This window comes from Tenacibaculum sp. FZY0031 (genome assembly GCF_036350695.1).
GTDB lineage: Bacteria > Bacteroidota > Bacteroidia > Flavobacteriales > Flavobacteriaceae > Polaribacter.
On record NZ_JAZDVY010000007.1, the window covers coordinates 115343 to 295247 of the forward strand.

The 179905-nt window shown below is 32.0% G+C and carries 183 protein-coding genes and 10 tRNA genes (1 of these 193 only partly in view); 103 read left to right on the forward strand and 90 right to left on the reverse strand.

The features are described from left to right. The 24 genes from rpoC to V1T75_RS11315 all read right to left on the reverse strand — a co-directional run. Nucleotides 1-1095, reverse strand: the start of a protein-coding gene (gene rpoC, locus V1T75_RS11200) for a DNA-directed RNA polymerase subunit beta' (RefSeq protein ID WP_330488626.1). Its footprint begins 3180 nt before the window's first position; 1095 of the gene's 4275 nt are visible here — the first part of the coding sequence; its start codon is at nucleotides 1093-1095; its stop codon lies beyond the left edge, outside the window. 98 nt (nucleotides 1096-1193) lie between these two features. Continuing rightward, nucleotides 1194-5003 carry a DNA-directed RNA polymerase subunit beta gene (gene rpoB / locus V1T75_RS11205; RefSeq protein WP_330488627.1) on the reverse strand — a complete coding sequence of 1270 codons (3810 nt, stop codon included), beginning with the start codon at nucleotides 5001-5003 and terminating at the stop codon, nucleotides 1194-1196. Nucleotides 5004-5244: 241 nt separating this feature from the next. After that, nucleotides 5245-5619 carry a 50S ribosomal protein L7/L12 gene (rplL, locus tag V1T75_RS11210; protein ID WP_047790108.1) on the reverse strand — a complete coding sequence of 125 codons (375 nt, stop codon included), beginning with the start codon at nucleotides 5617-5619 and terminating at the stop codon, nucleotides 5245-5247. 50 nt (nucleotides 5620-5669) lie between these two features. Further along, nucleotides 5670-6188: a 50S ribosomal protein L10 gene (gene rplJ / locus V1T75_RS11215; RefSeq protein WP_330488628.1), complete on the reverse strand. Its 519-nt coding sequence runs from the start codon at nucleotides 6186-6188 to the stop codon at nucleotides 5670-5672. Nucleotides 6189-6209: 21 nt separating this feature from the next. Next, nucleotides 6210-6899: a 50S ribosomal protein L1 gene (gene rplA, locus V1T75_RS11220; protein WP_330488629.1), complete on the reverse strand. Its 690-nt coding sequence runs from the start codon at nucleotides 6897-6899 to the stop codon at nucleotides 6210-6212. Nucleotides 6900-6919: 20 nt separating this feature from the next. Further along, nucleotides 6920-7357: a 50S ribosomal protein L11 gene (rplK, locus tag V1T75_RS11225; RefSeq protein WP_047790105.1), complete on the reverse strand. Its 438-nt coding sequence runs from the start codon at nucleotides 7355-7357 to the stop codon at nucleotides 6920-6922. Between the two features lie 64 nt (nucleotides 7358-7421). Continuing rightward, nucleotides 7422-7970 (reverse strand): transcription termination/antitermination protein NusG, encoded by a 549-nt coding sequence (gene nusG, locus V1T75_RS11230; RefSeq protein ID WP_099214163.1) that lies wholly within the window; start codon nucleotides 7968-7970, stop codon nucleotides 7422-7424. 2 nt (nucleotides 7971-7972) lie between these two features. Continuing rightward, the gene (secE, locus tag V1T75_RS11235; protein WP_073184511.1) at nucleotides 7973-8164 is read right to left on the reverse strand and encodes a preprotein translocase subunit SecE; all 192 of its coding nucleotides are present in this window, start codon (nucleotides 8162-8164) and stop codon (nucleotides 7973-7975) included. A gap of 53 nt (nucleotides 8165-8217) precedes the next feature. Beyond that, a tRNA-Trp gene (locus tag V1T75_RS11240) sits at nucleotides 8218-8290 on the reverse strand. 58 nt (nucleotides 8291-8348) lie between these two features. Then, nucleotides 8349-9536 (reverse strand): elongation factor Tu, encoded by a 1188-nt coding sequence (gene tuf / locus V1T75_RS11245; RefSeq protein ID WP_330488630.1) that lies wholly within the window; start codon nucleotides 9534-9536, stop codon nucleotides 8349-8351. Between the two features lie 75 nt (nucleotides 9537-9611). Next, nucleotides 9612-9684 (reverse strand) — tRNA-Thr (locus V1T75_RS11250). 11 nt (nucleotides 9685-9695) lie between these two features. After that, nucleotides 9696-9768, reverse strand: a tRNA-Gly gene (locus tag V1T75_RS11255). 89 nt (nucleotides 9769-9857) lie between these two features. Further along, a tRNA-Tyr gene (locus V1T75_RS11260) sits at nucleotides 9858-9940 on the reverse strand. 43 nt (nucleotides 9941-9983) lie between these two features. Beyond that, nucleotides 9984-10057, reverse strand: a tRNA-Thr gene (locus tag V1T75_RS11265). Between the two features lie 97 nt (nucleotides 10058-10154). Next, nucleotides 10155-10463, reverse strand: coding sequence for a ribosome hibernation-promoting factor, HPF/YfiA family (gene hpf, locus V1T75_RS11270; protein ID WP_330488631.1), 309 nt, complete (start codon nucleotides 10461-10463; stop codon nucleotides 10155-10157). A gap of 14 nt (nucleotides 10464-10477) precedes the next feature. Next, the gene (locus V1T75_RS11275) at nucleotides 10478-11365 is read right to left on the reverse strand and encodes a tyrosine-type recombinase/integrase (protein WP_330488632.1); all 888 of its coding nucleotides are present in this window, start codon (nucleotides 11363-11365) and stop codon (nucleotides 10478-10480) included. 84 nt (nucleotides 11366-11449) lie between these two features. Next, nucleotides 11450-11647 carry a 30S ribosomal protein S21 gene (gene rpsU / locus V1T75_RS11280; protein ID WP_028892869.1) on the reverse strand — a complete coding sequence of 66 codons (198 nt, stop codon included), beginning with the start codon at nucleotides 11645-11647 and terminating at the stop codon, nucleotides 11450-11452. A gap of 583 nt (nucleotides 11648-12230) precedes the next feature. Beyond that, a complete protein-coding gene (locus V1T75_RS11285; RefSeq protein ID WP_330488633.1) occupies nucleotides 12231-13397 on the reverse strand; it encodes an acyl-CoA dehydrogenase family protein in 1167 nt (388 codons plus the stop codon). Nucleotides 13398-13428: 31 nt separating this feature from the next. Beyond that, complete coding sequence (locus tag V1T75_RS11290; RefSeq protein WP_330488634.1) at nucleotides 13429-14328, reverse strand: helix-hairpin-helix domain-containing protein; 900 nt, start codon at nucleotides 14326-14328, stop codon at nucleotides 13429-13431. 11 nt (nucleotides 14329-14339) lie between these two features. Continuing rightward, the gene (locus V1T75_RS11295; RefSeq protein WP_330488635.1) at nucleotides 14340-16031 is read right to left on the reverse strand and encodes an alanine/glycine:cation symporter family protein; all 1692 of its coding nucleotides are present in this window, start codon (nucleotides 16029-16031) and stop codon (nucleotides 14340-14342) included. 85 nt (nucleotides 16032-16116) lie between these two features. Beyond that, on the reverse strand, nucleotides 16117-17016 hold the full coding sequence (locus tag V1T75_RS11300) for an SDR family oxidoreductase (RefSeq protein ID WP_330488636.1): 900 nt from the start codon (nucleotides 17014-17016) through the stop codon (nucleotides 16117-16119). Then, nucleotides 17016-18020, reverse strand: a complete 1005-nt coding sequence (locus V1T75_RS11305) for a potassium channel family protein (protein ID WP_330488637.1) — start codon at nucleotides 18018-18020, stop codon at nucleotides 17016-17018. The genes V1T75_RS11300 and V1T75_RS11305 overlap by 1 nt, the downstream gene beginning before the upstream one ends. Next, nucleotides 18017-18244 carry a PspC family transcriptional regulator gene (locus V1T75_RS11310; RefSeq protein ID WP_099214064.1) on the reverse strand — a complete coding sequence of 76 codons (228 nt, stop codon included), beginning with the start codon at nucleotides 18242-18244 and terminating at the stop codon, nucleotides 18017-18019. Before V1T75_RS11310 ends, V1T75_RS11305 begins: the two co-directional genes overlap by 4 nt. Next, a complete protein-coding gene (locus V1T75_RS11315) occupies nucleotides 18244-19068 on the reverse strand; it encodes a class I SAM-dependent methyltransferase (protein WP_443082049.1) in 825 nt (274 codons plus the stop codon). Before V1T75_RS11315 ends, V1T75_RS11310 begins: the two co-directional genes overlap by 1 nt. Nucleotides 19069-19167: 99 nt before the next feature. On the opposite strand from V1T75_RS11315, the gene uvrA reads away from it, so the two are divergent. The 21 genes from uvrA to V1T75_RS11420 all read left to right on the forward strand — a co-directional run bounded on the left by uvrA (nucleotide 19168) and on the right by V1T75_RS11420 (nucleotide 38024). Then, nucleotides 19168-21993: an excinuclease ABC subunit UvrA gene (gene uvrA, locus V1T75_RS11320; protein WP_330488639.1), complete on the forward strand. Its 2826-nt coding sequence runs from the start codon at nucleotides 19168-19170 to the stop codon at nucleotides 21991-21993. A gap of 140 nt (nucleotides 21994-22133) precedes the next feature. Continuing rightward, nucleotides 22134-22817, forward strand: coding sequence for a DNA-binding response regulator (locus V1T75_RS11325; protein WP_330488640.1), 684 nt, complete (start codon nucleotides 22134-22136; stop codon nucleotides 22815-22817). Between the two features lie 117 nt (nucleotides 22818-22934). Further along, on the forward strand, nucleotides 22935-24533 hold the full coding sequence (locus tag V1T75_RS11330; RefSeq protein ID WP_330488641.1) for a vitamin K epoxide reductase family protein: 1599 nt from the start codon (nucleotides 22935-22937) through the stop codon (nucleotides 24531-24533). 117 nt (nucleotides 24534-24650) lie between these two features. After that, the gene (locus tag V1T75_RS11335; RefSeq protein WP_330488642.1) at nucleotides 24651-24809 is read left to right on the forward strand and encodes a hypothetical protein; all 159 of its coding nucleotides are present in this window, start codon (nucleotides 24651-24653) and stop codon (nucleotides 24807-24809) included. Then, nucleotides 24809-24967: a hypothetical protein gene (locus tag V1T75_RS11340; RefSeq protein ID WP_330488643.1), complete on the forward strand. Its 159-nt coding sequence runs from the start codon at nucleotides 24809-24811 to the stop codon at nucleotides 24965-24967. The genes V1T75_RS11335 and V1T75_RS11340 overlap by 1 nt, the downstream gene beginning before the upstream one ends. 15 nt (nucleotides 24968-24982) lie before the next feature. Then, entirely contained in the window at nucleotides 24983-25186 is a 204-nt protein-coding gene (locus tag V1T75_RS11345) for a hypothetical protein (RefSeq protein ID WP_330488644.1), read from the forward strand. 118 nt (nucleotides 25187-25304) lie between these two features. Further along, nucleotides 25305-25463 (forward strand): hypothetical protein, encoded by a 159-nt coding sequence (locus V1T75_RS11350; RefSeq protein ID WP_330488645.1) that lies wholly within the window; start codon nucleotides 25305-25307, stop codon nucleotides 25461-25463. A gap of 2 nt (nucleotides 25464-25465) precedes the next feature. Beyond that, nucleotides 25466-25645: a hypothetical protein gene (locus tag V1T75_RS11355; RefSeq protein WP_330488646.1), complete on the forward strand. Its 180-nt coding sequence runs from the start codon at nucleotides 25466-25468 to the stop codon at nucleotides 25643-25645. A 25-nt stretch (nucleotides 25646-25670) separates the two neighbouring features. Further along, nucleotides 25671-25862 carry a hypothetical protein gene (locus tag V1T75_RS11360; RefSeq protein ID WP_330488647.1) on the forward strand — a complete coding sequence of 64 codons (192 nt, stop codon included), beginning with the start codon at nucleotides 25671-25673 and terminating at the stop codon, nucleotides 25860-25862. An 11-nt stretch (nucleotides 25863-25873) separates the two neighbouring features. Further along, nucleotides 25874-26080, forward strand: a complete 207-nt coding sequence (locus tag V1T75_RS11365) for a hypothetical protein (RefSeq protein ID WP_330488648.1) — start codon at nucleotides 25874-25876, stop codon at nucleotides 26078-26080. A gap of 11 nt (nucleotides 26081-26091) precedes the next feature. Further along, nucleotides 26092-26328: a hypothetical protein gene (locus V1T75_RS11370; protein ID WP_330488649.1), complete on the forward strand. Its 237-nt coding sequence runs from the start codon at nucleotides 26092-26094 to the stop codon at nucleotides 26326-26328. A gap of 30 nt (nucleotides 26329-26358) precedes the next feature. Then, complete coding sequence (locus V1T75_RS11375; protein ID WP_330488650.1) at nucleotides 26359-26577, forward strand: hypothetical protein; 219 nt, start codon at nucleotides 26359-26361, stop codon at nucleotides 26575-26577. 291 nt (nucleotides 26578-26868) lie between these two features. Further along, a complete protein-coding gene (locus tag V1T75_RS11380; protein WP_330488651.1) occupies nucleotides 26869-29055 on the forward strand; it encodes a peptidase domain-containing ABC transporter in 2187 nt (728 codons plus the stop codon). An 83-nt stretch (nucleotides 29056-29138) separates the two neighbouring features. Continuing rightward, nucleotides 29139-29345, forward strand: a complete 207-nt coding sequence (locus tag V1T75_RS11385; protein WP_330488652.1) for a hypothetical protein — start codon at nucleotides 29139-29141, stop codon at nucleotides 29343-29345. A gap of 18 nt (nucleotides 29346-29363) precedes the next feature. Continuing rightward, the gene (locus V1T75_RS11390) at nucleotides 29364-29531 is read left to right on the forward strand and encodes a hypothetical protein (protein WP_330488653.1); all 168 of its coding nucleotides are present in this window, start codon (nucleotides 29364-29366) and stop codon (nucleotides 29529-29531) included. 64 nt (nucleotides 29532-29595) lie between these two features. After that, nucleotides 29596-30885 (forward strand): HlyD family secretion protein, encoded by a 1290-nt coding sequence (locus tag V1T75_RS11395; RefSeq protein ID WP_330488654.1) that lies wholly within the window; start codon nucleotides 29596-29598, stop codon nucleotides 30883-30885. Between the two features lie 82 nt (nucleotides 30886-30967). After that, nucleotides 30968-31144: a hypothetical protein gene (locus V1T75_RS11400; RefSeq protein ID WP_330488655.1), complete on the forward strand. Its 177-nt coding sequence runs from the start codon at nucleotides 30968-30970 to the stop codon at nucleotides 31142-31144. Nucleotides 31145-31171: 27 nt separating this feature from the next. Further along, nucleotides 31172-31387 (forward strand): hypothetical protein, encoded by a 216-nt coding sequence (locus V1T75_RS11405; protein WP_330488656.1) that lies wholly within the window; start codon nucleotides 31172-31174, stop codon nucleotides 31385-31387. A 428-nt stretch (nucleotides 31388-31815) separates the two neighbouring features. Beyond that, nucleotides 31816-32526: a TIGR00730 family Rossman fold protein gene (locus V1T75_RS11410; RefSeq protein ID WP_330488657.1), complete on the forward strand. Its 711-nt coding sequence runs from the start codon at nucleotides 31816-31818 to the stop codon at nucleotides 32524-32526. 104 nt (nucleotides 32527-32630) lie between these two features. Further along, complete coding sequence (locus tag V1T75_RS11415) at nucleotides 32631-35453, forward strand: aminopeptidase (protein ID WP_330488658.1); 2823 nt, start codon at nucleotides 32631-32633, stop codon at nucleotides 35451-35453. Nucleotides 35454-35570: 117 nt separating this feature from the next. After that, nucleotides 35571-38024, forward strand: coding sequence for an alpha-ketoacid dehydrogenase subunit alpha/beta (locus V1T75_RS11420; RefSeq protein WP_330488659.1), 2454 nt, complete (start codon nucleotides 35571-35573; stop codon nucleotides 38022-38024). A gap of 84 nt (nucleotides 38025-38108) precedes the next feature. Here the strand turns inward: V1T75_RS11420 and V1T75_RS11425 are convergent, their stop codons facing one another. From V1T75_RS11425 to V1T75_RS11435, 3 genes are read right to left on the reverse strand one after another with little or no spacing between them, the layout of a single operon-like run. Continuing rightward, nucleotides 38109-38873 carry an SH3 domain-containing protein gene (locus V1T75_RS11425; protein ID WP_330488660.1) on the reverse strand — a complete coding sequence of 255 codons (765 nt, stop codon included), beginning with the start codon at nucleotides 38871-38873 and terminating at the stop codon, nucleotides 38109-38111. Between the two features lie 55 nt (nucleotides 38874-38928). Continuing rightward, complete coding sequence (locus V1T75_RS11430) at nucleotides 38929-39321, reverse strand: DUF3592 domain-containing protein (RefSeq protein WP_330488661.1); 393 nt, start codon at nucleotides 39319-39321, stop codon at nucleotides 38929-38931. 5 nt (nucleotides 39322-39326) lie between these two features. After that, nucleotides 39327-40598 (reverse strand): DUF2851 family protein, encoded by a 1272-nt coding sequence (locus V1T75_RS11435; RefSeq protein ID WP_330488662.1) that lies wholly within the window; start codon nucleotides 40596-40598, stop codon nucleotides 39327-39329. Between the two features lie 210 nt (nucleotides 40599-40808). Here V1T75_RS11435 and V1T75_RS11440 point away from each other — a divergent pair, with 210 nt between their 5' ends. From V1T75_RS11440 to V1T75_RS11465, 6 genes are all read left to right on the forward strand, one after another. Next, on the forward strand, nucleotides 40809-41438 hold the full coding sequence (locus V1T75_RS11440) for an NAD(P)H-dependent oxidoreductase (protein WP_330488663.1): 630 nt from the start codon (nucleotides 40809-40811) through the stop codon (nucleotides 41436-41438). Nucleotides 41439-41526: 88 nt separating this feature from the next. Then, nucleotides 41527-42972, forward strand: a complete 1446-nt coding sequence (locus tag V1T75_RS11445) for a sodium:solute symporter (RefSeq protein ID WP_330488664.1) — start codon at nucleotides 41527-41529, stop codon at nucleotides 42970-42972. A gap of 20 nt (nucleotides 42973-42992) precedes the next feature. Further along, entirely contained in the window at nucleotides 42993-43448 is a 456-nt protein-coding gene (locus V1T75_RS11450) for a YciI family protein (RefSeq protein ID WP_330488665.1), read from the forward strand. 1 nt (nucleotide 43449) lies between these two features. Beyond that, the gene (locus V1T75_RS11455) at nucleotides 43450-43623 is read left to right on the forward strand and encodes a hypothetical protein (protein ID WP_330488666.1); all 174 of its coding nucleotides are present in this window, start codon (nucleotides 43450-43452) and stop codon (nucleotides 43621-43623) included. Then, nucleotides 43601-44101: a cupin domain-containing protein gene (locus tag V1T75_RS11460; RefSeq protein WP_330488667.1), complete on the forward strand. Its 501-nt coding sequence runs from the start codon at nucleotides 43601-43603 to the stop codon at nucleotides 44099-44101. Before V1T75_RS11455 ends, V1T75_RS11460 begins: the two co-directional genes overlap by 23 nt. Nucleotides 44102-44335: 234 nt before the next feature. Next, the gene (locus V1T75_RS11465; protein WP_330488668.1) at nucleotides 44336-45688 is read left to right on the forward strand and encodes a TrkH family potassium uptake protein; all 1353 of its coding nucleotides are present in this window, start codon (nucleotides 44336-44338) and stop codon (nucleotides 45686-45688) included. A gap of 51 nt (nucleotides 45689-45739) precedes the next feature. Here V1T75_RS11465 and V1T75_RS11470 read toward each other — a convergent pair whose 3' ends face one another. Then, nucleotides 45740-46363, reverse strand: a complete 624-nt coding sequence (locus tag V1T75_RS11470) for a LysE family translocator (protein WP_330488669.1) — start codon at nucleotides 46361-46363, stop codon at nucleotides 45740-45742. Between the two features lie 109 nt (nucleotides 46364-46472). On the opposite strand from V1T75_RS11470, the gene V1T75_RS11475 reads away from it, so the two are divergent. Next, the gene (locus V1T75_RS11475) at nucleotides 46473-47366 is read left to right on the forward strand and encodes a LysR family transcriptional regulator (protein ID WP_330488670.1); all 894 of its coding nucleotides are present in this window, start codon (nucleotides 46473-46475) and stop codon (nucleotides 47364-47366) included. Nucleotides 47367-47384: 18 nt separating this feature from the next. Here V1T75_RS11475 and V1T75_RS11480 read toward each other — a convergent pair whose 3' ends face one another. The 5 genes from V1T75_RS11480 to V1T75_RS11500 are packed head-to-tail and all read right to left on the reverse strand — an operon-like array spanning nucleotide 47385 to nucleotide 54010. Next, nucleotides 47385-48611, reverse strand: a complete 1227-nt coding sequence (locus V1T75_RS11480; protein WP_330488671.1) for a YaiO family outer membrane beta-barrel protein — start codon at nucleotides 48609-48611, stop codon at nucleotides 47385-47387. Nucleotides 48612-48649: 38 nt separating this feature from the next. Beyond that, nucleotides 48650-51064, reverse strand: coding sequence for a sulfatase-like hydrolase/transferase (locus V1T75_RS11485; protein WP_330488672.1), 2415 nt, complete (start codon nucleotides 51062-51064; stop codon nucleotides 48650-48652). Beyond that, nucleotides 51061-52497 (reverse strand): glycosyltransferase family 2 protein, encoded by a 1437-nt coding sequence (locus V1T75_RS11490; RefSeq protein WP_330488673.1) that lies wholly within the window; start codon nucleotides 52495-52497, stop codon nucleotides 51061-51063. The genes V1T75_RS11485 and V1T75_RS11490 overlap by 4 nt, the downstream gene beginning before the upstream one ends. A 14-nt stretch (nucleotides 52498-52511) precedes the next feature. Then, entirely contained in the window at nucleotides 52512-53618 is a 1107-nt protein-coding gene (locus tag V1T75_RS11495) for a hypothetical protein (protein WP_330488674.1), read from the reverse strand. 23 nt (nucleotides 53619-53641) lie between these two features. Continuing rightward, nucleotides 53642-54010: a response regulator gene (locus V1T75_RS11500; protein ID WP_330488675.1), complete on the reverse strand. Its 369-nt coding sequence runs from the start codon at nucleotides 54008-54010 to the stop codon at nucleotides 53642-53644. 133 nt (nucleotides 54011-54143) lie between these two features. Between V1T75_RS11500 and V1T75_RS11505 the strand changes: the two genes are divergently transcribed. From V1T75_RS11505 to V1T75_RS11515, 3 genes are all read left to right on the forward strand, one after another. After that, nucleotides 54144-54524, forward strand: a complete 381-nt coding sequence (locus V1T75_RS11505; RefSeq protein ID WP_330488676.1) for an Hpt domain-containing protein — start codon at nucleotides 54144-54146, stop codon at nucleotides 54522-54524. A 372-nt stretch (nucleotides 54525-54896) separates the two neighbouring features. Then, the gene (locus V1T75_RS11510) at nucleotides 54897-56495 is read left to right on the forward strand and encodes a sensor histidine kinase (RefSeq protein WP_330488677.1); all 1599 of its coding nucleotides are present in this window, start codon (nucleotides 54897-54899) and stop codon (nucleotides 56493-56495) included. Nucleotides 56496-56497: 2 nt separating this feature from the next. Next, the gene (locus V1T75_RS11515; protein WP_330488678.1) at nucleotides 56498-56920 is read left to right on the forward strand and encodes a response regulator; all 423 of its coding nucleotides are present in this window, start codon (nucleotides 56498-56500) and stop codon (nucleotides 56918-56920) included. Nucleotides 56921-56994: 74 nt separating this feature from the next. Here V1T75_RS11515 and V1T75_RS11520 read toward each other — a convergent pair whose 3' ends face one another. The 3 genes from V1T75_RS11520 to V1T75_RS11530 all read right to left on the reverse strand — a co-directional run bounded on the left by V1T75_RS11520 (nucleotide 56995) and on the right by V1T75_RS11530 (nucleotide 58295). Next, the gene (locus tag V1T75_RS11520) at nucleotides 56995-57252 is read right to left on the reverse strand and encodes a DUF6952 family protein (RefSeq protein ID WP_028892839.1); all 258 of its coding nucleotides are present in this window, start codon (nucleotides 57250-57252) and stop codon (nucleotides 56995-56997) included. Nucleotides 57253-57254: 2 nt separating this feature from the next. Then, the gene (locus V1T75_RS11525) at nucleotides 57255-57563 is read right to left on the reverse strand and encodes a thioredoxin family protein (protein ID WP_330488679.1); all 309 of its coding nucleotides are present in this window, start codon (nucleotides 57561-57563) and stop codon (nucleotides 57255-57257) included. Nucleotides 57564-57653: 90 nt separating this feature from the next. Continuing rightward, nucleotides 57654-58295, reverse strand: coding sequence for a peroxiredoxin (locus tag V1T75_RS11530; RefSeq protein WP_330488680.1), 642 nt, complete (start codon nucleotides 58293-58295; stop codon nucleotides 57654-57656). A 287-nt stretch (nucleotides 58296-58582) separates the two neighbouring features. Here V1T75_RS11530 and katG point away from each other — a divergent pair, with 287 nt between their 5' ends. The 4 genes from katG (at nucleotide 58583) to V1T75_RS11550 (ending at nucleotide 61909) form a co-directional block, all read left to right on the forward strand. Next, nucleotides 58583-60781: a catalase/peroxidase HPI gene (katG, locus tag V1T75_RS11535; RefSeq protein ID WP_330488681.1), complete on the forward strand. Its 2199-nt coding sequence runs from the start codon at nucleotides 58583-58585 to the stop codon at nucleotides 60779-60781. A gap of 219 nt (nucleotides 60782-61000) precedes the next feature. After that, entirely contained in the window at nucleotides 61001-61360 is a 360-nt protein-coding gene (locus tag V1T75_RS11540) for a YtxH domain-containing protein (protein WP_330488682.1), read from the forward strand. Continuing rightward, nucleotides 61360-61722: a hypothetical protein gene (locus V1T75_RS11545; protein WP_330488683.1), complete on the forward strand. Its 363-nt coding sequence runs from the start codon at nucleotides 61360-61362 to the stop codon at nucleotides 61720-61722. Before V1T75_RS11540 ends, V1T75_RS11545 begins: the two co-directional genes overlap by 1 nt. After that, a complete protein-coding gene (locus tag V1T75_RS11550; RefSeq protein WP_330488684.1) occupies nucleotides 61703-61909 on the forward strand; it encodes a hypothetical protein in 207 nt (68 codons plus the stop codon). Before V1T75_RS11545 ends, V1T75_RS11550 begins: the two co-directional genes overlap by 20 nt. Before the next feature lie 50 nt (nucleotides 61910-61959). On the opposite strand, the gene V1T75_RS11555 is transcribed toward V1T75_RS11550, so the two are convergent. From V1T75_RS11555 to V1T75_RS11570, 4 genes are all read right to left on the reverse strand, one after another. After that, nucleotides 61960-63123, reverse strand: a complete 1164-nt coding sequence (locus V1T75_RS11555; RefSeq protein WP_330488685.1) for a sigma-54-dependent transcriptional regulator — start codon at nucleotides 63121-63123, stop codon at nucleotides 61960-61962. 193 nt (nucleotides 63124-63316) lie between these two features. Beyond that, nucleotides 63317-64258, reverse strand: a complete 942-nt coding sequence (locus V1T75_RS11560) for a mechanosensitive ion channel family protein (RefSeq protein WP_330488686.1) — start codon at nucleotides 64256-64258, stop codon at nucleotides 63317-63319. A 98-nt stretch (nucleotides 64259-64356) separates the two neighbouring features. Next, on the reverse strand, nucleotides 64357-65679 hold the full coding sequence (locus tag V1T75_RS11565; RefSeq protein WP_330488687.1) for an ABC transporter permease: 1323 nt from the start codon (nucleotides 65677-65679) through the stop codon (nucleotides 64357-64359). A gap of 3 nt (nucleotides 65680-65682) precedes the next feature. Next, nucleotides 65683-66612 (reverse strand): ABC transporter ATP-binding protein, encoded by a 930-nt coding sequence (locus V1T75_RS11570; RefSeq protein ID WP_330488688.1) that lies wholly within the window; start codon nucleotides 66610-66612, stop codon nucleotides 65683-65685. A 190-nt stretch (nucleotides 66613-66802) separates the two neighbouring features. Between V1T75_RS11570 and V1T75_RS11575 the strand changes: the two genes are divergently transcribed. The 22 genes from V1T75_RS11575 to V1T75_RS11680 all read left to right on the forward strand — a co-directional run bounded on the left by V1T75_RS11575 (nucleotide 66803) and on the right by V1T75_RS11680 (nucleotide 83348). Beyond that, the gene (locus tag V1T75_RS11575) at nucleotides 66803-67264 is read left to right on the forward strand and encodes a MarR family winged helix-turn-helix transcriptional regulator (RefSeq protein WP_330488689.1); all 462 of its coding nucleotides are present in this window, start codon (nucleotides 66803-66805) and stop codon (nucleotides 67262-67264) included. Between the two features lie 17 nt (nucleotides 67265-67281). After that, the gene (locus V1T75_RS11580; RefSeq protein WP_330488690.1) at nucleotides 67282-69687 is read left to right on the forward strand and encodes a 3-hydroxyacyl-CoA dehydrogenase/enoyl-CoA hydratase family protein; all 2406 of its coding nucleotides are present in this window, start codon (nucleotides 67282-67284) and stop codon (nucleotides 69685-69687) included. Between the two features lie 75 nt (nucleotides 69688-69762). Further along, nucleotides 69763-70953, forward strand: coding sequence for an acetyl-CoA C-acyltransferase (locus tag V1T75_RS11585; protein ID WP_330488691.1), 1191 nt, complete (start codon nucleotides 69763-69765; stop codon nucleotides 70951-70953). A gap of 39 nt (nucleotides 70954-70992) precedes the next feature. Beyond that, on the forward strand, nucleotides 70993-71355 hold the full coding sequence (locus V1T75_RS11590; protein WP_330488692.1) for a four helix bundle protein: 363 nt from the start codon (nucleotides 70993-70995) through the stop codon (nucleotides 71353-71355). Between the two features lie 44 nt (nucleotides 71356-71399). Beyond that, nucleotides 71400-73208, forward strand: coding sequence for an acyl-CoA dehydrogenase family protein (locus V1T75_RS11595; protein WP_330488693.1), 1809 nt, complete (start codon nucleotides 71400-71402; stop codon nucleotides 73206-73208). 237 nt (nucleotides 73209-73445) lie between these two features. After that, nucleotides 73446-74447: a PliI family lysozyme inhibitor of I-type lysozyme gene (locus tag V1T75_RS11600; RefSeq protein WP_330488694.1), complete on the forward strand. Its 1002-nt coding sequence runs from the start codon at nucleotides 73446-73448 to the stop codon at nucleotides 74445-74447. Nucleotides 74448-74458: 11 nt separating this feature from the next. Continuing rightward, a complete protein-coding gene (locus V1T75_RS11605; protein ID WP_330488695.1) occupies nucleotides 74459-74887 on the forward strand; it encodes an META domain-containing protein in 429 nt (142 codons plus the stop codon). Nucleotides 74888-75309: 422 nt separating this feature from the next. Continuing rightward, nucleotides 75310-75492 carry a hypothetical protein gene (locus V1T75_RS11610; protein ID WP_330488696.1) on the forward strand — a complete coding sequence of 61 codons (183 nt, stop codon included), beginning with the start codon at nucleotides 75310-75312 and terminating at the stop codon, nucleotides 75490-75492. A 33-nt stretch (nucleotides 75493-75525) separates the two neighbouring features. Further along, on the forward strand, nucleotides 75526-76302 hold the full coding sequence (locus V1T75_RS11615) for an aKG-HExxH-type peptide beta-hydroxylase (RefSeq protein ID WP_330488697.1): 777 nt from the start codon (nucleotides 75526-75528) through the stop codon (nucleotides 76300-76302). A 130-nt stretch (nucleotides 76303-76432) separates the two neighbouring features. Further along, a complete protein-coding gene (locus V1T75_RS11620; protein WP_330488698.1) occupies nucleotides 76433-76672 on the forward strand; it encodes a hypothetical protein in 240 nt (79 codons plus the stop codon). Further along, a complete protein-coding gene (locus tag V1T75_RS11625; protein WP_330488699.1) occupies nucleotides 76654-77157 on the forward strand; it encodes a hypothetical protein in 504 nt (167 codons plus the stop codon). Before V1T75_RS11620 ends, V1T75_RS11625 begins: the two co-directional genes overlap by 19 nt. Nucleotides 77158-77369: 212 nt before the next feature. Then, complete coding sequence (locus V1T75_RS11630; protein ID WP_330488700.1) at nucleotides 77370-77696, forward strand: hypothetical protein; 327 nt, start codon at nucleotides 77370-77372, stop codon at nucleotides 77694-77696. A 7-nt stretch (nucleotides 77697-77703) separates the two neighbouring features. Beyond that, the gene (locus tag V1T75_RS11635; protein ID WP_099214009.1) at nucleotides 77704-78225 is read left to right on the forward strand and encodes a hypothetical protein; all 522 of its coding nucleotides are present in this window, start codon (nucleotides 77704-77706) and stop codon (nucleotides 78223-78225) included. 131 nt (nucleotides 78226-78356) lie between these two features. Next, entirely contained in the window at nucleotides 78357-79013 is a 657-nt protein-coding gene (locus V1T75_RS11640) for an intradiol ring-cleavage dioxygenase (RefSeq protein WP_330488701.1), read from the forward strand. A gap of 82 nt (nucleotides 79014-79095) precedes the next feature. After that, the gene (locus V1T75_RS11645) at nucleotides 79096-79488 is read left to right on the forward strand and encodes a M61 family metallopeptidase (RefSeq protein ID WP_330488702.1); all 393 of its coding nucleotides are present in this window, start codon (nucleotides 79096-79098) and stop codon (nucleotides 79486-79488) included. A 23-nt stretch (nucleotides 79489-79511) separates the two neighbouring features. Next, a complete protein-coding gene (locus V1T75_RS11650; RefSeq protein WP_330488703.1) occupies nucleotides 79512-79817 on the forward strand; it encodes a hypothetical protein in 306 nt (101 codons plus the stop codon). A 2-nt stretch (nucleotides 79818-79819) separates the two neighbouring features. Then, nucleotides 79820-80215, forward strand: coding sequence for a hypothetical protein (locus V1T75_RS11655; RefSeq protein WP_330488704.1), 396 nt, complete (start codon nucleotides 79820-79822; stop codon nucleotides 80213-80215). Nucleotides 80216-80403: 188 nt separating this feature from the next. After that, nucleotides 80404-80760, forward strand: a complete 357-nt coding sequence (locus V1T75_RS11660; protein ID WP_330488705.1) for a hypothetical protein — start codon at nucleotides 80404-80406, stop codon at nucleotides 80758-80760. Further along, complete coding sequence (locus V1T75_RS11665) at nucleotides 80751-80879, forward strand: hypothetical protein (RefSeq protein WP_330488706.1); 129 nt, start codon at nucleotides 80751-80753, stop codon at nucleotides 80877-80879. The genes V1T75_RS11660 and V1T75_RS11665 overlap by 10 nt, the downstream gene beginning before the upstream one ends. A 304-nt stretch (nucleotides 80880-81183) precedes the next feature. Then, nucleotides 81184-81840: a dioxygenase family protein gene (locus V1T75_RS11670; RefSeq protein WP_330488707.1), complete on the forward strand. Its 657-nt coding sequence runs from the start codon at nucleotides 81184-81186 to the stop codon at nucleotides 81838-81840. 99 nt (nucleotides 81841-81939) lie between these two features. Beyond that, nucleotides 81940-82485, forward strand: coding sequence for a TPM domain-containing protein (locus V1T75_RS11675; RefSeq protein ID WP_330488708.1), 546 nt, complete (start codon nucleotides 81940-81942; stop codon nucleotides 82483-82485). Nucleotides 82486-82553: 68 nt separating this feature from the next. Next, the gene (locus V1T75_RS11680; protein WP_330488709.1) at nucleotides 82554-83348 is read left to right on the forward strand and encodes a cation transporter; all 795 of its coding nucleotides are present in this window, start codon (nucleotides 82554-82556) and stop codon (nucleotides 83346-83348) included. On the opposite strand, the gene V1T75_RS11685 is transcribed toward V1T75_RS11680, so the two are convergent. Together V1T75_RS11685 and V1T75_RS11690 are read right to left on the reverse strand one after the other, a co-directional pair. After that, the gene (locus V1T75_RS11685) at nucleotides 83337-83918 is read right to left on the reverse strand and encodes a TetR/AcrR family transcriptional regulator (protein ID WP_330488710.1); all 582 of its coding nucleotides are present in this window, start codon (nucleotides 83916-83918) and stop codon (nucleotides 83337-83339) included. The two genes, V1T75_RS11680 and V1T75_RS11685, sit on opposite strands and share 12 nt — an antisense overlap. Nucleotides 83919-83995: 77 nt before the next feature. Then, nucleotides 83996-84751: an SDR family oxidoreductase gene (locus V1T75_RS11690; protein WP_330488711.1), complete on the reverse strand. Its 756-nt coding sequence runs from the start codon at nucleotides 84749-84751 to the stop codon at nucleotides 83996-83998. Between the two features lie 180 nt (nucleotides 84752-84931). Here V1T75_RS11690 and V1T75_RS11695 point away from each other — a divergent pair, with 180 nt between their 5' ends. The 5 genes from V1T75_RS11695 to V1T75_RS11715 all read left to right on the forward strand — a co-directional run bounded on the left by V1T75_RS11695 (nucleotide 84932) and on the right by V1T75_RS11715 (nucleotide 88192). Further along, nucleotides 84932-85456, forward strand: coding sequence for a TetR/AcrR family transcriptional regulator (locus tag V1T75_RS11695; protein WP_330488712.1), 525 nt, complete (start codon nucleotides 84932-84934; stop codon nucleotides 85454-85456). Between the two features lie 5 nt (nucleotides 85457-85461). Next, a complete protein-coding gene (locus V1T75_RS11700; RefSeq protein ID WP_330488713.1) occupies nucleotides 85462-85872 on the forward strand; it encodes a nuclear transport factor 2 family protein in 411 nt (136 codons plus the stop codon). 173 nt (nucleotides 85873-86045) lie between these two features. Beyond that, nucleotides 86046-86489, forward strand: coding sequence for a GNAT family N-acetyltransferase (locus tag V1T75_RS11705; protein WP_330488714.1), 444 nt, complete (start codon nucleotides 86046-86048; stop codon nucleotides 86487-86489). 54 nt (nucleotides 86490-86543) lie between these two features. Beyond that, on the forward strand, nucleotides 86544-87464 hold the full coding sequence (locus tag V1T75_RS11710; protein ID WP_330488715.1) for a hypothetical protein: 921 nt from the start codon (nucleotides 86544-86546) through the stop codon (nucleotides 87462-87464). Between the two features lie 116 nt (nucleotides 87465-87580). Continuing rightward, on the forward strand, nucleotides 87581-88192 hold the full coding sequence (locus V1T75_RS11715; protein WP_330488716.1) for an aspartyl/asparaginyl beta-hydroxylase domain-containing protein: 612 nt from the start codon (nucleotides 87581-87583) through the stop codon (nucleotides 88190-88192). Between the two features lie 51 nt (nucleotides 88193-88243). Here V1T75_RS11715 and trxB read toward each other — a convergent pair whose 3' ends face one another. Continuing rightward, on the reverse strand, nucleotides 88244-89182 hold the full coding sequence (gene trxB, locus V1T75_RS11720; protein WP_330488717.1) for a thioredoxin-disulfide reductase: 939 nt from the start codon (nucleotides 89180-89182) through the stop codon (nucleotides 88244-88246). A 222-nt stretch (nucleotides 89183-89404) separates the two neighbouring features. On the opposite strand from trxB, the gene V1T75_RS11725 reads away from it, so the two are divergent. The 4 genes from V1T75_RS11725 to V1T75_RS11740 all read left to right on the forward strand — a co-directional run bounded on the left by V1T75_RS11725 (nucleotide 89405) and on the right by V1T75_RS11740 (nucleotide 91888). Then, nucleotides 89405-89479 (forward strand) — tRNA-Pro (locus tag V1T75_RS11725). 115 nt (nucleotides 89480-89594) lie between these two features. Then, on the forward strand, nucleotides 89595-90458 hold the full coding sequence (locus V1T75_RS11730; protein ID WP_330488718.1) for a helix-turn-helix transcriptional regulator: 864 nt from the start codon (nucleotides 89595-89597) through the stop codon (nucleotides 90456-90458). An 83-nt stretch (nucleotides 90459-90541) separates the two neighbouring features. Then, complete coding sequence (locus tag V1T75_RS11735; protein ID WP_330488719.1) at nucleotides 90542-91174, forward strand: class I SAM-dependent methyltransferase; 633 nt, start codon at nucleotides 90542-90544, stop codon at nucleotides 91172-91174. Between the two features lie 3 nt (nucleotides 91175-91177). Then, entirely contained in the window at nucleotides 91178-91888 is a 711-nt protein-coding gene (locus V1T75_RS11740; protein WP_330488720.1) for a DUF2490 domain-containing protein, read from the forward strand. Nucleotides 91889-91976: 88 nt separating this feature from the next. On the opposite strand, the gene V1T75_RS11745 is transcribed toward V1T75_RS11740, so the two are convergent. The 6 genes from V1T75_RS11745 to V1T75_RS11770 form a co-directional block, all read right to left on the reverse strand. Beyond that, nucleotides 91977-92363 carry a hypothetical protein gene (locus V1T75_RS11745; RefSeq protein WP_330488721.1) on the reverse strand — a complete coding sequence of 129 codons (387 nt, stop codon included), beginning with the start codon at nucleotides 92361-92363 and terminating at the stop codon, nucleotides 91977-91979. A gap of 10 nt (nucleotides 92364-92373) precedes the next feature. Further along, nucleotides 92374-92793, reverse strand: coding sequence for a GreA/GreB family elongation factor (locus V1T75_RS11750; RefSeq protein WP_330488722.1), 420 nt, complete (start codon nucleotides 92791-92793; stop codon nucleotides 92374-92376). Nucleotides 92794-92805: 12 nt separating this feature from the next. Beyond that, complete coding sequence (locus tag V1T75_RS11755; protein ID WP_330488723.1) at nucleotides 92806-94107, reverse strand: Glu/Leu/Phe/Val family dehydrogenase; 1302 nt, start codon at nucleotides 94105-94107, stop codon at nucleotides 92806-92808. Nucleotides 94108-94170: 63 nt separating this feature from the next. Continuing rightward, a complete protein-coding gene (locus V1T75_RS11760) occupies nucleotides 94171-94338 on the reverse strand; it encodes a hypothetical protein (RefSeq protein ID WP_330488724.1) in 168 nt (55 codons plus the stop codon). A gap of 183 nt (nucleotides 94339-94521) precedes the next feature. Beyond that, nucleotides 94522-95847 carry a sigma-54-dependent transcriptional regulator gene (locus V1T75_RS11765; RefSeq protein ID WP_330488725.1) on the reverse strand — a complete coding sequence of 442 codons (1326 nt, stop codon included), beginning with the start codon at nucleotides 95845-95847 and terminating at the stop codon, nucleotides 94522-94524. A gap of 5 nt (nucleotides 95848-95852) precedes the next feature. Then, nucleotides 95853-96950 (reverse strand): sensor histidine kinase, encoded by a 1098-nt coding sequence (locus V1T75_RS11770; protein ID WP_330488726.1) that lies wholly within the window; start codon nucleotides 96948-96950, stop codon nucleotides 95853-95855. Nucleotides 96951-97085: 135 nt separating this feature from the next. On the opposite strand from V1T75_RS11770, the gene V1T75_RS11775 reads away from it, so the two are divergent. From V1T75_RS11775 to V1T75_RS11785, 3 genes are all read left to right on the forward strand, one after another. After that, a complete protein-coding gene (locus tag V1T75_RS11775; RefSeq protein ID WP_330488727.1) occupies nucleotides 97086-97697 on the forward strand; it encodes a DUF4230 domain-containing protein in 612 nt (203 codons plus the stop codon). Between the two features lie 247 nt (nucleotides 97698-97944). Then, a complete protein-coding gene (locus tag V1T75_RS11780; protein ID WP_330488728.1) occupies nucleotides 97945-98310 on the forward strand; it encodes an MmcQ/YjbR family DNA-binding protein in 366 nt (121 codons plus the stop codon). A 4-nt stretch (nucleotides 98311-98314) separates the two neighbouring features. Next, nucleotides 98315-98863 (forward strand): 5-formyltetrahydrofolate cyclo-ligase, encoded by a 549-nt coding sequence (locus V1T75_RS11785; RefSeq protein ID WP_330488729.1) that lies wholly within the window; start codon nucleotides 98315-98317, stop codon nucleotides 98861-98863. A 47-nt stretch (nucleotides 98864-98910) separates the two neighbouring features. On the opposite strand, the gene rho is transcribed toward V1T75_RS11785, so the two are convergent. Beyond that, nucleotides 98911-100515: a transcription termination factor Rho gene (rho, locus tag V1T75_RS11790; RefSeq protein ID WP_330488730.1), complete on the reverse strand. Its 1605-nt coding sequence runs from the start codon at nucleotides 100513-100515 to the stop codon at nucleotides 98911-98913. Nucleotides 100516-100714: 199 nt separating this feature from the next. On the opposite strand from rho, the gene V1T75_RS11795 reads away from it, so the two are divergent. From V1T75_RS11795 to V1T75_RS11810, 4 genes are all read left to right on the forward strand, one after another. After that, complete coding sequence (locus V1T75_RS11795; protein ID WP_330488731.1) at nucleotides 100715-101149, forward strand: DUF4293 domain-containing protein; 435 nt, start codon at nucleotides 100715-100717, stop codon at nucleotides 101147-101149. 218 nt (nucleotides 101150-101367) lie between these two features. Next, nucleotides 101368-102024, forward strand: a complete 657-nt coding sequence (locus V1T75_RS11800) for a response regulator (protein ID WP_125066889.1) — start codon at nucleotides 101368-101370, stop codon at nucleotides 102022-102024. Nucleotides 102025-102295: 271 nt separating this feature from the next. Continuing rightward, nucleotides 102296-102958: a hypothetical protein gene (locus V1T75_RS11805; protein ID WP_330488732.1), complete on the forward strand. Its 663-nt coding sequence runs from the start codon at nucleotides 102296-102298 to the stop codon at nucleotides 102956-102958. Between the two features lie 14 nt (nucleotides 102959-102972). Beyond that, complete coding sequence (locus V1T75_RS11810) at nucleotides 102973-104799, forward strand: tetratricopeptide repeat-containing sensor histidine kinase (RefSeq protein WP_330488733.1); 1827 nt, start codon at nucleotides 102973-102975, stop codon at nucleotides 104797-104799. Here the strand turns inward: V1T75_RS11810 and V1T75_RS11815 are convergent. Continuing rightward, nucleotides 104782-105279, reverse strand: coding sequence for a metallophosphoesterase family protein (locus V1T75_RS11815; RefSeq protein WP_330488734.1), 498 nt, complete (start codon nucleotides 105277-105279; stop codon nucleotides 104782-104784). The genes V1T75_RS11810 and V1T75_RS11815 overlap by 18 nt on opposite strands. A 249-nt stretch (nucleotides 105280-105528) precedes the next feature. On the opposite strand from V1T75_RS11815, the gene truA reads away from it, so the two are divergent. From truA to V1T75_RS11830, 3 genes are all read left to right on the forward strand, one after another. After that, nucleotides 105529-106263: a tRNA pseudouridine(38-40) synthase TruA gene (gene truA, locus V1T75_RS11820; protein ID WP_330488735.1), complete on the forward strand. Its 735-nt coding sequence runs from the start codon at nucleotides 105529-105531 to the stop codon at nucleotides 106261-106263. Beyond that, on the forward strand, nucleotides 106263-108029 hold the full coding sequence (locus V1T75_RS11825; RefSeq protein ID WP_330488736.1) for an ABC transporter ATP-binding protein: 1767 nt from the start codon (nucleotides 106263-106265) through the stop codon (nucleotides 108027-108029). Before truA ends, V1T75_RS11825 begins: the two co-directional genes overlap by 1 nt. A gap of 70 nt (nucleotides 108030-108099) precedes the next feature. Next, nucleotides 108100-108555 carry a hypothetical protein gene (locus tag V1T75_RS11830; RefSeq protein ID WP_330488737.1) on the forward strand — a complete coding sequence of 152 codons (456 nt, stop codon included), beginning with the start codon at nucleotides 108100-108102 and terminating at the stop codon, nucleotides 108553-108555. Between the two features lie 47 nt (nucleotides 108556-108602). On the opposite strand, the gene cdaA is transcribed toward V1T75_RS11830, so the two are convergent. Both cdaA and folP read right to left on the reverse strand, forming a co-directional pair. Continuing rightward, nucleotides 108603-109385 carry a diadenylate cyclase CdaA gene (gene cdaA / locus V1T75_RS11835; protein WP_330488738.1) on the reverse strand — a complete coding sequence of 261 codons (783 nt, stop codon included), beginning with the start codon at nucleotides 109383-109385 and terminating at the stop codon, nucleotides 108603-108605. An 80-nt stretch (nucleotides 109386-109465) separates the two neighbouring features. Then, nucleotides 109466-110284: a dihydropteroate synthase gene (gene folP, locus V1T75_RS11840; RefSeq protein ID WP_330488739.1), complete on the reverse strand. Its 819-nt coding sequence runs from the start codon at nucleotides 110282-110284 to the stop codon at nucleotides 109466-109468. An 80-nt stretch (nucleotides 110285-110364) separates the two neighbouring features. Here folP and V1T75_RS11845 point away from each other — a divergent pair, with 80 nt between their 5' ends. The 4 genes from V1T75_RS11845 to V1T75_RS11860 all read left to right on the forward strand — a co-directional run bounded on the left by V1T75_RS11845 (nucleotide 110365) and on the right by V1T75_RS11860 (nucleotide 113192). Then, nucleotides 110365-110910 carry a DUF1599 domain-containing protein gene (locus V1T75_RS11845; protein ID WP_330488740.1) on the forward strand — a complete coding sequence of 182 codons (546 nt, stop codon included), beginning with the start codon at nucleotides 110365-110367 and terminating at the stop codon, nucleotides 110908-110910. 16 nt (nucleotides 110911-110926) lie between these two features. After that, on the forward strand, nucleotides 110927-111898 hold the full coding sequence (locus V1T75_RS11850) for a DoxX family protein (RefSeq protein ID WP_330488741.1): 972 nt from the start codon (nucleotides 110927-110929) through the stop codon (nucleotides 111896-111898). 149 nt (nucleotides 111899-112047) lie between these two features. Next, complete coding sequence (gene crcB, locus V1T75_RS11855; RefSeq protein ID WP_330488742.1) at nucleotides 112048-112440, forward strand: fluoride efflux transporter CrcB; 393 nt, start codon at nucleotides 112048-112050, stop codon at nucleotides 112438-112440. A 47-nt stretch (nucleotides 112441-112487) separates the two neighbouring features. After that, the gene (locus V1T75_RS11860; protein WP_330488743.1) at nucleotides 112488-113192 is read left to right on the forward strand and encodes a crotonase/enoyl-CoA hydratase family protein; all 705 of its coding nucleotides are present in this window, start codon (nucleotides 112488-112490) and stop codon (nucleotides 113190-113192) included. A 31-nt stretch (nucleotides 113193-113223) separates the two neighbouring features. On the opposite strand, the gene V1T75_RS11865 is transcribed toward V1T75_RS11860, so the two are convergent. Beyond that, the gene (locus tag V1T75_RS11865; protein WP_330488744.1) at nucleotides 113224-113835 is read right to left on the reverse strand and encodes a DUF1684 domain-containing protein; all 612 of its coding nucleotides are present in this window, start codon (nucleotides 113833-113835) and stop codon (nucleotides 113224-113226) included. Between the two features lie 359 nt (nucleotides 113836-114194). Between V1T75_RS11865 and V1T75_RS11870 the strand changes: the two genes are divergently transcribed. The 13 genes from V1T75_RS11870 to V1T75_RS11930 all read left to right on the forward strand — a co-directional run bounded on the left by V1T75_RS11870 (nucleotide 114195) and on the right by V1T75_RS11930 (nucleotide 129171). Continuing rightward, nucleotides 114195-114425 (forward strand): hypothetical protein, encoded by a 231-nt coding sequence (locus V1T75_RS11870; RefSeq protein ID WP_115901993.1) that lies wholly within the window; start codon nucleotides 114195-114197, stop codon nucleotides 114423-114425. A 146-nt stretch (nucleotides 114426-114571) separates the two neighbouring features. Next, nucleotides 114572-114646: transfer RNA gene (locus V1T75_RS11875), tRNA-Pro, on the forward strand. Nucleotides 114647-114810: 164 nt separating this feature from the next. Further along, nucleotides 114811-114884: transfer RNA gene (locus V1T75_RS11880), tRNA-Thr, on the forward strand. 98 nt (nucleotides 114885-114982) lie between these two features. Beyond that, the gene (udk, locus tag V1T75_RS11885; RefSeq protein ID WP_330488798.1) at nucleotides 114983-115588 is read left to right on the forward strand and encodes a uridine kinase; all 606 of its coding nucleotides are present in this window, start codon (nucleotides 114983-114985) and stop codon (nucleotides 115586-115588) included. Between the two features lies 1 nt (nucleotide 115589). Beyond that, nucleotides 115590-115907, forward strand: coding sequence for an FtsB family cell division protein (locus V1T75_RS11890; RefSeq protein WP_121148165.1), 318 nt, complete (start codon nucleotides 115590-115592; stop codon nucleotides 115905-115907). After that, nucleotides 115907-117253 (forward strand): methylmalonyl-CoA mutase subunit beta, encoded by a 1347-nt coding sequence (locus V1T75_RS11895; RefSeq protein ID WP_330488745.1) that lies wholly within the window; start codon nucleotides 115907-115909, stop codon nucleotides 117251-117253. The genes V1T75_RS11890 and V1T75_RS11895 overlap by 1 nt, the downstream gene beginning before the upstream one ends. Then, the gene (gene scpA, locus V1T75_RS11900) at nucleotides 117246-119309 is read left to right on the forward strand and encodes a methylmalonyl-CoA mutase (protein ID WP_330488746.1); all 2064 of its coding nucleotides are present in this window, start codon (nucleotides 117246-117248) and stop codon (nucleotides 119307-119309) included. The genes V1T75_RS11895 and scpA overlap by 8 nt, the downstream gene beginning before the upstream one ends. A 9-nt stretch (nucleotides 119310-119318) precedes the next feature. Then, nucleotides 119319-120197 carry an archaetidylserine decarboxylase gene (gene asd, locus V1T75_RS11905; protein ID WP_330488747.1) on the forward strand — a complete coding sequence of 293 codons (879 nt, stop codon included), beginning with the start codon at nucleotides 119319-119321 and terminating at the stop codon, nucleotides 120195-120197. A 105-nt stretch (nucleotides 120198-120302) separates the two neighbouring features. Then, nucleotides 120303-123449, forward strand: a complete 3147-nt coding sequence (gene ccsA / locus V1T75_RS11910; RefSeq protein WP_330488748.1) for a cytochrome c biogenesis protein CcsA — start codon at nucleotides 120303-120305, stop codon at nucleotides 123447-123449. A 61-nt stretch (nucleotides 123450-123510) separates the two neighbouring features. Further along, complete coding sequence (locus V1T75_RS11915; RefSeq protein WP_330488749.1) at nucleotides 123511-124026, forward strand: DUF2892 domain-containing protein; 516 nt, start codon at nucleotides 123511-123513, stop codon at nucleotides 124024-124026. A gap of 58 nt (nucleotides 124027-124084) precedes the next feature. After that, the gene (locus V1T75_RS11920; protein ID WP_330488750.1) at nucleotides 124085-125992 is read left to right on the forward strand and encodes a polysaccharide biosynthesis protein; all 1908 of its coding nucleotides are present in this window, start codon (nucleotides 124085-124087) and stop codon (nucleotides 125990-125992) included. 28 nt (nucleotides 125993-126020) lie between these two features. Then, nucleotides 126021-126788: a polysaccharide biosynthesis/export family protein gene (locus tag V1T75_RS11925; protein WP_330488751.1), complete on the forward strand. Its 768-nt coding sequence runs from the start codon at nucleotides 126021-126023 to the stop codon at nucleotides 126786-126788. 7 nt (nucleotides 126789-126795) lie between these two features. Next, the gene (locus V1T75_RS11930) at nucleotides 126796-129171 is read left to right on the forward strand and encodes a GumC family protein (protein WP_330488752.1); all 2376 of its coding nucleotides are present in this window, start codon (nucleotides 126796-126798) and stop codon (nucleotides 129169-129171) included. Nucleotides 129172-129228: 57 nt separating this feature from the next. On the opposite strand, the gene V1T75_RS11935 is transcribed toward V1T75_RS11930, so the two are convergent. Next, nucleotides 129229-129966, reverse strand: a complete 738-nt coding sequence (locus V1T75_RS11935; RefSeq protein ID WP_330488753.1) for a tyrosine-protein phosphatase — start codon at nucleotides 129964-129966, stop codon at nucleotides 129229-129231. Between the two features lie 143 nt (nucleotides 129967-130109). On the opposite strand from V1T75_RS11935, the gene V1T75_RS11940 reads away from it, so the two are divergent. Continuing rightward, nucleotides 130110-130967 (forward strand): N-acetylglucosamine kinase, encoded by an 858-nt coding sequence (locus V1T75_RS11940; RefSeq protein ID WP_330488754.1) that lies wholly within the window; start codon nucleotides 130110-130112, stop codon nucleotides 130965-130967. Here the strand turns inward: V1T75_RS11940 and V1T75_RS11945 are convergent. Together V1T75_RS11945 and gldJ are read right to left on the reverse strand one after the other, a co-directional pair. Then, nucleotides 130959-132212, reverse strand: a complete 1254-nt coding sequence (locus tag V1T75_RS11945; protein ID WP_330488755.1) for a UDP-N-acetylmuramoyl-tripeptide--D-alanyl-D-alanine ligase — start codon at nucleotides 132210-132212, stop codon at nucleotides 130959-130961. The two genes, V1T75_RS11940 and V1T75_RS11945, sit on opposite strands and share 9 nt — an antisense overlap. 64 nt (nucleotides 132213-132276) lie before the next feature. Further along, nucleotides 132277-133977 carry a gliding motility lipoprotein GldJ gene (gene gldJ / locus V1T75_RS11950; protein ID WP_330488756.1) on the reverse strand — a complete coding sequence of 567 codons (1701 nt, stop codon included), beginning with the start codon at nucleotides 133975-133977 and terminating at the stop codon, nucleotides 132277-132279. 369 nt (nucleotides 133978-134346) lie between these two features. On the opposite strand from gldJ, the gene porV reads away from it, so the two are divergent. The 5 genes from porV to V1T75_RS11975 all read left to right on the forward strand — a co-directional run bounded on the left by porV (nucleotide 134347) and on the right by V1T75_RS11975 (nucleotide 140717). After that, entirely contained in the window at nucleotides 134347-135441 is a 1095-nt protein-coding gene (gene porV, locus V1T75_RS11955) for a type IX secretion system outer membrane channel protein PorV (protein WP_330488757.1), read from the forward strand. Between the two features lie 82 nt (nucleotides 135442-135523). Next, complete coding sequence (gene cdd, locus V1T75_RS11960; protein ID WP_330488758.1) at nucleotides 135524-136006, forward strand: cytidine deaminase; 483 nt, start codon at nucleotides 135524-135526, stop codon at nucleotides 136004-136006. Nucleotides 136007-136177: 171 nt separating this feature from the next. Further along, on the forward strand, nucleotides 136178-137242 hold the full coding sequence (locus tag V1T75_RS11965) for a 3-oxoacyl-ACP synthase III family protein (protein ID WP_330488759.1): 1065 nt from the start codon (nucleotides 136178-136180) through the stop codon (nucleotides 137240-137242). A 69-nt stretch (nucleotides 137243-137311) separates the two neighbouring features. Next, on the forward strand, nucleotides 137312-138847 hold the full coding sequence (gene guaA / locus V1T75_RS11970; protein WP_330488760.1) for a glutamine-hydrolyzing GMP synthase: 1536 nt from the start codon (nucleotides 137312-137314) through the stop codon (nucleotides 138845-138847). Between the two features lie 31 nt (nucleotides 138848-138878). After that, on the forward strand, nucleotides 138879-140717 hold the full coding sequence (locus V1T75_RS11975) for a PBP1 and LysM peptidoglycan-binding domain-containing protein (RefSeq protein WP_330488761.1): 1839 nt from the start codon (nucleotides 138879-138881) through the stop codon (nucleotides 140715-140717). 351 nt (nucleotides 140718-141068) lie between these two features. Here V1T75_RS11975 and rfbB read toward each other — a convergent pair whose 3' ends face one another. From rfbB to V1T75_RS12125, 30 genes are all read right to left on the reverse strand, one after another. Next, nucleotides 141069-142115, reverse strand: a complete 1047-nt coding sequence (rfbB, locus tag V1T75_RS11980) for a dTDP-glucose 4,6-dehydratase (protein ID WP_330488762.1) — start codon at nucleotides 142113-142115, stop codon at nucleotides 141069-141071. 28 nt (nucleotides 142116-142143) lie between these two features. Continuing rightward, nucleotides 142144-142698 carry a dTDP-4-dehydrorhamnose 3,5-epimerase gene (rfbC, locus tag V1T75_RS11985; RefSeq protein ID WP_330488763.1) on the reverse strand — a complete coding sequence of 185 codons (555 nt, stop codon included), beginning with the start codon at nucleotides 142696-142698 and terminating at the stop codon, nucleotides 142144-142146. Beyond that, complete coding sequence (rfbA, locus tag V1T75_RS11990) at nucleotides 142695-143576, reverse strand: glucose-1-phosphate thymidylyltransferase RfbA (RefSeq protein WP_330488764.1); 882 nt, start codon at nucleotides 143574-143576, stop codon at nucleotides 142695-142697. Before rfbA ends, rfbC begins: the two co-directional genes overlap by 4 nt. 1376 nt (nucleotides 143577-144952) lie before the next feature. Continuing rightward, nucleotides 144953-145960 carry a UDP-glucose 4-epimerase GalE gene (gene galE / locus V1T75_RS11995; RefSeq protein WP_330488765.1) on the reverse strand — a complete coding sequence of 336 codons (1008 nt, stop codon included), beginning with the start codon at nucleotides 145958-145960 and terminating at the stop codon, nucleotides 144953-144955. After that, nucleotides 145960-147093, reverse strand: coding sequence for a DegT/DnrJ/EryC1/StrS family aminotransferase (locus V1T75_RS12000; RefSeq protein WP_330488766.1), 1134 nt, complete (start codon nucleotides 147091-147093; stop codon nucleotides 145960-145962). Before V1T75_RS12000 ends, galE begins: the two co-directional genes overlap by 1 nt. Nucleotides 147094-147096: 3 nt before the next feature. After that, complete coding sequence (locus tag V1T75_RS12005) at nucleotides 147097-148122, reverse strand: GNAT family N-acetyltransferase (RefSeq protein WP_330488767.1); 1026 nt, start codon at nucleotides 148120-148122, stop codon at nucleotides 147097-147099. Then, nucleotides 148101-149150, reverse strand: a complete 1050-nt coding sequence (locus V1T75_RS12010) for a hypothetical protein (RefSeq protein WP_330488768.1) — start codon at nucleotides 149148-149150, stop codon at nucleotides 148101-148103. Before V1T75_RS12010 ends, V1T75_RS12005 begins: the two co-directional genes overlap by 22 nt. Next, nucleotides 149150-149710 carry a GNAT family N-acetyltransferase gene (locus V1T75_RS12015; protein ID WP_330488769.1) on the reverse strand — a complete coding sequence of 187 codons (561 nt, stop codon included), beginning with the start codon at nucleotides 149708-149710 and terminating at the stop codon, nucleotides 149150-149152. The genes V1T75_RS12010 and V1T75_RS12015 overlap by 1 nt, the downstream gene beginning before the upstream one ends. 4 nt (nucleotides 149711-149714) lie before the next feature. Continuing rightward, entirely contained in the window at nucleotides 149715-150356 is a 642-nt protein-coding gene (locus V1T75_RS12020; protein ID WP_330488799.1) for a sugar transferase, read from the reverse strand. Then, nucleotides 150356-151180 (reverse strand): polysaccharide deacetylase family protein, encoded by an 825-nt coding sequence (locus V1T75_RS12025; RefSeq protein ID WP_330488770.1) that lies wholly within the window; start codon nucleotides 151178-151180, stop codon nucleotides 150356-150358. The genes V1T75_RS12020 and V1T75_RS12025 overlap by 1 nt, the downstream gene beginning before the upstream one ends. Nucleotides 151181-151197: 17 nt before the next feature. Next, on the reverse strand, nucleotides 151198-151764 hold the full coding sequence (locus tag V1T75_RS12030; RefSeq protein ID WP_330488771.1) for an acyltransferase: 567 nt from the start codon (nucleotides 151762-151764) through the stop codon (nucleotides 151198-151200). After that, complete coding sequence (locus V1T75_RS12035) at nucleotides 151745-152983, reverse strand: glycosyltransferase family 4 protein (RefSeq protein ID WP_330488772.1); 1239 nt, start codon at nucleotides 152981-152983, stop codon at nucleotides 151745-151747. The genes V1T75_RS12030 and V1T75_RS12035 overlap by 20 nt, the downstream gene beginning before the upstream one ends. A gap of 27 nt (nucleotides 152984-153010) precedes the next feature. Next, on the reverse strand, nucleotides 153011-154138 hold the full coding sequence (locus tag V1T75_RS12040; RefSeq protein WP_330488773.1) for a glycosyltransferase family 4 protein: 1128 nt from the start codon (nucleotides 154136-154138) through the stop codon (nucleotides 153011-153013). Nucleotides 154139-154148: 10 nt separating this feature from the next. Further along, nucleotides 154149-155363: an O-antigen ligase family protein gene (locus V1T75_RS12045; RefSeq protein WP_330488774.1), complete on the reverse strand. Its 1215-nt coding sequence runs from the start codon at nucleotides 155361-155363 to the stop codon at nucleotides 154149-154151. A gap of 24 nt (nucleotides 155364-155387) precedes the next feature. Continuing rightward, entirely contained in the window at nucleotides 155388-156491 is a 1104-nt protein-coding gene (locus V1T75_RS12050; protein WP_330488775.1) for a glycosyltransferase family 2 protein, read from the reverse strand. A 1-nt stretch (nucleotide 156492) separates the two neighbouring features. Beyond that, nucleotides 156493-157971: an oligosaccharide flippase family protein gene (locus V1T75_RS12055; protein ID WP_330488776.1), complete on the reverse strand. Its 1479-nt coding sequence runs from the start codon at nucleotides 157969-157971 to the stop codon at nucleotides 156493-156495. Next, entirely contained in the window at nucleotides 157964-158833 is an 870-nt protein-coding gene (locus V1T75_RS12060; RefSeq protein ID WP_330488777.1) for a dTDP-4-dehydrorhamnose reductase family protein, read from the reverse strand. Before V1T75_RS12060 ends, V1T75_RS12055 begins: the two co-directional genes overlap by 8 nt. 45 nt (nucleotides 158834-158878) lie before the next feature. Further along, on the reverse strand, nucleotides 158879-159910 hold the full coding sequence (gene pseB, locus V1T75_RS12065) for a UDP-N-acetylglucosamine 4,6-dehydratase (inverting) (protein WP_330488778.1): 1032 nt from the start codon (nucleotides 159908-159910) through the stop codon (nucleotides 158879-158881). Nucleotides 159911-160033: 123 nt separating this feature from the next. After that, nucleotides 160034-160966: a Gfo/Idh/MocA family oxidoreductase gene (locus V1T75_RS12070; protein WP_330488779.1), complete on the reverse strand. Its 933-nt coding sequence runs from the start codon at nucleotides 160964-160966 to the stop codon at nucleotides 160034-160036. Next, nucleotides 160966-162249 carry a nucleotide sugar dehydrogenase gene (locus V1T75_RS12075; RefSeq protein WP_330488780.1) on the reverse strand — a complete coding sequence of 428 codons (1284 nt, stop codon included), beginning with the start codon at nucleotides 162247-162249 and terminating at the stop codon, nucleotides 160966-160968. The genes V1T75_RS12070 and V1T75_RS12075 overlap by 1 nt, the downstream gene beginning before the upstream one ends. A gap of 101 nt (nucleotides 162250-162350) precedes the next feature. Then, nucleotides 162351-162425: transfer RNA gene (locus V1T75_RS12080), tRNA-Val, on the reverse strand. A 28-nt stretch (nucleotides 162426-162453) separates the two neighbouring features. Further along, nucleotides 162454-162528: transfer RNA gene (locus V1T75_RS12085), tRNA-Val, on the reverse strand. A gap of 70 nt (nucleotides 162529-162598) precedes the next feature. Then, entirely contained in the window at nucleotides 162599-163807 is a 1209-nt protein-coding gene (locus V1T75_RS12090) for a bifunctional folylpolyglutamate synthase/dihydrofolate synthase (RefSeq protein ID WP_330488781.1), read from the reverse strand. 34 nt (nucleotides 163808-163841) lie between these two features. After that, nucleotides 163842-164852, reverse strand: a complete 1011-nt coding sequence (locus V1T75_RS12095) for an NAD-dependent epimerase (RefSeq protein WP_330488782.1) — start codon at nucleotides 164850-164852, stop codon at nucleotides 163842-163844. Next, nucleotides 164852-166177: a UDP-glucose dehydrogenase family protein gene (locus V1T75_RS12100; protein WP_330488783.1), complete on the reverse strand. Its 1326-nt coding sequence runs from the start codon at nucleotides 166175-166177 to the stop codon at nucleotides 164852-164854. The genes V1T75_RS12095 and V1T75_RS12100 overlap by 1 nt, the downstream gene beginning before the upstream one ends. A gap of 92 nt (nucleotides 166178-166269) precedes the next feature. Further along, nucleotides 166270-167088 (reverse strand): energy transducer TonB, encoded by an 819-nt coding sequence (locus tag V1T75_RS12105; protein WP_330488784.1) that lies wholly within the window; start codon nucleotides 167086-167088, stop codon nucleotides 166270-166272. Then, on the reverse strand, nucleotides 167089-167481 hold the full coding sequence (locus V1T75_RS12110) for an ExbD/TolR family protein (RefSeq protein ID WP_330488785.1): 393 nt from the start codon (nucleotides 167479-167481) through the stop codon (nucleotides 167089-167091). Beyond that, nucleotides 167481-168164, reverse strand: a complete 684-nt coding sequence (locus V1T75_RS12115) for a MotA/TolQ/ExbB proton channel family protein (RefSeq protein ID WP_330488786.1) — start codon at nucleotides 168162-168164, stop codon at nucleotides 167481-167483. Before V1T75_RS12115 ends, V1T75_RS12110 begins: the two co-directional genes overlap by 1 nt. 175 nt (nucleotides 168165-168339) lie before the next feature. Further along, entirely contained in the window at nucleotides 168340-169566 is a 1227-nt protein-coding gene (locus V1T75_RS12120; protein ID WP_330488787.1) for a Glu/Leu/Phe/Val dehydrogenase dimerization domain-containing protein, read from the reverse strand. Between the two features lie 162 nt (nucleotides 169567-169728). Beyond that, a complete protein-coding gene (locus V1T75_RS12125; RefSeq protein WP_330488788.1) occupies nucleotides 169729-170811 on the reverse strand; it encodes an anhydro-N-acetylmuramic acid kinase in 1083 nt (360 codons plus the stop codon). 92 nt (nucleotides 170812-170903) lie between these two features. Between V1T75_RS12125 and V1T75_RS12130 the strand changes: the two genes are divergently transcribed. The 4 genes from V1T75_RS12130 (at nucleotide 170904) to V1T75_RS12145 (ending at nucleotide 175618) form a co-directional block, all read left to right on the forward strand. Further along, the gene (locus tag V1T75_RS12130; protein WP_330488789.1) at nucleotides 170904-172046 is read left to right on the forward strand and encodes an acyl-CoA dehydrogenase; all 1143 of its coding nucleotides are present in this window, start codon (nucleotides 170904-170906) and stop codon (nucleotides 172044-172046) included. Between the two features lie 103 nt (nucleotides 172047-172149). Then, a complete protein-coding gene (locus tag V1T75_RS12135; protein WP_330488790.1) occupies nucleotides 172150-173100 on the forward strand; it encodes a glycosyltransferase family 2 protein in 951 nt (316 codons plus the stop codon). After that, entirely contained in the window at nucleotides 173093-173959 is an 867-nt protein-coding gene (locus V1T75_RS12140) for a lysylphosphatidylglycerol synthase transmembrane domain-containing protein (protein ID WP_330488791.1), read from the forward strand. The genes V1T75_RS12135 and V1T75_RS12140 overlap by 8 nt, the downstream gene beginning before the upstream one ends. A 3-nt stretch (nucleotides 173960-173962) precedes the next feature. Then, the gene (locus V1T75_RS12145) at nucleotides 173963-175618 is read left to right on the forward strand and encodes an ArnT family glycosyltransferase (RefSeq protein ID WP_330488792.1); all 1656 of its coding nucleotides are present in this window, start codon (nucleotides 173963-173965) and stop codon (nucleotides 175616-175618) included. Between the two features lie 10 nt (nucleotides 175619-175628). Here V1T75_RS12145 and V1T75_RS12150 read toward each other — a convergent pair whose 3' ends face one another. Genes V1T75_RS12150 through pta form a run of 3 tightly spaced genes read right to left on the reverse strand, consistent with a single transcriptional unit; the run spans nucleotide 175629 to nucleotide 179719 of the window. Further along, a complete protein-coding gene (locus V1T75_RS12150) occupies nucleotides 175629-176420 on the reverse strand; it encodes a tRNA pseudouridine synthase A (RefSeq protein WP_330488793.1) in 792 nt (263 codons plus the stop codon). Between the two features lies 1 nt (nucleotide 176421). Then, on the reverse strand, nucleotides 176422-177603 hold the full coding sequence (locus V1T75_RS12155; RefSeq protein WP_330488794.1) for an acetate/propionate family kinase: 1182 nt from the start codon (nucleotides 177601-177603) through the stop codon (nucleotides 176422-176424). A gap of 22 nt (nucleotides 177604-177625) precedes the next feature. Beyond that, on the reverse strand, nucleotides 177626-179719 hold the full coding sequence (gene pta, locus V1T75_RS12160) for a phosphate acetyltransferase (protein ID WP_330488795.1): 2094 nt from the start codon (nucleotides 179717-179719) through the stop codon (nucleotides 177626-177628). Nucleotides 179720-179905 lie beyond the last annotated feature (186 nt).

A 179905-nucleotide genomic window follows, 5' to 3' on the forward strand; every position in this document is an offset into this window, starting at 1 on the left:
ATCAACACGCTTACCTAATAAGTTTTGACGGAAACGTCCTTGTTTACCTTTTAAACTATCAGATAATGATTTTAATGGTCTGTTAGACTCCGTTTTTACAGCTGATGATTTACGTGTGTTGTCAAATAATGAATCTACTGATTCTTGTAACATACGTTTTTCATTACGTAAAATTACTTCTGGTGCTTTAATTTCCATTAATCGTTTTAAACGATTGTTACGGATAATTACACGACGGTATAAATCATTTAAGTCAGAAGTAGCAAAACGACCTCCATCTAATGGTACTAATGGACGTAATTCTGGTGGAATAACCGGAATTACCTTCATAATCATCCATTCAGGATTGTTTTCTCTGTTTTTTTGAGAATCTCTAAATGCTTCAACAACATTTAAACGTTTTAATGCTTCGTTTTTACGTTGCTTAGAAGTTTCAGTATTTGCTTTATGACGTAATTGATATGACAACTCGTCTAAATCGATTCTTTCTAATAAATCAATTAAACACTCTGCCCCCATTTTAGCGATAAACTTATTAGGGTCAGTATCTTCTAAGTACATATTTTCTTGTGGAAGCTCATCTACGATATCTAAATATTCTTCCTCAGTTAAGAAGTCCATTTTTTGCAATGGTTCTCCTTCGGCATTCTTAGCAATACCTGGTTGAATTACTACGTAACGTTCGTAGTAAATAATCATATCTAACTTCTTAGATGGTAACCCTAAAAGGTATCCCATTTTGTTAGGTAATGATCTAAAGTACCAAATATGTGCAACTGGTACTACTAAGTTAATATGACCTACTCTATCTCTACGTACTTTTTTCTCAGTAACTTCAACACCACATCGGTCACAAACGATACCTTTATATCGAATTCTTTTATATTTACCACACGCACACTCATAGTCTTTTACAGGACCAAAGATACGCTCACAAAACAATCCATCTCTTTCTGGTTTGTGTGTACGGTAGTTTATAGTTTCTGGTTTTAACACCTCTCCTTTAGAAGCCTCTAAAATAGACTCAGGTGATGCTAAACCTATTGAAATTTTGTTAAACTTCTTAACAGTGTATTTTTCGTTTTTTCTTGCCATGATAATGGATTCGAATTAAAAATAAATGTCTTATAATAAGACTGATATTGAAAAAATGATTTGCCTCAGAGCTTACACTCTGAGACATTTCACTGTGATTATTCTTCTAATTTAACGTCTAATCCTAAACCTTTAAGTTCGTGCATTAATACATTAAATGATTCTGGTAAACCTGGTTCTGGCATTGCTTCTCCTTTAACGATAGACTCGTAAGTTTTCGCTCTACCTAGTACATCATCAGACTTAACAGTTAAGATTTCTCGTAAGATACTTGAGGCACCGTATGCTTCAAGTGCCCATACCTCCATCTCACCAAAACGCTGACCTCCAAATTGAGCTTTACCTCCTAATGGTTGCTGAGTAATTAATGAGTAAGGTCCGATAGAACGTGCGTGCATCTTATCTTCAATCATGTGACCTAACTTAATCATATAAATTACTCCTACCGTTGCAGGCTGATCGAAACGTTTACCAGTACCTCCATCATATAAATATGTATGTCCGTAACGTGGAATTCCTGCTTCATCAGTTAAAGCATTGATTTGATCTATTTTTGCTCCGTCAAAAATAGGTGTCGCATATTTTTGCCCTAATTTTTGACCTGCCCATCCAAGAACCGTTTCATAAATCTGACCAATGTTCATACGCGATGGTACCCCTAACGGGTTTAATACGATATCTACTGGTGTTCCGTCTTCTAAGAAAGGCATATCTTCTTGACGCACAATACGGGCAACAATACCCTTGTTTCCGTGACGTCCTGCCATCTTATCCCCTACTTTTAATTTACGTTTCTTAGCAACATAAATTTTAGCAAGCTTTAAGATCCCTGCTGGTAATTCATCTCCTACAGAAATTGTGAATTTCTCACGACGTAAAACTCCTTGTAAATCGTTTACTTTAATCTTGTAGTTGTGAACTAATTCTACAACTAATTGATTTAAGTCTTTATCAGTAGTCCAAGTTCCACTTAAATGTGTAAAATCTTCTACAGAGTTTAACATTTTTTGTGTGAACTTTTTACCTTTTGGCAATACTTCTTCTCCTAAGTCGTTATACACTCCTTGAGAAGTTTTTCCTGATACTAAGTTGAATAATTTTTCAACTAAAACATCTTTTAACTCCTCGAACTTAGACACATAAGATGCCTCTAAAGAGGCAATTGCTTCTTTATCACGGGCACGCTTATTCTTATCTTTTACTGCGCGTTTGAATAATTTTTTATTAATTACAACTCCTCTTAATGATGGAGACGCTTTTAAGGATGCATCTTTTACATCTCCTGCTTTATCACCAAAGATAGCGCGTAATAACTTTTCTTCTGGAGTTGGATCAGATTCTCCTTTTGGTGTAATTTTACCAATTAAAATATCACCAGGATTTACTTCTGCTCCAATGCGAATCATTCCATTTTCATCTAAGTCTTTTGTAGCCTCTTCAGAAACGTTAGGAATATCGTTAGTTAATTCTTCAGCTCCTAATTTTGTATCACGAACATCTAATGAATATTCATCAATATGAATAGAAGTAAAGATATCTTCACGAACTACTTTTTCAGAAATCACAATCGCATCCTCAAAGTTATACCCTTTCCAAGGCATAAAGGCTACTTTCATGTTTCTACCTAAAGCTAATTCTCCTTTTTGTGTTGCATATCCTTCACAAAGTACTTGTCCTTCTTCAACTCTATCACCTACTTTTACAATTGGTTTTAGGTTAATGTTTGTACCTTGGTTGGTTTTTCTAAACTTAATTAAGTCGTAAGATTTCTCATCAGAATCGAAGCTTACCATACGCTCTTCTTCTGTTCTATCATACTTAATTGTAATTTTGTTGGCATCTACATACTCAACAACACCAGCTCCTTCTGCGTTGATTAAGATACGAGAATCTTTTGCTACTCTACGTTCTAAACCTGTACCTACAATTGGAGATTCAGGACGTAATAATGGAACTGCTTGACGCATCATGTTTGATCCCATCAATGCACGGTTTGCATCATCGTGTTCTAAGAAAGGAATTAACGATGCTGAAATCGAAGCAATTTGATTTGGAGCAACGTCCATGTAGTTAATTGCTTCAGGGCTTTCAACAGGGAAATCACCTTCTTCACGTGCAATTACTCTATCGCTTTCTATCTTACCGTCTGCTGCTATTGGTAAATTAGATTGAGCAATCTTCATTCCTTCCTCTTCTTCTGCACTTAAATATATAGGTTCTTCTCCTAATACGTTCCCTTCTGCTACTTTCTTATATGGTGTTTCAATGAACCCCATATTGTTTACCTTAGCATAAACGGCTAAAGAAGAAATAAGTCCAATGTTTGGTCCTTCAGGTGTTTCGATTGGACATAGACGACCATAGTGAGTATAGTGAACGTCACGTACCTCGAAACCTGCTCTTTCACGTGATAAACCTCCAGGTCCTAAAGCCGATAAACGACGCTTATGAGTAATCTCTGCTAATGGATTGGTTTGATCCATAAATTGAGATAGCTGGTTGGTACCAAAGAAAGAGTTAATTACTGATGATAAAGTTTTTGCGTTAATTAAGTCGATTGGAGTAAATACTTCGTTGTCACGAACATTCATTCTTTCGCGAATTGTACGTGCCATACGAGCCAAACCTACACCGAACTGACCTGCTAATTGTTCTCCAACAGTTCTAACACGACGGTTAGATAAGTGATCGATATCATCTACTTCAGCTTTAGAATTGATTAACTCAATTAAATACTTGATAATGGTAATGATATCGTTCTTAGTTAATACCTTTTGATCTAAATCTTCATCTAAACCAAGTTTTGTATTCATTCTAAAACGTCCTACTTCCCCTAGACTATAACGCTGCTCTGAGAAAAATAATTTTTCAATAATTCCTCTTGCAGTTTCCTCATCTGGTGGTTCCGCATTACGCAATTGTCTATATACGTGCTCTACAGCCTCTTTTTCAGAGTTAGTAGGGTCTTTTTGTAATGTATTGTGAATGATGGCATAATCTGCTTGCTGATTGTCTTCTTTGTGTAGTAAGACAGTTTTTGCACCTGCTTCAATTATTTCATCAATGTGTTCTTTTTCTATAATAGTATCACGGTCGAAAATAATTTCGTTACGTTCAATAGATACAACTTCTCCTGTATCTTCATCTACGAAATCTTCATGCCAAGTTTTTAATACTCTTGCTGCTAATTTACGCCCTAATACCTTCTTTAATCCTGCTTTAGAAACTTTTACTTCTTCAGCTAAATCAAAGATTTCTAAAATATCTTTATCTCTTTCAAAACCTATGGCTCTGAATAACGTTGTTACTGGTAATTTTTTCTTTCTATCAATATAAGCATACATTACTTGATTGATATCGGTAGCAAATTCAATCCAAGAACCTTTAAATGGAATTACTCTTGCAGAGTATAATTTGGTTCCGTTAGCGTGGAAAGATTGCCCAAAGAATACACCTGGTGAACGGTGTAATTGTGACACTACAACTCTTTCTGCACCATTAATAATAAAGGTACCTGAGTTTGTCATATAAGGAATTGTACCCAAATACACGTCTTGAACAATTGTTTCAAAATCTTCGTGTTCTGGATCGGTACAATATAATTTTAAACGTGCTTTTAGAGGTACACTGTGGGTTAATCCACGCTCTATACATTCTTGGATGCTGTATCTTGGTGGATCTACAAAGTAGTCTAAAAATTCTAATACAAATTGATTACGTGTATCTGTAATCGGGAAGTTATCCATGAAAGTTTTATACAAACCTTCTTCTCCTCGCTCTTCAGCTTTAGTTTGCAATTGGAAGAAATCTTGGAAAGATTTTACCTGAATATCTAAAAAATCTGGATAATCAGCTCCTAACTGCGATGACGCGAAGTTAATTCTTTCAGTAGTATTTATCGTTGCCAAAAGAGATGCTATTTTTAATTAAAAATATTATTTTTGAAACTTAACTGTTTCAATACTGCAATTTTAATTGCTGTTACTGATTAAAAATCAGCACTTTATAATCGTAAAATCACAATTGAAAAAATTGTGAAAAATAAAGAACGAATATATACACAAAATGGTTTAGGTCTAAAAACATAAGTTTTTAGTACCTAAACCTTTATTGTTTTTTCCCGTTTTTTTTATAATTCGGGAGTATAGCTTACTTAAGCTCTACCTCAGCTCCTGCTTCTTCTAAAGACTTTTTAAGACCTTCTGCCTCATCTTTAGATACACCTTCTTTAATTGGTGCTGGTGCGCTATCTACAATACCTTTAGCTTCTTTTAATCCTAATCCAGTTAATTCTTTAACTAATTTTACAACTGCTAATTTAGAACCTCCTGCTGCTTTTAAGATTACATCAAACTCAGTTTTTTCTTCTGCTGCATCTCCACCACCTGCTGCTGGTCCTGCTACTGCTACTGCTGCTGCTGCTGGCTCAATACCATACTCTTCTTTTAAAATATCAGCTAATTCATTAACTTCTTTTACTGTTAAGTTAACTAATTGTTCTGCGAAATCTTTTAAATCTGCCATTTTAATTGTTTTTTAAAAATTTTATTTATTTAGTTTATTAGTGCGCGAAATTATTTTTCTGATAATGTCTTTAAGATACCTGATAACTTACCACCACCTGATTGTAATGCTGAAACAACATTCTTAGCAGGAGATTGTAATAAGGTAATAATATCTCCAATAAGTTCTTCTCTAGATTTAATGTTTACAAGAGCATCTAATTGGTCATCTCCAATATAAACTGCCTCTTCTACATACGCTCCTTTTAATAAAGGACGATCTTTTGATTTTTTTCTGAACTCTTTGATAACTTTTGCTGGTGCATTAGATGCCTCAGCAATTAACATTGAAGTGTTTCCTTTTAATACCTCTGGTAACTCTCCGAAATCTTTATCAGAAGCTTCCATTGCTTTTGAAAGCAATGTGTTTTTAACAACAGCCAATTGTACGTTCGCTTTAAAACATGCTCTACGTAAGTTAGATGTAGTAGCTGCATCTAAACCAGAAATATCTGCTAAATAGATCGTGCTAGTATCTGCTAATTGTGCTGTTAAATCTTGTATTACTTGTGATTTTTCCTCTCTAGTCATAATTAAAAAGTTTTAACTGCCTTACGATACTGTTTTAACATCTACAGCTACACTAGGGCTCATAGTAGAAGATATGAAAATACTCTTAATATAAGTTCCTTTAGCCGCTGTTGGCTTTAATTTAATTAATGTTTGAATTAACTCGTTTGCATTTTCCTCAATCTTTGCAGCATCAAAAGATGCTTTTCCGATTGCAGCGTGTACAATACCAGTTTTATCTACTTTAAAGTCGATTTTACCAGCTTTTACTTCTTGTACTGCTTTTGCAACATCCATAGTTACTGTACCAGTTTTAGGGTTAGGCATTAAACCACGAGGTCCTAATACACGTCCTAATGGACCTAATTTACCCATTACACTTGGCATAGTAATTATAACATCTACATCAGTCCATCCTCCTTTAATTTTCTGAAGGTATTCATCTAATCCAACATAATCAGCTCCTGCTTCTTTAGCTTCTGCTTCTTTATCTGGAGTAACTAATGCTAAAACTTTCACGTCTTTACCAGTTCCGTGAGGTAAAGTTACAACACCACGAACCATTTGATTAGCTTTACGAGGGTCTACACCTAAACGTACTGCTAAATCAACAGACGCATCAAATTTTACGTATGTAATTTCTTTTACTAATGCTGATGCATCTTGTAAGCTGTAAACTTTAGAGCTATCTACTTTAGCACGAGCTTCTTTTTGCTTTCTAGTAATTGCCATTTCTAAATATCTTTTAAAGTTTAAGCAGGTGCATCACCTGTTACTGTTAATCCCATAGAACGAGCTGTTCCAGCGATCATTCTCATTGCAGACTCTACTTCAAAGGCATTCATATCTACCATTTTGTCTTCTGCAATTCCACGAATTTGATCCCAAGAAACGCTTGCTACTTTTTTCCTATTAGGTTCTCCTGAACCTTTCTTAATTTTGGCCGCTTCTAATAATTGTACCGCAGCTGGTGGAGTTTTTACAACAAATTCAAATGATTTGTCTGTATAAACTGTAATCACAACAGGTAATACTTTACCTTGTTTGTCCTGTGTACGAGCATTAAACTGCTTACAGAACTCCATGATGTTAACACCGGCAGCACCTAAAGCGGGTCCAACTGGTGGCGACGGATTCGCTGCACCTCCCCTAACTTGTAGTTTAACTAATTTACTTACTTCTTTTGCCATTGTTTAAGATTTAACGATGTGTTTAAATTGGAAGCTTAAACTCATCAAAATATAGGTGTAACAATTATATTTTCTCTACTTGCATATAATTTAGCTCTAATGGAGTTTTTCTTCCGAAAATCTTAACCATTACTTCTAACTTACGCTTTTCTTCATTTACCTTTTCAACCGTTCCATCGAATCCATTGAAAGGTCCGTCAATAACTTTTACCGTTTCTCCAACAGTATAAGGTATTGCGATATTTTCATCTTTAACAGAAAGTTCATCAACTTTCCCTAACATTCTGTTTACTTCTGATTTACGCATAGGTACCGGATCACCTCCTTTTGTTTCCCCTAAGAAACCAATAACACCTGTTACTGATTTAATTACGTGAGGAACCTCACCCGCTAAATTAGCTTCAACCATTACATAACCAGGAAAGTATACTCTTTCTCTGTTAATTTTCTTTCCGTTTCTTACTTGAATAACTTTTTCTGTAGGAACAATTACTTGGTTCACAAAATCAGACAACCCATGACGAGCAATCTCAGTCTCGATATAAGTTTTGACCTTATTTTCTTGACCTCCAATAGCTCTCACCACATACCACTTCATCACCGAATCAGCCATCATTAAAACATTTTAAAGAAGTTATCTAACCCTGTTTGAAAAACCTTATCTATCCCTGCTACAGCTAAAGCAAACACAATTGTAAATGCTGCAACCACTACAGTAGACTTTTGAGCTTCTTCACGAGAAATCCAAGTCATATTGGTATTTAATTCTTCAAAAGAATCTTTAATGTATTGTATAAAGTTACTCATATTTTATCCTTTTAACGAGTTGCAGTTTTCACCACAACTCGTTTTAGTTTTTGCACGGGTTGAGAGACTCGAACTCCCGACACCTGGTTTTGGAGACCAGTGCTCTACCAACTGAGCTAAACCCGTATTTTAAAGGAGTCTCTCTTAAAAAAGAGACTCCTTATACTTTATTATTAAACTATAATTAGTCTAAGATTTCAGTTACCTGACCAGCTCCTACTGTTCTACCTCCTTCACGGATAGCGAACTGTAAACCTGTGTTTAATGCGATAGGTTGGATTAAGTCAACAGTAATAGTTAAGTTATCACCTGGCATTACCATTTCAACTCCTTCTGGTAAGTTAATGTTACCTGTTACGTCAGTTGTACGTACGTAGAACTGTGGACGGTAGTTGTTGTGGAATGGAGTGTGACGTCCACCTTCTTCTTTCTTTAAGATATACACCTCAGCTTTAAACTTAGCGTGTGGAGTGATAGAACCTGGCTTACAGATTACCATTCCTCTCTTAATTTGAGTTTTTTCAATACCTCTTAATAAGATACCTGCATTATCTCCAGCCTCACCTCTATCTAAGATTTGACGGAACATTTCGATACCAGTTACAGTAGATGTTAATTTCTCATCTCCCATACCAATAATCTCAACAGGATCTCCAGTGTTAATGATACCAGTTTCGATACGTCCAGTTGCTACTGTACCACGACCAGTAATAGAGAATACATCTTCGATTGGCATTAAGAAATCTTTTTCAGTATCTCTTGGTGGCTCTTCGATCCAAGTATCAACAGCTTCCATTAATTCTAAAACTGTATCAACCCACTTTTGCTCTCCGTTTAATGCACCTAAAGCAGAACCAGATACAACAGGACCATTATCTCCATCATACTCATAGAAAGATAATAAATCTCTCACTTCCATTTCTACTAATTCTAATAACTCCTCGTCATCAACCATATCAACTTTGTTTAAGAAAACAACGATACGTGGAATACCTACCTGACGACCTAATAAGATGTGCTCACGAGTTTGTGGCATTGGACCATCAGTAGCAGCTACTACTAAGATAGCACCATCCATCTGTGCAGCACCAGTTACCATGTTCTTTACGTAATCGGCGTGACCTGGACAGTCAACGTGTGCGTAGTGACGGTTAGCTGTTGCATACTCTACGTGAGAAGAGTTAATTGTAATACCTCTTTCTTTTTCTTCTGGAGCGTTATCGATTTGATCAAAAGCTCTCTGCTCAGAATATCCAGCATCTGCTAATACTTTAGTAATTGCAGCAGTTAAAGTAGTTTTACCGTGATCTACGTGACCAATAGTACCTACGTTTAAGTGCGGTTTCGAACGATCATAAGTTCCTTTTGCCATGATTATTAATTTTAATTCTTAGTTAAATATATTTAGTGTTATTTTTAAACTCTTGTCAAATAAACTCTAAAATAGAGCCAACAACGGGATTTGAACCCGTGACCTCATCCCTACCAAGGATGCGCTCTACCAACTGAGCTATGTCGGCAACGAATTTAGAGCGGGAGACCGGGTTCGAACCGGCGACATTCAGCTTGGAAGGCTGACGCTCTACCAACTGAGCTACTCCCGCGATTTGATTAACGATTTATAGAAACTGACTTCTGACTCACATCATTGCCTACCCTAAAATCTTTAATCTACAATCTTAAATTTAAAATGTGGGGAGAGCAGGATTCGAACCTGCGAAGTCGTAAGACAACGGAGTTACAGTCCGTCCCATTTGGCCGCTCTGGAATCTCCCCAAAAATCTTAAATCAAAATTTTAATGAACTTTTGTTCTTTTAGAGCCGATGGAGGGACTCGAACCCACGACCTGCTGATTACAAATCAGCTGCTCTAGCCAGCTGAGCTACATCGGCGTTTGCTATAAAAAAACAATCCGCTATTTCTAACGGACTGCAAATGTAAAAAGTAATTTTTAATTTTTAAAACTTTTTTGATTATTTTTTATCGTTTTTATGACACTAACGCATCCTTTGATTTTTCTTTTGATTTTTGTAACTGTCTTTTTAATGATTCAACGCAGACACTCACCCCCTCTTCAAAGGTTTTGTTCTGTTTTTTCACAATTAATTCATTCCCCGGTATATTAATTTTTACTTCCGTTATTTTATTTTCCTTTTCACTCGTTTTTTGCACTTTCAAAAACACTTCTGCATCAACGATCTTATCATGAAACTTTTCTAATCCTCCTACTTTTTTCTCAATGAAGTCTATTAGTTTTTGGTCTGCTGAGAAATTTACTGATTGCGTGAATACCTTCATAATTCTTCGATCTTTTAAGTTGACTCTCTAGGATGAGCCTTATTATACACTTTTTTTATTTGCTCCAAGCTACTGTGCGTGTACACTTGGGTAGAGGCTAAACTTGAATGCCCTAGTAATTCTTTAACCGAATTTAACGACGCACCGTTATTAAGTAAATGTGTTGCAAAAGCATGCCTTAATATATGAGGGCTCTTTTTTGCTTTTGTAGACACTCTACTAAAGTACAAATTTATTATTCGGTAAACAAGGGTTTCATAAATTTTAACGCCCTTTTTAGTTACTAAAAGCACCTCTAAATCCACCTCTTCAATCTCTCTTTTTTGCCTTAAATATTCTTGTAAAGTTTTATATACTGACGGTAAGATTGTTACATACCTTTCCTTATTTCTTTTTCCTAATACTTTTATTGTTTTACTTGAATGGTTTATATCTTCTTCTTTAACATTTATTAACTCATTCCTCCTCATTCCTGTTGAGTACAACATTTCTACAACCAATCGGTCTCTTACCGATTCAAAATCCGAACCTTCTTTTATTAGTTGTAAAACTTCTTCTACTTCCGTTTGATCAAAAGGTGTTTGTATTTTTTTTTGAACTTTTAACGCCTTGTGGTTTGAAAGTGGACTTACTGTTACTTCTCCAATTTTTTGCAAAAACTTATAAAAGGTTTTCAAAGAGCTTACTTTTCTATTTACACTTCTATTCGACACATTAGCATTCACTAAACTCACAAGCCATGTTCTAATTTGATTGTAATGAATATGTTCCAAATCTTCTTGATCAAACGCTACCTCACAAAAATCTTTAAACGCTACCAAATCTGTTTTATAAGCTTGAATTGTATTTTTTGAATACTTTTTTTCAAACTCTAAATATTCTAAAAAAGCTTCTATTAACATGGGGCTTATTATTTATAAAATGAAGGTACAAAAAAAACCTGTATTGATTTCAATACAGGTTTTTATACTTTAGTAGATAAACTACTATCCTACTTCTTCTTGAGTTCTTAATCTCTGAACGTAAGATGCTTTAATCATTTGAGCACGTTTTGCTACAGATGGCTTTGTAAACTGCTTTCTGTTACGTAATTGCTTCATCGTCTTTGTACGATCAAATTTACGTTTGTAACGTTTTAACGCTCTATCGATATTCTCTCCTTCTTTAACTGGAATGATTAACATATTTTTGCACCTCCTTTCATCGTAGTTTCTATATCTTTAAAATTGACAACAATCAGTATATCAATTAATTATACTATAATATTTCTTTTTTGGACGGCAAATATACAAAGTATTATTTAAAAACACCCTATTTTATTTCTTTTTAGTATAAAATGAGATAAATAAAAATCCTGCAAAAGCAGGATTTTTATTTATCTATTTTCATCGAGAACCTGTAAACAGATTACAAGTATTCCTTATTAATAATTATTTTCAAAAAAACATTAGGTAGCTGGCCTGTATTCTTTTTTATCGATTATCATTTTTGTGATACGAAAACACGTTTTCGCAAAAATGAAAAAAACTAGGTAGCTGGCCTATACTCTTTTTTATCGATTATCATTTTTGCGATACGAAAACACGTTTTCGCAAAAATAAAAAAAACTAGGTAGCTGGCCTGTACTCTTTTTTGTCGATTATCATTTTTGCGATACGAAAACACATTTTCGCAAAAATGAAAAAAACTAGGTAGCTGGCCTGTACTCTTTTTTGTCGATTATCATTTTTGCGATACGAAAACACGTTTTCGCAAAAATGAAAAAAACTAGGTAGCTGGCCTGTACTCTTTTTTGTCGATTATCATTTTTGCGATAATCTCTTTTAAGATTTCAGAAGTACCCCCGCCAATCGGACCTAATCGGCTATCTCGTAATAAACGTGCCATTGGGTATTCTTCCATATAACCATACCCTCCTAACAATTGTAGAGCGTCGTATATAACCTCATCTGCCATTTTAGTAGACAACAGCTTACTCATGCTTGCCTCTTTTACCACATAAATACCATCATTTAACCGTTTTGCTATAGAATAATTGTATTCTCTACACATATCTACTCTACTTGCCATTTCTGCTACTTTATGACGTAAAGCTTGAAATTTATCTAATGTTTTACCAAAAGCTTCACGCTCGCTCATGTAGTGTACTACATAGTCAACAGCGTATGCCGCACGTGCATGAGCATTGATTCCCATTACTAATCTTTCCAAAGCAAAGTGCTGCATGATATAGGGAAATCCTTTTCCTTCTTCCCCCATTAAGTTTTCAGCAGGTATTACCACATTATCAAATGCTATCTCAGCAGTATCTGAAGCTCTCCAACCCAATTTATCTAACTTAGTTGACGATATTCCTGGAGTATCTCTATCAATAATAAAAATACTCATTCCTTTATGTTTATCTTCTGGGTTTGTTTTGGCTGCCACTACTAGATAATCAGAATACACTCCGTTTGTAATAAAGGTTTTTGATCCGTTAACTACATAAGTGTCTCCTTTTTTTATTGCGGTAGTACGCATTCCCGCCACATCGCTTCCTCCAAAAGGTTCTGTGATACATAAACACCCTATCTTATCTCCTTCAATACTTGGTGTTAAGTATTCTCTTTTAATTCGATCGTCTCCTTCTTTATTAACATGGGTCATCGCTAAATATGCATGTGCCCACATGTTCGCTGCAAAACCTCCTGAATTTATTTTTTGCAATTCTTCTAAAAAAATTACAGTATAAAAAAGATCTAACCCTAATCCTCCATATTCTTCTGGCTGGTTTAAACCAAAGTATCCCATTTCACCAAATTTCTTCCAGATAAAACGCTCTACCGTACCTTCTTTCTCCCATTTATCTATATGAGGCACTACCTCTTTTTGTAAAAAATCTTTAAAACTCTGGCGAAAGGCTTCATGCTCTTCGGTAAAGTACATACTATTCATAGTGGTTTGTTTATTAAATTTTGTTGCTTGTTTATTTTGCTTCCAAATATAAGATTATTCTACTGTATTTATTTAACGGAAAATCTTTAATATTTCTTAATTCTGATATATCTTGTAATTCTGCGACTTCATCTCGGTATTCAAAAATCTTTTTACACAACTCATAATTTATATATGGATTCTCCAATACTTCTTTGAACCTAGCTGTATTAATGTTTACTTTTTTTATAATGGGTTTTTCTATTACAGCAAAAGTTTGCTCAATTCTATTTATTGTTGCTTCATCTAATCCCCACACTTCATACAATTGCTCTGTTAGTGAATATCCTTGCAACTTATCTCTATACTTAATAATTCTAGAGGATAGCACTTCCCCAATTCCATTAATAGTTTCAAAATCACGTTGGGTCGCTTTATTAATGTCATTGGTAAAAATTTTATACTCTTTATTATATGTATGTTTTTCTATTAAGCCAGACTCTATTTTACTTTTCTTCTTTTGGCTTTCTTTTTTCACAACCCAATCTGGAAATTTAACATAAGGAACTATTCTGTTCAATAGACTATCAGATATTTTTGTTACTTGTTTGAATTCTTTAGCTGAATTAATCCATTTATTTTGCTTTCTATAATTATGTAACCTGTCTATTTCCTCTACTGACATACCTAATTGATATCCTTTAAAATCTGTAATATAATTTGGATTGAACGGATACAACCTTGACTTTCTTTTATCCACTTCAATTCTTTTCAAACTATCAATAGTATTTTGAAAAGCTGCCAACTCTTCTTTATTTATATCTTCTACTTTTTTTGAAGAAAAATCTAGGCATACATATATAAATTGTAAAGCAACTATGACAAGCAACAAAAAGAAAACCCCATTTCTTTGGCGTTTATTATACCAGAAATGGGGCTTAAATATGTTCATTTGTTTGTTTCTTATTCTTCTACTGCTTCTTTTTTAAGGTTAATAGCATCTAAATATCTTTTTAGTTGCTTTTTAACCACTGGCATCAATAAGTATAAACCTACCATGTTAGGGAATACCATTGCAAAAATCATCGCATCTGAGAAATCCCAAATAGATTTCATACTTGCTGCTGCTCCAATTACCACGAAGGTTAAGAATAAAATTTTATATGTTAAATCTGCTTTTTTTCCTCTACCAAATAAAAATTTCCAAGATTGTAATCCGTAGTACGACCAAGAAATCATTGTAGAAACCGCAAATAATACTACTGCCACTGTTAAAAATACATTTGAAAAAGGAATGTATGCAGCGAATGCCCTTGAAGTAATCCCTGCTCCTTCATAAGCCACTCCATCAATAAATACCGATCCTGTACCATCTCCTCCATATTCAAAAGCTCCTCCGAAGTTAAAAATAATAATAACTAAAGCTGTCATTGTACATATTAATACTGTATCGATAAACGGCTCTAATAATGCCACCAAACCTTCAGATGCTGAATATTTCGTTTTTACTGCCGAGTGTGCAATCGATGCTGAACCTGCTCCTGCTTCGTTCGAAAAAGCGGCTCTTTTAAACCCTACTAATAAAACACCTATAACACCACCAACACCAATTGCTGTTGGATTGAAAGCTTCTGTTATAATTAAAGAGATCGCATCGTCTATTAAAGAGAAATTCACACCTAATATATACATACATGCTAACAAGTATAATAATGCCATAAAAGGAACTACTTTTTCTGTTACTGAAGCAATTCTTTTAATTCCTCCAATAATTATAATTCCAACTAAAACTGCTAATACCACACCTATGATAGCTCCGGCTGCTGTACTTTCTAACCCTAACAATTCTTTAATTACAATTGTTGCTTGGTTAGATTGTGCTGCATTACCACCACCAAAAGATCCTCCGATACAGAATACTGCGAATGCTCCTGCGGCAATTTTACCTAAAGTAGCAAAACCTTTTTCTTTTAATCCTTTAGATAAATAATACATAGGTCCACCATATACTGTTCCATCTTCTCCTACATCACGGTAATGAACACCTAACGTACATTCAACAAATTTTGTAGACATTCCTAGCAAACCACAAATGATCATCCAGAAAGTTGCCCCTGGACCTCCTAAAGCAATTGCCAATGCAACTCCTGCAATATTACCATTTCCAACTGTACCAGAAACTGCTGTTGCTAGTGCTTGGAAGTGAGACACTTCTCCTTCATGACTTTCATCGCGAATGGTATCTTTAATATCTCCATCAATTTCTAAATCACTGTGCAAACTTTCTACATTTTCTATATGCTCTTCAATATCATCAACCTCATTCATATCTACTCCTTGAGCTATACCATCTTCTCCATATAATAATTGTGCTCCGTGCTTTTCGATATCTTCATACTTTCCTCTAACAACATTTATCGCAGTAAAAAAGTGACGGATATTAGGAAATCCAAAATAGAACGTAAAAAAAGCGGCACTAGCCACTAACAAAATCAATACAAAAGGGGTTCCAAATACTTGAAAGAAAATCACACTACTAAAAAAATCAGAAAAGGGTTTAAACGCTTCATCAATCATTTGATCAATCCCTTTTTCCTGTGCAAATGTTAACATCGGTGTCATTAATAACAGCAATGCAAGTAGTTTTTTGTTCATAATATGTATTAGATTTTTGAATTAGTAGCCCGCAATATCATAAAAAAATGTACTTACAACAAGTTTTCGTTGTTAAATATAGTTTTTACGTTAGTTTTTCTTTAAATTTCTGTAAATCTTCTTGAAATGATTTTGGGTTTATCCTCAGATACTTCCTTGTTTTAGACAAATCAAAACCTGTTATAGCCGGTCGTTTGGCTGCTTGATTAAGTGTAACTGTAGAAATTGGTTTTATTAAGCTTTTGTCTAACTTAAAAGCCTCTGCTATTTGCTGGGCTATATCGTAAATACTCAATAATGTATTTGATGATATATTAAAAACCCCTAATGCTTTTTTGTCTATTGATATTTTACAGGCTAGTGCCAAATCTTCTGCATAGGTTGGCATGCGAAACTGATCGTTTACTATAGTAATTTCTTTTCCTTCTTCCAACATTTGCTTTACCCACAACACTATATTACTACGAGACATATCATATACTTTTCCGTAGACTAATATGGTACGTAAGATAGTATAAGATACTGTAGACTTTACTAAAATTTCTTCTGATTTCAATTTTGAAACCCCATAATAACTTAACGGGTTAGGTGTGTCAGTCTCTTTATACGGACCAGCTTTACCATCAAATATAAAATCGGTTGAAATATGGATTAAATGAGTTTTATGTTCTTCAGAATAGTTTTTCAAACACCTTACTGCTTCTACATTTAACTTATCACAAGCTCCCTTATTGGTTTCACAAGCATCAACATTTGTCATTGCTGCTGTATTAACAATAACATCTGGCTTGTACGCTGAAAGTGTATCATAAAACAAAGCTTCATTAGTTATATCGATTGAAACATAATCAAAATCACTTCTTCCACTTCTATTTTCACCTCTTGAAAAACCTATTACCTGATATCTCTCTTTTTCTTCTAGCAAAAGGTTTACTAAAGTTTGACCTAACAAGCCATTACTCCCAGTAATAATAACTCTCTTCATTAAAAAACTCTTCTAAGCGTTTCTATTTGTTCTGGTCGACCTAAAACGATTAAATTCCCTCCTGCTTCTAATTTTACAGATGCTTCTGGATTAATGATATAGTCTTTATCTGGAGTACGATATCCAATCACTGTACATCCTGTTATTTTTCGTAAATCTAAATCTAAAATTGTCTTGTCAATATATTTTTCAGGCAAATCATTAATTGCCACCTCTTCTAAATTTGCAGTGGTTTCTCCCTCAATAGTTAACCTATCAACAAACTCAATAACATCAGGAGTTACCACTAACGACGCCATATGAGAACCTCCTAACTTATCAGGCATAATTACATTATCGGCTCCTGCTATTTTTAGTTTATTATACGAGGTTTCTTTTGATGCCCTGCTAATTACTTTACAGTCTTTATTTAATTGTTTTGCCGTTAATACCACAAACAAATTATCTGCATCAGAAGGCAAAGCAGTTATTAAGTTTTTAGCATTCATAATACCTGCTCTTAACAAGGTTTCGTCGAGCGTTGCATCTCCTTGAATAGTTAATACGCCTTTTTCGTCTAGTTGTCTGGCTATTCCATCAAATTTTTCAACCACTACAACTTGCTTTTTATAATTTTTTAATTTTGAAATAGCTTGTTTACCATTTCTTCCATAACCACACACAATGGTGTGTCCTTGTAATTTTTCTATTTTTTTTTGCACTTTTTTTACTTTTAGTTGATGGAAAAACTGTCCACTGATTAAATATTCTGAAAATGAAGAAACTGCATAACCAAAAATAAACAAACTAGATATTATCAATCCGATTGTAAATAATTTTTCTCCTGTACCAAACGGGTGCACTTCTCCAAAACCAATCGTGCTAATGGTTATGATTGTCATATATAAAGCATCGATAAAAGAATATCCAAATAACATTACATACCCCAACACACCTGCTGAAACAATTAGCACAGAGTAAGTAATCGCTTTATATAATTTTGATTGAAACACGGTATTTATCATAAATCAAAAACAGAAGTTCTTTTGGTATAAATCATATCTTTTAAACGCAGTAAAAATGCCATGGTTAAATACAAACCAAAAGACAAACCCACAGTAACAAATGATATGTATATAAAAAACAAACGTACATTGGTTGCTCGCATCCCTAAACGGTCTGCAAATCTAGAAGACACATTAAAACCATGTCGTTCAAAAAAATGTCGTACGGAATGGATAAATTTCATTATACTATTTTTTTCAAGATATAAAAATTCTCATTTAAAATTACATCTTTTTCTAACTTCACTTCATTATTATATTTTTGGGAAAGACTAAAATAATCTTGATGATTTATCAATTCATAACTTTTACTTTCACTGTAAAAAGCTGCTTCAATTGTCTGCCAATCTGATGCTTCAGTTTTCACCATTTCTTCATTACAAAAGTCGAGTAATTTTTTAAATCCTTCTGACTTTTTTAACTCTTTTTGAAATGAAGCACTTCCTATATAATCTCCTTTTCCCTGCAAAACTGAAAAGAAATCAAAAAGCTTATCAGTGTCTTTTCTTGACAAAAAAAACAATACTCCTTCTATTAAAACAAATGAGGTTTTATTTTTTTTAATCGTTTTAATTCTTTTAAGTAAATCCTCTACATAATCCTCGCTAAAATCAACTCCTATAAAATGGATTGTTCTTTTTGGTAATTTTTCTTGACGTTCAAACTCATTAATTTTTCCTTTTTTATAATCAACAATTTCTTTCTTATCTATTTCAATATTGATTATACTTTCATCTAATAAAAAAGGATACATACTAAAGCCCGATCCAAAATTGATAAGCACCTCTGGTTTGCATCTTTCAATCTCTTCAAGAAAGAATCGATTTCTCAAACAATGGGCAGACACTTCTTCTAAACATACTTGATCAAGATACTTTTTTACTAAAATATCGGTTCGAGAATTATTCCAAAGCTTCGCGTACACATCCTTACTCAAGTCTTCATTTAAAGATCTAAAGGTGGATGTAACAAATGCTGTTTCGTGTATTTCTATATCCAAACCACTCATTGATACGCAAGATACTATTTTCAGTTTATTTGTTGACAATCACTACTCCAAAATAAATTTGGTTTTGGTAACTTTGCTGTTTTTGGTAAAATCCTCACTTTGAAAGAACAAGAATACATAGAAGTTTACGGAGCACGCGCTCATAATTTAAAAAACATTGACGTTAAAATTCCTCGTGAAAAGCTAGTTGTAATTACTGGGTTAAGTGGAAGTGGAAAGTCTTCTTTAGCATTCGACACCATTTATGCTGAAGGACAACGTCGCTATATTGAAACCTTTTCTGCTTATGCACGTCAGTTTTTAGGTGGTTTAGAAAGACCTGATGTAGATAAAATCGACGGGCTTTCTCCGGTAATTTCTATTGAACAAAAAACAACCAATAAAAGTCCTCGTTCTACTGTAGGAACGATTACTGAAATTTACGATTTCCTTCGTTTACTGTTTGCCCGCGCAGCAGATGCTTATTCCTATAATACAGGTGAAAAAATGGTAAGCTATTCTGACGAGCAAATCAGGAAATTAATTTTAAAAGATTTTGACGGCAAACGTATTGCCATTCTTGCACCATTAATTAAATCGAGAAAAGGGCATTATCGTGAATTATTCGAACAAATTTCTAAACAAGGTTTTGTTCGTGTTCGTGTGGATGGGGAGATTCGAGAGATTGAAAAAGGGATGAAACTCGATCGCTACAAAACGCACGACATCGAAGTGGTTATCGATCGATTGGCTGTAAATGATGCTGCTGAAAAACGCCTTGAAGAAACTATTAAAACTGCGTTATACACGGGCGACAACATTTTAATGGTAATTGATGTTGACAATGAAAAGCCTCGTTATTTTAGTCGTGAACTGATGTGTCCTACTACCGGTATTGCTTATCCTAACCCTGAACCCAATACTTTTTCGTTCAACTCACCAAAAGGAGCTTGTTCACATTGTAACGGACTAGGAATTACCAACGAGATAAACCATCAAAAAGTAATTCCAGACAATTACATTTCTATAAAAAACGGAGGAATTGCTCCTTTAGGCGAACAAAAAAATAGCTGGATTTTCAAACAGCTTCAAACCATTGCTGAACGTTATCGTTTCAAGTTAACCGACCCCATAAAAAACATTCCTAAAGAAGCCATGGAAATTATTCTTCACGGCGGAAAGGAAAAATTTGAAATCCAATCAAAAACTGCTGGAGTTACTAGAAATTATGAAATTGATTTTGAAGGTATCATTGCCTTTATTGAGAATCAATATAAAAACTCAGAAAGCACTTCCATCAAGCGTTGGGCAAAAGGTTTTATGGATGAAGTTACTTGTTCGGTTTGTGATGGAAAGCGCTTAAAAAAAGAAGCACTTCATTTTAAAATTACCGACAAAAACATTAGTGACTTAGCACAAATGGATGTGCTAGAATTAGCCAGTTGGTTTCAAAAAGTTGACAACAAATTATCGGAAAAACAACTAACTATTGCTGCTGAAATTTTAAAAGAAATACGTACTCGAATTCAATTTTTGTTAGATGTAGGACTAGATTATTTAACATTAGACCGTACATCTAAATCACTTTCTGGTGGAGAAGCACAACGTATTCGATTGGCTACACAAATTGGTTCTCAACTAGTTGGTGTTTTATATATTTTAGACGAGCCTAGTATTGGTTTACATCAACGTGATAATCAAAAATTAATTGACTCTTTAATTAAACTTCGTGATGTTGGAAACTCTGTTTTAGTGGTTGAACATGATGAAGACATGATTAAGAATGCTGATTTTGTTTTAGACATTGGTCCTGGTGCAGGTCGACATGGAGGAGAAATTGTTAGCGAGGGCAACTTTGACGATTTAAAAAGTCACGATACCCTTACTGCTGACTATTTATCGAGAAGAAAAGAAATTGAGGTCCCTAAAAAACGTCGTGAAGGAAACGGAAAAGCAATCTCATTAAAAGGAGCCTCTGGAAACAACTTAAAAAATGTTTCCGTTGAATTCCCTTTAGGAAAAATGATTTGTGTCACAGGTGTCTCGGGTAGTGGAAAATCTACTTTAATCAATGAAACCCTCTACCCTATTTTAAACGCACACATTTATCGAGCAGTTAAACAACCAATGCCTTATAAAAAAATTGAAGGCTTAGAACATATTGATAAGGTAATTGATATTGACCAATCTCCTATTGGTAGAACTCCACGTTCAAATCCTGCCACCTATACTGGAGTATTTAGTGAAATACGTAGTTTATTTGCAAAGACACCAGAAGCTTCTATTAGAGGATATAAACCAGGTCGTTTTAGTTTTAATGTAAAAGGAGGGCGCTGTGAAACCTGTCAAGGTGGAGGTGTTCGCGTAATAGAAATGAATTTCTTACCAGATGTTCATGTAGAATGTGAAACCTGTCAAGGAAAACGTTTTAACCGAGAAACTTTAGAAATTCGCTACAAAGGAAAGTCGATTTCAGACATTTTAGAAATGACAATTAATGAAGCCACAGTCTTTTTTGAACACATTCCTAAAATATATAGAAAATTAAAAACGATTAAAGATGTTGGTTTAGGATACATTACACTCGGACAACAATCTACTACTCTTTCTGGAGGAGAAGCACAACGCATTAAATTAGCTTCAGAATTGTCTAAAAGAGATACTGGAAACACCTTTTATATATTAGACGAACCAACAACCGGACTTCATTTTGAAGACATTCGTGTGTTAATGGATGTTTTAAATAAGTTGGCAGATAAAGGAAACACTGTTTTAATTATTGAACACAACTTAGATGTAATTAAACTCGCCGATTATATTATTGATATAGGTATGGAAGGTGGTAAAAAAGGTGGTAAAGTACTTACTTTTGGAACTCCTGAAGAAGTTTCAGAACACAAGAAAAGTTACACTGCTAAATTCTTAAAAAAAGAGTTAAAAAAATAAAACAACAATATTTCTTATTAGTAAATAATTTATTTTATGCATATTTTTTTTTGATTTTAAATTAGTTTATATAAATTTATGAACTGATTTTTTTATAAAAAGAATCAATTAAATAGTGTTCCCCCCGAAATTATTTATACATGAGAAAAGAAAAACAATCTGCCTTATTAGCGGATAATTGCCCGCTTATTTGCGAAACGTACAAGAACATAATATCTAAAATAGCTAGATTAAACCCAAATTTTAATTTTAACACAGACATTACTTACAATTGTAATGGAGCTTACGATATTATAAAAAAGACGATTGAGAAGGAAACCTCTTTAAACTTTGTTGTCTTAGACTTAAAACTTTCACCTGCTAAGAATAGAAAAATCTTATCTGGAGAAGATTTAGGACTCTTAATTAGAAAGCTACTACCCAGCACAAAAATTATTGTTTCTACTGATTGTAATGATAACTACAGAATTCACAATATTTTTAAAAGCTTAAACCCTGAAGGTTTTCTTGTTAAAAACGACTTAACCTCAAAAGAGGTGAAAAATGCCATAAAGAACGTAACAAACAACATTCCTTATTACAGCAAAACGGTGTTAAGCCTTTTAAGAAAAGAAGTTTCCAACAACCTTTCTATTGATTCAATAGACCGACAAATTTTATACGAACTTTCATTAGGATCTAAAATGAAAGACATGCCAAATTACATACCTCTTTCTGCGGCTAGTATTGAAAAACGAAAACGACATTTAAAAAAAATATTCAATGTCAAAGCTAAAGGAGACAGAGAGTTAATACTAATAGCCAAAGAAAAAGGCTTTATTTAAAAAATTAAAAAATACGGTTTTCCCATACTTTTTTTATGGTTTTTTTTATAAAAAAACAATTATCAACATATAGCTTTGGGAAGATTAAGAATAGCTAGCCCTAAAAACTTTTTACTTTTGAAAGACACTTTAATCAATTTAGTACAAACATTACTCAAGAAAAATAGTATTTCTTTTGACAAAGAAGAATTAGCTTTTCAAATTCAAAGCCATCCTTCTTACCCTAGCTTACATGCAATTACAGGAGTATTAGACCATTTTAATATTGAAAATGTTGCGGCAGATGTTCCTGTCAACTCAGAAACACTTTCTCAGCTCCCTAACTGCTTCATTGCTCAAATAAACAGTGACCATGGTCAGGATTTAATTGTATCGGAAAGAAAAAACTTGGAGTATATTATCTATGATTCTGAAAACAAAAAAACAAAACTAACTGAAAGTGAGTTTTTAAATAAATTTACAGGAATTATTGTTGCTGTGGAAGAAACTGAAAACTATCTAACAACTAAAAACAATTCTAAGTTAGTTAAAACGATCGCTTTTGCTTTATTCGGAGCTTTTGCTTTATTTTTTGTTCTTAGCAATTCAACTTCGTGGTATAACACTTTTTATTTCTTATTATCTATTACAGGAGTCGTAATTAGTAGCGCAATTATAAAACAAGAACTTGGATTAAAAACCTCTATAGGCGATGCCTTTTGTTCGGGAACTGATGATAAAAAAGACTGTGATGCCGTGCTAAGTTCTAAAGGTGCTGAAATTTTCAAGGGGTATAAATTGAGTGATTTTAGCATGCTCTACTTTGCTGGCTTGTCTCTTTTAACATTTATGCAAATTTCTAACCCTGTTATTTCATATACTATTAGTTTGCTTGCCATACCTATTACACTATACTCTTTATACTACCAATATGCAGTAGTAAAAAAATGGTGTCTTTTATGCTTAAGCATTGTTGGTGTACTTTGGTTACAAGCATTAGCACCAATACTAACAAAAAACTACATTAGCACTTTTGTACTTAGTGATTTTATTACTTTAGGTCTCGTTGCTTCATTTACTTGGTTGGCTTGGAGCTATACAAAACCTCTATTTACCGAAGTTCAAGAACTTAAAAAAGAAAAAATAGCAAGTGTAAAATTCAAAAGAAATTATACACTATTTGATAGTTTATTACAAAAATCACCTCTGCTTGACACTCAATTAACTGATAGTAGGGAAATTATTTTTGGAAATCTTAACTCCAACCTTGAAATAACAATTGTTACCAATCCTTTTTGTGGTCATTGTAAACCGGTTCATACACATGTTGATGATATTCTTAAAAGATATCATAACCATGTAAAAATTAAAATACGATTTAATGTAAACGTAGAAGATAAAGACAGTGATGTGATTAAAATTACCAGCAGACTCATAGAAATTTATAATACTAAAGGAGGTAAGGAATGCCTCTTAGCCATGGATGCTATTTATGAAGGACAAAAACCAACTGCTTGGTTAAAAGAATGGGGAGAGTGTGTTGACAAAGAAACTTACACTTTAGAGTTAGAAAAAGAGAAGAATTGGTGTACGCAAAATGGCATTAACTTTACTCCTGAAATATTAGTAAACGGACAATCTTTCCCAAAGGAGTACAGCAGAACTGATTTGATATTATTTATTGAAGACTTGGAAGAAAACTCACATACTTCTAATGTATCATTAAAGACAGCATAAAAAAAACAAAGCCCAGAAAAGGGCTTTGCGTTTTGAACAAAATTCTCTCGCGAAGAATAGACACATAGGTGAGTGTCTTTAAATGTTCGCCGCAAAAGTAACCTTAATATTTTAATTATGAAAAAACAAATTCTAAATTTAGGTAAAGCTTTAAAGAAAGCGGAACAAGCTCAAATTAACGGAGGTAGAATGCAATGTGATGCTAACAGAGATCGCATATGTGAAGACTTTGGATGGAAATGTGCAGAAAGCTACTGCCAATTAATGCCTTTTTAATGATGAAAAAATCAATTTTGACCTTAGGCAAGATTTTAGACAAAGCGGAACAAGTTCATATCAACGGAGGAAGAAAACAATGTGATAAAAACAGAGACGGTATTTGTGAAGACCATGGAGTACATTGTGCTGAGTTTTATTGTGGTTTTATTCTGTAACAAAAGAGCTTACTCATGAAAAAATCAATTTTAAATTTAGGAAAGCTTTTAGACAAAACAGCACAAAAGCAAGTTAAAGGAGGCGCTCCAAGATTTTGTCAATGTGACTCAGAATGTGGCAGTGGACACCATTGTTGTAGTCATCGATGTTATGCTATTAACGCTCCGAACTACCCAACAGGAAACTGTCCTCCTCTTGTGTGCCCTATTCTAGAATAACTTAACTAGTGTAATCTGAAAAGAATAGGCTGAATAATGGGCACTGCTTTCGAGTATAACTACGCAATAAAGTTAGTGCCTTACTCAATACTTTTTACAAAACAATAATAACTTACTCATGAAAAAATCAATTTTAACCTTAGGAAAAACCTTAAATAAAGCAGCACAAATCCAAATTAACGGAGGTAGAAAAATGTGCGATACAAACAAAGACCGTGTATGTGAGGATTACGGACCGCATTGTGCTGAAATTTACTGTAGTTTCATTTTAGACTAAAAATGAAAAAACCAATATTAACTCTAGGAAAACCTTTAAGTAAAGTAGAGCAAAAACTAATTAGTGGAGGTAAATACAATTGTTTTACCAATGATGATTGTAACATTGGATGTTGTAACACTGCTAACTTTTGTCAATCCATTGGAAGCCCTAACTCAGGAGACCTACTTTGTAAATCTTAATCAACTTCTTTTAAACCTTAGAATTATGAAAAAATCAATTTTAACCCTAGGAAAGGCTTTAAATAAAACAGAGCAAACTCTAATTAACGGAGGTAAAAAACAATGCGACAACCATTACCAATGCGGAAGTGGATATTGTTGTAATACTGCTGGTTGGTGTCAATTATTTGGCGACCAAGGAAATACAGGTTACTTATGTGACGGAAGTATAATTTAATAAAATTAAAGATGAAAAAATCAATTTTAACCTTAGGAAAATCTCTCAATACAGCAGCGCAAAAGCGAATTAACGGTGGAGGTTTAAAACCTAGAAGATGCTGTGACCCAGCATTGCAATGCTGTACAACAAGTCATGCCGCATTAAACAACCCTAGCTGTGGGGGAACTTATATTTCGGGTTGTCAATATCACCCAGCCACTAATTGTTGTATTTAATTCATAAGATCATGAAAAAAACAATTTTAAATTTAGGAAAGCCTCTTAACAAAACAGCCCAAAAACTAATTAATGGCGGAGGAGCTGTAGGTTTTTGTGGCGGTGAAGGCAGCTGTCCTGCTGGGCAATACTGTCAAGGAATATACTGTTATACAGAAGACGGAAACGGCAGCGACCCTGGTAATAACAACTGTACAGGTCCGTGGCAATTTTGCCCTAATGGCGGTATAAGCTGTACAGGCTGCTAACGAACCAATATAAAAATCAATATATTTTTTATGAAAAAACAAATTTTAACCCTAGGCAAGGTTTTAGGTAAAACACAGCAAAAACAAATTAATGGGGGGCAACCAATGCCTGATCCAAGATGCAAATGCTTCTGTTATTTAAATTCAACAAAATACACAACAGATTGTCAATCTTTATGTCCAAATGGAGACATCCCTGGAGTGTATGAGGGAACACCTACTTCTTGTTTTGGTGATTATCCTATGTAATTAATGATTGTTTTATTTAAAACACACCCATTTAGATTCTTTATAATGAGCGAGATTCAGTACCACAACTAACTTGGAAAAATTGGACATGTAGCAACTACTCCAAGTCAAAAAAGGTTTTTTTTCTAGTCGTAAATTCAATACAATGCTATAAAAAACATTTATTGTTCAGATAACACCTCTATAAACATACCTTAAAAAGTTATTGATTATTTAGCTCTTAGTAATTTTTAAAACTAGGTTAGAAATTGTATATTCCTGACCTAGTTATATATTATACCAAAATTGAACTTGAAAAAATTCCCAAACTATAAACAGACTGAAGCAAAGGATTGCGGTCCTACCTGCATAAAAATCATAGCCAAACACTATGGTAAAACTATTAATACACAACAACTAAGGAGCTTAAGTGAAACCACTCGTGAGGGTAGTAGTTTGCTCGGTTTAAGTGAAGCTGTAGAGTCTATAGGCTTCAAGTCTTTAGGTATTAAATTGGCTTTCAGTAAACTTAAAGAAGCCCCATTCCCATGTATTATTCATTGGAATAAAAATCATTATGTAGTTCTCTACAAAATAAAAAAGGAGCTCGTTTATATTTCTGATCCAGCTCACGGATTAATTACTTTTACTAAAGAGGAATTTATCCAACATTGGATTGGTAATAATGCTGATGAGAATACTGAAGAGGGAATTGCCTTACTAGTAGAACCAACTCCCAAATTTTATCAAGAAGAATTTGAAGAAGATGAAAAATTTGGTTTTTCATTCATCTTTAAATACCTCTATAAATACAAAAAATTTATAGCGCAATTAATAATAGGACTTCTTGCAGGTAGCTTACTTCAACTAATCTTACCTTTTTTAACCCAAAGTATAGTTGATGTAGGTATTAAAAACCAAGACTTGAACTTTGTTTACTTAATTTTATTTGCTCAATTATTTCTATTTATCGGAAAAGCTTCTTTAGAAATTATTAGAAGTTGGATTTTATTACACTTGAGTACTCGTATTAATATTTCTTTGATTTCTGACTTCTTTATAAAACTAATGAAATTGCCTATTTCCTATTTTGATGTGAGGATGACAGGTGATTTACTGCAAAGAATTAACGACCATAAACGTATTGAACGAATTTTAACCACATCATCTTTAACAGTTTTATTCTCTTTTTTCAACCTTATAATTTTTAGTTTGGTTTTAGGATATTACAGCCTACAAATCTTTGGTGTTTTTGTATTGGGAAGTGTATTATATTTTGGATGGGTATTGTTCTTCTTTAAAAAGAGAAAAGAACTTGACTACAAACGTTTTTCTCAAGTAAGTCAAGAGCAAAGTAAAGTTATTGAGCTTATTAATGGGATGCAAGAAATAAAACTCCACAATGCAGAAAGACGCATGCGTTGGAATTGGGAATATGTACAAGCACGATTATTCAAAGTAGCTACCAAGAGTCTTGCTTTAGAACAAACTCAAAGTGTGGGATCTAACTTCATTAATGAGCTTAAAAATATGTTCATCACCATCCTTTCTGCTAAATTAGTTATAGACGGTCAAATAACCCTTGGTATGATGATGGCTATTAGTTATATCGTAGGTCAGTTAAATGGTCCTATTACACAACTAATTAATTTCATGAGAGACATACAAGACGCTCAAATCTCTTTAGATAGATTAGGTGAAATACACAATATGGAAGATGAAGAAAAACCTAGTGATGAAAAAGTAACTACCATTCCTGAAAATGCTTCTATAAAACTAAACAACATTTCATTCAGATATACAGGGGGCTTAGAACCTGTTTTAAAAAATTTATCACTTGAGATTCCTGCAAATAAAACAACAGCAATAGTAGGAGTTAGCGGAAGTGGTAAAACTACTTTAATGAAATTATTACTTGGTTTTTATCAAGTTGATCAAGGTGATATAATGATCAACAACTTTAATCTGAAAAACATCTCTCAAAAAGAATGGAGGAGGAATTGTGGTGTTGTAATGCAAGAAGGATACATCTTTAATGATTCTATAGCTAAAAATATAGCTGTAGGGGAAGATTATATTGATAAAGAAAAATTAGCTCATGCAATAGATGTGGCAAACATTGGTGATTATATTGAAGGACTACCATTAGGATATAATACCAAAATTGGTAGCGAAGGTAATGGATTGAGTACAGGTCAAAAACAACGATTATTAATTGCCCGATCAGTATACAAAAACCCTAAGTTTTTATTCTTTGATGAAGCTACTAGCGCACTCGATGCCAATAACGAAAAAGTTATCATGGGAAAACTTAATGAGTTTTTTGCTGATAAAACAGCTGTAGTCATAGCACACCGATTAAGTACTGTAAAAAATGCGCATCAAATAGTGGTTCTTGAAAAAGGAAAAATTATTGAAAGAGGAAGTCATGAAGAGCTAATCAAACTAAAAGGAAGTTATTACCACCTAGTTAAAAACCAGCTAGACTTAGGTAAATAAGAATATTCACTCGCGAAGAATAGACACAAACCTTGAGTGTCTTTAAAGGTTCAGGGATTTAATCAAATTTAAATTATTTAAAAATGAAAAAATCAATCTTAAACTTAGGTAATGCTCTGAGTAAAATAGAACAAGAGCGAATTAAAGGAGGCAAAACAATTGGTTTTCCTTGTTCTAACTACTTTTTTTGTGCTTTAGATTGCCAAGAAGGAGATGTGTGTGCTGTGCCAAATGGTACGGGAGGAGCCAATAGAGGCATTATAAAAAATGGACAATGTTGTCCTGCTTAATTTTTTAAATAAATTACGATGAAAAAATCATTTTTTAAGCTTGGAAAAGTTTTAAACAAAGGAGAACAAAAATTTATTAATGGCGGTTATTCTTGTAAGACAGAAAAAGATTGTTACGATCAACAAGGTCCTGGAGACCCTTTAACTCCATGGATTTGTTATAACGGAACTTGCATAATATCCTAAATTAATTTATTTCATTGGTGCTCTTATCTTATCTGAATGTAAGAGCACTTTTATACATTCTAAGATGCCAAACAATACTCAAGACATAGAAATTAGAAGTGAAGAAGTTCAAGAAATTTTAACCCATGTACCAAATTGGATGATTCGCTGGGGGAATACATTATTACTTGGGCTTATAGTAATGCTATTATTCATTTCTTGGTTCGTAAAATACCCGGATGTTATATCTGCTGAGGTGATGGTTACTACCTCAACACCCCCTGAGAAAATTTATGCAAAATCAACAGGACAATTTGAAACCTTTTTAACTAATGAAGGTAAAAATGTTTCCGAAGGAGATATTTTAGCTGTTATTGAAAACAGTGCTTCATACAAAGATGTTTTACTATTAAAGAGTATTGTGGATACAATTAAAATAAATCAACAAAATTTCTTCTTCCCTATCGATAAAGTTCCTCCTTTAATTTTAGGAGACATAACTTCTAGTTACTCACAGTTTGAAAATGACTACTCCGAATATGTTTTAAACGAAAAATTAACTCCGTTTAAATCTGAGAATTTTGCAAATCAAATGTCTGTTATTGAAGCTAGGGGGCGATTACAAATTCTATTATCTCAAAAAGAGTTAAACTTAAAAGAATTAGATTTTAAAGAAAAAGACTTAGAACGCAGCAGAAAAATGTTTAGTCAAGGTGTTATTTCTGCTAAGGAAAAAGATCAAAAAGAAATTGAGTATTTACAAGCTAAACGCTCATACAAAACTCTTGAATCTTCAATTTCACAAATACGAGAATTGATTAACAATTCTGCGAAAAACTTAGAGGGGACTTCTATAAAAAAAACACAACAAGATACTCGTGTTAAAAAGAAAGCTATTCAATCTTTGCTATACTTAAAAAAGGCGATTAAAGATTGGGAAAAACAATATGCCCTTACTTCTTCAATAAACGGAAAAGTTTCCTTTTTGTCTTTTTGGAATAAAAACCAAACAGTTAATACGGGAGACTTAATATTTACTATTATTCCAAACAAGGGAAACTCATTTATTGGTAAAATTGAAGCACCAGCTGCTAATTCTGGTAAAATAAAGAAAGACCAAAAAGTTCAAATCAAATTATTAAATTATCCTTCTGATGAATTCGGAGAATTAAATGGAAAAGTTAAATCTATTTCACTTATTCCTAATGAAAAAGGTAATTATATAGTGGATGTAGAACTTCCTCAGAATTTAGAAACTACTTATAATAAAACTATTCCTTTCAGACAAGAAATGAAAGGTGCAGCAGATATTGTAACTGAAGACTTACGTTTGATAGAACGTTTTTTCTATCAACTTAAAAATATTATCAAATAAAAAATTCTTTCGCGAAGAATAGACACAAACCTTGAGTGTCTTTAAACTGTTCAAGGATTAATTAATACCAAATTTTTTAATCATGAAAAAATCAATTTTAACCTTAGGTAAGGCTTTAGAAAAAGCTGATCAAAAACAAATTAATGGTGGGTCTAATGGCTTTTGTTATCAAGAAGGTCGTAAATGCTGCCAAAATACATCTTGGGGCGTTTTTTGCGATGCTGGTAGATGCGACAGATATGGTTGCTTCTGGTACTAAATTCATAACCCTCTAAAAATTTCAATTATGAAAAAATCAATCTTAAACCTAGGTAATGCTTTAAGTAAAGTGGCTCAAAAACAAGTCAAAGGCGGAACCAAATTAACAACACCAGGAGAGTGTGATGCCATAGAAGGCAATGTTCCTTACGGTTGTCCTTGTAAAAGTAACTGGTGTGCTGCTGGCTTGCGCTGTGACACAGCACAACAAAGTCATTTAGATGGTATTTGCGTTTATAGCTAACATCTTTTTTAAACATGCATAAAGTTTCGAAACTTATTCGAAGCTTTATGTTTCTTTAACATAAAAAATCAATCTTAAACTCATAACTCACTTGAAGCAAAGCTGAGCAAAAAATTGTAAGATCGTGGTAACTTACTCCATACGCTCCTTATGGTAATTTACTAAAAAGACACAGTAAGGTTGCCAAGCCATAATTTTTAAACACTAACTACAATAAATTGTTACTTCTTTCTTCTGAAGGGAAGGGTTGTCTTCTAGCCTAAATATAATATTCGCCTTTACTCGATTACTCAATCAAAAAACAATCTTTTTAAAGGAGTTTTTCTTTTATCTTTTTTTCTAACACCAAAAACCACTAAATTAGCAGGCTTGCTAAAAATCAAATTTTAGCGATTTAATTTGTTATTTAATATAAAAGTAGAAGAATTATGAGTCCGAACGATGACAGAAAAATTAGAGAAAAACTACAGCAAAAAACCTGGAACGAAATAAAAACAAATGATTCTTGGGCAATATTTAAAATTATGTCTGAGTTTGTTGATGGGTATGAAAAACTAAGCAAAATTGGACCTTGTGTGTCTATTTTTGGATCTGCTCGCACAAAAACTGATGACCCTTATTATAAATTAGCTGAAGAAATAGCCTATAAACTAACACAAAATGGTTTTGGAGTAATTACTGGTGGAGGTCCTGGTATTATGGAAGCGGGTAATAAAGGAGCTCATCGAGGCAAAGGAACTTCGGTAGGCTTAAATATTGATCTTCCTTTTGAACAACATGACAATCCATGGATTGATAGTGATAAAAACTTAAATTTCGATTATTTCTTTGTTCGAAAAGTAATGTTTGTAAAATATTCTCAAGGTTTTGTTGTAATGCCTGGTGGTTTTGGTACAATGGATGAGCTTTTTGAGGCAATTACTTTAATTCAAACTAATAAAATTGGTCGTTTCCCTATTGTTTTAATTGGTAAAAAGTTTTGGTCTGGTTTGTTAGATTGGATTAAAAATACTTTAATTGAAGAAGGTAATATTAGCGAAAAAGATTTGAATTTATTTAGAGTTGTAGATACTGCTGATGAAGCTGTTGAACACTTTAATAAATTCTATGCGAAATATCAGCTGAAACCAAATTTCTAAAAATATTTATCTTTAAAGCTCGTTGTAATTCCAACGAGCTTTTTTATTTTCACAGGGTTTATGAAACACATTTTGTATACCCTTTCTTTAAACAAAACCTTATATTGAAACAGAAAGTACTCCTCTTATTATACGCTACCTTCTTGTATTGCTTTAAAATAGTAGCGCAAGAAAACTCTGTTGAAATAAAAGCTAAACTAGATACTAGCAATGATTTAATTCACATTTTACAAAAAACAACTTTTTATAACCACTCTTCAGCAAACTTAAATCGTGTTTTTTTACATAACTGGGCCAATGGTTTTAAAAATGATAATACTCCTTTAGCTAAGCGTTTTATTGAAGACTACAAAAAAGCTTTTTACTTTTCGAAAGAAAAAGATAGAGGTTATAGTAAAATAAGAAACTTAACTGTAAACTTTAAACAAGTTTCGTTTAAGGAAAGAAAAAATCAGCAAGATATTATTGAGGTATTTCTTAACAAACCTTTAAAACCTAAAGATAGTTTAATAATTCGTACCTCCTATTCTGTAAAGGTTCCAAATGCAAAATACACAGGATATGGGAAAACAAAAACTGGATACCATTTACGATTTTGGTATGTAACTCCTGCTGTATATGATAAAAAATGGCAACTGATGAGTAACTTAAATTTAGACGATTTATACGAAGAGCTCTCTAACTACTCCATTTCTATAAATATTCCTAAAAATTACCACATAGAAAGTAATTTATACCAATATAAAACTGAACACAATAATTATACGAACTATTATTTAGTTGGCGCTAAAAAGAAAGACATCATACTTCATATTGATACGGTTAAAACTTTTAAGTCTTTTAAGCTAAAGGATAAAGAAATAAAGACCGATGCCTATCTTAAAAAAATTCCAAATGAAGAAACTACCCAAATTATAAATAGACAAATACAATTTATAGAAGACTTTATAGGCAAACACCCACACCCTGAAATTTTTGTAGATTCTCGAACTATTAATAAAAATTCATTGCATGAAATTTATGGGCTTCCTAGTTGGTTAAAACCCTTTCCTAAAAATTTTAGATGGGAAACTGGATTCTTTAAAGCACTTACCCAAAAATATTTTGATGATATCATTATTCAAAACCCTAGAAAAGATTATTGGTTAACTGATGGTTTGCAAACGTTTTTAATGATGGAATATGTAAAAAAATATTATCCAAACGTTACTTTTCTGGGAAAATACTCCAAGTATTGGCCTATAAAAACCTACAACATTGCTCAATTAAAACAAAACGATAAATACCCACTAGTATATCAGTTCAGTTCTCGTAAATTTTATGACCAAACTTTAACCACCTCTAGCGACTCTCTTTCTAACTTCAACAGGAAAGTTGTTAGTAAATACAAGGCCGGTTTAGGAATTAAATATTTATACGATTTTGTAGGCGATAGTATTTTAAAAAAATCTGTTAAAGAATTTTATACTCAAAACCAATTAAAGCCCTCTAATAGTAAGTATTTTGCGAACATACTTCAAAAGAATACTTCAAAAGATTTGCAATGGTTTTTTGGAGATTATCTTACTACCGACAAAAAAATTGATTATAAAATAAAAAAAGTATCCTACTCTCAAAACAAAGACTCTCTATTGGTTACCATCAAAAACAAAAGAAGTTTTAATGCTCCTGTTGCACTATATGGTATTCAAAAGAAAAACATAAAATTTAAAACTTGGGTTACAAATATAGACTCTACCAAAACAGTAAAAATTAAAAGGGGTGACTTTAATAAGCTTGCTTTAAATTATGAAAACAACTACCCTGAATTTAATTCTCTTAACAATTTTAGAAATGTAAATAATAGCATTATAAGCAAACCTATTCAGTTTCGTTTTTTTAAAGATTTTGAAAACCCTTATTACAATCAACTATTTTATTATCCTGATATTAAGTATAACTTGTACGATGGACTAATTCTTGGTCTTAACATAAATAATAAATCGCTAGTTAATCATAATTTTCAATTTAGCATAACCCCTAACTATAGTCTAAAAAGTCGAAACCTTACAGGATCTTTCGCTATAGGATACAACCATTTTTTAAGAGATTCTAAACTTTACAAAATACGATATGGTATTTCTGGAAGTAATTTTCATTATGCCCCCGAGCTAGGATACAACACTCTAAGTCCATTTATTAGTTTTCAATTTAGAAGAAACACCCTCCGTGATATAGGTTCAAAATTCTTAATCGCTCGTATGGTAAGTATTGATAAAGAAGTAGCTCCGAATACTACACAAGGTGATCAAGACAAGTATAACATTTTTAACCTACGCTATATAAATAATACGTTTGATGCTATACACAGAATACGGTATGCTGCTAACCTAGAAATAAATTCTAACTTCAGTAAAATATCAACCGATTTTCGTTACAGAAAGTTTTTTACTGCTAACGAAAGCTTTGAGGTTCGGTTTTTTGGTGGACTCTTCCTTTCTAACAAAACAACGGGAAATTACTTTAGCTTTGGATTAAACCGTGGAAATGATTATTTATTTGAACAAAATTTATTTGGTCGCTCGGAAAACGACGGTATTTTTAGTCAGCAATTTGTCGTTGGCCAAGGAGGTTTTAAGTCTAAATTTAAAGAACCTTATTTTGCTAATCAACTTATAACATCTATTAATACTAGTGTAAGTGTATGGAAATGGGCTGAAATTTACAATGACGTTGCCATGTTAAAAAACAAGCATACCTCTCCTAAGTTTTTTTATGAAAATGGAATTCGTTTAAACTTCCTTCCAAATATTTTTGAATTCTATCTCCCTATTTACACTAACGAAGGTTTTGAAATCAATAAAAGAGCTTATCCTACTAAAATTAGATTCATCATTACAACAGATATTGATAGAATTTATAACTTTATTAGAAGAGGCATATTATAGATACTTCAATAAAATTTGTTTTTTCCTCTTTTTTTTGAAAAATATTCAATGAAAATAGAAATTTTTAAATTTCAACTAAAAAAGCTATCTTTGTAACCATACCTAAATTAGATGATTATGACGCAAAATACCGAAATAGCTAATACTCAACAGCTTTCTTTTCAAGATTTTAAAAATGAAGTTTTAAAGGACTATAAAACTGCTCGCATTAGTCGAGAATGTAGTTTATTAGGAAGAAGAGAAGTTTTAACAGGTAAAGCTAAATTTGGAATTTTTGGAGATGGTAAGGAAGTACCACAATTGGCTATGGCTAAAGCTTTTCAAAATGGAGATTTTAGATCAGGTTACTATCGTGATCAAACCTTTATGATGGCTATTGGAGAGTTGACTCCACAACAATTTTTTGCTGGCTTATATGCACATACTGATATTGATGTTGAACCAATGTCTGCCGGTCGTCAAATGGGAGGGCATTTTGCTACGCATTCTTTAGATGAAAATGGAAACTGGAAAAATTTAACAGCTCAAAAAAATTCATCCTCAGATATTTCTCCTACTGCTGGTCAAATGCCTCGCTTATTAGGGTTGGCACAAGCATCTAAAATTTATAGAAATGTTGAAGGTTTAGAAAAACACACTAATTTTTCAAACAACGGTAACGAAGTTGCTTGGGGTACTATTGGAAATGCTAGTACCAGTGAAGGTTTGTTTTTAGAAACAATTAACGCCGCAGGTGTTCTACAAGTTCCAATGATAATGAATGTTTGGGATGATGAGTATGGAATTTCTGTACATGCACGTCATCAAACCACTAAAGAAAGTATTTCTGAAATCTTAAAAGGATTCCAACGTGAAAATGAAAGTAACGGATATGAGATTTTCGTAGTGAATGGTTGGGATTATGTTCAGTTAATTGACACTTACAACAAAGCTTCTAAAATTGCGAGAGAACAGCACATACCTGTATTAATACACGTAAAAGAATTAACGCAACCACAAGGGCATTCTACTTCAGGCTCTCATGAGCGTTACAAATCAAAAGAACGTTTACAATGGGAACAAGAATTTGATTGTATTGCACAAATGCGTAAGTGGATTTTAGAGTTTGAACTAGAAAATGAAGAGGGAGAAACTTTAAAATTTATTGATTCTGAAGAAGATTTAATCAATATTGAAAAAGAAGCAAAAAAAGAAGTTAGTAAAGCTAAGCGCGACGCTTGGAGTGCCTATACAAACGAAATAAAAGCAGAAGTAGCTGAAGCCATTTCTTTACTAGAAACCATTGCCCAAAAAAGCAACAATGGATCATTCATTACAAAATATAAAAATGATTTAGCCGCTATTGCTGAACCTATCAGAAAAGATATTTTAGTAGCTGCTCGTAAAACGTTACGTTATTTAAGAGATGAAGATTTTGCTGAAAAAACAGCACTGAAAAACTTCATCCAAACATCAATTGATAAAGCAGCTGTAAAATATTCAGCACATTTATTAAGTGAAACAGAATTAGCTACTGAAAATATTCCTGCAGAAGCTCCAACCTATGCTTCAGAAAAAAATATCGTAGATGCACGTATTATTATGCGTGATAACTTTGACGCTATTTTAGCAAAACATCCTGAAGTATTAATTTTTGGTGAAGATGCTGGGTATATAGGTGATGTAAATCAGGGACTAGAAGGTTTACAAGAAAAATTTGGTGAGTTCCGTGTTTCTGATACAGGTATTCGTGAAGCGACTATTTTAGGTCAAGGTATTGGTATGGCAATGCGTGGGTTGCGTCCTATTGCCGAAATTCAATATTTAGACTATTTACTGTATGCTTTACAAATTATGAGCGACGATTTGGCTACGTTGCGTTACCGTACTTTTGGGAAGCAAAAAGCTCCGTTAATTATCCGTACCCGTGGACATCGTTTAGAAGGAATTTGGCATTCAGGTTCACCAATGGGTGGAATAATAAACAATGTAAGAGGAATTCATGTATTGGTGCCTCGTAACATGACGAAAGCTGCTGGATTCTACAACACCTTATTAGAAGGTGACGATCCTGCTTTAGTCGTAGAGTGCTTAAACGGATACCGTTTAAAAGAAGAATTGCCAACAAACTTAGGAGATTTTAAAACTCCAATTGGTGTTGTTGAAACAATCAAGGAAGGAAACGATATTACCATTGTTTCTTACGGTTCTACTTTACGAATCGTTGAAGAAGCTGCTAAAGATTTAGCACAAGTAGGTATAGATGTAGAAATTGTAGATGCGCAAAGTTTATTACCTTTTGACTTGAATCATGATACCGTAAAATCGGTAGCTAAAACAAATCGTTTATTAGTTGTTGACGAAGATGTTCCTGGAGGAGCTTCAGCGTATTTATTACAAGAAATTGTTGAAAATCAAAATGGTTACAGACATTTAGATAGCAAACCACAAACCTTAACTGCTAAAGCTCACAGACCTGCCTATGGTACCGATGGAGATTACTTCTCTAAACCATCTGCAGAAGATATTTTTGAAAAAGTATACGAAATTATGAACGAAGCAAACCCTGCTAAATTTAAAAGTTTGTATTAATAACTATTTTTTCAAAATAGATTAAAATAAAAAAACGATTTTAGAATATTCTAAAATCGTTTTTTTATTTAGTTATTTATAAATTTATTCTGCCACCTTCTCTACAGCCTCCTCTGTTGCTGCTTCTTGAGCATCTAAAGGTTGATTTTTTGACTCGTAATCTTCTATTTTATTCTCTATAACTGTAATAAACTTAGAAGAAGATAAATCTGAGTTATTGATAACATCTTTCAATGCCTTTATTCTTTCTGTCATTGTTGGTTGAGTATTTGCTATTCCCGCAAATTTAGCCGTTGCTATATCAATTTGATCATTTGTAATGTTAGAAGTTTTCACCCAACCTTCTTCAATATACTTTCCTTCAGACCTTTTTCCTTTAACCTTAATCCAATCTCCTTGAGTTTCAGTTACAGCAATGATATCCATAATGCTGTATTTTTTTTCTGTCTTGGTAAGTAAGTCTGGTCTTTTATAAACAACAGCTTCTTCTAACATAGCTCCCACTTTACCATTAACAGCTAAAAAAGTAGATCTAGTCCATCCTTCTTTTCCGTCAATCAACTTTACCTTGTAATACTCCTTCTTCGAAACAGAATCTATAGTTTCATCTCCTGTTAAGCTTACTTTTTCACCTAAGCTAATAGAGGTTATCCATTTCCCTTTAGCTGAAGCACTTTCTCTAATAGATAGTTTATCTAATAAACAAATTGCTGAAGTTGATTTTTCTTCTTTTTCACTAATAGATTCTTCAATTGTTGAAGCTTCTCCATTGTTTTTTGAATTTTTGTTGTCTTTACAACCTACACAAATAGTAGATACTAATGCAATAGCAATTAATACTTTTTTCATTTTTATAAATTTTTGTCACAAATATATCATTTTATTAATTAATCTGATATGCTTTTTATATTGATACTACTACAGCTATAACTGAAATTAAAAACAAAAAGGCTGTTAAAGCGACTGGAAAAAAATAATGCTTCAGATTAACAATAGTAGCTTTACTCATATCCTTTTTATGTACATAAACCTTTATCGTTTCTCCTTCCATGCAATGCATTTTAAACATATGCTTTTTTGCTTCGCTATTCTCCGTGCGTTCGTATAATTTTCCTTTTACAGTATAGTTATATGTTATTTTTGCTGTTGGTACTCTAGTTTTTATTCCTATAACTTCATACTTTACATCAACAACCTTTCCTTTAACCTCTAACCCAAACTTAAAAAGAAGATAATTACGTAATGTATAAACAAATACTATAAGAGACAAAATACTAGTTATAACTACTAACATCATATTCTTTATTTTTTTAATAACTTACTTCCTATAGCACATTGCAAACAACGTTTTTCTGCACAATAATTGTTTTTTAATTCTAATAAAGCTTGAGATTCAAAAGCATTCTTTGCCTTGATTTGTAATACTGCAAACTTACTTATAATTGAATTATTTTCTGGTTTCAATTGTTGTATTAATTGTAACAAACCTTCTTCATTAACCTCTCCTATGGCCTCTTCATAAACAAATTTTAAAGGAATAATTGTATTAATAATCAACAAATCTATAAGTGATTTTGTAAGTCTTTTAACTGATTTTTTTGATTCTGATTCAAATGTATAATGTGTTTTCCAAAACTCATTTACTTCAATTGTAAATAAATTATAAAAATCCTCTATTTTATTTACATCCATTACCTTTGAAAACAAACTTTGATATTTGTTATATAGCCCCACTAATTGCGCTATTCTAACCGTAGGAAAATTGTTCGGTCTCATTCTAAAAAACTGAAACCTATACTTAGCCATTGGCTCTAATTTGTATTTGTGTTTTAAGTAAGTATACTCATTTTGCAACTGTTGGTAATAACTATCTTCGATTTGGTCAACCAAAAAACCTGCTTGTCCAAATAATAAGGCAGATAATTGCTCTTCATTGAATTGAACTTTACGCAACACTGAAAAATTAAACGATTGTGCTAGTTCTAAAAAAGCCGCTCTATTAACTTTCAATCCAAAATTCTTAGCTAACAACTGAAACAACACCGTTTCATAATCATTATTTGATTTTTGTAACAGCTCTTTTATTACTACCGATTTATTCTCTAATCGTTCAAAGTACAAACGTTCTAACCAGTTATTTAATAAAAAGGAATTGATTTCTGCTATTTGCTTTTCACACGGAATCCAGCGTTGTTCTTTTAAGAATAACCTCCGATAATTTATCAACACTTCTTTTTGAACAACATTTTCTAATGCTACGGTTGGTAATGGACGGTTATTTTTCATAAACACCTCTGTATCGTGTTCCCATACCACATGTAAAATGACTGCATCATAATTTTTATCCTGTTCATGATGATGGGCATACCAGTCAGACGACTTCACATGAACTTCAACATTTCCTACCCATAGCTGATTATCAATCTTTAATTTTGAATTTAAAAAATCAGCCCCAGTATTGCTATTATAACTCCCAGAATCTAAAATTTCAACAACTTTTCCTTTTACTGATATTAAGTTTCGTTTGCTAAATAATTTGTATTGCCATAAATAATGTAAAAATTCTTCTTTCATATGCTTTCTTTTTCATTCTCAATGTACAAAATATTTCTATGATGCTATCAATATTAATTATTCAAAGTATTTTTAGACAACTTTTTATTCCGCTATTTTTGTCAAGCATTTTATCTTATGAAATGAATAAGAAAACTTGTAAAACATTTTAACTTCAATACAAATTTTGAAGTATTTTAACCCTCGACTATCAAATAAAAACTAAACCACATGAATAGTATAGAAAATTTACAATGGCGTTATGCTGTTAAAAAATTTGACGAACATAAGTCTCTTTCTGAAGAGCAAATCAATATTTTAAAAGAAGCTTTCAACTTAACTGCTACTTCCTATGGCTTACAGCCTGTTAAAATGGTGGTTGTTAAAAACAAAAATTTACAACAGCAATTAGTCGCACACTCTTGGAACCAACATCAAGTTGTTCAGGCTTCACATTTATTGGTTTTATGTATTCCAAAAGAGTTAACCTCAACACATGTAGAAAACTATTTTAAACTAGTGAAAGACACCCGAAATACACCAGACGAAATTTTAAATCCGTTTAAAGAGTTTTTAACAAACGATATTGATAGCAAGTCTCCTGAAGTATTATTTCATTGGATGAAGAACCAAGCTTACATTGCTTTAGGAAACCTAATGACGGTTGCTGCCAACGAAAAAATTGACAGTTGCCCAATGGAAGGTTTTGTTCCTGAAAAGTATGATGAAATTTTAGGATTAGACACTTATAACTTACAATCTGTTTTAGTACTACCTGTTGGTTTTAGAGCCGAAGATGACTACATGAAAGACTTGAAAAAAGTTCGTAGAAAAACCGAAGAAGTGGTTATAGAGCTATAACTTTTTAATTGTTACTTACGAATTATGAATTTGTATGCGCTAAAAACTAAATTAGTACATTCGTAATTTATAATTCGTAATTAACAGTATGCAACCATTACATATACTACTCCTTATTTTAGCCTATTTTGGTGTATTAATTCTCATTTCTTACATCACAGGTAAATCGGCAAACAATCAAACATTTTTTAAAGCCAATAATTCCTCTCCTTGGTATTTGGTTGCCTTTGGTATGATTGGCGCATCGCTTTCAGGAGTAACTTTTATCTCAGTTCCAGGTTGGGTTGAAGGTGATAAAATGAGTTATATGCAAATGGTACTTGGGTATGTAGTAGGTTATGCCGTTATTGGACTCGTATTACTTCCTCTTTATTATCGGTTAAATTTAACCTCAATTTATACTTATTTAGAAGGACGTTTCGGTAGGTATTCCTATAAAACAGGTGCCTCATTTTTCTTACTCTCAAGAACTGTTGGTGCTGCCTTTCGTTTGTTTTTAGTGGCAAATGTATTACAGTTAATTTTATTTGATGCTTATGGAATTCCGTTTTGGGTAACAGTAACTATTACTATTTTACTTATTTGGTTATATACTTTTAAAGGAGGAATTAAAACTATTGTATGGACAGACACTTTACAAACCTTGTTTATGCTGATTGCTGTTGGTGTATGTATTGTGATGATAAAAGACGAAATGCAAATAGATAATTTATTTTCGTACGTAGCAGATAATAGCTTATCAAAAACCTTCTTTTTTGATGATGTAAAAGCAGGGAATTACTTTTGGAAACAGTTCTTTTCAGGTGCTTTTATCTCAATTGTAATGACAGGTTTGGATCAAGACATGATGCAAAAAAACTTGACCTGTCGGAGCCTAAAAGATGCTCAAAAAAACATGTTTTGGTTTACTATAGTACTGGTTATTGTTAATTTTTTCTTCTTAGCTTTAGGAGTACTGTTAACCGATTACGCTACAGCAAATGAATTAAATGCGCACAAAGACAACTTGTTTCCTACTATAGCCATGAGTGGTGATTTAGGCATGATAACGGCACTTTTCTTTTTATTAGGATTGATTGCCGCAGCTTACTCTAGTGCCGATAGCGCTTTAACTTCATTAACTACCTCATTTAGTATTGATATTCTTGAAATTGACAAAAAAGAAAACGAAGAAGAAAAAGAAAAAACACGAAAGAAAATCCACGTGTTATTCTCTTTTATCCTAGTTGCCACTATTTTAATTTTTAAATATTTTATTGCAGATGAAAGTGTCATCGCTAAAATATTCCAATTTGCTGGTTATACCTATGGACCACTATTAGGATTATATGCTTTCGGATTATTTACCAAACTAGCTGTAAAAGACAAACTCGTTCCTATTATTTGTTTGATTGCTCCAGTATTAACCTATGCAATTAGTTTTTACAGCAAAGAAAAAATGGGATTTGATTTTGGTTTTTTTGTCTTAATCTTAAATGGTTTCTTGACTTTCTTAGGACTTTTGGCAATTCATAAAAAACGTGTAATTTTATAATTTACAAAACTTTACACTGCATGAAACTCTTTTTCACATTCATAATAGCACTGTTATCTATTACTTTAAATGCTCAAAATAACAATCTTAATTACGATGCTAAACTAGCTAAAGAATTAGGTGCAGATGACTACGGAATGAAAAGTTATGTATTTGCAATCTTAAAAACAGGCAGCAATACCTCAACAGACAAAGAACTTAAAAGTAAGGCTTTTAAGGGCCATTTAAATAACATCAACAGATTAGTTAAAGAGCAAAAACTCATTGTTGCTGGACCATTTGGTAAAAATGAAAACGCTTATCGAGGACTTTTTATATTCAATGTAAAAACCATTGAAGAGGCTCGAATGCTAATCAATACAGATCCTGCTATAGCTGAAAAATACTTAGATGTAGATTTATACAACTGGTATGGATCAGCTGCCTTATCAGAATATTTAAAAACTGCAGATAAAATCTGGAAAATCAATCCTTAAAATGCCTAAAAAAGGGAAAGCTAAAAACACAGTAAACAAAGCGAAGCATACGCGCTTAATGAAACAAAAAGAAAATAAGCTTCGCTTGGAAAAACAGCGTACCAAAGAACGTTTAAAAGCCATTATTAAAAAAGTTAACGAACAAAAAGAAAATGACAACTCAACAACTAATTAAAAAGTTTGACTTAACAGCACATCCTGAAGGTGGTTTTTATAAAGAAACATACAGAAGCAACGGAATTATTAAAAACGAACACTTAAATTCTAACTTTGTAGGCGATAGAAATTACAGTACGTGTATTTATTTTTTATTAACTTCTGAAAAGTTTTCTGCCTTTCATAAAATTAACCAAGATGAAATTTGGCATTTTTATAAAGGAAGTACTTTAAAACTACATATGATATCTCCCGAAGGAAACTACTCATTTGTATTGATTGGAAATGACTTAGCAAATGATGAATTCCCACAATTTGTAGTTCCTGCTGGTTATTGGTTTGCCGCTGAAGTAAATAAAGAAAACTCCTATGCTTTTACTGGTTGTACCGTTGCTCCTGGATTTGACTTCAACGATTTTGTATTACCTAAAAGAGAAGAATTTATACAGTTGTTTCCACAGCATAAAGAAATCATAAGTAAGCTAACACACTCTTAAACAACTCTGATATAAGTTTTATTTTTCAGCATCAAGTAATATAAATTATCAACTGTTTAAAAGCAATTGCTAAGAATAACAAATGAAGAAAGATTATACTCTTTAAGTTTTCCTTCAATTTTATAAATTGAATTAATTAAATTTGCTAGAAGTATTACTTACTCATAAATATTTAGAACTTCAATTATTAAAGCAACGAATTTCTTAGCTCGTTGTTTTTATTTTTTACAAGAAATGAAAAATAACACATATAAAAAGCTATCTATTTGGTATAAAAAATTCCAGATTAGCAAAACCCCTCAAATGAATTTAGTATGGGGATTCTTCCTTTATACCTTTGTCGGTTTTATTTTACTATCTATTCCTTTTTTTCATAAAGTTGATGTGTCTTTTTTAGATAACTTGTTTATTTCAACATCGGCAATATCAACTACAGGATTAATTACTATCAGTATTTTTGATTCCTATAATTTCTTTGGACAGTTTATTATAATGATGCTCATACAAATTGGAGGAATTGGCTACATGACATTAACAACCTACTATTTGTTATTTATTACGAAAAAAATAACGCATTGGCATAGTAAATTACTGGGGACTGAATTTACATTACCTGACAGTATTAAAATAAAAGACTTTATTAAAAGTGTTATTGTTTTCACTCTAGTAATGGAAGCTATTGGAGTTATTCTATTTTATATTGCTTTTACCAATTCTGGAATGGAAAGCTTAAAAGCCTTTTGGTTTTCTATTTTTCATAGCATTTCGTCTTTTTGTACAGCAGGTTTTGGTTTATTTAACAATGGTTTTGAAGGATATCACGATAACGTTTTTATAAATACAACCATCTCTATTCTAGCTATAGCAGGTTCTTTAGGCTTTATTGTTGTTACGGATTTATGGTATCGACTTTCTGGAAAGTCTAAAGAAATATCCTTCACAACAAAAGTTATTGTCTATGGATTTATATTCTTATTGCTCTCAGGAACATTACTTACATACGTATCGGAACCTTCTTCAACCCTACACTCCAACCATTCGTTAATGACTTCTTTTTTTCAAACAATGTCTGCCATGACAACAGTTGGTTTTAATACTATTCCTATTGGTAGTTTCTCTTTACCAATATTACTACTATTAACCTTTTTAATGTACATAGGCGCATCACCATCTGGAACAGCTGGAGGGATGAAAATCACAACTTTAACAGCAATGATTGCTATATTAAAAAGTAGATTGTTAGGGCAAAAAAAGATTACTTTTTTAAACAGGATTATACCTTTTGACAGAATTTATATAGCAACATCTACTTTTATGCTATATACTAGTTTAATTTTCTTGTTTTCATTCTTACTTTCTTACAGTGAAAGCTTCTCTTTTGACAAAATATTGTTTGAAGTTGCTTCTGCTCTTGGTACTGTTGGATTGAGTACTGGAATTACTGGAGACCTATCGAGCTTAGGGAAATTTTTGTTAATTATTCTAATGTTTATAGGAAGGGTTGGTGTTTTAACTTTTGGATTTGCTTTAGTACAACAAAAACAAAACGAGTTTAAAAAAATAAAGTCTGACGATTTAGCTGTATAATTTTTTAACCGATAGCAAAGTTTTCAATCACTATCCTATCGGTTTGAATTGTTACATAAACGCTATTTGTAACCCCATCAATACAAATATTGCTCCTGACACTTTGTTTAGCCTTACGCCTATTTTTTCATTCTCTTTAATTTTAGTTGAAAACATCCCTGCAAACGATGTTAAAATCAAGTACCAAATAGTAGTCATTACCGCATAAATAACTCCCATTATTATAAAAGGAACGGGATTTTCTATTTCTGTTGGACTTATAAACTGCGGAAAAAAAGCTATAAAGAATAATGCAACTTTCGGATTTAATATATTAGTAACAAACCCTGATGTAAAACTACTTTTTGCTGAATTTTTCTTTTGCTCTTCATTTGTCTCAGTAATCAAACCTTTTTTTGACATCACTTTTGCAACCCCTAAATAAACCAAGTAAGCCGCTCCTAAGTACTTAATCAACGCAAAAAACAATGCAGATTTAGCTACCATAATCGACAATCCCAACGCTCCAAACAACGTATGCACCAAAGCCCCTGTATTTAAACCAAAGCTAGTGTACACACCAGACCTTCTTCCTTGACTAATAGATTTGTTAATTAAGAAAACAGTTTCTATTCCTGGGGTTAATACAAAAAGAAGAGTTGCTACAAAAAATGCGATAAAATTCTCAATTCCCATTTCGTTACTTTTTAAAAATGATTACACTGTTTTTTTATGCAAAGCAACAGTAGTTCTCTTTATTAAAAAATACTTATTTTTGATTAATTAATGCAAAAAACGCATTAAAATGACATTTCAACAGATTCGATATTTTTTAACGCTAGCAGAAGAATTACATTTCTGGAAAACAGCAGAGAAAGTTTACACCTCTCAATCGTCGTTGAGTAGACAAATTCAATCTTTAGAAGAAGAATTGGGTATTACTTTATTTGAGCGAGATAAAAGAAATGTAAAACTTACCGAGGCTGGTGTGTTCCTTAAAAAAAAATGGAGCATTTTACTAGACGAGTTTGATCGTACTCATCAACACGCAAAAAAAATAGACGAAGGCTCTTCCGGACTTGTTAGCATCGCCTACCCTGGTTCTATTTCTTACAACTATTTACCTGAACTACTTACGTTGTTTTCGGAAGAAAAACCCGACTTAAAAGTAGAGCTTATGGAACCTACTGATATTACACTTGAAAACCTTCTTTCTGGTTATCAGATAGACGTTGCTTTTAGTAGAAACGAGGTGTTAAATACTTCTATTTTATCTGAAAAACTGTACGCAGAACCTGTTTGTCTTGTCGTACCTAAAAACCATTGGTTAACTGAAGATTCGTTTATAGACTTAAGAGATGTAAAAGACGAAAAATTTATTCTCTCTGGGTTGCACCATACCACCTATTTTTCTTCGTTGCTTCGCAATATTTTTAACGCTTACGGTTTTGAACCTCAAACTCATATTGAATCTGATTTTGGAAGCATGATTTTAAGTTTAGTTGGTAGAGGTTTAGGGATTTCTATTTTGCCGTATTCATATCAGTTTTCTTTAAATACCAATCTTCGTTTTATCACACTACCAGAAAATACGGAGTTATATATCAATTGGCGTAAAAACGACAATAGAAAAATCATTAAAAATGTAATTGAATACGCAGTCAAACTAGGCAAAAACTACCATCGAAAATTTGTTTAATTTTACTAAATGTAACTCCTATCTAAACCGTAAATCGTAAGATATTCCCAAAGTGTATAATAAAAAATATTCGCCTCGATCAAAGCTTTTTTCTTCACGTAAAATATTTACCGAGGCTCTCCAGGCATGCTTTTTATTGGAAGAGGTAAATGCATATTCTCCACTTATTTTTTGTGTTTTTAAATCAAAAACTACCGTTTGTTCTGTATTTACTGGAAACCTATCTATTTCAGGTGAAAATCCCATTCCAACAGCTATTCCAAAATAATTATCAGCATCACTATAATACCTACGATACGCTAGCGTAACTGATTTACTTGTACCGTTATCGTTAGGAGTAAAATAAGGTCGTAACGACCAATAACTATTCCCTGTATACCAGCCTATGGATCCTGTGTAAATAGTTGTTGTTTCAGAAAATTTTAACCCTCTAAAACCTAAAGAAACTTCTAAGCCAAGTGGTAACGACTTATACAGTTCTGCTCCATAACGCACCTTAGGAAATAAACTAGAGTTTGAAAAGCCTGCACTCACGTATGCGTATAAACCGTCTGTTATTCTTGGGTATAAATCTACTTCATACTGTAGGTTATCAGACTCAAAACGCCTTGAGTAATTTATTTTAGCAATTACACTCCCATATTTTGTTTGTCTTGTGTAATTAAGCGTACTGTAGTGTGATGCATCTCGTTCATTCTTATGATACAAAACGGTTGAATAACTCAACCCTACACTATTAAAACGCAATGTATTGGTTAAACTTTTTTTGTACGAAATTGCCTTAGAATTGTTAGGAGCCATGCTAATTATTTTATCTAGCGTTATTAATGCTTCCTTTGGGTTCTGTAATTTTTCTTCTGACTTTACCTTTAGATACAGTAAATCTGTATCGTCTGAAAAATATGACAATGCCTTTTTTACTAAATCGTTTGCCTTATAAGGTAACGAGGCATACAGTTCATTTTTAATAGCCGCTATCCAATCATTTTTTCTTTTAGGATCTTTTTCCAACACATATTCAAACTCTTTTCTAGCTTCTTTATAATTTCCATCCCAAGAATAAGTACTTGCTAAAAATGAACGTATATCTAAATAATTTGGATACTTTGTTAAAATAAATCGCAACGTATCTTGTGCCTTTTTCCGTTGCTGATTAAAAGCCATTGCTCTTGCCTTTTCAAAAGCGGTGTCTGGATTACCTTGAAATACTTTCTGTTGTGAAAAAACAGTACAAACAAGTAACATTAACAGTATACTAAGCTTATATTTTATGCTGTTTAACATCATTCTTTTAATATTTTTTCTAGTGCTACATACTCTTTATTATCTGGATACAAGGTTAAAAGACTATCTATAATTTTTAAGGCCTCCCTTTTTTGTTGTAATCGTTGATATGCCTTTGCCAGTTTAAAGCTTATCTCTGGATTTTTAATTTCATTTACATAAGCTTCTTGAGCAACAACTATACTTTTTGTTTCTTTACCTGACCACCAATACAGATCTAACAAGGCTATATAAGCATCATCGTAAAATGGATGTCTTTCAACTGCATTTAACAACAGCTTTTCTGCTTCTTTATAGTTTCCATCCCAAGACAATGTTCTGCCTTTTAAAATTCTTGCATCTGCATGATTTGGCATGTTGTTTAATATAAAATCGCAAAGTAATCTTGCAGCTACCCTATCTCCGTCAAAAGCTTTTGATCTTGCTATCAAAAACACCTCATCAAATGTTTTCCCTTCTGTTACTTCTCTTATTATTTTTTGCTCTCCTTCTGTAAATTGAATTTTTTCCTGCTTTCTTTCATAAAGAACATCTGGATAAATTTTATCCTGCTCTGTTACATATTTATTAATTGCTTTAAACGCTTCAAAAGATTTTTTTACCTTACTCAATATTTTATCGTTGTTAATTGGATGTGTTTCAAAAGTGTGATCTATCTTATACAACTCTCCATCAGAAAACAAATATTCACCATAAATAAAATCTTTCAAACCTCCTTTATAACGCATTAATCCTATGTGATGAATATTTCTAAAACTCTTTGTAGTGTCTAAGCCTATTCCTAACCAAGCAGTTTGTTTCAGTGGTTCAAACGTATAATTATTCGTTAAAAAGGAATAAATACTTGGCGCAACGTCTAAATGAGAAGAAACAGATTTAAAACGCTGTGCTTTTTTTAACATGGGACTGTATATTAACAACGGAACGTGAAACCTACACAGTTTATCTTTTTGTTCTATTGGAATTAGCCTATGATCTCCTGTAATGACAAAAATTGTATTCATAAAATCTGCTCTTTCCTGATAACTCTCCATAAAGTTTTTTAGAGAATGATCGCTGTAAAGTAGTGTTGCATAAATATCTTTTTTATTTGCTATTTCTCTTTTAGAAACTCCAAAAACCCGTGATGTATTTAATATACTGTCTACTTTCTTTTTGTAGGTTTCTTTCTCTGGAAACACAAAAGGTTCGTGATTACTAAGTGTTGCTATCACATCTAACCTAGGCTGCTTTTTATTTTTTAAAGTACTTACAACTTTTTTAAACATTTCTGCGTCTGGATAGCCCCAAGAAAAACCATCTACTCCTCCTGTTTTTACATAAGATGGTCCATATTTATTTTCGTCAACAATAAAATCAACACTATTATATTCTAAAAAGTTAATGATTTTATCAAAGCTAGATTGGGTTCCTGTATAATACGAAGTTGTATACCCGTTTGCTTTTAATATATTAAATAGCGATAGGTGTGATGGTGTTTTTTTTAACTCTAAAAAACCTGTATCTCCAAAAGGTAACGATCCAAGTAAAGAAGGTAGTATCCCAAAGGTTCGACCGGTGTTACTAACAAAATTCTCCCAATACAACGATTGTGTTATTAGGTTATCTAAATAAGGAGTAAACCCACTGTATGAATTACCATCTACAAATTCAGTCCCTAGCCCTTCCATTACAATAACGACTATATTGGGCTTTTTCAATGTTCTATTAAAAAAAGGTCCTAATACATCTTTTGTTTCTTCTGATGATTTTAAAAGTGGGTACTCATTTGCTTCTTCAGGCTGATAATTGTGTGTTTGTAGTTTATCCAATTTAAACTTTAAAATATCAACTGCTAAAAAACTAATTTTAGTTTGATACACAGTTTCGTTGAATTCTGAATTAAAGAACTTCAATGGCAGTGCCAGTATTAGTAATCCTAAAATTGTTTTTAGAAAAGGCTTTGCTGGTATTTTCTTCTTAAACAAATACACCAATACTAAAAAAAGCAATGGAATTGTTAAAATGAACAAGTAGTTTACAATAGAAAATGATTTGGACGATGCTATTGTTTTGTAAATATCAGCATAGGAGTACCCTAAAAGATCTGCTCCTAAATTCAACAAAGTAGTTGTGCTATATTTTACCAAAGAGAATTCTCCAATTACAAGAAACATTCCTAAAACTACGAGTAATATTTCGGCTATTTTTTTGTTTCCCAATCCTAATAAGCAGTATAAAGGGAACAACAATGCTCCTATTATTAAAACTGTAATTACTGCATGTAACAACTTATACAAAACAACTTTTAATATAAAAACTACTGTATCAGTTTCTTTAAAGGTTGTAATAACTTCAAACAGTCCTAACAGCCAAATCATTACTAACAAGGCTGCAAGTACTTTTAAATACGCTACTAGGCTTTTTTTCATCATAATTTATTACTCAATCCTTTTCGGGTCATTTTCCCCCATTTCAGTTTTTTATTAAAGTAGTAATCTTTATTCCCCATTAATGCTGCATATAATATTATAGGGTGTAACAGAAAAGGTTCTATAAAAGCCGATTTTATCAATTGAAACCCCACTCCTTTTTTTTTGTATTGATGAAAACTAAATTCTTCTGAAAAAATAGCTAATAACGTATATATGACAGAAGAAAAATAGGCTGCTAAAAAAAAGCCAAGTACATAACTCCAATGCACACTTTTTAAAAAAAGCAGCACCACAAAGTATATAATTCCGAGTACTTCAATTATAGGTGCTAGTCGTTCAAAAAGAAACCAGTAAGGAAAACTTAACATGCCTAATACCCTGTATTTTGGATTAAAGCCTATTACTTTGTGTGTTTTTAATGTTTCTATAGTTCCTCTCGTCCATCTATTACGCTGTGATATAAATGTTTTATAGCTTTCTGGAGCCTCGGTCCAACATAAAGGGTCTGGAATATAAGCTACTTTATATTTCTTGTTTTGTTCTTCCATATATCTCCGCATTCGAACAACAATTTCCATATCTTCTCCAACAGTTTTTGTACTATACCCACCTACTTTAATCGCTATATTTTTATCAAACATTCCAAATGCTCCTGAAATCACCAACAATCCGTTTAATTTACTCCATGCCATTCTACCCAATAAAAAAGATCGTAAGTATTCTAATATTTGCATTCTAACCAACGTAGTTTTTGGGTAATTTACATCTAGTAGCTTTCCATTTTTTATAATGCATGAGTTCGCTATTCTTATAACTCCCCCTGACGCTATAACTTCTCTATCTGTATATTCTAAAAAAGGTTTGATCATTTTTTGTAGTGAGTCTTCCATCAGCAAGCAATCTACATCAATACAAGCCACATAATCATTCTTACTAATATTTAATCCTACATTAAGCGCGTCTGCTTTTCCTCCATTTTCTTTATCAACTACAATGAGTCTTTCAAAGGCTGGATTTTTAGATTTGAAAACTCCAGCTCTTATGGGTCTTGTCTTAATACGTTCATTAATTAAATACTCTACTTTTTCTAAGTTGTAAGCGTTAATTAATTTTTCCAAACTATCATCTGTACTCCCATCATTTATTATAATTACATCATAATTTGCATAGTGTGTAGAGAGTAACGACCTTACATTTTCTACAATATTTAAACTTTCATTATAGGCTGGTGCGATAATTGAAATCCCAGGCGCTAACCTTGATGATAATATGTCTTTGTAATTAACAAAACTATTTTTTCGCAAATAAGAAATTGTTTCTTTTCTCGAATAAACAGCCAATATTCCATAGGATACTAAAACTAAAAATGAGTATCCTAAGAATAAAAAATGAATAACAAATAATAGATAATATACAATGCTAGAGACCTCCATAACTTTCTTTTTATTTAGGGTATTTTTTCTAAGAAATCAATAAGCTTGAAATTCCCTAGCCTACTCATTTCATTTTTAACACCTAAAAATTTTGGCGTGTTTATTTGTTTTAAAATTTTCAGAGCCAGTACTTTTATTTCAAAAATATGACTGGTAATATGTTTTAAAACAAACGATTCTTCTTCTATAGCTCCCATATTTTCTAAGAGTTCAAATACTGCAATTTGCTCTTTTACGGTTAATGTTTCGTATGCGTTGATAAGCAATTCTTTTGCTTCCGTTATGTATAAATGGTTTAAAACATGAATGGTTTTTAAGCGAACCTTGCTATTTTGGTGTTGTATTAACTGAAGTAGTTCTTCTTGATTTTCTCGTAGGTTATAACCTCTTACCAAATCCAAAGCTAACAATACCACATAGCTGTTTTGAGACCTTAGCCATTTTCGAGTATCAGGCACTTCTTGTGTTTTCATCTCTTGTAAAGCACCAAGAATTCCTATTCGATCCCAAACTGAAATCGAAATTTTTAAATGATCTAAAAAATCAAGCCCTTTAAAACCAAACAAATTGATAAAATATAAGTAGGCTTGTCTTCGAACTTCTACTTTGGGGTGGTTAATACATTTAGCTACTTCTTTTTGAGCTTCTAATACTTTAAATCGTCTTAAATCTCTAATTCCTATGGCAACTACATGCCATTTACTACTCCTTAACCTTGACAAGGCATGTTTATTTAGCCCTAGCCTTCTATATAATTGATTGATAATATCAACCATACTACCAGAAACTTCTCCTTTTAAAGTAAGCAGCGTATGAACAAACACCTTTCTGTTTACACTGGTCTTTAAACTAAGTTTCAGCTCTGAGATAAGTTTTTCTTGAGTGCTATTTACATCTTTACAACCTTCACATGCATAAAGGTAGTTTACAATATGAACTTCATACTCTTTCCCTTTATTTTTAAGAAATGCTTCTTTTTTTCTTAAACGATACCTTACTACTTTTAAAAAAAGAATAAGATTTAGTAAAACAAAAAAGAAAACTGTAGCAAGTATCCAGATTATTTTGACAACAAACGGAAGATCTTTAAAAAAAGAATCGATAAATTGAGGGGGGACCATAAATGTTGAGAGATAAGTTTATTTTACATAAGCATTCGTTTTACCCTTATCACTAACTCATTAGGCATTAATGGTTTTACCATAAAATCATTGGCACCTAAATTAAACGCTTGTGTTACCATTTCTTCCTGGCCAGAAGCCGAAAAAACAAGAATAGGGACATCCATTTTTAATACATTTCTAACATGACTGATAACTTCCAAACCAGAAAGATAATCCATCATTATATCTGTTAAAATCAAGTCTGGCTCACAAACCTCTATAAGCTCAATTGCTTTTTTTCCATCTTCAGCAACAAACAGTTTGTAGCCTTCTTTTTCTAACTTTAATTTAATTAATAACAAAAACACTGAGTTATCCTCAGCTATAACAATTTTCTTTTCCTTACTCATTAAATTATTATTTACATACTTTTTTTACTAATTTTATAAAAAAATCATACCTGATACTCAAATATAATAAAAATATGTTAATTTAACTATTTAATTATCTGTATTAAAACTGTATTTATAAAATTGTACCCCCATGTTAAAAAACAATTGCTTTCATAGTGAAATTGTTGATTTAAGCTTTCTAAACAACAACCTCTCTGATGATATTGAACTTTATACTGAAATGATTTCTGTTTTCTTAACAGAGAGCAAGGGTAAGATTGCTACTCTAGAAAAAGCAAGTGCCGAAGAAAATTTTCTTTTAATTAAAGAAGTTACTCATTTTTTAAAATCTTCATTTACTATTATGGGGCTGCAATCTAAAGACCTACTTATTGAAATTGAAGAACTAAGCTCCCAATCAAAAAACATTAAAAGAATAAAATCGCTTATAAACTCAGTGATAAACAATTACAACGAGAGTATTATTGAATACGAAAAAATGCTCTCCTGCTTTTCAAAAAACAATAATTAACCTTTTTATAGAGTCCCCCACTACATGAAATCACAAAAACTTAAATACATAAGTTACCTGTTTACTTATTTGGTATTGTTCTTTAGCGTTTTTACGATGCTCGAATGGATTCTTCATAAGCAACTTGTATTTACAATTAATGAAAATGGAGCTACAACCAAATTTAACACTGCCTTATTGTTCTTTTTATGTACAGTAAGCTTAATTATTAGTAGAAAAAAGCAAAAAACATATAGGAAGCCTTTCTTTCTCTTCACTTATACAGTATTATTTATCAGCACCTTAACTCTTATCGAATACATCTTTAGAGTAAACCTCTACATAGACAATCTATTTATAAAAGACTCCTTAACAATAGTCAACCCGGGCAGAATGTCAGAAGCTACAGCAGTATGTTTTATTTTTTTTGCCATTGGACTTACTGGATTAAAATCAACCAATAGAGTTTATATTGCTACAACTCAGCACGTGGCACTGGTAACCTCAATAATTTCATTAATTACCATATTGTATTTTATTTTAAGATTTCCAACAGACTCTAAAATTGTTTTTTTCAAAACTATGTCTGTTCAAACAGCCATCTCTTTTGTTTTTATTTCATTTTTATTAATATTTAAGTCTTACAACATTGGATTTAAAGAAACTATTTTAGGAAACAGCGATGGTAGTAGATCTCTTCAACGATTGTTACCTTTTATCATCCTTATTCCATTTTTTTTAAGTTTTTTAATGCTTACCCTTATAAATGAAAAAATAATAGGAGCCCAATCTGGTATTATCGTATATACCTTAATTTTAATACTCTCTGGTTTTTTATACACCTATATAGTTTCTATTGGACTGAACAAATCTGACTACTTAAGAAAAGCCCTAGAGAAAAACTTAATTAATAAAAACTCAGAGTTATTACAGTTTAAAGAAGCTTTAGATAAAATAGCTATTGTTGCTATTACAGATGAGAACACTTTTATTAAATATGTAAACGATAAGTTCTGTGAAATTTCTAAGTATTCAAGAGAGGAAATTATTGGAAGTACAAATGAAATTGTTCGTTCTGATTACCATCCAGATTCTTTTTTTACAGAAGCTTGGTTAACTGTATCTTCAGGAGACCCTTGGTTTGGCGAAGTAAAAAACAGAGCCAAAGACGGTTCTTTGTACTGGACAGAAACCGCTATTGTTCCTCTAAAGAAAAAAACCAATTATATTAGAGAGTATATGGCTATTCAGCTAGACATTACCAAACGTAAAGAAGCAGAAGAGTTACTAGCTTCTAAATATGTAAAAACCTTAGAACAAAAAAATCAAGAACTTGAGCAGTTTAGTTATATTACCTCACACGATTTACAAGAACCCTTGAGAACCATTTCTTCTTTTTCTGACATTCTTTATGATGAATATCACGATAAACTAGATAACAATGCAAAACAACTGTTTCTCTTTATAAAAAAGGCGACTCGTAGAATGAGCAGTTTAATTAAAAACTTATTAGATTATTCGCGGTTAGGTCGTCAAAGAGAACTATCAAAAGTAAACTGTAACCTTCTAGTTAATGACATCATAGAAGACTTAAACAGTACGATTAAACAAAGTAAGGCAACTATAAAATTTAGCAACCTACCTATTATTAGTGCTTACCCTACTGAGCTTAGGTTGTTATTTCAAAACCTTATTAGCAATGCTATAAAATTTTCTAAAAAAGAAGTTTCTCCTTATATTTCAATTAAGGCAAAAAAGAAAGATCAAGCGTGGAAATTCTATGTAAAAGATAACGGTATCGGAATTCCTGAACAGTTTCAAGACAAAATTTTTTCAATTTTTCAACGGTTACACCCAGAAGACCAATATGAAGGTACAGGAATTGGTCTTGCCCATTGCCAAAAAATAGTAGGGATGCACGGAGGGGAAATTGGAGTTAAATCAAAATTAGGAAAAGGAAGCACCTTTTTCTTTACAATACCAAACCAATAATTATGAAAAAACTACACACTATCTTATTAATTGACGACGACCCCGCAACCAATTTTCTTCACAAATTAATTATAGAAAAAGAAAATTGCGCCGAACACGTTCTATGCAAACAAAGTGCTGAAGAAGCCCTTGTGTATTTAAAATTTAATATTGAAAACAATATTCCTCATCCAGAGCTTATTTTTTTAGACATTAATATGCCTAAAATGAATGGATGGGATTTCTTGGAAGAATACAAAAAGTTTGATAAAAATAAACAAGCTAAAAAAATTGTAATCATGCTTACCACGTCTTTGGATCCTAACGATAAAGAAAAAGCCAAAGCTATTAATCAAATAAATGAATTTAGATCAAAACCATTAACTAAAGAAAAGCTACAAAGTGTTTTAACTTCCAATTTTCCTAACATATTTAGTCAAACATAACACCTTATATCATAAAAAAATCCCAGAAAATTTTTAATTTTTCTGGGATTCTTCTTAATATCAGTTTCTAAAAACTATTGGTCAATTGAACCTAATACACGTTTCATAAAATTATTTAACGCTTCTTTTTTAGGTGTTCCGTCTTTAATCATTTTATCAACTTCAATTGCTCCGTACATATTGGAAATTAATTCCCCTATTACGTCTAACTCTTCGTCTTTTAACGATGGAACTTCTGTTAAAGCCTCAAGAGTTTCAATAGTTTCTAGTACGTAATCTTGGTCGTTTTCTTCAATAAATGAAGTTAGGTGTTTAATTACTGGTAATTTCATAATTAAGCTACTTCGTTTACTAAATCTTTCAACACATCAAACTTGTTAGTTTGAGTTTGATTTACAAATTTACCATCAATAAAAGTAGCAAAAGTAGGTAAGTTACTTACATCAGCAAGTTTTCTACTCTCTGGAAATTTCTCTGCATCAGCAATAACAAAAACCATATCTTCATTTTCAGTAGATAACTTTTTAAATTTAGGTTTCATAATACGGCAGTTACCACACCATGTAGCTGAAAATTGCACTACTACTTTTTTATTCCCTGCAACAACCTCTGATAAATTGTCTTGACTCAATTCTTGTACCATAGTCTTTTGTATTATCTGTTTCGAAAGGAGCTCGTGCTCGACCCCTTCACTTATCTCACACGAACTTGTTTCCTTTCTTAAATTATATTCTTAGATCGCTGCTAAGTACTCTGCAGTAGCTTTAGCATTTGCTTGCATCGCTTCTTTACCTTCTTCCCAGTTAGCAGGACAAACCTCCCCTTTTTCTTGTACATGAGTGTACGCATCAACTAAACGTAAATATTCGTTTACGTTACGACCAACTGGCATGTGGTTGATTCCTTCGTGGAATACAGTTCCTTCTTCATCAATTAAATAGGTAGCTCTATACGTTACGTTATCTCCTTCTACCTGAACAGTTCCTGTAGCTTCATCATACGTTTCGTTAGAGATGTCTAAGATACCTAAAATAGATGACAAATTACGATTACTATCCGCTAATAATGGATATGTAACTCCTTCAATACCTCCCTTATCTTTTGATTGGCTTAACCAAGCAAAGTGTACCTCTGGAGTATCACAAGAAGCACCAATTACGATAGTATTTCTTTTTTCAAATTCTGGTAATGCAGCTTGAAAAGCGTGTAACTCTGTTGGACAAACGAAAGTAAAGTCTTTCGGATACCAAAATAACAACACTTTTTTCTTGTTTTTAACTGCCTCTTCTAATACATTTAATTTAAACGTATCACCCATTTCATTCATTGCATCTACGTTTAAACTTGGAAATTTTTTTCCTACTGCTGTAGCCATTTTATAATTGTTTATTGATTAATAATTTTTTACGAGCACAAATGTATTTCGTTTCTTACCATTTAAAGAGTGAAACTAAAAATATTTTTTTATTACATTATAAGAATTATCAATACTACTAAAACAACAAAATCAATAAACAAAATACCATTTTAAAAACCAATAACTTACAAAACAAAAAAAACAAAGAATAAGAATATATTATACCAAAATAAAAAATATAGATAAAAATTATCCATAGTTTTATCGTAAATTTGAGCCTAATCTAACCTAAAAAAAATATAAATATGAAAGATGTACACTCACACTCTTCTAATAGCAATGGGAAGTGCCCTTTTTCTCAAGGTGCTAATACAGAAATACATGACAACGTTATGGAATGGTGGCCTAAATCATTGAATTTAGACATCCTACATCAACACGACACCAAAACTAACCCCTTAGGAGAAAGTTTCAACTACGCTGAAGAATTTAAAAAATTAGACTTAGAAGCAGTTAAAAGCGACTTAAAAGACTTAATGACCGATAGTCAAGACTGGTGGCCTGCCGACTGGGGACATTACGGCGGTTTAATGATTCGTATGGCGTGGCACGCGGCTGGTACGTATAGAGTTGCTGATGGTAGAGGTGGTAGTAATACTGGTAATCAACGTTTCGCTCCATTAAATAGCTGGCCTGATAATGGGAATTTAGACAAAGCTAGACGTTTACTATGGCCTATTAAAAAGAAGTATGGTAACAAATTATCATGGGCAGACCTTATTATTTTGGCTGGGAACATGGCTTATGAATCTATGGGATTCAAAACATTTGGTTTTGCTGGAGGACGCGAAGATATTTGGCATCCTGAAAAAGATATTTATTGGGGGACTGAAAAAGAATGGCTAGCTCCTACAAAAAACAGGTACGATAGCGATAAAGATCGTGAATCTCTTGAAAACCCACTTGCCGCAGTTCAAATGGGATTGATTTATGTAAACCCTGAAGGAGTAGACGGAAAACCAGATCCGTTAAGAACCGCACAAGATGTCAGAGAAACTTTTAAGCGAATGGCAATGAACGATGAAGAAACCGTTGCGTTAACAGCTGGTGGACACACCGTAGGAAAAGCTCACGGTAATGGTGATGCCGATGCCTTGGGACAAAGCCCTGAAGGAGCAGAAATTCAAGATCAAGGTTTTGGTTGGATGAATCCAAAAGGAAACGGGAATGCTGCAGATACAGTTACTAGTGGTTTAGAAGGTGCTTGGACAACTACACCCGACAGATGGAATCACACCTATTTTCATTTATTATTAAATCATGAATGGGAGTTAAAAAAGAGTCCAGCCGGTGCATGGCAATGGGAGCCTGTTAGTATGGAAGAAGCAGACAAACCTGTAGATGCCCACAACCCAAATATCAAAAGAAATCCCATCATGACTGATGCGGATATGGCAATGAAAATGGATCCTGAATACAGAAAAATATCTGAAAAGTTCTACAAAGATCCATCCTATTTTGCTGATACTTTTGCGCGTGCTTGGTTTAAATTAACACACCGTGATTTAGGACCCAATACACGTTATTTAGGTACTGATGCCCCATCAGAAACACTTATCTGGCAAGACCCTGTTCCTACCGTTGACTATACTTTAACCGACACTGAAGTTGAAGAACTAAAAGAAAAGCTATTGAATAGTGGACTTACACGTACTGAACTTATAAATACTGCTTGGGATAGTGCTAGAACTTTTAGAGGTTCTGACTTTAGAGGTGGTGCTAATGGTGCCCGTATTCGTTTAGCCCCTCAAAAAGACTGGGAAGGAAACGAACCAACAAGATTGAAAAAAGTATTAGATAAACTCGCTGAAATTCAATTAGGGTTAAGCAAAAAAGTAAGCATTGCTGATTTGATTGTTTTAGGAGGTAGTGCTGCTGTTGAAAAAGCCGCTGAAGAAGGTGGTGTTAACATTAAAGTTCCTTTTACTCCTGGAAGAGGAGATGCCACAGCTGAAATGACAGACGCTGAATCTTTTGATGTTTTAGAGCCTTTACACGACGGGTACAGAAACTGGCAAAAGAAAGATTATGTAGTAAAACCTGAAGAGCTATTATTAGATAGAACACAGCTTATGGGCTTAACCGCTCCTGAAATGACTGTTTTAGTTGGAGGAATGCGTGTATTAGGAACTAACCATGGAAATACCAAACATGGTGTATTTACAGATAATGAAGGTGTATTGAGTAATGACTTCTTTGTAAACCTTACTGATATGCAATACTCTTGGAAGCCTACTGGACAAAACTTATACAATATTGTTGACCGAAAAACTGGAAATACTAAATGGACAGCGACTAGAGCTGATTTAATTTTTGGTTCAAATTCAATTTTACGTTCCTATGCTGAAGTGTACGCACAAGACGACAACAAAGAAAAGTTTGTGAAAGATTTTGTAGCTGCTTGGACCAAAGTAATGAATGCTGACAGGTATGATTTAGCATAATTTACAGTTAATGAACATATTGAAAGCTAGATTCTCTAATTAGAATCTAGCTTTTTATTTTTATGTTTCAATTACTACTCACAAAATACTCACCCCTTTCTTTTTTCTAAGCTACTAACAGTAATTGAGTTAATATTTAAATTTATTGAGCTAAAACACCTCCTAGTCTCGAAGTATCTTTGTTACAGAAACGATTTAATAATTTAAAATAAGCATATTATGAGTAACGATAAAAGTATTTTTGGTTTATTAGTAGGAGTGGCTGTTGGAGCAGGATTGGGTGTATTATTCGCCCCTGATAAAGGAAGTAAAACACGACAAAAAATTGCAGATGGTGCAGCTTCTGCAAGAGACACAATAGCTTCAGAAGCAACACATCTTAAAGAAGAAGTAGCGCATCGAGCTGAGAACCTAAAAAACAGTGTTTCTGAATCACTTAGTAACAGTTCTAGTACTTTAGAAGAAAAATTAGATACTATTTTTACGGATGCTAGTTACAAGGCTGATGATGTAATTTCTCAATTAGAAAAAAAACTAAAAGTGTTAAAAGCCAAAAACAAAAAATTACAAACTAAATAATGTCTGTTTTCAAATCACTACATACCAATTCTGAAAAAGCAGTTGAAAAGTGTGAAGAGTATATTAAAAACTCTGAAAAATACTATAAATTAAAAATTTTTCAAGTACTAACTTCTTCACTAAGCTTAATTTTTAATTTTGCCATTATAGGTATCTTTCTACTTATTGCTTTTGTTTTTTTAGCGGTTACACTTTCAGCTACCCTTGGTAGTTATTTAAACAACGTAGTTTTAGGGTACTTACTTGTAGCCTTGTTGTTTATGGTGCTTGCAATAATAGCTTATAGTTTAAGAACTACCGTTGAAAATTTTGTAATTAAGAATTTATCTAAAAAATATTTTGATGATGAGCAAGTCTTATAACAGCAATAAAGAAATAACTAGAGAATTAAGGTTGTTAAAACTTAAACGAGATATTTCTCTGGAAGAAATAAAACTTGTAAAAGAGCAATTTAAAGAAGACCTGTCTTTTGGCAACTGGTTTAAAACGGTATTTGAAGCAGTAGGAAAAATAGGAGCATATCGTTTGGCAAAAAAAATTATAAAATAACATAAAAAAAGACCTGAGTTCAGTGAACTCAGGTCTTTTTTTACTCTTGTTTATTTACTAGCAAATAGCTGTACATCATTTTTTGAAACTTCTTTTTCTCCTAAAATGAGTAAACGTTCAACTACATTTCGCAACTCTCTAATATTTCCTGTCCAATCATACTCTTGTAATAATTTTATTGCATCTTTAGAAAACCCTTTCTTAGGCATTCCTTGTTCTTCAGAAATTTTCTTAGCAAAGAAATCTACTAATAACGGAATATCTTCTCTTCTATCATTCAATGCAGGAACCTTAATTAAAATCACTGCCAAACGATGGTATAAATCTTCACGGAAACGTCCTTCTTCTATTTCTGTTTTTAAATCTTTGTTCGTTGCTGCAACTACACGTACATTTACTTTTATATCTTTATCAGACCCTACTCGTTGAATACGATTTTCTTGTAATGCACGCAATACCTTTGCTTGTGCCGACAAACTCATATCACCAATTTCATCTAAGAAAATAGTCCCGCCATTTGCCGCCTCAAACTTCCCTGCTCTATCTTTGTTAGCGCCTGTAAAACTCCCTTTTACATGTCCAAATAACTCACTTTCTATTAATTCTGATGGAATAGCTGCACAATTCACCTCAATCATTGAAGCTTTAGAACGTTCAGATTTTTCGTGTAGCCAATGAGCTACCAATTCTTTTCCTGTTCCATTAGGCCCGGTAATTAAAACTCTAGCATCGGTAGCGGATACTTTCTCAATCATATCTTTAATATGAGTAATGGCATCACTTTCTCCAATCATTTCATAATTCTTACTCACCTTCTTTTTCAAACGCTTATTTTCTACTACCAACTCCTTTTTATCTAAAGCATTTCTTACGGTATTCAATAAACGGTTTAAATCTGGTGGTTTTGAAATATAATCAAAGGCTCCTAAACGCATAGTATTTACTGCGGTATCTAAATCACCATGACCAGAAATCATCACCATTGGTATTTCAGGTTTTAACTTTCTGGCTTTTTCCAATACCTCAACACCGTCCATTTTTGGCATTTTAATATCGCATAAAACCAAATCGTAATCTGTTTTCTTTATCATTTCAATTCCTTCCAAACCATCTTCAGCTTCTTCAACTTCGTAGGAATCATTTTCTTCAGAAATAATTTTTTTTAATACTCTGCGAATTGCAGCCTCATCTTCAATTATTAATATTTTACTCATATTTTAGACTTTTAGATGCAAGACCAAAAGAAAAAAGACTGATTTAATGAGTTCTTAAAACCAGAAATCATTTTTTTAAGCTCACCTATTTCGTTTTCTACATCTATTAACGTTACTTTATTAACACACTCTTTACAACAAGAAAGAACTATTGGTGATTACAATTCAAAAAGCAAGCCAAATGTTTTTTACCTTAATTATTTAGTTCTTCTTTAGAGTTTCCTTGCTCTTTACTTTCAATTTCTTTCTGATTGTTTTGGAGTACCTCTTTTTTAGGAGATTCAAAACGTATCCCTTTAGCATCCACAATATGTATATCTCTTTGAGGGAACGGAATACTGATATTATGCTCTCTAAACAGTTCGTCTATTTTAAATCGTATATCGCTTTTAGGTATTGCTGCCTGAAAACTATCATTTAATGTAAAAATCAATTTAAAGTTTAACGAACTATCTCCAAAATTTTCAAAGAGCACTAAAGGAGCTGGATGCTGATACACTTTTGGGTGTTCACTAGCCGCTTGCGTCAATAGTTTTTTAACCAAAGCCACATCACTACCATATGCAACCCCAACGGTTACACTTTCTCTAGTTGTAGTACCATTCTGTGTCCAATTGTATAAACTATTTGATAAATACTTATGATTAGGAATAACCAATACTTTATTATCAATTGTTACGGCTCTGGTAGTTCTTAACTTTATTTCTTCTACTCTACCAACTTTGTCATCTAGCTCTATAATATCACCTACATGAACACTTTTATCAAGGATAATAAAAATTCCAGATATTATATCTTGAAAAAAAGTTTGCAAAGCCAAACCAATACCTATTAATAAGGCAGAAGATGCTACTAAGATGGCGCTTAAATTAACTCCTGCTGAGCTTAACGCTATTGAAAAAACAACGACGTAAACCAACCAACTAGTAAAAGAGAAAATAGTATCAAACTTATTCTTGTCTTCTTGTTCTAATTTACTTTTTGCTAGTTTTTTTAAGTACTTCAGTAAAATTTTCACAAGAATTAAACCAAGTATTAAGAACAAAACTGTTTTTATAGTAAAGTCTACCTCTTTCCCTCCTACAGGAATTCTAAGATTTAGAAAATCGGTTATTTCTTTTATTATTTCTTTCATCTGTTAGTTCTTTTTTAATGATCAGATACGATTTACTATCTAAACATTTTCGAGTATTACTACGAGTTAAATACTATCATTTATTCCATAGATGATAATTACCCATTGTAACGAATCCACTTCCATAAATCTTTGTAAGTTGCCTTTTTACCGTACATTAAAATACCTACTCGATAAATTTTTGCTGCAATCCATACAATCACTATAAAAGTAAGAATTAATAGCAACATAGAAAGCGCTATTTCCCACCAAGCAACTCCAAACGGAATTCTCATTAACATCACTATTGGAGATGTAAAAGGTATATAAGAGAATACAACCGATACTGGTCCGTGAGGATCATTAATTACTGTTGCAAACCCTACATATACTGCTAAAATTAACGGTAACATAATAGGCATCATAAATTGTTGCGTATCCGTTTCATTATCTACCGCTGCACCTACAGCTGCAAACAACGAACTATATAGCATGTATCCTCCTAAGAAATAGAAAATGAATAAGAAGAACATTTTTACTAAAGGCAACCTAAAAATTTCTTGCACAATCATTTCTCCTTTATTGGTTGCAGTTTGCTGAATAGCTTCCATTTGTTCTGGTGATACTTTTGCTGACTGCATTTCCATCATATCAACTCCAAAGAATGAAGAAGCTACTAGACTAAACACTAAAAACAAAATCCCCCAAATAAAGAATTGTAATAATCCAGCTGATGCATTTCCTATAATCTTTCCTAACATTAATTGAAAAGGTTTTACAGAAGAAACGATTACCTCAATAATTCTACTTGTTTTTTCTTCAATAACACTACGCATTACCGATGTTCCGTAAATCATCACAAACATCATTAGCAAATATCCTGCGATAGCTCCTACACCTATTTTTAATCCATTGATTAATTTTGAAGATTTTTCACCAGAAAAATTCAACATTTTTATTTCTGAAGCTATTTTCGATTCTTCAATATGTGCAATATCAATTCCGAAGCTGGTTAATTTTTTATGACGTAACTCCTTATCTATTTTATCCTCTAGACTTTCCATGACAGACATACTTGGTGAATCTTTCGAGAAAAACTCAATCGATTTTGCCAATACCTCTAAACTATCTTGTTTCGGAATGTATAAAGCCCCGTAATAATCACCATCTTCTACCTTCTTTTTAGAATCTTCTATTCCTAAAGCAGTAAAATCCTCGTACTTTACTGTTTTTGAATCTTTAAAAATATCTTTAGAGAACATTCCCGACTCATCAACATATACTATTTTCTTAACCTTCTCATCATTCTTTTTCATTAAGAAAAATACCAAAGCTCCCATACCAATCATTAACAGTGGACTTAAGAAAGTCATGACGATAAACGACTTATTTCTAACCTTAGCTATAAATTCGCGTTCTATAATTAATCGTAATCTTTTCATTGCTTAACTGTTTTTATGGATTGCTTGAATAAAAATATCATTGGCACTTGGTACTAACTCTACAAAATGTTGTACTTGCCCTTGAGTTGTTAAATACGATAACAAATCGTTTGGAGAACTTCCGTTGGTCAATTTTACATTCAGTTTTAATCCGTCATTCAATAATTTGAAATCTGCCGGTAACACTTCAAAGTTTTGTTTTAATTTCTCTTCTACTTCTTTAGAATTAGACGTTGCTAATCCAACCTGAAACGTATTTGTTCTAAACTCCTTTTTAATATCTTCTAGCTTACCATCTAAAATTTTATTCGACTTATTAATCAACGCTATATAATCACACATCTCCTCAACAGACTCCATTCTATGGGTAGAAAAAATGATGGTAGCTCCTTCATCACGCAACTGTAATATTTCTTTTGCTATTAGCTGGGCATTGATAGGATCGAACCCAGAAAAAGGCTCATCAAAAATTAATAATTTAGGCTGATGTAGTACCGTTACTATAAACTGCACCTTCTGCGCCATTCCTTTAGATAACTCTTCAATCTTTTTATTCCACCAAGCTCCTATATCAAATTTATCAAACCAATATTTCAATCGCTTTTTAGCTTCCGATTTACTCAACCCTTTTAATTGAGCAAGGTACAATGCTTGCTCTCCTACCTTCATACTTTTATACAACCCTCTTTCTTCTGGTAAATACCCTATATGTTCTATATGATTTGGAGCTAACTTTTCTCCATCTAAAATAATTTCGCCGGCATCAGGCATTGTTATTTGGTTGATAATTCTAATAAGCGAGGTTTTCCCTGCTCCATTAGGTCCTAACAAACCAAAAACACTTCCTTTAGGAATGTGCATCGACACATTATTTAACGCAGTATAATCGCCATAACGTTTTACTACATTGTTAATTTCTAATAAATTGTTCATAGATTTTATAGTTGATTAATTGCCGTTTATTTAAAAACAGCAGTGACAAACTTACATATTTTTATACTCAATTAGTATACGCTTCGCTCTAAACGTTACAAGATTAATTTTTTGTTAATTTTATTATGCATGCATAACTTTTTTACAAAATACTATGCATGCATAATAAAATTTTATATATTTGGCATCCATGGACAAGGATAAATCAATAGATCACCAATTAAGAGCCACGTGGCAAGCCGTTGCAAAAATGTACAACGAGCAAGCTGCAAAGCACGATAGCACAATGGCCACGGCTTTTGCTTTATTGAATATCGATTCTGAAAACGGCACCCCTTCAACTGCATTGGGTCCGTTAATGGGAATGGAACCTACAAGTCTTTCTCGTTTATTAAAAACTATGGAAGATAAGGGAGTTATATGTCGCGAGAAAAATCCTAATGATGGTAGAAGCGTTATTTTAAAACTTACCGGATACGGTAAAGAAATGCGCGAAGTTTCAAAAGGACACGTATACCAATTCAATAATAAGGTAAGAGAACATATTACTGAAGAAGAATTAGATAGCTTCTTTAAAGTAACAACAACAATAAACAAACTAATTATAGATAAGTTAATATACGAAGATGATATTGACAATAAAGCTGTATAAAACAAACCAACAAACAAATGGCAAGAAGAATTAAAAAAGTAGCAATTATCGGTTCTGGTATCATGGGATCAGGTATTGCATGTCATTTTGCTAACATTGGCGTGGAAGTGTTGCTTTTGGACATCGTTCCAAGAGAACTTAACGACAAAGAAAAAGCAAAAGGACTCACCTTAGAAGACAAAGTAGTTCGTAACCGTTTGGTAAATGATGCTTTGGCTGCTTCGTTAAAGTCGAAACCATCACCTATCTACAATCAAAAATTTGCAGATAGAATTACTACTGGAAATCTTGAGGACGATTTACACAAAGTAAAAGATGTAGATTGGATTATGGAGGTAGTTGTTGAGCGCTTAGACATTAAACAAAGTGTTTTTGAGCAAGTTGAAAAATACCGTACGCCTGGTACTATTATTTCTACCAACACTTCAGGGATTCCTATTAAGTTTATGAACGAAGGACGTAGTGAAGATTTTCGTAAGCACTTTGCGGTAACGCACTTTTTTAACCCTCCTCGTTATTTAAAATTATTTGAAGTTGTTCCAGGACCTGATTGTAAACAAGAAGTTACAGACTTCTTAATGGATTATGGTTCTAAATTCTTAGGAAAAACTTCAGTATTAGCAAAAGATACACCAGCGTTTATTGGTAACCGTATCGGTATCTTCGGAATCCAATCGTTATTCCACCAAGTAAAAGAATTAGGCTTAACTATTGAAGAGGTTGATAAATTAACTGGTCCAGTTATTGGACGTCCTAAATCGGCTACTTTCCGTACTGTTGATGTTGTTGGATTAGATACTTTAGTACACGTTGCTAACGGAATCTACGAAAACTGTCCTAACGACGAAGCTCACGACTTGTTTAAGTTGCCAGATTTCATCAACACAATGATGGAAAACAAGTGGTTAGGAAACAAAACCAAGCAAGGTTTTTACAAAAAAACAACCAATGCTGAAGGAAAGCGTGAAATTTTAGCCTTAGATTTAGATACGATGGAATACCGTCCGTCTAAAAAAGCAAAATTTGCTACCTTAGAATTAACAAAGACAATCGATAAGCCAATTGACCGATTTAAAGTATTAGTTGGCGGAAAAGATAAAGCGGGAGAATTCTACCGTAAGAACTTCGCAGCAATGTTTGCCTATGTTCAAAATAGAATTCCAGAAATTTCTGACGAATTATACAGAATTGACGATGCCATGAAAGCTGGTTTCGGATGGGAAAATGGTCCTTTCGAAATTTGGGATGCTGTAGGAGTTGAAAAGGGTATCGAATTAATGAAAGCTGAAGGGGCAGAACCTGCCTTGTGGATAAAAGAGATGTTGGCTAGTGGTCAAACCTCTTTCTATACAGTTAAAGACGGTGCAACATATTACTACGATGTACCTGCAAAAGCACAAGTTAAAAAACCAGGACAAGATTCATTTATCATCTTAGATAACATTCGTAAAACTACTGAGGTATTCAAAAACTCTGGAGTTGTAATTGAAGATTTAGGAGACGGAATCTTAAACTGTGAATTCCAATCTAAAATGAATACCATTGGTGGTGATGTGTTAGCTGGATTAAACAAAGCAGTTGATTTAGCTGAAAAAGACTTCCAAGGATTAGTAATTGGTAACCAAGCTGCAAACTTCTCAGTAGGTGCCAACATCGGAATGATTTTTATGATGGCTGTTGAGCAAGAGTACGACGAATTAAACATGGCGATCAAGTATTTCCAAGATACCATGATGCGTATGCGTTACTCTGCAATTCCTACGATTGCTGCTCCTCACGGAATGGCGTTAGGTGGTGGATGTGAATTATCATTACACGCAGACAAAGTAGTTGCTGCTGCTGAAACTTACATCGGATTGGTAGAGTTTGGAGTTGGAGTAATTCCTGGTGGTGGTGGATCTAAAGAAATGGCGTTAAGAGCACAAGACTTATTCCACACGGGTGATGTTCAATTAAACGTATTACAAGAGCACTTCTTAACTATTGGTATGGCTAAAGTGGCAACTTCAGCTTATGAAGCATACGACTTAAACTTACTACAAAAAGGAAAAGACGTTGTGGTGGTAAACAAAGACCGTCAAATTGCAGAAGCTAAAAAACACGCTGTGTTATTAGCAGAAGCAGGTTATACACAACCTGCAAAACGTAAAGATGTTTTAGTATTAGGTAAGCAAGCCTTAGGAATGTTCTTAGTAGGAACAGACTCTATGGAAGCTTCTAAATATATTTCTGAACACGATCAGAAAATTGCAAACAAACTAGCCTATGTAATGGCTGGAGGAGATTTATCAGAACCAACAAAAGTTACTGAACAGTATTTATTAGACCTTGAACGTGAAGCTTTCTTAAGTTTAACTACTGAAAGAAAAACGTTAGAGCGTATTCAGCATATGTTAAAAACTGGTAAACCTTTACGTAATTAAAATTACTATGCTATTAGCCAATAGCTAAAAGCCAATAGCCAATAGCCAATAGCCAATAGCCAAAAGCAAGAAAATATGAAAACAGCATATATAGTAAAAGGATATAGAACCGCCGTAGGGAAATCTAAAAAAGGTGTGTTCAGATTTAAAAGAGCTGACGAATTAGCTGCTGAAACCATCAAGTATATGATGGGTAAGTTGCCAGAATTCGATGTAAAGCGTATCGACGATGTTATTGTTGGTAACGCGATGCCAGAAGGTTCTCAAGGATTAAACATGGCAAGAATTATTTCGTTAATCGGATTAGATTCTGTCGATGTTCCTGGAGTTACCGTAAACCGTTTCTGTTCATCAGGATTAGAAACTATTGGTATGGCAGTAGCAAAAATTCAATCTGGAATGGCAGAGTGTATTATTGCTGGTGGAGCAGAAAGCATGAGTTCTGTACCAATGACAGGTTTTAAACCAGAATTAAACTACGATATCGTAAATGCAGGTCACGAAGATTACTATTGGGGAATGGGGAATACTGCTGAAGCAGTAGCGCAACAATACAATGTATCTCGTGCAGATCAAGATCAATTTGCATACGAATCGCACATGAAAGCTTTAAAAGCATTAGATAGCGATCGTTTTCAAGATCAAATAGCTCCAATTGATGTGGAAGAAACTTACATTGATGGAAACGGAAAACGTGCAACAAGAAATTACACCGTTACTAAAGACGAAGGTCCACGTCGTGGAACCAGCGTAGAAGCCTTAGCAAGATTACGTCCAGTATTTGCTGCTAATGGTTCTGTTACTGCTGGTAACTCATCACAAACAAGTGATGGAGCTGCCTTTGTTATGGTAATGAGTGAAGATATGGTAAAAGAGCTAGGTATTCAACCAGAAGCTCGTTTAGTAAGTTATGCAGCAGCAGGAGTACCACCTCGTATTATGGGAATTGGTCCTGTAGCCGCTATTCCAAAAGCATTAAAACAAGCAGGTTTACAACAAAGTGATATTGAATTAATTGAGCTAAATGAAGCGTTTGCTTCACAATCGTTAGCAGTTATTCGCGAATTAGGATTAAATCCGGATATCGTTAACGTAAATGGTGGAGCAATTGCTTTAGGTCACCCATTAGGATGTACTGGTGGTAAACTATCTGTTCAGTTATTCGATGAAATGCGTAAGCGTAACATGAATAACAAATACGGAATGGTAACCATGTGTGTAGGTACTGGTCAAGGTGCTGCTGGTATTTTTGAATTCCTTAGCTAGTAAGAGTAAAGAGCATAGAGAAAAGAGAATAGACTTTTAATGAGTACTAGTAAGAGACATAATTATAAAAATCTAAAAATTTGGCAACTAGGGTTAGAAATTGCAAATAACATTTCTGATGTACTAGTAGAGTTTCCAAAGCATGAGCGTTATGATTTGTCTTCTCAAATGAGCAGATGCTCTGTTTCTATGCCTAGTAATATTGCGGAAGGTTCGGCAAATACCAATAAGTCGTTTAGCAACTATTTAAACATTGCTTTAGGTTCTTCTTTTGAACTAGGCACACAGTTATTAGTTGCTTTTCACAGAAAATATATTAACCAAGAAACATTAACAATACTTGAAGAAAAAATAGAAGAATTTCAAAGAATGACAATGAGTTTTCAAAATACTCTTACCTAGTCTTTTTCTATTCTCTATTTTCTCTTTTCTTAAAACTAATAAAGATGTCAGAATTAACAAAAGATCTTTTACGCGGAGGGCAGTTCTTAGTAAAAGAAACAACATGTGAAGATATATTTACTCCTGAAGATTTTTCAGAAGAGCAAACAATGATGCGTGATGCGGTTAAAGAATTTAACGACCGTGAAATCATTCCTCATAAAGAACGTTTCGAAAAGAAAGATTATGCACTTACCGAAGAAACGATGCGTAAAGCTGGTGAATTAGGGTTTTTAGGTGTGGCGGTTCCTGAAGCTTATGGTGGATTAGGAATGGGATTCGTTTCTACCATGTTAACATGTGATTACATTTCTAGTGGAACAGGATCTTTTAGTACTGCTTTTGGTGCGCATACAGGTATTGGTACGATGCCAATTACCTTATACGGTACTGAAGAGCAAAAGCAAAAATATGTTCCTGCATTAGCAATGGGAGAGCGTTTTGGAGCTTACTGTTTAACTGAGCCAGGAGCAGGATCGGATGCGAACTCAGGTAAAACTACTGCTGAGTTAACTGAAGACGGAAAGCACTATAAAATTAACGGACAAAAAATGTGGATTTCGAATGCAGGTTTTGCTGAAATCTTCATCGTTTTTGCTCGTATAGAAGACGATAAAAACATTACTGGTTTTATCTTAGAATATGATAAAAACAATCCTAACGGAGTAACTTTAGGAGAAGAAGAACACAAATTAGGTATTCGTGCCTCTTCTACTCGTCAGGTATTTTTCAACGATACCTTAATTCCTGTTGAAAACATGTTATCTGTTCGTGGTGGTGGATTCAAAATTGCAATGAACGCCTTAAACGTTGGTCGTATCAAATTAGCAGGAGCTTGTTTAGATTCTCAAAGAAGAATTATAACTCATGCTGTAAACTATGCTAACGAGCGTAAGCAATTTAAAACTCCTATTGCTGAGTTTGGCGCTATTAAAATGAAGTTAGCTGAAATGGCTACCAATGCTTATGTTGGTGAGTCTGCATCATACAGAGCTGCTAAAAATATTGAAGACAGAATCGCGATTCGTGAATCTGAAGGAAACTCTCATCAAGAAGCAGAATTAAAAGGTGTTGAAGAATATGCTATTGAATGTTCTATCTTAAAAGTAGCGGTTTCAGAAGACGTACAAAACTGTGCTGATGAAGGAATCCAAATTTACGGAGGTATGGGATTCTCTGAAGAAACTCCAATGGAGTCTGCTTGGAGAGATGCTCGTATTGCTCGTATCTACGAAGGAACTAACGAAATTAACCGTTTATTATCGGTAGGAATGTTAGTTAAAAAAGCAATGAAAGGTCATGTAGATTTATTAAATCCTGCAATGGCAGTTCAAAACGAATTAATGGGAATTCCTTCTTTTGATACTCCAGATTATTCTGAATTATTCTCAGAAGAAAAAGAAATACTTGCTAAACTTAAGAAAGTATTCTTAATGGTTGCAGGAGCTGCTTTACAAAAATTTGGACCTGAGTTAGAGCAACACCAACAGTTATTAACGGCTGCTTCAAATATTTTAATTGAAATATACATGGCAGAATCTGGAATTTTAAGAACAGAAAAGAACGCGAAGCGTTTTGGTGAAGAGGCTCAAAAAGAACAGATTGCAATGGCTAAGTTATACTTATACAATGCTGTAGAAATTATTACTAAAAGCGCAAGAGAAGGAATTATTTCTTTCGCTGAAGGTGATGAGCAACGCATGATGTTAATGGGACTTAAGCGTTTTACAAAGTATGCAAACTATCCTAACGTAGTTGAATTACGTGACACAATCGCAGAAAAATTAAAAGCAGAAAATAAATACTGCTTCTAAAAAAATAGAAAAATTTTCTTCAACTTTTATAGGTTTTAGAATTTAGTTGTTTGTTTAAAAGATCGTCAAATTAATTTTTGGCGGTCTTTTTTTTATGCTCAAAAAAAAGCTAAAAAACCTATACACTACAATATCAACCTACTAAAAAAACAAGAATCTTAAGGTTTTCTTAAAACGTTTTTTCATATCTTTAATGGTATATTTATTGTTATTTAGAAGCAAAAAACATAAAATAGCATGATAAAACTTACCCATTCAGCACTACTAGGAATGGCTTTTTTAGCCATCGTTAGCTGTAAAAACGAAGCAAAAAAAGCAGACACACAAGAAACTGTTAAACAAGTAACAGTAGCTACTATGACTGATGTTACAGGAAACTACGTTTCATCAGAATACGAAAAGAGGAACGAAGGGTACGACTGGGTTTCTGTTGCCGTAAAACCAGCCGCAAATGACAATATAAAAATTGCTGTTCGCTCACGTGCTGACAAGAAAAAACCTACCTGTACTTTTGACGCTCTTGCTAAAAAAACAAATGACAGCACGTATACAGCTGACATAAATGGTAAAACTGTAGTATTTTCTTTTAAAAACAAACAAATTTCTATTGCAACGGCAAACAGAGAAGATAACGGTTTATTAAACTTTTACTGTTCAGGAGGAGGAAGTCTTGCAGGTTCTTATCATAAAATTGAAGGAAATCTTGACCAAACACAGATAGACAAAACCATTTTTAGAAAAAATGTAACCTTACAAGGAATTAGTTTTAGCATTGCTACTCAAAAAAATGGAATGGAAACTGAATTAACGGTTACTCCTTACGGATTAGAAATTGACAATTCAGCTGTTACTCAAACAATTGATGGTAACGTTGTTGATGCTGAAATTGAAGATTTAAATTCTGATGGTTCTCCAGAAGTATTAATCTATACAAAATCTGACGGAAGTGGAAGCTACGGAAATGTAATAGGGTTTTCAGTAAACAATAAAAAATCGATGAGTCAAATATACTTCCCTCCTATTACCGATAATAAAGAATTAAGTAAGGGATATATGGGGCACGATGAATTTACCATTATTGAAACAACCTTAGCGCAACGTTTTCCTATTTATAAAGAAGAAGATTCTAATGCTAACCCAACAGGAGGTACCAGACAAATTACTTACAAATTGGTAGATGGTGAAGCATCTAGAAAATTTGTAGTAAAAAACTCAACTGAATTTAATACTAATAACTAAACTTACATAGTATGAAAAAACTATCATTTGTATTCGCAGTAATTCTATTAATCACCGTGTCTTGTGCTAAAAAAGATACTGCTGAACAATTATACGGAACCACTTGGGAACTAGAATACATTTCTGGACCTAGAATTGCTTTTGAAGGATTGTTTCCTGATAAAAAGCCACAACTTACGTTTGATAAAGAAACAAACAAAGCTACAGGAAATAACGGTTGTAACGGGTATACTGCTGAATTTACGTTAGGAGAAGAAAATGCGATTTCTTTTGGAGAACCAGGACCAACTACGATGATGTACTGCGGACAAGGGGAACAAGAGTTTTTAAAAACCATAAAAAAAATAAACAAGTATAGTTTTGACATAGAAGGAAAACTAAACTTATTGATGGACGATGTAACCATGATGCGTTTTAAAAAAGTAACTACTGAAGAATAATTCACGATAGTTGTTACTTTAAACGAATTAATAACTTAGGGGAAACCTCATACGATATAGCCTTTTTTTGGTTTGTTAGTATGAGGTTTATTTTTTATTATCAAAGGCAGCGTCCGCTCATAAGTATATAGTGAATGTTGGGTTGAATCTATACAGATGTAAAAGCAGAAAACATGCTGTGATATCAGCGACCACGCTACCTTTAATGACACATAACACATCTTTTATTCCCTAAATAACTGAACTTATGGGATTCCGTAAGAAAATTAAATTATTATTAGTAAGTTCGTTTAAGTATAAACAAACATAAAATACAATCATAAACCTACCAAAATGGTTGTATAAGGATGTATTATACATCTATATATACAAGTTGTAGAACATTAAAATAAAACCATATATTAACTTTAAAAACAAAAATTATGAATTTAGAAATTTTTAAAAAAGAAGATTATTCTGAAAAAAGAGTAAATGGAAGACCACAACCTGACCCAAGACCTGTAGATGACATTATGAAATTAATTCAGAGCCATATAGATGATGTGCAAGGTCTTCTTGATGAGATGAATAAATCTATTGCAGCAGAGGGTAAAAGTGAAGAATAACTTTTGGATAGGAAAAAAGAAGTAATATCAAAAATGGAAAATCAGGAATGGAGTTTTGATACTCTATTTCCTGATTTCAATTCGTCATTAACGCTACAATCGAATAAGAACTATATCACTAGTAAATGTGCTGACTATTATCTTAAAATTGAAGATGATATAGTATTCAAAGAGAAATCAGAAAAGCCACCTTATCTAATTACAAAAAAGAATACTTGCGATTTTTGGAAAAAATCATTGGAAAAAATATCATCGTTTAAAGACAAATTAAGTCTGATTAACCATAATTCAGAATATGTAGAACTAATTAGCAGTTCTTTAGATAGGATAAGAAAATTCAGTCCTGAAATTTTTGAATATTTAACTAAATATGTTCCTTTCATTCTAGTTGTAGAAAAAAATGAGGCTTACAGTCTTTCTACGCCTCATTTATTTGGAGCAATAATTATAAGTGAGAGCCTTTTTTTTTCAAACGAAGACATAGATATTACTATAGTACACGAACTTGCTCACCAAGAATTATTCTTAGTTAATCTTGTCGACTCGTTGATTGATGAAAAATTTTTAAGCAATTTAGAATATTCACCTTTTCAAAATAAAGAAAGACCTCCAATGGGTCGGTTACACGCTTCACACGCTTTATTTAGAATGACAGAATACTCTATTGATTCTAAAAATCAATCTTTTCAAAAAATCAAATACGACTTCGGAGAGATGATAAAAACCTTGAATGATTATGAGTTGTCTGATATGGGGAATGAAATGCTAAAAACATATAAAACGTTCTACAACAATGTATATAAAAAATAGGCGGCATGTCAATGAAATTAAAGGGTTTAGCTCTCGTCAAAGTTTGTTTTCAACCGATAATTTAGTACTTCAAAATCGCCTACTTTTCATATACTAACCGTTGTGCGTAATTAACTAAAAACACCGAAATATGAGTGTAATTTTAAAAAAAGGTGAAAAAATAGAAAATGTAATTTCAACTCTTGAAGAAGGATATTCTTTTCAGATGTTTATGGAAAAATTCATTGAAACATATCCAAGTGACTGGGAAAAAATTAATTCAAATTACAACAAACACTTAAGAAAAAACAAGGAAGGAAAATCATTTCCTATGCCAAAACCAGAACAGTATTTAAAAAATATGCTAAACGTATGGCAGAAAAAACAATAAGTAGAATACAATATTTACGAAAGGAACTAACTGACTTAATTAATAATAAAGTTAAACCGATTAGAAAAGAACTTGACGAATTATTAATATTACAAGCAGAGAAAATTTGTCCTTTCAAAATTGGAGATATTATAACTTTGGAAAATGGCAAAAAAGGAAAAATTACGGAAATCAATTATCATTCTTTAGATTATGATTTTTATGAAAATGAGGATGAAAACGAATTCTATTCGAAATTTTTGAATAAACTTGACGTTATTGAATATCAATATGCTTATGAAGTTGATAATAAACCCTTTTCGATTACTTGGAAAATTTCTGGCTTGAGAATGATAAAAAAGAATACAGAAGTTGGAAAAATAAGTTTTTGTGGAATAACACCTATTGACTTTTTAATACACGAAAAAGAGAAAAGAATTAAATCTAAACCGTTAAATGAATATATGACATTTGATTCATTAACAGAATTTGAAAACATAAAATAACTACGCACAACAACGTGTATAAAACGTAACTGATAGGTGCTAAATCGAAAGGTCTAAGTATGCTTGTAAAGTCGCCAAATTTTTAATTTGGATTTTAAAATTGATAAGTTAAAAACAAAATATAAAAATTCGACTCTGTGTTAACCCGAAAAGTTAATGCCTTTTTACACGCTACGTTTCATACACAAGTCCGTTATCAAATATTTAAAATTATGAACAACGAAGAAATTATTGGAACTTGGAAAAGCAAAGATTTTCTTCTTTATGCTTATAGAGATGATAAAATTATAACTCTACATGTTCCAGATTTGGAAAGAGCTACTCTCTGGGTAAAAGACGAAAACAATTTAACTCTTGTTCAAGGAAATATATCAGTTCAAGGAATTAAAAATGACATTTTTGAAATCAATTTTAATGGAGATGCAATTCACGAAAAATACAATACCATTTCATCTCGTATGCATATGAAATCAGATCCGCAGTCTTTTCTAATTGATTTACCAGATTACGGAGAAAGGTATATGGAAAAAATCAACTAAATTTAAAATGGATAAGACACTAATTATAACTATTTTAAGTCCTATACTAATAACAGTTGGAGGTTTAATTACTTGGTTCTTCAAATCTAAAAGAGAGGACACCTTAATCGCTGAAGAAAAAACTAGAGAATTCAAAATAAAAACTTACGAAACTCTTCTTGAACCTTTTATTACAGTTTTTACATTTACTTTAAAAGAAAATCAAAAACAAAAAGGAATTAACAAGCTTCTTTCATTGGAGTATAGAAAAGCTGCATTTAATTTAACAACCTTTGGTTCTGACGAAGTAGTAAAATCTTATAATAATATTATGCAAGCCTTTTTCAACATAAAGGCTGAGGATTATGAAGATGAGGGTGAAGGTGAAGAATATGCTGTAATTATGTTAACTTATCTTTCTGACTTGCTTTTAAATATAAGAAAAGATTTGTATACAAAAAAGACGGATTTAGCACGAAGTGAAATGTTGGCATTTATGATTAACGATATTGAAAAACATAAAAACAGAATTGACAACGAAAAAATATAAAAACATTTGCTAACAATAGCTATAAATAATTGCTTGTTCTCGCCTACTTCTGAAAACAGTAATTTCCTTATTCATCTAGTATTCATTAAATTAGAGCTTTAAAAACACAACTAATTTTATACGAATACGTTATGTATCTTTCTAAACACAAACCACTAAAACACTATTTAGGAGCACTTTTTTTAATGTTAATTGTAACTTCCTGTAAAGGGCAGTCGCAAACTAACGTAGAAAGAAACGTAGATGGAGGTTGCCAAGACTGTAAAGCTTTATTGGATTATAAAATGCTTAACATAACACCTAAGTCAGTTGATACCTTACCTGGTTTTCATGAAAATGAACCAAAACTAAAAATAACGGGTACTGCATTTAAAAAAGACGGAAAAACACCCGCAAAAGATGTTATACTCTACATTTATCACACAAACAGAAATGGAATTTACCAACCCAGTGACAAACCTGTAGGTTCGGAAAAAAGACACGGACAACACAGAAATTGGCTTAAAACAGGTAACGATGGTAAATTTACTTTTTACACATTCAGGCCAGCATCTTACCCAAACTCTCAAGAACCAGAGCACATTCATATTTATGTAAAAGAGCCCAATACAGTACCTTATTATATTGACAGCTATCAATTTGAAAGTGACCCTGCTCTTACTGAAGAAAAAAAGCAATCAGAAAAAAACAGAGGTGGCTCTGGAGTTATACAACTTAAAAAGCAAGATGGTATTTGGACTGCTCATAGAGATTTAATTTTAGGGTTAAATATTCCTGATTATGAGTAAAAGTTTTTTGCTACTTAACTACAAGTAATTACTACTCACCTAGCTCTAATCATTATAGAAACTAATACAAAAACATTGAGAAATGAAAAACACCATCTTACTAATTTTTACGTTTATCTTTCTTAATGTTTCGTTTGCGCAAAACACAATATCATACACACTTAATCACACTCCTAATTCAAACAAAATAACTGTTGAATTAGCTTTTGATAATATTAGTACAAATGGAATAAAACTGATAATTCCAAGAAGTGCTCCTGGGACCTATGAACTAACCAACTATATAGCTTTTATAAATAATGTTAAGGGTTACACCTCTTCTGGCAATATTTTGAAAGGTGTGGTTGGTGATGGTTCTTTTTTTACTTTTAATGAAAAAGATCAAGTACTAAAAAGAATTAGTTATGAAGTAGATATAAACAAAATGGAAATGACCTTTCTCAAAGAACAGTATTGGGATTGGCACGAACATTGACTCATGAAACTATACATGCTGAAATGTACAGGAAATTACGTTCTGTAAACTATAAAGTATCTATAAATGATTTTCCTGGGATTTATGACTATTATAGAAGACATAAAAACTGGCAACATGAACAAATGGCTGCTCATTATGTTAGAACTATAGCAGGCATGCTGAAGGAATTTGATAATTCTCAAAACACCAATTCGTTATATACGGATTTAGCTTGGGAGGGGTTACAAAATACAGTTACTTGGAATAATCTTTCTAATTCAGAAAAAGATAGAATAATAAATACTGTTAAAAATTATAAAAGCACAGGAACTAAAAAATGTAATTAACAATGAGAAATAAATTATTGATTTTAATAATGATAGTAAGTTGTACTTCTCTATTTTGTCAGGAAGCTCATTTATCATATAATTTGTTTGGAGAAAAAAACATAAAAACAAGAACAGATAAGACAGTAACTTTTTTTATAGGTGAAAATAGTTTTACATACTTCAAAGATAAAGACTGCTATAGAATCATAAGTATTCAAAAAAAATTAAAGCCAGAAGTTTTAAAAATGGATAGCTTTTTAAATAGAGCACATCAATTAAAAAATATTAATAAAGAGGACAACAAAATTATAGTTAAAAAAAAGGATCAAATCTTTCAAAAAATCTTTCTTTATGAGAAACGAGATGATTGTATACATGTGTATTGTGTTAAATGGGAAGATTCAATTATCGATTAAATTTTAAAAGTAGTAGTTTGCCCTACTACTTTTTTTTATTATTCATAATATTTTGAATTGATTTAAGCATATGAGGAAAATAATAAAAGTACTGTTACTTGGCAGAATTTAACTTCTATAGAACAACAAGCGATTATTGACATACTAAATCAATATTTTTTTAACGGAACTTCAAATTGTAATTAATTATGAGAAAAATAGTATTGTTTTTATTTATCATTGTAAAATCATATTCTCAAGAATCAACATCAAATTATTTTTTTATAAATGGGCAAAAGTTTTCAAAGCAAACCAAGTATGTGATGTATGATTCTAAAGAGGATGTAAAAAAAACTACTAATGATAAAATATATTTTTTTATTCAAGGAGAAACATTTGAATTTTTGAGAAATAAGTTTAGGGTAGACACTTGTAGTATCAGAAATTTAAAAAAAATAGAAAAAGTAAAAGGTCTATCCGACAGAGAATATTTGTTTTATAAACAAAGTTTAAACAAAATAAAAGGAAAGGAAAGGAAGATAAAATACTTGGACCAATGCCGATAACCAAAAATCACAATTATTTTAAAGTAATTATTGTAGAGAAATATGAAAATAAAATTTTGAAATACGATGTTGATTGGACTTATACAGGAACAAGAGGGTTTAAAGTAATCCGAAAATAATACAAACCAACTCTAAAAAAGAAATGCTTTGTAGAAAATGTAGTTCAGGTACTGTAATTGAATTTGTAGAGTCAGGAGGGAATTATGTGAAAGCGGAAATTGATCCTTGTTGTTCGGATTTTGATACTCGAATTAGAGAAAAATTATATCCAAATAAAAATGGTTGAATAAAAAACGTGTGCCAACAATAGCTATAAATAATTGCTTGTTCTCGCCTACTTCTGAAAAACAATAGTTTCCTTATTCAGCTCGTATTCACTAAATTAGAACTTAAAAAACACAACTAATTTTATACAAATATGTTATGACTTTTTCTAAACACAAAACACTAAAACACTATTTAGGAGCGCTTTTTTTTATGCTAGTTGTAACTTCCTGTAAAGGACAAACACAAACTAACGTAGAAAGAAATGTAGGTGGAGCTTGCCAAGACTGTAAAGCTTTATTGGATTATAAAATGCTTAATAGAAACCCTAAGTCAGTTGATACCTTACCGGGTTTTCATGAAAATGAACCAAAACTAAAAATAACGGGTACTGTATTTAACAAAGACGGAAAAACACCTGCTGAAAATGTTATACTCTACATTTATCACACAGACAGAAATGGAATTTACCAACCTAGTGACAAACCTGTAGGTTCGGAAAAAAGACACGGACAACACAGAAATTGGCTTAAAACAGCTAACGATGGAAAATTTACTTTTTATACATTCAGACCTGCGTCTTATCCAAACTCTCAAGAACCAGAGCACATTCATATTTATGTAAAGGAACCCAATACCATACCTTATTATATTGACAGCTATCAATTTGAAAGCGACCCTGCTCTTACTGAAGAAAAAAAGCAATCAGAAAAAAACAGAGGTGGCTCTGGAATTATACGACTTAAAAAAGAAGATGGTATTTGGACAGCACATAGGGATTTAATCTTAGGGTTAAATATTCCTGATTATGAGTAAAAGCTTTGGTTACAATTGCTACTCACCTATCCCTAAAGAACTCAGACTTCTATTCAATATGCATTTACTAAATTAGTTGTTTAAACTAGTTGTATAAAAATGAAACTTTTCTTTAAAATAAGAATACTCTCTTTTTTAACAATTTCAAGCTGTAAGTTACAACAAAATGAGGAGAATGAACCAAATCCTAATCCACCAAAAGCTCAATTTACCAAACTCGATTTAGGTGAAAGTGATTTACCCACACTAAAAAATGTAGTAAATGATTATGAATCTCTCTTCACCATTGAACAACTGGAAAAATTAACTTTGTTAATTCGAGAATATGAGAAAAAGACTTCCAACCAAATAGCTATTGTTTCTATTAAATCAATCGGAAAATACACCGATTTTAGTCAATTCGCTATTGACTTATCAAATTATAATGGGGTAGGTCAAAAAGAAAAAAATAACGGCTTGACTATTGTTTTCAGTAAAACCCTAAAAAAAATAAGAATTTCTACAGGCGTTGGAACTGAACAAATTTTAACAGACGAAATTTGTGAGGAAGTAATTGAGAAAACAATTATCCCTGAGTTTAAAAAAGAAGAATATTACCTTGGTATTGAAAAAGGAATAACTGAGTTAATGACTAAGTGGGAATAGTACTATCTATTACATAACTATAAAAACAACAGACTATCCTACCTATTACTGATTCAAAAAGAAATTCAATGTATAAAACTATCTTTGAAATAACTAAAATGGATTGTCCTTCTGAAGAGCGTTTAATTCGAATGAAGTTAGACGGAATTTCTGGTATAGCGAATTTAAAGTTTGACATTCCTAATAGAAAATTAACAGTTTTTCATAATGAAGAAGTTGATGTAATTGAAAAATCGGTAATTGAACTAAACTTAGGCGGAAAAAGGGTTTCTACAGAAAAAACCAGTCAAACTGATTTTGAAGAAAACACCAATCAGAAAAAATTACTTTGGGCTGTTCTCGGAATTAATGCTGCTTTTTTTATTGTTGAAATGACAACGGGAATTATTTCTAAATCAATGGGACTTGTTGCTGATAGCCTAGGCATGCTTGCTGATAGTTTTGTTTATGGAATTAGCCTTTTTGCCGTTGGTGGAACTTTAACAAGAAAGAAAAGAATTGCTAAACTTGCTGGGTATTTTCAAATAACTCTTGCTTTACTTGGATTTGTTGAAGTTTTAAGAAGATTTTTTGGTGCTGAAAAACTTCCAAACTTTTCAACAATGATAATCGTTTCGGTTTTAGCACTTATCGCAAATGGCATTTGTCTTTATATTTTACAGAAGTCAAAAAGTAAAGAAGAAGCTCACATGAAAGCAAGTATGATTTTTACTTCAAATGACATTATTATTAATTTAGGAGTAATAACAGCAGGAGTTTTAGTGCACTGGTTAAATTCTAACAAACCTGATTTGATTATCGGAACCATTGTTTTTGTTTTAGTAATTCAAGGAGCTTTTCGAATTTTAAAACTAAGTAAGTAAAGACAAGGCTACATTTATAGAATTAGATAACTCTTTGTTAGTAGGATCTACTTTAGAAACAACTCGAATACCATTGTAAAGTGTGTAAAGAAGAGTAGCTATAGCCCTTAAGTTTTCACTATTTTTTAATTGTCCTCTTTCCTTAGCCTCCTTCAAATATTCATAAAATAAGTCTTCAAAATCACGCTTATTTTCTATCAAGACTTTTTGTAAACTTTCGTCATTTGGAATAAGCTCTGTTGTAACATTTACCACAAAACACCCTTTTTTATCTTCATCAAGAATAGCTTCTTGTATAGCTTTATTAAAAAGCTCAGCAAAGCCTTCTTTCACATTTGGATGATTTTGAAAAAACTCTATTAACCCCTTTTTTGTAGTAGTTCTGTAGAGTTCGAAAGACTTTTTAAAGAGCTGTTCTTTATCTCCAAAAGTATCGTATAAACTTGCTCTGTTTATTCCTAATTGACTTACCAAATCTTGTACAGAAGTAGCAGCATATCCTTGCTTCCAAAACAAACACATTGCTTTGGTTAGTACTTCTTTTTCGTCAAATGATTTAACTCTAGGCATATAAAAAATGTGGAAGTTGTTTACACTTCCACAAAATTACCATATTGGAACTTTCATTCCAAATATATTCAAAAAAATTAACTCAATAGCGGATTAACATTTATTCCTCCGTCAATATTATATTCACTTCCTGTAATAAAAGAAGCGTTATCAGATGCTAAAAACGAAACTAATTTTGCTACTTCTTCTGGTCGTCCAAATCGCTTTAAAGGAATACGATTTTCTATAGTTTGAGCAAAACCTTGTAATTGTTCTTCTTCCATTCCTGTTTTTCCGAAAATTGCTGTAGATATTGGTCCTGGATTTACTGAGTTAATTCTTATTTTTCTTGGAGCCAACTCCGTCGCTGCTGTTCGTGTATACGAATTAAGCGCTGCTTTTGATGCTGCATATACAGCTGTATTAGGCATTCCTGTATAAGCATTTATAGAGGATAAATTTATAACGGATGCTCCTTCATTTAAAATGGGCAAGAATTTTTCGGTAGTAAATACAGCTCCTTTAAAGTTAATGGCCATTTGATGGTCAAACATTTCTTCGCTAATATCTCCTACTGGAGCAGGTTGAAAAATACCCGAATTTACAAACAATACATCAATTTTTTCAAAATCTTTTTTAACCTCTGCTACTAAATTCTCAATAGCAGGAATATCTTTAACATCAGCAACTATTCCTTTAACTCCCAACTTTTGTGATGCTTCTTTAACTTTTTCAGAATTTCTTCCTGTGATAATAACCGTTGCTCCTTGGTCTTTTAATTCTTTAGCAGATGCATAGCCAATTCCACTATTTCCGCCGGTTACAACGGCTATTTTACCTTTTAATGTACTCATTTTTTTGTTTTTTTAGTTAATAATTTATTTTGGAACAATCATTCCGTTTACAAACATACGCATAATAGAATGATTGTTCCAAATAAAAATTCATCTTATGTATTGAATTAAAAATGTTAAAAATCCGAACAGACTTGTCTGTTCTTTAAAATTCATATAACTTTGACAAAAATTAAGAGTATGAGTAATCCTAGAGAACGTATATTAGAAACAGTTGCGCATTTATTTCATCAACAAGGTTATAACAGCACGGGTATTAACCAAGTTATTAAAGAAGCTAAAGTTGCCAAAGCAAGTTTTTATCAACACTTTAAATCAAAAGATGCTTTGTGTATTGACTTTTTAAATAACAGACACGAGCTCTGGTTTAAAGAACTCTTTAAGTTTACTTCGAAAAGTAAAAATTCAAAAGATAGGATATTACTAGCATTCGATTTTATAGCTTATATGAATACAAAAGAAAATTTTAGAGGCTGTAGTTTTTTGAATATTCTATCAGAAATATCTAAAGAACAGGAAGGTATTTTAACCGTAATTCAATTACATAAAAAAGAATTGAACAACTTTTTTCAAGAGTTAATAGACAACGAATTACTTGCTACACATAGTTATCTACTTTTTGAAAGCGCTATCATAGAAAGTCAACTCTTTAAATCGAATGAAATAGTATATAAATCAAAAAAAATCATACAAAACTTACTATAATTATTATGGAACAGAAACATCCACTTCCTCCTTTTACTCTTGAAACAGCTCAACAAAAAATTCAACTAGCAGAAGATGCTTGGAATTCTCAAAATCCTGAAAAAATAGCATTAGCGTACACTATTGATAGTGAATGGAGAAATAGAGACACCTTTGTTAACGGTAGAGAGGAAATTATTAACTTCTTGAGTAAAAAGTGGCAAAATGAGCTTAATTACAAACTAAAAAAAGAGTATTGGGCACATAGTGAAAATAGAATTGCTGTACGCTTTGAATATGAATATCAAAACAAAGAAGGCAAATGGTTTAGAGCTTACGGTAATGAAAACTGGGAGTTTGATGATAACGGACAAATGAAAAAAAGATATGCGAGTATTAATGATCTTGAAATAGAGGAAGTTGATAGGTATCTATAAAATTATTGACTTTTTTAGCAAAAAAATAACAGTGGCTCTGATAAATCATCAGAGTCACTTTTTGTATTTTTATAGCTTGAATAAAAATTGGAAAAAGCTAATCTTCCCCCTTCTCTTCTAAGAATAGCTAATGAATTATATATTAATTTTCGTAAATTAATTGAACCTATATAATGAATTATAAGGTAGATACTATAAACAAAACTGAATATCGAGAGGTGGTTGACTTATGGGAAGCTTCCGTTAGAGCGACACATCATTTTTTAAAAGAAGAAGACATTGCTTATTTTAAACCTCTTATCTTAAATACGTATTTAGATGCAGTAGAGTTAAAGTGCATTAAAGTCAACGAAAAAATAGTCGGTTTTTTAGGTGTTGCCGAACAAAAGTTAGAAATGCTTTTTATCCACCCTGAATATAGAGGTAAAAAAGTGGGAAAAACCTTATTAGAATATTCAATTGACAAATTGAATGTAGATAAAGTAGATGTTAATGAACAGAATGAGCAAGCTGTTGGTTTTTACAATCATTTGGGGTTTAAAACAATCAAGCGTTCTGAACTTGATGCCGCAGGAAAACCTTACCCAATTTTGCATATGAAACGAACTAAACAATAAACATTTTACACTCATTAAAAATATAAGCTACGCTTAAGAAAACTAAGTTAACACATGAAATCTGTACTTTTAAAACACAAAATCGCTTGTATCTCACTTATCTTCACCCTATCTTTTTTTGCCTCATGTTCTGGTAACGATGAAACTCCTGATACTGGAGACGAAGCGTACATTCACATTCCTGACAAACATTTTGAGGCAATATTAGTAGAACAAAAGTTAGATAGTGATGGGAGTATCAACCAAAAAATATCGAAAGAAGATGCGCAAAAAATTACTCGCTTAAATTTAAACTTAGACAGTAGTTTTGGAAAAACCAGTGATCTAACAGGAATGGAAGCTTTTACGAACCTAACATACTTGTCTGCTGCTGGACAAAAAATTGAAACTATCAACCTAAGTTCTAACACAAAATTAGATACCTTATATTTAAACGCAAACTACTTAACTAGTATTGACATTAGTAACAATCCTAATCTTCTTTTAGCAGATATTCATGCTAACGACCTTACCACTATTACAGGTTTAGAAAAAGCGAGTAAGTTGAAAACCTTACATTTATCTTTTAACAAGTTAACTCATTTAAATATATCTAATAATTCTTTAGAAGAGTTAACTATAACTAACAATTTGCTAACTTCATTTAAAACAGAAGGCACATCAAAATTGAAAAGTGCAGTATTAACAAGTAATAAAATTACTTCTATACATATAGATGATACTACCCCTTTAGAAACGCTTTTGGTTTCAGACAACCAAATAACTACTATTAATATTCATTCATTTACGAACTTAAAACACCTGTATATTACTAGTAATTTACTTGCTAATTTAGAGGTTAGTTACAATTTAAAACTTGAAGATTTAAGAGTAGACAGAAATCCTGATTTAACTTGTATTAAAATTAATCCTGACCAAACAATACCTACTGTTTATAAATCTGATCGTCAAAAATTAAGTGATACTTGCTTTTAAATTATAAAAAGTCAGAATAAAAGAGGTAACTTTATCAAAATGTAACACTTGTGAAGAAAATGTAACTTTTTGTAGTTTTACAATATACTAACCTAACCTTTTATAAACTTACGTCTATGGAAACAGTGACTACTAAAACAAGGAATACTTTCAGTGATCGTATTAAATTGCCCTTTAATTTTGAGGTACCTAAAATGCTTGAAGAAGCTAAAGCTTTGCAATTAGATAATTTTGAATATTATGATGTAATTGCTTTACGATCGCCTGCACACCTAGTGGATACCTCGTTACCTTTTCCCCCTCCTGCTGAAGATTATGCTGATGGTTCGTGGACAGATTGGTTAGATACCAATGCTTTAAAAAAGTCTCCATACTTAACTAGTGTTATTGATTTTTTTAAAGAGAATACTACCGTAAACTTAGTTAGGTTGCTTCGACTGGCTCCACATTCAACAGTTAAAGAACACACAGATCCTACCTTAGGCTTGGAAGTTGAAAAATCAGTAATTCGGCTTACCATTCCTATCTTAAACAAAGAAAATGTAACTTTTTATTTAAATAACACTCCTGTATTAATGAAACCTGGAGAATGTTGGTATATGCGACTTACCGATCCGCATAAAGTAATAAATAATGGAGAAGAAGAACGTATAAACCTTACTATAGATATGATTCCTAACGATTGGATTCGACAACTTATTAATGAGAGTCAAGAAAATTCTAATTAAAACAAAAAGGGTACGCTAGCGTACCCTTTATAATTTTATATAGCCGTTGTTTTATTCTAACGCACCCAAGTAACGTTCAGCATCTAAAGCTGCCATACATCCTGTACCTGCTGCTGTTACAGCTTGACGATACTCTTTATCTTGCACATCACCTGCAGCAAAAACTCCTGGTAAATTAGTTTTAGTAGATTTTCCTTTCGTAATTAAATACCCCGTTTCGTCCATGTCTAAAACACCTTTAAACAATTCAGTGTTTGGCTTGTGTCCTATCGCAATAAATACTCCTGTTACAGGGACTTCAGTTTTCTCTCCTGTTTGATTGTTAACCGCACGAACTCCTTCCACTACATTTTCACCCAATACCTCATCTATTTCAGTATTGTACAACACCGTTATGTTTTCTGTTTTGTTTACACGATGTTGCATTGCTTTAGAAGCACGCATGTAATCTTTACGGACTAACATCGTTACTTTACTACAAATATTAGCTAAATAGGTTGCTTCCTCTGCAGCTGTATCCCCTGCTCCAACGACTACAACATCTTGTCCTTTGTAAAAGAATCCATCACAAGTAGCACAGGCTGATACTCCACCACCTATTAAGCGCTGTTCACTTTCTAAACCTAAATATTTAGCCGTTGCTCCTGTAGAAATAATAACAGTTTGTGCTTCAATTTCAGTTGATTCATCTACAGTTACCTTGTGAATTCCTCCTTCTTTATCAGCAAACTCCACTTTCGTAACCATTCCAAAACGCACATCTGTTCCGAAACGCTCTGCTTGATTTTTTAAATCTTCCATCATTGCTGTACCATCAGTACCTTTAGGATACCCAGGGAAATTATCTACCTCTGTTGTGGTAGTTAATTGTCCTCCCATTTGCATTCCTGTATACATAACTGGTTTCATGTCTGCTCTCGCTGCATATATTGCTGCGGTGTAACCTGCTGGACCAGACCCAATAATCAAACATTTAATTTTTTCTGCCATTATCTTGAATTTTTGAAGTTACAAATGTAATTTTTTTTTATTTCTAGTTATCGGCTTTTAAATATATTTTAACTATTGTCTTATAAAGTCAAATTATTTAATAATTATTTCATTTTTTTATTTGTCGTTTACTTTTTTTTTCTACATTTGCAGTCCCAATTATTCGGGGTGTAGCCTCTCATTTTATTCGAGATAAACTACACTACGAATTTTTACACTTTTCGGGGTGTAGCGTAGCCCGGTCATCGCGCCTGCTTTGGGAGCAGGAGGTCGCAGGTTCGAATCCTGCCACCCCGACTAAAGAGTCCTAAAAATCATCTGATTTATAGGACTTTTTTATTTTTTAAAATTACTTATTATTGCCCTACTCTTTTTCTAGTTACATTTGTATTACTTTTTTGATTCTAACCTCATGAAGACCATCCCTGTAAGACATTTAAACACTTCTCAAAAAGAACCTAACCTTTCTGGTGATTTTATGATTAAAAATCTTCAGGAACTTCTTAAAGGGAAAGATATGGTTCATGAACTTCACAGACACGATTTCTACTTCTTTTTAGCATTAAAAAAAGGCACTGGAAATCACGAAATAGATTTTGTTAATTATCATGTTACAGGTCATACTATTTTTATAATCCGACCTGGTCAAGTACACGAATTAGAATTAAAAAGTAATAGTGAAGGTTTTATGATTCAGTTTAATACTGATTTTTATTATCCTATTGATAAAGGGATGAATCTTTTATTACAAAAAGTGAGTGCTTCAAATTATTATCAATTAGAGGAAAACCTTTTTTCAAGAATTACCCCTTTATTGACCTCTATTTTTTCAGAATACAAAGAAAAAGCTGAAGCATATAAAGAAGTTATAAAATCTAATCTTCATATTCTTTTTATAGAATTACTAAGGTTAAAAAGCACCAACAACAAAGATTCTAACACTAAGGATCTATATATTCAAGAATCTCTTGAGAAATTTCTACATTTATTAGAAACAAACATTACTAGTATAAAACAAGTTTCAAAATATGCTAGTATGTTAAATCTATCTAACTATCAGTTAAACGCCATAACAAAACAGACTTTAGGTAAAACAGCATCCGAACTTATTAACGAACAAATTATACTAGAGTCTAAAAGGTACCTTTTAGCATCTTCCAACCAAATAAATCAAATAGCATATTATTTAGGCTATGAAGATGTTTCTTATTTTATACGTTTTTTTAAAAAACATACTGGCTACTCTCCAGAAGCTTTCAGAAAAAAACAAACATAAGTACCATACTACTTTACAATAATCCTATCGTAGCGACTTAGCCCCTATTTACTTTTACATCGTATAAATAAAATAAAAATACGATGAAAAAAAGCGATTTAAAGTATATAGATTTTTGGAATGAAAGATATCAAAACCTCAACTTTGCTTATGGCAAAGAACCCAACTTATTTTTTAAAGAAGAGCTTCAAAAATTAAAAACAGGAACTCTTTTGTTACCTGCTGATGGTGAAGGTAGAAATGGTGTATATGCTTCCAAATTAGGCTGGAATGTTACTGCTACCGATTTAAGTACTGAAGGAAAAAATAAAGCCTTAAAATTAGCCAAAGAGTTTGATGTTAACTTAAAGTATATTGTAGGCGATATACAAGATCTTGAATTTCCAAAAGAATCTTTTGATGTGATTGGTTTAATCTATGCACATTTTACAGCCTGGAAAATTTCTGCAATTCATCAAAAGTTAATTACACTTCTTAAACCTGGAGGGTACATCATATTCGAAGCGTTCAGTAAAAATCATTTAAAATATCAGAATAACAATCCCAAAATAGGTGGTCCAAAAGATATAGACATGCTTTTTTCTATAGAACAAATACAACAAGATTTTACTGGTTTTGAAATTCAAACTTTAGACGAAAGAGAAGTTCTTTTAAATGAGGGAAATTGCCATAATGGTAAAGGAAGTGTACTTCGTTTTATAGGCAAAAAACGCTAAGCAATGATAAAGAAATTGCTGGCTGTCGTATTTCTATTTATAGTTTTTAAGAGTAATGCCCAAAAAGCCGACCAGTTGAATTCATGGTGGTATTATTCTGGCAAGTATCAATTAACTGAAAAGTTCAATATTGAAACCTTATACTCTTGGAGCAGACATAATTTTGTCAAGGATTGGCAACAGTCAAAACTAAGGCTTGGTACAAGTTACGACCACTTAAAGAATATAAGTTTTGGTGCCGGGTATGAATGGGTAGTTCTATTTCCGTATGGAGCACATCCTGTCCCCAAGAAAAGAATAGAGCATCGTATTTATGAGTACTTTACTATAAAAAATAAAATTAAAAAAGTTTCCGTTAATTATGGAATGCTGTTAGAACAGCGTATCATGAAAGACAAAACAAGACACCGATTACGGTTAGTATTTGGTGCAAAAATACCAATCATACGATCTAAAGAAGGTGAGACAAAACTAAGTATCTCATTTTTTAATCAAGTGTTTTTAGATATCGATAAATATACAAATAATAAAAACTTTAGTCAAAACAGGGCTTATGGAGCTTTTGACATTCCTTTAAATAATGCTTTGACCTTAAGTACAGGCTATATGAATCAATACATAATTATAAAAGAAAACCGTATTGAAAACAACCATACTTTCATGGTAAAACTATCTCACAAAATTGATTTTAGAACTAAAAAGAAGTCTCTTTAGTTTACGATTCAAAAAAACCTTGGAACTACATGATTCCAAGGTTTTACAACTAACTCTACAAATCTAACATACTTGCTTTACAAGAATGTTATTCTTTTAATAAAGCTTCCTCAAAAAACCTATCTTTCAGTTTTTGATAAGCTTCCAAATTTTTGTGATAACTCTCACGTAACCTATCGTACTCTCCTAAATAGGCCATATCGCATTGTATATCGTCACACTCTGCTACGTTAGCATAGGTGTTTGAATATGATAAGACCGTTTTATAAAGCTCATTGTTTACTTTTTTTCTTTCGGAAAAAAGTTTCAATGTTTCTTTAGAAATAGTTTTATTAACTATGGAGTACTCATATAAATTTAAAAGATTTTCAATCTCCTTATTGATATACCATAATTGATCTACCCATCCTTTTAGTTCTACATGATTATATTTATGTACGACATCTATATCGCTACCGTGATTATTATGTGTCATTTTTTTGTCTTTAAATTAAGGTACTAAAACTCTCTTCCCCCTCTTTTTGAGTAACTTTTAAAATTTTAACTTCTTTCCTTCCTCCTGGTAAATCCCAGTGAACTACATCGTTTAAAGCATAACCAAATAAAGCTATACCTATTGGTGTTAAAATAGAAACCTTGTTCTGTTTCAAATCCTTTTCAGTTGGTTTTACAAGCTGAATAGTTTTTTCCCAAACATCTCCAGAAGCTATAGTTACAACAGTATTTAAGCGTATAACATCATCAAGCATTTGTTCTTCATCTAAAATTTTAGCCGATTTTAATTCTTCAGCAAACTTATCTAGTGATGTTTGTACTTTATTTTCTTCAGTATGCTCTGAAACATTTAGCAAACTCTTAATGTACACATACTCTTTTTTCTCTAAAACTAAACTTCCGTGTTTCATTTTACTTCTTTTTTATGGAAAAATACCTCGTTGAACATAAGCCTTTTCAATACGCTGTATCGCTATACAGTAAGCTGCTTTTCGCATGTCTACGCCTTCCAACTTTGCATAGTCTGAAACCCTGGTATAGGAGTCTTTTAGTTTCTTATCTAAGCGCACAATAACCTCATCCATATTCCATAACTCACCATTACGGTTTTGAAGCCATTCAAAATAACTTGTAATTACCCCTCCTGAATTACACAATATGTCTGGAATGATTGTTATTCCTTTTTCTAAGAGTATTTTTTCCCCTTCGACGTTTATAGGACCATTTGCTCCTTCAGCTATTAAATTAGCTTTAATTAAATGTGCATTCTCTTCAGTTATTTGGTTACCCAAAGCTGCTGGTATACAAATATCACATTCAGTAGCAAAGAAATCTTCTTTTTCTATTTCCATTGATTCTGGATACCCAACTAAATTTCCATTATTAGCTTTTGTATAATTAAAAAGGTCTTCTACTTTGATTCCTTTTATATTATAAATACTTCCGTAAGCATCTTGAACTCCTATCATTTTAGCCCCTTCTTGCTCTAAGAAATAAGCTGCCCAGTATCCTACGTTTCCAAACCCTTGAACTATAAAGGTTTTATTTTGTAAAGTCTCGTTTTTTTCTTCAATCCAAAACTTAATGGTTAAGAAAACTCCATAACCTGTAGCTCTATCACGTCCTTCTAACCCTCCACTTCCTATAGGCTTACCAGTTACTACGTGTTGATTCATAGAACGCTCTGCTGGTGCTTTTGTACTCATATAGGTATCAGCCATCCACGCCATTGTTTGAGCATTTGTATTAACATCTGGAGCAGGAATATCATGCTCTGGTCCGATGTTATCTCCTAATGCAAACGTAAAACGTCTAGTAATACGCTCTAATTCACCTTTTGAATATTTTGCAGGATCTATTTGAATTCCTCCTTTACCTCCACCGTATGGTAAACCTGCCAAAGATGTTTTCCATGTCATCCACATAGCCAAAGCTCTTGCTGCATCTATATCTACTGTTGGATGGTAACGTAAACCTCCTTTATATGGCCCTAATGCATTGTTGTGTTGTACACGATACCCTTGGAAAATTTCAACCTCTCCATTATCCATCTTTACAGGAAAATTAACAATAATTTCGTTATTCGTAATACTTAATATTTTACGGATATTAGGGTGTAAACCAATTTGATCAGACGCACTATTAAATTGTTCTAATACATTATCAACCATTCCTCTAGCATTTTTTCGCTTCACTGGTTTTTTTAATTCTTTGGTTAAAGTCATCTCACTTATGTTTGAATTTATTTTGCTTTCTTAAATTTCTCTTCTGTTGTATTTTCTCTATTTTCACACAACTTGCATTTCTTTTTCCATAGCGACTACCTGTACTTCTTCTTTTTTTACATCTGCCTCATTATACTCACTACACGACCATACCTTTTCTTTAGATTCAGTCAACACACATATATTTACCTCTGTGCATGATGGGCAAATATTAAAAGGGTTAGCATTCATAAATTATATCTATTTTATTCTTTCTTTTAAAGGCAAATGATATGCCGTTAAAGATGCCAGAAAGCAGAAAAACCCCCAAGCCTTTGTAAACAAAGGACTATGGAAGTTTTTATAAATTTTTATTAAAAATTAAAACGGGTAATTTCTCCCCAGGTGGAGAAAAAACACTCAGAAAAAATGTGATTATTCTTTTAGCTTTTCTCGCAAGGTTTTGCGGTCTATTTGAAGAATTTTTGCTGCTTTCGTCTTATTGTTATTAGTTGCATTTAACACATATTGAATATGACGCTTTTCCATTTCTTTTAAGGAGATTAATCTTTCCTCAGAAAAATCAACATTATATTTGAGTGCATCAGGTAAATGCTCTACTTCTACTATACGATCAGACATAATCACCGCACGCTGTATTATATTTTCTAATTCTCTAATGTTTCCAGGCCAATTATATCTTTGTAGTATTGCTAAAGCTTTAGGACTTATTTTTACAAACCTGTCTTTATACTCCACTCCATATTTAAACAGAAACTTCTCTACTAACATAGAAATATCTTCTTTTCTTTCTCTCAAAGGAGGCACCTCAATTTCAACAACTGTCAACCTATAAAACAGGTCTTCTCGAAAGGTTCCTTTTTGAATCATCTCTTTTAAATTATTGTTGGTGGCAGCAATAATTCTAACATCTATTTTCTCTGCTTTTTGAGCTCCAACCTTCACTACTTCTTTTTCTTGTAAAGCTCTTAATAACTTTGATTGTACATTTAACGAAGCATTGCCTATTTCATCTAAAAAAATAGTTCCTCCATTAGCCGCTTGAAAAAAACCATTCCTATTACTATCTGCTCCTGTAAAAGCGCCTTTTATATAACCAAACAACTCAGATTCTAATAAATTCTCAGGAATTGCTCCACAGTTTACCGCTATGTATGGACCTTTAGCAAATTTCCCTTCATAATGTATTGCACGTGCTACTAACTCTTTACCTGTTCCACTTTCTCCTTTAATAGAAACTGTAGCTTTATTATTTTTTACTCGATCTATTATTTGAAAAATTTCATTAATCTTTTCTGAAGCGCCTATCATATCTCCATAAAAGTTTTTTTTCTCTTTCTCTTGAGTCGTTTTTTTCTGGCTTATTGCTGCTTTTTTTAAAGCATCATCCAGTGCCGTTTTCAACTCTTCTTTTGTAAATGGCTTCGTTAAATATGCTACTACTCCTGACTTAATGGCTTCCAGTGAATCTTGAACTGATGGATAGCCAGTTACTATAAGTTTAGGTAGCTTTGGATAGTGTTCTGAAACAAACTTCACAAGTTCAAAACCATCCACTTCTGGCATTTTTAAATCGGTTATTAACAAATCAATTGAAGTATCTCTTAAAATTGCAACCGCTTCTTTAACTGATATCGCCTTGTAGGTATGATAATTCCAAGATTGTAAATGTCGATGCAACAATTCTAAGATATGAACGTCATCATCTACTATTAATATATTTTCTTTTTTTAATGGCATTTCTTTTATTTTGGTAACCTTACCTCAAAGATAGCACCTTTTTCAATGCCATTTTTAGCTGTTATTGTTCCTTTATGACTTGACACAATACCGTGTACAACACTCAGTCCTAACCCTGTTCCTTCTCCTGTTGGTTTCGTTGTGAAAAAGGGTTGAAATACTTTTTCAAGAGCTTCATCACTTAACCCTATCCCTTCATCAGAAATTCTTAACACCACTTCTTTACCTGTTTGAAATGTTTCAATAGTAACCAATCCATCTTTAGGTGAAAAGTAAATAGCATTAATAATAAGATTAAAAATAATTTGAGTGAGCTGAACCGTATCTGCTCGTAACCACAATTCAGATTCTTCTACTTTAACTAAGTATTTTACAGACTGTCTTCTAAAAGTAGCATCCAGTAAGTTTATAGCATCCTTTATACTTGGAATTATGTTTACTTTTTTCATTTCTTGCGGCATTTCACAAGCAAAATACATGAGTTTTTTTACTACTTCTCTTGAAAAAATAGCACTTTGAATAATTTTATCTACATCTGCCAACCCCTTTTCATTACTAGACATATCTGCTTTCAATAGTTCTGAGTAACCTAATATGTTAGCTAGAGGAGTATTTAACTCATGGGCAATTCCTGCCGTTAGTTCTCCTAAAATTGATAAGCGGTCGGCGTGTTCCATCTTACGCTTCATCGACAACTCATTGTTCTTTATTTCAATACGCTCTAAAAGCCCTCCTATTTTTATTGCCACAGTGTCAAACAGTACTTTTTCTTCTTTGAGATATAAATTTTCTTTGAGTTCTTTATCTTTTATAAAGGCTGATATTTTTCCTTTCGGAATATTAAATACTGGAATAGTACTTGAAATTATGCATAATTCTTCTGCCGTATTTGTTTCCTCTTCAGAATATTCCTCTATGTCGATAAACACTCTAGTATTTTTTGGAAACTGCAATGCTCTTTTTAAACTTTTGGCAATTGCTTTTAAAGTTACATCAACTTGATCGAGATTCGCATTTATTATTAAAGATGTTACTTCATATAAACAAGTTAACTCTTTTATACGTTCTTTTAATTCTTTTTCTGTTGTGCTTGCTGACCTCATTAAGTAGTTTTTAAACTCATTTACTTTCTGAGAATAAAAATACAAAATAACTCTCCTTCACTTACTTCATTTATAAAAACTACTACATTATATATTCTCTTTTATGCTTTAGCTATTTTATGTAAATTCGTAATTATGGAATTACTTTTTATAGGTTTGGCAGGAGGTGCCATTACATCCTATTACATTTTTAAAAAATTCACCTCAGTAAAAAGAAAAAATTTGACCGAAAAACAATCGGTAGTTTTGTTAGATAAAATTAAAAAAGTATCTAAATTAATTACTGTTGAAGGAGAGTTTGCCGAGATATATCATCATGAAAACACCAAAGAAAAATTTTTAGGACTTGTTACCAGTAAGAAAAAAGCCATTATTCTAATTAATGCTAAAGTGCATATCGGTTTTGATTTTAGAAAAATAAAAATGCATACCGACACGAAGAAAAAGGTATTGATTTTATCTGAATTCCCACAACCCGAAGTGTTTTCAATAGAACCTAATTTACGTTTCTACGATATTCAAAACGGATTACTGAACAAATTTAGTTCTGAAGATTTAACTGAAGTAAACAAAGAAGCTAAAGAACATATTCTTCAAAAAATACCTGAAAGTAACTTAATGCAAACAGCAAATAAAGAAGCTTTAGAAGCTGTTACTTTAATGCAAAATTTAGTAGAAACCATTGGATGGAAGTTGGATTATTCAGCTTTGAAAATTCCTGAATCAACCCAAAATCTAATTGAATAATCAACAATAATGAAGAAGCTTAATAAAACATGTAGGTTATTACTTATTTCTACATTTTCTTTCTTCTTATATTATTATGTAGACAACCATGATGGTTTAATATCACTTCAAGAAAAAGCTGATAAATATTACATACATGGAGGTTTTGAATTTTTTATACTCATAAATACTGTTAAATACTTTTTCTTATTACTTAGTTTTATGTCCATTATTTTTCTAGTTGTTACATCCTATAAAAATAAAAAAAATGAATATTGAAGAATTTCGCAACTATTGCATTACCAAAAAAGGAGTTACTGAACATTTTCCTTTTGATGATAATATTTTAGTTTTTAAAGTAATGAATAAAATGTTTGCATTATCGGGTTTAGATAGCTGGGAGCAACATGAACCTAAAGTTAATTTAAAATGTGAACCTGAACGTGCTTTAGAGTTACGATCGGAGTACGAAAGCATCAATCCTGGATTTCACATGAGTAAAAAACACTGGAATACAGTTACTTTAAACAATGATGTTTCTGATACTTTTGCTTTTGAATTAATTGACCATTCATACGAACTTATAGTGAATGGATTAACAAAAAAACTTCAAGAAGAATTAAAATCGTTGTAACCCAATGCTTAAATCTGACCTTAGAAAACTATACAAGCAAAAGAGAAACTCTCTTACTCAAACAGAAAAAGAAAAATTACAAGAGAGCATTTATCAACAAGTATTCGAGCTAAAAACTGGTGATATTCATACTGTACATTTGTTTTTATCCATGCGAAAGTTTAATGAAATAGACACACAGCCTATCATCAATTTTTTTAGAGATAAAGGAAAAAGAATTATTGTTAGTCGTTGTAATTTCGAAGATGATTCACTAACTCATTTCTATTTTGAAAAAGACACCAAACTGGAACTCAACAAATTTGGAGTTCCAGAACCTATAAATGCAGAAGAAGCAAATGTAAAAGACATCGATTTGGTTTTTGTTCCTATGTTAATTTCTGACGAACAAAACTATAGAGTTGGTTACGGAAAAGGCTTTTATGATCGGTTTTTATCAGAATGTAGAGAAGGCACTCAAATTATCGGACTCAACTTCTTTACTCCTATTAAAAAAATAGAAGACACTCATGAATTTGATGTTCCACTGGACTTTGTGATATACCCAAAATAAAAAAATCCTGCAAAGAGCAGGATTTTTTTATTTAATATAACTAACGACTATCCGTTCATTGAAATCAAGAACTCCTCGTTATTTAATGATCTTTTAATTCTGTCTTGAATAAACTCCATCGCTTCTATAGGGTTCATATCAGCTAAATACTTACGTAATACCCACATACGTTGTACTGTCTTTTCATCTAATAATAAATCATCACGACGTGTACTTGACTTAATTAAATCAATAGCAGGATAAATTCTACGATTGGCAATATTACGTTCTAATTGTAACTCCATGTTACCTGTTCCTTTGAATTCTTCAAAGATAACCTCGTCCATTTTCGAACCAGTTTCGGTAAGTGCAGTAGCGATAATAGTTAACGAACCACCATTTTCAATGTTACGAGCTGCTCCAAAGAAACGTTTTGGTTTATGCAATGCATTGGCATCAATACCCCCTGATAAAATCTTACCAGATGCAGGTGCTACCGTATTGTAAGCCCTTGCTAAACGCGTAATAGAGTCTAACAAAATAACGACATCATGCCCACATTCTACTAAACGCTTTGCTTTTTCTAACACGATATTGGCAACACGTACATGTTTGTCAGCTGGTTCATCAAAAGTAGAAGCAACTACTTCACCACGTACACTACGTTGCATATCGGTAACCTCTTCTGGACGTTCATCAATTAATAAAACAATTTGATATACTTCAGGGTGATTTGCGGCAATTGCTTTTGCTACATCTTTTAACAATACTGTTTTACCCGTTTTAGGTTGTGCTACTATCATACCACGTTGCCCTTTCCCTATCGGAGAAAACAAATCGATAATTCTGGTAGATAATGAACTCCCTTTTTCTGCTAAATTAAATTTTTCATCAGCAAATAATGGAGTTAAGTGCTCGAAAGAAACACGGTCACGTACTATATTTGGATTTAATCCATTAATTTTTGAAACTCTAATTAACGGGAAGTACTTCTCACCTTCTTTTGGAGGACGTACATTACCTCTAACTGTATCACCCGTTTTTAATCCAAATAATTTTATTTGAGATTGTGATACATAAATATCATCTGGTGATGATAAATAGTTATAATCAGAAGAACGCAAGAAACCATATCCATCAGGCATCATTTCTAATACACCTTCGCTTTCAATAATTCCATCAAACTCAAAGTCTGGATCACGATACTTGTTCCCACTTTTATGATGTTGTTTATTTGTGTTCTGATTTTTATTATGCTTACTCCCTCTGTTGTGATTTTTATTATGCTGTTGTTTTTGTTGTTGAGGTTGTTGCTTTTTATTATCATCAGAAGCTTGAGCTTGCTTCTTCTCTTCTGATCTTTTTGGCTTATTAACAACTTCTTTTTTTTCTGGGGCTTTTTTGGCTTCAGTTTCTTTAACAACAGTATTATCTGTCTTTTCAGCAGTAGTCGCTTTAGCTTCAGTTTTAGTTATTCTTTTCCTTTTTGGCTTCTCTGTCTTAGGTGCAGGTTTAGGTTTAGCCTCATTAGCACTTGCTTCAGCTTGCGCATCTAAAATTTTGTATACCAAGTCTAACTTTTTTAGTTGACTAATCTTGGTTAATCCTATTGATTTGGCAATAACTTGTAAATCAGCTAATTTTTTAGTTTTTAATTCCGAAATATCGAACATTCGTTAAATAATTAAGTTACTAAAATTCCTTATGTATAAAGAATTGTTTTGTATTAAGTTTTGTTTTGAGTGCTAATTATATAGGGGCTATATAATAATTTTGTGCGGTTACATACAAGGCAAATATATACAAATATTTTAACTTCTAATATTTCTTTTTAAAAAAAGAAGTATTACATTTGCTACCCGATAAAAAATTATGGTACAAAGAATACAATCTATATACTTATTAGTAGCAGGAATTATCTCTGGAGGATTGACTTTTTTAGTTAGTCTTTGGAGTAATTCTCAAACCGACATTATTTATGTTGTAGATTTATTTTCTGGAAACTCTATTTTAGAAAAAAGCATACCTGTCTTATTTTTTATTTCCGCTTTAGTAGCTCTTGTAACAATATTTTTATTTAAAAACCGCCAGTTGCAATTTGTACTAAACCGCTTAAACATTTTGATAAACCTTTTTTTATTAGGACTATTGATTTATTTATCACAAACATTATCTGGAGAAGCTTCGGTTTCTGAGAAAGGTATTGGGATGTTCTTTCCTATCATTGTTATTTTGCTGTTAGTTTTAGCAAATAGAGCCATTAAAAAGGATGAAGATCTTGTAAAATCTGTAGATAGATTACGATAAGCCTAACATCTTAGTATATTTAGTGCGAAAAAAACCGAGATTTAAATCTCGGTTTTTTATTTTTGTTTCCTAGGCTATTCAAGGCTTACAACCTTAAATGTTAAAGAAATGTTAAAAAAATCTCAGGGTTTTCCCTGAGTTGTTGATGAAACAATTAGGGATACTGTGTATTGTGTACACTCTTTTAACCTCATAAATTTGTAACTGTAATAACAACCATGAATTACAACAAGATAAAAGTTCATATAGCAGATGACCATAAAATTTTAATAGACGGAGTCATTGCTTTATTAAATACTGAAGACGACATTGAAGTTGAAGGTTTTTCTTTAACTGGCAGACAAGTAATAAACTGGTCTTCCAAAAATACAGCAGATGTATTAGTTTTAGATATAAATATGCCTGAAATGGATGGTATTGAAGTTTTAAAAACGTTTAAGAAACGTAACACAAATATTAAAACGATAATACTATCAAGTTTAAGCGACCCCAAACTAGTTCAAGAAATGATAGCACTAGGCGCTAATGGTTTTGTTGATAAAAGTCGAGCTAATGAGCAAATAATTGATGCTATAAAAGTTGTTCACAATGGCATACAATACATTAGTGAAGATATTAAAGTAAAATTATTAGACTTATACGCGTCAGATGCAAAAGACGAAGATGAACCAGAATTTTTGCACGGAGATTTAACTGAGAGGGAAATTGCTGTATTAAAGCTTATTGCTAAAGAGAAAAGCTCTAATGAAATTGCAGAAAAACTCAATGTCAGTATAAAAACAGTAGAAACATATAGAAGTAATTTATATAAAAAATTAAAAGTAAAAAATGTAGTAGGTTTAGCGATGTATGCAGTGAGAAACAAAATAGTGTAAAGACATAATCAACCCTTCAAATTTTCTTTAGTCCCCCAGATTAAGAAGAAGCCCCCCGAGTCTATACACTATGTGCATCGCTAATCGACTACTACAAACAATAAAAACCCAATAGCGATGTACGCGTTATTTAACATAGTATAGAAAACCCCTTCATTTTGTTTTCTTTTATCCCCTAAGAGATATCGTCCCCCGTCTCTTAACATCTATCCTAAGTACATCGCTATTTTTTTTTTAAAAAATCTAAATCTCAATAAACACCAATTAAGTCATGAAAAAATTTACTCCTTATTTCCTAGCTTTAAGTCTTAGTGTTATTTTCGCTTCTTGTTCTTCCAACGAAGCGGAAGTTATAGAGAATAACCCAGAAAACTTATTACAATCATACACCTTAAAAAGAGATGCTAGTGGTGCATACTCTATTGATTTTAATACAACAGATAACACAGATGTCACAACAGTTACTAATGTAGACAACTCTAAAGAAATAATTTTAGCTGAAACTCCACAAAAAACAGCTACCAAACACTCTAATGGTTTTTCTATTGAAAACGATCATTTAAAAATAGGTTTCTTAGAAACAAATAACGGAAAACGAAAGAACATATATATTGAAGACGAAAATATTACTTTCGCTAAAGGAATTACAGAATTTTTAAATTCGTATAGTATTACAGCAAATGAAGATGGCACATATCAATTAGATTTTACAGTTAATGATAATGTAAACACAGATTTCGTTTATAACGAAAACCTAGATGTGTATGAAATACATTTATCTGCTGGTGAAAGCCTGCAAAAAACATTTTCTAGACATTTTGAAATGAATTCTGATAAAATGCTTAAGTTGGATTTTGTTAATCATAAATATTCTGGAAGAACAGAAGAGGAAACAGCTGAAAGAAAACCTAGAATCATACAAGAATTAATCTAACACAATTTTAATTAATGCCTACCAAAAGCGACAAACCTCAACTTTTGACCTTTATAGGTTTATATTTTTTTCTTTCAATATTTGGTTGTTGCTTATCTATTGAAGCAAACAACTACAAAGATTATTCTTATTTTCAAAAACGTGACTCTATACTAAATCAAGAATTTAAAACTGTAAAAAAATTATATTCTGACGAAAAGTATTCTCAATCATTAAGGAATGCGCTAGCCTTATTAAATAAAATAGACACTAATAAAAATCCAGAATTAAGTTATTTGTGCCATTATCAGATAGGAGAAATATTTAGAAAGATTAATAATCATGAAAAAGCTTTATTTCATTTTAAAAAATCTTTAGAAATATCTCTTATAAATAGTCGCTTTAATGAAAACAACAACACCCTTCCTAAAAATAAAACCAATTACGCAAAAAGCTTACTAAGAGCTGGTTATGAATTTTTTAGATTACAAGAATTGGATAGTGCTAAAAACTATTACTCTAAAATAATTGATTTAAATTTTCATAGCAATGAATTAGAAAACGTAAAAGCTTCAGCTTATAATAATCTATCAGGAATTTACCTTTATGAATCCTCTTATAAAACAGCTAGAGAGTATGCGAGAAAGGCTATTGAGATAAGAAGAAAATATAATAATAAAATATACGAAGCTGCAGCATTAGGAAATCTAGCCAGTATTTATTTAGAAGAGAAAAAATTTAATGACGCCAAATTAATCTATTTAAACGCAATAAGTTTAATAGAAAAAGATACTACTGATGAAGCCGTTAGATTCAAAGAAGATTTATATTTTAACTTAGCCTGGGCATTGTATAAGATGAAAGACTATACAGCTTATGACTATCAAGAAAAATCATATTTAATTAAGGACGATAGAAGAGACAAAGAAATTAGAAAAACTGTAGAGCAGGTCTATGCTCAACAAAAAGTAGATCTAGAAAAAGAAAAAACAGCCTTAGTCGAAGAACAACGAAAACTAGAAGAAGCCCAAGAAGCTAAAACCTCTATGCTCTTTGGCGCTTTAAGTTTTTTAGTACTAATTGTTTCAGGAGTAATCATATACAACTATAAACTTCGTCAGAAAAATCTAAGTCTTAAACTTTCTGAAAGTAAGCTTATACAGCAACAAAACCTTGAGAAGGTTAAATCAGAAGCGCAAGTTAAAATTCTTAACGCTACGATAGACGGAAAAGAAACCGAACGAAAGCTCATTGCTGAAATATTACACGATAATGTTAGTGCTTTACTTTCATCTGCTAACATGCATTTAACAGCTACAAAAAAACAATTTAACGGAGACACTCCTCAAGAAATAGAAAAAACACAAGCTATTATTTCTGAAGCCTCACAAAAAGTAAGAGACTTATCTCATAACCTAGTTTCTTCAATTTTATTGAAATTTGGACTTGAGTATGCTATTAAAGATGTCGTTAAAAAGTATTCTAACAGCCAGTTAAAACTTGAAGTTTCAGCAAAAAACATCAACAGATACAATCAAGAGTTTGAAATCAAAATATTTAATGTGATTCAAGAATTAATCAACAATATCTTGAAACATAGTAAAGCCAAACATGCACAAATAGATTTAAAAGAAGAGAGAAATCAACTAACCGTTCTCGTTAAGGATGATGGGGTAGGATTTTCTACCTCGTCTTCTTCTTTTTCTGACGGTATTGGCCTTAACCAAGTTGAAGCTAGAATTCACATGATGGACGGTAAGCTAACTATAAAGTCTGAAGTAAATGTAGGCACCTCTATACATATCATGGTTCCTATACTAAAGAAAGAAAAAAACCTTAGCAAACTAACCTCTGTTAGCTAGTTCAATAACTTCCATATTTTTTACATTGCCTTTATCTATTTCGAAACGCAGCATGGTTCTGACTTTATGAAACCCATGATTTCCTGCTGCTCCTGGATTCAAATGTAATACGTTTAATTTTTTATCGTATTGAACTTTTAAAATATGCGAATGCCCACAAATAAATAATTGTGGTGTATTCATTCTCAGCTCTTCTCTAACTCTTTGGTTATATTTATTCGGATAGCCCCCTATGTGAGTTATCCACACAGAAACACCTTCAACTGTAAATTTATTATCTAGCGGAAATTCTGCTCTAGCATCTTTATCATCAATGTTTCCATACACAGCTCTAAGTGGCTTCAGTTTCTTTATTGTATCAGTTACATTTAAATTACCTATATCACCTGCATGCCAAACCTCATCAGCTTGCTTTACAAACTTTAAAATTTGTTCATCAATAAAACTATGCGTATCAGAAAGGAGTAAGATTTTCTTCATTAAAGCAAAACTAGTAAATTATAAAATAAAAAATCCACGATACTACATCATGGATTTCTTTATACTTAGGGGATATTAATGAAAGGGGAATTCACTATCTTATTCTAAATTGAGGTTGCGAAAATAATACAAATACTCAGTTAATCTGTTAACATATGTTAATAATATACAAAAACATTATTTTACTTCACTCGCTAGCTCTTTTCAAATTAGAATTTTATAATTTAGCTCTTTAAAATTTTACACTTCTTGAGGTATTTTATTGAATTAGCATACAACGGAAAAAATTATCATGGATGGCAAATACAGCCACATGCAATTTCAGTTCAAGAAAAAATAAATAAGGCAATTAGCACTATTTTAAGGGAAGAAATAAACATTGTAGGAGCAGGAAGAACAGACGCGGGTGTGCATGCAGCGCAAATGTTTGCTCATTTTGATGTAGCAGTTCCTTTAAATGATAATTTTACCTACAAGTTAAATGCTATTTTACCTGACGATATTGTCATATTCAAAACACACTTGGTGCCTAACGATGCTCATGCCCGTTTCGATGCATTTAGTAGAAGTTACGAATACAAAATTTGGCTAGGTAGAAATCCTTTTTTATTAGATACCTCTTGGCAATTGCACCGTCAGCAATTAAATATAGAATTGATGAATAAAGCCGCAGCAATTTTGTACGATTACGAAGATTTTGAATGTTTTTCAAAAGTAAAAACTGATGTACTTACATTTAACTGTACAGTAACTAATGCTGAATGGATTAAAAACGGGAGTGAATTAACGTTTCATATCAGTGCCAATCGTTTTCTAAGAAACATGGTTCGTTCTATTGTAGGAACTTTAATCGATGTTGGCTTAGAAAAAATAACTGTAGAGGATTTTAAAAAAATCATAGAAAGTAAAAATCGAAGTAAAGCAGGTGTCTCAGTTCCTGCAAAAGGTTTATTTTTAACAAAAGTAATATACGACTATATATAGTGAGTAAAACAACAGGAAAAGCATTCGACATTAAAATTTTTGCAAGACTAATGAGTTTTGCAAAAAAATACCGTGTACGGTTTATCGTTGCAGCATTATCTACCATTTTATTAGCAGGATTTGCTGTGCTAACACCTGTCATTTTAATGACAGCTATAGACGATTTTATTGCAAACAAAGATTTTTCTAGGCTATTGTATTTCACAATTGCCATGATAGTAGTACTACTTATCCAAGTTTTTTTCCAGTTTAGTTTTATTTATTACGCAAACTGGGTAGGACAACATATTATTAGAGACATAAGAGCTAAAACTTTTAGAAAAATACTTCAATTTAAAATGGGGTATTTTGATAATTCTTCAGTAGGAAAATTGGTAACTCGTGTTGTTTCAGATATAGAAACTATCGCCAATTTTTTCACGCAAGGAGTTTTTATGATTGTAAGTGACGTTTTAAAAATGATTGTAGTAATCATTGTAATGTTCTTCACAAACTGGAAATTAGCATTAATTGCACTTGCAACCTTGCCTGTATTAATTTACGCTACTAAACTATTTCAAATAGCTATAAAGTCTACCTTTCAAGATGTACGCAATCAAGTAGCAAACCTAAATAGTTTTGTACAAGAAAGAGTGACAGGAATGAAAATCGTTCAGCTCTTTAATAGAGAACGAATTGAATACAAAAACTTCATTGAAATTAATAATAAACATAAAAAAGCACATGTTAAAACCGTTTGGTATTACTCTATCTTCTTCCCAATTGCCGAAATACTCTCTTCTATAGCAATTGGTTTAATTGTATGGTACGGAGGGTTACAAGTTGTAGAAGACAAGGCTGTTAGTGTTGGTGCTATTATTGGTTTTATAAAAATGGCTCAAATGCTTTTCAGACCGTTGCGACAAATAGCTGACAAATTTAATCAACTACAAATGGGAATTGTTGCCGGTGAACGTGTTTTCAACATAATAGATACTGAAAGCTCTATAGACAAAAGCGGTACAATTCATGCAGCCAATATACAGGGAACAATTAATTTTAAAGATGTACGATTTAGCTATATAAAAGGGGAAGAGATTTTAAAAGGAATTAACTTAGAGGTTGCAAAAGGACAAACCGTTGCCATTGTTGGAGCCACTGGAGCGGGTAAATCAACCATTATTAATTTGATCAGTCGTTTTTATGAAATAGATAGTGGTGAGATTTCTATCGACAACATCCCTGTTCAAGACTACCAAATAACCTCTTTACGCCAAAAAATAGCCGTAGTGCTACAGGATGTATTTCTATTTTCAGATAGTATTTTAAATAACATCACTCTTAACAACCAAGATATTTCTCTTGAAGAAGTTAAAATTGCTGCTAAACAAATTGGAATACATAATTTTATAATGAGCCTTCCTAACAATTATCATTATAATGTAAAAGAACGCGGAGGTATGTTGTCTTCAGGCCAACGTCAATTAATTGCCTTCTTACGCGCCTATGTTAGTAAACCTAGTATTTTAATTTTAGATGAAGCTACCTCATCAGTTGACGCACATTCTGAACAAATGATTCAATACGCCACTGATGAAATCACAAAAAATAGGACTTCTATTGTAATTGCTCATCGCTTAGCAACTATTAAAAAGGCTGATATAATTATAGTTATGGACAAAGGACGTATAGTTGAACAAGGAAATCATACAGAATTATTAAAAAAACATGAGGGCTATTATAAGAATTTGTACGAAAAACAGTTTAATAGTGAAACGGTGATGTAAATAAATTTGTTTACATCAATCAAAATAGTACATTTGTTATTCAATCTTAAAAACTAAAAATCAATTAACGATGAAAAAAGTAATTTTATCAGTATTTGTTGTTGGTGCTTTATTAGCAACATCATGTAAAAACACTAAAGAAGAAGCTAAAGACGCTGCCAAAGATGCTGTTGAAACTGTAGAAAAAGCTACTGAAGAAGCTAAAGAAGCTGCTGCTGAGGCTACTGAAGAAGCTAAAGAGGCTACTGAAGAAGCTGTTGAAGCTGTACAATCTGCAATCGAAGGTATCGAAATTCCAGAATTTGAAGACCCTAAAGTAGGAGAATACTTACAGTCTTATTCTCAATATGCTAAAGATTATATCGAAGCTAAAGGAGATGTAGTTAAAAACTCTGAATTAGCTAAAAAAGGTGTTGAGTTAGCTGAACAAGCTAAAGAAATCGTTGCTAACTTAGACGAAGAAGCTACTAAAAAATTCAATAGCGTGATGACTGCTATTCAATCTAAAATGGCTCCTGCTCAATAATCTTTTTTGAACAGAAAACAAAAAAGCTCGCAAATTGCGAGCTTTTTTTATGCCATTACATCTTTTTCTAATTTCCTATGAAGTTCTTCGAGTGATTTGTACAACACAAACTCTCCATCTTTTATATATGAAATTTCTCCCGTTTCTTCTGAAACCAATAAACAAAGTGCGTCTGTTTTCTCACTAACACCAATAGCAGCTCTATGACGCAACCCAAACCTAGAAGGTATTTTAGCACTATTAGAAACTGGTAAAATTACTCGAGTTGCCACAATATAGTTATCTCTAATAACTGTTGCTCCATCATGTAACGGACTATTTTTATAAAAAATACTCTCAATAATCGCTTCATTAACCAACGCATTCATTTTATCACCAGTATTAATTAAAAAATCGAGATTATTTGTTTTTTCTATCACCAATAATGCTCCAGTTTTTGTTTTTGATAAATTAGCACACGCCATTAAAATAGTTTCAATATCTGTTTCAGAATGAATTTCAGTCTTTAAAAACTTTAACTGATTTAAAAAACCTTTTTTGGTTGAAAAATTAGTAGTTCCTATCATTAATAAAAACTTTCTAATTTCTTGTTGAAACACAATAATTAACGCAATAACTCCTCCAGACAGCAAGTACCCCAAAATACCACTTAGCATTTCCATTTTTAAAGTCTGTGTAACCTTCCAAATTAAAAATATGAAAGCTATTCCTATAACAATATTAATCGCTACTGTTCCCTTTAACAACTTATAAATATAGAAAAGCAGCACTGCTACTAAAAAAATATCCAATACATCAAGAAACGAAAAATCGATAAAATCTAAATTCATTAATTTTTTGAAGTTTTTTAACTTTAAAAACAAGTTTTTAGGCATTATAAATTGCCTGATAAGTAAATGTAAGGATTTTATTACAACTGCCCCACAATTTTAACCGCCTCAACTGCCTCCTTTACATCATGCACCCTTAAAATATGCGTACCATTTAACAAAGCAGCTGTATTAGCTACGGTAGTAGCATTTAAAGCTTCTTTCGGTGTAACACCTAACAACTTATACAACATTGATTTTCTTGAAACACCAGTTAAAATGGGAACATCTAAACTTTTGAATAGTGACAAGTTTTTAAGTAACTCATAGTTTTGATCGAGCGTTTTACCAAAACCAAAACCAACATCAATAATTACATCATTCACCTTTAGTTCACGCAATTTAAAAAGCTGCTCTGCAAAAAAGGAAATCACTTCAGTAACCACGTTTTCATATTGTGGGTTTTGTTGCATGTTTTGTGGCGTTCCTTGCATGTGCATCATAATATATGGAACTTGAAGTTTTGCGACCGTTTCAAACATTTGTTCGTCCATCTTTCCTCCAGAAATATCATTTATTAGTGCAGCTCCAGCATGTATCGATTGCTCCGCTACCCTACTTCTAAATGAGTCTACCGAAATCATAATTTCAGGAAAGTTTTTAACCAACAACTCCACTACAGGGAGCATTCTTTGTAACTCTTCTTCTTCTGAAATATGTTTTGCTCCAGGTCTTGAAGAATACGCACCTACATCAATAAATACAGCTCCTTCTTTCAACATTTTCTCAACTTGAACAAGAACTTCATTTTCATTTTTATACCTTCCACCATCAAAAAAAGAATCTGGAGTTACATTTAAAATCCCCATAACCTTAGGCTTGGTTAAATCTACTAAGGTTCCTTTACAATTAATTGTCATCTTGCTAAATTTCCAAGTAAAAATAAACGAAAAGCTTGTAATATTTACTATTTTTGGTCGAATACTTTTAAATAAGAAAGATGCAGAACACCTCTAAACAGTATGATGCTGTAGTTGAAGAATGTAGAAATTTGTTTGTAAAAAAGATGAGCGATTACGGTAGTGCTTGGAGAATTTTAAGGCTCCCTTCATTAACTGACCAAATATTTATAAAAGCTCAACGCATACGCCAATTACAAGAAAATACTGAACGAAAAGTTGATGAAGGAGAGAAATCGGAGTTTATTGGCATTATCAATTACTCTACAATGGCATTGATTCAAATTGAATTAGGCATTGTTGAACAACCTGATTTAACTACCGAAGAGGCTACAAACCTATACAACAAACACATAAAGATTACTAAAGAGTTAATGGAAAATAAAAACCATGATTATGGTGAAGCATGGAGAGACATGAGAGTTTCTTCATTAACCGATTTAATTCTGCAAAAACTACTTCGTGTAAAACAAATAGAAAACAATCAAGGCAAAACTTTAGTTTCTGAAGGAATTGATGCTAATTATCAAGATATGATTAATTATGCTATTTTTGCCATGATTCACCTTTCTGAATCAGATAATTAACCTAAAAAACACCCCTATGATTTTAAAAATGCTAACTCATATTTCAAGAGTACTTGTAGGACTTCTTTTTATTTACTCTGGATTTGTAAAATTGGTAGACCCTATCGGATCTCAATATAAATTTGAAGAATATTTTGGCGCCGATGTATTAAATTTAGAATTCTTAATTCCTTTCGCTCTACCTTTTTCTATTCTTTTAATTGTTACCGAATTGGTTTTAGGCATTATGCTTTTAGTAGGCTACAAACCTAAACTTACTGTTTGGAGTTTATTTGGTTTAAATCTTGTATTTTTATTTTTAACATGGTACTCCTACACCTACAATAAAGTTACTGATTGTGGTTGTTTTGGTGACGCTTTAAAACTTACTCCTAAAGAAACATTTTACAAAAATGTTGTTTTCATGATCTTTATTGTAATTCTTATTTTAGGTGTTAAACACATTAAGCCTTTAATTTCAAATAAGTTTTCTTCTTTAACAACCTTTAGCGCTGTTTTTTTAGCACTAATTGTAACTTATTACGTTTTACAACATTTACCAATTATTGATTTTAGAGCTTATTCTATAGGAACAGATATTGCCAAAGGAATGGAATACCCAGAAGATAGCGATGAGCTTCCTCCTATACACGATTTCATGATTGAAACAGATGAAGGAGATAAGTTAGAAGAAATGCTTGCTAAAGAAAAAGCTATGCTTATTATCATGTCTAACTTCAAGAAAACAGAAAAAGAAGGTATTACTGGAATTTCTGAAGTAGCTAAACAAGCTAGTGAACAAGGTTATGAAATTTATGTACTAACTGCTTCTTATATTGAAGACTTAGCTGCAACTCAAAAAGAATATGGACTTCCTTATACTTTTGGGTTTTGTGATGAAACTGCTTTAAAAACAGTAATTAGAGCTAATCCTGGTATTGTTACCGTAAAAAAAGGAATCATTGTTGGGAAGTGGAATTGGACCGATGCTGATGATGTAGAACTATAAACAGTTATACTATTTATATACAAAGAAAACCTCACAAATTTGTGAGGTTTTCTTATTTTCGCAAGTATATGAAAAGCTCTTGTAGAGATTCTTACAACATCTCTTTCAATAAGAGAGTAAAAACAAGCTATTAATTTAGAAGTATTTTTGTGAAACAATTATTATTAGTTTTTATAGGCGGTGGAACTGGAAGCGTATTGCGATATGTTATTGGAAAAGCTTTAAATAGCCCTCAAACAGGAATTCCGTACGGAACTTTTGCAGCCAACATTCTTGGTAGTTTGCTTATTGGAATTATTTTAGGGTTTGCTGCTAAAAACGAAACCATCACACAAAACCACACCTTATTATTAGCTACTGGTTTCTGTGGTGGATTTACCACTTTCTCAACCTTTGCTTACGAAAATCATATCTTTCTAAAATCTGGAAATTTCACCTCTTTTGCACTATATACTGTTGCTAGCTTTAGCATTGGTTTTTTAGCTGTTTTTGCAGGAATTAACTTAGTAAATTATTTTTGGACAAACACACCAACCATGTAAACAATACTTAAAACAAACCTCACTTTGTGAGTAAATGAATACAATAAATGAGTGAACTTATACAATACAAATCAGAAGACAATTACGTAATTATTACTATTACTAACGGAAAAGCTAACGCTATTTCTCATGAAGTGATTGATGCTTTAAACTCCTCTTTTGACAAAGCTGAAAAAGAAGAAAAACCAATAATACTAACAGGACAACCAGGAATATTCTCTGCTGGTTACGACTTAAAAAGCATGACACAATCTCCTGAATCAGCTTTAGAACTGGTTACCAAAGGATCAAATTTATCACATAGAATGCTCTCTTTTCCTTTCCCAATAATTGCAGCTTGCTCTGGGCATGCTGTGGCCAAAGGAGCTTTCTTACTTCTATCTGTTGATTATAGGCTGGGAGTTGAAGGTGATTTTAAAATTGGACTAAATGAAGTTTTAATAGGTATGACCATGCACAATGCTGGTATTGAAATAGCTAAAGCACGTTTAACTCCTGTTTATTTTGAAAGAAGTGTTAGTTGCTCAGAAATTTACACCCCTGAAGATGCTATCACTGCCGGCTTTTTAGATAAAGTTGTTCCTCAAGAGCACTTACTACCAACAGCTGTAAAGGTTGCTGAAATGTTTTCTAAACTAAATAAGAAAGCACATAAGGAAACTAAACTAAAACTGAGAAAACCATATTTAGATTCGTTAATAAAAGCAATTAAACAAGACAGAGAAGAAGGTTTAACACCTCCTTCCAAATAAAAAAAGTCCTGCAAATTGCAGGACTTTTTATTTATTTAGGTTTCTTATACGCCATTACCCCTGCTTTAATTTCTGTATCTAAATAATTATCGCTTGGTGTAATTGGACAAGAATATCTATCACTATAAGCACAATATGGATTGTAAGCCTTATTAAAATCAATCTCCACAGTCCCATCATCCTTTATATCGGTCGTATAAATATCTATAAAACGACCACCTTTATAAGACGTTTTACCATTCGTATTATCTAAAAAAGGTAAAAATAAATGATTTGCATACTCAGGCGCAGGATGAACATCTTGATAAATAACTAGTTTAAAATCCTCTCCGTCAATAGAAAAAGATAAAACCCCATATTTTTTATACATCGCCACCCTATCGGTCGTCGTTGGAAAATCAAAAATAGGCGCATCTGGTGTTTTTACTAATTCTGCTTTTACAACATACTTTTTATCAATAGGAAAAAAATCTAATCCTTTAAACTTCTTTAATCCTTTTTTGGTAAGTGGCGACCTAGAAGCATCTTTAAACTTAGTATTCATTTCCTTTTGAAAATCAGACATTCCTAAAATAGCTCTTTTTTCTTGGCTGTTACAAGAAAGTATGGAAACAGCAAAAATTAATAATAGTAGTTTTTTCATATCAGTATTTAGATTTCTATAGACACAAAAATACTGTATTACAACCAAAACACCACTATTCCTTAAAAAATCGCTAAATAAAGAGGTGAAAACTGTTAATTTTCTATTAATAATTTGAAATAACAAAATAAAATCGTTACATTTATATTTATAGATAATACTTATGACTGATATAAGATAGTGTAGAAAGATTTTTTTATCTTATAAGAAAAACTTATTAACTAATAAAACAAATTGATGAGCTTGTTTCTTTGCAAACAGAAAGTTTCCCATATATTTGCCGCCCCAGTTATTTTAGGCATGTATCTTTTATCAGACAAAACCTAATAAAGAAATTTTAAATTAAATTGGTAAATTTTATGAATTCAGAATTAATCAATAAGGCAGAAGAATTTGAAAACAGAAAATTCAAATTTATTACTACTAGTGATAGAATACTAGCCTCTAGAGAAGCAAAAGCTCTGATTCTAGAGATTAATGAGGTATATAAACAAACAAAAGACAGCACGTTAATGGACTTAATGAAACGTTTAACAGCTGTAAAACAACGCATTGAAAAACGTTTAAAAGGAAAACCTTTAACAGCTTAAACAATAAACAACCTTTAAGCTCGTTTATAATTTATACATAAGAATAGTAGTTTCATCAACTACCACTCTCATTATAATATTTATTCTTGATAAAGTTCTAAGTAAATTTACTTAGAACTTTTCTTTTTTAAATATATTTGCAACATCGGGATGTAGCTTAGTCCGGTTAAAGTGCTGGTCTGGGGGACCAGAGATCGGTGGTTCGAATCCACTCATCCCGACTTTTTTTATTTTTGTACTCTTCACTAAAAAACCAAAACAAACTCTAATTCAACAACTTAAAAAATTCACTAAACGATTACAAAAAACAAGCATTAAAAATTTTTAAAAAAAGTTTTTTCAGTTTCAAAAAACATTATATATTTGCCACGCTTTTAAAGCAAACGCCGATGTAGCTCAGCTGGCTAGAGCAGCTGATTTGTAATCAGCAGGTCGTGGGTTCGAGTCCCTCCATCGGCTCAAAACTAAAAGCGCTAACAAAAAGTTAGCGCTTTTTTTATGCGCTTATTTTGCTAAATTTGTCATAACTCTATTTTTACAAAAACTTAATGAAAAATATATTTGTTATTGGTATTGCTGGAGGTACAGGAAGTGGAAAAACCACGGTAGTAAACCAAATTATCAACGAACTTCCTGCTGATGAAGTTTGCGTTATTTCTCAAGATTCTTACTACAAACAAACAGACAACTTAACTTACGAAGAACGTACTAAGATAAATTTTGACCATCCTAGAGCTATCGATTTTGACTTAATGGTTGAACATTTAACTAAATTAAAAAATGGATGCATTATAGAACAACCTATATATTCATTCGTTGCTCACAATAGAACCAAAGACACCATAAAAACACACCCTAGAAAAGTTATTATAATTGAAGGTATTTTGATTTTTAATAGCAAAGAACTTCGTAACTTGTGTGACATAAAAGTCTTTGTTCATGCAGATGCCGACGAACGCCTAATTAGACGTGTAAGAAGAGATATTAAAGAGCGAGGGAGAAATGTTGATGAAGTTTTAAACCGCTATCAAAGCACCTTAAAACCCATGCACCAACAATTTATTGAACCTACAAAAAATTACGCGGATATCATTATACCTAACGACAGGTATAATACTGTAGCTATTGACATTGTAAGAACTGTAATTAACGACCGTTTATAACATGAGTTTTAAATCAATAAAAAACAAACCTTCTTTTAAAATAGCCACTAATATTTACGTGATTATACTCACTGTATTTGTGGTTTGGATGCTTTTTTTTGATGAAAATTCTTACCTTACCCATAGAGAGTTTAATAAAGAAATTAATGAATTAAAGAGCTGGATTGATTACCATGAAAAAAAAATCAAGAAAGACAAAAAAACCATTCAACAACTACAAGACTCTCTTCAACTAGAACGCTATGCTAGAGAAAAATACCTAATGAAGAAAGAAGATGAAGACATTTATATTATTGAATTTGATACCATAAAAAAGTAATGAGTAACTATTTATTTGACGAATTTCAAGGTATTACCCCTGCAGAATGGAAACAAAAAATACAAGTAGACCTTAAAGGTGCCGATTACAACGACACTCTTTTGTGGAAAACTGAAGAAGGTATTACTGTAAAACCTTTTTATACTAAAGAAGACAGAACCAATATTAAAGTTAACACTCCCTGTAAAGGTTTCGCTATTTGTCAATCCATTAACATTGAGAATGAAGAAGAAGCAAATGCATTTGCAATCGACTCAATTCAAAGAGGAGCAAATGCCGTCCTGTTCAACGCAAAAAAAGAGTTTGATTACAACATCTTACTAAAGGGAATTGACACTCAAAAAACGTTACTTTACTTTACTTTCAATTTTTTATCCTCAGAATTTGTTAACAAACTAGCTAATTTTATAAACTCAGAAAGCTACTACTTCAACATAGACATTATAGGAAACTTGGCTAGTTCTGGAAATTGGTATTCTAATCTTAAAAACGACCATACACAATTAGAAGAAATAGCAAAAACTACCCCAAACGCTCTTTGCGTTAATACCTCTATTTACCAAAATGCAGGAGCAACCATTATTCAACAATTAGCATATGCACTTGCTCAGGCAAATGAATACCTAAACCGCTTCGGTAGTTCAGCTGCAAAAAACATTCATTTTAGTTTTTCTGTAGGAAGTAATTACTTTTTTGAAATTGCCAAACTACGAGCTTTTAGAATTTTATGGAAAGCTCTTTTAAAAGAATACAACACAGAAGCAACTGCTCATATTTTTACACAACCAAGTTTGCGTAACAAAACCATATACGACTACAATGTAAACATGCTACGCACCACCTCTGAGTGTATGAGCGCTATTTTAGGAGGAACCAACACTATAGCTAATAGCTCTTATGATAAGGTTTTTCATCAACCGAACGAGTTTGGAGAACGTATATCAAGAAATCAACTATTAATTTTACAACAAGAAAGCGAACTAGCAGAAGCCCAAAACATTGCTGAGGGTGCATACTACATTGAAACAATTACTCAACAACTTACCCAAAAAGCGCTAGAGGTTTTTAAATTAATAGAAAACGGTGGCGGTTTCTTAAAACAACTAAAAGAAGGAGTCATCCAACGAAAAATAAAAGAGTCGGCAGCTAAAGAGCAACAATTATTTGATTCAGGAGAATTAGTGTTACTTGGAACAAACAAAATTCAAAACGAAAATGACAAGATGAAAAACGATTTAGAAGTTTCACCTTTCTTAAAAATTCGTAATGAAAAAACACTAATTCAACCTATTATTCAAAAACGATTAGCAGAAAAGCTAGAACAAGAACGCTTAGGAAATGAGTAGAAAAAATATATCAAACATACAAATAAACAAAAGCCAAGAACAACACAACAACAACTTTAAACACGAAGATTTTGTTGCGGGTATTGCACCCAATTTACGTGGACCTTACTCTACCATGTATGTTCGCAGGCCATGGACAATCCGTCAATATGCAGGTTTTTCTACCGCCGAAGAAAGCAATGCCTTTTACCGTAGAAATTTAGCTGCGGGTCAAAAAGGGCTATCAGTTGCTTTCGATTTAGCTACACACCGTGGTTACGATTCAGACCATGAGCGTGTACAAGGGGATGTTGGAAAAGCAGGTGTTGCTATAGATTCTGTGGAAGACATGAAAGTTCTGTTCGATCAAATTCCACTTGATAAGATGTCTGTTTCTATGACAATGAATGGAGCCGTTTTACCTATTTTGGCATTTTATATTGTAGCAGCCGAAGAACAAGGTGTAGCTCCTGAATTATTATCAGGAACTATTCAAAACGATATCTTAAAAGAGTTTATGGTACGTAACACTTACATTTACCCACCTACTCCATCAATGAAAATTATTGCTGATATTTTTAGATATACTTCTGAAAATATGCCTCGGTTTAATTCAATCTCTATTTCGGGTTACCATATGCAAGAAGCTGGTGCTACAGCAGAAATTGAATTAGCTTATACTTTAGCTGACGGATTAGAATACATCAAAAAAGGATTGGAAGCAGGAATGGATATTGACACTTTTGCTCCTCGCTTATCTTTCTTCTGGGCTATTGGAATGAATCATTTTATGGAAATTGCCAAAATGCGTGCAGGAAGAATGTTATGGGCAAAACTAGTAAAACAATTCAACCCAAAAAACCCAAAATCGTTAGCATTAAGAACTCACTGTCAAACCAGCGGTTGGAGTTTAACCGAACAAGATCCTTTTAACAATGTAGCACGTACCGCAATTGAAGCTATGGCTGCTGCCTTTGGAGGCACACAAAGTTTACACACCAACGCTTTAGACGAAGCAATTGCCTTACCTACCGACTTTTCAGCACGTATTGCTCGTAACACACAAATATACTTACAACAAGAAACCCATATTACAAAAACAGTTGATCCTTGGGCGGGTAGTTATCATGTAGAAAAACTTACGGAAGAAATTGCCAATAAAGCATGGGAGCTAATTCAAGAAGTTGAAGAATTAGGTGGAATGACCAAGGCTATTGAAAAAGGAATTCCTAAAATGCGTATTGAAGAAGCAGCGGCTAAAAAACAAGCAAAAATTGATAGCGGTCAAGATATTATTGTTGGTGTTAACAAATACCAATTAGAACAAGAAGACCCTTTACATATTTTAGAGGTAGATAACGAAGCTGTTCGTCAATCTCAAATCGATAGACTAAACGATTTAAAATCGAAAAGAAATCAAGCTGAAGTTGACAAAACATTGAGTGATTTAACTGAATCTGCTAAAACGGGTAAAGGAAATTTATTAGATTTAGCAGTAAAAGCCGCAAGAAACAGAGCTACATTAGGTGAAATTTCTGACGCCCTTGAAACTATTTTCGGACGTCATAAAGCAGTACATAAAACCATATCTGGCGTGTATAGTAAAGAAATAAAAGATGACGAGCTATTTAAAAAGGCTACTGAACTAGCTGATAAATTTGCTGAGTTAGAAGGACGTCGTCCTCGTATTATGATTGCTAAACTAGGACAAGACGGTCACGATCGTGGAGCTAAAGTAGTAGCTACCGGTTATGCTGATTTAGGTTTTGATGTCGATATTGGTCCTTTATTCCAAACTCCTCAAGAAGCCACCAAACAAGCTATAGAAAACGACGTGCACATTTTAGGAATTTCCTCATTAGCTGCAGGACACAAAACCTTAGTTCCTCAAGTTATTGCTGAGCTTAAAAAATATGGTCGTGAAGATATTATGGTGATTGTTGGTGGTGTAATTCCTGCACAAGACTACCAATTCTTGTTTGATGCTGGTGCCGTAGGTGTTTTTGGTCCAGGAACTAAAATTGCACAAGCTGCTATTGACATGTTAACCATTTTAATTGATAGTATTGAAGAATAACTAACGGTTATGAAAATAAAATTCATTGATAGAAAAACAGGTGAAATAATTACCGAAACCCCTCCAGGAGAAGGATACTTAAAATTGCTATACAACAATCCGTTTGGTAAAATGGCTTTATTGCCATTAGTTAAGCGTAAATTTTTATCATCATGGTATGGTAAACTCATGAACAAACCCAACTCTATTAACAAAATAAACAGTTTTGTTAGAGAACTTCAAATTGACATGAGTGAGGCAGAAAGACCTTCTGAAGACTATATTTCTTTCAATGATTTTTTCTATCGAAAGTTAAAATCTGACGCTCGTCCAATTGAAAATGGTTTTGTTTCTCCTGGTGACGGAAAAATGTTAGCCTTTAAAAATATTTCTGATATTCATAACTTCTTTATCAAAGGAAGAAAATTCACCTTAGAGGAATTTTTAGGCAATAAAGAACTCGCAACAAAACACAAAGACGATTCTTTAATTATACTTCGATTAGCTCCTAACGATTATCATCGTTACCACTTTCCATACGACGGAATTCCTTCCGAAGTAACAAAAATTAAAGGACGTTATTTTTCAGTATCACCTCATGCCCTAGCTGCTAACTTCACAAGAGTGTTCTGTGAAAACAAAAGAGAATTCTGTACTTTAAAAACACACGACAAAGGAGATGTTATCATTGCCCCAGTAGGTGCTACTATGGTTGGAAGTATTATTGAAACTTACCTTCCAAACACTGAAGTAAAAAAAGGCGATGAAATGGGCTACTTTGCTTTTGGAGGTTCAACTATTGTATTGTTAATTAATAGTTCTAAAATCACTATTGATGAAGATCTTTTAATCAACACCAAAAACAAGATGGAAACCTTTGTTAAAATGGGAGAGCGAATTGGAAATTAACCTTCATAAATTTAACATTTTACCTTTTAAAAATGATTGATTTCATAAGGTGATTAGAGCTTTAATCCGTAAATTTGCGTTGTTTTATACTTAGCAGATTTACTGATGAAAAAAATCTTAGATACCCTCTACTCTACCCGTTTAATGGCTGTTTTATTTTTTGCTTTTGCCATTGCCATGGGAGTTGCCACTTTTATTGAAAACGATTACGGAACACAAACTTCTAAAGCACTAGTCTACAACACTTGGTGGTTTGAATTAATAATGGTGTTTTTTGTTATCAATTTTTTCGGAAATATTTTTAGGTATAGATTGTATAAAAAAGAAAAATGGTCTGTGTTATTATTTCACATATCTTTCCTTTTAATCTTAATTGGTGCGGGTATTACTCGTTACATTAGCTATGAAGGGTTAATGGTTATTGACGAAGGAGAAACAACCAATCAATTCTACTCAGAACATACTTATTTAAATGTAATTATTGATAATAGTGAATTTCAAAAAACCACTGCTAACAAATTACTGTTATCTGCTTGGGGTAAAAACTCAGTAAATTTTAAAGAAAACTTCCAACCTGAAAAAGGAGGTAAAAACCATGAAGTTACTTTTAATTTAGTAGATTATATTCCTTGGTCTGAAACAAAAATGGTTTTAGACGAAAACGGAACAGAACACTTGTTTTTTGTAGAAAGTTCTGACGGAAGTAGACATGAACACTACATTAAAAAAGGAACTATAGAGAACATTCATAACATTTTAGTAGGTTTTGAAGCTCCTAATAAAGAAGCGGCTTCAATTAACTTCTTTTATGAAGGTGGTAGCTTAAAAATGATTTCTAAAAATGATGGTGATTGGTTTAGAATGGCTGATCAAAAGAAAGGCTTAATAGTTAAAGATAGCGCCCAACATTTTCAACTGTTAACACTTCATAACGTAAACGGATTACAATTTGTAGTTCCAAAATCTCCAGAAAAAGGAGAAATAAAAACTGTACGAGGTAAAAAGGATAATCAAAAATATGACACTGTAATTTTTGACGTTACTACAAACGGAGAAACTAAACGTGTTGAGTTTTACGGTGGAAAATTTAACGTTGATAACCAGCAACAATTTAGCATTGGAGATCTAAACTTTAGAGCTTGGTACGGTTCTAAATTGTTACAAACTCCTTTTAGTATAAAACTAAATGACTTTCAATTAGAAAAATACCCTGGTTCGGAAAGCGCTGCTGCTTACGCAAGTGAAATTACCGTAATAGCACCTGATGAAACTTTTGACTATAGAATTTTTATGAATCATATTTTAGATTACGGAGGATATAAGTTTTTCCAATCAAGCTATAAAATTGAAGGTGAACACGAACAAACTCATTTATCTGTAAACCATGATTTTTGGGGAACTTGGATAACCTATATTGGTTACTTTTTATTATTTTTTGGTTTAACCGCTGCTTTATTTGTAAAAGGCACTCGTTTTTATGATCTGAAACAATCATTAGTTAAAATTCGAAATAAAAAAGCCAAATTATCAGTAATCGCTTTATTTATTTCTTTGGCTGGTTTTAGTCAACATAAACAGCACGAACCTAAACAAATTACTGAAGCTCAAATTGACTCTATTTTAATCGCTAACAAAGTAGACAATAAACACGCTGATTTGTTCAGTTCTTTAGTTATTCAAGATGCTGGCGGACGTATGAAACCTGCTCATACCTTTGCTTCGGAATTAGTGAGGAAAGTAGCGCATGTTGATAAATTTAAAGACATGGATCCTAGCCAAATTTTACTTTCTATTACAGAAAACCCAATGCTTTGGCTTAATGTTCCTTTTGTTTATCTAGAGGATGGAAATACACAGGTTAGAGAAATTCTGGGAGTTCCTGAAGATGCTGAATATGCTCGCTTTATCGATTTTTATAATAAAGATGGTTCTTCTAAAATCAGTAAATTAGTTATTGAAGCTGAAAAGAAAAAAATTCAAAACAAATTTGAAAAAGACATTATAAAAATTGAACGCAGAGTTTGGCTGTTATCTCAAGCATTAGGAGGTGGTATGTTACGTATTTATCCTATTCCAAATAATGAAAACAACAAATGGGTATCTCAACCTGAAACACTACAAGCTAATTTTAAAGGAACTGACTCTGTATTTGTACGTCAATCACTACCTGTATATTTGCAATTATTACAAACTTCAAAGAAATCAGGAAATTATACAGAAACCAATAAAGTTTTAGATGGAATTAAGAAGTTTCAACGAAAATTTGGAGCAGAAGTTATTCCTGCAAAAGACAAAATTGCTTTAGAAATAGCTTACAATAAACTAAACATTTTTGTCAAACTTTCTAAATACTACGGTTATGTAAGCTTACTTTTAATTGTTTTTGTTTTCTTACAAATTTTTAATAACAAGCCGTGGGTTAACAATACTGTAAAAACATTAATAGGAATTGTAATTTTCTTATTTATCTTCCACGTATTAGGACTAGCTGCACGTTGGTATATTAGTGGAAATGCTCCATGGAGTAATGCTTATGAGTCTATTATTTTTGTTGGCTTAGCTACTATGCTATTTGGGTTAATTCTTGGAAAAAAATCCTCTTTAACTATTGCCGCAACAACATTTTTAGTTGCCGTTATATTAATGTTTGCTCACCAAAACTGGTTAGACCCTGAAATTGCTAACCTTCAACCGGTTTTAAATTCTTGGTGGTTATATGTTCATGTATCTGTAATTGTTGCTAGTTATGGTCCGTTTGCAATGGGAATGATTTTAGGTATTTTCTCTTTGTTCTTAATCATTTTTACCAATGAAAAGAATAAAAAGAAAATGGACTTACATCTTAAAGAGTTAACTGTTATTAATGAAATGGCTTTAACCGTTGGTTTGGTAATGCTTACCATTGGTAACTTTTTAGGTGGTATGTGGGCAAATGAAAGCTGGGGACGTTATTGGGGATGGGATCCTAAAGAAACTTGGGCTTTAATATCAATCATGGTATATGCTTTTGTATTACACATGCGTTTGATTCCAGGTTTAAGAGGACGTTTTACGTTTAATTTATGGTCAATTATTGCTTTTGCTTCCATAATGATGACATATTTCGGAGTAAATTTTTACTTATCTGGTCTACACTCTTATGCAAGTGGTGATAAAGTAATTACCCCTACTTCAGTATATTATTCTGTAGCTTTTGTTACTATCCTAGGAGTTCTAGCATGGTTACAAAATAAAAAACATTACAAAAAGTAAGTTGATAGGTTTTCTGTTAAAAAAATGTACTTTTGCAAACCGATAAAAAGAAAAGACAATTATGTTCAATAAAAATATAAAATTAGTTTTAGCAGCTCTAATAACAGTATGGTCTGTGTATGAATTTACACAAGGACACATTATGAATGGTATATCAATATTATTACTTGCAGGACTATTTGTTTTATTTTATTTTAAAAATGAGTTTATTCTTTTAGCCTTTTTACAATTACGTAAACAAAACTTTGCAGGAGCTCAAAAGTGGTTGGGATATATTAAAAACCCTGCTGCTGCATTAACTCAAAAACAAGAGGGCTACTATAACTACTTACACGGAATTATGTTATCGCAAACAAACATAACTCAAGCTGAGAAACATTTAAAAAAGGCAGTAAAATTAGGGTTGGCTATGGATCATGATTTGGCCATGGCTAAATTACAATTAGCTGGAATTGCGATGACCAAACGTAGAAAAAGAGAAGCTACAAATTTAATGGCAGAAGCTAAAAAACTAGATAAACACGGAATGTTGAAAGAGCAGATGCAAATGATGAAGCAACAAATGAAGAAGATTTAACACTTCTTTAAGTTTTTTACTTTATATTTTGTAATTTTATCCGCTAACGAAAACATTGATGATTCGAAGTTTATTTTTAAGGGCTTTTGACAAGTACGCTTCACGGTGGATTGTTCTAATTATTGATATAGCTTTAGTTTGTATCTCTTTCATTTTAGCTTACGCAGTGCGTTTTAATGCTAGTTTAAATTTTGATCTTAACAACCTATATTATCAACTTCCTTTTATCGCAACCATCAGTCTTACTAGTTTTTTAATTGTTGGTTCGTACAAAGGAATCATAAGACACACAGGTACAAGAGATGCTTTTAATGTGTTTATTGGTGTAACACTGCTTTCTTCTATAACTGCTTGCATCATACTTTTCAATAATGCGTTGCGTATATTTCCGCACTTTACTATACCAAAATCAATAATAATTATTCATTATTTGATTTCTGTACTTATTTTGGTTGTTAGCCGCTTTGTTTTTAAAGCTTTTTATGAAATTGTTTCTACAGAATTGAAATCTATTACTAATGTTTTAATATATGGTGCTGGAGATTCTGGTTTAATAACCTATGGAGCTTTAAACAGAGATACAAAAAACAAGTATGAAGTTTTAGGTTTTATTGATGATGATCCTAAGAAAGTTGGAAAAAAATTAGACCGAATTAAAATTTACAACGGAAAAAATATTGATAAGAACTTCATTAAAGAAAAACAAATTGATGAAATCATAATTTCTATTCAAAATATTAAATCAGAAAAACTTTTATACCTTACTGATAACTTATTAGCCTTAGGCGTTCAAGTAAAAATTGTTCCTCCTTTATCTAAATGGATTGATGGCGATTTAGAAGCGAACCAAATTCAACAAGTTAGAATTGAAGATTTGCTAGACAGAAAACCAATTTCAATAGACAACCCTATTGTAAAAAGAGAAGTAAATAATAAAGTAATTTTAGTTACTGGAGCAGCAGGTTCTATTGGTTCAGAGATTTCTCGTCAATTAAGTGTTTATAATCATAAACATTTGATTTTGGTAGACCAAGCTGAGTCACCATTGTATGATCTTCAACAAGAATTAATTCAAAAAGAACGAACAAACTTCACCTCAATTGTCGCAGATGTTAGAGATTATAAGAGAATGGACGAAGTTTTTGAAAAATTTAAACCTCAAAAAGTGTTTCATGCTGCTGCTTATAAACATGTTCCTCTTATGGAAATGAGTCCTTACGAAGCTGTAAAAATAAATATTGGAGGGACAAAGAATGTTGCAGATTTATCTATAAAACATAACGTTGATCGTTTTGTAATGGTATCAACTGATAAGGCAGTAAACCCTACCAATGTAATGGGAGCCACAAAACGAGTTGCAGAAATGTATATAAGCTGTTTGAGTAACTCTAATAATAAGCATGCAACAAAATTTACAACGACTCGTTTTGGTAATGTATTAGGTTCCAATGGGTCTGTCATCCCTCTTTTCAAACGTCAAATAGAAAATGGTGGTCCCTTAACCGTTACCCATAAAGATATTACTCGTTATTTTATGACCATACCTGAAGCGTGTAGGTTAGTTTTGGAAGCAGGAACAATGGGGAATGGAGGAGAGATTTATATCTTTGATATGGGAAAATCTGTAAAGATATATGACATCGCAAAAAGAATGATTCATTTATCAGGCTTACAATTTCCTGATGATATTGATATAAAAATAACTGGTTTACGTCCAGGAGAAAAGTTATACGAAGAACTTTTAGCTGATGGAGAGAATACTACTCCAACCTATCATGAAAAAATTATGATTGCTAAAAATCAAAAAATAGATTATGATTTTATCATCAATAAGATTAAAGATTTATGCATTTCTAACCAACAACATGACAATCATAAAACTGTACAACTTATAAAGGAGATAGTTCCTGAATACATATCAAACAATTCTATTTACGAAAAATTAGATACTACTGTCAAAAATTAAATTAGTACTTTCGCAAAAAAATTCAACAATGCAAAGATTCTCAAAAATTGTTTTAACTATTCTAATCCTATCTTTAGCTTCATGTGCCTCTAGAAAAGACATTGTGTATTTTCAGAAAGATGAAGTTGATCCAGCAAAAACAAATACAACATATAAAACTATTTTTAAAGCTGACGATTTACTCCAAATCACTATTTCAGCTTTAGACTTAGAAGCTGTAAAACCATTTAATTTACCTGCTGTAACTTTTGCTACTACAACAGATAGAGCTGTAGGGACTCCACAACAACAAGCTTATTTAATTGATAATAATGGTTTTATAGACTTTCCTGTTCTAGGAAAATTAAAATTAGCAGGACTATCTAGAACTGAAGCTATTGATTTGCTAAAGAGTAAGCTTTCACCTGATTATATTAAAAATCCGACTGTTAATATTAAAATAATTAATTTTTCTATTACAGTATTGGGCGATGTGAAAATGCCTGGGAGGTTTACTATTCCTAATGAACGTATTTCTGTTTTAGAGGCAGTAGGGCTAGCAGGAGACTTAAACATGTCTGGTATTAGAACTATTGAAGTTAAAAGAGAAGAAGGTAATCAAATAAAAAGTTATAAGTTAGATTTACGTTCTAATAAAATTTTCAACTCTCCTGCTTATTATTTACAACAAAATGACGTAGTTTATGTAGAACCAAATAAATCTTCATCTCAAGATGCGGCTTATAATAAGAATACAGGCTTATTTATATCACTAGGTTCTGTTATCATTTCATTAATTTCAATTCTTACAAGATAGTATAGCTATGAGTAACGAACAATATTCTCCACAGTTAGAAGAAAACGATACTATTAACATTAGAGCAGAATTAGAAAAATACTTAATTCACTGGAAATGGTTTATTTTAGGGATAATCCTAACTTTAATAGGGGCTTTTTTATATTTAAGATATAGTACATCTAAATATAATGCATCCACTACCATTTTAATAAAGAACGACAAACAAGGGGGTATCTCAGAAGAACTCGCAGCCTTTGAAGACTTAGGAATTGTAGGAGGGTCTAGTAAAAACATTGATAATGAAATAGAGATTATTAAATCTAGAAAACTTATTAAAAATGTTATAGAAACCTTAAATTTAAATATATCTTATATAACTGAGGGACGAATTAAAGAATCTGAAGTTTATAAAAATGCTCCCATTCAATTTACTGCGATTGATTCTACCTCTGAAATTTTAAATAAAATCGATACCGTGTTTAATGTAGAGATTTTATCTGCTGATAAATTTCGTTTAAAAGACTCTGAGAATAACGTAGTTTCTGAAAATAATTTTGATCAACCTATAATCGACAAGAAGCTTGGTGAATTTAAAATTGAGCAATCTTCCGTATTTGATTTAAATAATATTGGTGATAACATAAAGATTTCAGTTCGTTCAATTACAAAAGTAATAGATAGTTATCAAAATAGAATTAACATATCTCCTGTAAGTAAAAAGTCTAGTGTTTTAAGACTATCATTACAATCTTCCATAAAAGAAAAAGCCGAAGATGTATTGGATGAATTAGTAAAACAATATAACCTTGATGCAATAAACGACAAAAAGGAAGTTTCTGAGAAAACTAGTGGTTTCATTTCAGAACGATTAAATAATGTTGCAATAGAGTTAGGAAGGCTTGATGATAATGTCAAAACTTTTAAAGATAAAAACAACATTACTGATATTGAATCTGAAGCTCAACTAGTTTTACAAACTAATACAGAGAATCGCAAAAAATTAATAGAGGCATCTACAGAATTAAGCTTGGCTAAATCTTTAAATAAAGAATTAGACAAGAATGATTATTTACCAGCTAATTTAGGCTTGTCAGATGCTAATATTGGTAACTCGATTAACGAGTACAATCAGTTAATGGCACAATTAAAACGTTTAGAAAAAAGTGCGGGATCTAAAAACACTGTCCTTATAGACGTACAAGAAAACCTTACTAGCTTAAGAAGTTCTCTAAAAAGAAGCCTAGAAAATACTGTAAACTCTTTGCAAATTAAAGTCAATAGTTTACAGCGAGAAGCCAATCGATTTAACACCAAAATTTCTTCTATTCCATCTAAAGAAAGAGAGTTTTTAGATATTGCAAGACAAAAAGAAATTATAGCAGGTTTGTATTCTTACTTATTAAAAAAGAAAGAAGAAACTGCTATTTCTCTTACAGCAACCGCTGTTCCTAATGCAAAAATTATTGATAAAGCCTATGCTTCTGACATTCCCGTTAGTCCAAAGAAAAAAATTATCTACCTAATAGCATTGCTTCTCGGATTAATAATTCCTTTTATCATAATTTATTTAAGAGATTTATTAGATACTAAAGTACACACGAGAAAAGATATTACAGAGTTAACTTCTATACCTTTCTTAGGTGATATCCCTCATTCTGAAACTAAAGAAAAAATAGTGATTAATGAAGGGGCACGTTCAAGTACTGCTGAAGCTTTTAGGCTCATAAGAACGAACTTGGATTTCATGATGCCAAATAAAGATAAAGATGAAAAAGGGCAAACCATTTTTATCACGTCAACTACTAGTGGAGAAGGAAAATCTTTTGCTTCTATTAATTTAGCTGCATCCTTATCTTTATCAGGTAAGAAAGTTATTTTAGTAGGTATGGATTTAAGAGCTCCTAAAATCACTGAATACTTAGAGCTTCCTGATAGAAAAGGAATTACCAATTATCTTACTAGTAATATAGAATTAGATTCATTGAAGTTTTCAATAGAAGAAATTCCTGATTTAGACATAATCTCTTCAGGAACGATTCCGCCTAACCCTGCTGAATTACTGATGAATAATAAAATAGAATTGTTATTCAAGACCTTGGAAGCTAAATATGATTACGTTATAATCGACACCGCTCCTGTAAGTTTAGTAACCGATACTTTACTGATTGCAAAGTACTCAGATATTGTACTATATGTTAGTAGAGCAAACTACTTGGATAAACGCATGCTAATAATTCCTGAAACTCTTTACAGAGATAAAAAACTTAAAAATTTAGCTATTATTTTAAATGACACCGACTTAAAACGCGGCTATGGCTATGGCTATGGATATGGATATGGCTATGGCTATGGAGTAGGTCAAGGAGGCAACAGACCTTGGTATAAAAGGATATTTAGTTAGCACTAATTAAACATTAATTTACGACATAAAAAAAGGAAGCTTAAAAGCTTCCTTTTTTTATGCAAACATTTTATTGTTATCTAATAATTTTTCAATTTGTTTTTTTGTTTTAACCGTTCCGATTTTCTGTAATAGGTTTAAATGATTATGGTGATGCGTGTCTGTACCAACAAAATCATACATTCCTTCATTTAATAATTTTTGCGCAGTCTTTTGTACTCCTTTCCCATATTGTTCCGTTAAGGATAAAAGATTTAACTGGAAAACACAGCCAGATTTCTTTAATTTATAAAAGTTTTGAAAATCATTATGGTAAAAATTATACCTTTCAGGATGTGCTAAAACAGGTTTATACCCTTTCAATTGTATTTCAAATAGTATATCATATAAATTATAGGGTGCGTTGAAATATGACATTTCTACGAGTATGTAATTATCTTTAAGAACTAAAATATCATCAGCTTTGAGTCTTTCTACAAAACGTTCATCCATCATATATTCTGCCGCAGCTCTTATTGAAACATCGTCAAATTTCTTCTCTTTTAAAGCTCTTTTTACTTCTTCTAACTTATTTTTTATAATTTCAGTTGAGTTAGGGTAAACATCTCCTAAAACATGCGGGGTTGTGACAAAATTCTTAATTCCATAGGAATGCATTTTTGATATTAATGAAATAGTATGTGCTATATCCTTGGCTCCATCATCAATTCCTGGTAGTAAATGTGAATGAATATCTACAAACCCATCAGGAAAAACATCTTTTAAAGGAATTTCTTTTTTTTTGAAAAAAAACATAATAAGGTAAAATATTTATATTCTACAAATTTAAACTAATAAACTTACTATACGATAACAAACTTTATTCCTTTTTGTTTAAAACAATTAAACAATTGTCATTTAATTTTGATAATATATATTTGACTCATAAAAAACACTGTATGATTTTAATTGCCGATGGTGGCTCTACCAAAGCTGATTGGATTGCTCTGGGTAGTGCTAAAGAAGAACTTTTTAGAACTACTACACTTGGTTTAAACCCTTCTGTACTCACAGAACAAGAAATGCTTAGCACCATTAATAATGCTGATGATTTATTAAAAGTACAAAACGATGCCTTAGAAGTTCATTTTTACGGAGCTGGTTGTGGAAGTCCTACAGCAGCAAAAAGTTTACAACACATTTTAAAATTAATATTTAAAAAAGCCACTGTTTTTGTTTCTGAAGATACTCTAGCAGCTGTTTATGCAAGTGCTGGTAATACTCCTGGTATTGTCTGTATCTTAGGAACAGGCTCTAACAGTTGTTTTTATGATGGTAAAAGTATCATTACAACAGCCCCTTCATTAGGCTACACTATTATGGATGAAGCAAGTGGTAATTATTTTGGCAAAACACTATTACGTGATTTTTACTATAATAAAATGCCTGAAAAAATGGCTTCAGCATTCAAAACTTCTTTTGATCTTGATCCTGATGTTGTGAAAATGAATTTGTACAAAAACCCTTATCCAAATATGTACTTAGCTTCTTTCGCTAAATTTATGCTAAAATACAAGCACGAAAAATATGTTAGAAAAATAATCAAAAAAGGAATTCAAGAGTTTTTTAAGTATCGCATTCTTCCTTTTAAAAAGGATAAGCAAACTCCTATTTATTTTATTGGATCAATTGCTTATTATTTTCAAGACATTTTAGACAATGTTGCCTCAAAAAACAACTTATCTATTGCTAAAGTAATTAAACGCCCTATTGATAATTTAGTGGACTTCCACCGAAACAGTTCTTTTTTAAAATAATGCTACAGCTCTTTCTAGAGCCATTCCTCTAGAACCTTTTACTAAAATTGTCCTATTATTTATTGGATTGTTTTTTATGTACGCTTCAAATTCATAAAAATTCTTAAACTTTTTATGTTCCGTAAGTGTGTTGTAAAAGTTTTCTCCGATAAAAAAAGCCTGCTCTAAGCCCAATTTCTCTGTCAGATTAACGATGTTCTGATGCTCTTTTGAGCTGTATTCTCCTAACTCAAACATATCTCCTAGAATTATTGTTTTATTGTTAGTTTGTAGTTTACTGAAACTCTCCAAAGCAGCTTCCATACTTGTTGGATTAGCATTGTAAGCATCTAAAATTATTTTATTAGCATCGGTGTGTATTACTTGAGATCTGTTATTGGACGGAACATAACTTTCAATTGCCTTCTTTATTCGTTCTAAGGGTACTTTAAAGTAATTACCAATGGTGATAGCTGCTGAGATATTCGAAAAATTATACGCTCCAATTAAACTACTTAATATCATTGTTTTTTTATACGAAAGCTTTACAAAGGGATTTGCTTCTGTAAAGTTTATACTTTCTTCAAAAGAAATTGTTTCTATCCCTATTGTTTTTGCTACTTGCTTTGCATCTTTAGGATTTACAAAAACTTTTTTACCGTGTGCTCTTAAAAAATCATATAATTCTGATTTGGCTTTAACGACTCCTTCAAGAGAACCAAAACCTTCTAAATGGGCACTTCCGAAATTTGTTATGTATCCATAATCTGGATTTGCTATTTTTGATAAAAGCTCAATCTCTTTTGCATGATTTGCTCCCATCTCAATTATTCCTATCTCTGTTGTGTTATTCATTGACAATAAAGTCAATGGTACTCCAATATGATTATTTAGGTTTCCTTTAGTAGCAGTTGTATTATACGTTGTTGAAAGAACAGCATTTATTAATTCTTTTGTTGTTGTTTTACCGTTACTTCCTGTTAAAGCAATTATAGGAACCTGCAATTGATTCCTGTGATAATTTGCTAGTTCTTGAAGTGTTTCTAAAACATTTTTAACTAGAATCTGCTTTTTTGAAGTTTTATACTCAGCTTCATCAATTACTGCATAGCTGGCTCCTTTATTGATAGCTTCATCAGCAAACTTATTCCCATTAAATTGTTCACCTTTTAAAGCAAAAAAAAGTGTATTCTTTCTAATATTTCTAGTATCTGTATCTACTAAACCATGAGTGATATACAGTTCGTATAAATCTTCTATCTTCATATTGTAAAAATAAAAAACCTCATTGAGATACAATGAGGTTCTAATATAATTTTAAGTTCAATTATTATTTCACTTTATCTGGTATAGCGGTTTTTCTTTTGTTTAAAACCATTGGTCCCATTTTATCAGTAGCACATCTAAATCCAATGTAATTTGTTGCCATATATTCTGGGAAATACCTTCTCTGTGCTGGGTCTAACCAGTACTCTCTATCTGCCCAAGAACCACCTTTGTATACTCTAGACTTATCACTAATTAACGTTGTTCTTCTCTTATCATCGTATTTATAGTTATTAATAACATTTCCTAAAGTATCTATCTCTGCTTCTGGTTTTTGAGGAGAATTATACATTCTTGTCGAACGATCTAATTGATCTTTATCCAATCCATAAAACTTAGAAGAAGCTTGATCTCCATCACCTAAACTCGAATTGTTCGCTAAGTTATAGTTTCTTCTCATATAAGTATCTTCTTTTGTAATAGGAATATACTTAACACTTCCTGGTAAATCTTTAGGTACTATTCGACCATTTTCTAAAGTATCGTACTGAACTTCTCCATCACCTACTATAACAACTTTACCATCTTCATTAATTAGCTTTTTAGTAAAGATATTACCTCTAAAGTAGTTAAAGTCATTTGCTTCTGAATCTATAATTGGTCGATAAACATCTTGTACCCATTCTGAAACATTACCAGACATATCATATAGTCCAAATGCATTAGGAGGGTAACTTCTTACCGCATTTGGGATATCCGATCCATCACTACTCCATCCTGCAATACCACTATAATCCCCTTTTCCTTGTTTAAAGTTGGCTAACTGATCTCCTCTTCTTCTCTTATCTCGATCACGAGTATATTTTCCACTCCAAGCATATTTCTTTCTACCTCTAATGTTGTTATATTCACGATTTTCAAAAATAGCTTTTGCAGCATATTCCCACTCAACCTCTGTTGGCAGTCTAAATTTTTGAGATAAAATACCATCTGAAGAGGTAACTTGTCTACCTGTAAAAGTTCCTTTAGCTGGTTTTGGTTCTCCTTTTACTCTTGGTACAGGAATTCCTTTTTTATAGATTGTTGAATCTCCATCGAAAATAGCGTATGGATCTGTTAAATAAGTGTCCGTATCAAAATTGTTTTCGCCTTTAAAGCTTACAGAATCTTCTTTAAATATATTTTTGATAACTCCTTTGTCCATTAAAATTTTTAAGTTCACAGCATTTGTACGCCATTTACAATACTTGTTTGCCTGTATCCAACTAACACCTACCACAGGATATTCTGCATAAGATGGATGTCTTAAATAACTTTCTGACAACAAATTAGTATTCCCCAATCCTTTTCTCCAAACTAATGTATCTGGTAAAATAGATGGATAAATATTTTTAAACTGAGGATCTTCTGGAGAGAATACATCTTTGGTGTATTGCATGAATAGTCCGTATTCAGCATTAGTTACCTCTGTTTCGTCCATGTAAAAAGTACGAACGTGCATTTTTTGAGGGGTTGTATTCCAATCAAACATAACATCATCTTGTACCAATCCCATAGTAAAGGTACCTCCTTCAATATGTACCATTCCCGGAGGAACATTTTTTCCTTCTTTGTACTCTCCCTTCAAATAACCTCCATAATTAGGATCATTAAAGTTCCAACCAGTTAATGAAGATTTACTCGACCCACCTCCATTACTCTTACAAGAAGTAATTAATAAACCAGTGATCGCTAATAAACTAAATAATTTCAACGTACTTTTCATGTATTTTTAACTGTTTTTTAAGGGTGTCGCAATTTACAATATTTCTAATTCCTTACAACTAATTTATCTATAAATTCGTATTTAGTTACCTTGTCTATGCAAGATTACAAACGACAGTTTTTATACTTTAGTATTACGAATCTAAGAAAAAGATTAAAATGTAGACTATTAAATTTTAATATTTAACGGTAAAAATAATTTCTTTTTAATTCTAACAATGTCGTATAATATTATCTCCGTAATATCGTTACCTTATTAAACTAATAGATAAACTTTTAGATTTTGTATTACCAAAAGTTTAAAAAAAGCTATTAATTACTAACTCCCCCAAAAAATTATATATTTGCTAAACAATTAATCAAATTTTACATGAAAAAATTATCTATCGTATTATTTTTTGTGTGCTTTACCCTTCAAAATAAAGCGCAAGCCCAAACATCAATAAATACCACGGCAATGCCCTTTTTATTGATTACACCTGATGCTCGTGCTGGTGGTATGGGAGATATTGGAGTTGCTACATCGTCAGATGCCTTTTCCATCTTTCACAACCCTGCAAAAACTGCATTTAATCAAAACAGAATAAGCATAGGACTTAACTATACGCCTTGGCTTAGAAACTTAACGGACGATATTTTTGTTGGTGGAGGTTCGTATGTTAATAGATATAGTGAAAAATCAGCTTGGGGAGTTGATTTAAAGTATTTTTCTCTTGGAGAAGTGAATTTAACAACTACAGATGGTGATCCTAACGGAACAGAAAACCCTAATGAATTGGCTATTACTGGTATATATTCATTAAAGTTGAGTGAAACTTTTTCTATGGGAATTGGCTTAAAGTACATTCATTCTAATTACAAAATAAGAAGCAATGATTCTAATCTTGAAGCCGTGAATTCTTTTGCTGTTGACGTTTCTGGTTATTACCAATCTAAAGAAGAAAACTTTGGAAGCTTTAACGGACGTTACCGATTAGGTTTTAACATCGCCAATATTGGTCCGAAAGTTGAATACAGCCCTGGAGTTCCAAACTTTATCCCGACCAATGCTAAAATCGGTGGTGGTTTTGACTTTATATTTGATGATAGAAATATTTTGGGGCTTAACTTAGAATTCACAAAACTATTGGTTCCTTCTAGTCCTAATTCTGAAAGAGGTTGGTTCGAAGGAATGTTTACTTCTTTAGGGGATAGAAGTTTTAGTGAGGAATTACAAGAAACAACTTGGGCCTTAGGTGCTGAATACTTATACAACAATGCCTTTGCTGTAAGAGCTGGTTATTTTCATGAAAGTGAAGAAAAAGGACAACGTCAGTATTTTACTTTAGGTACAGGATTTACTGCAAGAGCTTTTACTTTAGATTTATCTTATCTAATAAATACAGCAGCTGTTAACAACCCGTTAGAAAATACATTGCGTTTTTCTTTATCCTTTGATTTAGGAGAACTATATGAAGTATATTAAAAAATAGTATTTTTTTTATAAATTCGTATTCAGAATACAAAAGCAGTCTTACCGGCTGCTTTTTTTGACTAATTTATTTACGATGAAGAAAATAGATATTACCACTACAGCCACTTTATACAATAATGTTTCACAGTTGTCAACTGAGGATGCTCTTTTAATGGAAAAAGCTGTTGAAGCAAGGCAAAAAGCTTATGCTCCCTACTCTAAATTTAATGTGGGTGCAGCAGTGCTACTTGATAACGGAAAAATTATTTTAGGAAATAATCAAGAAAGTGCTGCCTACCCTTCTGGTATGTGCGCTGAGCGTGTTGCTATTTGGAAAGCAGCTTCTGAATTTCCAAACATGAGAGTACAAAAAATAGCCATAACAGCAGCATCTGAAAACGCAACAGTAAACAAACCTGTTGGTCCTTGTGGTGCATGCCGCCAAACATTATCAGAATATGAAATAAATCAACAGCACTCTATTGAGATAATTTTTATGGGAGAAGTTGGTCAAATTATAAAAACCGAATCACTACTTTCTTTATTACCATTTTCCTTTGACAGTTCCTATTTATAACCCCCAAGCATAAGAATCATAAAAAAAGCTCACTTGTGTTTATAAAAAAACAAAAGCTCCTTTATTTTTTAAGAATATCGTAATTCTAAAAAAATGACTGTAAATAAAGAGGTTATCGGTAATAAAAATGTTTTATTTGTAATTACTCAACCTTAAAAATTAGTATTTCTAATGAAACTATCGGTAATTACAGGAACAGGTTCCTTCATTCCATCAATAAAAAAAGAAAACAATCAATTTAATGATAACTTATTTTTAAATGCTGATGGATCGTCCTTTTATAATTCAAATCCTGTAATTATTGAAAAATTCAAGTCCATAACAGGTATTGAAGAGCGTCGTTATGCCAAACCAGTATACAAAGCCTCAGATCTTGGCTTTTTTGCTGCTAAAAAAGCAATTGAAGATGCTAATATTGATCCAGAAGAATTAGATTACATCATTTTTGCTCATAATTTTGGAGATGTTAAAAAGGATGCTATTCAAAGCGATATTCTTCCAAGTTTGGCTACTCGTGTAAAACATTTATTACAAATAGAAAACCCAAATTGTGTTGCCTACGATATTTTATTTGGTTGCCCTGGTTGGGTTGAAGGTGTTATTCAAGCACAGGCATTTATAAAAGCGGGGATTGCTAAAAAATGTTTGGTTATTGGTGGAGAAACTTTATCGAGAGTTGTTGATGTAAACGATCGCGACTCTATGATTTATAGCGATGGCGCTGGTGCTTGTATCGTTGAAGCTACGGATAAAGGCGATAGTGGAATTTTAAGTCATGCTTCACAAACTTTTACTAAAGAAGAAGCTTATTACCTATTCTTCGGAAATTCTAATGATAAAAATAAGGATAACGATGTGCGTTATATAAAAATGCATGGGCGAAAAATTTATGAATTTGCTTTGACCAATGTTCCAAAAGCAATGCAAACTGCTTTAGATAAAAGCGGAAAATCGATCGATGAAGTAAAAAAAGTGTTCATTCATCAGGCTAATGAAAAAATGGATGAAGCTATTATTAAGCGTTTTTATCGTTTGTACAAAAAACCAATACCTGAAGGAATAATGCCTATGAGCATTCATAAATTAGGTAATAGTTCGGTAGCGACAGTCCCAACCCTACTCGATTTAGTTTTGAAAGGCGCTATTGAAAATCAAGAAGTAAAAAAAGGGGATGTTATTATACTTGCTTCGGTAGGTGCTGGTATGAACATCAATGCAATTGTGTACAAGTATTAAAGTTTATTAGTGGTACAATTTCTTACTAAATATTCTCGCAAATCTAAAATGTAAGTACTATTTTTGCGCATGCAACAACACAACGTACTTATATTAGATTTCGGATCGCAATACACACAGTTAATTGCGCGCCGCGTAAGGGAATTAAACATCTATTGTGAAATTCATCCTTACAACAAAATACCACAAAACTTAAACGATTTTAAAGCTGTAATCCTTTCTGGAAGTCCATCATCAGTTCGTTCCGAAGAAGCTCCTCATCCAGACTTATCTGAAATTAGAGGTAAAAAACCATTATTAGCAGTGTGCTATGGAGCACAATATCTAGCACATTTTTCTGGTGGCTTAGTTGCTCCTTCTAATACTCGTGAATATGGTAGAGCAAATTTATCTTTTATTAAAGAAGGTGAAGAGTTCTTTAATAATATTTCAGAAGGGAGTCAAGTTTGGATGAGCCATTCCGATACAATTAAGGAGTTACCAACAGACGGAACTTTGTTAGCAAGTACTCATGATGTAGAAAATGCTGCATACAAAATTGAAGGAGAGACTACCTATGCTATTCAATTTCATCCAGAAGTATATCATTCTACTGATGGAAAACAATTATTACAAAACTTTTTAGTTAATATAGCAGGAGTAGCCCAAACTTGGACACCAGATTCATTCGTTGACGAAACGGTTGCTGAGCTAAAAGCAAAAATAGGTAATGATAAAGTTGTTTTAGGATTATCAGGAGGTGTAGATTCTACCGTAGCAGCAGTTTTACTACACAAAGCTATAGGAAGTAATTTACACTGTATTTTTGTTAACAACGGATTGTTACGAAAAAATGAGTTTACTGACGTATTAAAGCAATACGAAGGTATGGGATTAAACGTTAAAGGAGTAGATGCTTCGGCACGTTTTTTGGAAGAACTTGCGGGATTAAGTGACCCAGAAGCAAAGCGTAAAGCTATTGGTAAAGTTTTTATTGATGTTTTTGATGATGAAGCACATCAAATAGAAGATGCTAAATGGCTAGCTCAAGGAACGATTTATCCAGATGTAATTGAATCAGTTTCTGTAAACGGTGGGCCTTCGGCAACAATTAAAAGTCATCACAACGTAGGTGGTTTACCTGATTTTATGAAATTGAAAATAGTAGAGCCTCTACGCATGATTTTTAAAGATGAAGTACGTCGTGTAGGTGCTTCTATGGGAATCGACAAAGAGTTATTAGGTCGTCATCCTTTTCCTGGCCCTGGTTTGGCTATTAGAATTTTAGGTGATATTACCGCAGAAAAAGTTCGTATTTTACAAGAAGTTGATGCTGTATTCATCAATGGTTTAAAAGAAAGTGGATTATACGATAAAGTATGGCAAGCAGGTGCTATTTTATTACCTGTAAACTCTGTTGGGGTTATGGGAGATGAAAGAACCTATGAAAAAGTAGTTGCCTTAAGAGCTGTAGAAAGTACAGATGGTATGACAGCAGATTGGGTTAATTTACCTTATGAATTTTTACAAAAAACATCAAATAAAATAATAAATAATGTAAAAGGTGTAAATAGAGTTGTATATGATATTAGCTCTAAACCACCAGCAACAATTGAATGGGAATAAAAATCCATTATTAATTTCAAAAAAAGAGTAGATGAAGAAATTACAGTTTTTACTATTAGTTTGTATTTTAACTTTTACCGTTTCTTGTGGTCAGCAAAAACGTTACGTTTCGTACAAAATCCAAGAAGGAGAAACGATGCGAGACATTGCGAATCGTTTGGACATGAAAACAAAAGATTTATTACGCTTAAATCCCGATGTTGGAAGACGTCCAGAAGCAAATACAGTAATAGTAATTCCAAATCCTAAAATAAAAAAAAGTACTTCTTCATCTACTACTTCTTCTCCTGAAGAAGAAACTATTAGTACAGACACCACTAACGAAGAAACTATTTCTAAAGATGGTTATGAAATAGCTAAAGATACTATCTTTCAACAAACCATTGTGGAATATGAAACGCATATAGTACAAAAAGGTGAAACAGTATATCGTATTACTAAACAATATGACATTACTAAAGATGACTTAATCAAATTCAATCCAGAATATACTAATATTCAAAGTAATAACCTTAGTATCGGTCAGGTTTTAAAGGTCAAGGAAATAAAGAAAACAATTACTATTAATAAAAAAGAGGTTTTAGAAAAGTTCTTAACGCATACTGTAAAGAGCAAAGAAACTATATACAGTTTAACTCGTTTTTATAATGTTTCTAAAGAGGATTTAATACAGTTGAATCCTGAATATCCCGATTTAGCCGACAACAAATTATCTATAGGACAGTTATTAAAAATTAAACCTATTGAAGAGGTTAATGAAGCTGAAAATTATTCTTTTTACAAAGATTATATTCAAGAAGACGCTTCAATAAACCTTGCTATTTTACTACCTTTTAAAGCAAGTGAATATAAAGAAAAATCTAGTAACGATATTTTTGAAAACAACCAATTAGCTAATATGGTTACTGATTTTTATTTAGGAGCAGAAATTGCCATTGACTCTATTCAAAAACAAGGAGTAAACGTATATGTTGATGTTTTTGATACTGGAAATAGAGGAGAAAATATTGCAACTATACTAAATGATAACAAACTTGAAAATACAGATGTTGTTATAGGTCCTTTTTATTCAGATAAAGCTGAAATTGTTGCAGCTGGCGTAAGGGCTCCTGTAATTTTCCCTCATTACTCAAGCAAACAAGATAAATTTTCATCCTCAAAATTGGTTAAAACTTCTCCTGAAAAAAGTAGGTATGCAGCGTACTTAACTTCTTTTCTGAAAGATAGCTACCAAGATCAAGAGATTTTTGTAGTAAGCGATGATCAAAACAGTACTAATAATTTAGTTTCCAAAATTGTATCTGAATTAAAAAAACATGATAGTATCAGTGAAGTACACATCTTAAAACCTAAAGATGGGTATATTAAAAGAGATCGTTTTACCAGTAAAATGACCACAAAAAGACACAATTGGGTCATATTTGCTTCTGAAGATAATGTAGTTGTTGCAGACGCTCTAAATAGTATGATAAGCTTACCAGACAATATAAAAGTACAAGTATTTACAACAGGTAAAGGAAGTGCTTATGATAGGATAGACAATAACAAACTTGCTGGTATTAATTTTACCTTTGTTTCAAATACTTATACTGATGAAGATGCTATAGAAACGAAGGCTTTTAATAAAAAATATTTAGAAAAGAACAATACCATTCCTTCTGATTATGCTGTCAAAGGTTTTGATATTACCTATGACATTTTAATGCGTTTAGCTTCGGGTGAAGACCTTACAAGCACCTTTAAAAAAGGGGTTTCTTTACGTGTAGAGAATAAATTCGACTACCATAAAAAAACATTTGGAAGTAGCACCAATGAAGGTTTATTTATCGTAAAATACAATAGAGACTTAAGTTTAAGTAGGTTAAGATAAATACCTAGAATACATATAAATAAAAAACCGAAACTAATTTATGTAGTTTCGGTTTTTTATTTATACTATTCACAGATTGCTTCTCCCGAAGTATCGGGTTCGCAATGACGGGTATTTATTTTTTTATTCCATTCTTTTTTTGCTTGTCCAAAAAACGAATCAAAAAAGCACACTTTTTTAATAAACCATACACAAAACTTCACGGCGTTTCTCACCTGAATCTGGAAGCTTCTGAGTACTATTCTTATGAAAAAGAGAGTTTCTCTCTTAAAATTATATCACGACTAATAAACTTCGACAGGCTCGGTTTAACAAAAAGTGTTTTTTATATTTTTTGTAATAGTTTGTTTTCTACTCATACATTTGTTGATAGTATTTTTGATACGCTCCGCTGGTTACATGTTGAACCCAATCTTCATTTTCCAAATACCATTTGACTGTTTTTTTGAGTCCTTCTTCAAACTGTAAAGATGGTTCCCATCCTAATTCATTCTTCAATTTTGAAGAATCTATAGCATAACGAAAATCATGGCCCGCTCTATCGGCTACATAGGTAATTAACTTTTCTGAAGTACCTTCTTCTCTTCCAAGGAGCTTATCTACTGTTTTTATCAATACTTTGATCAAATCAATATTTTTCCATTCATTAAAGCCTCCTATATTGTAGGTATGACCTAATTTTCCTTTATGAAAAATAACATCAATTGCCTTAGCATGATCTTCTACATATAACCAATCTCTAACATTATCTCCTTTTCCATATACAGGCAAGGATTTATTATTACAAATATTATTGATGAATAACGGAATTAGTTTTTCAGGAAATTGGTGTGAGCCATAATTATTAGAACAATTCGAAATTATAATGGGTAATCCGTAAGTATTATAATATGCTCTTACAAAATGATCTGAAGATGCTTTGGATGCTGAATAAGGAGAATGCGGATCATACGCTGTGTTTTCTAAAAAGAAGCCTTCTTTTCCTAAAGAACCATATACCTCATCTGTAGAAATATGATAAAATAATTTTCCTTCAAAATTGTCTTTCCAACTATTTTTAGCTGCTTCTAATAAACTCAACGTTCCATAAACATTTGTTTTAACAAACGATAAAGGATCTGTTATAGAACGATCTACATGCGACTCTGCTGCTAGATGAATAACTCTATCAATTGAATAGGTAGAAAACAATTCTTTCACCAAATCTTCATCGCAAATATCTCCTTTTATAAAGGTGTAGTTTGATTGATGCTCAATGTCTTTTAAGTTTTCTAGATTTCCTGCGTAGGTTAACGCATCTAAATTTATTATGTGATCGTTTGGATAGTTATTTACAAACAATCGCACCACATGAGAGCCTATAAAGCCAGCTCCTCCTGTAATTAATATATTCCTCATGAAAGTTTAGTATATAAACTCAAAGTTACTAATAAATAAACGGAGTTTTTAACTCTATAAAAGTAGAAAGTTGTCGGTCTTTTGAAGAAAGTATTACGTCTTCAGGATCAATTTTCCAATCAATATTCAACGTAGTATCGTTCCATATAATTCCAGCATCGTATTCAGGAGCATACCAATTATCTACTTTGTATGCAAAAACAGCTTCTTTGGATAAGGTTACAAACCCGTGCGCAAAACCTCTTGGAATAAATACTTGTTTTTTATTTTCTTCAGATAACTCTACCGCTATATGTTTACCATAGGTAGGGGAGTTTTTTCGAACATCAACCACTACATCCAATACTTTTCCTTGAATACAACGCACTAGTTTAGCTTGAGCAAAAGGTGGTTTTTGAAAATGTAGTCCTCGTAAAGCTCCATAAGTCGATTTTGACTCATTATCTTGCACAAAATTTATGTCCCCAATATTATTTTCAAATTCTTTTTGATTGAACGATTCAAAGAAATACCCTCTTTGATCTCCAAAAACTTTTGGTTCAATAACAACTACTTCAGGAATTTCAGTCTTCGTAAAAATCATTGTTTCTCTTTTGCTAAGTTTAATAAGTATTGTCCGTAGCTATTTTTTTTCAAAGGTTTTGCTAAATTTCTGACTTGTCCTTTATTGATATACCCCATATAGAGCGCTATTTCTTCTATACAAGCTACTTTTAAACCTTGACGCTTTTCAATAGTTTCAATAAATTGACTTGCTTCTAACAAAGAATCATGTGTTCCTGTATCTAACCAAGCAAAACCACGTCCCATTAATTCAACTTTTAACTGTTCGTTTTCTAAATAATACTGGTTTACAGAAGTGATTTCTAACTCTCCTCTGTTTGATGGTTTTACATTTTTCGCTACTTGAATCACATCATTTGGATAAAAATACAATCCAACCACCGCATAATTAGATTTCGGGTTTTCAGGTTTTTCGATAATCGAAATGGCATTTCCACTAGTATCAAAATCTACCACTCCATAACGTTCAGGATCTTTTACATTATACCCAAAAATGGTTGCTTTCTTTTCTTTTTCTACATTATATATTGCGGATTGTAGCATTTCAGGCAATCCATGGCCATAAAAAATATTATCTCCCAAAATAAGACAAACATCATCACCTCCAATGAATTCTTCACCAATGATGAATGCTTGCGCTAATCCATCTGGAGAAGGTTGCTCTGCATAATTTAAGCGTATTCCTAACTCACTTCCATCGCCTAATAACTTTTTAAAACTTGAAAGATCATCAGGAGTAGAAATAATCAGAATCTCTCGAATACCAGCCAACATCAATACTGAAAGTGGATAATAAATCATCGGTTTATCATATACTGGAAGCAACTGTTTAGATACTCCTTTAGTAATAGGATATAACCTCGTTCCTGACCCGCCTGCTAGTATAATGCCTTTCATGTAGTACAATTTTGATTTATGAATTACGAAATTTTGAATTGTTCGTTGATTCTAAAACAACTTAATCCTTAGTGTATTTTGAGATAATTTTATCAATCTGATCAAATTTTTCCCGTAAAATGTTCTCGATACTATTCCGATTTATTATCGGAATCACTCGAACTGACATATATTCTTGTCAAATAAACCAATATAAAAATGGGTTAAATTATATATACCTCTTTATGGTATTGCTAAAGTATAGAAAAAATAAACTATTGGGGGGATGAAGTTCTCAATTTTTAGTTTTTAGTGAGGAATTTAGAGTTCTTAATTATTGATTATCCATCCTTTCAGTTTAACTATGCTGAATCAAAAGGTTTTTCTTTACAGAAATGACAAACAAAACGTCATTTCTAACTGAGTGATAACGAATGTGAGAAATCTTATCAAATAGAATCACTTATAACTTTAAGATTTAGCTACGTTGAACCTAAAGATTTCTACCTTTGGTCGAAATGACATATCCTTTTCTTTTCCCCTTTGTTATTAAAAAGAACGATACTACTGAAGTAAGCTGTTTATCTCAAACTATTAATATAAAGATTGCTTTTCCCGATGTGTCGGAATCGCAACAACGAGCTTTTATTTTTACTCCCCATTCATTTTTTGCTTGTCCAAAAAACGAATCAAAAAAGCACACTTTTTCAATAGGAATTTCTGCTGCGCAGAACCGTACGCAAAACTTCGCGGCGTTTCACGCCTAAATCTCGAAGCTTTTGCATCCTATTCTTTGAAAAAGAAATTCTCTCCTTTCAATCAAAATAACAAACAAAAAGTCATTTCGAACTGAATGATAACGAATGTGAGAAATCTTATTAAAAGGAGTAACTCCTCACAACCTTAAGATTTAGCTACGCTGAAGCTAAAGGTTTCTCCCTACGGTCGAAATGACATATCCTTTTCTTTTCCCCTTTGTCATTAAGAAGAACGATACTACTGAAGTAATCTGTTTATCTCAAACTATTAATATAAAGATTGCTTTTCCCGATGTGTCGGAATCGCAATAACGAGCTTTTATTTTTACTCCCCATTCATTTTTTGCTTGTCCAAAAAACGAATCAAAAAAGCACACTTTTTCAATAGGAATTTCTGCTGCGCAGAACCGTACGCAAAACTTCGCGGCGTTTCACGCCTAAATCTCGAAGCTTTTGCATCCTATTCTTTGAAAAAGAAATTCTCTCCTTTCAATCAAAATAACAAACAAAAAGTCATTTCGAACTGAATGATAACGAATGTGAGAAATCTTATTAAAAGGAGTAACTCACAACTTTAAGATTTAGCTACGCTGAAGCTAAAGGTTTCTCCCTACAGTCGAAATGACAAGTTTCTTATTATTACTGTTTTTGTTGCCATTTCCAAGCTGAAAGCAACGCTTCTTCTAGTGTCTCTTGAGGTTTCCAACCTAATACTTTATTAGCTTTTGTAGTATCTGCATACACCGCTGTAATATCCCCTTCTCTTCTATCAGTTATTTTATAATTTAACGATTGTTGGGTAACCTTTTCAAAAGTTTTTATAATCTCCATTACAGAGCTTCCTTTTCCTGTACCTACATTAAAAAATTCGAAATTTTCTTCATTTTCTTTATTCAATAAACGTTCCAAAGCTTTTACATGCGCTTTTGCTAAATCAACTACATGAATATAATCACGAATGGCTGTCCCGTCTGGAGTTGGATAATCATCTCCAAAAACTGCTAATTCCTCTCTAATTCCTGCCGCTGTTTGTGTGATAAATGGAATCAAATTTTGAGGAACCCCCAATGGTAATTCTCCAATTTTTACAGATTTATGTGCTCCTATAGGATTAAAGTATCGCAAAGCTATGGCATTCATATTATACGCCTTACAACTATCTTTTATAATCTCCTCTCCTATCTGTTTGGTATTCCCATAAGGAGACTCCGCTGGCTTAATAGGTGCTCCTTCTGTAATAGGCAATTCATCTGCTTGTCCATATACAGTACACGATGAACTGAAGATAAAATGATCAATGTTTCGATCTTTCATTTCTTGTAACAGATACACTAAGGCATTGATATTATTCTCGTAATAATCCAATGGCTTTTGAACACTTTCTCCTACAGCCTTAAAAGCAGCAAAATGTATTACTCCATCAATTACATTCTCATTAAAAAAGCTATGTACTGCTTTATTATCTCGTAAGTCTACCTGATAAAAGTCTGGTTTAACATTGGAAATCTCATTAATTTGTTCTAATACTTCAATTTTAGAATTAGATAAATCATCGATAATCACCACGTCAAAACCTGCGTTTTGTAACTCAACCACCACATGTGAACCAATAAAACCTAAACCTCCTGTTACTAGTATTTTTTTCATTATTTTAACATGTTCGAGATTACATCTTTTATTCGAACTCTATCTTCATCAGTTAAATTAGAACCGGAAGGTAAACATAACCCATCTTCAAATAGCTTTTCTGAGACATTGGTTCCATAATATTTACAATCTTTAAAAACAGGCTGTAAGTGCATTGGTTTCCATAAGGGACGAGACTCAATATTTTCTTTTTCTAAAGCTAAACGTAACTCTTCTCTTAAAAAACCTGTTTTACTTTCCTCTATAACTACAGCACTTAACCAATGGTTTGAGAAATATTCTGATGTTGGTTCTGTTAAGACAGTAACACCTTCTACATCTTTGAATACTTCTTGATAAAACTGATTATTAGCTCTTCTATAACCAATATGCTTATCTAATACTTCCATTTGACCACGCCCAATACCTGCTACAATATTACTCATACGATAATTATATCCTATATGTGAGTGTTGGTAATGAGGGGCATTATCACGTGCTTGGGTTGCTAAAAAAATTGCTTTCTGTTTATCCTCTTCATTCTTACACACCAGAGCTCCACCTCCTGAAGTTGTAATTATTTTGTTCCCGTTGAATGATAAAATTCCGAAATCACCAAACGTGCCACATTTTTGCCCTTTATAGGTTGATCCAAGCGCCTCAGCGGCATCTTCAATTAAGGCTATATCATATTTTTTAGAAAGCGCTACAATTTCACCCACTTTAGCAGGCATTCCGTATAAATGCACTACAATCATTGCTTTTGGTTTTTTCCCGTTAGCAATTCTATCCTCAATTGCTTCTTCTAAAGCACTTGGGCACATATTCCAAGTATCTTTCTCACTATCTACAAAAACAGGTATAGCTCCTTGATAGGTAATTGGATTAGCAGAAGCAGAAAAAGTCATACTTTGACACAACACCTCATCTCCATAGCCTACCCCTGCTAAAATCAACGCTAAATGCAAAGCAGAAGTACCAGAAGCTAAACAAGCTACTTTTGAATTCTCTCCAACATACCCCTCTAAATCTTGTTCAAAACCATTTACATTAGGTCCCAAAGGCGCTACCCAATTGGTATCAAATGCTTCTTGCACATATTTTTGTTCGCTACCTCCCATGTGTGGAGAGGATAACCATATTTTTTTTTCCATAATCTAAGCTCTATATAATGGGAAAAATGAACTATTATCAGTCGAAATACCTTTTTTTCTAACTAGCTCATCATATTTTTCTTTGTTTACTATATACTTCCATATTTTAAACTGGAAATTCTCTTTAGAAAACCCAGATTTGAATCTAAATAAAGGATCTTCATCACTACCACCAACTCCGCCTCCTAAATGTAAAAACTCGGCATTTAAATCATTCCCTAATAACCTAGCTTCATCAAGTATTAGTTTCATTGGTGTGTCTCTTGCAAAAGCTTGTTTTGTTCCTGCTAAGTGATATTGAATAATTTTATTTGTAATTGTAAAAATTGCTCCAGCTGTAATTTCTCCTGCTTTTTTAGCAAGTAACAATTTTGTTTCGAAACAATTATTATTTAAAAACTCATAGAAATATTCTTTTGGAAAAAAGTAATTATCATTCGCTTCTACTTTTTTCATTGTCTCATAATAAATTTCAATAAATTCATCTTGTTCTTCTTTTGTAGTTGCTTCAACAACTTCAAAATCATTTTTCTTCAATTTATTGATTTCGTATTTATTTGATTTTCTATATTGTCTTCTTTGCTCTTCAGTACTAATTGTTAAATTAATCGCTATTGTTTTATTTAAACTAACTATTCCCCCTAAACCTTCTATTAATTTATCATTTTCTAAAATAGGATGTAATCTTGAAAAAACAGATATTATCTTTTTCTCTACGAAAAATTCATTAAGTTTACTTTGAAAGCTAATTTTTAACTCTTCGGAGATTGCATTGATATCAATATTTGATATTGCACCAGCATAACCGTATACTGAAGTACAATCAAATAAATCTGTATCTGGTATTTCTCTAATTATTAATGGTAAAGCTATAAAATTATTATCTTCTTGATATACAAACAATATTGGTTCACCTTCTTTTTCTAATTTATTATAAGATGAAGTATGGTAAAAATCATGAACAAATGATGCATTAACATACTCTTTCCATGATTCTTCTGTTAGTCTTATAATTTTTGTTTCTGACATTCTTGAATTGATTTTTTTAATGCTGTCGTTATGTAAATAATATCTTCTTTGGAATATCTAAAATCTACATGTAAAAACAGAAATCTATTTTGATAGTTAATATCTAGTTCTGTTTTCTGATTTGGCCACAAAATTGCTGGATAAACATTAACTTCTATTAATTTGTTTCGAATAAAATCTCTTTCACTACTTGAATTAAATAAAAGTAAAATTCCCAATGCCTTTTCATTTGAACTAATCAAAAAATCATTAAAATCCTTTAACTGTTTTGAACACAATTTAATATTTGATTCCTTTTTTTTGATTATTCTCTCAACAGCCAATCCATCTGATATATTTTTTACTAAAACAGGCAAAGCAAAATCTTTATAAAGAGATGTTAATTGCTTTTCTGCTTTTACATAGTAATTTCTAAAGAAGTCTTTATTATGAAATCTATTTTCTAAATATTCTCTCTTTAAAAACATTCCTAATGTTTTATATTCTGCTGTTTCATCTCCTTTGACACTTTCTATTCCCGTAGGAAGTTTATACTTTTTGGGAGAATACAAAACACCCCCAAGAGGTATTGGTAACTGTTTTCTTAACGATGCAAAAACATAATCAGAAGAACTTTCCTTTATTGATAACAAGTCATGTGTTAAATCATCAACAATTGTCATGTTTTTGAATAAACCAATATTAGGCATAACTATTCCAAAATAATTAACATTAATGAATACACTACTCTTATCATCTTCAAAAAAATCAATATCCAACAATGTTTTTTGGGGGTTAAAATGAAAAATAATTACCTCAATACCAAGCTCAGGTAAATTTTCAATTACATCCTGACAGTAATATGAGGGAACATAAACCTTTTTCCAACCAAGTTCTTTTATCCCTTGTTTTAATAATGCATATAGTGAAGATCTTCCTGAAAGGAAACAAGAAAAATTTTTATCATCAAAAAAAACTTTCTCTTGTTTTTTTAATATAAAATCTTTGTCACAAAAGTGAAATTCAGAGCCAAACTCTTTCTTTCTCATTATTTCTCCCAGTAATTATTATTTTCTAACAATTTAAAATAGTCGTCACTTGTTATTCCAACAACAACTTGATCCCACCATTGATTCTTTCTAAAATAATGATTCTTCTTAACACCTTCAACTTGCCAACCGCATTTTTTTGTGTAAACACCAATAGAAGGTTGATTATATGAAATCATTGACCCATTTATTCTCATTAAACCCAATTCCTCAAAAGCATACTTATTAATTGCCATTATTGTATCGACTCCGTACCCTTTACCTCTCATTTCTTTATCCCCTAGTAACATTCCATGAAATGCATTTCTATCTTTCCAGTTTATATCTACCAAGTTAGCCATACCAATCAGGCCTAAATCTGGAGTATCTATTGCAAAACGCTGGTTAACACTTCCCATAGAAAGAGAAGTAAACCATTTTTCTTGGTCTTGCATACTTGATGGAAAATGCCATCCTCCTAACATATAATTGATTTCAGGATCATTGGACCATTTATGTAAAAGTTCTAAATCTCTCTCTTCTATTGCTCTTAACACAACTTTTTTCCCTCTTATATTCATAAAATTATTTTTTCTTAAAATGATTACTACTTAAATTTCTACTAACTCCTAAATCATCTATATCATCTACAGTTTGGCCATTTACTATAGTAGACGATTTAAATAATACCGAATTTATTGTCATAAATATTATCCTCGCATCCAATGAAAAAGATAAGTTATCAACATAAAAGACATCATTATCAAACCTTTCAGAAAATCTCATTGTATTTCTTCCTTTTACCTGTGCAAGTCCTGTTATTCCTGGTCTAACATTATGTCTCTTCTTATGTTTCTCTGAATACATTGGTAAATACTCAGGTAATAAAGGACGAGGTCCTATTAAACTCATATCTCCTTTTAATACATTTAGCAACTGCGGAATTTCATCCAAAGAAGTTTTTCTAACAAATTTACCAATAGTTGTCAACCGATCAGCATCAGGTAATAAATAACCTTGTGCATCTTTTCTATCATTCATGGTTTTAAACTTGATGATTTTAAAAATTCGTTCATCTTTACCTGGACGCTTTTGAAAGAAAAATGGTTTCCCTTGATTTGCAAAAAATAACCCAATCGTAACTATTAGAAAAACTGGTGATAAAATTATAAAACCTAAAAAGGTTATTATAAAGTCTAAAAAACGTTTGATATGGTTATTATAAATCATATTTTAATTTTTATTATTTCGTCAATATTTATCTGATCAATGGCAGAAGATACATCAACAAATTCATTTTCTTTAATCATTTTCTCAAACTTTTCATAGGCTCCATTTATTCCAGAATAATTCATAAAATAACTCATATTAATCTCTTTTTTTTGGTGAATATCAAAATCTCTAAGATGAAAATAAGTCATATTATATCTATCTTTCTGAGATAACATTTTTTTTATAATGTTATATGGCATAACTCTAAAATAACCTCCTCCTGAATAAATAATACGTTTATTAAAAACCTCAATGTAATTTATAGGCAGCTCTAAGATTGATTCACCAGATTCTAATTCTAATAAACAAGGATTATGAGCTTTCAAATCCTTGAATCCTCCATATCTTCTTTTGGCTGAAAAAATTGAACAGTCACATTCAAATTCTAAATCCTTTAATACTTCTAAAGCCCATTTTGAGTTAGGAGTTATTGAGAAAGCAGGGGCACGATAATATTTAACTTTCTTTTGTGTAATTTTTTCTAAACTCTCTTTTGCTATTTTTGTGTCATTAAAAAAATCCTTCTTGTTAAATTGAGTTACTAATTTATGTAAATCAGAGTGACAGGCTACTTCATGTCCTCTATTATCTATTTTTTCAATTATATGAGGATATTCTCTAGCTATTATACCCAAACAAAAAAAAGTTGCTTTAAAACAATTTTCATCTAATGTATCTAAAACACTATCCAAATAACGCTCAAGTATAGGTAAATAATAGCTTGTTTTGTTTTGTTTTGTGTGTTTATAAGTATACCACTCTTCTATATCAAAAGTCAAAACATTCATTTTTTATTTTATTTTTTTGGTATCAATTTAACAACCTTTGCGGGTCTCCCTGTTGCAATAGTCCATTCTGGTATATCTTTTGTCACTAACGAATATGCACCTACTATTGCTCCCTCACCAACAGTTACTCCCGGCATAATCATTGATTTTGTTCCAATTAAACATCCTCTTTTTAAGTGTACTTTTTCTATGTTATAAGCTAATTTTGAATAATCCCCACCTCTAAAGTATTCTTTTAGATTTCTTTGGTGACACAAAATTATTGAATGACCAGCTACATGAACATTCTCCTCCATAATGATTTTATCAGCATATCCTGAATCTATAGTTACATTGGCTCCTATAAAAACCCCCTTACCTATTTCACATCCTATTATTTTTAAAATTCTGGGTCTTAAAAACCTAGGAAGTATAGGAGATAACAACGCAGAATCCATAAACCAATTTAATAATATTGAGTTCCTCAAGGTAATTAAGACTTTCTTAAAAACCTGAATAATACTAATATTGCCATATTGAGTTTCTGAATAATTAAACCCTAATTTCTTTAACAATTTATATGTTTTGCTTTCCATTTTTGACAACTGTATTTAGAATATGTAAATATTTGCTAGATAAGATATCTAATGAAAACTCTTTCGATCCTATTTCTTTAGAATTAGCAGACTGTATACTAAGAAGTTTATCATCTTTTAAATATTCTGCAAAATCCAGTGCATCAATATCACTAGGGTGAGCTGGTAAAATATACCCACAATTTTTTTCTTTAATTAAGTCAGCTTGCCACCCTTGATAATTAATTAATATTGGTTTACCTGCTGCTAAAGTATCAAAAAATTTATTTGCTGAATTATCCCATTTTATCTTATTGTCTAACACAAATGAACTTCCCATAGTTACTTTAGAATACAAATAAGGCAAACTGTTTTTTGGTATATTATCCATAAAAAACATATTATTATTTAATAAACCATGCTCTCTACAGTAACTAACAGTTTTTTCTTTTTCATTACCATCTCCTAAAATTAAAAAAACTATGTTTTTTATATTTTGATTAATTAACTTCTTTGCTAGTTCAGCTACATACATTATATTGTTAACTGGTCCTAAAGTCCCAGCGTAAAGAACTACTTTTTTATTTTTAAAATCAAAAGGTAACTCTATTTGATTAGATATATTTTCAAACCTTTTAATTTCACTAATATTAGGTATGACTCCAATTTTGTTCACTTCTCCCATTCTTTCTAGGATACACCTTTTCATTCCTACTGATAGTACCACAACATGACTAGCTTGTTTATAAATAAATTTTTCAAAAATACGCAACATTTTAATGATCAACCTATTCTTTACATAACCAAGCTGTATTGGTCCCTCTGGCCATATATCTCTTGCTTCAAAAATATAAGGTGTTTTTGAATAGAACTTTTTGACTAAAGCTGGTATAGAAGTAGTTAAGGGTGTTGATGTAGCTAAAACCAAATCTGCTTTTAATTGAGTTATTTTTATAGAACTATAAAAAAAGAATTTAAAAAAAACCTTTAATCTCTGAGGAACACTCATTCTTTGATTATAGTTGCAATCTAGAACCCAAAACTTTATTCCTTCTCTTTCTAGATAAACCCAATTTTTATTTTTAGGATTATTGAAATCCTTAATCATTGATGAGGTTGTTAAAAATGTCACATCGAACCCATTAAGAATAAACTTTTTGGACAAGTCATAAGACCTTGTACCTCCTGAACTCTCAGGAAATGTAAAATATTGGTGTATATAGATTATTTTTTTTTTCATTAACATTTATTATTTCAAGTATTAACATTAAGAAATTAAATAAGTATAAAGTTTATGGTATTCTTTTGCTATGTTTTTCCAATCATGCTTTTTAGGTAATAAATTTTGATCAAAATGATAACTACCATATCCTTCTATAACTTTTGTCAATTTTTTTATAATTTCGAAAGTTGTTGTATTATCAACTCCCTCTCCTATTGAGTTATCATAAAAACCATCAATCCCTTCATTTTTTGTATATATTATCGGTAACCCTTGTGAAAGAGCTTCTATGTATACTAATCCAAATGTTTCATTTTTCGATGGCATTGCAAAAATATCACAACTTCTCATTAACTTAGAAAGTTTTTCTCTATCAAAAATCTCGCCATGGTAAAAAAATGCATCCTTTTCTTTATGAACCATTTTTAAAACTTCTTTCTCTATACTCCCCCCTCCTCCTACTAAATGCAAAGAACACATAATTCCTTTATCTCTCAAATGTAATATAGCCTTTTGTAAGTTAATTACATTTTTACCGTTATTAAATTTCCCTATATAAATAATTTTAATTGGGTAATCTAATTCTTTCTTTTTTGGATAAATGTTTTTTAACCAATAATCATCAATACCATTAGGTATTATTAAAGTTTTTGATTCAATTATAGATGTTATTTTATTAAGATTTGTTTCTCCTAAAACTTTCTTCTTATAACTAGCTGATATTAAGATTATTTTTGATGAATTCAATAAAATTTCACGCCCAAAACTTCTCTCATGAATAAAATATTTTTGAAACAAATTTATGTCTGTATTTCTAACAGCTATTATATATGGAATCTTATACTTCATTGCTAATTTATACGCAACCCCTCCATCGCTATACCACGTATGAGCATGGATCAATTTAACTGTAGAAAAATCAACTTTTTTTTCAATATCTTTAACTATCTTATTTATCTTAAATCTATAAAAAACTCGATCAGTATATTTATTTAAAATTTTGCTATATATTATTTTAGATTTTTTTATTTTAAACTCAGGCTTATTTTTAGGCTTATTTTTTCCTCTTAATGGATTATAGACAACTTGTGGAACCCCTAATAAATCAACTTGTTCTACCAAATTTTTATAAAGCTTTGTTGATGAATAAGAGTTTATAACATGTAAAATCATTAGAAATATTTTAAGGTTCTCTTCTATTTTGTTTAGCTGAAATTAATATTATTGAGAAAAACCAAAACAAATCACTTGAATAAAGATTTTTTGAAAACATTCCAAAAATAAAGTATTGTAAAAACAATAATGCAACCCAAGTTAAATCAGAATGTTTTCTAATTACTCTAAACGATTCTCTAAGGCTTTTTATTACCCATATAATAAACACTCCTCCACCTAATATACCTGTAGACATTAACGACTCTACAACAAGATTATGAGGATAACTACCTACTAATTTAGGATTTTGTATTAAAAAAGCATTTCCAAAAAAGGGATTATCTATAAATTCATTAAAAGCTGTACTTACAATAATTTCTCTTGCGTTATCCCCTCCTACTTCAATTGCATAAAATAACCTCTCCAAAAAGTTACTCTTAAAGTAGTTATTCAAAAAAAGTGCAATATCAACAAAATAAGCACCTAAAACCCCTCCAATGATAAGTATTAAAAAAACTGATTTAATACTTCCATACCATAAAAACAATAATAGTAACACTACTACTATTAAAGCCAAAAAAGGACTTTTGCTCGCAGAAACGAATATACTACTAACTCCTATAATAAATCCAAAAAAGTGCAATAAATTATTTTTAAGGTTTCGCTTCTCTTTCATAAAGCGGTATACAGAAAGTATTGATAATGTCGCTCCAAATTGACCAAACAAAAGAATTCCGACATTCAAATCACCTGTTGTACGCCCCTGTAAATCTGCTCCTGCTCTAAAATACAAAGCTATAGATAATATGATTAACAATATATAATACAGTCTACTAAGTATTTTACTTATATTAATTTTATATGCTTGAATTACTATCAATAAGGCTACAGAGGGAACCAAAGTAACACCAAAAGCGAATTGTGCATACCTAGAAGAAGGTGTATCTGTATATAATTTAATTGGATCAATATATAAATCATGAATAAGCCTTAAACTATAAATAAACCAAAAAATTATAAAAAACAAAAATGGAGCTAAATACACCTTATTTATACGTCTTGAAAAAATAGTACTAATTATAAAAAAAAGAGAAAGCATTAAAACAACTATCCTAAATTGAACAGATAGCGATTCTTCAGATCCACCAATTAGTTTAGGAATTGTTCCTATAAATAAAAAACCTATAATTAAAATTATTATATATAAGTTAACTAACTTATCAAAAAGGCTTAATCTTTCCATCCTAACATCACAGTCCTTTAATTTTTAATTAAGAATTTTTATTACAGATTCCATGTCTTTAATATTATTTATTTTTTTTACAACTCCTATTCTATTTTGGATAAAAGTTTTAGCACGATGTAAATATATTTTGAACTTTAGTAAATAATACATTACTGTTTTTTCTACAACAAAATCTTTAAATATTTCTTTTGACTGTATTTTATGAAAAACTTCTAAGTGCGCATATAAGTATGAAAAATTTATTTTTTCAATAGCTTCCTTATTTTGAAATTTTTCTAATGCCTTAATCACAGACTCTGCCCAAATAGTAGGTCCTGTCCAATATTTAGGTATACGTTCATCCCAATTTTTGCATGTATCTTCTGGTAAATGTTTAACTTCTTCAATTTTAGAAATATGTTTATGTAAAACTCCAGCCCCACCAATACTTTTTGCACTTTTGCCACTTATTATAACAGGATAATTTACCAAAACATAAGAGTCAATAACTTGTGTTAATGCAATAGCGTTTGCCATATCTGGGCTTGGACCAGGAAAAAATGTGCCCGCTACTTTATATATCAAATTTAATGTTCTTCTTTCTACAATACCATGATATAAACAAGGTAATTTCTTTATAGTTCCACCTCCTTTTGACAAGGTATAATTTAAAGCTTCTTTTGTTTTAATAATTTGATATGAATCCTCTTTCCATTTTTTATATTTAAGAACTCCAGAAGCATCATTTGACAAATAATTTGACTTTTGATTTGGCCAATAATAACTAGGCTTATAAGATTTTAACGCCTTAAATCCATTTTCTTTCATCCATTTAGTTACCTCAACTATATTAGGCATTACCCCATCATCGTCTCCAATGAAACACACATACTCTCCTATACTTTTTTCTACCGCAAGATTAGAATTTCCTGTTTGAGACAACTTATCAGTTGTATAAAAATATTTTAGTCTCATATCTTTAAGTCCACTTAGATATTTCTTTATTTTTATATTATCATCAGAGTTATCATGAATTACTAACTCAAATTGATTACTATTAAACTTTAAAATAGAATTTATAACCTTTAAAAGTGTTTCATATCTATTTTTTGTTGGAATTACAATACTTAAAATCGGTTTATTCATCTTATTTCTTTTTAAAAAAACTTAAAAGGCTTAAATCAAGTGATCTTTTCATTTCTTGAATTGTATAAAACAAACTGGTAAAAAAAACTACACCTCCAATTACGTACTTTAATAAAGTTTCTTCTACATAAATAACTATCAATACAGAACAAGTAGTAAACAACAAGACCTGAAACATAATTCTTTTTAAATCTTTACTTAGTTTTATATTATATATTTTTTTATTTATCAACCACGGAAACAACATGTTTAAAAACATATTTAAAGAAAATGCCATACCTAAACCTTTTACATCATAGCATTGATACAACACTACAGAGTTAACAAAAAACAGTATTTGTAATGCAAACACCATTATTAAGTATATTCTTGTGTTATTCTTCGCTAAGAATACCATACCTAAAATTTGACCTAAAGGAAGAAAAGTAATCCCAAAACTTCCATATAGCAAATAAGATGATGTTTTTAAAAATTCTTTTGAATACAAAAATTGTACTATCCAATCAGAAGCAAAAACTATTACAACTACTAAAGGGGCTATCAAGACTAAAGAAGCTTTAGATTGTATATCCACTTCTTGATTAATTTTAATGTTATCATTTGCAACTTCTGAAATCCTTGGAAAATAATCTAATGCAATTGATGTAAAAATAAGCCCAAAATACCCACCTAACACCTGATAACCAGATTGATAAACACCAACAATTTCCAACCCCCCAACTTTAACCAAATAAGCTTTTAACACAAAGCCGTAGAGTGACACCATAACTGACACAATCATCAAAGAACCTCCTAAAACAAGCATATTCTTTGAATTTACTACGAACTCACTTAACTTCAAATTCACCTCTGTTAAATTTAATTTTTTACTGTATCGTTTTGATACTAAAAAAGAAATTAAAGACGAACAAATAAAAGCGTAAGTGACTCCATCTAACTTAAAAAAAAAGTACAAAGGCACGGATACCAGCACTCCAATAAAAGCTGATAATGCAGCAGATTTCGCCAAAATCTTAACCTCCCTTAATCCTTGTATTATTGCTTGTTGCCCATTAAAAAGAATATTAAAAAATATAGACAAACTCATCACTTTAATGTAAATTGAATATTTATTACTATCAAAAGTTAATTCACTTAATTCGTTAGAAAAAAGTATAATAATTACATTTCCTACTAAAGATAGTAGCAAAGTCAAATAAAAGGCTGTTTTAGCCATCTTACTTACTTCAACATTACTATTATTAGATGATTTTGAAAAAGAAATATCCCTAACACTACTTTTAGATACACCAAAACCAAAAAAAGCACTTGAAAGAGACTGAAAATTTTGAAGTACACCAAATAGCCCTACTCCTTCAGTTCCTAAAAAGATGGATATAACTTTATTTTTTATTAAACTAGATATTATTGTAACAACTCTAACGCTGGCTAAGACAGACATCGTTTTTAGTACATTAACAGTTTTTTTTTTTTCAATCATAATGAAGAAAAAACTCTTTATTAGAATTAATCCAAACACTCATTTCCCTAATCATTTCTTCATAAGAGGGGATTAGGTAATCAATTGAAAAGTTATTTCTTAATAAAGATTTATCCACCTTTACTGAATTATTTTCATTAACTTTTATATTATTATTTTTAAAATATTTATTAAATAAAATCAAAAGTTCATACTTAGAAATCTTTTCATTATTTACCATGTTGACTAATCCAAAAAAGTTGTTATCATAATTAATTATATAATCAATAACTTTTGCCAACTCCAAAGTAGTTAAACCTGTCCAGAAAGCCTGTTTATAACCCGAGATCTCACCCCCCTTTTGGTTCTTCATGAACCAATTAAATAAACCTATACCATCCTTATTTACATCTGGTCCTATAATTGAATTTCGGAGTGTTATATTTTTCTTATCATTTAACTCTCCTAACGCTTTAGTTCTATCATAAAAAGTTATTCCATCAGGTAAATCAAGTTCAGAATAACTACCTTTTTTTCCTGAAAACACACAATCAGTACTCATATGAATGACTTTAGTCTTCATCTCCTTGGTATAATCTGCTAATAGATGTGGAAAAAAAGAATTTATTAAAACCGCATTACTTTTATTTTCTTCTGCTTTATTATTTAAAATCCCTATACAATTAACTATATAATCATAGTCTCCTTCACTTAATATTTTTTTTACAAAACCTACATCTGTTATATCTCCTATTATTGTATCAACTACTGGAGACTTCCTTCTAGCAAAACCTACTACTAAATGTCCTCTTTCTTTAAGATAAGTAGAAATAGTAAATCCCGCCATACCCATCGACCCAAATACTAAAATTTTTTTTTTCATTTTTAACTCATTTAAATTCAAATATATAATAAAGTCATTTATGAATTAAACTTCAAAATTTGAATCTACATGCTTCTTCACCAACTCCCTTAATGTTTCAATAGTTTCCCATTCAGTATTATTTCCTGAATCATACGCAAACCCCTCTGGAACATCTTTTCCTTCAAATTCTGTCTTATACTCTTCTTTTGTATAGGGTGTATAAGGAGATTTTTGAGGTAATATTGCATAATACTTCCCTAAATCTACTGTATTATATGAATCAGAAGAAGTTATCATTTCTTCGTGTAATTTCTCACCAGGCCTTACACCTACAACCCTATGTTCAATCTTTGGAGCTATTGCTTTAGCTACATCAGGAATTCTATATGACGGTATCTTAGGTACAAAAATCTCACCTCCCCATGCTTTTTCAATTGCGTAAAAAACCATTTCACAGCCATCTTCTAACGAAATATTAAAACGTGTCATTCTGTTATCTGTAATTGGTAAAAAATCAGCTCCATTTCTTTTTTTATTCAAAAAGAAAGGCATCACCGACCCGTTAGACCCCATTACATTTCCGTATCTTACTACTGAAAACTTAACATTTCTCTCTCCTTTTACATTATTTGCAGCTACGAACAGTTTATCTGAAGCCAGTTTAGTAGCTCCATACAAATTAATTGGTGCAGCCGCTTTATCAGTAGATAAGGCTACCACATTTTTCACACCACATTCCAAGGCTGCATCAATGACATTTTCAGCTCCATTTATATTCGTTTTTACACACTCCATTGGGTTATACTCGGCTAAATGCACATGTTTCATCGCAGCAGCATGAATAACTATATCTATTCCTTCAAATGCTCTTAACAAACGTGATTTATCTCTAACGTCTCCTATAAAATACCTTATTTGAGGGTGTTCTTTTTCAGAAAATTCTTGAGCCATTTGAAAATGTTTCTGTTCATCTCTTGAAAAAATAACTAACTTTTTCACACTAGGAAAACGTTCCATAATAAGCTTTGTAAACATTTTCCCAAACGAGCCTGTCCCCCCTGTTATCAAAATTGATTTATTGTTTAAATCTAACATATTTTAATTTTTTCTATTCAAAATTATCTTGTATTATGTTTGTTAATATCAATCTTTGACATTAACAAAAACTAAACATTACCTCCTTAATTTCCTTTTTTTTCACAAAATCAACTTAATTCTTTACATAAAACAGTGCTTGTTTCCTACATTCGTCAAACCAATATTCCTTATATCATGTACTATTTCTATCGACTGTCTTGCTTCTTGTAAACCAAAACCATTTCCTTTTAAGATTTCTTGATAGCTTATAGTATGGAGATCTGTAAAACCTGAACTAAATTCGATTTCTTCTCCATTTACCGTAATAGAACGATAAGTTCTTTGCCCTTTCTCTTGAATTTCTTTGGGTAAAGTAGTTTCATCAATTGATAAAAACCAACGAACTCGTGCTTTTTTAAATTCTAAATAGCCTGAAGCTTTGTGTTTCTCTCTAAGATGGACTTTATTTTCTTTTACATTTCCAAAAATCCAAGATAACATATCAAAAAAGTGTACTCCAATATTGGTTGCTATTCCTCCCGATTTACTCTCGTCACCTTTCCAAGAAACATCATACCAATTTCCTCGAGAAGTGATATAGGTTAAATCTACTTCGTACTTTTCTTTCTTGTTTTCCTTTTCAATTTTATTTTTTAATGTAATGATACTCGGGTGCAATCGTAATTGCAATATCGTATTGATGCTGTTTCCTGTCTCCTTTTCAATTGCTTCTAAGGCATCTACATTCCATGGATTTAACACCAACGGTTTTTCACAAATCGCATCGGCTCCTCTACGTAATGCCATACGGATATGGGAATCGTGTAAATAATTCGGTGTACAAATACTTACATAATCCAACTGAATGTTTTGCTGACGTTTTAATTTTTCAATATGACGATCGAAACGCTCAAACTCCACAAAAAAATCTGCTTTCGGGAAATAGCTATCCATAATCCCTACACTGTCATTTTTATCCAATGCAGCTAACAATACATTGTTTGTATCTTTAATCGCTTTTAAATGACGTGGAGCAATATATCCCGCAGCTCCTATGAGTGCAAAATTTTTCATTACAATGTTCTATCAACTAGTTCTTTTGGCAGCACTCCTTTAACGTCATATATCACAGCTCCATCTTTCATTATTGACTTTAAATCCAAGTCTTTATATTCATCATGCGCCACAGCTAATACTACTGCATCATATTTACCCTGTGGTAATTCTTTTACTGAATGTAAATTATATTCTCTCTTTACTTCTTCTACATCAGCCCAAGGATCATATATTGTAACATTGGTATTATACTCTTTCAAACTCTTTACCACATCTACTACCTTAGTATTACGTACATCGGGGCAATTTTCTTTAAACGTAATTCCTAACAGTAATACCTCAGCTTTTTTAATCTTGATATCTTTATCAATCATCAGTTTTATTACCTGAGAAGCGACATACTCTCCCATTCCGTCATTCATTCTTCTTCCTGCTAAAATAATCCCTGGATGATACCCAAACTCCTGTGCTTTTTGTGCTAAATAATACGGGTCTACTCCTATACAATGTCCTCCAACCAACCCTGGTTTGAATCGTAAGAAATTCCATTTGGTTCCAGCAGCTTCTAACACATCGTTTGTATTGATATTCATCAATCCGAAAATCTTTGCTAATTCATTTATAAAAGCGATATTAATATCTCTTTGAGAGTTTTCAATGACTTTTGACGCTTCCGCCACCTTAATTGTTGGTGCTAAATGCGTCCCTGCAGTAATTACAGATTTGTACAAGTCGTCTACTTTTTTTCCTATTTCAGGTGTAGACCCAGAAGTCACTTTTAAAATTTTCTCGACTGTGTGTTCTTTGTCTCCAGGATTGATTCGCTCTGGAGAATATCCACCATAAAAATCCTCATTGAATTTTAATCCAGAAACTTGTTCTAAAACCGGAATACATTCTTCCTCAGTAACCCCAGGGTATACTGTTGACTCATAGATAACAATATCCCCTTTTTTCAACACCTTTCCTACTGTCTCACTCGCTTTCACTAAAGGTATTAATACAGGACGATTATTCTTATCTACTGGCGTTGGCACTGTTACTATATAATAGTTACACTCTTTAATATCTTCTAATGAAGCTGAACAAAACAATCCTTTCTCATCCGAACTTTTTTCAACTAGCACCGACTGCAATACTTCATCCTCTACCTCTAAAGTAGCATCTACTCCAGACATTAACTCTGTAACCCTTTCCTTATTTATATCGAAACCAACAACAGAATATTTTGTTGCAAATAACCTCGCTAAAGGTAACCCTACATACCCTAACCCTATTACGGCAATTTTTTGATTATTCATATTTTCTACTTTCTAAGTCCGCAAACTTACAAAAATCTACATTAACAAAAGATTATATATAACAAAAAAGTCTCATCATAAATGATGAGACTTTTAGTTAGTGGGCGCGAAGGGATTCGAACCCCTGACCCCTTGGGTGTAAACCAAGTGCTCTGAACCAACTGAGCTACGCGCCCGTTTGCAATTAAATCCTTGTAAGAGTTGTGGGCGCGAAGGGATTCGAACCCCTGACCCCTTGGGTGTAAACCAAGTGCTCTGAACCAACTGAGCTACGCGCCCTTACTTGTTAATTGCGGGTGCAAATATATAACAGTTTTAGAGATTAACAATAACTTTTTTGCTTTTTTTTCTATAAAATTTCTGCCACCACAAATGTACTTCCTCCAACATAGATTACATCTCCTCTAGACGCATTTGCCTTTGCTTTTTCAAATGCCTGACTTACAGAATAAAACACCGCTCCAACCAGATTAAACTCGTTAGCTTGAACTTTTAATTCGTCTGCCAACAACCCACGAGGAATATTTGGTTTACAATAATAATAATTTGCATTTTTAGGAAACATTGGTAAAATTTCACTCAAATTCTTGTCTGAAACCACACCTAACACCATATGTAATTGTTTGTAATTTTCCTTTTTTAGTTGTTCTAAGGTATAAAAAAGCCCTTCTTTATTATGTGCTGTATCACAAATTATCTTCGGATTATACTGTAACACCTGCCAACGTCCTTTTAAATTCGTGTTTTTTACTACATTCAACAATCCGTTTTTAATATTTTCTTCAGAAACTTTAAATTCTTTTACTTGTTGAATCGCAGTTACAGCTGTAGTTATATTGTGCTTTTGATAGTCTCCTAATAAATCTGTCGTATAGTTTTGAGTTTTATCAGAAGCAAAAACTATTGGTGCTTCACACTCTTCCGCTTTAGCGATAAAAACATTTTCCGTTTCTTTTTGACGTTCACCAATAACCACTGGAGTATTCTTTTTAATTATCCCTGCTTTTTCAAACGCTATTTCTGGTAAGGTTTCTCCTAAAAACTGAGTATGGTCGAGCCCTATATTCGTGATTACCGAAACTTCAGGCATAATAATATTGGTAGAATCTAACCTTCCCCCTAAGCCAACCTCAATAACTGCTATATCAACTTTTTGGTTAGCAAATTCTTCAAAGGCCATTCCCACTGTCATTTCAAAGAATGACAATCCTTGTTTTTCTAAAAAGACTTTATTGTTTACTATAAAATCAATTACCGCATCTCTCGAAATTTCTTTTCCATTAATTCGAATACGCTCTGTGAAGTTTTTTAAATGCGGTGAAGTATACAAGCCAACTTTATAGCCTGCCTCTTGCAATATAGAAGCAAGCATATGACTGGTAGATCCTTTTCCGTTGGTTCCTCCTACATGAATCGTTTTAAATTTTTGTTGTGGATTCCCCAACTCTTCGCACAACGCAATAATATTGGTTAAATCTTTTTTAAATGCTGATTGTCCTTGACGTTGGTACATTGGTAACTGAGCAAACATCCAATCTAATACTTCTTGATAAGTCATTAAACAATTATATTGTAATTAAGGATTTTATAAACTAATTATGATATTCTTGATACCATTGTACAAAACGACGCACTCCTTCTGCTACTTTTACTTTAGGCTTATAAGTATAATCATTGATTAACTCATCTACATTTGCCCAAGTTCTTTTTACATCTCCCATCTGCATCGGTAACATTTCTTTGATAGCTTCTTTTCCTAAACTCGTTTCCATCTGTGTAATAAAATCCAACAGTTTTACAGAATCGTTATTACCTATATTATAGATTTTATATAATTCTCTATCTTCAATAGATTTTTCAATAACCCTTTTTACTCCTTCTACAATATCATCTATATAGGTAAAATCACGTTCCATATCTCCATTATTAAACACCTTGATCGGGCGATTGTTTGAAATCGCATCCGCAAAAAGGATTGGAGCCATATCAGGTCTTCCCCATGGTCCGTAAACGGTAAAAAATCGTAATCCTGTTGTCGGGATTTCATACAAATGACTATAGGTATACGCCATCAATTCGTTACTCTTTTTCGTTGCTGCATATAAACTCACAGGATTATCTACACTATCTTTTTCAGAAAATGGCACTTTTTTATTGGCTCCGTACACACTTGAACTACTCGCATACACCAAATGTTTAATCTCATGATATCTGCAACATTCTAAAATATTCAGAAAACCAACAATGTTACTTTGAATATACACATCAGGGTTTTCGATGCTATAACGAACCCCCGCTTGAGCTGCTAGATTACAAACAACATCAAATTTCTCTGAAATAAATAATTGAAATAACTCTTCTTTATCTTCTAAGTTTAATCTGATAAACTTAAAATTCTCTTTGGTATTACTAACAACTCCTTGATAAAAAACCTCAGCATTCTCTCTATCAATCCCCAATTCTTTTAATCGAGCATATTTTAAATTGATATCGTAATAATCATTGATATTATCAACCCCAACAACTGTATGTCCTTCTGCTAACAATCTTTCACTTAAATGAAACCCTATAAAACCGGCTGCTCCTGTAACTAAGATCTTCATTAATTCTTACCTATTTGATAATATTCAAATCCTCTTTCTTCTAAACTGTAACTATTGTACTGATTTCTTCCATCGAAAATAACAGGAGTTTTCAGTTGTTTTTCAATTTCTGAAAAGTCTGGAGAACGAAACTCTTTCCATTCTGTTAACAACACCAATGCATCAGCCTCCTGCAATACTTCGTACTTTGTGTTTTTGTAAGCTATATTTTCAACATCTTTTAAATAAAAATGTTGTGCTTCTTCCATTGCTTTGGGGTCATAGGCTTGTACTCTTGCTCCTCTTTTCACCAATTCTTTCACCACATAAATCGCTGGAGCTTCACGCATATCGTCAGTTCCTGGTTTAAACGCCAAACCCCAAAGACCGAACGTTTTTCCTGTTAAATTTTCTCCAAATCTTTTAATTATTTTTTCGGAAATCACATACTTCTGACGATTGTTTACATCTTCTACCGACTTAATCAGCTGTGCTTCGTATCCGTTTTCTTCCGCAATCTTTTTCAATGCTTTTACATCCTTTGGAAAGCAAGAGCCTCCGTATCCTGCTCCTGGATAAATGAAACTATACCCTATTCTTGAATCGGAACCAATTCCTGCTCGAACATTATTGACATCTGCTCCAACTCGTTCGCAAATATTTGCCATTTCATTCATAAAGGATATTTTTGTTGCTAACATTGCATTAGCAGCATACTTGGTCATTTCAGCAGAACGAACATCCATTCCTATAAAACGTTCGTGTGACATGGTAAATGGCGTGTATAACTGACGCATTTTTTCAAACGCATAATCAGATTCTGCTCCAATCACCACTCTGTCTGGCTTCATAAAATCGTTAATAGCATCTCCCTCTTTTAAGAACTCTGGGTTAGAAACTACATCGAATTCAATCGTTACATTTCTCTGATCTAATTCTGCTTGAATCGCTGCCTTTACTTTATCAGCTGTTCCTACTGGTACCGTAGATTTATCAACCACAATTAACCGGTGATTCATCTTCTGCCCTATTTCTTTTGCTACCGTTAACACATATTGTAAATCAGCTGAACCGTCTTCTCCCATCGGAGTTCCTACTGCTATAAAAACAATTTCAGTTTCTTCAATTGCCTCTTCTAGCTTTGTTGTAAAGAATAAGTTTTGCTTCTCCACATTTTTCAAAACCATTTTTTCTAATCCCGGTTCGTAGATAGGGATGATTCCTTGGTGTAGTTTGTTTATTTTTTCTTGGTCAATATCTACACAAGTAACTTTATTTCCCATTTCTGAAAAACAAGTCCCTGATACCAATCCTACATATCCTGTTCCAATAACAGTTAGTTTCATGTATTTGTATTTATTAATTTTTCAATAGTTGTTTTTACTTCGGCACAACCTAATTGAAAACATCATTATTCTAAATATTCAGCAAAGATATGTTATTTTGAAAGAGAAAACTTGTAGATAATAGTTCCTCGTTGCTTTGACGGTGCATTTCCATCAGCATTCCATTTAGTTCTTAAAGCTGCTTGTTTTGCTGGCTCTAACAAACATGGAGCTGAGTTTGTAGTTCCTTTTACCCCTGGGGTTGCTTTTATCACTCGTCCGTTTTGATCTACTTCAATACTTACCACCACTGTGCCTTCCTCTTGACAGTCTGGTTTTTTTATTGGTTTTAACAAAGCTTTTCTACCGGCAAGGTTATAATTCCCTCCAGAACCACTTCCTGAGCTTCCATAGTATTTATCTGAATTAGGATCTCCTTTTTCATTTCCTTTTACACCTGATTGTTTATCATCTCCTTCTCCTGTATTTGCACCATCTTTTGAAGTTCCATTTAATAGACTATTTAACGCATCTGTGGTTTCTTTTGATGGTTTTGGCTTTGGCTTCTCTTTAGGTTTTACTTCTTTTGGAGTTTCTTTTACAGCTTCTTTCTTTTCTACTTGTTTTTCAACAACTGGGACTTCTTCCGCTGTGTCATCTGTAATAATTTCTTCTTTGATAGTTTCTTCAGGAGTTTCTTCTACTTGTTCTTCCACTACTTCCTCTTGTTGTGACGTTGCTTGTGCCTTAGTTTTTTCAACAGGTTCTCCACTTCCTACTTCAGAGGCACCAAAATTAATCGCTAGGCCATATTCAATAGGTGGATCGAGATATTTCATTCCGTAATTGAATATTCCAATAATAAATAATATCAGAATAATTGCTGTAATAACAGCCGATTTACGTTTATGTTGGGTATCTAAAACTTTCATTTATTTGCCTTCAACAGCTAAAATCATTTTTAACTTGTTTCTATTCGCTATATCAATCACCTGCATTACATTTTTATATTGCACATTTTGATCACCACGAATAACCACTGTTTTCTTTTTGTCTACGCCTACCTTAGTTAGCAACTCCCTTTCTAAATTTACATTACTGACTTTTGTTTTATCTATGTAAAACGACGCATCATTTGTTATGGTTACTGCTACTGATGTATTGTTCTCTGTTTTACCTCCAGCTTTAGGCAACAAGACATCAATGGCACTTACTGTAACCAATGTTGATGTTAACATAAAAAATATCAATAACAAAAAAACAATATCAGTCATTGATGACATATTGAAATTTGGATTGACTTTATTTCTTCCTCGTAAATTCATTATACTGGTTCGTTTAATAAGTCTAAAAACTCAACAGATTTTGCTTCCATTTGATAAACAACCTTATCTGTACGAACTACTAAATGATTGTAAGCGATATATGCAATAATTCCTACTATTAATCCTGCTACAGTAGTTGTCATAGCTGTATACAAACCATCCGATAACATCTTAATATCAATTTGTCCTCCTGAATTTGCTATTTCATGAATCGCAACAATCATTCCAATTACAGTTCCTAAAAAACCTATCATTGGAGCAGCTCCTGCTATTGTTGCTAATACTGATACATTTCTTTCTAGTTTATAAACCTCTAGTTTTCCTGCATTCTCTATTGCTGTATTAATATCTTCCAAAGGTTTTCCTATTCTAGAAATTCCTTTTCCTATTAATCTGGCTGTTGGTGTTACGGTATTATCACAAAGTGATTTAGCACTATCTATTCTTCCATTGGTTACATGATCTCTAATTTGATCCATAAAATTAATATCAACTTTTGATGCTTCTTTAATAGCAAAAAAACGTTCAAAATAAATATAAAGAGCTACGGCTAATAACACGAATAACAAAGCGATAATGATTTGACCGCCTACACCTCCATCCATAATTAAATTATAGATTGATAAAGTTTTTTCTTGAGGTACTTCCTCTACCAACTCCTGAGTTTCTTGAAATAATAGCATGAATACTAAATTAGGATTTATATTATGTTTTCGCTATTTAACTAACGATTTCTTTTATTTAAAATTGTTTGATATAAAAAGTCTTCCTTACTTTTAACAATAAAGGAAGACTTTTACTTTTATTATACTTGATTACTCAAAAACAGCATTTTTGTAATCATAAAGACTAATAATTTTACACTAGTTCTTTCAATGCTATTTCAAAAGCTGTTTCACTTATGTGAGTTTTTGCTGCACTTTTAGCATGTGCTCTTTGTAACGCTTTTTTAATAGTATTTGATGTATCTTCAAAAATGGCTTGATCTGTCATTTCTACTCTACGCTCCATAAAGTATGCAAATACTCTTGCCATACCACAATTTGAAATAAAGTCTGGAATCAAACTTACTTTCTTATCTGTATCTTCCATAATAGATCCAAAGAAAATTTCTTTATCTGCAAACGGAACATTTGCTCCACAAGAGATAACTTCTAATCCTGAATTTATCATTTGGTTAATTTGCTCTTGAGTAACTAACCTTGAAGCTGCACATGGTGCAAAAACTTCACAAGGAAGATTCCAAACACGCTCATTCATCTCCTCAAATGGAATCATGTTTTCAGACACTAACGTATTCCCATCTTTATTTAAAAACATTTCTTGAATTTCTTCAAAAGAAAATCCTTCTTCTTTAATAACTCCTCCAACACGATCTATAATTCCTACTACTTTAGCTCCCATTTGTGCTAAATAATAAGCTGCTGCTGAACCTACATTACCAAAACCTTGTACTACAGCACGCTTTCCTTCTACTGTTCCTCCATAAATATCGTAGTAATGACGAACTGCTTCAGCAACTCCGTATCCAGTAATCATATCAGCTACTGTATATTTTCTAGCTACACTTGGTGATAAGCTTTCATCTTCTAATACCTTAATAACTCCATGACGTAACTGACCAATGCGGTTAATTTTATCTGCTTCAGTAGGCTTGAAATGTCCATTAAAAACTCCTTCTTGAGGATGCCAAACTCCACTATCTTCTGTAATCGGAATTACTTCATGGATTTCATCAACATTTAAGTCTCCTCCTGTTCCATAATAGTTTTTTAATAATGGTGCAACAGCTTTATACCAACGCTCTAAAACTCCTTTTTTACGAGGGTCTTGCGGATCAAAATTAATTCCTGATTTTGCCCCTCCAATTGCTGGTCCCGATACCGTAAATTTCACTTCCATAGTTTTAGCAAGTGACATTACTTCATATTTATCTAATCCTTTACGCATACGTGTACCACCACCAGCAGCACCTCCTCTTAACGAATTGATAACTGTCCAACCTTCTGCTTCTGTTTCAGGATCTTTCCAATTAAATACTATTTCTGGTTGTTTTTCTTCGTATTGCTTTAATAATTCTTTCATTGTTTAATGTTATAATAGATGATTTTCAACTTTATCTGTTTCTTTTTCATATTCAAAAAATTCGTTGTAATTATTCCCCTTAGGGGAAGCTAAAGTTGATTCATTATACTATAGGTTTTAATGTGTAGTTGTTACCGAACAAATTTATCATAAAAAACAACATTACTCAAGTACTTTATTTTTTTTATGTGGATAAAAAATATTTCCTGAAGAATGATCCTTCTTTGCCCCAGTAACTGACTGTAAACAGTTTACCTTATTTTGAACTTTTAACACGCCTAATAGCGCAAAAATCAACGCTTCTTTGTAATCGATAAGTTCTGTACTTACTTGTTTTATTTTTGTCTGTGCAAAAAATTCTATTCTCTTCATTAAAAACGTATTGAACGCTCCTCCTCCTGTTACTAAAATAGTAGCATCATTTTTAACAACATTCCCTATTTGCATCGCTACATGTTCTACAAAAGTTCTTAGAATAGTCGATATATCTGCTTCCTCTTTATCTATTAAAGGAAAAATAGTTGACTGTACCCATTCTAACCCCAACGATTTTGGAGGAAGCCCTTGATAAAAGGAAAGCGCATTCAATCGTCTTAATAATTCAACATTAATTTTTCCTTCTGAAGCCATTCTTCCATCATTATCATATTCTACTCCTATTTTACGTGTATAATAATTTAGCACAATATTTACAGGGCAGATATCAAAAGCTATCCTTCGTTTATTTTCTTCATAAGAAATGTTTGCAAAACCTCCTAAGTTTAAACAGTAATCATAATCGGAAAATAACAGCCTATCTCCAATAGGCACTAAAGGAGCTCCTTGTCCTCCTAACACTACATCTTGAGTTCTAAAATCACAAACAACATCTTTCTTAGTTATCGTCGCTATTTCTTGACCATTGCCTATTTGTAACGTTATTCCTACTTCTGGCTGATGCAAAATGGTATGCCCATGAGAAGCTATAAAATCTAATTTAGTGATACGGTGTTCTTTTATAAAGTTATTTAATATCTTTCCCAAGAATTTACCGTAATCAACATCTAAAATTTGTAAATCTTTCTTATCGTAATTTATAGCTTCTTGTAGTTTATTTTTCCATTGATTAGAATATGCTATTGTGTCTGCTTGTATAATTCTAAAATCTTTATATGAATTTTCATGTATTTTTATATATGCCAAATCTATTCCATCTAAAGAAGTTCCTGACATTAATCCGATACAATAAATATAGTTGTCTTGCATAAAGTAAAAATAGTAAGTCTATTGAAAAATTGCTATTAAAAAAGTATCTTTGAGCACATTTTTTACGAATTTAACAAAATATAAAATAGATAATGGATTTTAATCTTACAGAAGAGCATTTAATGATTCGTGATGCTGCACGTGATTTTGCTCAAACCGAATTATTGCCTGGAGTTATAGAAAGAGATGAAAAACAAGAGTTTCCTAATGAACTAGTTCGCAAAATGGGTGAGTTAGGGTTTATGGGAGTAATGGTAGATCCTAAATACGGAGGAAGTGGAATGGATGCTGTTTCTTACGTATTAATTATGGAAGAATTATCAAAAATTGATGCTTCTGCTTCAGTAATGGTTTCTGTAAACAATTCGTTAGTATGCTACGGTTTAGAAGCTTACGGAACAGAAGAACAAAAACAAAAGTACTTAACAAAATTAGCTACTGGTGAGCAAATAGGAGCTTTTTGTTTAAGTGAGCCAGAAGCGGGTTCTGATGCTACTTCGCAAGCAACTACTGCTGAAGACAAAGGTGATTACTATTTATTAAATGGTACTAAAAACTGGATTACTAATGGTGGGCGTGCTGATACTTATTTAGTAATCGCTCAAACTGATAGAGCTAAAGGTCATAGAGGAATCAATGCTTTTATTATTGAAAAAGGTATGGAAGGTTTCCACGTTGGACCGAAAGAAGACAAATTAGGTATCCGTGGTTCTGATACTCATACCTTACAGTTTAACGACGTAAAAGTTCCTAAAGAAAATCGTATTGGTGAAGACGGATTCGGATTCAAATTTGCCATGAAGACGTTATCTGGAGGACGTATTGGTATTGCTGCTCAAGCATTAGGTATTGCTGCTGGAGCTTATGAATTAGCGTTAAAATACTCTAAAGAGCGTAAAGCTTTTGGTACTGAAATTTGCAACCACCAAGCTATCGCTTTCAAATTAGCTGATATGTATACAGAAATTGCTGCGGCTCGTCACTTAGTAATGGCTGCTGCTTGCAAAAAAGATGCTGGTGAAAACTACGATCGTGAAGGTGCTATGGCAAAATTATATGCTTCTAAAGTAGCTATGGAACAAACTGTTGAAGCAGTTCAAATTCACGGAGGTAATGGTTTCGTAAAAGAATACCATGTAGAACGTTTAATGCGTGATGCTAAAATCACTCAAATTTATGAAGGAACTTCAGAAATTCAGAAAATTGTAATCTCAAGAAGTTTAATTAGAGATTAGTTTTTTCTCTTCAATATTATATCTAAATAAAAGCTCATTTAAAAAATGAGCTTTTATTTTTTTTAAATTCTTTGTAGTAACTTTGCCCAATAAATAAGCACCTATGTCAAATAAAAAATCCTACGGATTCATATCTGTAATTGTTCCTGTTTACAATGAAGAAGACAATGTAGTTCCTTTAACTAAACAGATTGATGATAGTTTAAAAGGATTCGATTATGAAATCATTTACATTGACGATTTTTCAACCGATAACACAAAGAAAAATGTTATTAACATGAACAACTCTAGAGTTGTTTTGGTTGAGTTACGTAAAAATTACGGACAAAGTTTAGCATTAGCTGCTGGTTTTGATCAAGCGAAAGGTGATTACATCGTTACCCTTGATGGTGACATGCAAAATGATCCGTCAGATATCCCTCATATGATTGAAAAAGCCGAATCTGAAGATTGGGATGTAGTTACAGGAATTAGAGCTAAAAGAAAAGACTCTTTTATTCGTACAATTCCTTCTAAAATTGCAAATTTTTTAATTAGAAGAGCCACTCGTTTAGATTTAAAAGATCAAGGGTGTGCGATAAAAGTATTTAAAAAAGAAATAGCTAAAGATTTAAACTTGTACGGTGAAATGCACCGCTTTATCAATCTTTTAGCGCATTTAAACGGAGCAAAAATTACTCAGGTTCCTGTAAAACATCATCCGAGAATCCATGGACAATCTAAATATGGGTTGGGAAGAACTGTAAAGGTGATCAATGACATCATATTAATTATCTTCCAAAGAAAATATATGCAACGCCCTGTACACCTTTTTGGTAACTTCGGGTTGTTTTTTATGTTCTTCGGATTAGCCATTAATTTCTACTTACTAATATTAAAATTATTGGGACAAGATATTTGGGGCAGACCTTTGTTAATTGTTGGTGTTATGCTAGTTATTATTAGCTTGCAATTTTTTACTGTAGGGATTATTACTGACTTGTTAATGAGAACTTATTATGAGTCGCAAAAAAAACGTCCTTATACTATTAGAAAAATTCATGTAAGTGAATAAGAAGCTTGTTAAAACCTTAGCCAAAATAGGAGTAAGCATCTTACTCTTATACTTGGTTTTTACAAAAATTGACTTTAACCAAGTCATCAAATTATATGAGACCTCCAATCCTTTTTACTTAGTATTGGCTATTTCATTATTTGTGATTTCACAGCTTGTTTCATCTTTACGATTAAATTACATTTTTCATCATAATCAATTTTACCTAAGTCAAGGTAGCAATTTAAAATTGTATTTTGTTGGGATGTTTTATAACTTCTTCATACCTGGAGGTGTAGGAGGAGATGCTTACAAAATATATATACTAAATAAACAATTTGGTTGGAAAACTAAACAGCTAACTAAATGTGTATTTGTTGATAGACTTATTGGTTTATTAGCCATTTTTTCTCTATTAATTTTAATGGGCGGGTATTTGTTTTTTTTCAACTCATTATTATTCTTAGTAAGTATCATTATAGCTTTAGCTTCTTTTTTTATAGCAAAGCTTATAATGGTTCGGATTTTTAAAAATAGTAACACATATTATAACTATAGTTTTGGTTATTCATTAGTTATTCAATTGTTACAAGTGGGTGTCATTGTTTGCATTATTAAAGCTTTTCAATTAAAGATAACTGGAATTATTAGTTATTGTTTTGTTTTTCTAATTTCATCAGTACTTTCAGTAGTTTCTTTTGCTGGATTTGGAGCAAGAGAGTATATCTTTTTAAAAGCCTCCTCCTTTTTAAATACCCAAGAAACAATTGCGACAAGTATTGGGCTCTCATTTAATATTATTACGGCTTTAATTTCTTTAATAGGATTGGCTTTTATTATAAGTAAGGTACGGTTAACAACTGTTTCACTCAATACATAATTTATGGACTTTTTTTACCAGCAAAAAAACATTAAATACCTTTATTTTTTAGTGGCAATCGTGTATGTTATAGGGTTATTTATTCCCTTAATGGCTAATGATTCTGCGCAACATGCCACAATGGCTATGCGCATGTATTTAAGTGATAATTTTTTTGAACTTTTAAAAGGTCCTAATCCTTATTTAGATAAACCGCATATGCATTTTTGGTTATCTGCTATTTCATTTAAAATTTTTGGCCTACACGAATGGGCTTACCGAATCCCAGCTTTATTGTTTACTGTTTTAGGAGCCTATTCTATTTATCAATTAACAGGGAAATTATATAGTAAAAGTGTTGCTCACTTTGGTTCTCTTATCTTCTTAACTAGTCAATCTATCATTTTAGCTAACCACGATGTTCGTACTGATGCTGTCTTAACTGGAGCAACTATTTTTGCTATTTGGCAATTGTTTGAATATGTTTCAACAAGAAAACTAGTTCCTATTATTTTAGGAGCTATTGGTATGGGAATCTCCTTTTCTACTAAAGGGTTTTATGGAGTTGGTATTATTTGTTTTGCCACAGTTTCACACATCGTTTATACTAGAAAATTTAATACAATATTCTCTTATAAAGTTCTTATAGGTTTGATTGCTTTCTTCCTTTCTATTACCCCTGTTGTATATGCTTACTATGTTCAATTTGGAATGGATGGTGTAAATTTTATTCTATGGAGTCAGAATGTTGAGAGAATAACAGCTACTGGTTTCAAGCAAAACAGTCCTGATTACTTTTTCTTTTTTCATTCTCTACTTTGGACTTTTTTACCTTGGGCTTTCTTAATGTACTATGGCTTGTATTATCAAATAAAAAAGTTAGTTGTAAACAAATTTAAACCTGTACAAGGTATAGAATTATTAACTATAGGTGGAGTATTAATTACCCTATTTATTATTAGCTTTTCAAAATTTAAATTACCACATTATTTAAATCCGTTATTAGCTTTATTAGCTGTTTTTACTGCTGGAATTTTATACAATCTTCAAAAGGACAATCAACAAAAAACACTGAAAATATTCTTAGGTGTTGTTTATTTTATGGTTTTAGTGTTAACTATTGCAGTTATTTTAATTTTATGCTGCACTTTTAACACTCCTTCTATTTTAATTATAGTGTTGAGTATTATTCTAGTATTAACAGTACTCATTAACTTAATTCAAAAAGAAGATTTTAGTAAAAAAATTGTTGTCAACTCAGTATTGCTAATGGTATTTGTAAATGTGGTACTTAACTCTTACTTCTACCCTGAATTATTACAATATCAAGGAGGAATAAAACTAGCAAACATTATTAATCAAAATGACACCATAAATGTAAAGGACATCTTTTTTTATGAGAATGATTATTCTTGGCCTTTAGATTTTTATACACAGAGAAATACTCCTCACATTACAAAAGAAGAATTAAAAAATATAGACAATGATGTTTGGATTGTCATCAGAAATATTCCTCTTGAAAAAGTAGAAAAAGAAGGCTTTGTTATAAAAGAAAAACATAGAGTTGATCATTTTAGAGTAACAAGGCTTAGCTTAAAATTTTTGAACCCTAAAACTAGGGAATCAAAATTAGGAAGTGCGTATTTATTGAAAATAGCGTCCAAAAAAGACACCGAATAAAATTTGTCACTTACTCTTTTTTAAATTCTACTTTATGTAAATGTAACCCAGAAGCTGGTGCGATGGTTTTCATAAAATCGATATCACTTTTTTCTGGTCTTAAACTTTTTTTGATAAATTCTAAATCGTAGTTCCCTTTACCTAATTCAGCTAAAGTTCCCATGATTAGACGAATTTGATTCCGTAAAAACCCACTCCCTCTAATAACCAACACAAAACTTTTCTCTGGGAAAAAAGAAGCGGATAATTCCGTATTTTCTTCTATTTTACATACATCAATACTACGCGCTACTTTGGTTTCTGCTGATGGTTTGGTGCAATAATGTTTAAAATTATGAAAACCTTCAAACAATCGTGCACCTTCTTTCATCAATTCAACATCTAATTCATCTAAATACCCCGTTAAAAAAGGAGCGCAGTAGGGATGATTTTTCTTTCCAAAGGAAAAGTAATAACGATACTCTTTTACTTTAGGATGCTGAATGATATTAAACTCTTCATCGTGAAGTTGCTCTACAGCTAACACTCGAATATCAGAAGGTGAATTTCGATTGAAGTCTTCTATAAAGAAAGCTTCGTTTAATTTTTCATCAATAAACAACTGAAAATAATAATTAGTCGAGGAAACTTTTGCATCCGTTCTCCCAACTCCTACGGACTTACATCGAATTCCTTTACACACAAACTTTAATGTCTTGTCAACAAAAAAATGAACTGTTTTTAAATTAGGTTGTTTTTGCCAACCGTGTAAGCGAAAACCCAAATATTGAAACCGTACTAAATAAGCATATTTATAATTCATACTATAATAACTCGTACGATTGTTTTGCAATTTCCAATTCTTCGTTTGTTGGAATTACCAATACTTTTACTTTCGATGTTTCTTTGTGTATTTCTATTAATTGTTTTGCTCGAATAGCATTCTTTTCTATATCCATTTCAATGCCTAAATACTCCATATCTGTACAGACTAATCTTCGAATCACATCAGAATTTTCACCAATACCTGCCGTGAATACAATTGCATCCAAACCATTCATTGCTGCAACGTAAGAACCTATGTATTTTTTTATTCTATAAGCATTCATATCCAATGCTAACTGACAGTTTTTATTTCCTTTTGCTGCTGCTGCTTCAATATCACGTAAATCACTAAATCCTGTTAAACCTAGCATTCCGCTTTCTTTTTGTAACATATTGTTTACATCATCAACATCGTATCCTAAATTATTTATCAAATAGAAAATTAAAGAATGGTCTATATCTCCAGAACGAGTCCCCATAATTAACCCTGTAACAGGGCCAAATCCTAAACTATGATCAATACTCTTTCCATTTTCAACCGCTGTAATGCTACATCCATTACCTAAGTGAATCGTAATAATTTTTGAGTGTTTTTTTTGAAGGTACTCATTTGCTTTTTCCGACACGTATTTATGACTCGTACCATGAAACCCATACAAGCGAATTCTATGCTCATCTAAAAATTTATTAGGAATTGCATATTTATAAGCCTCAACTGGTATGGTTTGATGAAATGCTGTATCAAAAACGGCTACTTGTTGTGCATTCTTAAAAATAGCTTCAGATACCCTAATCCCTTCTAAGTTTGCTGGATTATGTAATGGCGCTAATGAAAATAACGATTCTATTTTCTTTTTAACCTCTTCTGTTACTATAGTTGTTTTTGTAAAGGTGCTACCTCCATGCACTACTCGGTGCCCAACAATTTTAATTTCATCTGTAGAAGAAATTACTCCTACTTTTTTATCTAACAATAAATCAACTACTCTTTCTAAACCTGATTTATGATCTGTAATAATTACCTCTTCTTCTACTTTAGTATTGTTAGATTTATAGTGAACCTTCCCCAACTCTAAACCAATTCTTTCTATCAATCCTGAACAAAGTACTTCTTGTTGAGGCATTTCAAACAATTGATATTTTATTGAGGAACTTCCTGAATTTATGACTAAAACTTTCATCTATTTTAAATTAATGAGCAAGCTATTCTTGCGCTTGAATTGCAGTTAAAATTACAGTATTAAAAATATCATCAACCGTACAACCTCTACTTAAATCGTTTACAGGTTTATTCAACCCTTGCAACATTGGTCCGATTGCCAAAGCTCCTGTTTCCCGCTGTACTGCCTTATAAGTATTATTTCCGGTATTTAAATCCGGAAAAATTAACACATTGGCTTGACCTGCAACTTCTGAATTTGGTAATTTCTTTTTTCCTACGGAAGGATCAACCGCTGCATCGTACTGAATTGGTCCCTCTACTTTTAAATCTGGACGCTTTTCCTTCACAATTTCAGTAGCTCTTCTAACCGTATCTACATCTGCTCCTTTTCCTGAAGTACCTGATGAATATGATAACATAGCTATTTTAGGATCTATACCAAATGCAATACTCGAATCTGCTGAAGAAATTGCAATTTCTGCTAATTCTTCAGCTGTTGGGTTCGGGTTAATGGCACAGTCTCCAAATACAGAAACTCTATCCTCTAAACACATAAAGAAAATTGATGAAACGACTGAAAACCCAGGTTTCGTTTTTACAAACTGTAAAGCTGGTTTTATAGTATGTTGAGTAGTATGTGCTGCCCCAGAGACCATTCCATCTGCAATTCCTTTGTACACCATCATTGTTCCAAAATAAGAAACATCTCCCATTAAATCTTCTGCCATGGCTGGACTCAATCCTTTGTGTTTTCTCAATTCATATAACGTGTTGGAAAAATCTGCAAAGTATTCAGATTCAATTGGGTTGATAATTTCAGTTTTATCGAAATCAAAAGGAATATTTAATCGTTTGACTGAAGCTTCTATATTTACTCTTTTTCCTAATATTGTTAACTTAACAACGTCTGTTTTTTGTAGTTGGGAAGCGGCTATTAAAATTCTATCATCATTTCCCTCAGGTAATACTATATGCTTGCGAGCTTCCTTAGCCTTTTTTAATAAGTTATATTGAAACATTCTTGGTGTTAATGCTTCAGAGCCTTTATAGCTAGCTAGTTTTTCATTCAAACTTGCTACATCAACATATTTTTCAAACATGCTGATTGATATTTTTATTTTATCTACATTCTCAGCATAAATGTGTGAACGAACGGCACCTAATCTTGAGGCAATACTAAATGTTCCGTCCTTTACCCAAAGGATAGGTACTATCTTTTCCAACCCTTCTATTAACTTAATAATAGAAGAATTTAATTCCATCCCCCCTGTAAGAATAATTCCCGATATAGATGGGTAATTACTAGAAATATTCGCTTGTAATGTTCCTAACAAAATATCTGACCTATCTGCAGGAGTTACGACAACACTATCATCAGTTAAGTGATGTAAAAAATGTGATAATTGCATTGCTCCAACTTTTATATCACCTGTTGTATTGTTTAGGAACTCTTCTCCAAATAAAATTTCTCCTTCAACTTCCATTAAAAACTCCTTAATTGTTGGATTATTTAATTTTTGGTCAATAGGAATGGCATTAACAGAAACTGACTTTGGCAAGTTAACACCAACTTCTTCTACTATAATTGGAATATTTTTTTCTTGTACTTTGTTTGCCACAACTGCAATGACCTGTACATCTTTGTTTATAAAAGAATCATAGGTTAATCGTAAGCTTTGTATAAAATCTTCAAGTGATTTATTTACACCTCCTGAAACGATAATTACAGGCGCTCCTATATTTTTTGCGATAAGAACGTTTAAATCCATCTCTATCACAGCTCCATGATCAGAAAAATCTGTTCCTTCAATAATTACAAAATCATTTTCCTCTTCTAATGTCTTGTACTTTTCTATTATCTTATTAATTACTTCGTCCTCTTGATCATCATTTAGCATCCTAATTAATTCTGACCTAGTAAAAGCATAACAATCTTCATAGCTACTGTTTAAATTGAAGTAATTAAGCACTGTATTTATATGATTATCCTTCTTATTTCCTATTGGATTGTCTATTATAGGTCTAAAATAACCCACTTTAGGTTTTTTACGAAGTAATAGCTGCATCAATCCCAAACTCAGCATAGATTTTCCTGAATTAGCATCACTAGCAGCGATATAAATTGATTTGTTCATGTTCTTCCTTTTTAAGGCAAAATTACTTCTTTTAAAATTATAAAAGTAACGAGGGAAGAATTAAAACCTACGAAGTATTCTTTTTTAAAAAGTTATTATATATAAAAACAAAAAAACCTCAATCTAATCAAAGATTGAGGTTTGTTAAAGAAAGGCAACGACCTACTCTCCCACCAGTGGCAGTAC

What these genes read in the sequence shown, in the direction of transcription:
- rplL (WP_047790108.1), bottom strand. Translation starts at nt 5,619, where the DNA reads ATGGCAGATTTAAAAGATTTCGCAGAACAATTAGTTAACTTAACAGTA.
- rplJ (WP_330488628.1), bottom strand. Translation starts at nt 6,188, where the DNA reads ATGACTAGAGAGGAAAAATCACAAGTAATACAAGATTTAACAGCACAA.
- rplA (WP_330488629.1), bottom strand. Translation starts at nt 6,899, where the DNA reads ATGGCAATTACTAGAAAGCAAAAAGAAGCTCGTGCTAAAGTAGATAGC.
- rplK (WP_047790105.1), bottom strand. Translation starts at nt 7,357, where the DNA reads ATGGCAAAAGAAGTAAGTAAATTAGTTAAACTACAAGTTAGGGGAGGT.
- nusG (WP_099214163.1), bottom strand. Translation starts at nt 7,970, where the DNA reads ATGGCTGATTCGGTGATGAAGTGGTATGTGGTGAGAGCTATTGGAGGT.
- secE (WP_073184511.1), bottom strand. Translation starts at nt 8,164, where the DNA reads ATGAGTAACTTTATACAATACATTAAAGATTCTTTTGAAGAATTAAAT.
- tuf (WP_330488630.1), bottom strand. Translation starts at nt 9,536, where the DNA reads ATGGCAAAAGGAACTTATGATCGTTCGAAACCGCACTTAAACGTAGGT.
- hpf (WP_330488631.1), bottom strand. Translation starts at nt 10,463, where the DNA reads ATGAAGGTATTCACGCAATCAGTAAATTTCTCAGCAGACCAAAAACTA.
- V1T75_RS11275 (WP_330488632.1), bottom strand. Translation starts at nt 11,365, where the DNA reads ATGTTAATAGAAGCTTTTTTAGAATATTTAGAGTTTGAAAAAAAGTAT.
- rpsU (WP_028892869.1), bottom strand. Translation starts at nt 11,647, where the DNA reads ATGTTAATCATTCCAGTTAAAGAAGGAGAGAATATCGATAGAGCGTTA.
- V1T75_RS11285 (WP_330488633.1), bottom strand. Translation starts at nt 13,397, where the DNA reads ATGAATAGTATGTACTTTACCGAAGAGCATGAAGCCTTTCGCCAGAGT.
- V1T75_RS11290 (WP_330488634.1), bottom strand. Translation starts at nt 14,328, where the DNA reads ATGAACATATTTAAGCCCCATTTCTGGTATAATAAACGCCAAAGAAAT.
- V1T75_RS11295 (WP_330488635.1), bottom strand. Translation starts at nt 16,031, where the DNA reads ATGAACAAAAAACTACTTGCATTGCTGTTATTAATGACACCGATGTTA.
- V1T75_RS11300 (WP_330488636.1), bottom strand. Translation starts at nt 17,016, where the DNA reads ATGAAGAGAGTTATTATTACTGGGAGTAATGGCTTGTTAGGTCAAACT.
- V1T75_RS11305 (WP_330488637.1), bottom strand. Translation starts at nt 18,020, where the DNA reads ATGATAAATACCGTGTTTCAATCAAAATTATATAAAGCGATTACTTAC.
- V1T75_RS11310 (WP_099214064.1), bottom strand. Translation starts at nt 18,244, where the DNA reads ATGAAATTTATCCATTCCGTACGACATTTTTTTGAACGACATGGTTTT.
- V1T75_RS11315 (WP_443082049.1), bottom strand. Translation starts at nt 19,068, where the DNA reads ATGAGTGGTTTGGATATAGAAATACACGAAACAGCATTTGTTACATCC.
- V1T75_RS11325 (WP_330488640.1), top strand. Translation starts at nt 22,134, where the DNA reads ATGAGAAAAGAAAAACAATCTGCCTTATTAGCGGATAATTGCCCGCTT.
- V1T75_RS11335 (WP_330488642.1), top strand. Translation starts at nt 24,651, where the DNA reads ATGAAAAAACAAATTCTAAATTTAGGTAAAGCTTTAAAGAAAGCGGAA.
- V1T75_RS11340 (WP_330488643.1), top strand. Translation starts at nt 24,809, where the DNA reads ATGATGAAAAAATCAATTTTGACCTTAGGCAAGATTTTAGACAAAGCG.
- V1T75_RS11345 (WP_330488644.1), top strand. Translation starts at nt 24,983, where the DNA reads ATGAAAAAATCAATTTTAAATTTAGGAAAGCTTTTAGACAAAACAGCA.
- V1T75_RS11350 (WP_330488645.1), top strand. Translation starts at nt 25,305, where the DNA reads ATGAAAAAATCAATTTTAACCTTAGGAAAAACCTTAAATAAAGCAGCA.
- V1T75_RS11355 (WP_330488646.1), top strand. Translation starts at nt 25,466, where the DNA reads ATGAAAAAACCAATATTAACTCTAGGAAAACCTTTAAGTAAAGTAGAG.
- V1T75_RS11360 (WP_330488647.1), top strand. Translation starts at nt 25,671, where the DNA reads ATGAAAAAATCAATTTTAACCCTAGGAAAGGCTTTAAATAAAACAGAG.
- V1T75_RS11365 (WP_330488648.1), top strand. Translation starts at nt 25,874, where the DNA reads ATGAAAAAATCAATTTTAACCTTAGGAAAATCTCTCAATACAGCAGCG.
- V1T75_RS11370 (WP_330488649.1), top strand. Translation starts at nt 26,092, where the DNA reads ATGAAAAAAACAATTTTAAATTTAGGAAAGCCTCTTAACAAAACAGCC.
- V1T75_RS11375 (WP_330488650.1), top strand. Translation starts at nt 26,359, where the DNA reads ATGAAAAAACAAATTTTAACCCTAGGCAAGGTTTTAGGTAAAACACAG.
- V1T75_RS11385 (WP_330488652.1), top strand. Translation starts at nt 29,139, where the DNA reads ATGAAAAAATCAATCTTAAACTTAGGTAATGCTCTGAGTAAAATAGAA.
- V1T75_RS11390 (WP_330488653.1), top strand. Translation starts at nt 29,364, where the DNA reads ATGAAAAAATCATTTTTTAAGCTTGGAAAAGTTTTAAACAAAGGAGAA.
- V1T75_RS11395 (WP_330488654.1), top strand. Translation starts at nt 29,596, where the DNA reads ATGCCAAACAATACTCAAGACATAGAAATTAGAAGTGAAGAAGTTCAA.
- V1T75_RS11400 (WP_330488655.1), top strand. Translation starts at nt 30,968, where the DNA reads ATGAAAAAATCAATTTTAACCTTAGGTAAGGCTTTAGAAAAAGCTGAT.
- V1T75_RS11405 (WP_330488656.1), top strand. Translation starts at nt 31,172, where the DNA reads ATGAAAAAATCAATCTTAAACCTAGGTAATGCTTTAAGTAAAGTGGCT.
- V1T75_RS11410 (WP_330488657.1), top strand. Translation starts at nt 31,816, where the DNA reads ATGAGTCCGAACGATGACAGAAAAATTAGAGAAAAACTACAGCAAAAA.
- V1T75_RS11420 (WP_330488659.1), top strand. Translation starts at nt 35,571, where the DNA reads ATGACGCAAAATACCGAAATAGCTAATACTCAACAGCTTTCTTTTCAA.
- V1T75_RS11425 (WP_330488660.1), bottom strand. Translation starts at nt 38,873, where the DNA reads ATGAAAAAAGTATTAATTGCTATTGCATTAGTATCTACTATTTGTGTA.
- V1T75_RS11430 (WP_330488661.1), bottom strand. Translation starts at nt 39,321, where the DNA reads ATGATGTTAGTAGTTATAACTAGTATTTTGTCTCTTATAGTATTTGTT.
- V1T75_RS11435 (WP_330488662.1), bottom strand. Translation starts at nt 40,598, where the DNA reads ATGAAAGAAGAATTTTTACATTATTTATGGCAATACAAATTATTTAGC.
- V1T75_RS11440 (WP_330488663.1), top strand. Translation starts at nt 40,809, where the DNA reads ATGAATAGTATAGAAAATTTACAATGGCGTTATGCTGTTAAAAAATTT.
- V1T75_RS11445 (WP_330488664.1), top strand. Translation starts at nt 41,527, where the DNA reads ATGCAACCATTACATATACTACTCCTTATTTTAGCCTATTTTGGTGTA.
- V1T75_RS11450 (WP_330488665.1), top strand. Translation starts at nt 42,993, where the DNA reads ATGAAACTCTTTTTCACATTCATAATAGCACTGTTATCTATTACTTTA.
- V1T75_RS11455 (WP_330488666.1), top strand. Translation starts at nt 43,450, where the DNA reads ATGCCTAAAAAAGGGAAAGCTAAAAACACAGTAAACAAAGCGAAGCAT.
- V1T75_RS11460 (WP_330488667.1), top strand. Translation starts at nt 43,601, where the DNA reads ATGACAACTCAACAACTAATTAAAAAGTTTGACTTAACAGCACATCCT.
- V1T75_RS11465 (WP_330488668.1), top strand. Translation starts at nt 44,336, where the DNA reads ATGAAAAATAACACATATAAAAAGCTATCTATTTGGTATAAAAAATTC.
- V1T75_RS11470 (WP_330488669.1), bottom strand. Translation starts at nt 46,363, where the DNA reads ATGGGAATTGAGAATTTTATCGCATTTTTTGTAGCAACTCTTCTTTTT.
- V1T75_RS11475 (WP_330488670.1), top strand. Translation starts at nt 46,473, where the DNA reads ATGACATTTCAACAGATTCGATATTTTTTAACGCTAGCAGAAGAATTA.
- V1T75_RS11480 (WP_330488671.1), bottom strand. Translation starts at nt 48,611, where the DNA reads ATGTTACTTGTTTGTACTGTTTTTTCACAACAGAAAGTATTTCAAGGT.
- V1T75_RS11485 (WP_330488672.1), bottom strand. Translation starts at nt 51,064, where the DNA reads ATGATGAAAAAAAGCCTAGTAGCGTATTTAAAAGTACTTGCAGCCTTG.
- V1T75_RS11490 (WP_330488673.1), bottom strand. Translation starts at nt 52,497, where the DNA reads ATGGAGGTCTCTAGCATTGTATATTATCTATTATTTGTTATTCATTTT.
- V1T75_RS11495 (WP_330488674.1), bottom strand. Translation starts at nt 53,618, where the DNA reads ATGGTCCCCCCTCAATTTATCGATTCTTTTTTTAAAGATCTTCCGTTT.
- V1T75_RS11500 (WP_330488675.1), bottom strand. Translation starts at nt 54,010, where the DNA reads ATGAGTAAGGAAAAGAAAATTGTTATAGCTGAGGATAACTCAGTGTTT.
- V1T75_RS11505 (WP_330488676.1), top strand. Translation starts at nt 54,144, where the DNA reads ATGTTAAAAAACAATTGCTTTCATAGTGAAATTGTTGATTTAAGCTTT.
- V1T75_RS11510 (WP_330488677.1), top strand. Translation starts at nt 54,897, where the DNA reads ATGTCAGAAGCTACAGCAGTATGTTTTATTTTTTTTGCCATTGGACTT.
- V1T75_RS11515 (WP_330488678.1), top strand. Translation starts at nt 56,498, where the DNA reads ATGAAAAAACTACACACTATCTTATTAATTGACGACGACCCCGCAACC.
- V1T75_RS11520 (WP_028892839.1), bottom strand. Translation starts at nt 57,252, where the DNA reads ATGAAATTACCAGTAATTAAACACCTAACTTCATTTATTGAAGAAAAC.
- V1T75_RS11525 (WP_330488679.1), bottom strand. Translation starts at nt 57,563, where the DNA reads ATGGTACAAGAATTGAGTCAAGACAATTTATCAGAGGTTGTTGCAGGG.
- V1T75_RS11530 (WP_330488680.1), bottom strand. Translation starts at nt 58,295, where the DNA reads ATGGCTACAGCAGTAGGAAAAAAATTTCCAAGTTTAAACGTAGATGCA.
- katG (WP_330488681.1), top strand. Translation starts at nt 58,583, where the DNA reads ATGAAAGATGTACACTCACACTCTTCTAATAGCAATGGGAAGTGCCCT.
- V1T75_RS11540 (WP_330488682.1), top strand. Translation starts at nt 61,001, where the DNA reads ATGAGTAACGATAAAAGTATTTTTGGTTTATTAGTAGGAGTGGCTGTT.
- V1T75_RS11545 (WP_330488683.1), top strand. Translation starts at nt 61,360, where the DNA reads ATGTCTGTTTTCAAATCACTACATACCAATTCTGAAAAAGCAGTTGAA.
- V1T75_RS11550 (WP_330488684.1), top strand. Translation starts at nt 61,703, where the DNA reads ATGATGAGCAAGTCTTATAACAGCAATAAAGAAATAACTAGAGAATTA.
- V1T75_RS11555 (WP_330488685.1), bottom strand. Translation starts at nt 63,123, where the DNA reads ATGAGTAAAATATTAATAATTGAAGATGAGGCTGCAATTCGCAGAGTA.
- V1T75_RS11560 (WP_330488686.1), bottom strand. Translation starts at nt 64,258, where the DNA reads ATGAAAGAAATAATAAAAGAAATAACCGATTTTCTAAATCTTAGAATT.
- V1T75_RS11565 (WP_330488687.1), bottom strand. Translation starts at nt 65,679, where the DNA reads ATGAAAAGATTACGATTAATTATAGAACGCGAATTTATAGCTAAGGTT.
- V1T75_RS11570 (WP_330488688.1), bottom strand. Translation starts at nt 66,612, where the DNA reads ATGAACAATTTATTAGAAATTAACAATGTAGTAAAACGTTATGGCGAT.
- V1T75_RS11575 (WP_330488689.1), top strand. Translation starts at nt 66,803, where the DNA reads ATGGACAAGGATAAATCAATAGATCACCAATTAAGAGCCACGTGGCAA.
- V1T75_RS11580 (WP_330488690.1), top strand. Translation starts at nt 67,282, where the DNA reads ATGGCAAGAAGAATTAAAAAAGTAGCAATTATCGGTTCTGGTATCATG.
- V1T75_RS11585 (WP_330488691.1), top strand. Translation starts at nt 69,763, where the DNA reads ATGAAAACAGCATATATAGTAAAAGGATATAGAACCGCCGTAGGGAAA.
- V1T75_RS11590 (WP_330488692.1), top strand. Translation starts at nt 70,993, where the DNA reads ATGAGTACTAGTAAGAGACATAATTATAAAAATCTAAAAATTTGGCAA.
- V1T75_RS11595 (WP_330488693.1), top strand. Translation starts at nt 71,400, where the DNA reads ATGTCAGAATTAACAAAAGATCTTTTACGCGGAGGGCAGTTCTTAGTA.
- V1T75_RS11600 (WP_330488694.1), top strand. Translation starts at nt 73,446, where the DNA reads ATGATAAAACTTACCCATTCAGCACTACTAGGAATGGCTTTTTTAGCC.
- V1T75_RS11605 (WP_330488695.1), top strand. Translation starts at nt 74,459, where the DNA reads ATGAAAAAACTATCATTTGTATTCGCAGTAATTCTATTAATCACCGTG.
- V1T75_RS11610 (WP_330488696.1), top strand. Translation starts at nt 75,310, where the DNA reads ATGAATTTAGAAATTTTTAAAAAAGAAGATTATTCTGAAAAAAGAGTA.
- V1T75_RS11615 (WP_330488697.1), top strand. Translation starts at nt 75,526, where the DNA reads ATGGAAAATCAGGAATGGAGTTTTGATACTCTATTTCCTGATTTCAAT.
- V1T75_RS11620 (WP_330488698.1), top strand. Translation starts at nt 76,433, where the DNA reads ATGAGTGTAATTTTAAAAAAAGGTGAAAAAATAGAAAATGTAATTTCA.
- V1T75_RS11625 (WP_330488699.1), top strand. Translation starts at nt 76,654, where the DNA reads ATGGCAGAAAAAACAATAAGTAGAATACAATATTTACGAAAGGAACTA.
- V1T75_RS11630 (WP_330488700.1), top strand. Translation starts at nt 77,370, where the DNA reads ATGAACAACGAAGAAATTATTGGAACTTGGAAAAGCAAAGATTTTCTT.
- V1T75_RS11635 (WP_099214009.1), top strand. Translation starts at nt 77,704, where the DNA reads ATGGATAAGACACTAATTATAACTATTTTAAGTCCTATACTAATAACA.
- V1T75_RS11640 (WP_330488701.1), top strand. Translation starts at nt 78,357, where the DNA reads ATGTATCTTTCTAAACACAAACCACTAAAACACTATTTAGGAGCACTT.
- V1T75_RS11645 (WP_330488702.1), top strand. Translation starts at nt 79,096, where the DNA reads ATGAAAAACACCATCTTACTAATTTTTACGTTTATCTTTCTTAATGTT.
- V1T75_RS11650 (WP_330488703.1), top strand. Translation starts at nt 79,512, where the DNA reads ATGTACAGGAAATTACGTTCTGTAAACTATAAAGTATCTATAAATGAT.
- V1T75_RS11655 (WP_330488704.1), top strand. Translation starts at nt 79,820, where the DNA reads ATGAGAAATAAATTATTGATTTTAATAATGATAGTAAGTTGTACTTCT.
- V1T75_RS11660 (WP_330488705.1), top strand. Translation starts at nt 80,404, where the DNA reads ATGAGAAAAATAGTATTGTTTTTATTTATCATTGTAAAATCATATTCT.
- V1T75_RS11665 (WP_330488706.1), top strand. Translation starts at nt 80,751, where the DNA reads ATGCCGATAACCAAAAATCACAATTATTTTAAAGTAATTATTGTAGAG.
- V1T75_RS11670 (WP_330488707.1), top strand. Translation starts at nt 81,184, where the DNA reads ATGACTTTTTCTAAACACAAAACACTAAAACACTATTTAGGAGCGCTT.
- V1T75_RS11675 (WP_330488708.1), top strand. Translation starts at nt 81,940, where the DNA reads ATGAAACTTTTCTTTAAAATAAGAATACTCTCTTTTTTAACAATTTCA.
- V1T75_RS11680 (WP_330488709.1), top strand. Translation starts at nt 82,554, where the DNA reads ATGTATAAAACTATCTTTGAAATAACTAAAATGGATTGTCCTTCTGAA.
- V1T75_RS11685 (WP_330488710.1), bottom strand. Translation starts at nt 83,918, where the DNA reads ATGCCTAGAGTTAAATCATTTGACGAAAAAGAAGTACTAACCAAAGCA.
- V1T75_RS11690 (WP_330488711.1), bottom strand. Translation starts at nt 84,751, where the DNA reads ATGAGTACATTAAAAGGTAAAATAGCCGTTGTAACCGGCGGAAATAGT.
- V1T75_RS11695 (WP_330488712.1), top strand. Translation starts at nt 84,932, where the DNA reads ATGAGTAATCCTAGAGAACGTATATTAGAAACAGTTGCGCATTTATTT.
- V1T75_RS11700 (WP_330488713.1), top strand. Translation starts at nt 85,462, where the DNA reads ATGGAACAGAAACATCCACTTCCTCCTTTTACTCTTGAAACAGCTCAA.
- V1T75_RS11705 (WP_330488714.1), top strand. Translation starts at nt 86,046, where the DNA reads ATGAATTATAAGGTAGATACTATAAACAAAACTGAATATCGAGAGGTG.
- V1T75_RS11710 (WP_330488715.1), top strand. Translation starts at nt 86,544, where the DNA reads ATGAAATCTGTACTTTTAAAACACAAAATCGCTTGTATCTCACTTATC.
- V1T75_RS11715 (WP_330488716.1), top strand. Translation starts at nt 87,581, where the DNA reads ATGGAAACAGTGACTACTAAAACAAGGAATACTTTCAGTGATCGTATT.
- trxB (WP_330488717.1), bottom strand. Translation starts at nt 89,182, where the DNA reads ATGGCAGAAAAAATTAAATGTTTGATTATTGGGTCTGGTCCAGCAGGT.
- V1T75_RS11730 (WP_330488718.1), top strand. Translation starts at nt 89,595, where the DNA reads ATGAAGACCATCCCTGTAAGACATTTAAACACTTCTCAAAAAGAACCT.
- V1T75_RS11735 (WP_330488719.1), top strand. Translation starts at nt 90,542, where the DNA reads ATGAAAAAAAGCGATTTAAAGTATATAGATTTTTGGAATGAAAGATAT.
- V1T75_RS11740 (WP_330488720.1), top strand. Translation starts at nt 91,178, where the DNA reads ATGATAAAGAAATTGCTGGCTGTCGTATTTCTATTTATAGTTTTTAAG.
- V1T75_RS11745 (WP_330488721.1), bottom strand. Translation starts at nt 92,363, where the DNA reads ATGACACATAATAATCACGGTAGCGATATAGATGTCGTACATAAATAT.
- V1T75_RS11750 (WP_330488722.1), bottom strand. Translation starts at nt 92,793, where the DNA reads ATGAAACACGGAAGTTTAGTTTTAGAGAAAAAAGAGTATGTGTACATT.
- V1T75_RS11755 (WP_330488723.1), bottom strand. Translation starts at nt 94,107, where the DNA reads ATGACTTTAACCAAAGAATTAAAAAAACCAGTGAAGCGAAAAAATGCT.
- V1T75_RS11760 (WP_330488724.1), bottom strand. Translation starts at nt 94,338, where the DNA reads ATGAATGCTAACCCTTTTAATATTTGCCCATCATGCACAGAGGTAAAT.
- V1T75_RS11765 (WP_330488725.1), bottom strand. Translation starts at nt 95,847, where the DNA reads ATGCCATTAAAAAAAGAAAATATATTAATAGTAGATGATGACGTTCAT.
- V1T75_RS11770 (WP_330488726.1), bottom strand. Translation starts at nt 96,950, where the DNA reads ATGAGGTCAGCAAGCACAACAGAAAAAGAATTAAAAGAACGTATAAAA.
- V1T75_RS11775 (WP_330488727.1), top strand. Translation starts at nt 97,086, where the DNA reads ATGGAATTACTTTTTATAGGTTTGGCAGGAGGTGCCATTACATCCTAT.
- V1T75_RS11780 (WP_330488728.1), top strand. Translation starts at nt 97,945, where the DNA reads ATGAATATTGAAGAATTTCGCAACTATTGCATTACCAAAAAAGGAGTT.
- V1T75_RS11785 (WP_330488729.1), top strand. Translation starts at nt 98,315, where the DNA reads ATGCTTAAATCTGACCTTAGAAAACTATACAAGCAAAAGAGAAACTCT.
- rho (WP_330488730.1), bottom strand. Translation starts at nt 100,515, where the DNA reads ATGTTCGATATTTCGGAATTAAAAACTAAAAAATTAGCTGATTTACAA.
- V1T75_RS11795 (WP_330488731.1), top strand. Translation starts at nt 100,715, where the DNA reads ATGGTACAAAGAATACAATCTATATACTTATTAGTAGCAGGAATTATC.
- V1T75_RS11800 (WP_125066889.1), top strand. Translation starts at nt 101,368, where the DNA reads ATGAATTACAACAAGATAAAAGTTCATATAGCAGATGACCATAAAATT.
- V1T75_RS11805 (WP_330488732.1), top strand. Translation starts at nt 102,296, where the DNA reads ATGAAAAAATTTACTCCTTATTTCCTAGCTTTAAGTCTTAGTGTTATT.
- V1T75_RS11810 (WP_330488733.1), top strand. Translation starts at nt 102,973, where the DNA reads ATGCCTACCAAAAGCGACAAACCTCAACTTTTGACCTTTATAGGTTTA.
- V1T75_RS11815 (WP_330488734.1), bottom strand. Translation starts at nt 105,279, where the DNA reads ATGAAGAAAATCTTACTCCTTTCTGATACGCATAGTTTTATTGATGAA.
- V1T75_RS11830 (WP_330488737.1), top strand. Translation starts at nt 108,100, where the DNA reads ATGAAAAAAGTAATTTTATCAGTATTTGTTGTTGGTGCTTTATTAGCA.
- cdaA (WP_330488738.1), bottom strand. Translation starts at nt 109,385, where the DNA reads ATGAATTTAGATTTTATCGATTTTTCGTTTCTTGATGTATTGGATATT.
- folP (WP_330488739.1), bottom strand. Translation starts at nt 110,284, where the DNA reads ATGACAATTAATTGTAAAGGAACCTTAGTAGATTTAACCAAGCCTAAG.
- V1T75_RS11845 (WP_330488740.1), top strand. Translation starts at nt 110,365, where the DNA reads ATGCAGAACACCTCTAAACAGTATGATGCTGTAGTTGAAGAATGTAGA.
- V1T75_RS11850 (WP_330488741.1), top strand. Translation starts at nt 110,927, where the DNA reads ATGATTTTAAAAATGCTAACTCATATTTCAAGAGTACTTGTAGGACTT.
- V1T75_RS11860 (WP_330488743.1), top strand. Translation starts at nt 112,488, where the DNA reads ATGAGTGAACTTATACAATACAAATCAGAAGACAATTACGTAATTATT.
- V1T75_RS11865 (WP_330488744.1), bottom strand. Translation starts at nt 113,835, where the DNA reads ATGAAAAAACTACTATTATTAATTTTTGCTGTTTCCATACTTTCTTGT.
- V1T75_RS11870 (WP_115901993.1), top strand. Translation starts at nt 114,195, where the DNA reads ATGAATTCAGAATTAATCAATAAGGCAGAAGAATTTGAAAACAGAAAA.
- V1T75_RS11890 (WP_121148165.1), top strand. Translation starts at nt 115,590, where the DNA reads ATGAGTTTTAAATCAATAAAAAACAAACCTTCTTTTAAAATAGCCACT.
- V1T75_RS11895 (WP_330488745.1), top strand. Translation starts at nt 115,907, where the DNA reads ATGAGTAACTATTTATTTGACGAATTTCAAGGTATTACCCCTGCAGAA.
- scpA (WP_330488746.1), top strand. Translation starts at nt 117,246, where the DNA reads ATGAGTAGAAAAAATATATCAAACATACAAATAAACAAAAGCCAAGAA.
- asd (WP_330488747.1), top strand. Translation starts at nt 119,319, where the DNA reads ATGAAAATAAAATTCATTGATAGAAAAACAGGTGAAATAATTACCGAA.
- ccsA (WP_330488748.1), top strand. Translation starts at nt 120,303, where the DNA reads ATGAAAAAAATCTTAGATACCCTCTACTCTACCCGTTTAATGGCTGTT.
- V1T75_RS11915 (WP_330488749.1), top strand. Translation starts at nt 123,511, where the DNA reads ATGTTCAATAAAAATATAAAATTAGTTTTAGCAGCTCTAATAACAGTA.
- V1T75_RS11920 (WP_330488750.1), top strand. Translation starts at nt 124,085, where the DNA reads ATGATTCGAAGTTTATTTTTAAGGGCTTTTGACAAGTACGCTTCACGG.
- V1T75_RS11925 (WP_330488751.1), top strand. Translation starts at nt 126,021, where the DNA reads ATGCAAAGATTCTCAAAAATTGTTTTAACTATTCTAATCCTATCTTTA.
- V1T75_RS11930 (WP_330488752.1), top strand. Translation starts at nt 126,796, where the DNA reads ATGAGTAACGAACAATATTCTCCACAGTTAGAAGAAAACGATACTATT.
- V1T75_RS11935 (WP_330488753.1), bottom strand. Translation starts at nt 129,966, where the DNA reads ATGTTTTTTTTCAAAAAAAAAGAAATTCCTTTAAAAGATGTTTTTCCT.
- V1T75_RS11940 (WP_330488754.1), top strand. Translation starts at nt 130,110, where the DNA reads ATGATTTTAATTGCCGATGGTGGCTCTACCAAAGCTGATTGGATTGCT.
- V1T75_RS11945 (WP_330488755.1), bottom strand. Translation starts at nt 132,212, where the DNA reads ATGAAGATAGAAGATTTATACGAACTGTATATCACTCATGGTTTAGTA.
- gldJ (WP_330488756.1), bottom strand. Translation starts at nt 133,977, where the DNA reads ATGAAAAGTACGTTGAAATTATTTAGTTTATTAGCGATCACTGGTTTA.
- porV (WP_330488757.1), top strand. Translation starts at nt 134,347, where the DNA reads ATGAAAAAATTATCTATCGTATTATTTTTTGTGTGCTTTACCCTTCAA.
- cdd (WP_330488758.1), top strand. Translation starts at nt 135,524, where the DNA reads ATGAAGAAAATAGATATTACCACTACAGCCACTTTATACAATAATGTT.
- V1T75_RS11965 (WP_330488759.1), top strand. Translation starts at nt 136,178, where the DNA reads ATGAAACTATCGGTAATTACAGGAACAGGTTCCTTCATTCCATCAATA.
- guaA (WP_330488760.1), top strand. Translation starts at nt 137,312, where the DNA reads ATGCAACAACACAACGTACTTATATTAGATTTCGGATCGCAATACACA.
- V1T75_RS11975 (WP_330488761.1), top strand. Translation starts at nt 138,879, where the DNA reads ATGAAGAAATTACAGTTTTTACTATTAGTTTGTATTTTAACTTTTACC.
- rfbB (WP_330488762.1), bottom strand. Translation starts at nt 142,115, where the DNA reads ATGAGGAATATATTAATTACAGGAGGAGCTGGCTTTATAGGCTCTCAT.
- rfbC (WP_330488763.1), bottom strand. Translation starts at nt 142,698, where the DNA reads ATGATTTTTACGAAGACTGAAATTCCTGAAGTAGTTGTTATTGAACCA.
- rfbA (WP_330488764.1), bottom strand. Translation starts at nt 143,576, where the DNA reads ATGAAAGGCATTATACTAGCAGGCGGGTCAGGAACGAGGTTATATCCT.
- galE (WP_330488765.1), bottom strand. Translation starts at nt 145,960, where the DNA reads ATGAAAAAAATACTAGTAACAGGAGGTTTAGGTTTTATTGGTTCACAT.
- V1T75_RS12000 (WP_330488766.1), bottom strand. Translation starts at nt 147,093, where the DNA reads ATGGAAAAAAAAATATGGTTATCCTCTCCACACATGGGAGGTAGCGAA.
- V1T75_RS12005 (WP_330488767.1), bottom strand. Translation starts at nt 148,122, where the DNA reads ATGTCAGAAACAAAAATTATAAGACTAACAGAAGAATCATGGAAAGAG.
- V1T75_RS12010 (WP_330488768.1), bottom strand. Translation starts at nt 149,150, where the DNA reads ATGAGAAAGAAAGAGTTTGGCTCTGAATTTCACTTTTGTGACAAAGAT.
- V1T75_RS12015 (WP_330488769.1), bottom strand. Translation starts at nt 149,710, where the DNA reads ATGAATATAAGAGGGAAAAAAGTTGTGTTAAGAGCAATAGAAGAGAGA.
- V1T75_RS12030 (WP_330488771.1), bottom strand. Translation starts at nt 151,764, where the DNA reads ATGGAAAGCAAAACATATAAATTGTTAAAGAAATTAGGGTTTAATTAT.
- V1T75_RS12035 (WP_330488772.1), bottom strand. Translation starts at nt 152,983, where the DNA reads ATGAAAAAAAAAATAATCTATATACACCAATATTTTACATTTCCTGAG.
- V1T75_RS12040 (WP_330488773.1), bottom strand. Translation starts at nt 154,138, where the DNA reads ATGATTTTACATGTTATAAACTCTTATTCATCAACAAAGCTTTATAAA.
- V1T75_RS12045 (WP_330488774.1), bottom strand. Translation starts at nt 155,363, where the DNA reads ATGGAAAGATTAAGCCTTTTTGATAAGTTAGTTAACTTATATATAATA.
- V1T75_RS12050 (WP_330488775.1), bottom strand. Translation starts at nt 156,491, where the DNA reads ATGAATAAACCGATTTTAAGTATTGTAATTCCAACAAAAAATAGATAT.
- V1T75_RS12055 (WP_330488776.1), bottom strand. Translation starts at nt 157,971, where the DNA reads ATGATTGAAAAAAAAAAAACTGTTAATGTACTAAAAACGATGTCTGTC.
- V1T75_RS12060 (WP_330488777.1), bottom strand. Translation starts at nt 158,833, where the DNA reads ATGAAAAAAAAAATTTTAGTATTTGGGTCGATGGGTATGGCGGGATTT.
- pseB (WP_330488778.1), bottom strand. Translation starts at nt 159,910, where the DNA reads ATGTTAGATTTAAACAATAAATCAATTTTGATAACAGGGGGGACAGGC.
- V1T75_RS12070 (WP_330488779.1), bottom strand. Translation starts at nt 160,966, where the DNA reads ATGAAAAATTTTGCACTCATAGGAGCTGCGGGATATATTGCTCCACGT.
- V1T75_RS12075 (WP_330488780.1), bottom strand. Translation starts at nt 162,249, where the DNA reads ATGAATAATCAAAAAATTGCCGTAATAGGGTTAGGGTATGTAGGGTTA.
- V1T75_RS12090 (WP_330488781.1), bottom strand. Translation starts at nt 163,807, where the DNA reads ATGACTTATCAAGAAGTATTAGATTGGATGTTTGCTCAGTTACCAATG.
- V1T75_RS12095 (WP_330488782.1), bottom strand. Translation starts at nt 164,852, where the DNA reads ATGAAGATCTTAGTTACAGGAGCAGCCGGTTTTATAGGGTTTCATTTA.
- V1T75_RS12100 (WP_330488783.1), bottom strand. Translation starts at nt 166,177, where the DNA reads ATGAAACTAACTGTTATTGGAACAGGATATGTAGGATTGGTATCAGGG.
- V1T75_RS12105 (WP_330488784.1), bottom strand. Translation starts at nt 167,088, where the DNA reads ATGAAAGTTTTAGATACCCAACATAAACGTAAATCGGCTGTTATTACA.
- V1T75_RS12110 (WP_330488785.1), bottom strand. Translation starts at nt 167,481, where the DNA reads ATGAATTTACGAGGAAGAAATAAAGTCAATCCAAATTTCAATATGTCA.
- V1T75_RS12115 (WP_330488786.1), bottom strand. Translation starts at nt 168,164, where the DNA reads ATGCTATTATTTCAAGAAACTCAGGAGTTGGTAGAGGAAGTACCTCAA.
- V1T75_RS12120 (WP_330488787.1), bottom strand. Translation starts at nt 169,566, where the DNA reads ATGAAAGAATTATTAAAGCAATACGAAGAAAAACAACCAGAAATAGTA.
- V1T75_RS12125 (WP_330488788.1), bottom strand. Translation starts at nt 170,811, where the DNA reads ATGCAAGACAACTATATTTATTGTATCGGATTAATGTCAGGAACTTCT.
- V1T75_RS12130 (WP_330488789.1), top strand. Translation starts at nt 170,904, where the DNA reads ATGGATTTTAATCTTACAGAAGAGCATTTAATGATTCGTGATGCTGCA.
- V1T75_RS12135 (WP_330488790.1), top strand. Translation starts at nt 172,150, where the DNA reads ATGTCAAATAAAAAATCCTACGGATTCATATCTGTAATTGTTCCTGTT.
- V1T75_RS12145 (WP_330488792.1), top strand. Translation starts at nt 173,963, where the DNA reads ATGGACTTTTTTTACCAGCAAAAAAACATTAAATACCTTTATTTTTTA.
- V1T75_RS12150 (WP_330488793.1), bottom strand. Translation starts at nt 176,420, where the DNA reads ATGAATTATAAATATGCTTATTTAGTACGGTTTCAATATTTGGGTTTT.
- V1T75_RS12155 (WP_330488794.1), bottom strand. Translation starts at nt 177,603, where the DNA reads ATGAAAGTTTTAGTCATAAATTCAGGAAGTTCCTCAATAAAATATCAA.
- pta (WP_330488795.1), bottom strand. Translation starts at nt 179,719, where the DNA reads ATGAACAAATCAATTTATATCGCTGCTAGTGATGCTAATTCAGGAAAA.